This is a genomic window from Streptomyces noursei (assembly GCF_016917755.1).
Taxonomy (GTDB): Bacteria; Actinomycetota; Actinomycetes; order Streptomycetales; family Streptomycetaceae; genus Streptomyces; species Streptomyces yunnanensis.
Genome location: NZ_CP070326.1, coordinates 6508304 through 6738989, shown reverse-complemented (window position 1 = coordinate 6738989; position 230686 = coordinate 6508304). Strand labels below are relative to the sequence as shown.

Annotated in this window: 190 protein-coding genes, 1 tRNA gene, 5 pseudogenes and 2 riboswitches (2 of these 198 cut by a window edge); of the genes and pseudogenes, 74 read left to right on the top strand and 122 right to left on the bottom strand. The window is 71.9% G+C overall.

From position 1 onward, the window contains the following. A protein-coding gene (locus JNO44_RS43770; protein ID WP_240167706.1) for a hypothetical protein crosses the window boundary here: on the top strand, positions 1–282 show its 3' portion. The gene continues 279 nt to the left of window position 1, outside the view; the window shows 282 of its 561 coding nt (coding positions 280–561); its start codon lies beyond the left edge, outside the window; it ends in the stop codon at positions 280–282. Between the two features lie 66 nt (positions 283–348). Here the strand turns inward: JNO44_RS43770 and cimA are convergent, their stop codons facing one another. The 6 genes from cimA to ureA all read right to left on the bottom strand — a co-directional run bounded on the left by cimA (position 349) and on the right by ureA (position 8128). Further along, positions 349–1959 (bottom strand): citramalate synthase, encoded by a 1611-nt coding sequence (cimA, locus tag JNO44_RS29560; protein ID WP_205366796.1) that lies wholly within the window; start codon positions 1957–1959, stop codon positions 349–351. A 280-nt stretch (positions 1960–2239) separates the two neighbouring features. Further along, the gene (locus tag JNO44_RS29555) at positions 2240–3553 is read right to left on the bottom strand and encodes an MFS transporter (protein ID WP_205366795.1); all 1314 of its coding nucleotides are present in this window, start codon (positions 3551–3553) and stop codon (positions 2240–2242) included. Between the two features lie 163 nt (positions 3554–3716). Continuing rightward, positions 3717–4334, bottom strand: a complete 618-nt coding sequence (locus JNO44_RS29550; RefSeq protein WP_205366794.1) for a TetR/AcrR family transcriptional regulator — start codon at positions 4332–4334, stop codon at positions 3717–3719. A gap of 44 nt (positions 4335–4378) precedes the next feature. Continuing rightward, positions 4379–5419 (bottom strand): agmatine deiminase family protein, encoded by a 1041-nt coding sequence (locus JNO44_RS29545; RefSeq protein WP_205366793.1) that lies wholly within the window; start codon positions 5417–5419, stop codon positions 4379–4381. Positions 5420–5702: 283 nt separating this feature from the next. Next, positions 5703–7415 carry an urease subunit alpha gene (locus JNO44_RS29540; protein ID WP_205366792.1) on the bottom strand — a complete coding sequence of 571 codons (1713 nt, stop codon included), beginning with the start codon at positions 7413–7415 and terminating at the stop codon, positions 5703–5705. Then, positions 7412–8128: an urease subunit gamma gene (gene ureA, locus JNO44_RS29535; RefSeq protein ID WP_205366791.1), complete on the bottom strand. Its 717-nt coding sequence runs from the start codon at positions 8126–8128 to the stop codon at positions 7412–7414. The genes JNO44_RS29540 and ureA overlap by 4 nt, the downstream gene beginning before the upstream one ends. A gap of 268 nt (positions 8129–8396) precedes the next feature. Between ureA and JNO44_RS29530 the strand changes: the two genes are divergently transcribed. Further along, a complete protein-coding gene (locus tag JNO44_RS29530; RefSeq protein WP_205366790.1) occupies positions 8397–9839 on the top strand; it encodes a cytosine permease in 1443 nt (480 codons plus the stop codon). A 100-nt stretch (positions 9840–9939) separates the two neighbouring features. Here JNO44_RS29530 and JNO44_RS29525 read toward each other — a convergent pair whose 3' ends face one another. Together JNO44_RS29525 and JNO44_RS29520 are read right to left on the bottom strand one after the other, a co-directional pair. Next, a complete protein-coding gene (locus tag JNO44_RS29525) occupies positions 9940–11046 on the bottom strand; it encodes a branched-chain amino acid aminotransferase (protein ID WP_073447647.1) in 1107 nt (368 codons plus the stop codon). 397 nt (positions 11047–11443) lie between these two features. Further along, on the bottom strand, positions 11444–12484 hold the full coding sequence (locus JNO44_RS29520; protein WP_205366789.1) for a 3-isopropylmalate dehydrogenase: 1041 nt from the start codon (positions 12482–12484) through the stop codon (positions 11444–11446). Between the two features lie 141 nt (positions 12485–12625). Here JNO44_RS29520 and JNO44_RS29515 point away from each other — a divergent pair, with 141 nt between their 5' ends. Further along, positions 12626–14239 carry a purple acid phosphatase family protein gene (locus JNO44_RS29515; protein ID WP_205366788.1) on the top strand — a complete coding sequence of 538 codons (1614 nt, stop codon included), beginning with the start codon at positions 12626–12628 and terminating at the stop codon, positions 14237–14239. Positions 14240–14312: 73 nt separating this feature from the next. Here JNO44_RS29515 and JNO44_RS44550 read toward each other — a convergent pair whose 3' ends face one another. From JNO44_RS44550 to JNO44_RS29505, 3 genes are all read right to left on the bottom strand, one after another. Next, positions 14313–14444, bottom strand: coding sequence for a hypothetical protein (locus JNO44_RS44550; RefSeq protein ID WP_099055687.1), 132 nt, complete (start codon positions 14442–14444; stop codon positions 14313–14315). Between the two features lie 365 nt (positions 14445–14809). After that, complete coding sequence (pruA, locus tag JNO44_RS29510) at positions 14810–16450, bottom strand: L-glutamate gamma-semialdehyde dehydrogenase (protein ID WP_073447644.1); 1641 nt, start codon at positions 16448–16450, stop codon at positions 14810–14812. A 282-nt stretch (positions 16451–16732) separates the two neighbouring features. Further along, positions 16733–17659 (bottom strand): proline dehydrogenase family protein, encoded by a 927-nt coding sequence (locus JNO44_RS29505; RefSeq protein WP_205366787.1) that lies wholly within the window; start codon positions 17657–17659, stop codon positions 16733–16735. Between the two features lie 203 nt (positions 17660–17862). On the opposite strand from JNO44_RS29505, the gene JNO44_RS29500 reads away from it, so the two are divergent. Continuing rightward, entirely contained in the window at positions 17863–19119 is a 1257-nt protein-coding gene (locus JNO44_RS29500; protein WP_205366786.1) for a PucR family transcriptional regulator, read from the top strand. A gap of 286 nt (positions 19120–19405) precedes the next feature. Then, entirely contained in the window at positions 19406–21133 is a 1728-nt protein-coding gene (locus JNO44_RS29495; protein WP_205366785.1) for a TIGR03767 family metallophosphoesterase, read from the top strand. Positions 21134–21154: 21 nt separating this feature from the next. On the opposite strand, the gene JNO44_RS29490 is transcribed toward JNO44_RS29495, so the two are convergent. The 9 genes and pseudogenes from JNO44_RS29490 to JNO44_RS29450 all read right to left on the bottom strand — a co-directional run bounded on the left by JNO44_RS29490 (position 21155) and on the right by JNO44_RS29450 (position 32770). Continuing rightward, positions 21155–21496, bottom strand: coding sequence for a hypothetical protein (locus JNO44_RS29490; RefSeq protein ID WP_240167705.1), 342 nt, complete (start codon positions 21494–21496; stop codon positions 21155–21157). 22 nt (positions 21497–21518) lie between these two features. Beyond that, the gene (locus JNO44_RS29485; RefSeq protein ID WP_235094462.1) at positions 21519–21938 is read right to left on the bottom strand and encodes a PRC-barrel domain-containing protein; all 420 of its coding nucleotides are present in this window, start codon (positions 21936–21938) and stop codon (positions 21519–21521) included. 272 nt (positions 21939–22210) lie between these two features. Continuing rightward, positions 22211–23833, bottom strand: coding sequence for a phosphoglycerate dehydrogenase (gene serA, locus JNO44_RS29480; protein ID WP_052286733.1), 1623 nt, complete (start codon positions 23831–23833; stop codon positions 22211–22213). 273 nt (positions 23834–24106) lie between these two features. Beyond that, entirely contained in the window at positions 24107–25108 is a 1002-nt protein-coding gene (ilvC, locus tag JNO44_RS29475) for a ketol-acid reductoisomerase (protein WP_205366784.1), read from the bottom strand. A gap of 102 nt (positions 25109–25210) precedes the next feature. Continuing rightward, positions 25211–25735 (bottom strand): acetolactate synthase small subunit, encoded by a 525-nt coding sequence (gene ilvN, locus JNO44_RS29470; protein ID WP_039632533.1) that lies wholly within the window; start codon positions 25733–25735, stop codon positions 25211–25213. 41 nt (positions 25736–25776) lie between these two features. Then, complete coding sequence (locus JNO44_RS29465; protein ID WP_073443318.1) at positions 25777–27633, bottom strand: acetolactate synthase large subunit; 1857 nt, start codon at positions 27631–27633, stop codon at positions 25777–25779. Positions 27634–27866: 233 nt separating this feature from the next. Further along, positions 27867–28940: pseudogene (locus JNO44_RS29460) on the bottom strand (EAL domain-containing protein); the annotation flags it as partial. Then, a pseudogene (locus tag JNO44_RS29455) lies at positions 28939–31503 on the bottom strand (putative bifunctional diguanylate cyclase/phosphodiesterase); the annotation flags it as partial. The pseudogenes JNO44_RS29460 and JNO44_RS29455, both read right to left, overlap by 2 nt. A 274-nt stretch (positions 31504–31777) precedes the next feature. Next, the gene (locus tag JNO44_RS29450) at positions 31778–32770 is read right to left on the bottom strand and encodes a 2-hydroxyacid dehydrogenase (protein WP_205366783.1); all 993 of its coding nucleotides are present in this window, start codon (positions 32768–32770) and stop codon (positions 31778–31780) included. Between the two features lie 88 nt (positions 32771–32858). On the opposite strand from JNO44_RS29450, the gene JNO44_RS29445 reads away from it, so the two are divergent. Together JNO44_RS29445 and JNO44_RS29440 are read left to right on the top strand one after the other, a co-directional pair. Next, a complete protein-coding gene (locus JNO44_RS29445; RefSeq protein WP_205366782.1) occupies positions 32859–33902 on the top strand; it encodes an aldo/keto reductase in 1044 nt (347 codons plus the stop codon). A gap of 183 nt (positions 33903–34085) precedes the next feature. Further along, positions 34086–35261 (top strand): PQQ-dependent sugar dehydrogenase, encoded by a 1176-nt coding sequence (locus tag JNO44_RS29440; protein WP_205366781.1) that lies wholly within the window; start codon positions 34086–34088, stop codon positions 35259–35261. Positions 35262–35315: 54 nt separating this feature from the next. On the opposite strand, the gene JNO44_RS29435 is transcribed toward JNO44_RS29440, so the two are convergent. From JNO44_RS29435 to JNO44_RS29410, 6 genes and pseudogenes are all read right to left on the bottom strand, one after another. Continuing rightward, complete coding sequence (locus JNO44_RS29435) at positions 35316–38456, bottom strand: helix-turn-helix transcriptional regulator (RefSeq protein WP_205370743.1); 3141 nt, start codon at positions 38454–38456, stop codon at positions 35316–35318. Positions 38457–38534: 78 nt separating this feature from the next. Then, on the bottom strand, positions 38535–38723 hold the full coding sequence (locus JNO44_RS29430) for a hypothetical protein (protein ID WP_205366780.1): 189 nt from the start codon (positions 38721–38723) through the stop codon (positions 38535–38537). Between the two features lie 254 nt (positions 38724–38977). Beyond that, complete coding sequence (locus JNO44_RS29425) at positions 38978–39655, bottom strand: hypothetical protein (RefSeq protein ID WP_205366779.1); 678 nt, start codon at positions 39653–39655, stop codon at positions 38978–38980. 65 nt (positions 39656–39720) lie between these two features. Continuing rightward, positions 39721–41916, bottom strand: a complete 2196-nt coding sequence (locus JNO44_RS29420; RefSeq protein ID WP_205366778.1) for an MMPL family transporter — start codon at positions 41914–41916, stop codon at positions 39721–39723. Positions 41917–42287: 371 nt separating this feature from the next. Beyond that, a pseudogene (locus JNO44_RS29415) lies at positions 42288–44132 on the bottom strand (alkaline phosphatase family protein). Positions 44133–44281: 149 nt separating this feature from the next. Then, a complete protein-coding gene (locus JNO44_RS29410; protein WP_205366777.1) occupies positions 44282–44713 on the bottom strand; it encodes an ATP-binding protein in 432 nt (143 codons plus the stop codon). Positions 44714–44825: 112 nt separating this feature from the next. Between JNO44_RS29410 and JNO44_RS29405 the strand changes: the two genes are divergently transcribed. Genes JNO44_RS29405 through JNO44_RS29395 form a run of 3 tightly spaced genes read left to right on the top strand, consistent with a single transcriptional unit; the run spans position 44826 to position 46926 of the window. Beyond that, positions 44826–45650 (top strand): helix-turn-helix domain-containing protein, encoded by an 825-nt coding sequence (locus tag JNO44_RS29405; protein WP_205366776.1) that lies wholly within the window; start codon positions 44826–44828, stop codon positions 45648–45650. Next, on the top strand, positions 45647–45925 hold the full coding sequence (locus JNO44_RS29400; protein WP_205366775.1) for a DUF397 domain-containing protein: 279 nt from the start codon (positions 45647–45649) through the stop codon (positions 45923–45925). Before JNO44_RS29405 ends, JNO44_RS29400 begins: the two co-directional genes overlap by 4 nt. Further along, positions 45922–46926 (top strand): aldo/keto reductase, encoded by a 1005-nt coding sequence (locus JNO44_RS29395; protein ID WP_205366774.1) that lies wholly within the window; start codon positions 45922–45924, stop codon positions 46924–46926. Before JNO44_RS29400 ends, JNO44_RS29395 begins: the two co-directional genes overlap by 4 nt. A 23-nt stretch (positions 46927–46949) precedes the next feature. On the opposite strand, the gene JNO44_RS29390 is transcribed toward JNO44_RS29395, so the two are convergent. The 18 genes from JNO44_RS29390 to mnmA form a co-directional block, all read right to left on the bottom strand. Then, positions 46950–47876, bottom strand: a complete 927-nt coding sequence (locus JNO44_RS29390; protein ID WP_205366773.1) for an LLM class F420-dependent oxidoreductase — start codon at positions 47874–47876, stop codon at positions 46950–46952. 278 nt (positions 47877–48154) lie between these two features. Continuing rightward, positions 48155–49663 carry an Asp-tRNA(Asn)/Glu-tRNA(Gln) amidotransferase subunit GatB gene (gatB, locus tag JNO44_RS29385; RefSeq protein ID WP_205366772.1) on the bottom strand — a complete coding sequence of 503 codons (1509 nt, stop codon included), beginning with the start codon at positions 49661–49663 and terminating at the stop codon, positions 48155–48157. A gap of 31 nt (positions 49664–49694) precedes the next feature. After that, positions 49695–49937, bottom strand: coding sequence for a hypothetical protein (locus tag JNO44_RS29380; protein WP_039632561.1), 243 nt, complete (start codon positions 49935–49937; stop codon positions 49695–49697). Positions 49938–49971: 34 nt separating this feature from the next. After that, entirely contained in the window at positions 49972–51465 is a 1494-nt protein-coding gene (gene gatA / locus JNO44_RS29375; protein ID WP_073443348.1) for an Asp-tRNA(Asn)/Glu-tRNA(Gln) amidotransferase subunit GatA, read from the bottom strand. A gap of 2 nt (positions 51466–51467) precedes the next feature. Further along, positions 51468–51764 carry an Asp-tRNA(Asn)/Glu-tRNA(Gln) amidotransferase subunit GatC gene (gene gatC, locus JNO44_RS29370; RefSeq protein WP_159507948.1) on the bottom strand — a complete coding sequence of 99 codons (297 nt, stop codon included), beginning with the start codon at positions 51762–51764 and terminating at the stop codon, positions 51468–51470. A gap of 492 nt (positions 51765–52256) precedes the next feature. Continuing rightward, positions 52257–54365, bottom strand: coding sequence for a putative bifunctional diguanylate cyclase/phosphodiesterase (locus tag JNO44_RS29365; RefSeq protein WP_205366771.1), 2109 nt, complete (start codon positions 54363–54365; stop codon positions 52257–52259). A 156-nt stretch (positions 54366–54521) separates the two neighbouring features. Next, positions 54522–56738: an NAD-dependent DNA ligase LigA gene (ligA, locus tag JNO44_RS29360; protein WP_205366770.1), complete on the bottom strand. Its 2217-nt coding sequence runs from the start codon at positions 56736–56738 to the stop codon at positions 54522–54524. 30 nt (positions 56739–56768) lie between these two features. Beyond that, positions 56769–57782, bottom strand: a complete 1014-nt coding sequence (locus JNO44_RS29355) for a methionine synthase (protein WP_205366769.1) — start codon at positions 57780–57782, stop codon at positions 56769–56771. A 90-nt stretch (positions 57783–57872) separates the two neighbouring features. Further along, positions 57873–59273 carry an MFS transporter gene (locus tag JNO44_RS29350; RefSeq protein ID WP_205366768.1) on the bottom strand — a complete coding sequence of 467 codons (1401 nt, stop codon included), beginning with the start codon at positions 59271–59273 and terminating at the stop codon, positions 57873–57875. A 133-nt stretch (positions 59274–59406) separates the two neighbouring features. Further along, the gene (locus JNO44_RS29345) at positions 59407–59871 is read right to left on the bottom strand and encodes a MarR family winged helix-turn-helix transcriptional regulator (RefSeq protein ID WP_240167704.1); all 465 of its coding nucleotides are present in this window, start codon (positions 59869–59871) and stop codon (positions 59407–59409) included. Between the two features lie 100 nt (positions 59872–59971). Continuing rightward, positions 59972–60661, bottom strand: a complete 690-nt coding sequence (locus JNO44_RS29340) for an SDR family oxidoreductase (protein WP_039632571.1) — start codon at positions 60659–60661, stop codon at positions 59972–59974. A 36-nt stretch (positions 60662–60697) separates the two neighbouring features. Beyond that, positions 60698–61240, bottom strand: a complete 543-nt coding sequence (locus JNO44_RS29335) for an LOG family protein (protein ID WP_205366767.1) — start codon at positions 61238–61240, stop codon at positions 60698–60700. A gap of 78 nt (positions 61241–61318) precedes the next feature. Then, a complete protein-coding gene (gene gdhA, locus JNO44_RS29330) occupies positions 61319–62695 on the bottom strand; it encodes an NADP-specific glutamate dehydrogenase (protein ID WP_205366766.1) in 1377 nt (458 codons plus the stop codon). 187 nt (positions 62696–62882) lie between these two features. After that, a complete protein-coding gene (locus JNO44_RS29325; RefSeq protein ID WP_205366765.1) occupies positions 62883–63611 on the bottom strand; it encodes a VC0807 family protein in 729 nt (242 codons plus the stop codon). A 202-nt stretch (positions 63612–63813) separates the two neighbouring features. Continuing rightward, a complete protein-coding gene (locus tag JNO44_RS29320; RefSeq protein ID WP_268826457.1) occupies positions 63814–64497 on the bottom strand; it encodes a tRNA-dependent cyclodipeptide synthase in 684 nt (227 codons plus the stop codon). Positions 64498–64569: 72 nt separating this feature from the next. Then, positions 64570–64887 (bottom strand): albonoursin biosynthesis protein AlbB, encoded by a 318-nt coding sequence (gene albB, locus JNO44_RS29315; protein ID WP_205366763.1) that lies wholly within the window; start codon positions 64885–64887, stop codon positions 64570–64572. Next, positions 64847–65398, bottom strand: coding sequence for a nitroreductase family protein (locus JNO44_RS29310; protein WP_240167703.1), 552 nt, complete (start codon positions 65396–65398; stop codon positions 64847–64849). Before JNO44_RS29310 ends, albB begins: the two co-directional genes overlap by 41 nt. Positions 65399–65988: 590 nt before the next feature. Beyond that, the gene (mnmA, locus tag JNO44_RS29305) at positions 65989–67116 is read right to left on the bottom strand and encodes a tRNA 2-thiouridine(34) synthase MnmA (RefSeq protein ID WP_205366761.1); all 1128 of its coding nucleotides are present in this window, start codon (positions 67114–67116) and stop codon (positions 65989–65991) included. Positions 67117–67161: 45 nt separating this feature from the next. Between mnmA and JNO44_RS29300 the strand changes: the two genes are divergently transcribed. Then, positions 67162–67956 (top strand): N-acetylmuramoyl-L-alanine amidase, encoded by a 795-nt coding sequence (locus JNO44_RS29300; RefSeq protein WP_420882700.1) that lies wholly within the window; start codon positions 67162–67164, stop codon positions 67954–67956. Here JNO44_RS29300 and JNO44_RS29295 read toward each other — a convergent pair. Then, entirely contained in the window at positions 67953–69122 is a 1170-nt protein-coding gene (locus JNO44_RS29295) for a cysteine desulfurase family protein (protein WP_205366760.1), read from the bottom strand. The genes JNO44_RS29300 and JNO44_RS29295 overlap by 4 nt on opposite strands. 205 nt (positions 69123–69327) lie before the next feature. After that, entirely contained in the window at positions 69328–70206 is an 879-nt protein-coding gene (locus tag JNO44_RS29290; protein ID WP_205366759.1) for a thioesterase family protein, read from the bottom strand. Between the two features lie 116 nt (positions 70207–70322). On the opposite strand from JNO44_RS29290, the gene JNO44_RS29285 reads away from it, so the two are divergent. Then, positions 70323–70955, top strand: coding sequence for a trimeric intracellular cation channel family protein (locus JNO44_RS29285; RefSeq protein ID WP_205366758.1), 633 nt, complete (start codon positions 70323–70325; stop codon positions 70953–70955). A 4-nt stretch (positions 70956–70959) separates the two neighbouring features. Here JNO44_RS29285 and JNO44_RS29280 read toward each other — a convergent pair whose 3' ends face one another. The 9 genes from JNO44_RS29280 to JNO44_RS29240 all read right to left on the bottom strand — a co-directional run bounded on the left by JNO44_RS29280 (position 70960) and on the right by JNO44_RS29240 (position 81670). Further along, the gene (locus tag JNO44_RS29280) at positions 70960–72369 is read right to left on the bottom strand and encodes a M1 family metallopeptidase (protein WP_205366757.1); all 1410 of its coding nucleotides are present in this window, start codon (positions 72367–72369) and stop codon (positions 70960–70962) included. A gap of 99 nt (positions 72370–72468) precedes the next feature. Beyond that, positions 72469–73632 (bottom strand): ABC transporter ATP-binding protein, encoded by a 1164-nt coding sequence (locus JNO44_RS29275; protein WP_205366756.1) that lies wholly within the window; start codon positions 73630–73632, stop codon positions 72469–72471. Further along, a complete protein-coding gene (locus tag JNO44_RS29270; protein WP_205366755.1) occupies positions 73629–74741 on the bottom strand; it encodes an ABC transporter ATP-binding protein in 1113 nt (370 codons plus the stop codon). Before JNO44_RS29270 ends, JNO44_RS29275 begins: the two co-directional genes overlap by 4 nt. Next, positions 74738–75748, bottom strand: coding sequence for an ABC transporter permease (locus JNO44_RS29265; protein ID WP_205366754.1), 1011 nt, complete (start codon positions 75746–75748; stop codon positions 74738–74740). Before JNO44_RS29265 ends, JNO44_RS29270 begins: the two co-directional genes overlap by 4 nt. 78 nt (positions 75749–75826) lie before the next feature. Further along, on the bottom strand, positions 75827–77575 hold the full coding sequence (locus tag JNO44_RS29260) for an ABC transporter substrate-binding protein (RefSeq protein ID WP_205366753.1): 1749 nt from the start codon (positions 77573–77575) through the stop codon (positions 75827–75829). Between the two features lie 79 nt (positions 77576–77654). Beyond that, positions 77655–78653, bottom strand: coding sequence for an ABC transporter permease (locus JNO44_RS29255; RefSeq protein ID WP_205366752.1), 999 nt, complete (start codon positions 78651–78653; stop codon positions 77655–77657). A 401-nt stretch (positions 78654–79054) separates the two neighbouring features. Continuing rightward, positions 79055–79843, bottom strand: coding sequence for an enhanced serine sensitivity protein SseB C-terminal domain-containing protein (locus JNO44_RS29250; protein WP_079142606.1), 789 nt, complete (start codon positions 79841–79843; stop codon positions 79055–79057). 53 nt (positions 79844–79896) lie between these two features. Further along, the gene (locus JNO44_RS29245) at positions 79897–80742 is read right to left on the bottom strand and encodes an enhanced serine sensitivity protein SseB (protein WP_205366751.1); all 846 of its coding nucleotides are present in this window, start codon (positions 80740–80742) and stop codon (positions 79897–79899) included. Between the two features lie 124 nt (positions 80743–80866). Beyond that, on the bottom strand, positions 80867–81670 hold the full coding sequence (locus JNO44_RS29240) for an AAA family ATPase (protein WP_205366750.1): 804 nt from the start codon (positions 81668–81670) through the stop codon (positions 80867–80869). Positions 81671–81947: 277 nt separating this feature from the next. Beyond that, positions 81948–82043: riboswitch (glycine riboswitch) on the top strand. Further along, positions 82044–82161: riboswitch (glycine riboswitch) on the top strand. It abuts the riboswitch before it with no gap. A 33-nt stretch (positions 82162–82194) separates the two neighbouring features. On the opposite strand from JNO44_RS29240, the gene gcvT reads away from it, so the two are divergent. The 4 genes from gcvT (at position 82195) to JNO44_RS29220 (ending at position 86847) form a co-directional block, all read left to right on the top strand. Further along, entirely contained in the window at positions 82195–83313 is a 1119-nt protein-coding gene (gene gcvT, locus JNO44_RS29235; protein WP_205366749.1) for a glycine cleavage system aminomethyltransferase GcvT, read from the top strand. A 122-nt stretch (positions 83314–83435) separates the two neighbouring features. Continuing rightward, positions 83436–83813, top strand: a complete 378-nt coding sequence (gcvH, locus tag JNO44_RS29230; RefSeq protein ID WP_205366748.1) for a glycine cleavage system protein GcvH — start codon at positions 83436–83438, stop codon at positions 83811–83813. Between the two features lie 66 nt (positions 83814–83879). Beyond that, positions 83880–85139: a serine hydroxymethyltransferase gene (glyA, locus tag JNO44_RS29225; protein WP_205366747.1), complete on the top strand. Its 1260-nt coding sequence runs from the start codon at positions 83880–83882 to the stop codon at positions 85137–85139. Between the two features lie 325 nt (positions 85140–85464). After that, on the top strand, positions 85465–86847 hold the full coding sequence (locus JNO44_RS29220; RefSeq protein WP_205366746.1) for an L-serine ammonia-lyase: 1383 nt from the start codon (positions 85465–85467) through the stop codon (positions 86845–86847). A gap of 270 nt (positions 86848–87117) precedes the next feature. On the opposite strand, the gene JNO44_RS29215 is transcribed toward JNO44_RS29220, so the two are convergent. The 4 genes from JNO44_RS29215 to JNO44_RS29200 all read right to left on the bottom strand — a co-directional run bounded on the left by JNO44_RS29215 (position 87118) and on the right by JNO44_RS29200 (position 89818). After that, complete coding sequence (locus tag JNO44_RS29215) at positions 87118–87414, bottom strand: hypothetical protein (RefSeq protein WP_205366745.1); 297 nt, start codon at positions 87412–87414, stop codon at positions 87118–87120. A 152-nt stretch (positions 87415–87566) separates the two neighbouring features. Continuing rightward, positions 87567–88331, bottom strand: a complete 765-nt coding sequence (locus JNO44_RS44545; protein ID WP_205366744.1) for a phosphatase PAP2 family protein — start codon at positions 88329–88331, stop codon at positions 87567–87569. Continuing rightward, positions 88328–88984 (bottom strand): phosphatase PAP2 family protein, encoded by a 657-nt coding sequence (locus tag JNO44_RS29205; RefSeq protein ID WP_205366743.1) that lies wholly within the window; start codon positions 88982–88984, stop codon positions 88328–88330. The genes JNO44_RS44545 and JNO44_RS29205 overlap by 4 nt, the downstream gene beginning before the upstream one ends. Positions 88985–89089: 105 nt before the next feature. Next, the gene (locus tag JNO44_RS29200) at positions 89090–89818 is read right to left on the bottom strand and encodes a DedA family protein (RefSeq protein WP_235094439.1); all 729 of its coding nucleotides are present in this window, start codon (positions 89816–89818) and stop codon (positions 89090–89092) included. A gap of 116 nt (positions 89819–89934) precedes the next feature. Here JNO44_RS29200 and JNO44_RS29195 point away from each other — a divergent pair, with 116 nt between their 5' ends. Beyond that, entirely contained in the window at positions 89935–90372 is a 438-nt protein-coding gene (locus tag JNO44_RS29195) for a BlaI/MecI/CopY family transcriptional regulator (protein WP_205366741.1), read from the top strand. Continuing rightward, a complete protein-coding gene (locus JNO44_RS29190) occupies positions 90369–91328 on the top strand; it encodes a M56 family metallopeptidase (protein WP_205366740.1) in 960 nt (319 codons plus the stop codon). The genes JNO44_RS29195 and JNO44_RS29190 overlap by 4 nt, the downstream gene beginning before the upstream one ends. Before the next feature lie 33 nt (positions 91329–91361). Here JNO44_RS29190 and JNO44_RS29185 read toward each other — a convergent pair whose 3' ends face one another. Both JNO44_RS29185 and JNO44_RS29180 read right to left on the bottom strand, forming a co-directional pair. After that, positions 91362–92861: a sensor histidine kinase gene (locus JNO44_RS29185; protein WP_205366739.1), complete on the bottom strand. Its 1500-nt coding sequence runs from the start codon at positions 92859–92861 to the stop codon at positions 91362–91364. Position 92862: 1 nt separating this feature from the next. Then, on the bottom strand, positions 92863–93609 hold the full coding sequence (locus tag JNO44_RS29180; RefSeq protein ID WP_205366738.1) for a response regulator transcription factor: 747 nt from the start codon (positions 93607–93609) through the stop codon (positions 92863–92865). 251 nt (positions 93610–93860) lie between these two features. Between JNO44_RS29180 and JNO44_RS29175 the strand changes: the two genes are divergently transcribed. The 4 genes from JNO44_RS29175 (at position 93861) to JNO44_RS29160 (ending at position 97359) form a co-directional block, all read left to right on the top strand. Continuing rightward, positions 93861–95108, top strand: coding sequence for a glycosyltransferase (locus tag JNO44_RS29175; protein WP_205366737.1), 1248 nt, complete (start codon positions 93861–93863; stop codon positions 95106–95108). A gap of 216 nt (positions 95109–95324) precedes the next feature. Beyond that, the gene (locus tag JNO44_RS29170) at positions 95325–95879 is read left to right on the top strand and encodes a GH25 family lysozyme (protein WP_205366736.1); all 555 of its coding nucleotides are present in this window, start codon (positions 95325–95327) and stop codon (positions 95877–95879) included. Between the two features lie 98 nt (positions 95880–95977). Continuing rightward, a complete protein-coding gene (gene nadE, locus JNO44_RS29165) occupies positions 95978–96808 on the top strand; it encodes an ammonia-dependent NAD(+) synthetase (RefSeq protein WP_073443400.1) in 831 nt (276 codons plus the stop codon). A 182-nt stretch (positions 96809–96990) separates the two neighbouring features. Next, entirely contained in the window at positions 96991–97359 is a 369-nt protein-coding gene (locus tag JNO44_RS29160; protein WP_039632635.1) for a hypothetical protein, read from the top strand. A 17-nt stretch (positions 97360–97376) separates the two neighbouring features. Here the strand turns inward: JNO44_RS29160 and JNO44_RS29155 are convergent, their stop codons facing one another. The 7 genes from JNO44_RS29155 to JNO44_RS29125 form a co-directional block, all read right to left on the bottom strand. Continuing rightward, complete coding sequence (locus tag JNO44_RS29155) at positions 97377–98255, bottom strand: cytochrome c biogenesis CcdA family protein (protein WP_205366735.1); 879 nt, start codon at positions 98253–98255, stop codon at positions 97377–97379. Further along, a complete protein-coding gene (locus JNO44_RS29150; RefSeq protein WP_205366734.1) occupies positions 98252–99025 on the bottom strand; it encodes a DsbA family protein in 774 nt (257 codons plus the stop codon). The genes JNO44_RS29155 and JNO44_RS29150 overlap by 4 nt, the downstream gene beginning before the upstream one ends. 64 nt (positions 99026–99089) lie before the next feature. Further along, a complete protein-coding gene (locus JNO44_RS29145) occupies positions 99090–99512 on the bottom strand; it encodes a hypothetical protein (protein WP_205366733.1) in 423 nt (140 codons plus the stop codon). 379 nt (positions 99513–99891) lie between these two features. Then, complete coding sequence (locus tag JNO44_RS29140) at positions 99892–100431, bottom strand: ATP-binding protein (RefSeq protein WP_420882699.1); 540 nt, start codon at positions 100429–100431, stop codon at positions 99892–99894. 275 nt (positions 100432–100706) lie between these two features. Beyond that, positions 100707–101474 (bottom strand): enoyl-CoA hydratase/isomerase family protein, encoded by a 768-nt coding sequence (locus tag JNO44_RS29135; protein WP_039632643.1) that lies wholly within the window; start codon positions 101472–101474, stop codon positions 100707–100709. A gap of 75 nt (positions 101475–101549) precedes the next feature. After that, complete coding sequence (locus JNO44_RS29130; RefSeq protein ID WP_420882698.1) at positions 101550–102779, bottom strand: L,D-transpeptidase; 1230 nt, start codon at positions 102777–102779, stop codon at positions 101550–101552. Between the two features lie 200 nt (positions 102780–102979). Further along, positions 102980–104293, bottom strand: coding sequence for a L,D-transpeptidase (locus JNO44_RS29125; RefSeq protein ID WP_205366732.1), 1314 nt, complete (start codon positions 104291–104293; stop codon positions 102980–102982). 326 nt (positions 104294–104619) lie between these two features. On the opposite strand from JNO44_RS29125, the gene glgX reads away from it, so the two are divergent. From glgX to JNO44_RS29075, 10 genes are all read left to right on the top strand, one after another. After that, positions 104620–106884, top strand: a complete 2265-nt coding sequence (gene glgX / locus JNO44_RS29120; protein WP_205366731.1) for a glycogen debranching protein GlgX — start codon at positions 104620–104622, stop codon at positions 106882–106884. Positions 106885–107041: 157 nt separating this feature from the next. Further along, the gene (locus tag JNO44_RS29115) at positions 107042–108907 is read left to right on the top strand and encodes an ABC transporter ATP-binding protein (RefSeq protein ID WP_205366730.1); all 1866 of its coding nucleotides are present in this window, start codon (positions 107042–107044) and stop codon (positions 108905–108907) included. Next, a complete protein-coding gene (locus JNO44_RS29110) occupies positions 108904–110793 on the top strand; it encodes an ABC transporter ATP-binding protein (protein ID WP_205366729.1) in 1890 nt (629 codons plus the stop codon). The genes JNO44_RS29115 and JNO44_RS29110 overlap by 4 nt, the downstream gene beginning before the upstream one ends. Before the next feature lie 355 nt (positions 110794–111148). Further along, a complete protein-coding gene (locus tag JNO44_RS29105; RefSeq protein WP_240167702.1) occupies positions 111149–113413 on the top strand; it encodes a M4 family metallopeptidase in 2265 nt (754 codons plus the stop codon). A 297-nt stretch (positions 113414–113710) separates the two neighbouring features. Further along, positions 113711–115348 (top strand): M4 family metallopeptidase, encoded by a 1638-nt coding sequence (locus tag JNO44_RS29100; RefSeq protein WP_205366727.1) that lies wholly within the window; start codon positions 113711–113713, stop codon positions 115346–115348. 615 nt (positions 115349–115963) lie between these two features. Continuing rightward, complete coding sequence (locus tag JNO44_RS29095) at positions 115964–117967, top strand: alpha-1,4-glucan--maltose-1-phosphate maltosyltransferase (protein ID WP_205366726.1); 2004 nt, start codon at positions 115964–115966, stop codon at positions 117965–117967. Beyond that, the gene (treS, locus tag JNO44_RS29090; protein ID WP_073443417.1) at positions 117964–119700 is read left to right on the top strand and encodes a maltose alpha-D-glucosyltransferase; all 1737 of its coding nucleotides are present in this window, start codon (positions 117964–117966) and stop codon (positions 119698–119700) included. The genes JNO44_RS29095 and treS overlap by 4 nt, the downstream gene beginning before the upstream one ends. Positions 119701–120106: 406 nt before the next feature. Continuing rightward, positions 120107–121564, top strand: a complete 1458-nt coding sequence (locus tag JNO44_RS29085; RefSeq protein ID WP_205366725.1) for a maltokinase N-terminal cap-like domain-containing protein — start codon at positions 120107–120109, stop codon at positions 121562–121564. Positions 121565–121650: 86 nt separating this feature from the next. Continuing rightward, complete coding sequence (gene glgB / locus JNO44_RS29080) at positions 121651–124020, top strand: 1,4-alpha-glucan branching enzyme (protein ID WP_240167701.1); 2370 nt, start codon at positions 121651–121653, stop codon at positions 124018–124020. A 221-nt stretch (positions 124021–124241) separates the two neighbouring features. Further along, entirely contained in the window at positions 124242–125516 is a 1275-nt protein-coding gene (locus tag JNO44_RS29075) for an MFS transporter (RefSeq protein WP_240167700.1), read from the top strand. A gap of 63 nt (positions 125517–125579) precedes the next feature. Here the strand turns inward: JNO44_RS29075 and JNO44_RS29070 are convergent, their stop codons facing one another. After that, on the bottom strand, positions 125580–126980 hold the full coding sequence (locus JNO44_RS29070) for a cation:dicarboxylate symporter family transporter (RefSeq protein ID WP_205366724.1): 1401 nt from the start codon (positions 126978–126980) through the stop codon (positions 125580–125582). A gap of 155 nt (positions 126981–127135) precedes the next feature. On the opposite strand from JNO44_RS29070, the gene JNO44_RS29065 reads away from it, so the two are divergent. The 9 genes from JNO44_RS29065 (at position 127136) to JNO44_RS29025 (ending at position 138470) form a co-directional block, all read left to right on the top strand. After that, positions 127136–128791: a sensor histidine kinase gene (locus JNO44_RS29065; protein WP_205366723.1), complete on the top strand. Its 1656-nt coding sequence runs from the start codon at positions 127136–127138 to the stop codon at positions 128789–128791. Then, a complete protein-coding gene (locus JNO44_RS29060) occupies positions 128788–129468 on the top strand; it encodes a response regulator (protein WP_073443424.1) in 681 nt (226 codons plus the stop codon). The genes JNO44_RS29065 and JNO44_RS29060 overlap by 4 nt, the downstream gene beginning before the upstream one ends. Positions 129469–129573: 105 nt before the next feature. Then, positions 129574–130935, top strand: a complete 1362-nt coding sequence (locus JNO44_RS29055) for an extracellular solute-binding protein (RefSeq protein WP_205366722.1) — start codon at positions 129574–129576, stop codon at positions 130933–130935. After that, entirely contained in the window at positions 130932–131789 is an 858-nt protein-coding gene (locus tag JNO44_RS29050; RefSeq protein WP_205366721.1) for a carbohydrate ABC transporter permease, read from the top strand. The genes JNO44_RS29055 and JNO44_RS29050 overlap by 4 nt, the downstream gene beginning before the upstream one ends. Further along, positions 131789–132652, top strand: a complete 864-nt coding sequence (locus tag JNO44_RS29045) for a carbohydrate ABC transporter permease (protein ID WP_205366720.1) — start codon at positions 131789–131791, stop codon at positions 132650–132652. The genes JNO44_RS29050 and JNO44_RS29045 overlap by 1 nt, the downstream gene beginning before the upstream one ends. Positions 132653–132811: 159 nt before the next feature. Beyond that, the gene (locus tag JNO44_RS29040; protein ID WP_205366719.1) at positions 132812–133522 is read left to right on the top strand and encodes a helix-turn-helix domain-containing protein; all 711 of its coding nucleotides are present in this window, start codon (positions 132812–132814) and stop codon (positions 133520–133522) included. Between the two features lie 236 nt (positions 133523–133758). Then, positions 133759–134547: an ABC transporter ATP-binding protein gene (locus JNO44_RS29035; protein ID WP_073443434.1), complete on the top strand. Its 789-nt coding sequence runs from the start codon at positions 133759–133761 to the stop codon at positions 134545–134547. Between the two features lie 120 nt (positions 134548–134667). Continuing rightward, positions 134668–137238 (top strand): ABC transporter permease, encoded by a 2571-nt coding sequence (locus JNO44_RS29030; protein ID WP_205366718.1) that lies wholly within the window; start codon positions 134668–134670, stop codon positions 137236–137238. 218 nt (positions 137239–137456) lie between these two features. Continuing rightward, entirely contained in the window at positions 137457–138470 is a 1014-nt protein-coding gene (locus JNO44_RS29025) for a carbohydrate-binding protein (protein ID WP_205366717.1), read from the top strand. An 81-nt stretch (positions 138471–138551) separates the two neighbouring features. Here the strand turns inward: JNO44_RS29025 and JNO44_RS29020 are convergent, their stop codons facing one another. Next, a complete protein-coding gene (locus JNO44_RS29020) occupies positions 138552–139577 on the bottom strand; it encodes an ATP-dependent 6-phosphofructokinase (protein WP_205366716.1) in 1026 nt (341 codons plus the stop codon). A gap of 273 nt (positions 139578–139850) precedes the next feature. On the opposite strand from JNO44_RS29020, the gene pta reads away from it, so the two are divergent. From pta to pyk, 3 genes are all read left to right on the top strand, one after another. After that, entirely contained in the window at positions 139851–141944 is a 2094-nt protein-coding gene (pta, locus tag JNO44_RS29015; RefSeq protein WP_205366715.1) for a phosphate acetyltransferase, read from the top strand. 28 nt (positions 141945–141972) lie between these two features. Then, positions 141973–143208, top strand: coding sequence for an acetate kinase (locus tag JNO44_RS29010; RefSeq protein ID WP_205366714.1), 1236 nt, complete (start codon positions 141973–141975; stop codon positions 143206–143208). A gap of 127 nt (positions 143209–143335) precedes the next feature. Continuing rightward, the gene (gene pyk, locus JNO44_RS29005; protein ID WP_205366713.1) at positions 143336–144763 is read left to right on the top strand and encodes a pyruvate kinase; all 1428 of its coding nucleotides are present in this window, start codon (positions 143336–143338) and stop codon (positions 144761–144763) included. Between the two features lie 111 nt (positions 144764–144874). Here the strand turns inward: pyk and JNO44_RS29000 are convergent, their stop codons facing one another. From JNO44_RS29000 to JNO44_RS28985, 4 genes are all read right to left on the bottom strand, one after another. Next, a complete protein-coding gene (locus tag JNO44_RS29000) occupies positions 144875–146053 on the bottom strand; it encodes a hypothetical protein (RefSeq protein ID WP_240167699.1) in 1179 nt (392 codons plus the stop codon). 118 nt (positions 146054–146171) lie between these two features. Next, a complete protein-coding gene (locus JNO44_RS28995; protein WP_205366711.1) occupies positions 146172–146765 on the bottom strand; it encodes a DUF6114 domain-containing protein in 594 nt (197 codons plus the stop codon). A gap of 233 nt (positions 146766–146998) precedes the next feature. Beyond that, positions 146999–147616, bottom strand: coding sequence for a DUF6230 family protein (locus JNO44_RS28990; RefSeq protein WP_067346853.1), 618 nt, complete (start codon positions 147614–147616; stop codon positions 146999–147001). A 689-nt stretch (positions 147617–148305) separates the two neighbouring features. Beyond that, complete coding sequence (locus JNO44_RS28985) at positions 148306–149274, bottom strand: tetratricopeptide repeat protein (protein WP_205366710.1); 969 nt, start codon at positions 149272–149274, stop codon at positions 148306–148308. 317 nt (positions 149275–149591) lie between these two features. Between JNO44_RS28985 and JNO44_RS28980 the strand changes: the two genes are divergently transcribed. After that, positions 149592–150230, top strand: a complete 639-nt coding sequence (locus tag JNO44_RS28980) for a TetR/AcrR family transcriptional regulator (RefSeq protein WP_240167698.1) — start codon at positions 149592–149594, stop codon at positions 150228–150230. 43 nt (positions 150231–150273) lie between these two features. Here the strand turns inward: JNO44_RS28980 and JNO44_RS28975 are convergent, their stop codons facing one another. Next, complete coding sequence (locus JNO44_RS28975; protein WP_039632697.1) at positions 150274–151287, bottom strand: GDP-mannose 4,6-dehydratase; 1014 nt, start codon at positions 151285–151287, stop codon at positions 150274–150276. Beyond that, positions 151284–152450, bottom strand: a complete 1167-nt coding sequence (locus JNO44_RS28970; RefSeq protein WP_205366709.1) for a UDP-N-acetylglucosamine--N-acetylmuramyl-(pentapeptide) pyrophosphoryl-undecaprenol N-acetylglucosamine transferase — start codon at positions 152448–152450, stop codon at positions 151284–151286. Before JNO44_RS28970 ends, JNO44_RS28975 begins: the two co-directional genes overlap by 4 nt. Positions 152451–152512: 62 nt before the next feature. Between JNO44_RS28970 and JNO44_RS28965 the strand changes: the two genes are divergently transcribed. After that, positions 152513–153256 (top strand): response regulator transcription factor, encoded by a 744-nt coding sequence (locus JNO44_RS28965; RefSeq protein ID WP_205366708.1) that lies wholly within the window; start codon positions 152513–152515, stop codon positions 153254–153256. A 141-nt stretch (positions 153257–153397) separates the two neighbouring features. Further along, the gene (locus JNO44_RS28960; RefSeq protein ID WP_205366707.1) at positions 153398–154816 is read left to right on the top strand and encodes a sensor histidine kinase; all 1419 of its coding nucleotides are present in this window, start codon (positions 153398–153400) and stop codon (positions 154814–154816) included. A gap of 87 nt (positions 154817–154903) precedes the next feature. Here JNO44_RS28960 and JNO44_RS28955 read toward each other — a convergent pair whose 3' ends face one another. From JNO44_RS28955 to JNO44_RS28940, 4 genes are all read right to left on the bottom strand, one after another. Beyond that, complete coding sequence (locus JNO44_RS28955; protein ID WP_205366706.1) at positions 154904–156643, bottom strand: coenzyme B12-dependent isobutyryl-CoA mutase large subunit; 1740 nt, start codon at positions 156641–156643, stop codon at positions 154904–154906. Between the two features lie 247 nt (positions 156644–156890). Next, positions 156891–157223 carry a DUF3817 domain-containing protein gene (locus JNO44_RS28950; RefSeq protein WP_205366705.1) on the bottom strand — a complete coding sequence of 111 codons (333 nt, stop codon included), beginning with the start codon at positions 157221–157223 and terminating at the stop codon, positions 156891–156893. Between the two features lie 132 nt (positions 157224–157355). Then, positions 157356–157880, bottom strand: a complete 525-nt coding sequence (locus JNO44_RS28945; protein ID WP_205366704.1) for a MarR family winged helix-turn-helix transcriptional regulator — start codon at positions 157878–157880, stop codon at positions 157356–157358. Between the two features lie 56 nt (positions 157881–157936). Then, positions 157937–159283, bottom strand: a complete 1347-nt coding sequence (locus JNO44_RS28940) for an MFS transporter (protein WP_205366703.1) — start codon at positions 159281–159283, stop codon at positions 157937–157939. Positions 159284–159362: 79 nt separating this feature from the next. Between JNO44_RS28940 and JNO44_RS28935 the strand changes: the two genes are divergently transcribed. Then, positions 159363–160352, top strand: a complete 990-nt coding sequence (locus JNO44_RS28935; protein ID WP_205366702.1) for an ArsR/SmtB family transcription factor — start codon at positions 159363–159365, stop codon at positions 160350–160352. Between the two features lie 12 nt (positions 160353–160364). On the opposite strand, the pseudogene JNO44_RS28930 reads toward JNO44_RS28935, so the two are convergent. Further along, positions 160365–160541 (bottom strand): annotated as a pseudogene (locus JNO44_RS28930) (thiamine-binding protein); the annotation flags it as partial. Positions 160542–160591: 50 nt separating this feature from the next. On the opposite strand from JNO44_RS28930, the gene JNO44_RS28925 reads away from it, so the two are divergent. Beyond that, positions 160592–162064: a recombinase family protein gene (locus tag JNO44_RS28925; RefSeq protein WP_205366701.1), complete on the top strand. Its 1473-nt coding sequence runs from the start codon at positions 160592–160594 to the stop codon at positions 162062–162064. A 373-nt stretch (positions 162065–162437) separates the two neighbouring features. Here JNO44_RS28925 and JNO44_RS28920 read toward each other — a convergent pair whose 3' ends face one another. Both JNO44_RS28920 and JNO44_RS28915 read right to left on the bottom strand, forming a co-directional pair. Beyond that, complete coding sequence (locus JNO44_RS28920) at positions 162438–163067, bottom strand: transposase (protein WP_205360203.1); 630 nt, start codon at positions 163065–163067, stop codon at positions 162438–162440. Beyond that, a complete protein-coding gene (locus JNO44_RS28915) occupies positions 163031–163549 on the bottom strand; it encodes a helix-turn-helix domain-containing protein (protein WP_205360206.1) in 519 nt (172 codons plus the stop codon). The genes JNO44_RS28920 and JNO44_RS28915 overlap by 37 nt, the downstream gene beginning before the upstream one ends. A 77-nt stretch (positions 163550–163626) precedes the next feature. On the opposite strand from JNO44_RS28915, the gene JNO44_RS28910 reads away from it, so the two are divergent. Both JNO44_RS28910 and JNO44_RS28905 read left to right on the top strand, forming a co-directional pair. Further along, on the top strand, positions 163627–164271 hold the full coding sequence (locus JNO44_RS28910) for a hypothetical protein (protein ID WP_205366700.1): 645 nt from the start codon (positions 163627–163629) through the stop codon (positions 164269–164271). A 267-nt stretch (positions 164272–164538) separates the two neighbouring features. Then, complete coding sequence (locus JNO44_RS28905; RefSeq protein ID WP_205366699.1) at positions 164539–165378, top strand: recombinase family protein; 840 nt, start codon at positions 164539–164541, stop codon at positions 165376–165378. A gap of 373 nt (positions 165379–165751) precedes the next feature. Here the strand turns inward: JNO44_RS28905 and JNO44_RS28900 are convergent, their stop codons facing one another. Together JNO44_RS28900 and JNO44_RS28895 are read right to left on the bottom strand one after the other, a co-directional pair. Beyond that, positions 165752–165958, bottom strand: coding sequence for a DUF397 domain-containing protein (locus JNO44_RS28900; protein WP_205366698.1), 207 nt, complete (start codon positions 165956–165958; stop codon positions 165752–165754). Next, positions 165955–166767, bottom strand: coding sequence for a helix-turn-helix domain-containing protein (locus JNO44_RS28895; protein ID WP_205366697.1), 813 nt, complete (start codon positions 166765–166767; stop codon positions 165955–165957). The genes JNO44_RS28900 and JNO44_RS28895 overlap by 4 nt, the downstream gene beginning before the upstream one ends. Positions 166768–166895: 128 nt before the next feature. Here JNO44_RS28895 and JNO44_RS28890 point away from each other — a divergent pair, with 128 nt between their 5' ends. Then, entirely contained in the window at positions 166896–167117 is a 222-nt protein-coding gene (locus JNO44_RS28890; RefSeq protein WP_205366696.1) for a hypothetical protein, read from the top strand. A gap of 459 nt (positions 167118–167576) precedes the next feature. Continuing rightward, positions 167577–167960 (top strand): hypothetical protein, encoded by a 384-nt coding sequence (locus JNO44_RS28885; RefSeq protein WP_205366695.1) that lies wholly within the window; start codon positions 167577–167579, stop codon positions 167958–167960. 348 nt (positions 167961–168308) lie between these two features. On the opposite strand, the pseudogene JNO44_RS28880 reads toward JNO44_RS28885, so the two are convergent. Together JNO44_RS28880 and JNO44_RS28875 are read right to left on the bottom strand one after the other, a co-directional pair. Next, positions 168309–168446 (bottom strand): annotated as a pseudogene (locus tag JNO44_RS28880) (thiamine-binding protein); the annotation flags it as partial. Then, a complete protein-coding gene (locus JNO44_RS28875) occupies positions 168443–168793 on the bottom strand; it encodes a DUF3817 domain-containing protein (protein WP_067346876.1) in 351 nt (116 codons plus the stop codon). The pseudogene JNO44_RS28880 and the gene JNO44_RS28875, both read right to left, overlap by 4 nt. A 243-nt stretch (positions 168794–169036) precedes the next feature. Between JNO44_RS28875 and JNO44_RS28870 the strand changes: the two genes are divergently transcribed. The 4 genes from JNO44_RS28870 (at position 169037) to JNO44_RS28855 (ending at position 171723) form a co-directional block, all read left to right on the top strand. Then, a complete protein-coding gene (locus JNO44_RS28870) occupies positions 169037–169675 on the top strand; it encodes an AIM24 family protein (protein ID WP_205366694.1) in 639 nt (212 codons plus the stop codon). Next, on the top strand, positions 169675–170358 hold the full coding sequence (locus JNO44_RS28865; RefSeq protein WP_205366693.1) for an AIM24 family protein: 684 nt from the start codon (positions 169675–169677) through the stop codon (positions 170356–170358). The genes JNO44_RS28870 and JNO44_RS28865 overlap by 1 nt, the downstream gene beginning before the upstream one ends. After that, complete coding sequence (locus JNO44_RS28860) at positions 170355–171128, top strand: AIM24 family protein (protein ID WP_205366692.1); 774 nt, start codon at positions 170355–170357, stop codon at positions 171126–171128. Before JNO44_RS28865 ends, JNO44_RS28860 begins: the two co-directional genes overlap by 4 nt. A gap of 118 nt (positions 171129–171246) precedes the next feature. Then, entirely contained in the window at positions 171247–171723 is a 477-nt protein-coding gene (locus JNO44_RS28855; protein ID WP_205366691.1) for a MarR family winged helix-turn-helix transcriptional regulator, read from the top strand. Positions 171724–171835: 112 nt separating this feature from the next. Here the strand turns inward: JNO44_RS28855 and meaB are convergent, their stop codons facing one another. Beyond that, positions 171836–172795, bottom strand: a complete 960-nt coding sequence (meaB, locus tag JNO44_RS28850; protein WP_205366690.1) for a methylmalonyl Co-A mutase-associated GTPase MeaB — start codon at positions 172793–172795, stop codon at positions 171836–171838. Between the two features lie 87 nt (positions 172796–172882). Beyond that, positions 172883–174085, bottom strand: coding sequence for an acetyl-CoA C-acetyltransferase (locus JNO44_RS28845; protein WP_205366689.1), 1203 nt, complete (start codon positions 174083–174085; stop codon positions 172883–172885). 137 nt (positions 174086–174222) lie between these two features. Here JNO44_RS28845 and mce point away from each other — a divergent pair, with 137 nt between their 5' ends. The 7 genes from mce (at position 174223) to JNO44_RS28810 (ending at position 185103) form a co-directional block, all read left to right on the top strand. After that, on the top strand, positions 174223–174663 hold the full coding sequence (gene mce / locus JNO44_RS28840) for a methylmalonyl-CoA epimerase (RefSeq protein ID WP_205366688.1): 441 nt from the start codon (positions 174223–174225) through the stop codon (positions 174661–174663). A 208-nt stretch (positions 174664–174871) separates the two neighbouring features. Further along, on the top strand, positions 174872–179323 hold the full coding sequence (gene scy, locus JNO44_RS28835; RefSeq protein WP_205366687.1) for a polarized growth protein Scy: 4452 nt from the start codon (positions 174872–174874) through the stop codon (positions 179321–179323). 114 nt (positions 179324–179437) lie between these two features. Next, positions 179438–180376 (top strand): coiled-coil domain-containing protein, encoded by a 939-nt coding sequence (locus JNO44_RS28830; RefSeq protein ID WP_039632736.1) that lies wholly within the window; start codon positions 179438–179440, stop codon positions 180374–180376. Between the two features lie 160 nt (positions 180377–180536). Further along, positions 180537–181571: an ABC transporter ATP-binding protein gene (locus JNO44_RS28825; protein WP_205366686.1), complete on the top strand. Its 1035-nt coding sequence runs from the start codon at positions 180537–180539 to the stop codon at positions 181569–181571. 3 nt (positions 181572–181574) lie between these two features. Next, positions 181575–182348, top strand: a complete 774-nt coding sequence (locus JNO44_RS28820) for an ABC transporter permease (protein ID WP_102926044.1) — start codon at positions 181575–181577, stop codon at positions 182346–182348. A gap of 128 nt (positions 182349–182476) precedes the next feature. Continuing rightward, entirely contained in the window at positions 182477–183772 is a 1296-nt protein-coding gene (locus JNO44_RS28815; protein ID WP_205366685.1) for an ABC transporter ATP-binding protein, read from the top strand. Next, a complete protein-coding gene (locus JNO44_RS28810) occupies positions 183769–185103 on the top strand; it encodes an ABC transporter permease (RefSeq protein ID WP_240167697.1) in 1335 nt (444 codons plus the stop codon). Before JNO44_RS28815 ends, JNO44_RS28810 begins: the two co-directional genes overlap by 4 nt. Before the next feature lie 5 nt (positions 185104–185108). Here JNO44_RS28810 and JNO44_RS28805 read toward each other — a convergent pair whose 3' ends face one another. Beyond that, positions 185109–185441 carry an ATP/GTP-binding protein gene (locus JNO44_RS28805; protein WP_205366684.1) on the bottom strand — a complete coding sequence of 111 codons (333 nt, stop codon included), beginning with the start codon at positions 185439–185441 and terminating at the stop codon, positions 185109–185111. A gap of 259 nt (positions 185442–185700) precedes the next feature. Here JNO44_RS28805 and JNO44_RS28800 point away from each other — a divergent pair, with 259 nt between their 5' ends. Next, positions 185701–186750 (top strand): LLM class flavin-dependent oxidoreductase, encoded by a 1050-nt coding sequence (locus JNO44_RS28800; RefSeq protein WP_205366683.1) that lies wholly within the window; start codon positions 185701–185703, stop codon positions 186748–186750. A gap of 130 nt (positions 186751–186880) precedes the next feature. On the opposite strand, the gene JNO44_RS28795 is transcribed toward JNO44_RS28800, so the two are convergent. Continuing rightward, positions 186881–187273 carry an SCO5389 family protein gene (locus JNO44_RS28795; RefSeq protein ID WP_067346895.1) on the bottom strand — a complete coding sequence of 131 codons (393 nt, stop codon included), beginning with the start codon at positions 187271–187273 and terminating at the stop codon, positions 186881–186883. Positions 187274–187525: 252 nt separating this feature from the next. Here JNO44_RS28795 and nucS point away from each other — a divergent pair, with 252 nt between their 5' ends. Next, positions 187526–188188: an endonuclease NucS gene (nucS, locus tag JNO44_RS28790; protein ID WP_039632746.1), complete on the top strand. Its 663-nt coding sequence runs from the start codon at positions 187526–187528 to the stop codon at positions 188186–188188. Positions 188189–188323: 135 nt separating this feature from the next. On the opposite strand, the gene JNO44_RS28785 is transcribed toward nucS, so the two are convergent. From JNO44_RS28785 to JNO44_RS28775, 3 genes are all read right to left on the bottom strand, one after another. After that, positions 188324–191062 (bottom strand): P-loop NTPase family protein, encoded by a 2739-nt coding sequence (locus JNO44_RS28785; RefSeq protein ID WP_205366682.1) that lies wholly within the window; start codon positions 191060–191062, stop codon positions 188324–188326. Positions 191063–191375: 313 nt separating this feature from the next. Continuing rightward, positions 191376–191699 (bottom strand): STAS domain-containing protein, encoded by a 324-nt coding sequence (locus JNO44_RS28780; RefSeq protein ID WP_205366681.1) that lies wholly within the window; start codon positions 191697–191699, stop codon positions 191376–191378. A gap of 146 nt (positions 191700–191845) precedes the next feature. Next, on the bottom strand, positions 191846–192694 hold the full coding sequence (locus JNO44_RS28775; RefSeq protein ID WP_039632751.1) for a 3-hydroxyacyl-CoA dehydrogenase family protein: 849 nt from the start codon (positions 192692–192694) through the stop codon (positions 191846–191848). A 448-nt stretch (positions 192695–193142) separates the two neighbouring features. On the opposite strand from JNO44_RS28775, the gene JNO44_RS28770 reads away from it, so the two are divergent. Next, positions 193143–193715, top strand: coding sequence for a cob(I)yrinic acid a,c-diamide adenosyltransferase (locus JNO44_RS28770; RefSeq protein WP_205366680.1), 573 nt, complete (start codon positions 193143–193145; stop codon positions 193713–193715). A gap of 14 nt (positions 193716–193729) precedes the next feature. Here the strand turns inward: JNO44_RS28770 and JNO44_RS28765 are convergent, their stop codons facing one another. After that, positions 193730–194311 carry a hypothetical protein gene (locus JNO44_RS28765; RefSeq protein ID WP_205366679.1) on the bottom strand — a complete coding sequence of 194 codons (582 nt, stop codon included), beginning with the start codon at positions 194309–194311 and terminating at the stop codon, positions 193730–193732. Positions 194312–194511: 200 nt separating this feature from the next. Between JNO44_RS28765 and JNO44_RS28760 the strand changes: the two genes are divergently transcribed. After that, a complete protein-coding gene (locus tag JNO44_RS28760) occupies positions 194512–195774 on the top strand; it encodes a sensor histidine kinase (protein ID WP_420882760.1) in 1263 nt (420 codons plus the stop codon). After that, positions 195771–196460, top strand: a complete 690-nt coding sequence (locus JNO44_RS28755) for a response regulator (RefSeq protein ID WP_205366677.1) — start codon at positions 195771–195773, stop codon at positions 196458–196460. Before JNO44_RS28760 ends, JNO44_RS28755 begins: the two co-directional genes overlap by 4 nt. A gap of 107 nt (positions 196461–196567) precedes the next feature. On the opposite strand, the gene JNO44_RS28750 is transcribed toward JNO44_RS28755, so the two are convergent. The 25 genes from JNO44_RS28750 to JNO44_RS28630 form a co-directional block, all read right to left on the bottom strand. Next, on the bottom strand, positions 196568–197011 hold the full coding sequence (locus JNO44_RS28750) for a DUF2550 domain-containing protein (RefSeq protein ID WP_039632758.1): 444 nt from the start codon (positions 197009–197011) through the stop codon (positions 196568–196570). A gap of 141 nt (positions 197012–197152) precedes the next feature. Beyond that, positions 197153–197536 (bottom strand): F0F1 ATP synthase subunit epsilon, encoded by a 384-nt coding sequence (locus JNO44_RS28745; protein WP_205366676.1) that lies wholly within the window; start codon positions 197534–197536, stop codon positions 197153–197155. 108 nt (positions 197537–197644) lie between these two features. Next, on the bottom strand, positions 197645–199087 hold the full coding sequence (gene atpD / locus JNO44_RS28740; RefSeq protein ID WP_205366675.1) for a F0F1 ATP synthase subunit beta: 1443 nt from the start codon (positions 199085–199087) through the stop codon (positions 197645–197647). A 5-nt stretch (positions 199088–199092) separates the two neighbouring features. Continuing rightward, positions 199093–200016 (bottom strand): F0F1 ATP synthase subunit gamma, encoded by a 924-nt coding sequence (locus tag JNO44_RS28735; protein ID WP_205366674.1) that lies wholly within the window; start codon positions 200014–200016, stop codon positions 199093–199095. Positions 200017–200036: 20 nt separating this feature from the next. Beyond that, positions 200037–201626, bottom strand: a complete 1590-nt coding sequence (gene atpA / locus JNO44_RS28730; RefSeq protein WP_205366673.1) for a F0F1 ATP synthase subunit alpha — start codon at positions 201624–201626, stop codon at positions 200037–200039. A gap of 210 nt (positions 201627–201836) precedes the next feature. Beyond that, on the bottom strand, positions 201837–202652 hold the full coding sequence (locus JNO44_RS28725; protein WP_205366672.1) for a F0F1 ATP synthase subunit delta: 816 nt from the start codon (positions 202650–202652) through the stop codon (positions 201837–201839). Continuing rightward, entirely contained in the window at positions 202649–203212 is a 564-nt protein-coding gene (locus JNO44_RS28720; protein WP_205366671.1) for a F0F1 ATP synthase subunit B, read from the bottom strand. Before JNO44_RS28720 ends, JNO44_RS28725 begins: the two co-directional genes overlap by 4 nt. A gap of 43 nt (positions 203213–203255) precedes the next feature. Next, positions 203256–203525: an ATP synthase F0 subunit C gene (gene atpE, locus JNO44_RS28715; RefSeq protein ID WP_016570924.1), complete on the bottom strand. Its 270-nt coding sequence runs from the start codon at positions 203523–203525 to the stop codon at positions 203256–203258. Between the two features lie 76 nt (positions 203526–203601). Further along, the gene (gene atpB, locus JNO44_RS28710) at positions 203602–204396 is read right to left on the bottom strand and encodes a F0F1 ATP synthase subunit A (RefSeq protein WP_159510355.1); all 795 of its coding nucleotides are present in this window, start codon (positions 204394–204396) and stop codon (positions 203602–203604) included. Between the two features lie 279 nt (positions 204397–204675). Further along, a complete protein-coding gene (locus JNO44_RS28705; protein WP_205366670.1) occupies positions 204676–205113 on the bottom strand; it encodes a Cg1360 family ATP-synthase-associated protein in 438 nt (145 codons plus the stop codon). A gap of 287 nt (positions 205114–205400) precedes the next feature. After that, complete coding sequence (locus JNO44_RS28700; RefSeq protein WP_205366669.1) at positions 205401–206753, bottom strand: MraY family glycosyltransferase; 1353 nt, start codon at positions 206751–206753, stop codon at positions 205401–205403. Between the two features lie 119 nt (positions 206754–206872). Beyond that, a complete protein-coding gene (locus tag JNO44_RS28695; protein ID WP_205366668.1) occupies positions 206873–208261 on the bottom strand; it encodes a serine hydroxymethyltransferase in 1389 nt (462 codons plus the stop codon). A 197-nt stretch (positions 208262–208458) separates the two neighbouring features. After that, the gene (locus tag JNO44_RS28690) at positions 208459–209154 is read right to left on the bottom strand and encodes an arsenate reductase/protein-tyrosine-phosphatase family protein (protein WP_205366667.1); all 696 of its coding nucleotides are present in this window, start codon (positions 209152–209154) and stop codon (positions 208459–208461) included. Next, the gene (locus JNO44_RS28685; protein ID WP_205366666.1) at positions 209154–209801 is read right to left on the bottom strand and encodes an L-threonylcarbamoyladenylate synthase; all 648 of its coding nucleotides are present in this window, start codon (positions 209799–209801) and stop codon (positions 209154–209156) included. Before JNO44_RS28685 ends, JNO44_RS28690 begins: the two co-directional genes overlap by 1 nt. A gap of 70 nt (positions 209802–209871) precedes the next feature. Then, complete coding sequence (prmC, locus tag JNO44_RS28680; RefSeq protein WP_079143420.1) at positions 209872–210723, bottom strand: peptide chain release factor N(5)-glutamine methyltransferase; 852 nt, start codon at positions 210721–210723, stop codon at positions 209872–209874. 66 nt (positions 210724–210789) lie between these two features. Then, the gene (gene prfA, locus JNO44_RS28675) at positions 210790–211869 is read right to left on the bottom strand and encodes a peptide chain release factor 1 (protein ID WP_205366665.1); all 1080 of its coding nucleotides are present in this window, start codon (positions 211867–211869) and stop codon (positions 210790–210792) included. Between the two features lie 171 nt (positions 211870–212040). Further along, on the bottom strand, positions 212041–212265 hold the full coding sequence (gene rpmE, locus JNO44_RS28670) for a 50S ribosomal protein L31 (RefSeq protein ID WP_030065532.1): 225 nt from the start codon (positions 212263–212265) through the stop codon (positions 212041–212043). Between the two features lie 175 nt (positions 212266–212440). Beyond that, positions 212441–213565, bottom strand: a complete 1125-nt coding sequence (locus JNO44_RS28665; protein ID WP_205366664.1) for an LCP family protein — start codon at positions 213563–213565, stop codon at positions 212441–212443. Positions 213566–213931: 366 nt separating this feature from the next. Next, a complete protein-coding gene (rho, locus tag JNO44_RS28660; protein ID WP_205366663.1) occupies positions 213932–215947 on the bottom strand; it encodes a transcription termination factor Rho in 2016 nt (671 codons plus the stop codon). A gap of 373 nt (positions 215948–216320) precedes the next feature. Then, positions 216321–217238 carry a homoserine kinase gene (gene thrB / locus JNO44_RS28655; RefSeq protein ID WP_039632779.1) on the bottom strand — a complete coding sequence of 306 codons (918 nt, stop codon included), beginning with the start codon at positions 217236–217238 and terminating at the stop codon, positions 216321–216323. 356 nt (positions 217239–217594) lie between these two features. Continuing rightward, positions 217595–218680: a threonine synthase gene (gene thrC, locus JNO44_RS28650; protein ID WP_067346930.1), complete on the bottom strand. Its 1086-nt coding sequence runs from the start codon at positions 218678–218680 to the stop codon at positions 217595–217597. Between the two features lie 8 nt (positions 218681–218688). Then, entirely contained in the window at positions 218689–220014 is a 1326-nt protein-coding gene (locus JNO44_RS28645) for a homoserine dehydrogenase (RefSeq protein ID WP_205370702.1), read from the bottom strand. A gap of 160 nt (positions 220015–220174) precedes the next feature. Continuing rightward, the gene (lysA, locus tag JNO44_RS28640; protein WP_073443478.1) at positions 220175–221566 is read right to left on the bottom strand and encodes a diaminopimelate decarboxylase; all 1392 of its coding nucleotides are present in this window, start codon (positions 221564–221566) and stop codon (positions 220175–220177) included. A gap of 115 nt (positions 221567–221681) precedes the next feature. Further along, positions 221682–222704, bottom strand: coding sequence for an ArgS-related anticodon-binding protein NrtL (nrtL, locus tag JNO44_RS28635; RefSeq protein WP_205366662.1), 1023 nt, complete (start codon positions 222702–222704; stop codon positions 221682–221684). Positions 222705–222804: 100 nt separating this feature from the next. Beyond that, entirely contained in the window at positions 222805–223377 is a 573-nt protein-coding gene (locus JNO44_RS28630; RefSeq protein ID WP_240167695.1) for a response regulator, read from the bottom strand. Between the two features lie 236 nt (positions 223378–223613). Between JNO44_RS28630 and JNO44_RS28625 the strand changes: the two genes are divergently transcribed. Then, a tRNA-Arg gene (locus JNO44_RS28625) sits at positions 223614–223685 on the top strand. Between the two features lie 407 nt (positions 223686–224092). On the opposite strand, the gene JNO44_RS28620 is transcribed toward JNO44_RS28625, so the two are convergent. After that, positions 224093–225391 carry a cytochrome P450 gene (locus JNO44_RS28620; protein WP_205366661.1) on the bottom strand — a complete coding sequence of 433 codons (1299 nt, stop codon included), beginning with the start codon at positions 225389–225391 and terminating at the stop codon, positions 224093–224095. 399 nt (positions 225392–225790) lie between these two features. On the opposite strand from JNO44_RS28620, the gene JNO44_RS28615 reads away from it, so the two are divergent. From JNO44_RS28615 to JNO44_RS28600, 4 genes are all read left to right on the top strand, one after another. Then, entirely contained in the window at positions 225791–227224 is a 1434-nt protein-coding gene (locus JNO44_RS28615; RefSeq protein WP_205366660.1) for an FtsW/RodA/SpoVE family cell cycle protein, read from the top strand. Next, the gene (locus JNO44_RS28610; protein ID WP_205366659.1) at positions 227221–228675 is read left to right on the top strand and encodes a penicillin-binding transpeptidase domain-containing protein; all 1455 of its coding nucleotides are present in this window, start codon (positions 227221–227223) and stop codon (positions 228673–228675) included. Before JNO44_RS28615 ends, JNO44_RS28610 begins: the two co-directional genes overlap by 4 nt. A gap of 74 nt (positions 228676–228749) precedes the next feature. After that, positions 228750–229232: an HD domain-containing protein gene (locus JNO44_RS28605; RefSeq protein ID WP_205366658.1), complete on the top strand. Its 483-nt coding sequence runs from the start codon at positions 228750–228752 to the stop codon at positions 229230–229232. 233 nt (positions 229233–229465) lie between these two features. After that, the gene (locus JNO44_RS28600) at positions 229466–230326 is read left to right on the top strand and encodes an ABC transporter ATP-binding protein (RefSeq protein WP_240167694.1); all 861 of its coding nucleotides are present in this window, start codon (positions 229466–229468) and stop codon (positions 230324–230326) included. Positions 230327–230404: 78 nt separating this feature from the next. On the opposite strand, the gene JNO44_RS28595 is transcribed toward JNO44_RS28600, so the two are convergent. After that, positions 230405–230686, bottom strand: the 3' portion of a protein-coding gene (locus JNO44_RS28595; RefSeq protein WP_205370689.1) for a MarR family winged helix-turn-helix transcriptional regulator. Its footprint extends 171 nt past the window's final position; the window shows 282 of its 453 coding nt (coding positions 172–453); its start codon lies beyond the right edge, outside the window; it ends in the stop codon at positions 230405–230407.

The window sequence follows — 230686 nt, the reverse complement described above, 5'->3', positions numbered from 1 at the left end:
AAAAATCTACTGGACCGAGAGTTCGCAGTCGCCACACACGGAAACCGGCTGATCCTGCAGCTGGTCTTCAATCAGCTGAACCTGACTGCGGTCAATGACCCAGAATATAACTGGGAAGCCGAGCTGACCAGTATTCACAAAATCACAGGACAGACCCTCATGGCCCTTATTGCCGAAATCAAGGAATCGTACCCGAACAATTACCTGGCCCCACTGTTCAAAAACACCACCAAGTGCCGAGACCTGGCAAATAAGATCGAGGCCAGGTTGTCCTCCAGCTGACCGGTACGGCCGGGCCGGGCAGTGGAACGTTCCTCGCACTGCCCGGCCGAGCGCGCCGGTCTACCGCTACGCCTGCGGCGCGACCCCCGCGCGCAGCAGGCCGTAGGCGTAGGCGTCGTCCAGTGCCTGCCAGGAGGCGGCGATGACGTTCTCGGCGACGCCGACCGTGGACCACTCGCCGCGGCCGTCGCTGGTGGAGACCAGGACCCGGGTGATCGAGCCGGTGCCCAGGGCGCCCTCAAGGATGCGGACCTTGTAGTCCACAAGCTCCATCGAGGCCAGCTGGGGGTAGATCCGCTCCAGGGCCACCCGCAGCGCGCGGTCCAGTGCGTTGACCGGGCCGTTGCCCTCGGCGGTGGCCACGATCCGCTCGCCCTTGGCCCAGAGCTTCACGGTCGCCTCGTTGGCGTGGGTGCCGTCGGGGCGGTCCTCGACGATGGCGCGCCAGGACTCGACGGTGAAGTAGCGCAGCGCCTTGCCGTCCACCTCCGCGCGCAGCAGCAGTTCGAAGCTGGCGTCGGCGGCCTCGTAGGTGTAGCCGGCCAGCTCCCGTTCCTTGACCCGCTCGACGACCCGGCCGACCAGTTCCCGGTCGCCGCCCAGGTCGATGCCGAGCTCCTTGCCCTTGAGCTCGATCGAGGCCCGGCCGGCCATGTCGGAGACCAGCATCCGCATGGTGTTGCCGACGAGCGCCGGGTCCATGTGCTGGTAGAGGTCCGGGTCCACCTTGATCGCGGAGGCGTGCAGCCCGGCCTTGTGGGCGAACGCGGAGACCCCGACGTAGGGCTGGTGGGTGGAGGGGGTGAGGTTGACGACCTCGGCGATGGCGTGCGAGATGCGGGTGGTCTCGGCGAGCTTGCCGGCCGGCAGGACCTGTCGGCCGTACTTGAGTTCCAGGGCGGCGACGACCGGGAAGAGGTTGGAGTTGCCGACCCGTTCGCCGTAGCCGTTGGCGGTGCACTGGACGTGGGTGGCGCCGGCGTCCACGGCGGCCAGGGTGTTGGCGACCGCGCAGCCGGTGTCGTCCTGGGCGTGGATGCCGAGCCGGGCGCCGGTGTCGGCGAGGACGGTGCGGACCACCGCGGTCACCTGTGCCGGCAGCATCCCGCCGTTGGTGTCGCAGAGCACCACGACGTCGGCACCGGCGTCACTGGCAGTGCGCACGACCTCCTTGGCGTAGGTCGGGTCCAGTGCGTAGCCGTCGAAGAAGTGCTCGCAGTCGAGGAAGACGCGGCGGCCGTGGGCGCGCAGGTGGGCGATGGTGTCCCGGACCATCGCGAGGTTCTCCTCGGGCGTGGTGCGCAGGGCCAGTTCGACGTGGCGGACGTGGGACTTGGCGACCAGCGTGATGACCGGGGCGCCGGACTCCAGGAGCGCGGCGACCTGGGGGTCGTCCTCGACGCGGACGCCGGCCTTGCGGGTGGCGCCGAAGGCGACCAGTTGGGCGTGCCGGAAGTCGATCTCCGCGCGGGCGCGCTGGAAGAACTCGGTGTCCCGTGGGTTGGCGCCGGGCCAGCCGCCCTCGATGAAGCCGACGCCGTAGTCGTCCAGGTGGCGGGCGATGGTCAGCTTGTCGGCGACGGTCAGGTTGATGCCCTCGCGCTGTGCGCCGTCGCGCAGCGTGGTGTCGAATACGTGGAAGGCGTCGGGAACGGCGGCTTCGGGAACGTCCGTCATGCTGGTCTGGCTCCTGTCGGGTCTCGGTCTACCGGAATGACCGGTTCCACCGTCCCTCCATGTTCCCTCGCGCTCCGCCTCCGACGAGCAGGTGGGCCGGAAACGAAAAAACCTCTCGCGGGTGCGAGAGGTCTGCGCGCGGGTCTGGGACGACGATGGCCGCGCCGTACTCGGGTCGTACGGGCGGTCACTGCGGACCGGCGCGCCTGCTGCCAATAATCATGGCGAACGAGAGCACGGGGGCAGTCTGGCACATGACCGCCCCCGCCGTTGCTCCGTCTCAGGATGCGAGCACCCGCTCGCCGGTGCCGTCGCCGGTCTCCTTGCCGACCCGGTGCAGGTCGATCGTCCGGGTCTCCCGCATCGTCAGGTAGACGACCAGCGAGACCGCCGCGCAGCCGGAGACGTACCAGTAATAGCCGGACTCGATACCGCCGTTCTTGAACCACAGGGCGACGTACTCGGCCGTGCCGCCGAACAGGGCGTTGGCGATGGCGTACGGCAGGGCGACGCCCAGCGCGCGGATGCCGGTGGGGAACAGCTCGGCCTTCACGCAGGCGTTGATCGAGGTGTAGCCGGTGACCACGACCAGGGCCAGCAGCGACAGGCCCAGGGCCGGCCAGAAGGAGCCGGCGTGCTTGAGCAGCGTCATGATCGGCACGGTCAGGAAGGTCGAGCCGACGGCGAAGGTGATCAGCAGCGGGCGGCGGCCGATCCGGTCGGACAGCCTGCCGGCCAGCGGCTGGAGGCACATGAAGAGGAACAGTGCGCAGAAGCTCACCAGGGAGGCGGTGGGCTTGGACAGTCCGGCGGTGCCGGAGAGGTACTTGGTGAGGTAGGTGGTGTACGTGTAGTACGCCACCGTGCCGCCCATGGTGAGCGCGATGACCAGGAACGCCTCGCGCTTGTGGGCCCACAGCGCCTTCATGGTGCCGCGGTCGGGGTCGGTCCGGGTGTCGTCCTCGGCGTAGACGTCGGTCTCCAGCATGTTGCGGCGCAGGTAGAAGACGATGCCCGCGCCGAGCGCGCCGACGATGAACGGGATCCGCCAGGCCCAGCTGTGCAGTGCCTGCTCGGACATGCTGCGCTGGAGGACGATCTGCAGTGCCAGGCCCAGCAGTTGGCCGGCGGTCATCGACACGTACTGGAAGCTGGAGGCGAAGCCGCGGCGTTCGGGTGCGGACGCCTCGGTGAGGTAGGTGGCGCTGGCCGCGTACTCGCCGCCGACCGACAGGCCCTGCAGCATGCGGGCGACGAGCAGGACGGCGATGCCGCCGTAGCCGGCGACGGCGTAGGTCGGGGCGACGGCGATCAGGACGGCCGAGGCGGACATCAGGGACACGGTCAGGGTGAGCGCGGCCTTGCGGCCCCGGCGGTCACCGACCCGGCCGAGCAGCCAGCCGCCGACCGGGCGCATGAAGAAGCCGACGGCGAAGATCCCCATGGTGTTCATGAGGTTGGCGGTGTCGTTCCCCTTGGGGAAGAACGCGTCGGCGAAGTACACCGCGAAACTGGCGTAGACGAACCAGTCGAACCACTCGACCATGTTGCCGGCCGAGCCGACCCAGATCTTCTTCCATTGCTCTCGTCCCATAGCCGATCACGGTCGCCGAGAGCGGGCCCGTCGGCAAGGGTCGGGGCGGCAACGATCACGCGTACTTGCGTGCGTTGCGGTCACGGCCGTGGGGGGGGGTGGGCGGCGGGTGGGGTCCGCGGGGGCCGGTGCGGTGGGGTCCGCGGGGCCGGTGCGGTGGTCGTCAGTCCGCGGTCGGGGTGAGCGATTCGTCCAGGAAGCGGCGGACCTCGTCGCGCACCTGGTCGCGGTCGGTGCCGGGGAGGCCGACGACGAGGTGGGTGCCGAAGCCGTCGAGCAGGGCCCGGGTGCGGGTGGCGAAGCGCTCCGCGTCGACGGGCCGGAACTCGCCCTTGGAGGCGCCCTCGACGAGCAGGGCGACGAGGTCGCGGTGCCAGGCCAGCTCCAGGTCGAGCTGGCGTTCGCGGGTCTCTTCGTCGGCGTTCTGGGAGCGGACCCAGACCTCCAGCCACAGCGTCCAGCGCGGGTCGCGGTGGCCTTCGGGGAGGTAGAGGTCGATCAGGGCGTCCAGTCGCTCCCGGGCGGAGACCCGGCGGGCGAGGGCGGCCCGGCGCTCGGCGCCGAGCTGCTCCTCGCTCCACTGGAGGGTCTGGAGCAGCAGTTCGTCCTTGGTGCCGAAGTAGTAGAGGATGTGGCCGCTGCTCATGCCGACCTCGCGGCCCAGTCCGGCCATGGTGAGCCGGTCCAGTCCCTCGGCGGCGATGGTGGCCATCGCCGCGGCCAGCACCTGTTCGCGCGGCTGGCTGAGCCGCCGTCGGGGGCGGCGTACGGGACCGGACACGGTGACCTCCGGGGTCGGGTCGGGCTGGGTCGTTCAGGGGTGCATCAGACCTTCGGCTGCTGCTGGGTGATGCAGTGGATACCGCCACCCGCTGCGAAGATCGTACGGGCGTCCACCAGGGTGACGGTGCGCGCGGGGAACAGCCGGCGGAAGATCGCGGCCGCCTCCTCGTCGCGCGGGTCGTCGAAGGCGCACAGCACGATGCCGTCGTTGCACTGCAGGTGGTTGATGTAGGAGTAGTCGACCAGTTCGCCGTCCGCCTCGATGACGGTGGGGGCCGGGATCTCCACGACCTCCAGCTGGCGGCCCCTGGCGTCGGTGGACGCGCGCAGCACCTTGACGATCTCGTTGCAGATGGCGTGGTCGGGGTGGTCGGGGTCGGGCTGGGTGTGGACCATCACCACGCCGGGGCGGGCGAAGGCGGCGACGATGTCCACGTGGCCGCGGGTGCCGAACTGACCGTAGTCGGCGTACAGGCCGCGCGGCAGCCAGATCGCCTTGGTGGTGCCGAGGTGGGCGTGGATCTCGGCCTCGACCTCTTCCTTGGTGCGGCCGGGGTTGCGGCCGGGGTCGAGCTGCACGGTGTCGGTGAGCAGCACGGTGCCCTCGCCGTCGACGTGGATGCCGCCGCCCTCGTTGACCAGGGAGGTGGCGTAGCGGCGGGCCCCGGCGAGGCCGGCGACCTGTTCGGCTATCTTCGCGTCGCGGTCCCAGGCGGCCCATTCCTGGGCGCCCCAGCCGTTGAACACCCAGTCCACGGCGGCCAGTTCGCCCTGGTCGTTGGTGAGGAAGGTGGGGCCGATGTCGCGCATCCAGGCGTCGTCGAGGGGGCGCTCGACGAGTTCGACGTCCTCGCCGAGCAGGGCGCGGGCGCCGTCCAGCTGGCCGGGGCCGGCGACCACGGTGACCGGCTCGTACTGCCGTACCGCGCGGGCGACCGCGGCCCAGGCGCGGCGGGCCTCGGCGAGCGTCTCGTCGCCCTCCGCGCCGAAGGTGAAGTTGGGGCCGGGCCAGGCCATCCAGGTGCGCTCGTGCGGGGCCCACTCGGGGGGCATGCGGAAGCCGTCGGCGGCGGGCGTGTTCATACGGGGTCCTCGGTCCTCGGGGTGCGCGCGGGGTCGCGGAGCGGAAGGAAGGGCGGGGTGGGCGCCGCACCGGTCGCGTCTGTAACGGTGTTACGGAGCGGGGGGGGTGCGGCGGCCCGGCCGTCGTCGGACGGATCTTCGTCGGAGGGATCTTCGCCAGCGAGCATCTCGCCGGAGGGGTCTCGTCAGAGGGGTCTCGTCAGAGGGGTCTCGTCAGAGGGGTCTCGCCGGAGGGGTCTCGTCAGAGGGGTCTCGTCAGAGGGGTCTCGTCAGAGGGGTCTCGTCAGAGGAAATAGAGCCTGGACAGTGAGACGGTGTCGGCCGGTTCGGAGCGCATCGGGTCGCCGTCGAGGGTGACCAGTCCGCTGCGTTCGTCGACCTGGACGTCGCCGACCCGGGCGTTGTGGATCAGGTTGCGGGGGCCGATACCGCGGGTGCCGCGGACGGCGACCCGGCGTCGGCGGGTGGGCATTCCGTCGTTGCCCTGCGCGAGCGCGGCGCCGGCGACGAAGGCCACCGAGATCTCCGCCGGGGTCGCGCCGTGCGCCCCGAACTGCGGGCCGAGCACGAGCGGTTCGCAGGTGTCGGTGGCGGCGTTGGGGTCGCCGGTGACGCCGTAGGCGGGGAAGCCGGATTTGAGGACGAGTTGGGGTTTGGCGCCGAAGTACTGGGGTTTCCACAGCACGATGTCGGCCATCTTGCCGACTTCGATGGATCCGATCTCGTGGGAGAGGCCGTGGGCGATGGCGGGGTTGATGGTGAGTTTGGCGATGTAGCGCAGTACCCGGGCGTTGTCGTCGTGGGCGCCGTCGCCGGCCTGTCCGTCGCGGGGAAGCAGGGGCCCGAGTTCGGCCTTCATCTTGCCGGCCATGGCGAAGGTGCGGCGGACGGTCTCGCCGGCCCGGCCCATGCCCTGGGCGTCGGAGGAGGTGATGCCGATCGCCCCGAGGTCGTGCAGCACGTCCTCGGCGCCCATGGTGCCGGCACGGATACGGTCCCGAGCCATGGCCGCGTCACCAGGCAGATCGGTCTTCAGATCGTGCACCGAGACGATCATGCCGTAGTGCTCGGCGACCGCATCCCGACCGAAGGGCAGGGTGGGGTTGGTCGAGGAACCGATGACGTTGGGGACACCGGCCATCTTCAACACGTTGGGGACATGCCCACCACCACAACCCTCGATATGGAAGGCATGGATGGTCCGGCCGTCCAGCACACGCAAGGTGTCCTCGACGGTCAGGCACTCGTTGAGACCGTCACTGTGCAGCGCGACCTGCACGTCGTACTCCTCGGCGACCCGCAACGCGGTGTCCAACGCCCGCGCATGCGCACCCATGTCCTCGTGCACCTTAAAACCCAGCGCACCCCCCTCGACCAGCGCCTCGACCAGCGGGGCCTGACCGGAGGACGAACCACGGCCCAGGAAACCGATGTTGACCGGCCAGGCATCGAAGGCATTGAACGCATGCCCCAACGCCCAGGGCGAGTTGACACCGACACCCCACACCGGCCCGAACTCCTGACCGATGATGGTCGTCACACCGGAAGCCAACGACGCCTCCATCACCCGCGGCGAGAGCAGATGGACATGGGTGTCCACCGCGCCCGCGGTGGCGATCATGCCCTCGCCCGAGACGATGGACGTGCCGGTACCGACCACCACCTCCACCCCATCGAGGGTGTCGGGGTTCCCGGCCCGCCCAATGGCGTGGATACGGCCCTCGCGGATACCAATGGAGGTCTTGCGGATGCCCTGGATCGCATCGATGACCAGCACATTGCTGATCACCACATCGCACGTCTCCCGCACCGAGGCGGCCTTGAGATGCAGACCGTCACGGGCAGTCTTGCCAAAACCCGCCAGGAACTCCTCACCGGGCTTTTGCGCATCGGACTCGACCCGGACCACCAACCCACAGTCACCAAGGACAACCCGGTCCCCGGCCCGCGGACCATGCACCGACGCGTACTCATAAGGGTCAATGCTCCCGGTCATCCCTGCTCCTCAGCTCCCAGGTAGCCACAGGCGACAGCCCGCCGCAGCGCTTCGGCCCGAGCCCCCGGCGCATCGAGCGGCCCGTCGACCAGACCGGCGAACCCGATCGCGATCCGGGCACCACCGATCGGCACCAGACCGACCTCCACGGACCCACCGGGATCGAACCGCACCGACGAACCGGCCGGCACACACAACCGCATCCCATACGCAGCGGCACGATCGAACGCCAACCGCGGATTCGCCTCGAAGAAGTGAAAGTGCGAGGTGACACTGATCGGCACGCTCGCGGTGTTCCGCACCTCGATCACCACCGCGGGCTCGGGCTCCGGATCAGCCGGACCCGGCAACACCGCCCCCGGCGCCAGCACCACCCCACCACCGCCACCGCCGACGGGCTCGACCGGCCCGACACCGATCGGATCCGTGACCACCGCAAGCCGGGAACCGTCATCAAAAACGGCCTCCACATGCACCTCGGTCACCACATCCGCCACCCCCGGCAGCACATCCTCAGGCCCCAACGCACTACGCGCCGCCTCAATGGCCTCAGCGAGGCGACGCCCGTCCCGCGCCGCCTCGCAGACTGTGTCCGCGATCAACGCGGTCGCCTCGGGAACATTCAGCTTCAGGCCGCGAGCCCGACGCGCCCGCGCCAGCTCGGCCGCGCCGAACAGCAACAACCGGTCGCGCTCCGTGGGGGTGAGCCGCATCCTGTCACTTCCTCCCGCTCGAATTGAGCATCACTCTAACTTGGAATTCATCATTCCGAAACCATTGACCTAGGCAGGACGGGTGCTTCATATTGAGCGTCGCTCTAGAACATGGCTCGAACTGATCGTTTTTAGAGCATCACTCAAATGATCTCGCAGCAGCGAGCACCCGCTTCGCAGGCACTGCCGAACGAAGCCCTTGTCCACGACGGAGCACCGCGCCCAGCACCGCTTCTCACACCTGTTCCGGCCTCTCAGGGGAGCCCTCATGCCGATAGAACAACGCGGAGTCGACACCATCCCGGACGAGGAGCGCACCAGTAGCCCTCGCGACCTCGTCTCCATCCTGCTCGGCTCGAACCTCGCACTCGGCGTTGTGATCTTCGGCTGGTTGCCGGTCTCCTTCGGCCTCGGCTTCTGGGGCTCGGTCACCTCCCTCGCGGCCGGCACCCTGGTCGGCGCGCTGCTGACCGCGCCGCTCGCCCTGGTCTCGCTGCGCAGCGCGACCAACCTCTCCACCAGCAGCGGCGCCTTCTTCGGCGTCCGCGGCCGGCTCATCGGCTCGGTGATCGGCCTGCTGCTCTCGCTCGGCTACACCGCACTGACGCTCTGGGTCGGCGGGGACGCCATGGTCGGCTGCCTCCACCGCCTGGTCGGCCTGCCCGCCGACGGGGCGGCGTACACGGTCGTCTACGCGGTGCTGGCCGCCGCCACCGCCATCGGCGCGGTCTACGGCTACAAGGTGCTGCTGCGGCTGAGCAAGGTGCTCTCGATCGGCCTGACGATCCTGCTGGTGATCGGCGTCTTCGCCTTCGCGCACCACTTCACCACCGCCCCGATCCCCGGCGTCCACTACGCCCTGGGCGGCTACTGGCAGACCTGGCTGCTCTCCGCGGTCTCGGCCGGCCTGAGCGGCCCGATCGCCTTCATCACCCTGCTCGGCGACTACAGCCGCTACATCTCCCCCCGCCGCCACAGCTCCAGGGCGGTCTTCGGCGCCACCTACCTGGGCCTGGTCCTCGGTCTGCTGGTGCCGCAGCTGTTCGGGACGTTCAGCGCGCTCGCGGTCGGCGCCGGCTCGGACTACGCCGGCCCGCTGGTCGCCGGCGCGCCCCTGTGGTACCTGATCTTCCTGCTGCTCAACGCCTCGGCCGGCTCCGCAGGCAACTCCGGTCTGATGCTCTACAGCATGGGCCTGGACCTGGACGCGATCCTGCCGCGCGCCACCCGCACCCAGGCCACCTATGTCGTCGCCGCGGTCTCCACCGCGCTGGTCTACGTCGGCCACTTCCTGTGGGACGCGCAGAACGCGATGACCTCCTTCGTGCTGCTGATGACCGCCATCGGCACTCCGTGGGCGGTCATCACCGTGATCGGCTTCGTCCGCTGCCGCGGCGTCTACGACCCGGACTCGCTCCAGGTCTACAACCGCGGCACGATCGGCGGCGTGTACTGGTTCAAGGCCGGCTGGAACGTCCAGGCCACCGTCGCCTGGGCGCTGGGCTCCGCGGTCGGCCTGCTGGGCGTGGGCTCCCCCTACGAGGGCCCGCTGCTGAAGTACACCGGCGGGATCGACATGAGCTTCCTGCTCGCCGCCGCCACCGCCGCCGTGGTCTACCTGGCCCTGGTCGCCCGGCAGCCGCGCCCGGTCCCGCCGCTGCGCGCGGCCGACGGCCCCGCCGCGCAGGAGACGCCGGTGGAGGTCGGCTGAGCCGCCGCCCCCGAAGGGCGGGACGGCCGAGGCCGCCCCGGCGTCCTGCCGGGGCGGCCTCGGTCGTGCGTACGGGCGGGCCCGCGGGGCACCGCTCTACTCAGCCGATGCGGTGCATCCAGCCGTGCTCGTCGGCGGTCACCCCGCGCTGGATGTCCAGCAGCGCCTCGCGCAGCTTCAGCGTGACCTTGCCCGGCTCGCCGCCGGACTGGGTCCACTCGGCGCCCTCGCGCTTGACCGTGCCGACCGGGGTGATCACGGCGGCCGTGCCGCAGGCGAAGACCTCGGTGAGCGTGCCGGCCGCGGAGTCGTTCTGCCACTGGTCGATGGAGATCCGCCCCTCCTCGGACTCGAAGCCCAGGTCGCGGGCGACGGAGAGCAGGGAGTCGCGGGTGACGCCGGGGAGCAGCGAGCCGGTCAGCTGCGGGGTGACGATCACTGGCTTCTCGTTGTCCGCGGCGCCGTAGACGAAGTAGAGGTTCATCCCGCCGAGCTCCTCGACCCAGGTGTGCTCCACCGCGTCGAGGTAGGCGACCTGGTCGCAGCCGCGGGCCGCGGCCTCGGCCTGGGCCAGCAGCGAGGCGGCGTAGTTGCCGCCGGTCTTGGCGTCGCCCATGCCGCCGGGGACGGCCCGGACCCGGTCCTCGGACAGCCAGATGGAGACCGGCTTGACGCCGCCGGGGAAGTACGCGCCGGCCGGCGAGGCGATGACGACGAAGAGGTACTCGTTGGCGGGCTTGACGCCCAGCCCCACCTCGGTGGCGATCATGAACGGCCGCAGGTAGAGCGACTCCTCGCCGCCGTGCGCGGGCACCCAGTCCTTGTCCTGCTGGACCAGCAGGTCGCATGCCTCGACGAAGGTCTCGACCGGCAGCTCCGGCATGGCCAGTCGGCGGGCGGACGCCTGGAAGCGGCGGGCGTTGGCGTCCGGACGGAAGGTGGCGACGCTGCCGTCGGGCTGGCGGTACGCCTTGAGGCCCTCGAAGATCTCCTGTGCGTAGTGCAGGACGTTGGTCGCCGGGTCGAGGGCGAGCGGACCGTACGGCACGAGTTGCCCGTCGTGCCAGCCGCGGCCCTCGGTCCACTTGATCGTCACCATGTGGTCGGTGAAGTGGCGGCCGAAGCCGGGGGCCGCCAGGATCTGCTCCCGCTCCGCCGCGGGCAGCGGGTGCGAGGAAGGCTTGAGCTCGATCGTGGGCGTCGTCATGTATCCGTGTCCTTCACTGCGTGGTCCGATGCCTGCATTGCCGGAGGGTCTCTCCCCGCGCGAGCCGGGGAAGGGGCACCGGCCCGGCCCTCGGGCCGGGGAGGGTCCCCGCTCGCGGCACCGGTGCGGTTGGGAGCGGCCGCGCGCACTGCGGGTGGCTCGGTCGTACCGGTCGTTACTGGGACGTCCGAGTTTCCCGCCGGACGGCGGCCCCTCGTCCGATTATCGCTCGTGGGCGTCCGCCGCCGGAACCGGCGTGCGCCCGCGTCAGATGGTGGCACCCGACCCGCCGGTAGCACAGGGGGGCCGGGGCACGGGGCGGGAGCGGGGCCCATGCGGACAGCGCCGGGCCCTGGTCGGCCCGGCGCTGAGGTGGTGCTGCGTGGTGCGTCGGGCGTCAGCCCGCTACGCGTGCCGCGAGCGCGTCGCCGATCTCGTCGGTGGTGCGTGGCGCGTCGCCGCGGGCCTCCAGGTCGGCGGCGACCTCCGTCTCGATGCGGGCGGCCTGCTCCTCGTGGCCGAGGTGGCGCAGCAGCAGCGCGACGGAGAGGATCGTGGCGGTCGGGTCGGCCTTGCCGGTGCCCGCGATGTCCGGCGCGGAGCCGTGCACCGGCTCGAACATCGAGGGGAACGCTCCGGTGGGGTTGATGTTGCCGGAGGCGGCCAGGCCGATGCCGCCGGTGACCGCGGCGGCGAGGTCGGTGAGGATGTCGCCGAAGAGGTTGTCGGTGACGATCACGTCGAACCGCTCGGGCTGGGTGACGAGGAAGATCGTCGCCGCGTCGACGTGCAGGTAGTCGGTGGTGACCTCGGGGTACTCCTGGCCGACCTTGTCGAAGATGTTCTTCCACATGTGGCCGGCGTAGACCAGCACGTTGTTCTTGTGGACCAGGGTCAGCTTCTTGCGCGGGCGGGCGTTGGCGCGCTCGTAGGCGTCCCGGACCACCCGCTCCACGCCGTAGGCGGTGTTCACGCTGACCTCGGTGGCGACCTCGGCCGGGGTGCCGGTGCGCAGGCTGCCGCCGTTGCCGGTGTAGGGGCCCTCGGTGCCCTCGCGGACGACGACGAAGTCGATGTCGGGGCGGCCCGCCAGCGGGGTGGCGGTGTTCGGGAAGAGCTTCGAGGGGCGCAGGTTGACGAAGTGGTCGAAGGCGAAGCGGAGTTTGAGCAGCAGTCCGCGCTCCAGGACGCCGGACGGCACCGTCGGGTCGCCGATCGCGCCGAGCAGGATCGCGTCGTGCTCCTTGAGCGACGCGAGCTCCTCGTCCGGCAGGGTCTCGCCGGTGCGGTGCCAGCGCTTGGCCCCGAGGTCGTATTCCTTGGTTTCCAGCTTGACGTCCTCGGGGAGGACCGCGGTCAGGACCTTGAGGCCCTGCGCCACGACTTCCTGGCCGATTCCGTCACCGGGGATCACTGCGAGGCGAATGCTGCGAGACATGCCTGGACCCTACTCCTCGTCCCAATGATTGACACGCATCGTCCGGCATGCGGACATGGCCGCCGGGCGCTCGACCGCCGGCCATCCCCCGTTCACCCCGGCGCCCCGAGCCCGTAGGCGCGAACTGCCAGATTCGGCCACATGACTGCATACCCCCGGCGGGAGCGCCCCCTGCCCTCGCACACGCCCCGCGTCGGCATACCGGAGCAGCTCGCGGCCCGGATGACCATGCCCGAGCAGCACGAGTACCTCCGCACCAAGCTGACCCGCCGGGGGCTGCTGCGCAGCTCCGCGGTCACCGCCGGTATGGTCGCCGGCGCCGGCCTGTTGGCCGCCCCGGCCGCGCAGGCCGCCGGGCCGACGCTGCTGTCCGCCCCCGCCACCACTGCCGTCGACGGCCACCTGGTGGCCCCGTTCGGCCGGCACCTCGCCTTCGGCGCCGACCCGCGGACCCAGATGCGGGTCGGCTGGCAGGTGCCCTTCGCGGTCAAGCGGCCCTATCTGCGGGTCGGCCTGAAGCCGTGGGACCTGGGTCGCAAGGTCCCGGCCGAGGTGCGCCACCTGCACACCCCGGCGCTGACCGCCAAGCTCCCGGCGGTCGACCAGTACTACCTGCACGCGGCCCTCGACGGCCTGCGGCCGGGGACCACGTACTACTACGGCGTCGGCCACGACGGCTTCGACCCGGCCGACCCGCGTCACTTCTCCACCGTCGGCACCTTCCGCACCGCTCCGGCGCGCGCCGAGAGCTTCGTCTTCACCGCCTTCGGCGACCAGGGCGTCAGCTACCACGCGCTCGCCAACGACCAGTTGATCCTGGGCCAGAACCCGTCCTTCCACCTGCACGCGGGCGACATCTGCTACGCCGACCCGGACGGCCAGGGCTCCGAGCACGACACCTACGACGCCCGGGCCTGGGACCAGTTCCTCGCCCAGACCGAGACGGTGGCGAAGTCGGTGCCGTGGATGGTGACCACCGGCAACCACGACATGGAGGCGTGGTACTCCCCCAACGGCTACGGCGGCCAGTCCGCCCGCTGGTCGCTGCCGGCCAACGGCCCGGACCCGGAGCGGGCCCCCGGCGTCTACTCCTTCACCTACGGCAACGTCGCCGTCGTCGCCCTGGACGCCAACGACGTCTCCTACGAGATCCCGGCCAACGCGGGCTACACGCAGGGCCGGCAGACCCGCTGGCTGGACCGCCGACTGGGTGAGCTGCGGGCCACCGCGGGCATCGACTTCCTCGTCGTCTTCTTCCACCACTGCGCGTTCTCCACCACCAACTCGCACGCCTCGGAGGGCGGGGTCCGCGACGCCTGGCTGCCGCTGTTCGAGAAGCACCAGGTGGACCTGGTGGTCAACGGGCACAACCACGTCTACGAGCGCACCGACGCCATCAAGGGCGGCCGGGTGTCGAAGAAGGTGCCGATCGGCGAGACCGTGGACGCCGCGCACGAGGGCATCGTCTATGTGACGGCCGGCGGCGCCGGGAAGTCCCTCTACGACTTCCCCGTGCCGGACAGCTACGAGGGTCATGTGAAGGACCTGGACCATGTGGACACCTACCACTGGACCAAGGGCCAGGCGAAGGCCAAGGAGACCGTCGAGTGGTCCCGGGTCCGCTACACGGGCTATTCGTTCATCGCCGTCGAGGTCACCCCGGGCAGCCGTCCGCGGATGAAGGTCACCGCCCTCGCGGAGTCCGGGGAGCGCGTCGACCACTTCGAGGTCACCCGCTCCCGCCGCCGCGGCTGACCCGTACCACCGCGCCGGGGGCGCTCGGGACCATGTCCCGGGCGCCCTCGGCGCATGTGCGGGTCAAGCGGGCTCAGTGACCGCTGGCGCCGCCGTTGTCGCGGCGGTCGAGTGCGCGCTGGAGGGCGGCCGCGGCGTTGCGGCGGTCGGCGTCGTTGGTCTGACGGGAGGAGTGACGGGTCCTGCGGACGGTGGTGTCGGCCATGATGCGCGTCTCCCATGCCAAAGCCCCGAGAACGGAAAGCGGGGTGTGTCGAAGATGAGGGGTCGGTGGTGCGAGAACGGCCGGAGGGGCGGGGGCCTGAAGCGCCGCAGGGGTCACCTGCGCGGGCGCGTCGGGCCGCATCCGCATTCGCTGGATGCAGCGATACGTTCGGCTCCTACAAAGCTAGGACAGCCGGGCCGTGATGTCTGCACAATTACTTGGGCTTCCTACTATTTGAGACGGCGATCACGCGCGGGGCGGTCCGGGCGCGGTCCGGGGCGCTTCCTGGGCTGGTTCGACGGTGCCACGACGGCCGCGGCCCGGCACCCCCAAGGGGTACCGGGCCGCGGGTGTGCGAGGGGGCGTCAGCCCATGTGCGGGTAGCGGTAGTCGGTCGGCGGGACCAGGGTCTCCTTGATGGAGCGGGTGGAGGTCCAGCGCATCAGGTTCTGCTTGGCGCCGGCCTTGTCGTTGGTGCCGGAGGCGCGCCCGCCGCCGAACGGCTGCTGGCCGACCACAGCGCCGGTGGGCTTGTCGTTGATGTAGAAGTTGCCGGCCGCGAAGCGCAGCTTCTCGCACGTGGTGGCGGCCGCGGCGCGGTCCTGGGCGATGACGGCGCCGGTCAGGCCGTAGGCCGAGGCGGACTCCATCTGGTCGAGCATGGCCTCGTAGCCGCCCTCGACCGTGTCGTCGTAGACGTAGACGCCGAGGATCGGGCCGAAGTACTCGTCCTTGAAGATCTCGTTCTCCGGGTCGGTGGAGACCAGGACCGTCGGGCGGACGAAGTAGCCGACGCTGTCGTCGTAGGTGCCGCCGGCCACGACCTCGACGGTCGGGTCGGCCTTGGCGCGGTCGATCGCCGCCTTGTTCTTGGCGAACGAGCGCTCGTCGATGACGGCACCCATGAAGTGCGCCAGATCGGTGACGTCGCCCATGGTCAGGGCGTCGACCTCGGCGGCGAACTCCTCCTTGAAGCCGGCGTTCCACAGCGACGCCGGGACGTAGGCGCGGGAGGCCGCGGAGCACTTCTGGCCCTGGAACTCGAAGGCGCCGCGGGTCATGGCGGTCTTCAGCACCGCCCGGTCCGCCGACGGGTGGGCGACGATGAAGTCCTTGCCGCCGGTCTCGCCGACCAGCCGCGGGTAGGTCCGGTACTTCTCGATGTTGGTGCCGACGGTCTTCCAGAGGTACTGGAAGGTCCGGGTCGAGCCGGTGAAGTGGATGCCGGCCAGGTCGGGGTGGGTCAGGGCCACCTCGGAGACGTCCTTGCCGTCGCCGGTGACGAGGTTGATGACACCGGCCGGCAGGCCGGCCTCCTCCAGCAGGCGCATCAGCAGCACCGCGGCGAGGGTCTGCGTCGGGGACGGCTTCCAGACCACCACGTTGCCCATGAGGGCGGGGGCGGTGGGGAGGTTGCCGGCGATCGCGGTGAAGTTGAAGGGCGTGATCGCGTAGACGAAGCCCTCCAGGGGGCGGTGGTCCGAGCGGTTCCACACGCCGGGGGCGTTCACCGGGGGCTGCTCGGCCAGGATCTGGCGCGCGAAGTGGACGTTGAAGCGCCAGAAGTCGACCAGTTCGCAGGGGGTGTCGATCTCGGCCTGCTGGGCGGTCTTGGACTGGCCGAGCATGGTGGCGGCGGCCATCGTCTCGCGCCAGGGGCCGGCCAGCAGGTCGGCGGCCTTGAGGATGATCGCGGCGCGGTCGTCGAAGGACATCGCGCGCCAGGCGGGAGCGGCGGCCAGCGCGGCGTCGACCGCGTCCTGGGCGTCCTGGACGGTGGCGTTGGCGTAGGTGCCCAGGCGGGCGGAGTGGTGGTGCGGCTGTACGACGTCGAAGCGCTCGCCGCCGCCCATCCGCTGCTTGCCGCCGATGGTCATGGGCAGCTCGATGGGGTTGCCGGCCAGCTCCTTGAGCTTGGCCTCCAGACGGAATCGCTCCGGGCTGCCCGGGGCGTAGCTGTGCACCGGCTCGTTCACCGGCACGGGGACCTGGGTCACAGCGTCCATGGTGGCCGTGTCTCCTTACGCTTGCGATCGTCACGCTCGTGATCGTCGGTAGGCGATCACTGCGTTGTCGTATGTCGGTGTGTTGTCGTACGTCGGTGTACGTCGGTCATGCCGAGGCCGCTGCCACGGCGGGTGGCCGGCTACCGGTGGCGCCGTCCAGGGAGGATCCTCCTGTCCAGGATCTACCCATACGGCATCAAAAGAGACGGTAAACCCCGTCCCAAATGAGCCGGTCAGCGGGGTGCCCGCGGCGGGCTTCCGCCGCGGACGCTCCCGGTTCCGTCAGCCGCGGGTGGCGAGCGACCTCAGGAAGAACGCGAGGTTGGCCGGGCGCTCGGCGAGGCGGCGCATGAAGTAGCCGTACCAGTCCGTCCCGTAGGGGATGTAGACCCGCATCCGATGGCCCTCCTCCACCAGCCGCTGCTGTTCCGCCTCGCGGATGCCGAACAGCATCTGGAACTCGTAGTCCGCGGGCTTGCGGCCGTTGCGGTGCGCCAGCTCCTGGGCGATGGCGACCATCCGCGGGTCGTGGGACCCGATCATCGGGTAGCCCTGCCCGGCCATCAGGATCTTCAGGCAGCGCACGTAGGCCCGGTCGACTTCCCGCTTGTCCTGGAACGCGACCGTCGCGGGCTCCTTGTAGGCGCCCTTGACCAGCCGCACCCGGGAGCCTTCCCCGGCCAGGTCCCGGCAGTCGTCCTCGGTGCGGAAGAGATACGACTGGAGCACTGCGCCCGTCTGGGGGAAGCGCTCGCGCAGCGTGCCGAGGATCGCGAGGGTGGAGTCGACGGTGGTGTGGTCCTCCATGTCCAGCGTCACGGTCGTGCCGGCTTCGGCGGCGGCCTCGACCACGGGGGTGACGTTGCGCAGCGCGAGGTCGTGCCCGCCGGGCAGCGCCTGCCCGAAGGCGGAGAGCTTGACCGACATCTCGGCCCTGGTACCTAGTCCCAGTTCCTTGAGCGCCGCGGCCAGCTGGAGGTAGGCGTCGCGGTTGCGCAGTGCCTCGGCCGGGTCGGTGATGTCCTCGCCGAGGTGGTCGAGGGTGACCTCCATGCCGCGGGCGGCCAGATTCCGTACTGCCGTCATCGACTCGTCCAGGCGCTCGCCGGCGACGAACCGGTCGACCACCGGTCGGGTGACCGGAGCGGCCGCGACGACGCGGCGGATGCTGTCGCTGCGCGCGGCGGCGAGGAGCACGGGACCCAGCATGGGGCACCTCCACGATTCAGGATGACAAATGCCGGCGGGCGCCGATCGGGCGGTCGCGGCGGCAAGATGAGCCACCTGAAATTTAAGGATCTCGCCACTTTCCGGCCATCGACAGCTGTCACGCCTTCGTGGCCGGCATCTCAGACAGATGTATGAGAATGGGAGGCAGGTGACGGCAGTGACGGGAGAGGGGTCGGGCGGCGGTGCGCGGTGACTACCAGCAGTTGGTGGACGAGATCTCGGCGGCGCTCGGGGCGCCGGCGACGCTGGAGGACCGGGACTTCGGGCTGATCGCGTTCGGCGCGCACGAGGGCGAGGACGACGAGGTCATGGACCCGGTACGGACCCGCTCGATCCTCCAGCGGCGGTCCTCGGCCGCGGTGCGGGCGTGGTTCGAGGCGTTCGGGATCGCCCGCGCCACGTCCCCGCTGCGGATTCCCCCGGACCCGGCGGCGGGGGTGTTCAAAGGCCGAATCTGTCTGCCCGTACGGCACCGGGGAGTGGTGCACGGCTACGTCTGGCTGCTGGACGACGGCCACCTGACCGACCTGGCACTGGGCGGCGCCGGCACCCCGCCCGACCCCCGGATGGCCCAGGCGATGGAGACCGCCGCACGGATCGGCGCCCTGCTGGCCGACGAGTCCCGGGCCGGCTCCGAACTCGCCCAGGTGCTGCGGGAGTTGCTGACCTCCCGGGCCGCCGGCCGGGCCGCCGCGGCGGCCGCGCTGCGGGACGCCCTCCGGGACACCCTGCGCTTCACCCCCGGCACCCCGCTCACCCTGGTGGCGGTCCTCCCCTGGGACACCGCCGCCACCGACACCGCTCCGCTGCCGAGCCTGCCCGGGCTGCTGGCCGCCTGCCCGCTGCCCGCGGGGGACGCCGGCCGCCCGGACCGGCCGGGCCCCGGCGCCACCGAGTCCGCGCTGGCCGGGCTCGTCCGGCTGCGCCAGACCGGCTCGCCGGCCGCGGCCCACACGGCCGCCGACCATCTGCTGCGCTCCCCGCGGGCGGCCGGCCCGGCGGCCGGCGGCCCGGCCGGGACCCGCCCCACCCGGGGCGCCGCCGGGATCGGCCTCGCCACCCGGGAGCTGGCCGAGCTGCCGGCGAGCTGGCAGCAGGCCCTGGACGCGGCCCGCGCGGCCCGCGCCGAACCCCGGCTGGGCCCGGTCGCCGAATGGGACGGACTCGGTGCCTACCGCCTGCTGACCGCCCTCCCGGCCGCCGCGCCCGACCCGTCCGTCGGCCCGCTGCTGGCCCCCGCGCACGCCGAACTCGCCCGTACCGCGGAGGCGTTCCTGGACTGCGCGGGCCAGGCCGGCCGCACCGCCCAGCAGCTGGGCATCCACCGCCAGACGCTCTACTACCGCCTGGCCCGGGTCGAGAAGCTGACCGGCCTCGACCTGGACGAGGGCGCGGACCGGCTGCTGCTCCACATGGCACTGAAGGCGGCGCGGCTCTAGGACGGGTACGACCGGCCAGGCGAGGGGCGGGGCAGGGGCAGGGGCGGGAAGGACGGCGAACTCGGCGCCGGGGGTTGAGCGTTGGCGGCGCCTCCACGAAAGCGCCGCAGGATGCCCCGGAGTGCACCGGGACGCCACCTGTTGTCCATGAACCCGTTGTGCACAGGGCCTGTTAACGACCACTACCGACAAGTAGCGTGTGCGCCGTCCGAGGGTGCCCGACTGCCGGACGGGTTCTCGGGACACCCCTGCCTGCCGCCATGTACCGCTGCCCCAGGGGGATTTGATGCACGGGATGAACCGCCGACAGTTCGTGTCGAGAATGTCCGCCGTGGCGGCGGGTGCCGCGCTGTGGTCGGCGGCCTCGTACGACCGGGCGCTGGCGGTCACCGCGGCGCGTGCCGTGCGGACCCGGGGCACCACGCTGGAGCAGGCCGCCCGCCCGGTCGGCACCGGGGCGTACAAGAGGCTGGTGGCCGGTCCGGGCTGGCCGCTGGTGGTGCGCGGCGACCTGGCCGGCGCGGGCGCGGGGCGGGACGACCGCCGGACCGGGCTCGCCTCCTTCGTGCAGTTCACCGACCTGCACCTGGCGGACGTCGAGTCGCCGGTCCGGTTCGAGTATCTGGCCCGGTTCAACGACAGCGCGCACCGCCCGCAGGAGGCGCTGACCGTGCGCGGCGCCTCCTCGCTGGTCGAGCGGGTCAACGCGGTGCGCCAAGGCCCGTACACCGGGATGCCGTTCGGCTCGGTGATGGCCACCGGCGACAACACCGACAACCACGAGCGGATCGAGCTCGACTGGTATCTGACGGTGATGAGCGGCGGCCGGATCACCCCCAGCAGCGGCGACCCGCGGCGCTACGAAGGCGTGCAGAACTCCGGCAACGCGGCGTACTGGAACCCCGAGTCCACGCTCCAGGACGCCTACAAGGCCAAGGGGCTGCCGCGGATACCGGGCTTCCTGTCCGGTGCGGCCCGCCCGTTCAGCGCGCCCGGCCTGTCCGTCCCCTGGTACACCACGGTCGGCAACCACGACGACAGCATCGAGGGCACCCTGCCCGACCTCGGCCTGCTGGGCTCGCTGTACACCGGCGACCGGAAGCTGGAGGGGTGCGACGACGCCACCGCGGCCCGGCTCTCGGACGCCCTCAAGCACGACCCGGCGCAGGCCGCGACGCTGCTCGGTTCGCTGCTGTCCGGCGGCGGCACGATCCGCAAGATCACCCCTGACGAGCGGCGCCACCCGTTCACCCCGACCGAGTTCGCCAAGGCCCATCTGGACCCGGCGTACACCGGCGCGGGCCCGGTCGGCCACGGCTTCACCTCCGACGCGGCGGAGAGCGGCCGGTTGTACTACACCTTCCCGCTCGCCGAGGGCGTCCTGGGTGTCAGCCTGGACACCACCAACCGCGCGGGCTGGGCGGACGGTTCGCTGGGCACGGCCCAGCTGCACTGGCTGGAATCGGTCCTGCAGTCGCACAGCAGCCGCTGGTACGACACCGACGGCCGCACGGTGCGCGGCAGCGGCGGCGACTGCCTGATCGTCCTGTTCAGCCACCACACCAGCGCCAGCATGGGCAACCTGCTGCCCGACCCCTACCGGCCCTTCGAGGCCCGGCACGACGGCAAGGCCCTGGTCGACCTGCTCCAGCGCTACCCGAACGTGGTCGCCTGGGTGAACGGCCACACCCACGAGAACCGCATCACCCCGCACGGCCACGCGGTGCCCGAACGCGCCTTCTGGGAGATCAACACCGCCTCCCACGTCGACTTCCCGCAGCACGCCCGGATCATCGAGCTGGCCGACAACGGCGACGGCACGCTGTCCCTGTTCACCACCCTGATCGAGTCCGCCGCGCCGTACGTCGCCGACGTCACCGACACCTCCGACGCCGGGCTCGCCGCCCTCTACCGCGAGCTGTCGTACAACGACCCGTATGCCACGCCGGACGCCAAGATCGGCACCCCCGCCGACCACAACACCGAGCTGCTGCTGACCCGCCCCGGAAAGTGAGCCGGCCGGCGCGGGCCCGGGCTACGCCCCGTCCTCGGCCCGCGCCGCCCCGCGCTCTCGCCCGTCCGGACCGAGCACCTCGCCCTGCGTCACCCGGCGCACCGCCTCCGCCAGGTCGGCGCCGGTGGGCATCGCGTCCGGCCGGACCAGCGACTGCACCATCAGGCCGGTGGGCAGCGCCTGGTAGAAGGGGCCGACGATCCGGGCGGCCGTGGCGTCGACCTCGGTGTCCGACACCCCCTCGAAGATCGCGACCAGCCCCTCGCTGCCCTCCGGCAGCACCTCGCCGATCGCCTCGCGCAGTCCCTCGTCGCGCGGCAGCAGTCCGAGCACCTCGACCCCGGCCGGTACGGGCGGCCCCAACGGCCCCGGCGAACCGACCGGTCTACCCCTCGGGGCCGCCCTCCGCACCGGCGGCACCGCCCGTGCCACCGGTCCCCGACGAGCCCGGCGTGCCCGGCGTCCCGGTGTCCCGGCTCGGCCCCGGGCCGATCAGCCCGTAGTGGCGGTAGAGCCGGTCCTCCTCGGACGGGTCGAGATGGCCGTGGGCGTCGATCCGCGGCGTCTCCTTGATCGTGTGCTTGGTGTGCGGCAGGTGCAGTTCGTCGCCGACCCGCCGGGCCCCGGCCAGCGGCACGAAGGTCTCCTTCAGCCCGAACAACCCGGTCCGCACGGTGATCCACTCGGGCTCGTCGGTCGCGTCGTCCCGGTACACCTGCTGGACGAGGCCGAGCTTGGCGCCCTCCGCGTCCACCACGTGCAGTCCGGTCAGGCTCTGCGGGGTGTCCCCCACGGGTGCGTTCATGGCGTCCCGCCTCCTTCCGTGCGCACCGGCTGCCCGCGCGCACAGTTCCCATTGCGCGCCGGTCACGCCGCCCCAGCGACTCGGCGGACCCGCCGGCACCGGGCCCCGGCGGGCCACCCCTAACCCATTCGAGTGAATCGCCGTATGCGTCGTCGGCCCGCGCGGACACCCGTGCCGCCCCCTGCACGCGCCCCGTACCCCGCCCGGACGGCCGCGGGCCCGGCCCCCGCAAAAGCGGGGACCGGGCCCGTGGAACCACGAGAGCGGGAGGCTCAGTGGGTGAGGTTCACCGCGCGCACCGAGGTCGCGCCGATCTCCTCGGAGATCTCCGACAGCACGTTCGCCGGGATGGTGTCGTCGACCGTCAGCACGACCAGCGCCTCACCGCCGACGTCGGCCCGGGCGACCTGCATGCCGCCGATGTTGATGCCCGCCTCGCCCAGGATCCGGCCGACGGTGCCGACGACGCCGGGGCGGTCGGTGTAGCGCAGGAACGCCATGTGGTCGGCGAGCGCCAGGTCGATGGAGTGGTCACCGACCGCGACGACCTTCTGGACGTTCTTGTGGCCGGCGAGCGTGCCGGAGATCGACACCTCCTCGCCGCTCGCGAGGGTGCCGCGCACGGTGACCACGTTGCGGTGCTCGGGCGACTCGCTGCTGGTGGTCAGCCGCACCTCGACGCCGCGCTCCTGCGCGAAGAGCGGGGCGTTGACGTAGGACACCGTCTCCGCGACGACATCCTCGAACACGCCCTTGAGCGCGGAGAGTTCGAGCACCTTCACATCGTGCTGGGTGATCTCGCCGTACACCTCGACGTCGAGGCGCATGGCGACCTCGCCGGCCAGCGCGGTGAAGATCCGCCCCAGCCGCTCGGCCAGCGGCAGCCCGGGCTTGACGTCCTCGGCGATCACGCCGCCCTGGACGTTGACCGCGTCCGGGACCAGCTCGCCGGCGAGCGCCAGCCGCACCGACTTGGCGACCGCGATACCGGCCTTCTCCTGCGCCTCGCCCGTCGAGGCGCCCAGGTGCGGGGTGCACACGACCTGGTCGAACGCGAACAGCGGCGAGTCGGTGCAGGGCTCGACGGCGTACACGTCGAGGCCCGCGCCGGCCACCCGGCCCTCCTTGAGCGCGCCGGCCAGCGCCTCCTCGTCGACGATCCCGCCACGGGCGGCGTTGACGATCCGGACGCTCGGCTTGACCTTGTGCAGCGCCTCGTCGCCGATCAGACCGATGGTCTCGGGGGTCTTGGGGAGGTGGACGGTGATGAAGTCCGAGACCTCCAGCAGCTCGTCCAGGGTCAGCAGCTTGACGCCCATCTGCGCGGCGCGGGCCGGCTGGACGTAGGGGTCGTAGGCCACGACCTTCATGCCGAACGCGGACATCCGCTGGGCGACCAGCACGCCGATCCGGCCGAGGCCGACCACGCCGAGGGTCTTCTCGCTGAGCTCGACGCCGGTGTACTTGCTGCGCTTCCACTCGCCGTTCTTCAGCGCGGTGTTCGCCTGCGGGATGTTGCGGGCGGTGGCGACCAGCAGACCGCAGGCCAGCTCGGCGGCGGTGACGATGTTGGAGGTCGGGGCGTTCACGACCATCACGCCGGCCTTGGTGGCGGCGGAGACGTCGACGTTGTCCAGGCCCACGCCGGCCCGGGCGATGACCTTCAGCTTCTTGGCGGCGGCGATCGCCTCGCCGTCGACCTTCGTCGCGCTGCGCACGAGGATGGCATCGACGTCGACGATGGCGGGAAGCAGTTCGGCGCGGTCAGCGCCGTTGCAGTGCCGGATCTCGAAATCCGGGCCGAGGGCGTCGACGGTGGCCGGCGAGAGCTCCTCGGCGATCAGTACAACGGGTTTACCCGGGTTGGCAGTGCTCACGTGGTCTTCAGTCCTCATCTGGTCCGCTGGAGGTACCGCCCATGCCCTGGGGCAGTGGGGGACGACGGCCGTCCCGACGGCCGAAGGCGGTAGGGGGGAATGCCGCGTGGAAGACGCACGACGCTGTGAGCCTGACGCGCTTGTGACGAGCAGTGTAGTGGCGGGGCACGGCACGGTCTGTGCCGAAGCGTAAGGATCACTCATGCGTGGTTCTACGCGGTGGACAAGGTGGTGCGGCGACATATGGACGAGGGGGCCGCGAACAGTGTCGCGACCCCCTTGTCCCCCGGCTTACGCCTCGTCGTCCACCCAGCTCATCAGCTTGCGCAGCTTCTTGCCGGTGGTCTCCAGCAGGTGGTTCTCGTCGGCCTTCTTGTACTCGTTGTACTTCGGCAGGCCGGCGTTGTACTCCGCCATCCAGTTCTTGGCAAAGGTGCCGTCCTGGATCTCGGCGAGCACCTTCTTCATCTCGGCCTTGGTGGCGTCGGTGATGATCCGCGGGCCGGTGACGTAGTCGCCCCACTCGGCGGTCTCGGAGACCGACCAGCGCATCTTCTCCAGGCCGCCCTCGTACATGAGGTCCACGATCAGCTTCAGCTCGTGGAGGCACTCGAAGTAGGCGATCTCAGGCTGGTAGCCCGCCTCGACCAGGGTCTCGAAACCCGCCTTGACCAGCGCCGAGGCGCCGCCGCAGAGCACCGCCTGCTCACCGAACAGGTCGGTCTCGGTCTCCTCGGTGAAGGTGGTCTTGATGACCCCGGCGCGGGTGCCGCCGATGCCCTTGGCGTAGGAGAGCGCCAGGTCGAACGCCTTGCCGGAGGCGTCCTGCTCGACGGCCGCGATGCACGGCACGCCGCGGCCCTCCTCGTACTGGCGGCGGACCAGGTGGCCGGGACCCTTGGGGGCGACCATGCAGACGTCCACGCCGGCCGGGGCCTTGATGAAGCCGTAGCGGATGTTCAGGCCGTGCCCGAAGAACAGCGCGTCGCCGTCCTTGAGGTGCTCCTTGATGGACTCCTCGTAGACCTTGGCCTGGATCGGGTCCGGCACCAGGATCATGATGACGTCCGCCTCGGCCGCCGCCTCGGCCGGCGTCACCACGCGCAGGCCCTGCTCCTCGGCCTTGGCCTTCGACTTGGAGCCCTCGTGCAGACCGACGCGCACGTCGACGCCCGAGTCGCGCAGGGACAGCGCGTGGGCGTGCCCCTGGCTCCCGTAACCGATGACCGCGACCTTGCGGTTCTGAATGATGGACAGGTCGGCGTCGTCGTCGTAGAACAGCTCGGCAGCCACTTCGGTTTTCTCCTTGGATCTAGCGGGGTGCCCACACAGTACGTCGGGCGAGGTGGGAAAAGTCGGGGGGTCTCGGCATACGGTCCGAACGGACCGCCGGAATCAGGCCGTACGGTCCAGCGCTCGCAGCGAGCGGTCGGTGATGGACCGGGCGCCACGGCCTATCGCGATGGTGCCGGACTGCACCAGTTCCTTGATGCCGAAGGGCTCCAGCATCCGGAGCATCGCCTCCAGCTTGTCGCTGGACCCGGTGGCCTCGATCGTCACGGCGTCCGGCGAGACGTCCACGGTCTTGGCGCGGAAGAGCTGGACGATCTCGACGATCTGGGAGCGGGTCTCGTTGTCGGCGCGGACCTTCACCAGGACCAGTTCGCGCTGGATGGCCGAGCCCGGCTCCAGCTCGACGATCTTCAGGACGTTGACGAGCTTGTTGAGCTGCTTGGTGACCTGCTCCAGCGGCAGCTTCTCGACGCTGACCACGATGGTGATGCGGGAGATGTCGGGGTGCTCGGTGACCCCCACCGCCAGCGAGTCGATGTTGAAGCCGCGGCGGGAGAACAGCGCGGCGATCCTGGCGAGGATGCCGGGGGTGTTCTCCACCAGGACGGAGAGCGTGTGCTTGGACATGTCGTCTTCTCTCTTCTTCCGTGCGTCCGTGACGTCCTGGGTCAGTCGTCTTCGTTGTCGCCGAAGTCGGGACGCACGCCCCGGGCAGCCATGACCTCGTCGTTGGAGGTGCCGGCGGCGACCATCGGCCACACCTGGGCATCCTCGTGGACGATGAAGTCGACCACCACCGGGCGGTCGTTGATGGCGTTGGCCTCTTCGATGACCTTGTCCAGCTCGGCCGGGTCCTCGCAGCGCAGTGCGGCGCAGCCCATCGCCTCGGCCAGCTTGACGAAGTCCGGCACGCGGGTGCCCTTGGCCTGCGGGTTGATGTCCTCGGGGCCGCTGTGCAGCACGGTGTTGGAGTAGCGCTGGTTGTAGAAGAGGGTCTGCCACTGGCGGACCATGCCCAGCGCGCCGTTGTTGATGATCGCGACCTTGATCGGGATGTTGTTCAGCGCGCAGGTGACCAGTTCCTGATTGGTCATCTGGAAGCAGCCGTCGCCGTCGATCGCCCAGACGGTGCGGTCCGGCTTGCCGGCCTTGGCGCCCATCGCGGCGGGCACGGCGTAGCCCATGGTGCCGGCGCCGCCGGAGTTCAGCCAGGTGGCGGGCCGCTCGTAGTGGATGAAGTGGGCGGCCCACATCTGGTGCTGGCCGACGCCCGCGGCGAAGATCGTGTCGGCCGGGGCGAGCTTGCCGATCCGCTCGATGACCTGCTGCGGGGAGAGGCTGCCGTCGTCCGGCAGGTCGTAGCCCAGCGGGTAGGTCTCGCGCCAGCGGTTGAGGTCCTTCCACCAGGCGCTGTAGTCGCCCTTGTGGCCGGCCTCGTGCTCGGCCTGGACCGCGACGATCAGGTCGGCGATGACCTCGCGGGCGTCCCCGACGATCGGCACGTCCGCGGCGCGGTTCTTGCCGATCTCCGCCGGGTCGATGTCCGCGTGCACGACCTTGGCGTACGGGGCGAAGGAGTCCAGCTTGCCGGTGACCCGGTCGTCGAAGCGGGCGCCGAGGGTGATCAGCAGGTCGGCCTTCTGGAGCGCGGCGACCGCGGTGACCGAGCCGTGCATGCCCGGCATGCCGAGGTGCTGTGGGTGGCTGTCGGGGAAGGCGCCCAGCGCCATCAGGGTGGTGGTGACCGGGGCGCCGGTCAGCTCGGCGAGCACCTTCAGCTCGGCGGTGGCGCCGGCCTTCAGGACGCCGCCGCCGACGTAGAGCACCGGGCGCTTGGACTCGGCGATCAGCCGGGCGGCCTCGCGGATCTGCTTGGCGTGCGGCTTGGTGACGGGACGATAGCCCGGCAGGTCGGTCTGCGGCGGCCACACGAAGGTGGTCTGCGCCTGGAGGGCGTCCTTGGCGATGTCGACCAGGACCGGGCCGGGGCGGCCCGTGGAGGCGACGTGGAACGCCTCGGCGATCGTCTTGGGGATGTCGGCCGGGTCGGTGACCAGCCAGTTGTGCTTGGTGATCGGCATGGTGATGCCGCAGATGTCCGCCTCCTGGAAGGCGTCCGTGCCGATCGACTTGGACGAGACCTGACCGGTGATCGCGACCAGCGGCACGGAGTCCATGTGCGCGTCGGCGATCGGGGTGACGAGGTTGGTGGCGCCCGGCCCGGACGTCGCCATGCAGACCCCGACCTTGCCGGTGGCCTGGGCGTATCCGGTGGCGGCGTGTCCCGCACCCTGCTCGTGCCGCACCAGCACGTGCCGGACCTTCGAGGAGTCCATCATCGGGTCGTACGCCGGGAGGATCGCACCGCCGGGGATGCCGAACACGGTGTCGGCCCCGACCTCCTCCAGCGAACGGATGAGGGACTGCGCGCCCGTGACGTGCTCGACGGTCGCGGGCTGGTGCGATCCGCCGGAGTTACGGGCCCGCGGCTGCGGATGGTGGGCCCCGGAGGCCTGCTCGGTCATCTGCGTCTCTTCTCGAAGCTGAGGGTTTTGACGGGATTTGTGAGGTTGCGATGCAACAAAAAACCCCTCGTGCCGTGAGGCAAGCGAGGGGAGCGCGTCGGTGTGGTCAGCCGGGTTCGTCAGGGTCCCAGCTTCAGCCGACGCGCTTTCCAAGTACGAGAATTCGGGTGCGCATGGCACTGACCCTCCCCCTCCCGTGCACCGAGTGTCAAGTGGGTGGGACGGAGGTCTCACTATTTGGGCGCAACGGGGGATGTCTCCGCCTCTCCGGCCGCGGCGGCGTGCCGAACGGGACGGCTGCCGCTGAGCACCACCGCCCGCCCCGGGCCGGTCAGGTCCGGCACCGGGTAGCTGCCACGGGTCAGCGCGCGGCGCAGCCGATGCTCGTCCAGCGGACCGGAGAAGGCCAGCCCCATGCCGTGGGTGCACCCCATCGAGCGCAGCGCCAACACCTGTTCGGGCAGATCCACGCCCTCCGCGACCGACTGCATGCCGAGGTCGGAGGCGATCCGCAGCAGCCCGGCGGTGATCTTGTGCAGTCGGGGGGACTCCACCACCCCGTCGATCAGCCCGCGGTCCAGCCGCAGAACGTCGATGGGGAGCCGGCGCAGCGCGTTCATCGCGGCGTACCCGCTGCCGAAGCCGTCCAGCGCGGTCCGCACGCCGAGCCGGCGCAGCGCGACCAGCCGGCGCTCCAGGTCGTCCAGCGGGACCCGGGGGTCGCTTTCGGACAATTCCAGGACGAGCGCGCCCGTGGGCAGGCCGTGCCGGGCGAGCAGCGCCTCGATGGCCTTGGGGGTCAGCGCGCGGTCCAGTAGACGCCGGGCGGAGAGCCGGACGGCGACCGGGACCTGGTGGCCCGCGCGGTGCCGGGCGGCGGCCTGCTCCACGGCCTCCTCCAGCTGCCAGCGGCCGAGCTCGGCGGCGCGCTCGCCGCCCTCGTCGGTGAGCCGCCCGCGGTCGCCGACCCGGAGGAACTCGGCCGGGGTGAAGAGGATGCCCTCGGCGGACCGCCAGCGGGCGTGCGCGGCGACCGCGGTGATCCGGCCGCTGGCCAGCTCGACCACCGGCTGGTTCAGCAGCGCGAACTCGCCGTCCTGGAGGGCGGTGCGGAGCTTGCTGGCGAGTTCGGCGCGGTGCGCGACCTCGTCCTGCATCTGCGGGGCGTAGAGCTCGACCCGGCCCTTGCCGGCCTGCTTGGCGCGGTACATCGCCAGGTCGGCGTTGCGCAGCAGGCCCGCCGGGCTGACGCCCGGTTCGGCGAAGGCCACGCCGATGCTGGCCGCGACCCGGACGTCCCGGCTCCCCGTCGATCAGCCCGCGGTCCAGCCGCAGAACGTCGATGGGGAGCCGGCGCAGCGCGTTCATCGCGGCGTACCCGCTGCCGAAGCCGTCCAGCGCGGTCCGCACGCCGAGCCGGCGCAGCGCGACCAGCCGGCGCTCCAGGTCGTCCAGCGGGACCCGGGGGTCGCTTTCGGACAATTCCAGGACGAGCGCGCCCGTGGGCAGGCCGTGCCGGGCGAGCAGCGCCTCGATGGCCTTGGGGGTCAGCGCGCGGTCCAGTAGACGCCGGGCGGAGAGCCGGACGGCGACCGGGACCTGGTGGCCCGCGCGGTGCCGGGCGGCGGCCTGCTCCACGGCCTCCTCCAGCTGCCAGCGGCCGAGCTCGGCGGCGCGCTCGCCGCCCTCGTCGGTGAGCCGCCCGCGGTCGCCGACCCGGAGGAACTCGGCCGGGGTGAAGAGGATGCCCTCGGCGGACCGCCAGCGGGCGTGCGCGGCGACCGCGGTGATCCGGCCGCTGGCCAGCTCGACCACCGGCTGGTTCAGCAGCGCGAACTCGCCGTCCTGGAGGGCGGTGCGGAGCTTGCTGGCGAGTTCGGCGCGGTGCGCGACCTCGTCCTGCATCTGCGGGGCGTAGAGCTCGACCCGGCCCTTGCCGGCCTGCTTGGCGCGGTACATCGCCAGGTCGGCGTTGCGCAGCAGGCCCGCCGGGCTGACGCCCGGTTCGGCGAAGGCCACGCCGATGCTGGCCGCGACCCGGACGTCCCGGCCGTCGATGCGGTAGGGCTCGGAGAGTCGGAGCCGGAGCCGGTCGGCGATCTCCAGGATGCGGAACTCCCGGGCCGCGCGGTCGCGGGTGCCGTCGCCGGTGATGAGCGCGGCGAACTCGTCGCCGCCGAGTCGGGCCGCTATGTCACCGGCCCGCACCGATTCCGCGAGCCGGCGGGCCGCCTGGATCAGCAGCTCGTCGCCCGCCTGGTGGCCGATGGTGTCGTTGACCTGCTTGAAGCCGTCGAGGTCGATGTAGAGCACGGCGGTGTCGTGGTCGCTGGCCCGGCGGCCGGTGACGGCCTTGGTGACCCGCTCGGTGAACAGCGCGCGGTTGGGCAGGTCGGTGAGCGCGTCGTGCGAGGCGTTGTGCTGGAGCTGGGCCTGGAGCCGGACGCGCTCGGTGACGTCGCGGGAGTTGAAGATCAGGCCGCCGTGGTGGCGGTTGACCGTGGACTCGACGTTCAGCCAGCCGTCGCCGCCGGCGCGCTGCCCGCCGGCCCGGAAGCGGCACTCGATCCGGGTGGTCGGCTCGACCTCGGGCGAGGCGGCGAGGAACCGGCGGACCTCGTGGACCACCCGGCCCAGGTCCTCGGGGTGGATCAGCGAGGCGAGTTCGGCGCCGACCAGTTCCTCGGCGTCGCGGCCGTAGACCCCGGCGGCGGCGGGACTGACGTACCGCAGCACGCCGGTGGGCGCGGCGATCATGATGACGTCGCTGGAGCCCTGCACCAGGGAGCGGAAGTGGTTCTCCTTCTGCGCCAGTTCCTGGGTGAGGGTGATGTTGTCGAGCAGCATGATGCCCTGCCGGACGACGAGGGCCAGCACGACCGTGCAGCCGGTGAAGAGCACCACGCGGTCGATGCGCCGCCCGTCCAGGACGTTGGTGAGGATGCCCAAGGTGCAGACGGCGGCGGCCAGATACGGGGTCAGGGCGGCCAGCGAGCCCGCGATCGGGCGGCTGCCGGGCGGCTGCGGACGGCGGGCGGCCTGCCGCGGGTCCGGGACCTCGCTCTCCGCGCCGGACCGGCGGCCCACCCACGGGGCGTAGGCGAAGAGCATCGACCCGGCGAACCAGCCGGCGTCCAGGATCTGGCCGGAGCGGTAGTGGTCGTGCAGCAGCGGGGAGCTGAACAGCGCGTCGCACAGCACCGTCAGCGCCAGCGCGGCGATGGCGGTGTTGATCGCCGAGCGGTGCACCGAGGAGCGCCGGAAGTGCAGTGCCAGGACCATGCTGACGAGCACGATGTCCAGCAGCGGATAGGCCAGCGAGAGGGCACTCTGGGCGACCGTGCGGCCCTGGAAGTGCGCGGTGTGCGCGAGCGCGAGGCTCCAGGAGAGGGTGAGCAGCGAGCCGGCGATCAGCCAGGCGTCGAGCCCGAGGCAGACCCAACCCGCCTTGGTCACCGGCCGCTTGGCGAGCACCAGCAGGCCGACGATGGCCGGCGGCGCGAACAGCAGGAAGCAGAAGTCGGCCAGGGAGGGGCTGGGGACGGCGGCCCCCTGGAAGACCTCGTACCAGCCCCAGACGCCGTTGCCGAGGCCGGCCATCCCGGACGAGATGGCGAACAGGACCCAGGCCGGGCGGAAGGGCGTGGAGTACCTGCGGGCGTACAGGCCGCAGGAGACGGCGGCGACGAGGGCGGCGAAGCTGAGCCCGAAGTCCCCCATGATCGCGGCGATGCGCGGTGATCCCCAGCCCACCGCGGAGCCGACCGCGTAGCCGCCGCAGACGACGGCCAGCGTGACCTGGGGCACCGGGTTCGGCGCACCGCCGGTCTGCACGGGCGACCTGGAGAGCATCGCCCCCGGGGCGCTCACCGCGCTCTCCCGTTCTTCCGGGCCTGGCCGCGTCGGGAGCGGCGCGTCCGGGGTCCCGTCGGCCTTGCTGCGGGCGCTCGTGGATCGCGTGTCTCGCGGATCATCCATCGGCAGTACATCGCCCGTCGCCCCCCTCGGTTCCGGATCTTTCGTATCGCGCCGTGACGATCCCGGCGCATCCCCGCTCGGGACGATACACCAGATCCGTCACTCAGGGACATAGCGCCTCTACAGAGCGTGACCACCTAGGGATTTATAGACACGGAGAGCAGTCCTACGGCCTCGTAGAGCGATCCACTGTGGATTCCGGTGCCGTGCCGACGACGTACCGGACGGGCTCGCCGGCCGCGAAAAGCGCCAATTGACCGCGCAGTAGCCGCTTCGCACGGGGCAGGAAGGCAGAGCTGGGGCCGCCGACGTGTGGAGTGACGAGCACGCCGGGAGCGTGCCACAGCGGATGGTCGGCGGGCAGGGGTTCCGGATCGGTGACGTCGAGGGCCGCGCAGAGCCGTCCCGACTCGACTTCCAAGAGCAGCGCGGCGGTGTCGACGATCGCTCCCCGGGCGACGTTCACCAGGAGTGCGCCGTCCTTCATCCGGGCCAGGAAATCGCGTCCGACCAGGCCACGCGTCTGCGCGGTGAGCGGAGTGGCGAGGATGACGACGTCCGCGGTGGGCAGGAGGGCGGTCAGCTCGGAGAGTGGATGCACCGGACCGCGCACAGTGTCACGGGCGGTGCGCGCGATGCGCATGACCCGCGCGCATTCGAAGGGTGTGAGCCGGTCCTCGATGGCACTGCCGATCGAACCATAGCCCACAATGAGGACCGACTTGTCGGCAAGTGCCGGACGGTAGTCCGGCCGCCACTCGCCCGCGTCCTGTGCCCGGACGAAGTCCGGCATGCCGCGCAGCGACGCCAGCGTCAGGGTGAGCGCCAACTCGGCGGTGCTGGCGTCGTGCAGCCCCCGGGCGTTGCACAACTGCGCACCGGGCGGCATGTGGTCCAGCCCGGGGAGCAGGTGATCGATCCCGGCCGTGAGGGCCTGCACCACGCGCACCCGGCGCATCCGCGTCAGCGGGCGCAGACAGACGTCGGCGGCCTTCATGTACGGGACGGCGTAGAAGACGCACCGGGCGGGATCGGCCGGGTAGTCGGGACCGGCGTCCCAGTGGACGTAGTTGAGGCCGTCGGGAAGGCCGTCGATCTCACCGGGCGGGATCGGGAGCCACACGTCGCCGGAGGTCGGGTGCGGGTCTGCGGTTGCCATGGCCCGAGGCTATGCGAAGAGACGTTTGGTTCAGACGTTAGTTTGGTCTGGCCCTTGATCGGGGGCGAGGGGACGGAGGCACGACCAGGTGGAGCGCAGGACAATCGGCGCGGCGGCCCTGGAGGTGGGCGCGATCGGCCTCGGCTGCATGCCGATGAGCTGGGGGTACAGCGAGTCGCAGCGCAGCGGGGAGGGGTCGCTGCGGGCGCTGCACGCCGCGCTCGACCGGGGGTGCAGCCTGTTGGACACCGCGGACATGTACGGCCCGTTCACCAACGAGCTGTTGGTCGGACGGGTGCTCAAGGAGCGGCGCCGGGACGCCTTCGTCTCGACCAAGTGCGGGCTGCTCGCCGGCGACCAGCACATCGTCGCCAACGGGCGCCCCGGCTACATCAAGCGCGCCTGCGACGCCTCGCTGCGGCGGCTGCAGACCGACCACATCGACCTCTACCAACTGCACCGCGCGGACCCCGAGGTGCCCATCGAGGAGACCTGGGGGGCGATGGCGGAGCTGGTGGCCGTGGGGAAGGTGCGGTCGCTGGGGCTCTGCGCGGTGGGGGCGCGCGCGGCGCGGACGCCGCGCACCCTGCGGACGGGCCGGGCGGCGCCGGGCGGACGGGGCGGGCCGCCCGGTGGGGGACTGCACGCCGGGACGCTGCGCCAACTGGAGCGCGTCCAGCAGGTGTTCCCGGTGAGCAGCGTGCAGGCGGAGCTGTCGGTGTGGTCGCCGGCGGCGCTGGCGGAGCTGCTGCCGTGGTGCGAGTCGCGCGGGGTGGGGTTCCTGGCGGCGATGCCGCTGGGCAACGGCTTCCTGACCGGCACCCTCACCCCGGGGCAGGGCTTCGAACCGGAGGACATACGGGCCCGGCACCCGCGGTTCACCGCGGAGATGATGGCCGCCAACCAGCCGGTGGTGGCCGGGCTGCGTCGGGTCGGCGCCCGGTACGGGGCCACCCCCGGTCAGGTCGCGCTGGCCTGGGTGCTGGCGCAGGGGCGTCATGTGGTCCCCGTTCCCGGCACGAAGAAGGAGCGCTGGGCGGCGCAGAACGCCAAGGCGGCGGAGCTGGTGCTGGCCCCCGAGGACCTGCGGGAGATCGCGTCGCTGCCGCCGGCGCGGGAGTCCTGGTACTGAAGCGCTGCGCATGGCCCGCCTCCCACGTTGTCGGCGTTCCCGCCGTGGGGGTTTGCCTTGTGCCCCTGCGGCCCGTCACCTCCCGTGAGTGGGTGGAATTGCGGTGAGTGGAAGCTCGGGTGAGGGGGTTGGTGCGGGGGATGTGGTGTCCTTGTCCCGCCTGCCGACGAGAGGACTTCTGCCGTGCAACGCCGTTCCCGGATCGCCGTGTTGGCCGCCGCTTCGCTGCTGCTGGTGGCGGGGTGCTCGTCCGGTGGGGGGCCGGCCGCGGGTGGTGGCGGGTCCGCCGGGCCCGGTGGGCGTGCCGGGACGGCGTCGCCGAGTCCGTCCTCGTCCGCGGTGGCGCCGCCCGCCAAGGGCACGGTGCGGGTCACCGGCACGGTGGCCACCGGGCTGAAGTCGCCGTGGGGCGTGGCGCCGCTGCCCGGCGGGGACCTGCTGGTCGGCGAGCGGGACACCGGGCGGATCGTCCGGGTCGCCGCGCACGGCGGGAAGGTCACCGAGCTGGGGTCGGTGCCGGGGGTGGCCCCCGGGGGCGAGGGCGGGCTGCTGGGGCTCGCGGTCTCCTCGTCGTTCGGCACCGACCACCAGGTGTACGCGTACTTCACCACCGCGTCCGACAACCGCATCGCGCGCATGATCTACGACGAGCGGCGTCAACCGGGCAACCAGCTGGGCGCGCCCAACACCATCTTCAAGGGCATCCCCAAGGGCCGGTTCCACAACGGCAGGCGGATCGCGTTCGGCCCGGACCGGATGTTGTACGCGGGCACCGGCGAGACCGGTGACAAGCCGCTGGCCCAGGACAAGAAGTCCCCGGCCGGGAAGATCCTGCGGATGACCCCGGACGGCGAGCCGGCGCACGGCAACCCGGAGCCGGACTCGGTGGTGTACGACTACGGGCACCGCAGCGTCCAGGGGCTCGCCTGGGACGCCGACAAGCGGCTGTGGGCCTCGGAGTTCGGGCAGGACGCCTGGGACGAGCTCAATCTGATCGAACCGGGGCGGAACTACGGCTGGCCGCAGGTCGAGGGGAAGCGGAAGGGCGGTGCGGTGCCCCCGGGGTACGCCGATCCGGTGCTGGTGTGGAAGCCCGCGGACGCCTCGCCCAGCGGGCTGGCGTACGCCAAGGGCTCGCTGTGGATGGCGTCGCTGCGCGGGCAGCGGCTGTGGCGGATCGCCCTGAACGGGACGGAGCCGGTGGCCGCGCCGCAGGCGTTCCTGACCGGCGAGTACGGGCGGCTGCGGACCATGGTGGCGGCCGGCGACGGGGCGCTGTGGCTGGTCACCAGCAATACGGACGGCCGGGGCACGCCCCACAAGGGGGACGACCGGATTCTCCGCCTGGAGGTGAGCTGATCTCCCGGGCGGACGGAACCCGGGGTCCGTCCGCCCGATGGCCCTCGGCGGCGGCTACTTGACCGGGGCCGGCTCCTCGTCCGGGGCCGGCTCGGCGAACAGCCGCAGCCGGTGGGCGACCGCGCCGGCCTCGCCGCGGCCCGAGACGCCCAGCTTGGCGAGGATGTTGGAGACGTGCACGCTGGCGGTCTTCGGCGAGATGAACAGCGCGTCGGCGATCTGGCGGTTGCTGCGGCCGTCGGCGACGAGGCGGAGCACGTCCCGCTCGCGGGGGGTCAGGCCCAGCGACTCGACGGGCGCGGCCGGCGGCGGCGAGCCGGGCGCGGTGCGGGCCGCACCGGGGGCCGGCTGTCCGGGCAGGGGTATCCGGGCGCGCTGGGCGAGGAGTTCGAGCTCGCCGATCAGCGGGCGGGCGCCCATCTCCACGGCGGCGGTGTGCGCCTGGCCGAGCAGCAGCACGGCGGCCTCCCGCGGGGTCCGGCCGTCGAGGCCGACGGTGGCCCGCTCGGTGCCGTGCAGCAGCGACTCGGCCCAGCGGCAGCAGCACCAGGCCAACTCGTGCGGGCGCTCCAGCCGTTCGAAGGCGGCGACCGCCTCGGCCCAGGCGTCGGGGGACTCCCGGCCCTCGGCGCGGCGGAGTTCGGCCTCGACCGCCGCGCCGTGGGCGTCCCACACCGGGGAGAGCCGGGCCAGCCGCTTGGCGACGTCCCGGATGCGGGCGAGGATCGCGGGCCGGTCGGGCCCGGCGGCGGGCAGGCCGCGGGCGTCGGACTCGGCGGCGGTGGCCGACCACAGCAGCGGCCAGGCGAAGCGGTGCAGGCCGGGGGCGAAGCCGGCGTCCAGCGCGGCCTGGACGAGGATGGCGCGGGCGTCCAGGATCCGGCCCTGGCGGGCGGCGAGCCGCAGGGCGTGCCGCGCCATGGGCAGGGCGTGCTGCGGCTGGGGGTCGTGGGTGCCGTAGTGCTCCTGGGCGACGGCCAGTTCGCGCTCGGCGGCGGCGAGGTCGCCCTCGTCCAGGGCCAGGTCGGTGAGCCGGCTGGCGGCCAGGGCGATGGCTCGGTGGTCCATGGCGAGCCGGCGGGCGTCGGCGGCGGCCCGGCCGGCCTCCGCCCAGCGGCCCAGCGACTGGAGCGATTCGGCGCGGTTGCTCAACACCCAGCTGGTGCTGTTCTTCAGGCCGTAGCGGGTGGTCAGCTCGACGCCGCGCTCGGTGACCGCCACGGACTCGTGGGACCGGCCGACGCCTTCGAGGGTGCCCGGGAGGTTGACGTAGCCGCGGCCGATGACGGCGAAGTAGCCGCGCTCGACGGCCCGGTCGAGGACGGTGCGGAACTCGTCGAGGCCGCCCTCGACGTCGCCGGCGTCCACCCGCAGCCCGGCCAGCGTCACCCGGGAGTTCAGCTCGGCCTCCTCGTCGCCCACCAACCGGGCCAGCTCCACGGCCCGTTCGGCGGTGGCGAAGGTGCCGGGGCCCGGTTCGTGGAGCATCTGCCAGCTGGCGACGGCGGCCGTGACGGTGGCGTGCACGGAGGACGGCGGCAGCCCGCGCATCAGCTCCTGGGCCTTGCCCAGGTCCTCCCAGCCGTCGCCGCGCCCGGTGCCCTGACAGAGGCGGGAGCGCTGCACCAGGAACCAGGCCATGCGAAGGGGGTCCCCCTTGCCGGAACCGTGTTGAGAGCCTGAGGAAGGGTCGCTCTCGGTGCGCAGGGCGCGCAGGGCGCGCTTGGTGATCGTGAAGGCCCGCTCGCTGTCACCGGACAACCGGGCGGCCACCGCGATCTCGGCGAGCAGGTCCAGGAAGCGGAGGGCGTCGTCGTCGCAGCCGCAGGCCGGGTACGCCTCGGCGTAGTCGGCCGGGCGCACGCTCTGGCGCACCTCGGGGGGCGCGTCGTCCCACAGCTCCAGGGCGCGGTCCAGCAGCCGGAGTTGCTCGGCGTAGGCGTGCCGGCGGCGGGCCTGGACGGAGGCGGCGAGCACGGCGGGCAGCGCCTTGGCGGCGTCGTGCGCCTTGTACCAGTAGCTGGCGAGCCGGGTGGCGCAGACCTCGGAGCGGACCAGTGACGGGTCGGTCTCCAGGGCCTGTGCGTAGCGGCGGTTGAGGCGGGTGCGCTCGCCCGGCAGCAGGTCGTCGACGACGGCCTCGCGGACCAGGGCGTGCCGGAAGCGGTAGCCGGTGCCGTCCTGGGTGGGCAGGAGGGTGTTGCTGCCGACGGCGGCCCGGAGCGCCTCGATGAGGTCGTCCTCGGGCATCCGGCAGACGGCGGCGAGGAGTTCGTGCTCGACGGTGGAGCCGCCCTCGGCGGCGATCCGCACCACCCGCTGGGCGTCCTCGGGGAGCGCCTCGACGCGCACCAGCAGCAGGTCGCGCAGGGGGTCGCTGAGGCCGTAGACGCAGCCGTCGGCGAGGCTGCGGGCCAGCTCCTCGACGAAGAAGGCGTTGCCCTCGGAGCGCTTGAAGACCCGGTCGACGGTGTCCTCCGCGGGTTCGCTGCCCCGGATCCCGGCGATCTGGGAGCGGACCTCGTCGCGGTTGAAGCGGTCCAGCTCGATGCGGCGGACGGTGCGCATCCGGTCGATCTCGGCGAGGAACGGGCGCAGCGGGTGGCGGCGGTGGATGTCGTCGGAGCGGTAGGTGACGACCAGGAGGATATGGGCGTCGTGGAGGGCCCGCAGGAGGTAGGCGAGCAGCTCGCGGGTGGAGCGGTCGGCCCAGTGGAGGTCCTCGATGACGATGACGAGGGTGCGGTGGGCGGCGAGCCGCTCCAGGAGGCGGGCGGTCAGTTCGAAGAGTCGGGCCCGGCCGGTCTCCTTGTCCCGGGACTCCCTCGCGGTTTCGCCCAGCTCCGGGAGGATGCGGGCCAGTTCTTCCTCCTGGCCGTGGACCGCGGCGGCCAGCTCGTCCCGTAGGTGGGCGTTGAGGGTGTGCAGGATCGAGGAGAAGGGGGCGAACGGCAGCCCCTCGGAGCCGATTTCGATGCAGCCGCCGAGCGCGACCTGTGCGCCGCGGGCGCGGGCCGTCTCGCAGAACTCCTCGACGAGACGGGTCTTGCCGACCCCGGCCTCGCCCCCGATCAGCAGGGCCTGGGGCTCGCGGGACGCCGCGGCTCGCGCCAGCGCGTCGCCCAGCTCGGCGAGTTCGGCCGCACGGCCGACGAAAACGGGACTGATGGCTCTGCTCTCCACGCTGCCGAGCATCGCACAGGGATCCGACGGTCCGGCAGTGGTTTCGGGCACACCCATGGCGGTTCCCGCTGGTCCGTAAGGGCTTGCGGGTCAGGCGGCGGCGCGCCGGACGCGCCCCCGCCGGGCCCGGGCCGCTCTCACCCGCCCTTCGGGTTCCTCGCTCCCGGAGCGGGCGGTGTCCTTCGCTCCCTCGACGGCCTGGCGCACCAGGCGGCGACGGTCGGCCTGGCGGCGCAGTTCCTCGTAGCGGACCCAGAGTTCCATTTCGGAGGCGTACACGGTGTCTCCCCTTGGGGTGAGGCGGTGGGGCGCCGGTCCGATTGGCCGGCGTCGATGGCCTCCACTCTCGTTGCCGAGGGGGGTCCGCCACATCGGGAGACTGCCTGATCTTGGGATGGTCACGGGGCTGGCGATCCGGGGGCGGCGGGCGGCCCGGGCCTTAGAAACCGGCGTCCAGGTCCGCTGCGGGCCGAGAATTGCTCAGGACCGCCTCAGGGGCCTTAGGCGCGCCCGCCGTTGCCCTTATGCGCGGCTCAGGCGCCGCCGCCGGGTGCCTTAGGGAGACTGGGCAGGCTCGCGAACAGGTCGAGGTACATGCCCGCCGAGATGAGCAGCCCGAGCAGGCCCAGTGCCAGTCCGCCCCAGGCGACGGCCCGCACCCAGGTGGGGCGGCGCCCGGTCAGCACCACCGCGGCGACGAGCATGGCGAGCACCGCGAACACCCCGTTGACCAGGGCGGTGGTGTGCCAGGGGGTGCCGTAGACGGCGCCTATCTGGTCGGTGACCTTGCCGGACTGGAGCTTGATCTGGCCCAGCACCGTCTGCCGTTCGGCGAGCAGGGTGCCGAGCCAGGTGCCGGTGACGGAGGCCAGGCCGAGCCCGGCGGCGACCACGGCACCGGCCCCGGCGGCGGCCGAAGGGGCGGGCTCCTCGGGGGTGTCGGGTTCGTCGGCGGTGTCGTCGTCGGTGTCGGTGTCGGTGGCGTCGTCGGTGGCGTCGTCCGCGGCGGCGGTGTCAGCGGCGGCGGTCGTCCCGCCCTCGGCAGGCGGCTCGTCGGTCCGCTTCTCGGCCGTGGTCTCCTCGGCCGTGGCGCCCTTGGTCGGCTCGCCCTTGGTCGTGGCGTCCGCGGCCGTGGCTTCCTTGGCCGTGGCGTCCTTGGTCGGCTGGTCGGTCGTCGCGTCGTCGGTTCGCTTGTCGGTCGTCGTTCCCATGGGCGCGACCGTAGGTGCCGCGTCTGAGAGACCGATGAGAATCGGCCCGGCCCGGGCTGCGGGCGTCAGACCGCCACCGGCGGCCGGTCGTCCGCCGGCGGGGCGGCCGCGGCGGGCTCCGGCGGCGGTTCGATGCTCAGGCGCGGCAGCCGGCGGTCCAGCCAGGCCGGCAGCCACCAGTTGGCGCCGCCCAGCAGGTGCATCAGGGCGGGGACCAGCAGCGTGCGGAGGACGAAGGCGTCCAGGGCGACGGCCGCGGCGAGGCCGATGCCGAACATGGCGATGATCCGGTCACCGCTGAGCACGAAGGCCCCGAAGACCGCGATCATGATCACCGCGGCCGAGTTGATCACCCGGCTGGTCTCGGCGAGCCCGACCCGTACCGCCCGGTGGTTGTCGCCCGTCCGCCGCCACTCCTCGTACATCCGGCTGACCAAGAAGACCTGGTAGTCCATGGAGAGCCCGAACAGCACCGAGATCATGATGACCGGCAGGAACGGCTCGACGGGACCCGCGCTGCCCAGCCCCAGTGCCTCGCTCCCCCACCCCCACTGGAAGATCGCGACGACGACCCCGAAGGCCCCGGCGACGGCCGCGAGGTTCATCAGCGCGGCCTTGAGCGGGATGCCGATGCTGCGGAAGGCGAGCAGCAGCAGGACGGAGCCCAGGCCGATCACGGCGCCCAGGAAGAGCGGCAGTTTGCCGACGATGACGTCGGCGAAGTCGTCGTAGCCGGCGGTGACCCCGCCGACCTGCACCTGGAGCGTGGTGCCGTCGGTGGCGGCCGGCAGCACGTCGGTGCGCAGCCGGTCGACCAGGTCGGAGGTCCGTTGGGACTGCGGTGCGCTGTCCGGGACGACGGTGATCACGCCGGTGGCGTGGCCGTCGCCGAACTCCGGGCCGCTGACCTGGGCGACGCCGGGGGTGTCCCGGAGGGTGCCCGGAAGCTTGTCGAAGGCGAGCCGGTCGGTGGCGCCGTCGAGCGAACCGACCAGCGTCAGCGGCCCGTTGAAGCCGGGCCCGAAGCCGTCCGCCAGCAGGTCGTACGCCTTGCGGGTGGTGGCGGTGGCCGGGTCGTTTCCCTGGTCGGAGGTGCCCAGGTGGAGGCCGAGGGCGGGCAGCGCCAGGGTGAGCATCACGGCGGACGCGGCGGCGCCGAGGAGCTTGGGGTGGCGGGCGACGAAGCCGGCCCAGCGGGCGGCCGGGCCGGTGTGCCGGTCGGGCCGCGGCCCCTCGGCGACCAGCCGGCGGCGCTCGCGCCGGCCCAGCGCCCGGGTCCCGATCACGCCGAGCAGCGCGGGCAGCAGGGTGACGGAGGCGGCCACGGTGAGCACGACGGTGAGCGAGGCGGCCAGCGCGACCCCGTTGAGGAAGCCCAGCCGCAGGGTGAGCATGCCGAGCAGGGCGATGCAGACGGTGGCGCCGGCGAAGACCACCGCGCGCCCGGATACCGCCACGGCGCGTTCGGCGGACTCCTGGACGGAGAGTCCGGCGCGCAGTCCCTTGCGGTGGCGGGTGACGATGAAGAGCGCGTAGTCGATGCCCACGCCGAGGCCGATCAGCGTGCCCAGCATCGGGGCGAAGTCGGCGACGGTCATGACGTGGCCGAGCAGGCTGATGCCGGCGGCGGCGGTGCCGACCGCGGCCAGCGCGGTGACGATCGGCAGCAGGGTCGCGGCGAGCGACCCGAAGGCGAGGAAGAGCACCACGGCCGCCGCGACCAGCCCGATGAGCTCCGGCAGCCGCTCGTGCGGCGCCTGGGTGACGGCGATCCCGGCGCCGCCCAGCTCGACCTGGAGGCCGTTGCCGGCCGCCGCCCGGGCGGTGCTGACGACCGCGCGGGCCTGGGCCGCGGGCAGGTCGTCGGGCGCGCTGCGGAAGCTCACCGAGGCGTAGGCGGTGTGGCCGTCGTGGCTGATCTGCCGGCCGCCGCCGGTGCCGTAGGGGCTCTGCACGCCGGCGACGCCGGGCAGCTCGGCGACCTCGGCCAGGGTGTGCGCCATGGTCGCGCGGACCGCGGCGGAACGGACGCTCCCGGTGGCGGTGTGCCAGACGATGGTGTCGGTGTCCCCGGCGCGGTCCGGGAACGCCTTCGCCAGCAGCGCGCCGGCCCGCCCGGATTCGGTGCCGGGGACCCCGTAGTCGGTGGAGTACGCGGATCCGGCCAGGCCAGCCGCGGCGGCCGTCCCGGTGACCGCGGCCAGCCAGAGGAGGATCACCACGAGGCGGCGCCTGAGGCACCAGCGGGCCAGAGCGGTCACAGGCTGCTTCCCGGGTCGGGTCGTGCGCCGAAAGCTCCCGGGAGCGGGGGGTGCCGAACGCGGACGGACAGAGGTGTGCGGGACGGGTGGCGCGGGGCCACCCGGCGCCGCTTGCCGGCGCGACGGTCCCGCGTCCGAGTGCAGGGTGCCAGCCCGGAAAGATCCTTTGTCCTCTTTGTGGACTTCCCCACAGAGGCGACGCAGAAGGTAACCCGGCCTGTTTATCGGGCGGTTACGCCCAGGCAAAAGCCCTTTAACGGACTTTCCCCCCGCTCCGCACCGCTCCCCGCGCTCCGCTCCCCCGCCCCCGCGGCCTCCGCGCCTCAGCCGGCTCCTCAGCCGGCTCCTCAGCCGGTTCCTCAGCCGGTTCCTCAGCCGGTGACCGACTCCTCGCCGTTCTCCACGTGCCCCATCAGCCGGCGGTGGAAGGAGCCGTCCTCGGCGATCTTCAGCTCCAGGTCGTACCAGCCGTGCGCCTCGTCCGCGGTGTGCGCGACCGTGCGGGTGCCGCCGGCTTTCACGGTCAGCGTCCGGGGCGCGGTGTGCGCATAGGCGAGCGGGGTCAGGGTGACGGTCAGGTCGGTGGCGCCGGGGTTGACGAGGGTGAGGTGCAGCTCCCGCCGCGCGACGTCGATCCGGGTGCTGATCCGGACGGCCCCGGCGGCGCCCGAGGCTCTCCCGGCGAACTCCCGCCGGAAGCCGTTGGGCCCGATCAGCGTGAAGCGGTAGGCGCCGCCCTTGACCGGCACCGCCCACTCCGCCGGCCGGCGCACGTCCCGGTGCTGGGGCGCGTCGAACTCCTTGGCGCACGGGTGGAGCGCCAGGTACTCCGAGGCGGGGCCGCCGTTGCGGACGGCCAGCCGGAAGGTGCCGGCGCCCGGGTCGAAGCCGCCGTCGGCGTCCGGCTGGTAGGGCGGCGCCCGGGCCGGCCGGGTGCCGGTCTCCCGCTCGGGCAGCGCCTGGTGGAGCGGCGGATTCGGCTTCCACCGTCCGTCCCGGCCGGCGGCACCGGCGGCGGCACGTGGTCGAAGAACCCGTCGTTCTCGTCGTACGTCAGGAAGAGGGCGGTGTGCCGCCAGACCTCCGGGTGGCTGCCGAGCGCGTCCAGGATCTTGTAGACGAGGGTGGCGCTCTCGATGGGCGAGGACGCGCCGGGGTGCTCGGAGTCGGCCGCGGACGGGACGATGCTAGGACACCTCGGGCAGCTTGCCGCTCGCCACGTCGGCGGCGAACGCGGCGGCGGTGGACTGCGGCTCGCCGCGCCGCAACGCCCGCTCGAACAGGCTGCGCTCGGGCCGGCTCAGCGCCTTGACGCCCTCTTCCAGGAGGCCCGCCAGCCGGGTGCGCTCGGCCTCGCCCGCGCCGGCCAGCTTGCCGTAGTAGGCGGTCATGTTGTGCACCCCGTCCACCTTGGCCAGGGCCTTGTGCGCGACCGCCTTGAAGGAGGCGTATAACTCCAGGTTGTTGTCGGTGAAGTTGTCCCACTCCTGGTAGACCCACCGGCTGCGGCCGGCCTTCTCCAGGCGCTCGGGGCAGGTCGTCCAGGTGTAGCCGGTGTGCTTGTCCTCGCCGTAGGCGTCGTTGCCCACCGCGCGCTTGCCGCTGCCCGGTTCGAAGCCGGTCCAGCCGCTGACCAGGTGGTTGCGGTTGGGGCTGGTGGAGGAGTGGATCGAGGAGTGGTACGCGTCGCAGACCGTGAAGATGTCGGCGAGCTCGTAGTGCAGCGGGACGTCCCGGCGGTCGTAGTGCGCCATCGTGGCGGACGACTTGGCGGCGATCCAGTTGTTCATCCAGCCGCCGTTCCAGGCCCGGTGGCCGCCCTCCCAGCCGTGGTCCAGATTCCCGATGTACTGGAGGTCCTTCTTCTGTGCGGCGGCCGCGTCACGCACCGAGAAGGGCAGCACGTGCCGGACGCCCGGCGGCCCCGGCTGCTCGAACACGCTCCGCCCGCCGGGCAGCTCGACGGCGTTGCGGTCGCCGAAGCCGCGGACCCCGCGCAGCATGCCGAAGTAATGGTCGAAGGAACGGTTCTCCTGCATCAGGACGACGACGTGCTTGATCTCGCGGAGCCCACCCCCGCGGTGCCGCACGGGGTGGGCCGCGTCCTGCGCCAGCGCCTGCTGGAGCGACGGCGGAAGCAGCGACCCGGCCACCGCCGCGCCGGCCGCCGCCGCGCCAACTCCCAGTACCCGCCTACGAGATACCTCCGGTGCCACGCCCGACCTCCCAGTCGACAGTCATATGGCCTTCCTATGGTCTTCGGTCAGCCCATTGAGGTGGTGCGACCGGGACGGTAGTGGGCGACCATGACGCGCGATAGGTATCGGGGTGACGACTTTGGAAACGGCACCCCACCCGTCTCCCTTCACGCGAGACGCCCGGCCCCCTCCGGCCGCCACTCGCACCACACGACCTTGCCGGGCACCCGCCCCTCGACGCCCCAGGCGTCCGCGAGCGCGGACACCAGCAGCAGCCCGCGCCCGCACTCCTCGGTCCACCCGCCACCCGGCTCCGGCACCCGCGGCTCACCGCCCCCGCTGTCGTGCACCTCGACCCGCAGCACGCCGTCCGCCGCCCCCAGCGCCAGCCACAGCCGGTAACCACGCCCCGGCGGGACACCGTGCAGCAGCGCGTTCGTAGCCAGTTCGCTGACGCAGAGCACGATGTCGTCCGCCCCGTCCTTCCGGTCCCAGTCGGCGAGCGCCATGCGCGCGAACTCCCTGGCCAGCGACACGGAACGGCGCTCCCGCCGATAGCGCGCCGTCCGGATCCGCACCACCTGAATCTCCTCTTGCATGCCCCCACTGTCACTGGGCGTGATTACGCTTGACCACAGCGTGATTTCGTACAGATGCGATGTACGACTTCGCGTCGCATCAGTCGGTCACGACGGGGGGAAGGCAAGCGGCATGCACCAGCCGAACAAACCGAAGCGGATCACGTCATGGCACGTGATCGGCGCCCAGTTGAGCCACTTCCGCAGGGCGGCCCGGTTGACGCAACCGGCGCTGGCCGAGACGGTTGGCGTCCACGAGGACACCATCGGCTCGATCGAGCAGGGCCGCAGAGCGCTGAAGATCGACCTGGCCGAGGCGTTCGACGAAATCCTCGATACGAAGGGGGCGTTGGCGGTTGCGGTCAAGAAGGTGCCGGAACGCGAAAAGCTCCCAGCCTTCGTCCACTCTCTCGTGGAGCACGAGGAGGAGGCGCTGACGCTGCTTTCGTACGAGAACCAGGTGATGCCAGGACTTCTACAGACCGCGCGATACGCACGAGCCGTATTCGACTGCCTCTACCCACCCCTTGACGAAGACGAGGCGGACGCGTGGGTCTCCGCGCGGCTCGATCGCCAAAAACTCCTGGAGCGCAAGAAGCCTCGGCCGATGCTCAACTTCATTTTGGAGGAGGTGGTGCTCCATCGGCCCGTAGGAGGGCCAGATGCTCTACGCGGACAACTCCGCCACCTTCGACAATGCGCCGAACTTCCCTTCCTGGGGCTCCAGATCATGCCTACCTCTCGTGGCACGCATGCCTCGCTCGACGGCCCCCTCGTCCTTCTGGAGACGCCCGATCACGATCATCTGGCATACATCGAAGCTCAGCGGATCAGCTTCCTGGTCGACGACCCCGATCAGGTCAGCGTGTATCAACAGGTGTATGGGATGCTGCGGTCGCAGGCCCTCACCCCTGAGGAGTCCAAGAGCCTGCTGGACGACTTGCTAGGAGAGTCATGACCAGCACAGCAACCCAGACATCCTCCGACAGTCTCGCCTGGTTCAAGTCCAGCTACAGCGGCAGTGCAGGCGGCAACTGCCTCGAAGCCGCCTACGACTGGCGCAAGTCCAGCTACAGCAGCGATCAGGGCGGTGCATGCCTGGAAGTAGCCACCTCCCCGAGCCCCCACCCCACCATCCACATCCGCGACTCCAAGAACCCCGGCGGGCCGGTGCTCACGCTCGGCGCCGACGCATGGGGGGCGTTCGTCGTGGACGTCGCGGTGCGGGCGTGAGGCGGCGCCGGCTCGGTGCGGCCGGGCCGGTCGTCTCCGCGCTCGGACTCGGCTGCATGGGGATGTCGACCTCGTACGGCGTGCCGGACGACGCCGAGTCGCTCCGCACCCTCGACCGGGCGGTCGAGCTCGGGGTGACCCTGCTCGACACCGCGGACGCGTACGGGCGGGGCGCCAACGAGGAGTTCCTCGGGCGGTGGTTGGGCAGTCGGCCGGCCGCCCTGCGGGACGGACTGGTCGTCGCGACCAAGTTCGGACTGCGGCACGACGCGGCGACGGGGCGGGTGAACGCGGTCGACACCTCGGCCGCCTGGGTGCGCGCGGCGTGCCACGCCTCCCTGCGCCGCCTGGGGACGGACCGGATCGACCTCTACTACATGCACCGGCGCGACCCGGCCGTCCCCATCGAGGAGACGGTCGGCGCCATGGCGGAGCTGGTCGCGGAGGGTTCGGTGCACCATCTCGGGCTGAGCGAGGTGAGTCCTCAGACGCTGCGTCGGGCCCACGCCGTCCACCCCATCAGCGCCGTACAGCTGGAGCACTCCCTCTTCACCCGGGACGTGCTGGCGGGCGACATGCTGGCCACCTGCCGGGAGTTGGGCATCGGCGTCGTCGCGTACTCACCGCTCGGGCGCGGGATACTGACCGGCGCGCTGACCTCCCTCGACGACCTCACCGCCGACGACGCCCGGCGCCGGTGGCCGCGGTTCGCGGACGAGAACCTCGCGCACAACCTCGCGCTGGTGCGAGCCGTCCGCACCGTCGCCGAATCCCTCGGCTGCACACCGGCACAGGCCGTCCTCGCCTGGCTGCTCGCCCAGGGCGAGGACATCGTGCCGATCCCCGGCACCAAGCGCAGGGCGTACCTGGAGGAGAACGCGGCCGCGGCCGACCTCGTGCTCAGCCCGGAGCAGGCGGACCGGCTCCGGGCGGCGGTGCCCGACGGCGCGGTGGCCGGGGAGCGCTACCCGCTCGCCGCCTTGGCCCGCCTCGGCCACTGACCCCGCGGTCACCGACCCCTCGGTCACCGCTCCAGCAACGCCGGTGCCAGCTCGCGGAGTTGGCCGATGCCCAGGCCGCGGTCGGCGACGATCGGCTGGAGCGCCACATGGTCGGCGCCCGCGTCGTGGTGCTCCCGCACCCGGCGCCGGATCGCGTCCACGTCGCCCCAGGCCACGATCGCGTCGACCAGGCGGTCGCTGCCGCCGTCGGCGAAGTCGTCGTCCTCGAAGCCCAACCGGCGAAGGCTGTTCACGTAGTTGGGCAGCGCCAGGTAGAAGCCGAGGTGGTGCTCGCGGATCAGGGCGCGGGCGGTCGCCGGGTCGGTCTCCAGCAGGACGGCCTGCTCGGGGGCGAGCAGCGGGGTGGAGCCCAGGATCTCGCGGGCGCCGGCGGTGTGCTCGGGCGTGACGAAGTACGAGTGCACGCCCGCGGCCCGCTCCCCCGCCAGCTCCACCATCTTGGGGCCCAGCGCGGCGAGCACCCGGGCGGGCGGCGTGGCCACCGGGCCCTCGTACGTGGCCTCGTCCATCGCGTCCAGGTAGGAGCGCATCGCGGCGAGCGGCTTGGCGTAGGCGTGGCCGCGGCCGTTGACCTGCGGGGCGTGACTGGCGCCGAGGCCGAGCAGGAACCGGCCGTCGTACGCCTCGGCGAGGGTGTGTGCGCCGGCGTTCATCGCGGTGGCGTCCCGAGCCCAGATGTTGGCGATGCCGGTGGCGACGGTCAGCCGCTCGGTGGCGGCCAGCAGCAGCCCGGCGTGGGCGAACGCCTCCTTGGTGGCCTGCGCCTCACCGAACCACAGCGCGCCGTACCCCAGCCGCTCCACCTCCGCCGCGAACTCCCGTTCCGCCGCGGCCGACAACCGGCCGATCCCGCCGTGCCAGACCCCGACCCGGCCGAGCCGCGCGGCGACCTCCCGGGGCCCCGGTGCGGTGGTGTCCTGCTGCGCCATCGCTCACTCCTCCACTCTCCGGCGAGCGTTGCTCCCCTTGATCCTTTTCCAGTGACAGCACCGGGGAGGGGCGCGGCATTCCGCCGTGACGGAGGAAGTTCGGACCCTCGCGCCAGTATGCGGAAGCGGCCGCCCCTCCAGGTGGAAGGACGGCCGCTCACGACCCACTGGTGGCGGGCTCGGGAATCCGGGGATCCATGGATCCGTTGTGGCCCCGTAGGGGGCGCCCGCATCCCCTACGGGATCCGTTCGCCCCTCCCCTACGGGGCTCCACGGGATCAGCCCTCGACGCCCAGCTTCTCCAGGATCAGCTCGCGCACGCGGGCCGCGTCCGCCTGGCCGCGGGTGGCCTTCATGACCGCGCCGACCAGGGCACCGGCCGCGGCGACCTTGCCGCCACGGATCTTGTCGGCGATGGCGGCGTTGGCGGCGATCGCCTCCTCCACGGCGGTGCCGAGCGCACCCTCGTCGGAGACGACCTTCAGCCCGCGCTTCTCGACGACCACGTCCGGGTCGCCCTCGCCGGCCAGCACACCCTCGATGGCCTGCCGGGCCAGCTTGTCGTTGAGCGAGCCGTCGGCCACCAGCGCGGCGACCCGGGCGACCTGCTCCGGGGTGATCGGCAGCGCGGCCAGCTCCACCCCGTCCTCGTTGGCGCGGCGGGCCAGTTCGCCCATCCACCACTTGCGGGCCGCGGCGGCGTCCGCACCGGCGTCGGCGGTGGCGACGATCAGGTCGACCGCCCCGGCGTTGAGGATCGACTGCATGTCGTGCTCGGAGATGCCCCACTCCTCGCGCAGCCGGTTGCGGCGGACCCGCGGCAGCTCGGGCAGGGTGGCCCGCAGCTCCTCGACCCACTCACGGGACGGGGCCACCGGCACCAGGTCGGGCTCGGGGAAGTAGCGGTAGTCCTCCGCCTCCTCCTTGACCCGGCCCGAGGTGGTGGAGCCGTCGTCCTCGTGGAAGTGCCGGGTCTCCTGGATGATCGTGCCGCCGGAGGAGAGCACCGCGGCGTGCCGCTGGATCTCGTACCGGGCGGCCCGCTCCACGGAGCGCAGCGAGTTGACGTTCTTGGTCTCCGAGCGGGTGCCGAACTTCTCGGTGCCCCTGGGGCGCAGCGAGAGGTTCACGTCGCAGCGCATCTGGCCCATCTCCATGCGGGCCTCGGAGACGCCCAGCGCCCTGATGAGCTCGCGCAGCTCGGCGACGTACGCCTTGGCGACCTCGGGGGCCCGCTCGCCGGCGCCCTCGATCGGCTTGGTGACGATCTCGATGAGCGGGATGCCAGCGCGGTTGTAGTCCAGCAGCGAGTGCTGCGCGCCGTGGATCCGGCCGGTCGCCCCACCGATGTGGGTGGACTTGCCGGTGTCCTCCTCCATGTGGGCGCGCTCGATGTGGACGCGGAAGACCTCGCCGTCCTCCAGCTGCACGTCGAGGTAGCCGTCGAAGGCGATCGGCTCGTCGTACTGGGAGGTCTGGAAGTTCTTCGGCATGTCCGGATAGAAGTAGTTCTTCCGGGCGAAGCGGCACCACTCGGCGATGGAGCAGTTCAGCGCCAGGCCGATCTTGATCGCGGACTCCACGCCGGTCGCGTTGACGACCGGGAGGGAGCCGGGCAGGCCCAGGCAGGTGGGGCAGGTCTGCGCGTTGGGCTCGGCGCCCAGGGTGGTTGCGCACCCGCAGAACATCTTGGTCTTGGTACCGAGTTCGACGTGCACCTCCAGACCCATCACAGGGTCGTAGGTGGCCAGCGCGTCCTCGTACGGCACCAGGTCGGTGACAGTCACGGTGAAACTAACCTCTCAGGTCCGGCGCCGGTCAGCCCGCGAGGACGTCGTCGTCGTTGAGACGACGCAGTTCGCGGACGAGCAGGGCGACACCGGTGACGATGGCGGCGGCGGAGACGACGGCGTCGACCAGCTGGAGCATGTCCTGCTCCCCCTTGGCCTTCTTCGCCTGCTTGACGACGCTCACCGCGCCGAACAGCGTGGTGCCGATGGACAGGTAGGTGCCGGGCTTGGACTTCTTGAAGTTCTTGGCCTTGGCCAGCTTTCCACTCACAGCGTCTCCTCCAGCAGGTCGTTGACAGCTCCGCTCACAGGGCCGGAGCCTCCTCGATGAGCGGGTGGCCCCACTTCTCGGTGAGCGCGGACTCGACCGCGGCGCCGACCTTGTACAGCCGGTCGTCGGCCATGGCCGGGGCGATGATCTGCAACCCCACCGGCAGCCCGTCCTCGGGAGCCAGTCCGCAGGGCAGCGACATGGCGGCGTTGCCCGCCAGGTTGGCGGGGATGGTGCACACGTCGGCGAGGTACATCGCCATCGGGTCGTCGGTGCGCTCGCCGATCGGGAACGCGGTGGTCGGCGTGGTCGGCGAGATGATCACGTCGACCTGCTCGAAGGCCCGCTCGAAGTCGCGGGTGATCAGCGTGCGGACCTTCTGGGCGCTGCCGTAGTACGCGTCGTAGTAGCCGGAGCTGAGCGCGTACGTGCCGAGCATGATGCGGCGCTTGACCTCGGGGCCGAAGCCGGCCTCGCGGGTCAGCGCGGTGACCTCCTCGGCGGACTTCGTGCCGTCGTCGCCGACCCGCAGGCCGTAGCGCATGGCGTCGAAGCGGGCGAGGTTGGAGGAGCACTCGGAGGGCGCGATCAGGTAGTACGCGGCCAGTGCCAGGTCGAAGGACGGGCAGTCCAGCTCGACGACCTCGGCGCCCAGCTCCGTGAGCAGCGCGACCGTCTCGTCGAAGCGCTGGAGCACACCGGGCTGGTAGCCCTCGCCGCGGAACTGCTTGACGACGCCGACCCGCATCCCGTCCACGCTGCCGTTGCGGGCCGCCTCGACGACCGGCGGGACCGGGGCGTCGATGGAGGTGGAGTCCAGCGGGTCGTGGCCGGCGATGGCCTCGTGGAGCAGCGCCGCGTCCAGCACCGTGCGGGCGCACGGGCCGCCCTGGTCCAGGGAGCTGGAGAAGGCCACCATGCCGTAGCGGGAGACCCCGCCGTAGGTGGGCTTGACGCCGACGGTGCCGGTGACGGCGGCGGGCTGACGGATCGACCCGCCGGTGTCCGTGCCGATGGCCAGCGGGGCCTGGAAGGAGGCGAGGGCGGCGGAGGAGCCGCCGCCGGAGCCGCCGGGGATCTTGGTGAGGTCCCAGGGGTTGCCGGTCGGCCCGTAGGCGCTGTTCTCCGTCGACGACCCCATGGCGAACTCGTCCATGTTGGTCTTGCCGAGGATGACGACGTCGGCGTCCTTGAGCTTCTTGGTCAGCGTGGCGTCGTAGGGCGCCATCCACCCTTCGAGGATCTTCGAGCCGACGGTGGTCGGCATGTCCTGGGTGGTGAAGATGTCCTTCAGCGCGAGCGGGACACCGGCCAGCGGGCCGAGCTTCTCGCCGCGGGCCCGCTTCTCGTCGATGGCGCGGGCCTGGGCCAGCGCGCCCTCGCGGTCCACGTGCAGGAAGGCGTGCACCTTCTCGTCGACGGCCTCGATGCGGGCCAGGTGGGCCTCGGTCACCTCGACGGCGGTGAGCTCGCCGGCGGCGATCTTCGCCGCGATCTCTGCGGCGGTGAGCTTGATCAGGTCTGCCATGATCACTCCTCCCCCAGGATCTGCGGCACCTTGAAACGCTGCTGCTCCTGAGCGGGGGCGCCGGAGAGCGCCTGCTCGGGGGTGAGCGACGGACGGACCTCGTCCGACCGCATGACATTGGTCAGCGGCAGCGGGTGGGAGGTCGGCGGAACGTCTTGATCGGCGACCTCGGAGACGCGGGCGACCGCGCCAATGATGTCGTCGAGCTGTCCGGCGAAGTGGTCGAGCTCTTCGTCCTTCAGCTCCAGACGTGCCAGCCGGGCGAGGTGGGCGACCTCCTCGCGCGTGATGCCAGGCATGCAGCGATCCTCTGGTGTTTTCGGTGGAGTGTTCTGGGCGGAGTGTTCCGGAAGGAGATTTCTAGGCGAATTCTCCGCAGGAGTATTCCGGCCCAATCCTATGGCGTAGGGGAACGCCGCCGCGAAACGCTTTCGCCGGACCGCTGCAACGGAGCGTTCCGCGGGGCCGTCAGCCGTCCGCCGCCGGGGGCCGGGGGGCGTCCGACGGCTCCGTCTCGCGCGGGGCACCGGCTGGCGGATCGTTTGTTCCGGAGCCGGGCGCACCCGGTTCCCGCGGCGCCGGCAGGCCCGGTCCGGGGGCGTCCGGCGCGGGTCGCTCGGGTGCGGGGTCGGCCGGGGCCGGCGTGTGCGATGCCGGTTGGTCCGGCGCGGGCTCGTCCGGGTCCGGTTTCGGGTCCGGTTTCGGGTCCGGTTTCGGGTCAGGATCCGGTTTCAGGTCCTGGGCTGGGGCGGTGGTGTCGGAGCGGGGAGTTGGGACGGCCGGTGGCCGGGTCAGTTCAGGACCTGTCCCGAAGGGCGCTCGGCTGCCTTCTCCGCCGTGAGGGCGGACGTCTCCGACGCACGGCGCCACCCGTGCTCACCACGGGCCCGCAACCAGGCCGTGGTCTCGTCCGGTGGCATCGCGGCGGCAACCAGCCAGCCCTGGACGGCGTCACAGCCCAGGTCGCGCAGCCGCTCCCAGGTCTCGTCGTCCTCGACGCCCTCGGCGACGACCAGCAGGCCCAGCGAGTGGGCCAGGTCGAGGGTGCAGCGGACGATCTCGGCGTCCTCGGTGTCGACGGCCAGCCGGGCCACGAAGGAGCGGTCGATCTTGAGCTCGCTGACCGGCAGCCGCCTCAGGTGGACCAGGGAGCTGTAGCCGGTGCCGAAGTCGTCCAGGGACATCTTCACGCCGTGCGCGGTGAGCCCGGCCAGGGTGTCGGCGGCCCGCTGCGGGTCCTCCAGGAGGACGTGTTCGGTTATCTCCAACTGGAGGGCGCCGGGTGGGACGCGATGTCGGGCGAGCCGGGCGGCGACCGCGCCGGCGAAGCCCGGGGAGTGCACGTCGCGCGGTGAGACGTTCACCGCGACCGGCACCTCCAGGCCCATCGCGCGCCAGCGGGCCACCTGGGCGAGCGCGGTCTCCAGGACGTACTCGGTGAGCCGGGGCATCAGGCCGGAGGACTCGGCGATGGCGATGAACTCGTCCGGGGGGACCCGGCCGCGGTCCGGGTGGACCCAGCGGACCAGCGCCTCCAGTCCGGAGACATGGCCGTCGAAGCGGACCTTGGGCTGGTAGTGCAGCTCCACGTCGCCGGCGTCCAGGGCGCGCCGCAGATCGCCCAGCAGGCCGAGCCGGTCGGGGGTGTTGCCGTCCCGCTTGGCCTCGTAGAGCTCGACGCCGCTGCGGTCCCGCTTGGCCTGGTACATCGCCACGTCGGCGCGGCGCAGCAGCCCTTCGGCGTCCAGCGCGTGTTCGGGGAAGACCGCGACCCCCGCGCTGGCTTCGAGCACGAGGGTCAGTCCGTCGAGGTCCAGCGGGGAGCTGAGGGCCGCGACGAGGTTGCGGGCGACCCGCTGGGAGCTGGTGAGGGAGTCGGTGGCGGGCAGCAGGACGGCGAACTCGTCGCCGCCGAGCCGGGCGGCCTCGGCGCCGCGCGGGAGGGCGTGCCGCAGCCGGTCGGCGATCTGGAGCAGCAGGCGGTCGCCGGCGAGGTGCCCGAGGGTGTCGTTGACGGAGCGGAAGCGGTCGAGGTCGATGAGGACGAGGGCGGCACGGGTGCCGGCCCGCTCGGCCTCGTCCAGGGCCGTCCAGGTGCGCTCCAGCAACCACTGGCGGTTGGGCAGGCCGGTGAGCGGGTCGCGCAGCTGCTCCTCGGCACGGGCCCTGGCTATCCACAGGGTGGAGTCCAGCGCGATCAGCGGGACCGCGAACAGCGGCAGCAGCAGCGGGGCGCCCACCGCGCACACCGCGATCAGCGGGGAGATGCCGACCAGGGCGACGCCGACCAGGGCCTGCCGCACCACCGCCGGGCGGGCGATGGCGGGCAGGCCGCCGCCGAGCGGCAGCCGACTGCACCACAGCAGCCCCCGGCTGACGAGGAGATAGCTCCCCGCCATCACGAGGACCTCGGGCAGGACGGAGAGGTCCCAGGCATCGGGCGACCAGGGCCGGCGGACGCTGGGCTGCACCCCGCAGACGACCAGGCCGAGCGCCGCGGCGCCGATGCCGAGGAGGTCAACTGCCCCGTGGACCACGGCCTGTCGCCAGCGCTGCCGTCGCGCGGCGCCGACCAGGACCACGACGGAGAGGCTGACCAGGATGGCCGGCACCCAGCCGTAGAGCAGGAGCACGGCGAGGGCGAGGGCCGCCCCGGAACCGGTGCCACCCCACCACCGGTCCCGGCCGAGGGCGACCAGATGGCCGACGATGACGCCGGTCAGGACCGCCAGCGACCAGCCGATGGCTCCGGCGGGGAACAACGGCTCACCGTCGCCGAGCGAGTGGAGCACACCGGCGGCGAGCACCACGCCCGCCGCCATGACGATGGCCGCGGGCAACGCGGGCACCACAAGCCGGCGGAGCCGCGACGCCGGAGCGGCGCTGTCGGTCGGTTTCATTCCGATCCCTCTCACAGCCGGCTGTGCCCGCGCCACGGCAGGCGCACACGTCAACAGTAGGACGCGGAAGGCCGCTGCGGGCAGCGATCCGCAGCGGTTGCCCGAATGCGACCCGGCCTCCCAGATCAATCTGGTATGCGCCGATGGGGTGACATCTCACTCCTCCTCAGGCGGAGTGACAGCTACCGCTCGTGCCGCCTCGGGACCCTGCTCCAGCAGCACAGCGAAGCCGTCATCGTCCAACACGGGGACCTTCAACTGCATGGCTTTGTCGTACTTCGAACCGGGGTTGTCGCCCACCACTACGAATCCGGTCTTCTTGGAAACGGATCCGGTCACCTTCGCACCAAGAGCCTGTAGCGCTTCTTTCGCGCCATCTCTGGTGTGTGACTGAAGTGTGCCCGTTACCACGACGGTGACGCCTTCCAGGGGACGCGGGCCCGTTTCACCCGACTGCTCCTCCTCCATACGGACGCCCGCGGCCCGCCAGCGCTCGATGATCTCCTGGTGCCAGTCCACGGCGAACCACTGCTTGAGCGAGGCCGCGATGGTGCCGCCGACGCCCTCCACGGCCGCCAGTTCCTCCTCGCTCGCCTCCCGGATCCGGTCGATCGAGCGGAACTCCCGGGCCAGCGCCTGCGCCGCCACCGGGCCCACGTGACGGATCGACAGCCCGGTGAGGATCCGGGCCAGCGGGCGCTCCTTGGCCGCCTGGATGTTCTCCAACATGGCCAGGGTGTTCTTCTTCGGCTCGCCCTTCTGGTTGGCGAAGAAGGTGACGACCTTCTCCTCGCCGGTCTTCGGGTCGCGCTTGGGCAGGCCGGTGTCCGGGTCGAGGACATGGGACTTGATGGGCAGCAGCTCCTCGACCGAGAGGTCGAACAGGCCGCCCTCGTCCGTCAGCGGCGGCTCGGCGGGCTCCAGCGGCTGACTGAGGGCGGTGGCGGCGACATAGCCGAAGTTCTCGATGTCCAGGCACTTGCGGCCGGCGAGGTAGAACAGCCGCTCGCGGATCTGGGCGGGGCAGGACCGGGCGTTGGGACACCGCAGGTCGATGTCGCCTTCCTTGGCGGGCTGGAGCGCCGAGCCGCACTCGGGGCACTCGGCGGGCATCACGAACTCCCGCTCAGTGCCGTCCCGCAGGTCGACGACCGGGCCGAGGATCTCCGGAATGACGTCGCCCGCCTTGCGGATGACGATGGTGTCGCCGATCAGGACGCCCTTGGCCTTGACCACGTCCTGGTTGTGCAGGGTGGCGAACTCCACCTCGGAACCGGCCACGGTGACCGGTTCGACGACCGCGTACGGCGTGACCCGTCCGGTGCGGCCGACGCCGACGCGGATGTCCACCAGCTTGGTGTTGACCTCCTCCGGCGGGTACTTCCAGGCGATCGCCCAGCGCGGCGCCCGCGAGGTGGCGCCCAGCCGGCCCTGGAGCCGGATCTCGTCGAGCTTGACCACGACGCCGTCGATCTCGTGCTCGACGGCCGTGCTGCGGGTCTCGGGGTCGCCGTAGTGGGCGATGAACTCCCGTACCGCGGCGAGGGAGTCCACCACGCGGTTGTGCGTGGCGGTGGGCAGGCCCCACTCCTTGAGCAGGTCGTACGCCTCGGAGAGGCGGTCGATCTCCAGGCCGTCGCGGGCGCCGAGGCCGTGCACCACCATGTGCAGCGGGCGGGTGGCGGTGACCTTGGGGTCCTTCTGGCGCAGCGAACCGGCCGCGGCGTTACGGGGGTTGGCGAACGGCGGCTTGCCGTCGGCCACCAGGCGCTCGTTGAGCTCCAGGAACTTCTCCATCGGGAAGTAGACCTCCCCGCGGATCTCGACCAGCTCGGGGACCCGGTCGCCCTGGAGGCGGTGCGGGATCTCGGCGATGGTGCGGACGTTGGGCGTGATGTCCTCGCCGGTGCGGCCGTCGCCCCGGGTGGCGGCGCGGGTGAGGCGGCCGTGCTCGTAGGTGAGGTTGACCGCGAGGCCGTCGACCTTCAGCTCGCACAGGAAGTGGTAGCCGGCGCCCCTGGCGTCGCCGCCCAGTTCGGTGGCGATCCGCTCGGCCCAGGCCGACAGTTCCTCGTCGTCGAAGGCGTTGTCCAACGAGAGCATCCGCTCGCGGTGCGCGACCTCGGTGAACTCCGTGGCGTACGAGCCGGCGACCTTCTGCGTCGGGGAGTCCGGGGTGCGCAGCTCGGGATGGGTCTCCTCCAGGGCCTCCAGGGCGCGCAGCAGCTTGTCGAACTCCGCGTCGCTGACGACCGGGGCGTCCTTCACGTAGTACCGGAAGCGGTGCTCCTCGATCTGCTCAGCGAGCTGCGCGTGCTTCTCCCGTGCCGCGGCGGGCACCTTGGTTGCCGCCGCGTGCTGTTCGCCAGCCACCGTCTTGTCCTCCCGTGTCCTTGAGGGCGGTCACTCAGGGTTGTCTGCGAGTGACCTCGCCGCCCGGACGCAGTGGGCGAGCGCCGCGCGGGCGTAGGCGGGCGAGGCGCCCGCCAGACCGCACGACGGGGTGACCACCACGGACTCCGCGAGAAGTCCCGGTGCCAGCCCCAGCCTGCGCCACAGCGTCCGGACACCCATGACGCTACCGGCAGGGTCTGACAATCGACCGTCCACGCCCGGCACCACGCCCGCGAACAGCGCGGTACCGCCCTCCACCGCCTCGCCGAGCGCCTCGTCCTCACGCTCGGTGAGCAGCGCGGCATCGAACGAGACGCCGGTCGCACCGGCCCGCCGCAGCAGTGCGAACGGCACCTCGGGCGCGCAGGAATGGACCACGACCGGTGCGCCGTCCGCCGCCCCGACCAGGTCGCGCAGCGCGCCCTCGACGACCGCGCGGTCCACGGCCCGGTGGGTGCGGTAGCCGCTCGCGGTCCGCACCCGCCCCTGGAGCACCGCGGTCAGCGACGGCTCGTCGAGCTGGAGGACGAGTTCGGCGCCCGGCACCCGCCGTCGGACCTCGGCGAGATGACCGCGCAGTCCCTCGGCGAGCGACTCGGTGAGGTCCCGGCAGGCCCCGGGGTCGCCGAGCGCCGCCTCGCCGTTGCGCAGCTCCAGGGCGGCGGCCAGGGTCCACGGGCCGACCGCGGAGACCTTCAGCGGTCCCTCGTATCCCTGGGTGAACTCCTCCAGGGCGTCGAGGTCCTCGCCGAGCCAGGAGCGGGCCCGGCGGGTGTCGCGGCCGGGCCGGTCGCTGATCCGCCAGCCGCTGGGCTCCACATGGGCGTAGAGCTCGACGAGCAGGCCCAGGGTGCGGCCGATCATGTCGGCGCCGGGCCCCCGGGCCGGAAGCTCGGGCAGATGGGGGAAGTCCTCCAGCGATCCGGTGACGGTCTTCGCCGCTTCGCGCGCGTCGCCGCCCGGCATCGATCCGATGCCGGTCGCCGCGCCCGCGGCCCACTTGTGCCTGGTGTTCTCGCTCACCCCGGAAGGGTATGCGGCGGCGGGGCGGGCGGGCCGCCCCAGCCCCGCCCGCCCCGCCCCCGTACGCCCGGCGCGAACGCCGCGCCCGGGTCAGCGCCGGCCACGGACGCCCAGCCAGCCGACCACCGCCGCGGCCGCCAGGGCCGCCGCGGTCAGCGCGAAGGCGTATCCGGTGCCCTGGTAGGCATCGCCCGCGCCGGTCAGGATCGCGCCCATACCGGCGATGCCGACCAGCGAGCCGACCTGACGGTTGGCGTTGAGGGTCGCGCTGCCGATGTCGGCGTGCTCGCGGCCCGCGGCCTCCATCAGGACGCCGGTCATCGCCGGGGAGCTGATCCCGCTGCCGATGTTGGTGACGGCCAGCACCACCGCGATCACCCCGTACGGCAGGGTCGGCGAGAGGACCAGGAAGAGCAGGAGGTAGCCGGCGGCGGAGAGGGCCAGGGAGACGGCGAGCGCGGCCCGGTTGCCGGTGCGCGGCGCGATCCGCGTGTAGAGCACGTTGCCGATCGGGATGACGAGGACCGCCGGGAGCATCTGCAGACCCGCGGTCACCGCGTCGGCGCCGCGGCCCGTCTGGAGGAAGAGCCCGAGGACGAACAGCGCCCCGTAGAAGGCGAAGTTGAAGAGGAAGCCGACCGCGTTGGCGGCGGAGAAGCGGCTGTCGGCGAAGAGGGTGACGGGCAGGACCGGGGTGCGGGCGGTGCGTTCCCGGACCACGAAGCCGGCGGCGGCGAGCACGGTCACCGCGAACGCCGCCAGGACTCCGGGGGCGGCCCAGCCGGCGGCGGGCCCCTCGATGAGGGCGTAGCTGAGCGAGCCGAGGGCGAGCAGGCCGAGGACGTGGCCGGTGCCGCCGAGCGGGGCGCCGGTGCCCGGGACCGCGGCGATCACCCGGCGGGTGAGCAGCAGTCCGGCGATCCCGATGGGGAGGTTGACCAGGAAGATGCTGCGCCAGCCGAGGGTGCCGACGAGCAGGCCGCCGACGGTCGGTGCCAGGCCGACGGAGGTGGAGACGATCGCGGACCAGATGCCGAGCACCTTCGCCCGGCGGGCCGGCTCCGGGAAGGCGTTCATCAGCAGCGACAGCGAGCTGGGCATGAAGAGCGCGGCGCCCGCCCCTTGGGCGAAGCGGGCCGCCACCAGGGCGCCGCCGCCCGGCGCCGCGGCGCCCAGCAGGGACGCGGCGGTGAAGACGGCCAGCCCGACGAGGTAGATCCGCCGGGCGCCGAACCGCTTGGCGAGCGAGCCGGCGAGCAGCAGCAGCGCGGCGAAGGCGAGGACGTAGCCGTCGACGACCCAGGTGAGGCCGGACATGGTCAGCCCGAGCCGGGCCCGGAGGTCGTGCGCGGCGACGTTCATGATGCCGGTGTCCAGGCTCGCCATCACGAACCCCAGGGCCAGGACGACGAGTTGGGCGGCTCCGCCGGCGGGTGCGGGACGGGTGGGGGTGCTCGCCGTCGCGCGCGGCGCCGCGTTCTCAGTGATCATGGATTTAGTTATAGCTGTATCTATCCACCGCGCGCGATGATTACAGCTATAACTTTATCGAAGCGATACCAAGAAACACCGAAGGCCCCCGGGACGATGCCCCGGGGGCCTTCGGCAGGACGGCGGACGCGCTCTAGGCCGCGTCCGTAGCGCGGCCCAGCGCTCTGAGGAGTTCGTCGCGGAGCGCGCTGCGCTCCTCGTGGGAGAGGTGGTCCAGCGGGGACTCCGTGCCCATCCGCCGGAGCAGGTCCAGCCGCAGCTCCCGACCGGCCTCGGTCAGCACCAGCTGCTTGGCGCGCCCGTCCGCGGGGTGCGGGCGGCGGACCACCATCCCCTGCTTCTCCAGCTTGGAGATGACATAGGTGACGTTCGGCGGCTCGCAGCACAGCACCGCGGCCAACTCCCGCGCGGTCTTGGGCTCGCCCAGCTCCTCCAGCGCCTTCGCCTGCGTCGGCGTCAGGTCCAGCTCCGCGATCCGGCTGCGCTGGTGGGCGTCCAGGCGGCGGCTCAGCTCGGTGACCAGCCCCCTGATCTCCCGGAACCCGCACCCCGCCACGGCGGTGGTCTTCGCTTCGGTGGTCGCCCTTGACGTGGTCACCCCTGAAGCGTACGTCGCCCCCGCGCGAGGCACGGGGGCCAGGTCCGGTCGGGGCGGGCGGACCGCCGGGCGGCCCCGGGAGCCCCGGGGCCGCCGGTGGTCAGCGGCCCGGCCGGACCACCAGGTCCTTGATCTCCGCGTCCCGCGGCAGGTCGATCGCGGTGAGGATGGCCGTGGCCACCGACTCCGGGTCGATCCACCGGGACGCGTCGTACGCCTTGCCCTCCTGGCGGTGGGTGCTCTCCTGCATGGGCGTGGCGGTGCGCCCCGGGTAGATCGAGGTGACCCGGACGCCGTTGTCGTGCTCCTCCGCGCGCAGCGCGTCGGCCAGCGCCTTCAGGCCGTGCTTGCTCGCGGCGTACCCGCCCCAGTTGGGGTTCGCGGTGAGCCCGGCACCGGAGTTGACGAAGACCACGTCACCCTTGGCGATCCGGACCAGCGGCAGCAGCAGCCGGGTGATCTCGGCGGGCGCGACGAGGTTGACCGCCAGCTGCCGCTGCCACGCCTTGGCCGGCAGGTCGCCGACCGCACCCAGCTCGATGACGCCCGCGATGTGCTGGATCGAGTCGAGCCGCTCCGGCAGCCGTTGGTGCCCGAGCGCCCAGTCGAGCTTCTCGGGGGTGGCGAGGTCACCGACGAGGGTGTGCGCCCCGGGGAACCGTTCCGCCAACTCCTTGGCCCGGCCGACGTCGCGCGCCAGCAGCCACAGCTCCTCACCGCGCTCGGCGAGCCGCCGCGCTACCGCCGCTCCGATGCCCGATCCGGCGCCCGTGATCAAGTGCGTACCCATGGGTGCGATCCTACGGCGTGCCCCCCCGGGGGCGGGTCAGCCCGCGGCGGCCTCCCACGCCTCCAGGTGGGCCAGCGCGCCCGCGCCGTCCTCGGCGAAGAACACCAGCTCGGAGAGGGGAACGGGCAGGAAGCCCTCCGCCTCCATCCGCTCGAACTGGGCCTTGAGCCCGTCGTAGAAACCGGCGGTGTTCAGCAGCACCACCGGCTTGCTGTGCATCCCGTGCTTGCGCAGCTCCAGGATCTCGGTCGCCTCGTCCAGCGTGCCGGTGCCGCCCACCATGACGACGATGGCGTCGGCCCGCGCCAGCAGCTGCGCCTTGCGCTCGGCGAGGTCCTTGGTGACGACCATCTCGTCCGCGTTGGCGCGCGTCTTGTCCGCCAGGAACTCCACGGAGACCCCGAGCAGTTTCCCGCCGGCCTCCTGGACGCCGTCCGCCATGACCTTCATCAGCCCGGTGTCCGAACCGCCCCAGACCAGGGCATGTCCGCGCCGACCGATCGATTCGGCGAATTCACGGGCGGGCACCACATAGCGGTCATCAAGGTCGGCGGCGGAACAGAAGACGCAGATATTCATGCCGTTCAGCCTACGGGCGCGGGGAAGGACACCGGGCCCGGCCACGGAGCGGTTCCGCGACCGGGCCCGGCGGGGCGTCTAGATCAGGCCCTGGTCCAGCATCGCGTCCGCGACCCGCTCGAAGCCGGCGATGTTGGCGCCCGCCACGTAGTCACCGGGCCGACCGAAGCGCTCGGCGGTCTGGTGGCAGGTGTCGTGGATCCCCCGCATGATGGCGGCGAGTTCGCCCTCCGCGCGCTCGAACGGCCACGCCTCGCGGGCGGAGTTCTGCCGCATCTCCAGCGCGCTGGTCGCCACCCCGCCGGCGTTGGCGGCCTTGCCCGGGCCGAAGGCCACGCCGGCCTCCTTCAGCAGCGCCACCGCCTGTGGGGTGGTGGGCATGTTGGCGCCCTCGGAGACCGCCTTGACACCGTTGCGGACCAGGATCCGGGCGGCGTCCGCGTCGAGCTCGTTCTGGGTGGCCGACGGCAGCGCCACGTCACAGGCGACGTCCCACACGCTCCCGCCGGCGACGTACTTCGCCGAACTGCCGCGCCGCTGCGCGTAGTCGCCGACCCGGCCGCGCTCGACCTCCTTGATCTGCTTGAGCAGCGCCAGGTCGATGCCCTTCTCGTCGACGACGTAGCCGCCGGAGTCCGAGACGGTCAGGACGTTGGCGCCGAGCGCCTGGGCCTTCTCGATGGTGTAGATGGCGACGTTGCCGGACCCGGAGACCACCACCTGCTGGCCGTCCAGCTCCTCGCCGCGCTGCTTGAGCATCTCCTCGGTGAACAGCACATTGCCGTAACCGGTTGCCTCCGTACGGGCCTTGGAGCCGCCCCACGCCAGGCCCTTGCCGGTCAGGACGCCGGCCTCCCAGCGGTTGGTGATCCGCCGGTACTGGCCGAAGAGGTACCCGATCTCCCGGCCGCCGACGCCGATGTCGCCGGCCGGCACGTCGGTGTGCTCGCCCAGGTGACGGTGCAGCTCGGTCATGAAGGACTGGCAGAAGCGCATCACCTCGGCGTCCGACCTGCCGTGCGGGTCGAAGTCGCTGCCGCCCTTGCCGCCGCCGATGTTCAGCCCGGTCAGGGCGTTCTTGAAGATCTGCTCGAAGCCGAGGAACTTCACGATGCCGAGGTTGACGGACGCATGGAACCGCAGGCCGCCCTTGTACGGGCCGAGCGCGCTGTTGAACTCCACCCGGAAGCCGCGGTTGACCCGGATCTTGCCGGAGTCGTCCTGCCAGGGCACGCGGAACATGATCTGCCGCTCCGGCTCTACCATCCGCTCCAGAACCTTGGCGTCCGCGAACTCCGGCCGGGCGGTGAGCACCGGTGCCAGCGTTTCGAGGACTTCCAGGGCCGCCTGGTGGAACTCCGCTTCACCAGGATTCCGACGGACGAGCTCGGCGTGCAGGGAAGCCAGCTCGGCGGTGAGACCGCTCTGCGTGACCCCAGTGTGAACAGTCGACATGACTCCCGTTCCCTTCGTGGCCGACGAAAGCCGCGTGCCGTCCGGATCGCCGTTGAACCGTCGACGCGGGGCTCCGATGTCCCGTCGCATCGCCGACGATATGCGCCGGGGACCGGCCTATCGAGGGCGGGGGTGCTCGACGCGCCAATCCTGTACGCGATGTCCCCAACTCCCCCGCCGGGTGGTCTCAGGCCGCGGCGGCCGGCGCCGGCTCGGCGTTCCCCGCCGCGGCGGCCTCGCCTGCGGCCCGGACCTCGGCCTTGACCATCTGCTCCATCGGCTCGGCGCAGCTGCCGCCCGCGACCACCATGGCCAGCAGGATCGCCACCACCGTCAGCACCGTGCCCAGCCACACCATGGTGTGCACCGGCAGGACGTACGCACCGACGGCCTTGACCACGCACTCGATCAGCAGGGCGCTCCCCCACACCGTGGAGAACCGCCGCTCCAGTTGCCGGAACCGTGCGCTGCCCGCCCACAGCCGGTCCCATGCGGCGTTCCCCTCGGGGCCGCCCTTGGTCACCCAGGGCCGGAGCCCGGCGGTCATCAGCGGCCGCCGGCCGCGCACCGAGAGCAGGATCGCGATCCCGACGACGCTGCTGACGCCGCTGTCCTTGGCCATCATCAGCCGGGCATCGCCGGTCAGGGTGCTCGTCGCCAGCCCCACCACGTTGACGACGAGGATCAGCAGCGCGAGGCCGTTGACCGTCCGCTCCCGGGCCAGGCCCCAGATCGTGCGCAGCGCCGGGACCACGCTGCTCCAGGCCAGCGCGGCGACCGTGCTCATGCCGAAGCCCTCGGCGAGGAGGAAGTACGAGCCGAGCGGGATCGCGGCGTCCACGAGCAGCGGCGTCAGGCTCTGCAGGAGCGCCCTGCCCTGGCTCGTGGTGGCGGTGGCGGTGGCGGCTTGAGTCATGACGGGTCCCCCGGCGTGCGACGTGTGCTGTCTTCCTACGCCGTCATCTTCGCCGAGGGACCCCGTTCCGCATCAGGAGCAAGCGTCCTGTCCTCCCCATGACATTTGTCATTCCCGGCGCCGGCACCGGGAGCGGGCGGCGGAGGGAGATCCGCCCGCGGACGCCCCGACCAGGGTCTGTCCGACCCCGATCCGTCGGGCCCTAGGCCGCGTCGGCCAGCTCCTGCGGTCTGACGACGACGTACGCCTGCCCCTCGGCCGCCCGGAAGCCGGTCTCGCGCCGGGACAGGAACGTCGTGATCGGGGTGTCGACGTGGTAGCAGAGCACCGAGGAGGGGACGGAGAAGACGCCGGGCGAGTCCGCGAAGAGCGGGGCCTCGGCCAGCACGTAGTTCAGACCGGCCCGCAGGTGTTCCGCGGAGAGGCCGACGCTGTCACCGGGCCGGTTCATCACCACGGCCCGCACCATGTCCTCGCAGGCGGTGGCGAATTCGGCGTCCTCCTCGAAGGCCCGGTCGGTGCGCTCGCGTACGGCCCGGTACTCAGGGGTCTCCTGGAGCTCGGACAGGGACCGGACACGGAACCGCTCGGCGTGGTCGCCCACGCTCTCCAGCGAGCGCCGGAGTCTGCGCCGCAGATCCTTGAGCGTGCGTTTGACCGACCGCTCGGCCTCCTGCGCGCTGCGGCCGTCGGCGATCAGCATCTCGTCGATGTGGGTGTCGACATAGACGACATCGGTGCGCTCGAAACGCTGCCCGGCCCATTGCAGCAGCATGATGGTGTTCTTCTGGCTGAAATAACTGTTGCCCGCACTGATTCCGATGAGGGCGTGCTCACCGCGTTGCCGGATCATTCGGCTGCGGTCGCCAAGTATTTCTTCCCGCATTCCGTGGTCCGGCGCGGGAACTAAGCCTGCAAGCATGCTAAGAAGTCCTTTTGGGGTTGCCCCGGACAGCCGTCAGGGGGTTTCTATTTCCGGAAGAGCGTCTGCCATTTGGCGACACAGGTCGTCCAGAATCTCGCCCATGTCCCGGTCCTCGCCCATCGGCGCGAACATGACCTCGTCGAGACGCTCGCGCACAGCGGTCAGCCGTTCCGTGCTCCCGCCGTGTTCGTCGAGGAGCTGGAGCGCCCGACGGGCCCCGTCGGTACAGCGGTAAATTCCGTAGTCGGCCGGCTCCTCCAGGAGTCCGCGACCGCTGCTGAGCAGATAAACGGCGAGGAGCGCGATCTCCTCACGCAGTTGGGGCGGCAGCACGGTTTCCCCAGGATTCATAGTTGACGACCTCATTCTTGGCGCGGCGCTGGGAGGGGACGAGGGCCGTCGCGGGACGGCCGATCGGGACCACGAGCATCGGCTCGATGTGTTCCGGGATACCGAGCATGCTTTTGACGATCTCGGACCTGAAACTGCCCACCGGGCATCCGCCCAGGCCGGCCGCGTGCGCCGCGAGCAGCAGGTTCTCCACCGCCATGGCGACACAGAGCTTGCTGGTGTCGTAGATCTTCTGCGAGAGCTTCGGAGAGAGGTTGTCGGTCAGGCTGCGGTCGACGCAGGCCACGACGAAGAACGCGGGGGTCCCCAGCACCCCGGGCGAGAACGCGCGCAGCCGGCGGACCGCGGCGGGCCTGCGCACCACCATGAACGACCACGCCTGCCGGTTGGAGGCGGTCGGCGCGGCGAGCATGGCCTCCAACAGCTGCTCGATCAGCGCGTCGTCGACCGGCTCCTTCGCATAATTGCGGACGGCGGTACGGGTTTTGAGGACCGTCCACGCGTCCGGCAAGGATTCCGGCGGTGATTCAGATGAACTGTGAGCCAACATCAATCCCCTTCTTTTTTGGGCGCACCTCACACCCGCCGCGGTACGGCGAATCCGATGGGTGGCGCCTCACCGGTTCCCGCCCGTCGGGACGGATCCACGGGCACGGCCGGGTCCGACGGCAGGCAATAGCGCATCGATTGCCCTGGGGTCGGATTCACGACCGACCCGCCCGGCTGACCGGTGACTGAGTTCGATTCAGTTCGGCGGAACAATTTTTCGGACTAGGTGTACCAGCTCACGATCTGGCCGGACAAGGGGGGTTGGGAGAGCGTTCGTCACAGCGACGTGAATTTAAGCGCTCCGCAGTACCGAATTCACGCCACCGACGCAGCAAAATCGGAAACCTTCCCACCGGTTTTCGGGGTGGCAAAAACCGGGCCGGGCCTGCCCCTGAAGGGACGGGCCCGGCCCGGACGGGTCGTTGTGACGCGGTTTGGTGCGCTCGCTTTCGGACAGCCTCACGCGCAACACGAGCCTCAGACACCTCTGGTGTGTCAGATGTCTCAGCCGCGTCCGGCATGACGCGGACGGTCCGGCCGAGTCGGCCCGGCTCAGGCCACCGACGCGGCCCGGCGGGTGGTGGCGATGGTGGCCGAACCCACCACGCGGGTCCCGTCGTACAGGACCACGGCCTGCCCCGGGGCGACGCCCCGCACGGGCTCGGTGAAGGAGACCCGCAGCTCCTCGCCGACCACCTCGGCGGTGACCTCGGTCTCGCCGCCGTGGGCGCGCAGTTGGGCGGTGTAGACGGCCGGGCCGTCGGCCGGCGGGCGGCCGCACCAGCGCGGCTTGATGGCCGTGAGCGCGGTCACGTCCAGGGACTCGACGGGGCCGACGGTGACGGTGTTGTTCACCGGGGAGATGTCCAGGACGTAGCGCGGCTTGCCGTCCGCGGCCGGGGTGCCGATGCGCAGCCCCTTGCGCTGGCCGATCGTGAAGCCGTAGGCGCCCTCGTGGGTGCCGAGCTTCGTGCCGGACTCGTCGACGATGTCGCCCTCGGCGCTGCCCAGTCGCTTGGCGAGGAAGCCCTGGGTGTCGCCGTCGGCGATGAAGCAGATGTCGTGGCTGTCGGGCTTCTTGGCGACGAACAGGCCGCGCCGGGCGGCCTCTTCGCGGATCTCGGTCTTGGTGGTGGGGGTGTCGCCGAGCGGGAACATGGCGTGCGCCAGCTGGCGGTCGTCGAGCACGCCGAGGACGTAGGACTGGTCCTTGGCCATGTCGGTGGCACGGTGCAGCTCGCGGGAGCCGTCCTCGCGGAGGACCACCTGGGCGTAGTGGCCGGTGCACACCGCGTCGAAGCCGAGGGCGAGCGCCTTGTCCAGGAGGGCGGCGAACTTGATCTTCTCGTTGCAGCGCAGGCACGGGTTCGGGGTGCGGCCGGCCTCGTACTCGGCGATGAAGTCCTCGACGACGTCCTCGCGGAAGCGTTCGGCGAGGTCCCAGACGTAGAAGGGGATGCCGATGACGTCGGCGGCACGACGGGCGTCGTGCGAGTCCTCGATCGTGCAGCAGCCGCGGGCCCCGGTGCGGAACGACGTGGGGTTCTCGGACAGCGCGAGGTGGACGCCGGTGACGTCGTGGCCCGCCTCGGCGGCGCGGGCCGCGGCGACGGCGGAATCGACCCCGCCGGACATGGCGGCGAGGACGCGGAGGCGGCGGGGGGCGGCGGCATCAGTCATAGCCCCTCCAGAGTAGACGGAACCGGGCGGCGCCCGGAAAGCGTTGTGGAGGGCGTGGGAGAGGTGGAGGGCGTGCAGGGCGTGGAGGACACGGCGGCGGACGACGCGCGGGACGCGGAGCGGACGTCCCCGGGCACGGCGGACGGGGCGGCGGACGACGGGAAGCGCGCCGGGCGGCGGCTCACCCGGCGCCGGGTGCTGCTGCTCGGCGGCGGTGCCGCGGTGGCCGCGGGGGCGGCGGCGGTCGCGGCCCGCGAGGAGCTGGCGTACTGGTGGGGGCAGCTGCCGGGGAACAGCCGCCCCCGGAAGGAGGGCGAGGTCGACTTCGCCGGTGCGCAGTGGTCGGCCGCCTCCCCGGCGAACTACCGACAGGCCAACCGCCCCGACGACTACACCGTCGACCGCGTGGTGATCCACGTCGTCCAGGGCAGCTTCGCCACCGCGCTGAAGGTCTTCCGGGACCCCTTCCACGAGGCGTCGGCGCACTACGTCGTCCGCGGGGACGGGCACATCGCGCAGACCGTCCGCGAACTGGACGTGGCGTTCCACGCCGGCAACCGCGGCTACAACGAGCGCAGCGTGGGCATCGAGCACGCCGGATTCGTGGACCGGCCGGAGTCCTTCACCCCGGACATGTACGCGGCGTCGGCCCGGCTGACGGCCGGCATCTGCCGCCGGTACGACTTCCCGGCCGACCGGGAGCACGTCGTCGGTCACATCGAGGTCCCGGGGACGGACCACACCGACCCCGGGCCGCACTGGGACTGGGACCGCTATCTGACGCTGGTCCGGGCGGAGCTGCGCCGCCCCGCGGCCCGGACGCGGCCGGGCACGACCTAGCTCAGCCCCGCGCCCCGGGCGCGTTCCACCACCGGGCCGATGACCTCCGCGAGGGCCGCCACGTCCTGCGCGGTGGAGGTGTGGCCGAGCGAGAAGCGCAGGGTGCCTCGGGCGAGGTCCTGGGACATCCCGGTGGCCAGCAGGACGTGGCTGGGCTGGGCGACGCCGGCGGTGCAGGCGGAGCCGGTGGAGCAGGCGATGCCCTGGGCGTCCAGGAGGAGCAGCAGGGAGTCGCCCTCGCAGCCGGGGAACGTGAAGTGGGCGTTGGCCGGGAGGCGGCCGGCCGGGTCCGGGTCGCCGCCCAGGACGGCGTCGGGGGCGGCCGCCTTCACCGCCTTGATCAGGTCGTCGCGGAGCGTGCCGATCTCGCGGGCGAACTCCTCCCGGTGCGCCACGGCGTGCCGGCCGGCCGCGGCGAACGCGGCGATCGCGGGGGTGTCGAGGGTGCCGGAGCGGACGTGGCGTTCCTGGCCGCCGCCGTGCAGCACGGGCACGGGGGCGTGCTCCCGGCCCAGCAGCAGCGCGCCGATGCCGTACGGGCCACCGATCTTGTGGCCGGAGACGGTCATCGCGGCCAGTCCGGAGGCGGCGAAGTCGACGTCCAGCTGGCCGACCGCCTGGACCGCGTCGGCGTGCAGCGGGATCGCGAACTCCCGTGCCACCTCGGCCAGTTCGCGGATCGGCTGGACGGTGCCGATCTCGTTGTTGGCCCACATCACGGTGGCCAGCGCGACGTCGGCGGGGTTGCGGGCGATCGCCTCGCGCAGCGCCTCGGCGTGCACCCGGCCGTACTGGTCGACCGGCAGCCAGTCGACGGTGGCGCCCTCCTGCTCGGCGAGCCACTCGACGGCGTCCAGCACGGCGTGGTGCTCGACGGGGCTGACGAGGATCCGGGTGCGGGCCGGGTCGGCGGCCCGGCGGGACCAGTACAGCCCCTTCACCGCGAGGTTGTCGGCCTCCGTACCGCCCGCCGTGAAGACGACTTCGCTGGGCCGCGCGCCCAAGGAGGCGGCGAGCGACTCCCGCGCCTCCTCGACGGTACGCCGGGCCCGCCGGCCGGCGGCGTGCAGGGAGGACGCGTTGCCCGTGACGGTCAGCTGGGCGGTCATCGCCTGCACCGCCTCCGGGAGCATCGGGGTGGTGGCGGCGTGGTCGAGGTAAACCATGGTGCGCTGATTCTACGAGCCACCCTGGGGCGCGTACCCCGCGCGGGGGCGCATTCCGCAGGGCGCACGCCTTGATCGGGCCGCGGCGGCTCCGCGGTGGCCCGCCCCGTCGGCCGTGCGGGCCGCACGGTCCACGCCCGCGACATGCGGAGCAGGCGCCGGGCCAACCACCCCCGACGGTGAGGGAGTTCGCCGGGCGGCGCGGCTACCGCACCAGGATCGTGCGGGCCAGCTGGCGGGACTGGGCGACCAGGCGGTCCTCGGAGTCCCAGACCTCGGCGTCCTCCTCCAGGAAGCCGCCGGCCAGATTGCGGGTGGTGATGGCGACCCGCAGCGGGCCGGGGGCCGGGCGGTGGCGGACGTGGCAGGTCAGCTCGACGGTGGGGACCCAGCCGCGCAGGCCCAGCTCGAAGGCGGTGGGCGGCAGCGCGTCGACGGTCAGCAGGAGGGAGAGCGGGTCGGGGTCGCGGCCGTCGGCCAGGCCGAACCAGCCGCGCATCTCGCCCTTGCCGGACGGGGCGCCCACCGCCCAGCCCGCGGTCGCCGGGTCGAGCCGGAGGTCCAGGCGTCCGGCGATCGCGGTGCTGCCGGGGATCGCCGGCCGGCCGTCGGGGGCGATGGGGGTCCCCCCGCGCCGTTCAGGCGTGGGGGAAGTGCCCAGGCAGTGCTCGTAGGGCGGGATGGCCGGGGGCTTGGCGGTGGTGCGGACGTCGCCGGGAAGGGTGGCGAGGTCGCCGTAGGTGGCCAGCACCCGCATCCGCTCGACCTCGCTGCCGTCGTCGGCGAGCTGGACGAGGGTGGCGGTGCCGGTGGACAGGGTGCGGCCGGTGCGGATCACCTCGGTGCGGACGACGGCGGGGCCGGGCACCGAGGCGGTCAGGTAGTGCGCGGTGACGGTGAGCGGGTCCGGGTGCGGCAGGGCGTCGCCCAGGGCGCGGCCCATGAGGGCGAGGAGGTAGCCGCCGTTGACGGCGTTGATGATCGTCCAGCCCTCGGAGAGGTGCGCGTCGTAGGCGCCCGGGGCGCTCCGGGTGACCGCGGTGTCGCGGTCGAACTCGCTGTTTCCTACGGTCACCGATGCCATGCCGGCACGCTACACGGCTTCATTACCGACCGGTAGTGTCAATTTCAAGGAACGGAACGGCGGCGGACGGGGAACGCGGCCGGAGCCGCCGCTTCCGCGGCTGTCATCATGACCGCATGCTTCATGTGCTCTACCTGATCGGCGTCGCGGCCTTCGCCGCGAGCGGCGTGCTGGCGGCCTACCGCGCCAACATGGACCCGTTCGGCGGTCTGGTCCTCGCCTTCGCCGCGTCCATCTCCGGCGGCACGCTGCGCGATCTGATCCTGGACCGGCGGCCGCTGTACTGGACGCACGACTGGGTACTGCTGACGGTGATCATCTGCGTCGGCGTGGGCACCATCGTCTATCTGCGTTTCTGGTCACTGCCGCGGAAGTCGCTGCTGGTGGTGGACGCGATCGGGCTGTCCGTGGTCACGGTGATCGGGGCCCGGGCGGCGATCTCGGCGGGCGCCACCCCGCTCGCGGTGATCATCCTGGCGGTGCTGACCGGCGTGGCCGGCGAGGTCCTCCGCGACGTGCTGTGCGGGGAGTTCCCGCCGCTGCTGCTGCGCGAGGACGTCTACGCCATCGCGGCGCTGGCCGGCGCCTGCTGCTACCTCCTGATGGACCGCCTCGGGGCCGGGGCCAACCCCGCCGCGGTGGTCTCGGCGGGGTTGGTGTTCGCACTCCGGATGGGCGCGCTCTATCTGGGGCTGCACCTGCCCCGGCCGCAGCAGCTGCGCGGCCGGGGGCGCGAGGACGCCGGCTAGCCGGTCACCGCTCCGACAGCGCTGGGCGGCTCTGGGTGTCCAGCCAGGTGTGGAAGAGGTCGCCCAGCCGCTGCCCGGAGATCTTCTCGGCCAGCGCGATGAAGTCGGCGGTGTCCGCGTTGCCGTAGCGGTGCCGGGCGGTCCAGGCCGGCAGCAGGCGGAAGAACGCCCGGTCGCCGATGCGTTCGCGGAGCGCCTGGAGGGTCATCGCGCCGCGCTCGTAGACCGCGTCGGAGAACATGGTGTCCCGCTGCGGGTCGGAGACCTTGATCTTCCAGAAGGCGTCGTCGGCGGGTATCCCCTGGTACGCCTTGCGGAAGGCGTCGTGGGCGGTGGCGGTGCCCTTGTGCTCGGCCCACAGCCACTGGGCGTAGGTGGCGAAGCCCTCGTTGAGCCAGATGTCCTTCCACTGCCGGACCGAGACCGAGTCGCCGAACCACTGGTGGGCCAGCTCGTGGACGATGGTGCTCTCGCTGCGGACGGCGGAGTAGGCCGGCTTGGACTGCACCTCCAGGGAGAAGCCGGCCTGCGGCATGTCGTCCACGATCGCGCCGGTCTCCTCGAAGGGGTACGGCCCGAACACCTTCGACCAGTAGTCGGTGGCCGCCGCGGTGACGCCGTAGACGTCGACCTTGCCGGTCGGCAGGGTCGGGTCGGTGGCGACGTAGATCGGGGTGCCGCCGGGGGTGGTGCCGGTGCGCACGTCGAACTTCCCGATGGTGGCGGTGGCCAGGTACGGCGCCATCGGGCGGCTCTCGCGCCAGTGGAACCACGCCCGGTCGCCGTGCTCGCCGGAGCCCACCAGCCGCCCGTTGGAGACCCCGGTCAGGCCCTTGGGGGCGTCGATGCGGATGTCGTAGGTGGCCTTCTCGTCCGGGTGGTCGCTGGAGGGGAACCACGTCGAGGCGGCGTTGGGCTCGCAGGCCACGAAGACGCCGTCCTTGGTCTTCATCCAGCCGTACTGCGAACCGAAGACGATCGGGCCACTGAGCGGCTGGGGGACGCCGTGGTAGACGACGGTGACCGCGAAGCGCTCGCCGCGGGCGAGCGGGCGGCCGGGCCGGATGACGAGTTCGTCGCCGGTTCTGGAGAAGCGGGCGGGGCGGCCGTCGACCCGGACCTGGTCGACGGTCAGCTTCTGGAGGTCCAGGTCGAACGAGGAGAGGTCCTGGGTGGCCCGGGCGGTCAGCGTGGTCCTGCCGTCCAGCCGGCCGGAGTCGGGGTGGTAGCTGACGCCGAGGTCGTAGTGGAGGGGCCGGTAGCCCCCGTTGCCCAACCCGGGGAAGTAGGGGTCACCGATGCCGGGGGCGCCCGGTGTGGCCGCGGGGGCCGCGGCGATGGTGGCGGCCGAGGCCACCGCGGTGGCCAGGGCGAGCCAACGGGAGGAGCGACGCGCAGAACGGGAGAGTGCCATGAGCCGTCCCTTCGAGTACGCGGATGCGTGATGAACAACCGCGCCGACTCTGCACTCTCCCGTCCGTCTTCACCAGCGACTTTGCCAAGTCGTCAGGCGTTACTGCCCGGTTGATGCCTTACCGTCCGAACTTTCGGTCGCCGTACCGGAGTTGTCCGACTCGCCCTCGGGGTGGTGGCAGGCCACCTGGTGCCCGGTCCGCAACTGGATCAGCGGCGGCTCGGTGGTGGTGCACTCCTCGGTCGCCTTCCAACAGCGGGTGCGGAACCGGCAGCCGGACGGCGGGTTGATCGGCGAGGGGACGTCGCCCTTGAGCAGGATCCGGCCGCGCTGGGTGCGCCGCTTGGGGTCGGGCACCGGCACGGCCGAGAGCAGCGCCTTGGTGTACGGGTGCCGGGGCGAGGCGTAGAGCGAGTCCCGGTCGGCCAGTTCGACGATCTTGCCGAGGTACATCACCGCGATCCGGTCCGAGACGTGCCGGATGACCGAGAGGTCGTGCGCGATGATCACGTAGGTCAGGCCCAGCTCCTCCTGGAGGTCGTCCATGAGGTTGACGACCTGGGCCTGGATGGAGACGTCGAGGGCGGAGACCGGCTCGTCGGCGACCACCAGCTTCGGCTTGAGGGCCAGCGCCCGGGCGATACCGATGCGCTGGCGCTGACCGCCGGAGAACTCGTGCGGATAGCGGTTGTAGTGCTCCGGGCTCAGGCCCACCAGCTCCAGCAGCCGCTGCACCTCCTTCTTGACCCCGCCCTCGGGCTCGACGCCCTGGAGCCGGAAGGGGGTGGAGACGATCCCGCCGATGGTGTGCCGCGGGTTCAGCGAACCGTACGGGTCCTGGAAGATCATCTGGATGTCGCGGCGCAGCGGGCGCAGCCGGCCCGGGGACAGGTGGGTGATGTCCTGGCCCTCGAACTCGACCGAGCCGCCGGTCGGTTCGTCGAGCCGGGTGATCAGCCGGCCCATCGTCGACTTGCCGCAGCCGGACTCGCCGACGACGCCCAGCGTCTCCCCGGGGAAGACGTCGAAGTCGATCCCGTCGACCGCCTGGACGGCGCCGACCTTGCGCTTGAGCAGGCCCTTGGTGATCGGGAAGTGCCGGACCAGGCCGCGGACCCGCAGCAGCGGCTCGTCCTGGGCGGCGCGCCCGGCCGGCTCGGCCTTCTCGGTCTGCTCCGCGCTCTCGACCCGCTCGGCCTGTTCGGCGTTCTCGGCCTGCTCGGGCTTCGCGGCCGCCTCAGGCTTCTCAGTCTTCTCGGTCACAGCTTCGGCGCAATCTCTTCGGTCCAGATACGCTCCCGCTCCTCCCGCGGCAGGTGGCAGGCGGAGAAGTGCCGGCCGTCGACCTGCTGCAGTTCGGGGCGCACCGTGCGGGTGACGTTGCCCTTGGGGACGTCCGCGTACGGGCAACGGGGGTTGAAGGCACAGCCGGACGGCACGTTGATCAGGCTGGGCGGCGAGCCCTTGACCGGGATGAGCCGGTCGGTCTGGTCACGGTCGATCCGCGGCATGGAGCCGAGCAGGCCCCAGGTGTAGGGGTGCTGCGGGGTGGCGAACACCTCGCCCGAGGGGCCCCGCTCCACGCACCGGCCGCCGTACATCACCAGCAGGTCGTCGGCGAGCTCGGCGACCACGCCCAGGTCGTGGGTGATGATGATGACCGCCGAGCCGAACTCCTTCTGCAGATCGCGGATCAGGTCCAGGATCTGCGCCTGGACGGTGACGTCCAGGGCGGTGGTCGGCTCGTCCGCGATCAGCAGCTCGGGGTTGTTGACCAGCGCCATGGCGATCATGGCGCGCTGGCGCATGCCGCCGGAGAACTGGTGCGGATGGTCGTCCACCCGCTTGTCCGGCTGCGGGATGCCGACCCGGTCGAGCATCTCCACGGCGCGCTTGCGGGCGGTCTTCTTGTCGACGTCGTGGTGGACCCGGTACGCCTCCACGATCTGCTGGCCGACCGTGTAGAAGGGGTGCAGCGCGGACAGCGGATCCTGGAAGATCATCGCCATCTCGCGGCCGCGCAGCCGGCGCACCTCGTCCGGGTCGGCGGCGACCAACTCCTTGCCGTCCAGCCAGATTTCGCCGGACATCCGCACCTTGCTGCGCTGCTGACGGGAGGCCCGGTGCAGGCCCATGATCGCCAGTGAGGTCACCGACTTGCCGGAGCCGGACTCGCCGACGATGCCGAGCGTCTTGCCCTTCTCCAGGCTGAAGGTCAGCCCGTCGACGGACTTCACCAGGCCGTCGTCGGTGGGGAAGTGCACCTTCAGGTCCCGCACGTCGAGGAAGGCGGAGGAGGCCGTTGGTGCGGGGGCGGGCTCGGCGGCGGTCCGCCCGGCCGCCGTGGTCTTGTCCTCGGAAGAGTCGGTCATGAGAGCCTCACCCGCGGGTCGACGGCGGCGTACAGAACGTCCACCACCAGGTTGCACATGACGATGAAGAATGCGGCGAGCAGGGTGACGCCGAGAATGTTCGGCAGGTCGTTGGCGTTGATGGAGTCGACCGCGAAGGCGCCGACCCCCTTGAGCGAGAAGACCTGTTCGGTGATGAGCGCACCACCGAGCAGCAGGCCCAGGTCCATGCCGAAGACGGTGATGATCGGGGTGAGCGCGGCCCGCAGTCCGTGCCGGATCACCACCCGCCGCTCCCGCAGGCCCTTGGCGCGGGCGGTGCGGATGTAGTCCTCGCTCAGCGTCTCCAGCATGCCCGCCCGGGTGAGCCGGGCGTAGAGCGCCGAGTAGAGGAAGGCCAGGGTGACCCAGGGCAGGACCATGGTCTGCGCCCAGCCCGCCGGATCGTCCAACAGCGGTACGTAGTCACTGCGTTGGAAGATCGGCCACTGGTAGGTGAACAGGGCCAGCGCCAGCGCTCCGGTGAAGAACATCGGGAGCGAGACGCCGGCCAGCGCCACGCCCATCGCCATCCGGTCGAAGAGCGAACCGGGGCGGAGTGCGGAGAGCACACCGGTGGCGACACCGGACAGCACCCACAGCACCGCCGCGCCGGCGGCCAGCGACAGGGTCACCGGGAGCCGGGACTGGATCTCCGGCCAGACCTCGATGTGGGTCTTGAAGGAGTAACCGAAGCACGGCACATGGCACGTGGCCGCCTCCGGGCCGAACTTGTAGTCGACGCCGACGAAGATGCCCTTGAGGAAGTCCCAGTACTGCTCGTACACGGGCTTGTCCAGGCCCAGGTTCTTCTTCACCGCGGCGATGTCCGCGGCCGTGGGGGCCTTTCCGATGTACTGCTGGGCAAGCTGGTCGGTGCTCTGCCCGGCCAGCTTCGGCAGCAGGAAGAAGATGCCGAAGGTGACCGCGCTGACGATCAGCAGCAGGATCACTGCGCTGATCAACCTGCGGATGATGTACGAGAACACGGGGATGCGGCGCCGGTGCCGCGGGCCGGGAGCGACCGGCCCGCGGACACCAATGCCTTCACCTGCCTTCCAGGGCTGCTACTTCTTGACGCCGATGTTGAGGTAGTCGTACTCACCGCTGTAGGCCGAGGTGGACACCATGTTGGTGGCCTTGGGCGAGCGGTACAGCAGGACCTTGAAGTAGGTCAGCGGGACGATCGCCGCCTGCTCCATCGCCTTGCGGTCGATGTCCCCGTACGCCTTCTCGCGGGCGGCCTTGTCGGTGTTGGCGATGGCGCTGTCGAGCAGGTCGTTGATCTCCGGGTCGTCCAGCTGCGACAGGTTGGAGTTGCCGGACTGGCTGATCGCCTTGCCGTGCAGGATCTGCTGGAGGAAGCCGTAGCCGGTCGGGAAGTCGGCGCTCCACTGCATCATCATCAGGCCGACGTTGTTGGACTTGTCGAACGCCGGCACGCCGGCGTAGTCCGAGAAGTACTTGCTGGTCGGGTACTGCTGGAGCTTGGCGTTGATGCCGATCTTCTTCAGCGAGCCGATGACCGAGGTGGCCGCGTCGATCTCGTCCTGGCGGTCGTTGCGGGCCAGGATGGTGGTGGAGATGTTGCCGGCGCCGCACTTCTTCCAGTGCGCCTTGGCCTCGGTCAGGTCCAGGTTGTCGCCGTTGTACTTCTGCGGGTACAGGTCGTACTTCTGGTAGCCGGCGATGTCCGTCGGCAGGACCGTGGAGGCGAGCTCACCGCGGATCGGGCCACCTTGCGCGGTCTGCACGGCCTTCTTGTCGATGGCGTACTCGACGGCCTTGCGGCACTCGACGTTGTCGAACGGCGCCACCTTGGTGTTGATGGCCGTGTAGACCAGGCGCTGGCCGAGCGCGTTGTCGGTGTTGGCCTTCTGCGTGGGGTCGGTCAGCAGCTGGGCCTGGGTCTGGCCGTCCACGCCGCGTCCGGCCATGTCGACCTGGGTGTTGCCGGACTGGAGGTCCTTGTCGATGGTCGACTGGGCGACCTTGAGGTTGAGGACGATCTTGTCCGGAAGCTGCTTGCGCAGCGGGTCGTTCGCGGCGGACCACTGCGGGTTGCGGACCAGGGTGAGCTTCTTGCCCTCCTGGTAGCTCTCGAACTTGTACGAGCCGGTGGAGACCACGGACTTGGTGTAGTCCGCGCCCTTGTCCTTGGCCTGCGGGACCGGGGCGGTCTGCGGGGCGCTGACCAGCTGGTCGAACTCCGCGAACGGCTTCTTCAGGTGGAAGACGATCGTCTGCGCGTCGGGCGTCTCTATGGACTTGAGCCCTTCCTTGCTCTTGTCCTTGTAGGGGCCCTTGTAGCCGCCGTCGTTGTCCACCAGGAACTGCTGGAAGTAGTTCGGGCCCAGGGAGAGGATGTCGCGGGCGAAGTTGCTGCGCTCCACCGCGTACTTGACGTCCTGGGAGGTGACGAGGTTGCCGTCCTCGAACTTGACGCCCTTGCGCAGCTTGTACGTCCAGGTCTTGCCGCCGTCGCTGGGCTTGCCCAGCGACTCGGCGAGGTCCGGGACCAGCTCCTTGCCCTTGGTGCCGGGACCGGGCTTGAAGGTGGTGAGCGAACGCGCGTACAGGCGGCTGAAGTTGTAGACGAAGGCGTAGTAGGTGTTGCCCGGGTCGAAGGACTCGGGGGCGTCGCTCATCGCGTAGGTGAGGGTGCCCCCCTTCTCGTCCGAGGCGTTGACGACGCCCTTGGTGGCGGCGTTGGCCCCGGCCGAACTGCCGGCGGAGCCCTTTCCGCTGCAGCCGGCCAGCAAAAGGCCCGCACTGGTGATGGCCGCGACAGTCGCGACCGGAAGTGACCTTCGCATGATGCTCGGTGTCCCCTTCGTTCGTCGAGAAACGTCAGATCGAAACGGCTGGAAGTGAGGTGCCGGGCGGGCAGCCGGATCAGCGGCTGCGCGGGTCCAGCGCGTCCCTCAGACCGTCACCGAGCAGGTTGAACGCGAGCACGGTGACGAAGATCGCGAGACCGGGGACGATCATGTACTGGGGGTCGACCTCGTAGTACTTGACCGCCTGGGTGAGCGTGCCGCCCCAGGATGACTGGGGTGGCTGGATACCGACGCCCAGGAAGCTCAGCGCCGCCTCGAAGAGGATGTTGGAGGGGATCAGCAGCGTCGAGTAGACGATGACCGGCCCCACCAGGTTGGGCAGGAGTTCCCGGAAGAGGATGAACGGCCCGCGGGCACCCAGGCCGCGGGCGGCGGCCACGAACTCCCGCTCCCGCAGCGACAGGGTCTGGGCCCGCACGATCCGGCCCATGTAGGGCCAGTTGAAGAAGCCGATCACGAAGATCAGCACCGAGATGTGCAGCGGCAGGCCGTCCAGGCCGAAGGCTCCGCCCTGCAGCGCCGCGGAGATCGCGATGGCGAAGAGCAGCAGCGGGAAGGCCAGGAAGACGTCCATCAGGCGGCTGATGAACGCGTCCACCCGGCCGCGGTAGAAGCCGGCGACGACGCCGAGGACGGTGCCGATGGCCACCGACAGCAGCGTGGCACCGAAGGCCACCAGCAGCGAAACCCAGGAGCCCTCCAGGATCCGGGAGAGCAGGTCGCGGCCGAACTTGGGGTCCACGCCCAGGAGGTGGTCGGCGCTCATCCCGCCGAAGTCGCCCTTGGGAAGCGTGGTGTTGGGGTCGATCAGGTCCTGGTGCGGCAGGTTCGGGTCCAGGCCGAACAGGTGCTGCAGGGGCCGGGAGAGCGCGGCGGTCAGGATGAGCAGGATGACAACGATGGCACCCGCCATCGCGACCTTGTCGCGGCGGAAGCGCAGCCATGCGATCTGGCCGAGCGAGCGCCCCTCGATCCGCTTGCTCTCCACGCCTGCCAGCACCGCTTCCGGCTGCGCCTCAGCAGCGGCCCCGGTGGTCTCGATCGGTGCGGTCACGGTGGATCAGAACCCCTCCCGGCCGACGGTGGCCGACCTGTGCCCGCCGCGGTAGCGGCCTGGTTTCTACCTCACTGGTGTGTCCCCCTGCCGCCATCTCCGCCAGGTCGCACGGGAGTTGGCGCTGCGGACGTGTCGGAAGCGTGCGTGACGTCGGTGGGGGATGGCGCTCGTACAAAGGACCGAGGTCCTCGATGCCGGGAGTCTTCATCCGACTCGCGATCACTCACCAGCCCTGACGGTGAATGGATGCGTAACTGTGATGTGGTCCGCGGCTTTCCGTTATACGAACACCAGGGCGGACTCAGCGGTGCGCGAGGCGGCGAGAAGAGGCATCAACCGCCGTACGGAAAGGGGGAATTCAGGCCAAGAACGGCAGGACGGGTGCTCCCCCGTCGGCGTCAATAGGGGCGCGGGTAGCCGTAACCGTAGGTGGGTCCGGGCACCGGCGGCTGGGCGTAGCCGTCGCGGTCGAAGAACGGACGGGCGCACGCCCGCATCCACATCCCGACCGGGTCGTACTCGTCGTTCATGGCGACCGTGGAGACCGGCAGGCCGTCCGGCACGGCACCCATCGACTGCTGGATCATCATCCGCGCGGCGTCCACCGACGGCTGCCCGGTGTCGTACAGATCCAACCCGATCGCCAGATACGGGGCACCGAGGGCCGGTTGCACCCAAGCCCGGCGCAACGACCGCACGGGGGGCGTCCGGTGGGCGTTCTGCGCAAGCAGGGCGTAGAACTGCGGGATGTCGATGACCGGTTCGGAGATCCGCAGCGGTCCGGCCGGCAGCCGGTCGAGGCCGGCGGCGATCCGGCGCAGATCGAGCCAGGGGATGCCGACGCCGCCGCCGGGGGCGTGCGGATTCAGCCACAGCCCCCAGCGGTCGGGGAAGAGCGAGGCGGCGATCTCGGGGCCGCTGACGAGTTCGTGGTCGCGGGTCCAGCCGGAGGCGGCGAGTTCGGCCGCGGAGGTCACGCAGGGGGCGTACCCCAGCCCGTCGACCTCCATGTTGCCGTACTGCGCGTCGGGTTGCCCGGCCCGGCCGTGCCACAGGAGCATCCAGACCTGCCCGTGCGCGAGGGCGCCCAGCAGCGCCTCGTAGGCGTCATAGCGCCCGGGCGAGACCTGTCGCAGCATCTGCTCGACCTGGTCGGCCGCCGCTCCCTGATGCGCACCGGCGCTCACGTGGTCCGTCCCTTCTCCCGGCAGGGCCTGCGCCCGCCCGTCGTTCCACCAGCTTACGAGTGGTCCCGGGTGTAGAAGGGCCGCACGCGCTCCAGCATCCAGTCGGCGACCGGGTCGCCCTGGGCGATGTCGAGCAGGACGAGCTGGACCGGCCAGGGCACCGGCACCTGGCCCAGCGCCCGCCCCAGCGCGGTCAGCACCTCGTCGCGGGCGCCGCCGTCGTGCAGCCGCTCCGGGGCGACCTCCACCTGCACCCCGACGAAGAGCGCCGGCGTGTCGCCCTCGACGCTGGCCAGCGCGCGGCGGGCGGTCAGCACGAAGCCGGCCTCGGAGAACGCCAGGCCGGCGGCGGCCAGGAAGTCCACCGGTTCGTCCTGCCAGTCCGGTTCGAAGAGCCGCACCCGGGCGCCGCCGCCCTGCGGGCCGTCCAGTTCGGTCCGTCCGGCACGACACATTTCGGCCACCGCGGGCGGCGGCAGCGGGACGCCGACGGTGCCGTCCGGGTTGACCGCGATGCCCAGCAGCGGCGGCAGCCCGCGGGCGAACTCCCGGGCGGGCGCGACGGTGTACGACATGTGCGGCCCGACGACCCGCAGGAACTCCTGCTCGGAGCTGAAGACCGGGACGTAGGCGGCGCCGCCGACCTCGACGGTCGGCAGGTCCAGGCCGGCCGTGCCGAAGCCGGCGCTCTCCGGGCCGCCGCCCTCGGGCAGCGGCACCCACACCCGGCTGCGGCCCAGCACCTCGACGATCCGGCCGCCGGCCTCGGGGTGTCCGACCGACGCGGCCAGCACCTCCTCCAGCTCGTTGGCCGGCCAGGCCAACTGCGGTATCCCCGCGTCCGGGACGTGCCCCGACACCGGACCACCGTGCTGCGGGTAATTGTCCGGATAGTTCATCTCACCCACCCATTACTGGCCGCGCTGCCCGGCCCCTGACCCTGGGGGCGGGTCCACGGGCCCGCCCGGTGGGTCAGACCCTAACGGGCCAGGGCCGCTCCGGTGGACCGGGCCCCGCCGTGATCTACCGGACGGTCCCCGAGGGCCGCTCCCCGAAGCCGGTGGCGTCCGCGGCGGGCGCACCACCGGGGCGGGCGCGGACGACCCCGGCGGGGGCGGTGAACGTGACGCGCTCCAGGACCCCGGCGGCGGACCGGTCCAGCAGCACCGCGGAGCGGAAGCCCGCGGGCAGCCGGGCCTCCTCGGCGCGGGCGACCAGCCGGCGCACCGCTCGGCGGTGTCGGGCGAAGGCGTACCGCGACACCCCGCGGCCGCGCGCCCGTTGGCCGCCCAGCGCCGTCCCGGGCGGCACGTCGAGCAGCACCAGGTGCAGGCCCCGGCCGTCGCGCCGGGCAGTCCGGGCGAGCCAACGGCGCACCCACGCCAGCGTCCCGCAGTCGTGCACCACCACGCTGCCGCCGGTGCGCAGCGCCCGGCGCAGGGCGCGATAGTGGGCGGCCCGGACCAGCGGGCGGTAGAGCGCGTACGGCAGGTGCCGCAGCCGGCCCCGCTCCCAACGCTCCCGGCTGTCCTGGGAGTCGATGCGGTACACCGGGTCGCCGCGGCCGTCGCGCGTCGGCAGCACCCGCTGCATCAGGGTGCTCTTGCCGCTGCCGGGCAGGCCGGAAACCACGATCAGGTCGCCGGGCGCGAAGCGGAGCGCGGTGCGGGGGGCGCGGGCGCCGTCGCGGAGGTCGGTGGTCCGGACCCGGTCGGGGCGGGCGGTGGGGCGCGGCCGGCGCGCCGCCCGGGGCCCGGCAGGCGCGGGCTCGGGCGCGGGCCCGGGTGCCGTCCCCGCCGTCGTCGCGTATGCCGCTTCGCTGTGCACCGTGATCGCCCCTCCCCGTCGGCTCAGGCCGGGTTCGGGACCCGACCTGCCCGCAGAGTGTCAAGAAAAGGTAATGAGCAGCAAGGCGATGGCGCCCGGCGCCACCGGATCCGGCGGTCCGGAGGCGGGTCCCGGATCCGGGCCGCGGTGTGGGTGAGCGGGAACGGGATGCCGGCCGGGGCTCCTGTATCCGGCGATCCCGTGTAATGATGTGGCCGCCACGGGCACACCGGAAGGTCACTCGTGCAACAGCCAGCCCAACTCCATACCGGCCGCTTGAATCCGCGCGGGAGAGTCCCCGGCCGCCACGGCGGGGCGCCGAAGGAGCAAGTCCTCCCTTGAATCTCTCAGGCCCCTATACCGCGCGGGCGAGGCAGATCTGAAAAGCGAGCCACTGCCTGGCTGAAGGGGCGGCTCCACCCAAGGTGCAAACCGGGCTCGTTCGCGGGCTCCCGGTGAACCTCTCAGGTTCCGATGACAGATGGGGAGACCGTCTTGTCACCCATGCCTGGGAGCCCGGAACGATGACTGAAGCCCCCCGCCGTACTGCGCTGGATGCCACGCACCGCGCGCTCGGCGCGACCATGACCGACTTCGCCGGCTGGGACATGCCGCTGCGCTACAGCAGCGAACGCGAGGAGCATGTCGCGGTCCGCACCCGTGCCGGCCTGTTCGACCTCTCCCACATGGGCGAGATCACCGTCACCGGTCCGCAGGCCGGCGCACTGCTGGACTACGCGCTGGTCGGCAACATCGGCGCCCTGAAGGTCGGGCGGGCCCGCTACACGATGATCTGCGCCACCGACGGCGGGATCCTCGACGACCTGATCGTCTACCGCCTCGACGAGCGGGAGTTCATGGTCGTCGCCAACGCCTCCAACGCCCAGGTGGTGCTGGACGCGCTGGCCGCGCGACAGGCGGGCTTCGACGCCGCGGTCCGCGACGACCGGGACGCCTACGCGCTGATCGCGGTGCAGGGACCCGAGTCCCCCGGCATCCTCAAAAAGATCACGGACGCCGACCTGGACGGGCTGAAGTACTACGCCGGCCTGCCCGGCACGGTCGCCGGCGTGCAGGCGCTGATCGCCCGGACCGGCTACACCGGCGAGGACGGCTTCGAGCTGTTCGTCCGGCCGGCCGACGCGGTCGCGGTGTGGGAGGCGCTGACCGAGGCGGGCCGGGACGTCGGACTGGTCCCGTGCGGACTGTCCTGCCGCGACACCCTGCGCCTGGAGGCGGGGATGCCGCTGTACGGGCACGAGCTGACGACCGCGCTCACCCCCTTCGACGCGGGCCTGGGCCGGGTCGTGAAGTTCGAGAAGGAGGGCGACTTCGTCGGGCGCGCGGCGCTTGAGGCGGCCGCGGAGCGCGCCGAGCAGAACCCGCCGCGCAAGCTGGTGGGTCTGGTCGCCGGGGGGCGCCGGGTGCCGCGCGCCGGCTACCCGGTCGTCGCCGCCGACGGCACGGTGATCGGCGAGGTCACCTCGGGGGCGCCCTCCCCGACCCTCGGCAAGCCGATCGCCATGGCCTACGTCGACGCCGGGTACGCCACACCGGGCGCGGAGGGCGTCCGGGTGGACATCCGAGGCACGCACGAGCCGTACGAGGTCGTCGCGCTGCCCTTCTACAAGCGGCAGAAGTAGCCGACGGCGCCGGCGAGTCCGCGGTGCCCGTCGCGGACCTGCGCTGTTGCGTCCGGCACGACGTGTCTCACTGGGCAAGACCCCATTCACGATCACACCCCCGCGTACAGGAGAATCGAGCCATGGACAACCCCCAGCAGCTGCGCTACAGCAAGGAGCACGAGTGGCTGTCGGACGCCGAGGGCGGCGTCTCGACGGTCGGCATCACCGAGCACGCGGCGAACGCGCTCGGCGACGTCGTCTTCGTGCAGCTCCCCGAGGTCGGGGCCACCGTCACCGCGGGCGAGTCCTGCGGCGAGCTGGAGTCGACCAAGTCGGTCAGTGACCTCTACTCGCCCGTGGACGGCGAGATCACCGAGGTCAACGAAGAGGTCGCCAACGACCCCTCGCTGGTGAACTCCGCCCCGTTCGAGGGCGGTTGGCTGTTCAAGGTGAAGATCAGCGGCGAGCCGGAGGACCTGCTCACGGCCGACGAGTACACCGCCTTCGCCGCCGGCTGACCCTCCCGCCACCGCACGGGCGGGGCCGCGGCGCCCCGCCCGCTCCCCCTCTCTCCAGGAAGTCCCATGTCGCTTCTGAACAGCTCCCTGCACGAGCTCGACCCCGACGTCGCCGCCGCCGTCGACGCCGAGTTGCACCGTCAGCAGTCCACCCTCGAAATGATCGCGTCGGAGAACTTCGCCCCGGTCGCCGTCATGGAGGCCCAGGGCTCGGTCCTGACCAACAAGTACGCCGAGGGCTACCCGGGCCGCCGCTACTACGGCGGCTGTGAGCACGTCGACGTCGTCGAGCAGATCGCCATCGACCGGATCAAGGCGCTCTTCGGCGCCGAGGCCGCCAACGTCCAGCCGCACTCCGGCGCGCAGGCCAACGCCGCCGCGATGTTCGCGCTGATCAAGCCGGGCGACACCATCCTGGGTCTGAACCTCGCCCACGGTGGGCACCTGACCCACGGCATGAAGATCAACTTCTCCGGCAAGCTCTACAACGTGGTGCCCTACCACGTCGACGAGAAGACCAACCTGGTCGACATGGAGGAGGTCGAGCGCCTCGCCAAGGAGCACCGCCCCAAGCTGATCGTCGCCGGCTGGTCCGCCTACCCGCGCCAGCTCGACTTCGCCGCCTTCCGCCGGATCGCGGACGAGGTCGGCGCGTACCTGATGGTCGACATGGCTCACTTCGCCGGCCTGGTGGCCGCGGGGCTGCACCCCTCCCCCGTGCCGCACGCCCACGTCGTGACCACCACCACGCACAAGACGCTGGGCGGCCCCCGCGGCGGTGTGATCCTCTCCACCGCCGAGCTGGCCAAGAAGATCAACTCCGCGGTCTTCCCCGGTCAGCAGGGCGGTCCGCTGGAGCACGTGATCGCCGCCAAGGCGGTGTCCTTCAAGGTCGCCGCGTCGGAGGAGTTCAAGGAGCGCCAGCAGCGCACCCTGGAGGGCGCCAGGATCCTGGCCGAGCGCCTGATCCAGGACGACGTCAAGGAGCACGGCGTCTCGGTGCTCTCCGGCGGCACCGACGTCCACCTCGTCCTGGTCGACCTGCGGGACTCGGCCCTCGACGGCCAGCAGGCCGAGGACCGCCTCCACGAGGTCGGCATCACCGTCAACCGCAACGCCATCCCGAACGACCCGCGGCCCCCGATGGTCACCTCCGGCCTGCGGATCGGCACCCCGGCCCTGGCCACCCGCGGCTTCCAGGCCGAGGACTTCCGCGAGGTCGCCGACATCATCGCCGAGGCGCTCAAGCCCAGCTACGACCGCGAGGCGCTCACGGCTCGGGTCACCGCCCTGGCGGAGAAGTACCCGCTGTACCCGTCGCTGTGACGGGCCGGTCGCCGGGGCGCCACGGCCCCCGGTGACCAGCGGCGGCGGACCGGTCCGCCGGCCCGCCGCCGCCCCGACGAGCCCCGGCCCGACCGGCGGCCGCACCGCCTTTCCCCCGCCCCGGACACCCTCCGCGCGCACCGGCGCCCTCCGTCCGGCTCCGTCCGGATCCGTCCGGCTTCATCTCCCCTTCCCCCGCCCGCCGCCTCCCATCCGGCGGCAATCCCCCGCGAGCGGGTTACGCTCGACAGTCGGGCCGGAAACACCCCGTCCTGCCCCGATGTGCTCCACCATCCACCACGAGCAGACAAGGGAGTCAGCCCCCGTGGCCATCTCCGTCTTCGACCTCTTCTCCATCGGCATCGGCCCGTCCAGCTCCCACACCGTCGGCCCCATGCGCGCCGCCCGGATGTTCGCCGGTCGGCTCAAGAAGGACGGTCTGCTCGCCCAGACGGTCTCCGTACGCGCCGAGCTCTTCGGCTCGCTGGGCGCCACCGGCCACGGCCACGGCACCCCCAAGGCCGTGCTGCTCGGCCTGGAGGGGCACTCGCCGCGCTCCGTCAACGTCGAGACCGCCGACGACGAGGTGACCCGCATCCGCACCAGCGGCCGGCTGCGCCTCCTCGGCGCCGAGATAGGCGCCGCGCACGAGATCGACTTCGACGAGTCCACCCAGCTGATCCTGCACCGCCGCCGGTCCCTGCCGTACCACGCCAACGGCATGACCCTCTTCGCCTACGACGCGGCGGGCGCCCCCCTCCTGGAGAAGACCTACTACTCGGTGGGCGGCGGCTTCGTCGTCGACGAGGACGCGGTCGGCGAGGACCGGATCAAGCTCGACGACACCGTCCTGACGCACCCCTTCCGCACCGGCGACGAGCTGCTGCGGCTCTCCCGGGAGACCGGCCTGTCGATCTCCGCCCTGATGCTGGAGAACGAGAAGGCGTGGCGCACGGAGGACGAGATCCGCACCGGCCTGCTGGAGATCTGGCAGGTCATGCAGGGCTGCGTCACCCGCGGCATGTCCCGCGAGGGCATCCTCCCCGGCGGCCTGAAGGTCCGCCGCCGCGCCGCCAACGCCGCCCGCGCGCTGCGCGCCGAGGGCGACGCACCGGCCCGCGCCATGGAGTGGGTCACCCTCTACGCCATGGCCGTCAACGAGGAGAACGCCGCCGGCGGCCGGGTGGTGACCGCCCCCACCAACGGCGCGGCCGGCATCATCCCCGCCGTCCTGCACTACTACGTCAACTTCGTCCCGGGCGCCGACGAGGACGGCGTGGTCCGCTTCCTGCTCGCGGCCGGCGCCATCGGCATGCTCTTCAAGGAGAACGCCTCGATCTCCGGCGCCGAGGTCGGCTGCCAGGGCGAGGTCGGCTCCGCCTGCTCGATGGCCGCCGGCGGCCTCGCCGAGGTCCTCGGCGGCAGCCCCGAGCAGGTCGAGAACGCCGCCGAGATCGGCATGGAGCACAACCTCGGCCTGACCTGCGACCCGGTCGGCGGCCTCGTCCAGATCCCGTGCATCGAGCGCAACGGCATGGCCGCAGTGAAGGCCGTCACCGCCGCCCGGATGTCGCTGCGCGGCGACGGCCGCCACCACGTCTCCCTCGACAAGGTCATCAAGACCATGAAGGAGACCGGCGCCGATATGAGCGTCAAGTACAAGGAGACCGCCCGCGGCGGCCTCGCGGTGAACATCATCGAGTGCTGATCCCCGCACCCCACGCGCCACGCCCCGGGCGCCGCCGAGACCTCGTCCCGGCGGCGCCCGGGGCGGTTTTCGTGGGCCGGAGCCGGTGCGCGGTCGACGACCGGTGCTAGGGCGCTTCTGACGGATCTCCGTGGAAGAAGGAGCGGCGCCTGGTGCGTGCGATCGCAAGGCGCCGGGATGTCTTCATAGCGGAGCTATGGGGACATCCCGGCAACGCAGCGAGCGGGCGTGCCAGGCGCCGCGACGCCGCGGAGATCCGTCAGAAGCGCCCTAGCGGCCTATCTCCCAGGCGAACGGCGGGAGTTCGCTGGCCCGGAAGTAGATGTCCAGGGCCCGGGCGGTGGGGACGAACGGGTGGACGCGGGCGCCGTCGAGGCCGGGGAGGCGGCGTGCGCAGTGCTGGACGCAGCCGGCCGTCTCCCGACCGTGGCGGTCGATGAGGGTGGCGGCGTCGGGCGGGCCGTCGCACGGGGTGGGGTCGGCGGCCGCGGCGGCGGGGCAGCGGCGGCGGGCGGCGGCCGGGAGGGTCGGGCGGGTGGTGGGCGGGGCGCTCGTCGGCTGGTTCATTGCGGTCCCCCTGGTGCTGCGTCGGTACGGGTGCGGACGCGGCGCCGGTGGCGGTCGGGCGCGACAGGCGCCACCGGTGCCCAGGACAGTGGTGCTCGCCGCGGTGGGGGTCCATGCGGCCTTGGCGAAGACCTGGGGCGTTCGTCAGCGAATCATGGCCAAGCGCTGGGGGGAGGTCCCACCGCGGCCGGTGGACGCGGACCGGGGACGGCCAGGGGGTCGAGGAGCAGGGCGAGCGAGAGCAGGGCGGCGGCCAGCAGCCAGCCGGCCAGAACGTCGCCGGCCCAGTGGACGCCCAGGTAGACGCGGGTGAGGCCGACGCCGACGGCCCACAGGGCGAGCAGGGCGCACCAGGGGCGGCCGGTGCCGGGGCGGGTGCGGTGCAGGACGCCCCAGGCCAGGAGGCCGGCGGCCAGGGCGGAGGTGGTGGCGTGGCCGGAGGGGAAGGAGTGGCCGGAAGCCTGGGCGGCCCAGTCGGCGAGCGGCGGGCGGGGCCGGGCGAGCAGGGCCATCAGGCCGTAGCGGATGGCCTGACCGGCGGCGAGGACGAGCACTGCGCAGGCCGCCGCGCGGATCCGGCCGGGGGTGTCGCGGCCGGCCAGGAGGCCGGCGAGGAGCGCCATCAGATAGGGCATGACGCCGGTGCCGGTGGTGGTCAGGGCGCCGGCCAGGGGGCGCAGCGGCTCCCCGCGGTGGGCGGTGGACCAGTGGAGGGCGGCTCGTTCGGGGGCGAGCGGGGCGCCGTGCCGCACGGCCACGGTGACGGCCGCGGCGGCGAAGAGGGCGGCGCACAGGGTCGCGGTGGCGACCAGGCGGCTCGGGGGCGCACCGAGGCGCGGGCCGCGGCCGGGGGCCGGGCGCGCGCCGTCGCGTCGAGGACCGGGGACCGGTGCCGACGGCGCCCCCGAGGGCGTCACCGCGCGGCGACCAGCGGGCGCAGCGGGGTCTCCCGAAGGCGCTCGACGAGCGGTGCGGCGCGGCGGGCGAGCGGCATGAGGACCGCGGCGACCAGGGTGCCGACGACCAGGCCGACCACGACGTCGTGCGGGTAGTGGGCGCCGACCCAGACCCGGGAGGCGCCCATCAGGAGCGCGGCCGGGACCGCGATGGCACCGAGCCGACGGTCCAGCAGGAGCAGGGCGATGGCCGCGGAGGCGGCGATCGCCGAGTGGTTGCTGGGGAAGGACCAGTCGCCGAGGCCGGGGCACGGCTCGACGGTGACGACATGGAGGGTCTGGCAGGGGCGCTGCTCGTGGAAGAAGCTCTTGACCACGTCGTTGGCCACGTAGGCCAGGACCACGATGACCGGGACGGCCAGCGCCATCGCCATCGTCACGGGGGCCGCGTGCCGCCCCTCCCCCGGGGTCAGTCGGCGGCGGGTGCTGCCGCCGAGCCGCTGTCGGGCGCGCCACCAGCCGGCCAGCATCAGCAGCGCGAACACCCCCAGTCCGAGGTCGGTCCAGTAGGAGACCAGGGAATTGAGGAAGTTCGGCATCTGCTGGGCGAAGCCGGTCACAGAGGTGTACAGGCCGCCGTCGATCGAGGCTCCGCCGAAGGCGAGGTCGGTCACTGGGCTTTTCTCCTTGGCGGATCGGTGTGCGGTGCATGGGCTGGTGCCGGGCGGCCGTGGTGGTGCGCCGGCCGCCGGTGTGCACCAGCAAGTGTGCCGGGTCGTTCAGGGTGCCGGTGGCGCGGTGGCGTGATCCGTCCCATCGGTGGGCGCCGATTCCGGCCCGCCGGACCCGCTCCGCTTGCGGGAACGGAGCACTTCCAGGGCGATCGGGGCCAGCGAGACCAGGATCACCAGGCCGACCACCGGGAGCAGGTACCGGTCGACGTTGGGCACCGAGGCGCCCAGGGCGTAACCGGCGAGGGTGAGACCGAGGGTCCAGATCAGGCCACCGGTGGCCTGCCAGAGGGTGAAGGTGCGGCCGGGCACGTTCAGGGCGCCGGCGAGCGGGTTGAGCACGGTGCGGACGACGGGCACGAAGCGGGCCAGCACGATCGCCTTGGCGTGGCCGTAGCGCGCCAGGTACTCCTCGGCGCGGGCGGCGCCCTCCTGGAGCTTGCGGGAACGGCCCCGGGCGAGCAGCGCGCGACCGCCGCGCCGGCCGATCCAGTAGCCGGTCTGGGAGCCGATGAGGGTGCCGACGACCGCGGCCAGCAGGACCTGGGGCAGCGAGAGGTGGACGGCGCCGCCGACGCCGGGCGCGCACAGCAGGCCGGCGGTGAACAGCAGGGAGTCGCCGGGCAGGAAGAAGCCGACCAGGAGGCCGGTCTCGGCGAACAGGACGACGGCGACGCCGAGCGCGCCGAAGGCGGCGAGCAGCGAGCCGGCGTCGAGGACGTTGACCGCCTGGGTGACGGTGCCGCTGAGGTGCAGTGCCGCGGACGCTACGGCCATGTCGGTGGCCCCTCCCATAATGGGGTTCCGGGTCCGCCCAGCGGGCCGACCCGACCGTCTACAGCCCAGTAGACGGTCTACGGAACTGTAGACGAAGGAATGGTGGAGGGCGTTCCATGTCGGAGACATCACCCGCGGCTCGTCGCCCGGCCGGCGAGCTGGAGGCGAGCGTGCTGGCGGCCCTGTGGGCGGCCGACGGACCGCTGACCCCTGCCGAGGTGCAGAGCGAACTGGGCGGCCGGCTCGCCCGGACGACCGTCACCACCATCCTCAGCCGGCTGCACGACAAGGGCGCGGTGTCCCGCTCCCGGGCCGGCCGCGGCTTCGCCTACTCGCCGATACACGACTCCGCCGGCCTGACCGCCCGACGGATGCGCAGCGAGCTGGACAAACAGGACGACCGCACCACCGCGCTCGCCCGCTTCGTCTCGGAGCTGACCAGCGAGGACGAGCAACTGCTCCGCTCGCTGCTGGACGAGGCGGACCCGGCGGGCACCCAGGGGGCGGCGGGCACGGTCGACGGCCGGCACCCCGGGTCCGGGACCACGCCATGATCTTCGCCGTCTGGCTCCCGCTGGTGATGCCGCTGCTGGCGGTGCCGACCGCCCGCCGGCTCGCCGCGTCGCTGCCGCCGCGCGCCGCGGCCTGGCTGCTGGCGGGCTGCGCCGCCGCGCTGGCCGCCTGCACGGCCGCGGCCCTGGGGCTGCTCACGGTCGCCGGGGCGCTGCGGCTGCCGCCGGTCGCCGCCTTCGGCCACCTGGAGCGGGCGCTGCCGGGCGGCGACGCGGTGGTGGCCGTCCCGGCCGCCCCGGTCGCCGGGGCGCTGCTGGCCTGCTGCGCGTTCGCGGTCGCCCGCCGCGCCCTGCGGCACCGCGCCGAGCTGCGCGCCGCCCGGCGCGCCGCCGACGCCCACGGCCTCGCCGGCGACCTGTGCGTCCTGCCGGAGGCGGCGCCCGACGCCTACGCCCTCCCGGGCCGGCCGGGCCGGGTGGTGGTCACCGCGGGGATGCTGCGGGCGCTGCCGCCCGCCGAGCGCGAGGCCCTGTTCGCCCACGAGCGTGCCCACCTCGCGGGCCGCCACCACCTCTTCCTGCTGGCCGCCGAGCTGGCCGCGGTCTGCCACCCGCTGCTGCGCGAGCTGCGGTCCCCGCTGGCGTACGCGCTGGAGCGCTGGGCCGACGAGTCCGCCGCCGCCCGGGTGGGCGACCGGCAGGTCACCGCCCGGGCCATCGGCCGCGCGGCGCTGGCCGCCCGCACGCACGCCGCGGCGCCCCGCCCGAGCGCCGCGCCGGCCGCCACGACCGGCCCGGTCCCCCGCCGGGTCGCCGCCCTGCTGGGCTCCGACCGCGCGGCGGACCGCCCGCGCGGCCGGTCCCTGCCGGGTGGCCGCCGGCTGATAGCCGCCGCCCTGCTGGCCTGCGTCACCTTCTCCGCGGCGGGCGCGGTGGACGCCGCGGCCGACCTCCACCAGACCGTGGAGACGGCCCAGGGGGAGCAGCCGGGCCGCTAGGGCGGGTCGCGCTCCTCGGGGCACCGGCGGGTGTCATACCGCCCCGCCGGCGTCCTCGGCCGTTCCGTGGGGCGGCCGGGCCGGGTCGTCGTCGCCCACCGTGAAGCCCAGCCGGGCACCGCCGCCGGGGCGGGCGGCGGCGAAGGCCCGGCCGCCGTGCGCCACCGCGACCTCCCGCACGATGGCCAGGCCCAGCCCGGAGCCGGGCAGGCCGCGGGCGGCCGGGGCGCGGTAGAAGCGGTCGAAGACCCGGGTGAGGTCGCAGTCGGCGATGCCCGGGCCGCGGTCGAGGACCTCGACGCGGGCGCCGGTGACCACGACCTCGATGGGCGCGGTGCCGTCGGCGTCGAACTTCGCGGCGTTCTCCAGGAGGTTGCCGACCGCCCGCTGCAGGGCGGCCGGGCGGCCCTCGACCACCGCCGGGCGGGCGGCGCGCACGATGATCTCGCGCCCGGTGCGGCGGCGGGCCGCGGCCGCCGCGCGGTCGGCGACCTCGGCCAGCCGGACGTCCGACGGCGGGTCGTCGTCGCGCTGCCCGGCCGCCAGCGCGACCAGTTCGTTGACCAGGTCGGTCAGTTCGCGGGCCTCGCCGGCCAGGTCGGCGAGCAGTTCCTCGCGGGCGTCCGGCGGCAGCTCCTCGAAGCGCTTGAGCAGCGAGATGTTGGTGCGCAGCGAGGTCAGCGGGGTGCGCAGCTCGTGCCCGGCGTCCTGGACGAGCCGCTGCTGGTCGCGCACCGCGGTGGTCAGCCGGCCCAGCATGTCGTCGAAGGCCCGGCCGAGCCGGGCCACCTCGTCCCGGCCGGCGACCGGCACCACGACGTCCACCCGGCCGTGCGCGGCGACGCTCTCGGCGGCCGTGGTCAACCGGACCAGCCGCCCGGTGATCCGGCGCGCCAGCCACCAGCCGACGGCGCCGGCCAGCGCGATCACCGCGGCGGCCAGCAGCACGGTGCGCTGCTGGAGCGCGGAGAGCAGGTCCTCGGTGCCGCTGAGCTTCCGGGCGACCTGGACGGCGCCGCGCCCGCCGCCGAGCGCCACGGTGGCCATGTGGTACTCCGCGTCGCCGAGGACGACCACCCGCTCCTCGTAGCCTCCGGCGTCCCGCCGGGCGGCCACCCGCCGTTCGCGGTCCCCGGCCGGCAGCGCGGGGTGCCCGGCCCCGACGATCCGCCCGCCGGCGGCCAGGACCTGGACGTCGGTGCGGGTGGCGCCGGCCAGTTCGTCTCGCGGCCCACCGGGGTCGGGGACGGCGGTGTAGTCGCCCGGGGAGTACGGACGCTCCCGCACCTGGGCCCGCAGGTCCCGGACGACCTCGGTGAAGACCGACTTCTCGTCCAGCCGCACCAGCCGGGCGGCCGAGTCGTAGCTGAGGAAGCCGACCAGGACGGTCACCCCGGCGGCGCCGGCGGCGAAGGCCAGCGCGAAGGAGGTGCGCAGACTGGCCGGTGTACGGGCGCACAGCCGGGCCGGCAGCCACCGTGCGGCCCACCGGGCCACCGGCAGCCGGGCGAGCAGGCCACGGCGCCCGGGCACGTCAGTCCTCCCGGAGGACGTAACCGACGCCGCGCACCGTGTGGATCAGCGGCCGGCTGCCCGGCACGTCGACCTTCCGCCGCAGATAGCCGACGTAGACCGCGAGGTTCTTGGAGCCGGGTCCGAAGTCGTAGCCCCATATCCGGTCGTAGATCGTCGAGTGGTCCAGGACGATGCCGGCGTTGCGGACCAGCAGCTCCAGCAGCTCGAACTCGGTGCGGGTCAGCTCCAGCTCGCGCCCGCCCCGCCAGGCGCGCCGGGAGGGGCCGTCGATCCGCAGGTCGGCCGCCTCGACCACGCCGCTCTCCGCCGCCCGGGCGTCGTATCCCTCACCGGGCTCGCCCGGCGAGGCGCCGTCGGCGCCGGCCCGCGCCGGTGGCTCCGCGGTGCGCCGCAGCAGCGCCCGGATCCGGGCGAAGACCTCCTCGACCTCGAAGGGCTTGACGACGTAGTCGTCGGCCCCGGCGTCCAGGCCGGCGATCCGGTCGGCGGTCTCGACCCGGGCGGTCAGCATCAGGACCGGGGTGCGGTCCTGTTCGGCGCGCAGCACCTGGCAGACCTGGAGGCCGTCGATCCCCGGCATCATCACATCGAGCAGGATCACGTCCGGCCGCTCGCGGTGGGCGGCGGCCAGCGCCTGGATGCCGTCGGCGACGGCGGTGACCCGGTACCCCTCCAGGGTCAGGGCGCGCTCCAGCGCGGTGCGGATGGGGCGGTCGTCCTCGGCGAGCAGCACGGAGTGGGTCACCCGGCAAGTCTGCCAAGGGCCCCTGTGAGGACCGACGGGCGGTCGGGCCGCCGGGCGGTTTCTTACCGCTCTCTCACCCGGGACACGCCCGGGGCTTACCCGGTCCCGCCACGGTGGCCGGTGCCGGACGGGCCACCCGCGGGGACCGGCCGCGGGACCGGCCCGGCCGGTCACCCGCACGGCCCGGCGCCCCGGGTACGGCCCCCCCCGGGCGCGACCCCCGGAAACAGCGCACCACCGGAAGACGGCGCATGAAGATCACGCTCCTGCTGCACAACGCGTATGCCGTCGGCGCCACCCTGCGCGGCACGCTCGCGCTCGCCGCCGCGCTCGCCGATCACCACGACGTGGAGCTGGTCTCGATGCTGCGGCACCGGGAGGTCCCGCGGTGCGCGGTGGACCCCCGGGTGCGGCTGGTGCCGCTGGTGGACACCCGGGTGGGCAGCGACGACATGGCGCACCCGCTGTTCGGCGAGCCGGCGGCGGACGTCCCGATCGCCGACCGGCACCACCACCAGTACAGCCTGCTGACCGATCTGCGGGCCGCGGAGTTCCTGCGCGGCTGCGACGCGGACGTGGTCATCGGAACCCGCAGCGGCGTCAATGTCTACCTGGCCCGCTTCGGCCCCCGGCAGGCCCTGCGGATCGCCCAGGAGCCGCTGCGGTACGACACGCACAGCGGCCTGCTGCGGGCCGAACTCGCCCGCCCCTACCGGGCGTTGGACGCACTGGTGGCCACCACCGAGGCGGAGGCGGCCCGTTGGCGGGCGGGGCTGCCGCTGCCCGGGGTGCGGGTGCTGGCGGTGCCGGCCGTCGTCCCCGCGCCGGACGCCGACACCGACGCCGACGCGGACGCGGACGCGGACGCGGACGGCCGCACGCGGATCATCGTGGCGGCCGGCCGGCTGGTCCCCGGCGAGCGCTTCGACCTCCTGCTGGCGGCGTTCTCCGCGGTCTGCGCCAAGGACCCCGACTGGCGGCTGCGGATCCACGGCGAGGGCCCGGAGCGCGCCCGGCTGCGGAACCTGATCGACGGCCTGGGGCTGGCCGGCCGGGCCGAGCTGGCCGGGCCGCGGACGCCGGACGGGGCGGAGTTCGCCGGGGCCTCGATCGCCGCCTCCGCCTCGGACACCGAGGCGTCCGGTCCGGCCCTGGTCGAGGCGATGCGGCGCGGCGTCCCGGTCGTCGGCACCGGCCGGCCGCCGGGCCCCACCGAGCTGATCCAGGGCGGCGGGGGCGGACTGCTGGTGCCGTGCGACGACGGGCGGGCGCTGGCCGGTGCGCTGCTGGACCTGGTCGGGGACCCGGAGCACCGTCGGGCGATGGGCGCCGCCGCGCGGGAGAGCGCCCGCCGGCACGGACCGGAGCCGCTCGCCGAGCGCTACCGGGTGCTCGTCGAGGAGCTGCGGGCCACCCGCCGTTCCCGGTCCGTGCGCCGGGCGCTGGGCCTGGCCCGGTCCCGGGCGCGGACGCTGCCCCGGCGGGCCGGGCGGGCCTGAAACGGCCGGCCGCGGGCGGGCCGACGGCCGCAACCCCACCCGCACCACCCGCCCCATGCGCGTCGCGCGTTACTCAACTCGCCTATTCCATAGGGAACTTCGGCGCGGCGATCTGGCGTCTCCGATCGTGAACATGCTGAACTGCTGAGGGGGCGGCAGCCGCTTCGAGCAGATGACGCTTCGCATTCCGCAAGTCCGACGGGCAGGAGGCCGCTCATGCTGCACGGCGTAGATGTCAGCTCCTACAACACCGGATATTCCGCCAAGGGATTGGACTTCGTTCTCATCAAGGCCACCGAGGGCCGTTCCTATGTGAACCCGCACCAGTCGGCACAGGCGGCGCGGGCCCGGGAGGCGGGTGCCGTGGTCGGCTTCTACCACTTCCTGTGGCCGGGGAACATCGCCGCCCAGGCCCGCTATTTCGTGGAGAAATGCGCGTCGGTCCAGGGTGACCTCCTGGCCGCCGACTGGGAGACCACCGGCTCCGGCACCTACGCCAGCAACGCCCAGAAGGACCAGTTCCTGCTGGAGGTCAAGAAACTGCGGCCCACCCACCGCGTGCTGCTCTACTGCAACCGCGATTTCTGGCTGAACCGCGACACCACGTCGTATGCCGCGGACGGACTGTGGATCGCCGACTACGTCACCGCCGGGCATCCGCGGATCAAGGCGAAATGGCGGCTCCACCAGTACACCGATTCGCCGCTGGACAAGAACGTCGCGGCATTCGACAGCAAGGCCGAGCTCAAGAAGTGGGCGCATCCCGCATAAAATTCTCCGGCAGTATCCGGACACGCCTGGCGGACACTCCGCGTGACACGATCGCGCGGCGGGCGAACAGTGCGTGACGAAACGCAGAAGGAGCACCCGTGACGGACCCGGCGGCCAAGGCCCTGCAGCAGGAGATAGCCCGCGAACTCCAGGTGCCCGCGGAATTCGACGCCGCGCACGAGATCGAGCGCCGGGTGTCCTTCCTCACAGCACAGCTGACGTCGACGGGTCTGCGCTCCCTGGTGCTGGGCATCAGCGGCGGGGTCGACTCGACGACCGCGGGCCGGCTCTGCCAGCTCGCCGTGGAGCGGGCCCGCGCCGAGGGCCACGAGGCGACCTTCTACGCGATGCGGCTGCCCTACGGCGAGCAGGCGGACGAGAAGGACGCACAGCGGGCGGTGGAGTTCCTGCGCGCCGACCGCCTGCTGACCGTCGACGTCCGCCCGGCCAGCGACGCGGCGCTGGCCGCTGCCGTGGCCGGCGGCGTGACCTTCCGGGACGCCCACCACCAGGACTTCGTCCACGGCAACATCAAGGCCCGCCAGCGCATGATCGCGCAGTACGCGGTGGCCGGTGCCGAGCACGGGCTGGTCGTGGGCACCGACCACGCCGCCGAGGCGGTCTCCGGCTTCTTCACCAAGTTCGGCGACGGCGCGGCCGACGTGGTCCCGCTGACCGGGCTGACCAAGCGCCGGGTGCGCGCCGTGGCGCAGGCGCTGGGCGCCCCGGCCGAGCTGGTCCACAAGGTCCCGACGGCCGACCTGGAGACCCTCGACCCGGGCAAGCCCGACGAGGACGCGCTCGGCGTCAGCTACGACCAGATCGACGACTTCCTGGAGGGCCGGCCCGTCGAGGAGGCCGCCTTCGAGGCGATCGCCCGGCGCTACCGCCTCACCGCCCACAAGCGGGCGCTGCCGATCGCGCCCTGAGACGGGCGGGGGCGCGGCCGTCCGCGGGCGCGCCCCGGCACGCATTGGTCATGCTCCGGCCAGGGAGCGGTCACCGGACCGGTGCTAAAACGTGGGCCTGCGCGGGCATGCATGCCGCCATGGGAAGCCACGAAGTGCGATCGGAAGATCAACTGTCAGTGGGGCCGCCTACTCTCCACGACATGGGAGACGCCCGCCTGCACGAACTCCAGACCGCGCTGACCACTGCCTCCGACCTCGCCTCCGCGCTCCGCGCCGCGCCGACCCGGCGGGACGCCGACCAGCTCGTCGACGTCCTCCGCCAGGCGCTGACCGCCGCCAGCTCGCTGGGCGACCGGACCACCGGCCCGACAGGCTGTGCCCTGCACCCCAACGGTGCGGTGGACCCCCTGCACGGCGACCCGGAAGACCCGCTTCCGCCGGGCTACGGCAAATGCCTGCTGTGCAACGACCGCCGGCGCCGGGCGGACGCGCACCATCCGCACGTCCGCCCGTACGCCCGCCCGCGCCCCCGGCCGCACCCGGACTGGCACCGCCGGCTGAGCGCGTAGGCCCACTCGGCCCGGTCCTAGGGCGCGTCCGAGCCCTCGGGCCCGGCGCCCGGGCGTTCCTCCGCGGCGTCCCGCTTCCGGGCCGGCCGCAGCGCGATCCGGCCCAGCACCGCGGCGACGACCAGCGCGACCACCGCGAGCAGCAGCGCGTCGGGGACGCCGTTGCCCAGGCGGGCCGCCCACTCCTCCAGCCGGGCCTCGGTGTCCGCGTCCAGGATCCCGGGCAGCGCGCTGGTGCCGTTGAAGCGCAGGAAGAGCACGCCGATGGCGATGAAGAAGAGGCCGGAGATCAGCGACGTGGTGTGCAGCCGCAGCCGGCCGAGGGTGAGTTCGCGACCGCGCAGCCAGCCGCGGGTGCCGAGCCGGAAGCGGTCCCACAGCAGGGCCAGCAGGAACAGCGGCAGCGCCATGCCCAGCGCGTAGACGGCGAGCATCGAGGCGCCGTAGACCGGGGAGCCGCTGACCGCGGTCACGGTCAGCACCGCGCCGAGGATCGGCCCGGCGCAGAAGCCGGCCAGGCCGTAGACGCAGCCGAGCAGGAACGTGGAGAGCGCGGTGCGCGGGGTGATCCTGGCGGCGGCGGCCTGGGCGCGCCGGGAGGCGAAGCCCAGGCCGAGGATCTGCGCCAGGCCGAGCGCGATCACGACCCAGCCGCCTATCGCGATCAGCAGGTCGCGGTGGCCGTTGAAGAGCCGGCTGGCGGCCGTGCTGGCGGCGCCCAGCGGCACCAGCGTCGTGGCCAGCCCGAGGTAGAAGACCCCGGTGCGGGCCAGCAGCCGGCCGGGGCTGGCCAGCGAGTAGGCGAAGAACGCCGGGAGCAGCAGGGCGCTGCACGGGCTGATCAGCGCCAGCGCGCCGCCCAGGAACGCGGCGAGGTATCCGATGTCGGCGGTCACTTCCCGGCCCCCGCGCCGCCGTGCTTGCCGGCCGCCGCGGCGGCCTGCTCGATGGCCTGCTCGAAGACCGCGGTCTCCTGCGCGCCGGCGATCGGGCGGCCGTTGACCAGGAAGGACGGGGTGGACTGCACGCCGAGCTGGTAGCCCTCGTCCTGGTCCTTCTTCAGGGCCGCCGCGGCGTCCGGGCCGTTGAGGTCGGTGCGGAACTTCTCCAGGTCCGGCACGCCGGCGGTGCGGGCCATCTCGACCAGCTTGTCCTCGGCGAGCGCGTCGCCCTTGCGGGTCTTGGCGTAGAGCTCGTCGTGCAGCTGCCAGAACTTCCCCTGCCGGCCGGCCGCCCAGGACGCCCGGGCGGCGCGCTCGGAGTCGGCGCCGAAGACGGGGAAGTTGCGGAACTCGATGCGCAGGGTGCCGGCGTCGACGAACTTCTTGACCAGCGCCGGCTGGGTCTCACGGGTGAAGCGGCCGCAGAACGAGCACTGGTAGTCGGCGTACTCGACGAGGACGACCGGGGCGTCCGGCTTGCCGACGGCGAGCGGGTCGCCGGCGGTGCGGCGGCTGGTGCGGGTGGCCAGCTCGTCGTACAGCTTCTGCTGGTCGGCGTTCTCCTGGGGTGCGGTGGAGGCGGCGCCGGGGGAGGCGGCCGGGGTGTCCCGGCCGTTCTCGACGGCCTTGCCGACCGCGATGGCGATGGCGATCACCGCCACCACGAGCGCGAGGACCGCGCCGACGGCGGCGAATTTGCGGGCAGGGGAAGCGGAAGCGGGCATGCGAAAGCTCCTGACGTACGGAGGGGTGTGGGACACGAGGCAGCCGGGGTGGTGGCCGGGCGGCCTATATCCGCAGTACGGGCAGGAGCGCGGTGTGGTCCGGGGTGGGCGCGGCGCCGGTGGGCGGGCGGGACAGGGCGAAACAGTGCGGCAGGTCGGCGGCGAGCGGCCCGGGGGCGGTGACGTCCGGGGCGAGCGGCTCGGCGCGGTGCGGGGCGGGCAGCGGGGCGGCCTCGCCGGGGCTCGGCGCATGGCGGCCGGAGCAGTTCTTGGCGGTGTCGGCCACCGCGATGGGGGCGGTGGCGGCGGGGTGCGCGGCGAACGTGGCGGCCGGCTCCGCGGGAGCGCCCCGCCAGAACTCGGCCACGGCCGCCGCACGACCGGCGAGCCATGCCTGGTCGCCGCCGATCCTGCAGAGCAGCGGGCCGAAGGTGACCGCGAGGAGGAGCAGCAGGGTCAGCGTCGCCGAGCGGCGCAGCCGGTGCATGGTCCCTCCCCTGTCGCCGTCGGTCCGTGTCGTTCGGAACATCCCATCCTACGGATTGCCGGCGCAGGGGCGACCGCGGTGGCCGAGCTCACCTCCGGAGCACCCCCTCCGCCAATGGCGGTATATCCAGTCATTTCCGCTTTGCGGCCTTTGGTCGACGGCGGGCCGGCCTGCCATAGTCGTCCGCGGCGACCCTCCCCCTGCCCTGCGGCGTGGGAGGTGCTCCCGGCCGACGGCGGGGACCGGTCGCCGCCGGTCGCGCGGGCCTCCCCTTCCGCCCGCGGACGGCCGGGCACTGGGGCTCACCCCGCGGCATCCCGCGGGAGGGCCCCAGTCCCGTCCTCGGGGCCGGTACGCGAGGCGGCGGGCGCGGCCGCGGTCAACGGTCGGTGACCCGGACCTCGAACCAGGTCGTCTTGCCGCGCGGCAGCAGGTCCACGCCCCAGCGGTCCGAGAGCTTGTCGACGAGGAAGAGCCCCCGGCCGCTGACGTCCATCGGCTGGACCGGCATCAGGCACGGCAGGCCGCGCGAGGGGTCGCGCACCTCCACCCGGATCCAGCCACGGCGGCGCAGTATCCGCAGCCCGAACGTCCGGGCGCCGGTGTGCCGCACGGCGTTGCCGACCAACTCCGAGACCAGCAGCACGGAGTGCTCGGCGAGCTGCGGCGAGAGGGACCACTGCTTGAGGAGGATGGCGGCGGTGAGCCGGCGCGCGGTGCGCGCGGACTGCGGGCGGGAGGGCAGCCTGACCTCGCCCAGGGTCGGGTCGCCGACCAGGTCGAGTCCGGCCGGCACCGCGGCGGCAGGCGCCGGTTCCGTGGGAGCCGAGGGCGCTTCCCCGTCCGCGCCGGGGGTCCCCCAGCGCGCGGCCGGACCGCTCCGCGGCCGCGGCTGCTCCATTCCATCGAGGCCCGCCATGCCCTCCATGATGGCCGTTCGGCGCCGGCTTGGGGGGCGGAACCTTCGGAATCCATTGTCCGGAATCAGGGCCTCCACGCCCCTCCTCGGACATATGCCAACGGCAGCCGGAAGGTGGCGTTACCGTGCTGACCTGCGGCAACTACCCATGGGGGACGGGGCGATGGGGGTTGCCGATAAGGCCCCATTAAGGCGCAACGGAGTTTTCCGCAATTCGCCCACACGAGGCATGCTGTACCGGCCAAACCCCATACGCCCCGCCAACACCATGAACCTCAGAGGAACTTGGCCTTGCCGGGCCCTTCCTCGACGAAGCTGCGCATCCCGATCTCCCGGTCCTCGGTCGCGAACAGCCCCGCGAACCAGTTGCGTTCGATCGTCAACCCGGTGTCGATGTCGGTTTCCAGACCGGCGTCGACGGATTCCTTGGCGGCCCGCAGCGCCAGCGCCGGCCCGGACGCCAGCCGCGCCGCCCAGGCGTGCGCCTGCGCGTAGACCTCGTCGGCGGGGACCACGCGGTCCACCAGGCCGATGGCCAGCGCCTCGTCGGCCTTGACGTGGCGGCCGGTGAAGATCAGGTCCTTGGCCTTGGACGGGCCGACCAGCCGGGCCAGCCGCTGGGTGCCGCCGGCGCCCGGGATCAGGCCGAGCAGGATCTCCGGCTGGCCCAGCTTGGCGTTCTCCGCGGCGATCCGGAAGTCGGCGCAGAGCGCCAGTTCGCAGCCGCCGCCGAGGGCGTAGCCGGTGACCGCGGCGACCACCGGCTTGGGGAGCCGGGCCACCGCGGTGAAGGAGTCCTGCAGGGCCTTGGACCGGACGACCATGGCGGCGTGGTCCATGGCCTGCATTTCCTTGATGTCCGCGCCGGCCGCGAACACCTTCTCGCCGCCCCACAGGACGACGGCGCGGACGTCGTCGCGGCGGCCGGCCTCCTCGGCCAGTTCGCGGAGCCGGTCCTGGGTGGCGACGTCCAGGGCGTTCATCGGCGGGCGGTCCAGGCGGATGGTGCCGACGCCGTCGGCGACCTCAAGATGCACAGTCATGCGGGCAGGTTAGTACGCGTTAACGCAGCGCGCCGCCCCGCCCCGACCGTCGATTCCGCCCGGACCGCGGGCCCGTTATGCGGCCCGCCACTGCTCCCAGGAGAGGTTCCAGTCGCCGAAGCCGTTGTCCGGCTGGATGGTGCGGTCGTGGGAGTTCTTGACGATGACGACGTCGCCGATGAGCGAGTTGCGGTAGAACCAGGCCGCCGGGGTGCCGGAGTCACCGCCGCCGCGCTGGTCGTAGAGGCCGACGCAGCCGTGGCTGGCGTTGCGGGTGCCGAACACGTCCCGGCCCGACCAGTAGTTGCCGTGGATGAAGGTGCCGGAGGTGCTCAACCGCATGGCGTGCGGGACGTCCTTGATGTCGTACTCGCCGCCGTAGCCGACGGTCTCGCCGTTCATCCGCGTCACCGGGTGCTTCTCACTGATCACCATCTGGCCGTTGTAGGTCTCGGTGCCCGGGGCGCCCGCGGTGATCGGCACGGTCCGCAGCGTCTTCCCGTCGCGGACCACGGTCATCTGCTTGGTCCGGGCGTCCACGGTGCTGACCTGGCTGCGGCCGATGGTGAACGAGACCTCCTTGGCCTGGGTGCCGTAGACGCCCGGCCGGCCCTCGACACCATCGAGGTCGAGCCGGAGGGTGACCTTGGTGCCGGGTGCCCAGTACGCACGGGGGCGGAAGTCGAGGCGGTCGTTGCCGAACCAGTGGCCGGCGATCGGGACCGCGGGCCGCGCGGTGACCGTGATGGCCTTCTCGACCGCCCGGGGGCGGGTGATGCCGCGGCTGAAGCGGATCGAGACCGGCATCCCGACGCCCACCCGCTGGCCGTTCTCGGGGCTGTACTGGCCGATGAAGGTGTTCTTCGGGACGAGCGTGGTGAACGTGGCGTGTTCGGCGGCCTGTCGGCCCCGGGCGTCCACCGCCACCGCGTCGACGGTGTACCGCGTCGAGGAGCCGAGGTGGCGCTCGGGCCGCCACAGGGCGCCGTCGCCGGATATCTTCCCGTCGACCGCATTGCCCTTGGCGTCGGTGACCTTGACGGACCGCAGGGTCCCCTTCCGGACGGTCACCTTCAGGGCGCCGCTGGTGGCCACCTCCCGCGCGCCGTCCTGGGGCGCTATCACCACGGCGGCCTGCGAGGCGGCGGTGTCCGCCCCGGTCCGCCCGGGCGACGCGGCCCCCTCGTCGCCCCCGCAGGCGGAGAGCGACAGCAGCAGCGGAGCGAGCAGCAGCGCGAGCGGTGCGCCCGCGCGGCGCGCCCGCCTCCGACGCACCGGCTTCCCCGCCATCGGCTGGACGTTCACGACTGGCCCCTTCCCCCTCGTACGGCCCCCGGTCCCCGCTCCCGGGCGCCGTCGACCGGATGCGTGCCGCTACACAACCACACCGCACCGACAGTGAACTCCCCCTGGAGGTCACCGTTTAGTCCCGAGTGATGGGTGGGTGCGCGGGCATGCGTACGAGCGCCCGGAGGTGTTCCGCGGGCGCGCCGGCGGGGGTCGGTTCAGTGCGGCGCGCTGCCCGCCCGCCAGGCGGCCCAGGGCATGTTCCAGCCGCCCAGGCCGTTGTCGGGGGCGACCGTGCGGTCCGGGGAGTTGCGGACCTCCACGGTGTCGCCGACGATCGAGTTCCGGTAGAGCCAGCCGGCCGGGGTGTCCGGGCCGCCGCCCCGGACGTCCCGCAGTCCGACGCAGCCGTGGCTGGTGTTGAGCCCGCCGAAGACCTCCCGCCGGGCCCAGTAGTTGCCGTGCAGGAAGGTCCCGGACCGGGTCAGCCGCATGGCGTGCGGCACGTCCGGGATGTCGTACTCGGCACCGAAGCCGACGGTGTCGCCGTCCATCCGGGTCACCGCGTGGCGCTCCAGGATCACCATCGTCCCGTTGTAGGTGGGGTTCTCGGCGTTGCCCGCGGTGACCGGCAGGGTGGCCACCACCTTGCCGTCGCGGCGGACGGTCAGCGTGTGCCGGGCGGCGTCGACGGTGCTGACCTGGTCACGGCCCACCTGGTAGTGGAGGGTCTTGTGCTGGATCCCGTAGGCGCCCGGTCCGGTCCGCACCTCGCGCAGCCGCAGCTGGACGGTGAGGCGGGTGCCCGGCCGCCAGCGCTCCCGGGGCCGGAAGTCCAGCCTCCGGTGGCCGAACCAGTGGGGGGCGACCTCGACGGCGGGCCGGGCGCTGACGGTGACCGCGCGCTCGACGGCCGCGCGGTCGAGGACCGGGCGGTTGAAGACCAGCGAGAAGATCAGACCGGTGCCGACCGTGGCGCCGCTCTCCGGCGAGTAGAAGCCGATGAGGCGGTGCGGGGGCGCGAAGGTGTTGAAGGTGGTGTGCCGGGTGGTGCGGCGGCCGGCGCCGTCCACCGCGACCGCGTCGACGGTGTACCGGGAGGCGAGTTCGAGGGAGTCGGTCACCGGCCGCCAGATCGTGCCGTCCCGGGAGATCCGGCCGGCGACCGGCTGCCGGCCGCTGCCGCCGGCGCGGTTGACCTCCACCCGCTCCAGGCGGCCCTCCGGGACCCGGACCTCCAGCCGCCCGTTGGCCCGTACGCCGCGGGCGCCGTCGCCGGGCAGGATCCGGATCGCCTCCTCGGGGGCGGGCGGGGCTCCGCCGAGGAAGAGGTCCCGGTCGGCGCAGCCGGTCAGGGTCGCCGCGCCGGTGAGCGCGATCAGCAGGGCGCTGGCGGCGCGGCGCAGACGGGACGGCCGGGGCGTCGCCGTCCTACAGGGCGCGCGGCGGGCCGCCGGGGCGCCCGCCGGTGCGCGGTCCGCGCTGCGGCCGCCGGTGTCGCCCCCTGGTCGGTGATACTGATGGCCGGTCATATGCCGGATTGTGACGGATGATTCGCAAGTTGGTCGGTATGCCGCGAAGAGGAATGTCATGGACGCTCCGTTCCGCGGGCCGGGGCGCGCGGGTGGCGCGGGGCGGCGGGCCGGGGCGCGCGGGCCGGGGCGGGTCCCCGCCCGAAACGGCCCGGGAGCCGGGGCGGGAAGCCCACGGCAGCGGGAAGCGTGAGGCAACGCCCGGTTGCGGGCAGAACAACGGTGCACCATCGTGCACCGCACCGCGGGCGGCGGCCCCGCGCCCGGCCGGGACACCTCCGGGCCCGGGACGCCGTCGCCAGCCCCGAGCCGCAGGAGGCCGGCACGTGTCCAGCGCACCCGAGCAGGAGGCGGTGGCGAACGAACCGCTCGCCCCGCCCGCGGACGTCCGCCCCGGCAGCCCGACGCCCCTGGGGGCCCGCTGCCGCACCGGGCCGGACGGCGTGGCGGGCACCAACTTCGCCCTGTGGGCGGGCGGTGCCGAGGCCGTCGAACTGTGCCTCTTCGACGACGAGGACCAGGAGACCCGCTGCCCCCTCACCGAACTGACCCACGAGATCTGGCACGGCTTCCTGCCCGGCGTCCGCCCCGGACAGCGCTACGGCTACCGGGTGCACGGCCGCTGGGACCCCTGGACCGGTGCCCGTTGGAACCCGGCGAAGCTGCTGCTCGACCCGTACGCCCGCGCCGTGGACGGCGACTTCGGCGCCCGTATCGAGGCCGGCCCCACCGGACCGGCACTGCCCGCCCAGCTCTACGGGCACGTCCGGGACTGGCCCGAGCAGCACATAGCCGACACCGTGCGGGACGACCGCGACTCGGCACCGTACGTCCCCAAGGGGGTGGTGGTCGGCGAGGAGGGCGACGGCGAGGACGAGTGGCGGGACGACCGGCGGCCCAAGACGCCCTGGCCGGATTCCGTCCTCTACGAGCTGCACGTCCGGGGCTTCACCATGCGCCACCCGGGCATCCCGGAGCGGCTGCGCGGCACCTACGCCGGGCTGGCCCACCCGGCCGCGCTGGCGCACCTGACCCGGCTCGGGGTGACCGCCGTCGAACTGCTGCCGGTCCACCAGTTCGCGCACGAGGACCACCTGGTGCGCCGGGGGCTGCGCAACTACTGGGGCTACAACTCCCTCGGCTACTTCGCGCCGCACGCCGGCTACGCCGCCACCGGGACCCGCGGCCAGCAGGTCGGCGAGTTCAAGCGGATGGTCCGGGCGCTGCACGACGCCGGCATCGAGGTGATCCTGGACGTCGTCTACAACCACACCGCCGAGGCCGGCGAGAGGGGGCCGACGCTCTCCCTCCGCGGCATCGACAACCGCGGCTACTACCGCCTCCAGGGGGACCGCCGCCGCTACGCCGACTACACCGGGTGCGGCAACACCCTGCACGTCGTCCAGCCGCACGTGCTGCGCCTGATCACCGATTCGCTGCGCTACTGGGTCACCGAGATGGGGGTGGACGGCTTCCGCTTCGACCTGGCGGCGGCGCTGGCCCGCTCGATGCACGACGTGGACATGCTCTCCCCGTTCCTGGCGGTGATCGCCCAGGACCCCGTGCTGCGCCGGGTCAAGCTCATCGCCGAGCCGTGGGACGTCGGTTCCGGCGGCTATCAGGTCGGCGCCTTCCCGCCCCTGTGGACGGAGTGGAACGACCGCTACCGGGACACCGTCCGGGACTTCTGGCGCGGCGCCACGCACGACGTCCGCGACCTGGGCTACCGGCTCTCCGGGTCGAGCGACCTCTACGCCTGGGGCGGCCGGCGCCCGTACGCCTCGGTCAACTTCATCACCGCGCACGACGGTTTCACCCTGCGCGACCTGGTCAGCTACGAGCACAAGCACAACGAGGCCAACGGCGAGGACAACCGCGACGGCACCCACGACAACCGGGCCTGGAACTGCGGCGCCGAGGGCGAGACCGACGCCCCGGACGTCCTCGCGCTGCGCCGCCGCCAGCTCCGCAACCTGCTGACCACCCTGCTGCTGTCCACCGGGGTACCGATGCTGGTCGCCGGCGACGAGATGGGCCGCACCCAGCACGGCAACAACAACGCCTACTGCCAGGACAACCCCACCGGCTGGCTCGACTGGTCGCTGCTGGAGGACCCCCACTGGCGCGGCCTGGCCGCCCTCACCGCCCGCCTGATCGCGCTGCGCCGCGCCCACCCCGTGCTCCGCCGCCGGGCGTTCTTCTCCGGCCGCCCGCAGCGCCGCGGCGGCCTGCGCGACCTGGCGTGGTTCGGCGCGGACGGCACCGAGATGACCGAGGCTGACTGGTACGCCCCCGGTGCCACCCTGGCCATGTACCTCTCCGGCAACGACATCCCGCAGCGCGACGCCCGCGGCGTCCGCGTCACCGACGACAGCTTCCTCGCCGTCCTGCACGCCGGCGCCGAGCCCCGGTCGGTTGTCCTGCCCGGCCTCCCCTGGGCCGGGTCGTACGCGCTCCTGGTGGACACGTCGGTCGAGCCGCCTCCGGACGGGACGGCCGAACACCTCCCGGAATCAGGGACGTTCGCGGCGGGCGCCGCACTCACGGTGCCGGGGCGGACGGTGCTGCTGTTCCGTGCGGTGCCGGGATGACGCCCGCGGAGCCTGCCGACCCCGAACCTGATACTGCATCATCTTCCTTGTCAGTAAGGGGGATTACCGGCCCGTCACGCCCCGTTCCGATCCATTCCGGACGCTCGCGCCAAAACCGCATGAGCGTTGTCGGTGGTGCGCCGTACGCTCGCGGGTGATGACCACGACCACGCGTTCGACGGCCCGTGACGAGCGGACCGGAGCGGTGCGGCGCTCCGCGGTGCGCTCGCTGTTACGCCTGTGGCCGTTCGTGCGGCCGGTGCGGGCCCGGCTGTGCACCGCCGCCTGCGTGGCGGTGGTCGCGTCCTGCCTCTCGGTGGTCGTTCCGCTGGTGCTCAAGTGGCTGGTGGACGGGCCGGTGGCGCACCGGGACACCGGCGGGGTGTGGCTGGGCGGCGGGTATCTGCTGCTGCTCGGGGTCGCCGAGGCGCTGCTGTTCGGGCTGCGGCGGTGGCTGGTGGCGCGGCCGACGGCGGCGGTGGAGGCGGCGATGCGCGACGCCCTCTACCGTCATGTGCAGCGGCTCCCGGTGGCCTTCCACGACCGCTGGGCCTCGGGGCAGCTGCTCTCCCGGGCCACCACGGACCTCCAGCTGTTACGTCTGTTCCTGGTCTTCCCGCTGCTGTTCCTGCTGGTCAACGGCGTGACGATCGCGGTGGGCGGGGTGCTGCTGCTGGCCCAGCAGTGGTCGCTGGGGCTGGTGCTGCTGGCGCCGGTGCTGCCGCTGATGGCGATGTGCTCGGTCTTCCAGGCCAAGTACGGGCAGGTCGCGCGCCGGGCCCTGGACCAGGTCGGCGATCTGACCACGGTCGTCGAGGAGTCGGTGCTCGGCATCCGGATCATCAAGGGCTTCGGACGGCACCGCAGCCAGGCCCGCGCGTTCCGCGAGCTGGCCCGTGCGGTGCGCACCACCGAGCTGCGCAAGGCCCGGCTGCTGGCCGCCATATGGGGCGTCAACACCCTGCTGCCGGAGGTGGCGTTGGGCGCCGCGCTGGTGCTCGGCACGGTCCAGGTGGCCGACGGGCAGCTGTCCGCCGGCACCCTCGTCGCCTTCCTGTCGATGGCACTGGCGCTGCGCTGGCCGGTGGACTCGATCGGCTTCCTGCTGGCGATGAGCAGCGCGGCGGCGACGGCCGCCGACCGGTACTTCGAGGTGCTGGACGAGCCGGCGGTGGAGGAGGGCGGGCCGTGCCGGCGCACGAACGGCGCAGCCGCCGCCGAGCGCGAACGGGGCGGCGGGGGGCTGGTCTTCGAGGGGGTGGAGTTCCGCTATCCGGACGCCGCCCCCGACGCCCCACCGGCCCTGCGGGGCGTCGATCTGCACGTCCGGCCCGGGGAGACGATGGCGCTGGTCGGGGCGACCGGCAGCGGCAAGACCACCCTGACGGCGCTGGTGCCGCGGCTGTACGACCCCACCGCGGGCCGGATCACCCTGGACGGCCGGGATCTGGCCACGCTCAGCCGCGAGGAGGCGCGGGCGCTGGTCGCGGTGGCCTTCGAGGAGCCGACCCTCTTCTCGGCGTCGGTGGCGGAGAACGTCCTGATGGGCGCGGCGGACGGCCCGGAGGCGGACCACCCGGCGGTTCTGCGGCGGGCGCTGCGGGTGGCGCAGGCCGAGGAGTTCGTGGCCGCCCTCCCGCAGGCCGCCGCCACCGGGGTCGGCGAGCAGGGGATGAGCCTGTCGGGCGGGCAGCGGCAGCGGTTGGCGCTGGCCCGCGCGGTGGTCGGCCGGCCGCGGTTCCTGGTCCTCGACGACCCCCTCTCCGCGCTCGACGTGCACACCGAGGCCCGGGTGGAGGCGGCGCTGCGGGACGTGCTGGCGACGACCACGGCGCTGGTGGTCGCCCACCGGCCGTCCACGGTGCTGCTGGCCGACCGGGTGGCGCTGCTGTCCGGCGGCCGGATAGCCGCCGTCGGCACCCACCACCAACTGCTGCGGGAGAACGCGGAGTACGCGGCGCTGATGTCCGGCGGCCCGGGGCGTGGCGGCACCGGGCGACAGGAGGGGGAGGGCGCGCGATGACGACCACGGAGACCGACCGGCCGGCCGACGGCCCGGACAGCGACACCACCGGCGACGCCGGCCACCGCACGGGGCGGCGCGTACCGGACGACGCGCCGGACGCCTTCGAGGCGGATCTGCTGCCCACCCCGAAGGGCGCCTCCCGGGCCCTCCTGGGGTCGCTGCTGGCCCCGCACCGCGGCCGGGTGGCCGCCGCCACCGCCGCGCTGCTGCTCCAGCAGGCCGCCGCGCAGGCCAGCCCGCTGCTGGTGGCCTACGCCCTCGACCGGGTGGTGCCGGCCCTGCGGGCGGGCGGGCGCGGCCCGCTGGTCGTCCTGGTGACGGTGGCCGTGCTGTGCGCGGTGGCCGCCGGCGGCCTCCAGTGGGCCTTCGTCCGGCTCTCCGCCCGGGCCGGCCAGGACGTGCTGCTGGACCTGCGCGGCCGGATCTTCCGGCACTCCCAGGCACTCGGCCTGGACTTCCACGAGCGCTACACCTCCGGCCGGTTGATATCGCGCGCCACCACGGACGTCGAGGCGCTGCGCGAACTCCTCGAAGAGGGCCTGCAGGAACTGGTCACGGTCGCCCTCGCGGCGCTGTACGTCACCGCGCTGCTGTTCTGGCTGGACGTCGGCCTGGGCACCGCGGCGCTGCTCTCGGCGGTGCCGCTGGCGCTCCTGGTCCGCTCCTTCCAGCACCGCTCGCAGCGGGCCTACCTCGCCAAGTCCACCGCCACCGCGGCGGTCATCGTGCGGTTCACGGAGACCCTCAACGGCATCCGGCCGGTGCTGGCGTTCCGCCGCGAGCGGGCCAACGACGCCGCCTTCGCCGCGCTGAACTCCCGCCACCGGCGGCTCAACGGCGACGCGATCCTGGAGATGGCGCGCTATGTCGTCGGCTCCCGCGCGGTGGCCAACGCCGCGCTGGCCGCGATCGTGCTGTGGGGCGCCTACCGCGTCGCCACCGGCGGGCTCGCCCTCGGTGTGCTGGCCGCCGCGACCCTCTACCTGCGCCGGCTGTACGACCCGCTCGACCGGATGGGCGTGTTCCTGAACGCCTACGAGTCCGCCGCCGCCTCCCTGGAGAAGATCGCCGGGCTGCTGGCCCAGCGGCCGACGGTCGCCGAGCCCACCGCTCCGCGTGCGCTGCCGCCCGCCGCCCCCGACCGCCCCGGCCGCGAAGTGGCCTTCCACGGCGTCCGCTTCGGGTACCGCACGGGCGGCGAGGTGCTGCCGCGGTTCGACCTCGCCCTGGCGGCCGGCACCACCGTCGCGGTGGTCGGCGCCACCGGGGCCGGCAAGTCCACCCTCGCCAGGCTGCTGGCCCGCTTCCACGACCCCACGGAGGGCCGGGTGACGCTGGACGGGGTCGATCTGCGCGAGCTGTCCGGCGCGGAGCTGCGCCGCGCGGTGGTGATGGTCACCCAGGAGGCGTTCCTGTTCTCCGGCACGGTCGCCGACAACATCGCGCTGGGCAATCCGGATGCCGACCGCGCGCAGATCGAGCGGGCCGCGCGGGCGATCGGGGCGCACGACTTCATCGTCGCGCTCCCGGAGGGCTACGACACCGACGTCCGCAGGCGCGGTGGCCGGCTCTCCGCGGGCCAGCGTCAACTGGTGGGCTTCGCCCGGGCGTTGCTGGCCGATCCGGCGGTGCTCATCCTGGACGAGGCGACCAGCTCGCTGGACATACCGGGCGAGCGGGCGGTGCAGCGGGCGATGGGCGCGGTGCTGCGCGGCCGGACGGCGCTGCTGATCGCGCACCGGCTGTCCACGGTGGAGTCCGCGGACCGGGTGCTGGTGATGTCCGACGGCCGGATCGTCGAGGACGGCGCCCCGGCCGCGCTGATCGCCGACGGCGGCCGGTATGCGGCGCTGCACCGGGCCTGGCGGACGAGCGTGTCCTGAGCGACGGCCCGGGCCGTCCCGATACCCGGCCGACCGTCCGGTTTCCGGACGTCGATTTCGCCCAACGGACGTTTTCCGGCCAATTAGTTGAACGGCACCTGACAACCACTCGCCAGTGGTGGCACTCTTCCCGGCAGCCGCCACCCGGACCCCCACAGCACCGCTCCGGGCGGCCGTGACCCCGTACCACCAGCTCGTCAACCCCCCACACACGCTCCATGAGTTCTGCCTCGCTCTGCCCGGACGGCCGCTCAGCCGCCCGGTCCCCCCTTGGCCGCTCCCGTCGTGCCGCGGCCCCGCAGAAGGAGTCAGTGTGAGAAGCACCCCCCATAGACCCACCCCGCAGCGGCGTGCCGTGGCGACCGGCGCGCTGGTCGCGGTCACCGCACTGCTGGCCGTCGGCGTCCAGACCGGCACCGGCGCGGCGGCCAGCCCGCACGGCACCCCCGCAGCCCGCCCGGCCCCGCACGCCGCCCCCCTGGCCGGTGCGCTGCCCGTCAAGCTCACCCCGTCCCAGCGGGCCGAGCTGATCCGGAAGGCGGGCGCCACCACGGCCGCCACCGCCCAGCGGCTGCACCTCGGCGCCAAGGAGAAGCTGGTCGTCAAGGACGTCGAGCAGGACGCCGACGGCACCACGCACACCCGCTACGACCGCACCTACGCGGGGCTGCCGGTGCTCGGCGGCGACCTCGTCGTGCACACCGCGAAGAGCGGTGCGGTCAAGAGCACCACCAAGGCCACCAAGGCCGCCCTCGCCGTCGCCTCCACCACCGCGAAGGTCGCCCCGGCCACCGCCGCGGCCAAGGCGGTCTCCTCCGCCAAGTCCCTCGGCTCGACGAGGACCGCGGCCGACCAGGCCCCGCGCAAGGTGGTCTGGGCCGCCGACGGCACCCCGCGGCTGGCCTGGGAGACGGTGGTCGGCGGGTTCCAGGACGACGGCACACCCAACCAACTGCACGTCATCACCGACGCCAACACCGGCGCGAAGATATTCCAGTACCAGGGCATCGAGAACGGCATCGGCAACAGCGAGTACAGCGGCAAGGTCACCATCGGGACCTCCGGCTCCGCGCCGAACTTCACGATGACCGACACCACCCGCGGCAACCACAAGACCTACAACCTCAACCACGGGTCGTCCGGGACCGGTTCGCTGTTCACCGACGCCGACGACACCTGGGGCGACGGCACCCCGGGCAACGCCCAGACCGCCGCCGTGGACGCCGCCTACGGCGCCCAGGAGACCTGGGACTACTACAAGAACGTGCACGGCCGCACCGGCATCCGCGGCGACGGCGTCGGCGCCTACTCCCGCGTGCACTACGGCAACAGCTACGTCAACGCCTTCTGGGACGACAGCTGCTTCTGCATGACGTACGGCGACGGCAGCAACAACGCCGCCCCGCTGACCGCGCTGGACGTGGCCGGCCACGAGATGTCGCACGGCGTCACCGCCGCCACCGCCAACCTCACCTACAGCGGCGAGTCCGGCGGCCTCAACGAGGCGACCTCGGACATCTTCGGCACCGCCGTGGAGTTCTACGCCAACAACCCCGCCGACCCCGGTGACTACCTCATCGGCGAGAAGATCAACATCAACGGCGACGGCACCCCGCTGCGCTACATGGACAAGCCCTCCAAGGACGGCGCCTCGGCCGACTACTGGTCGAGCACCGTCGGCAACAAGGACGTCCACTACTCGTCCGGTGTCGCCAACCACTACTTCTACCTGCTGTCCGAGGGCAGCGGCCCCAAGGACATCAACGGCGTCCACTACGACAGCCCGACCTACGACAACCTGCCGGTGCCGGGCATCGGGCGGGCCAACGCCGAGAAGGTGTGGTTCAAGGCGCTCAGCCAGTACATGAGCGCCAACACCGACTACGCCGGCGCCCGTACCGCCACCCTCCAGGCCGCGGCCGACCTCTTCGGCCAGGGCAGCGCCTCGTACAACACGGTCGCCAACACCTGGGCGGCGGTGAACGTCGGCTCCCGGGTCCCGGACGGCGGGGTCTTGGTCACCAACCCGGGCAACCAGACCGGCACCGTCGGCCAGGCGGCCAGCCTCCAGATCAAGGCCAGCAGCGGCACCACCGGCACGCTGTCGTACGCGGCCAGCGGGCTGCCCGCCGGGCTGTCCATCGACGCCTCCACCGGCCTGATCTCGGGCACCCCGACCACCGCCGGCACCAGCACGGTCACCGTGACGGTCACCGACGCGGCACAGAAGACCGGGACCGCGTCCTTCACCTGGACCGTCAACCCGGTCGGCGGCGGCAACGTCTACGAGAACACCACCAAGGTGGCCATCCCGGACGCCGGTGCGGCCATCACCTCGCCGATCACCGTCAGCCGCAGCGGCAACGCGCCCAGCGGGCTCAAGGTGACGGTGGACATCACCCACAGCTGGCGCGGCGACCTGGTCATCGACCTGCTTGCCCCGGACGGCACCGCGTACCGGCTGAAGAACTCCAGCCTCTCGGACTCGGCGGCCGACGTGAAGGCCACGTACACCGTCAACGCCTCGGCCAAGGCCGCGAGCGGTACCTGGAAGCTGCGTGTCCAGGACGTCTACGCGGGCGACTCCGGCACCCTCAACGGCTGGAAGCTGACCTTCTGACACCAGCCGGCAACCTGCCCGTCACCTTGGTGTGAAAATGCCGGCCCGACTTCGGCCGCGCCACACCTGATGCGTCAACTGGGCTACTGCACAACCGAGTTGGGCGTCGTCCCCGAATCCATCGGGGGCGGCGCCCCGCTCCGTTATCCGGACATCGATCACCTCTGTGCGAACGATTTTTGGCCAATCTTCGAACACCCCCCTGACATGCCCGCGTTCAAATGGCAGTCTTCCCGACGCATGTCACACCCGCATCGCTTTGCACCCCCACCACTTGGCAAAGTTGAAGGAGCACGCGTGACCCCCCACATATCTCGTAAGACCCGTGTGACCAGTGCCGCCGTTGCCGCGGCGGCCCTGCTCGTCGCCGGCATCACCGCGGCCAACACCGCCGGTGCCTCGCCCGCCCCCGCCGCCACCCCCCACGGTGGCGCGCCGCTCGCACTCAGCACCTCGCACCGCGCCGAGCTGCTCCACGACGCCAGTGCGGCCACCGCGCAGACGGCCAAGGCGCTGGGCCTGGGCTCCCAGGAGAAGCTGGTCGTCAAGGACGTCATCAAGGACGCCGACGGCACCGTGCACACCCGCTACGACCGCACCTTCGGCGGCCTGCCGGTGCTCGGCGGCGACCTGGTCGTGCACACCGCCAAGGGCGGCGCCGTCAAGGGCGTCACCAAGGCCACCAAGGCGAACGTCAAGGTCGCCTCGCTCACCGCGAAGATCGCCCCGAAGGCCGCCGCGCTGGCCGCCGAGTCGACCGCCACCAAGACCATCGGCGCCAAGAAGGTCGACGCGCCCGCGCCCCGCAAGGTGATCTGGGCCGCCAAGGGCACCCCGGTGCTGGCGTACGAGACCGTGGTCGGCGGCGTCCAGAAGGACGGCACGCCCAACCAGCTGCACGTCATCACCGACGCCAACACCGGCAAGAAGCTCTTCCAGTTCCAGGGCATCGAGACCGGCGTCGGCAACAGCGAGTACGCCGGCAAGGTCGACCTCGCGTCCAAGAAGGGCGGCAGCGGCTACGAGCTGACCGACGACTCCCGCGGCGGCCACCAGACGTTCAACCTGAGCGGCAGCGAGAGCGGCGACGGCAAGCTCTTCACCAACTCCACCGACACGTGGGGCGACGGCAAGCCGAGCAACCCCGAGACCGCCGCCGTCGACGCCGCCTACGGCGCCCAGGAGACCTGGGACTACTACAAGAACGTGCACGGTCGCAGCGGCATCAAGGGCGACGGCAAGGGCGCCACGTCCCGCGTGCACTACGGCCAGAACTACGTCAACGCGTTCTGGGACGACAGCTGCTTCTGCATGACGTACGGCGACGGCGAGGGCAACAACAAGCCGCTGACCGCCCTCGACGTCGCGGGCCACGAGATGTCGCACGGTGTCACCTCCGCCACCGCGGGCCTGGAGTACAGCGGCGAGTCCGGCGGCCTCAACGAGGCCACCTCGGACATCTTCGGCGCCTCCGTGGCGTTCTACGCCAAGAACCCCACCGAGCCGGGCAGCTACTTCATCGGCAAGAAGATCGACATCAACGGTGACGGCAAGCCGCTGCGCTACATGGACAAGCCCTCCAAGGACGGCCAGTCCCTGGACAGCTGGAGCGCGGACGCCGGCAACGTGGACGTCCACTACTCCTCGGGCATCGCCAACCACTTCTTCTACCTGCTGTCCGAGGGCAGCGGCCCGAAGGACGCGAACGGCGACCACTACGACAGCCCGACCGCGGACGGCTCCAAGGTCACCGGCATCGGCCGCGACAAGGCCGAGAAGATCTGGTTCAAGGCGCTGACCACGTACATGACCTCGACCACCGACTACAAGGCGGCCCGCGAGGCGACCGTCAAGGCGGCCACCGACCTCTACGGCGCGGACAGCGCCGAGGTCAAGGGCGTCGAGTCGGCCTGGACCGGCGTCAACGTCAAGTAACGCACCACCGCGGCCGGTTGGCCGCACCGCACCGGCGTGGCCGGGGGTCTCGTTCCCCCGGCCACGCCGGCTTTTTTCGGCCACGCCGCCGCGGCCGGATCCCCCGCCCGCGCCCGCCCGGCCCCCGCGACCGGCGGCCCGTACTGCCCGGTCCGTCGATATGGCCGATTCCACCCCCTCAGGCGCTCTTGTCCGGACCCCCGCGTGGCGAGAGGCTGCGGTGGTGGCGCCGACGGGCCCCGGCGCGGCAACGGACTTCCGCACACCGCAACTCCGCTGTGCTCGCACCGAGTTGAGGAGGCGAACGCCGACCGTGTCAGTACCGAGCCGCGGCCGCCCACCAGGGCGGCGGCCCCTGCCCACCGGAGCACCCGGCGTGAGCGGTTACGAATCGGTAGTTCACATTCCCGTGGCTTTCCCGGCCGCCGCGCACGGGAAGCCTCACCCGGTACGCCGTTCCGCGCACCCGGCCGGCGGGGCCCGTTCGGGGTCGCCGTGCCGTCCGCCAGCAGAGTGAAAGCGGACAGGAGCGCCCATGCCCGCACCCGGTCCCCCCGCCGTGGAGCGGATAGAAAGGACAAAACCCCGCAAAGCATCACAATCCCAGGTGAGCCCATGATCGGTCGCATCCCTGTACTGGACATCCGCCCGCAGATCGATTGCGGCCGCCGCCCGGCCAAGGCCGTGGTGGACGAAACCTTCGAGGTCTCCGCGACGGTCTTCCGCGAAGGCCACGACGCGGTCGCCGCGAACGTGGTGCTGCGCAACCCCGCGGGCCGGTGCGGCCCCTGGACCCCGATGCGGGAGCGAGAACCGGGCACCGACCGGTGGACCTGCGAGGTCACCCCCGACGTCGAGGGGCGCTGGACGTTCACCGTCGAGGCGTGGTCCGACCCGGTCGCCACCTGGCGCCGGCACGCCGGAGTGAAGATTCCGGCCGGGATCGACACCGAGCTGGTCCTCGCCGAGGGCGCCGCGCTGCACGAACGGGCCGCCTCCGAGGTCCCCAAGAGCGACGGCCGGGAGGCGGTGCTGGCCGCCGTCGACGCGCTGCGCGACGCCACCCTGCCGGCCGCCACCCGCCTGGCCACCGCGCTCACCCCGGAGGTCACCGAGGCGCTGGACCGCCACCCGCTGCGCGAACTGCTCACCGTCTCCCGCCCGATGCCGCTGATCGTCGAGCGCCGAAGAGCCCTGTACGGCTCCTGGTACGAGCTCTTCCCGCGCTCCGAGGGCGCCGTGACCGCACCGGACGGCAGCTGCCTCGGCGGCACCCTGCGCACCGCCGCCGAGCGGCTGCCGGCGGTCGCCGCGATGGGCTTCGACGTGGTCTACCTGCCGCCCGTCCACCCGATCGGCACGTCCCACCGCAAGGGCCCCAACAACGCGCTCGCCGCGCGCCCGGGCGACGTCGGCTCCCCCTGGGCCATCGGGTCGCCGGCCGGCGGCCACGACGCGCTCCACCCGGACCTGGGCACCTTCGAGGACTTCGACCACTTCGTGCGGACCGCCCGCGACCTGCGGATGGAGGTGGCGCTGGACTTCGCCCTGCAGTGCTCCCCGGACCACCCCTGGGTCACCCTGCACCCGCAGTGGTTCCAGCACCGCGCCGACGGCTCCATCGCCTACGCGGAGAACCCCCCCAAGAAGTACCAGGACATCTATCCGCTCGCCTTCGACACCGACTTCCGCGGACTGGTCCGGGAGACCGAGCGGCTGCTGCGCTTCTGGATGGCCAAGGGCATCCGGATCTTCCGGGTGGACAACCCGCACACCAAGCCGGTGGCGTTCTGGGAGAAGGTGCTCAGCGACATCAACCGCACCGACCCCGATGTGCTCTTCCTGGCCGAGGCGTTCACCCGCCCGGCGATGCTGCACACCCTCGCCCAGATCGGCTTCCAGCAGTCCTACACCTACTTCACCTGGCGCAACACCAAGGAGGAGCTGACCGAGTACCTCACCGAACTGTCCGGTGAGAGCGCCTCCTACCTGCGGCCCAACTTCTTCGTGAACACCCCGGACATCCTGCACGCCTACCTCCAGGAGGGCGGTCGCCCCGCCTTCGAGATCCGTGCCGTGCTGGCCGCCACCCTCTCCCCCGCCTGGGGTGTCTACGCGGGCTACGAGCTGTGCGAGGGAACCCCGCTGCGGCCCGGCAGCGAGGAGTACCTGGACTCGGAGAAGTACCAGCCCCGGCCGCGCGACTGGGACGCCGCGGCCCGCGAGGGGCGGACCATCGCCCCGCTGATCACCACGCTCAACCGCGTCCGCCGCCGCCATCCCGCCCTGCAACAGCTGCGCAACCTGCACTTCCACCAGGTCGACAACGACGCCGTCCTCGCGTACTCCAAGCGCGTGGGACACGGGGCCGGGGCCGACACGGTGCTCACGGTGGTCAACCTCGACCCGCACCACACCCACGAGGCGACGGTGTCGTTGGACATGCCGGAACTCTGCCTTGGCCGGCACGAGTCCTTCCCGGTGCGCGACGAGCTCACCGGCGACACCTACCACTGGGGCAGGGACAACTATGTGCGCCTGGAGCCGGGCAGCTCGCTCGCGCCGGCTCATGTGCTGTCGCTGCGACCGTCCTCACCGATCGGAGGGTCACCCAATTGATCGTCAATGAGCCTGTTCCCGACACGTTCGAAGACACCCCGGCGAAGGACCGCGATCCCGAGTGGTTCAAACGGGCGGTCTTCTACGAGGTCCTGGTCCGTTCCTTCCAGGACAGCAACGGTGACGGTATCGGGGACCTCAAGGGCATCACGGCCAAGCTCGACTATCTCCAGTGGCTGGGGGTGGACTGTCTGTGGTTGCCGCCGTTCTTCAAATCCCCGCTGCGGGACGGCGGCTACGACGTCGCGGACTACACCGCGGTCCTCCCCGAATTCGGCGATCTGGCCGACTTCGTGGAGTTCGTCGACGCCGCCCACCAGCGCGGCATGCGGGTCATCATCGACATGGTGATGAACCACACCAGCGACCAGCACCCGTGGTTCCAGGAGTCCCGCACCGATCCGGACGGCCCGTACGGCGACTACTACGTCTGGGCGGACGACGACAAGCAGTACGCCGACGCCCGGATCATCTTCGTCGACACCGAGGTCTCCAACTGGACCTTCGACCCGGTCCGCAAGCAGTACTACTGGCACCGCTTCTTCTCCCACCAGCCGGACCTCAACTACGAGAACCCGGCGGTCCAGGAGGAGATGATCTCCGCCCTGCGCTTCTGGCTCGACCTCGGCATCGACGGCTTCCGGCTGGACGCGGTGCCCTACCTCTACGCCGAGGAGGGCACCAACTGCGAGAACCTGCCGGCCTCGCACGCGTTCCTCAAGCGGGTCCGCGCCGAGATCGACGCGCACTACCCGGACACGGTGCTGCTGGCCGAGGCCAACCAGTGGCCGGAGGACGTGGTCGACTACTTCGGCGACTACGCGGTCGGCGGCGACGAGTGCCACATGGCCTTCCACTTCCCGGTCATGCCGCGCATCTTCATGGCGGTCCGCCGGGAATCCCGTTACCCGGTCTCGGAGATCCTCGCCAAGACCCCTCAGATCCCGTTCGGCTGCCAGTGGGGCATCTTCCTCCGCAACCACGACGAGCTGACCCTCGAAATGGTCACGGACGAGGAACGCGACTACATGTACGCGGAGTACGCCAAGGACCCGCGGATGCGCGCCAACATCGGCATCCGCCGCCGCCTGGCCCCGCTGCTGGACAACGACCGCAACCAGATCGAACTGTTCACCGCGCTGCTGCTGTCGCTGCCCGGCTCGCCGATCCTCTACTACGGCGACGAGATCGGCATGGGCGACAACATCTGGCTCGGCGACCGGGACGCGGTGCGCACCCCGATGCAGTGGACCCCGGACCGCAACGCCGGGTTCTCCTCCTGCGACCCGGGCCGGCTCTTCCTGCCGACCATCATGGATCCCGTCTACGGCTACCAGGTCACCAACGTCGAGGCCGCGATGAGCTCGCCGTCCTCGCTGCTGCACTGGACCCGCCGGATGATCGAGATCCGCAAGCAGAACCCGGCGTTCGGGCTCGGCAGCTACACCGAGCTGCCCTCGTCCAACCCCGCGGTGCTGGCCTACCTCCGGGAATCCCCGGGCAAGGACGGCGCCGACGACGACCTGGTGCTGTGCGTGAACAACTTCTCCCGCTTCGCGCAGCCGACGGAGCTGGACCTCCAGGCGTTCAGCGGTCGCCATCCGGTGGAGCTCATCGGCGGCGTCCGCTTCCCGGCCATCGGCAAGCTGCCGTACCTGCTGACCCTGGCGGGCCACGGCTTCTACTGGTTCCGGCTCCGCAGGAACACACAGCAGGCACCCAACGCGGTCTAGGTGCCGTCGTCACCGTCCCGTCGTCGCCCGCGGACCGGAGGGCGACGACAGGCCCCGGGGAACCGAGGGAGCCCTGCCGCACCGGGCACGGGCCCCTGGGGTTCCCCCGCCCGTACGCGATCGTCCGGCGCGTACGGGCGTTTTTCGACCTTTCGCTCGGGCAACCTCCCTACTACCGCACGGGCCGGGTGGGCCATGGACGGTCTTCCGGCTCGGGTGGGGTCCTCCCGCCCGTCGGAGCTCGGGGACCGGCACCACCGCACGAAGGCGAACGCCGAGAAACGCCGCAAACGCTCGCGCGTAAGGACGATCTCGCCCGACACGTCCCACACCGCTGCACCGTAAAGGCCGCATTCCGGGACACTTTGCCCTGTCTGTCGTGTGCCCGGGGAAAGGACGCGACGCCATGTCGGACACCGCCTCGACCCGTGCCACCCGCCACACCCCCGACCGCTCGCCGGTCACCGCACCCGATCTGCTCTCCTCGTTGGTGCCGCTGCTGGCCGAGTGGGTGCCGCGGCAGCGCTGGTTCGCCGGCAAGGGACGGCTGCTCACCGGCTTCACGCTGGTCGCGGCGACCGAACTGCTGCCGTGCGCCGGCGAGGGCAACGCACCGGGCCTGCTCCAGCTGCTGGTCCGCGCCCAGCAGAGCGCCCCGCCCAGCCGCACCCCGGCCGGCGGCGACTGCTACCAACTGCTGCTGGGCACCCACCCCGCGCCGCCGCCGCACCTGGCGCCCGCGGTGCTCGGCCGCCCGGCCGGCGGACCGCTGCGCGGGCGCACCGTCTACGACGCGCTGCTGGACAACCGGCTGTGCGGGCTGCTGCTGGAGCGGCTGCGGGTGCCCGGCCGGATCGGGGCACTGCGGTTCTGCCGCGAACCGGACGTGGACATCCCCTCGGGGCTGACCGCCCGGCCGATCGCGGTGGAGCAGTCCAACTCCTCGATCGTCTATGGCGATACGTTCATTCTGAAGGTCTTCCGGCGGATCGAGCCCGGCGTCAACCCCGATCTGGAACTGCCGCGGGCACTGGCCGGCGCCCGGTGCGCGCGGGTGCCGGCGCCCGCCGCGTGGTTCGAGTCGGCGCACCCCGAGCCCGACGGCGAGGCGACGACCCTGGGCGTCCTCCAGCCCTTCCTCGCCGGCTCCACCGACGGCTGGCAGCTGGCGCTCAACGCGCTGGCGGTGCGCGCCGACTTCACCCGCTCGGCGCGGGCGCTCGGCCACGCCACCGCCGAGGTGCACACCGCGCTCGCCCAGGCGCTGCCCACCACCGAGCTGCGCCGCCCACAGCTGGACGCGATCGCGGCCCAGATGAACGAGCGACTGGAGGCCACCGCCCGCGCGGTGCCGGTGCTCCAGCCCTACCGGGTGCGGCTGCGCACCGCGTTCGACGCGCTCGTCGCGATGGGGCACGACGGCCGCAGCTGGGCCGCCCAGCGCATCCACGGCGATCTGCACCTGGGGCAGACGCTGCGCTCCGTCGAGGGGGGCCGCTGGGCGCTGATCGACTTCGAGGGCGAACCGGCCCGGCCGCTGGCCGAGCGGCGCCGCCCGCAGCCGGCCGTCCGGGACGTCGCCGCGATGCTCCGCTCGTTCGACTACGCCGCCCGCAGCGGCCCGGCCGGCGGCGACCCCTGGGCGCTGGACTGGGCCCGTCGCACCCGCGCGGCGTACTGCCTGGGCTACGCCGAGGCCGGCGGGCCGGATCCGCGCTCCGCGCCGGAGCTGATGCGGGCCTACGAGACCGACAAGGCCGTCTACGAGGTGCTGTACGAGGCGCGGCACCGGCCCGACTGGCTGTCGGTGCCGATGGCGGCGATCCGGCGGCTGGCGGCCTGCGGGGACCCGGGGGCCGGCTGAGCCCGCGCCCGCGCGGCGGCCCCGTCGGCCCCGCCCCGTCCGTCCGGAACCGACCGACCGATCCCCGCCCCGAGGAGGCCCCACCCGTGACCGCCCGCCCCTCCCCCGCCGCCCCCCAGAGCGGCGAGCCCGCCGCCGCACCGCCGTCCCGGCCCACCGCCCCCGTGCCCACGCCCGGCCCGCCGCCGGCCGGCGCGCGGGCCGCCGCGGAGAGCGCCGCCGGCCGCGGCGTGCGGCGGGCCGCGCCGCTGTCCGACGAGGACCGCGGGCGGCTGCTCGCCGGGGCGCACCACGACCCGCACGCGCTGCTCGGCGCGCATCCGATGCCCGGCGGACTGTTGTTCCGGGCCCTGCGGCCGGGTGCCCGGAGCGTCACGGTCGTGGCGCCGGGGCTGCGGGCGACACTGCGCGCCGAGGGGGACGGCCTGTTCGCGGGGGTGCTGCCGCTCCGGGAGATCCCCGACTACCGGCTGCTGGTGGACTACGGCGACACCACGCCGACCGTGCGGGACCCCTACCGCTTCCTGCCCGCGCTCGGGGAGTTGGACCTGCACCTGTTCGCCGAGGGCCGGCACGAGCAGCTGTGGCAGGCGCTCGGTGCGCGGGTCATGACGCACCAGGGGGTGGCCGGGACCCGCTTCACCGTGTGGGCGCCCAACGCCCGGGGCGTGCGGGTGGTGGGGAACTTCAACTACTGGGACGGCACCGGCACCCCGATGCGCTCGCTGGGCTCGTCCGGGGTGTGGGAGCTGTTCCTGCCGGACCTCGGCGAGGGTGAGCTGTACAAGTTCGAGATCACCCGGCCGGACGGCTCGAAGACGGTGCGGGCCGATCCGATGGCCCGGCGCACCGAGTGCCCGCCGGCCACCGCCTCGGTGGTGCACGCCTCGCACTACCAGTGGCGGGACGCCGCATGGATGGGCCGGCGCGGCGCGCGCCCGGTGCACACCGCGCCGTTCTCCGTCTACGAGGTGCACCTCCCCTCCTGGCGACCGGGACTGACGTACCGTCAGCTCGCCGTGCAGCTGCCCGCCTACGTCAAGGACCTGGGCTTCACCCACGTCGAGTTCATGCCGGTGGCCGAGCATCCCTTCGGCGGCTCCTGGGGCTACCAGGTGACCGGCTTCTACGCGCCCACCGCCCGGATGGGCACCCCGGACGACTTCAAGTTCCTGATCGACGCGCTGCACCGGGCCGGGATCGGGGTGCTGATGGACTGGGTGCCGGCGCACTTCCCGCGGGACGACTGGGCGCTGGCGGAGTTCGACGGCCGGCCGCTGTACGAGCCCGGGGACCCGGCGCGGGCCGCGCACCCGGACTGGGGCACGTTGGAGTTCGACTACGGCCGCACCGAGGTGCGCAACTTCCTGGTCGCCAACGCGGTGTACTGGTGCGAGGAGTTCCACATCGACGGGCTGCGGGTGGACGCGGTGGCCTCGATGCTCTACCTCGACTACTCGCGGGAGGACGGCGGCTGGACGCCGAACGTCCACGGCGGCCGGGAGAACCTCGACGCGGTCGCCTTCCTCCAGGAGATGAACGCGACGGTCTACCGCCGCTGCCCCGGCGTCGTCACCATCGCCGAGGAGTCCACCGCCTGGGACGGCGTCACCCGCGCCACGCACCACGTGGGGCCGGGCGGCTTCGGCGGGCTGGGCTTCGGGCTGAAGTGGAACATGGGCTGGATGCACGACTCCCTGGGCTACGTCGAGAAGGAGTCGGTGCACCGCAAGTACCACCACGGCGAGATGACCTTCTCGATGATCTACGCCTACTCGGAGAACTACGTGCTGCCGATCTCGCACGACGAGGTGGTGCACGGCAAGCGGGCGCTGGTGTCGAAGATGCCCGGCGACTGGTGGCAGCAGCGCGCCAACCACCGGGCGTACCTGGGCTTCATGTGGGCCCACCCGGGCAAGCAACTGCTCTTCATGGGGCAGGAGTTCGCCCAGGGCGCGGAGTGGGCGGAGGGCCACGGCCCGGACTGGTGGCTGCTGGACCCGTCCTACGAGGCGGAGGCGGACCACCGGGGCGTCCGCGACCTGGTGCGGGAGCTGAACCGCCGCTACGCGGCCACGCCCGCGCTGTGGGAGCGCGACACCGACCCGGCCGGCTTCTCCTGGATCGACGGTGACGCCGGCGAGGACAACATCTTCTCCTTCCTCCGCCACGCGGCACCGGGGCACCGCCCCGGCGGTTCGGGCACGGGGGGAGGCGGTCCGCTGATCTCGGTCACCAACTTCTCCCCCGTCGTCCGGCACGACTACCGGCTGGGCGTCCCCGGCGACGTGCCCGTCTGGCGCGAGGTCCTCAACACCGACGACCCGCGCTTCGGCGGCAGCGGCGTCGCCAACCCCGATCCGCTCAAGACCGAGCCGGTCCCCTGGAACGGCCGCCGCACCTCGATCGCGGCGGTGCTCCCGCCACTGGCCACGATCTGGCTGCTGCCCGCTTAGCGCCGGTGCGGATCCGCACCGGCTCGCGGTGGCCGGTGCGGCCGGGACGCACCCCAAAGTCCTTGGACGGTGCGGGGGGACGGCCCGCATACTCGGACCATGCCGGCTCGTGGGAGACACACCGACGTCAGTGGGCCGGGTGCGCCGACGCGCGCCTTGGGCGCCGCGGACGCCGCGGACGCCGCCGCACTGTATACGGTGGAGGGGAAGGAAGCCGCCGGGTGACCGCCTCGTCCGCCCGGGACTCCGTGTTCCGGCCGCTGCGCCACCGCAACTTCCGTCGCCTGGCGCTCGGTCGGATGGTGACGCACTGCGCCAACGCCATGGCCCCGGTCGTCCTCGCCTTCGCGGTCCTGGACATGACCGGCTCCGCCGTCGACGTCGGGCTGGTCGTCGGCGCACGCTCCGTCGCCAACATCGTCCTGGTCCTCTTCGGCGGAGTGCTGGCCGACCGCCTGCCCAAGGCCCTCATCCTGCAAGGATCGAACCTCGCGGCGGCCGCCGTTCAGATCGCGGTCGCCGCGGTGCTGTTGAGCGGCGCCGGGTCGCTGTCCGTGCTGGTCGTGCTGAGCGCGGTCAACGGCGCGGTGTCCGCGGTGTCCATGCCGGCCTCGGCCTCGTTGACGCCGCAGACCGTGCCGCCGGAGGAGTTGCGCCCCGCCAACGCCGTGGCCCGGATGGGCGTCAACACCGGCATGATCCTCGGCGCCTCGCTCGGCGGCCTGCTCACCGCGCTGTTCAGCCCCGGCTGGGGCATCGCGGCCAACGCGGTCGGCTTCACGGCGGGCGCGTTGGCGTACCACGGCGTCCGGGTGCCCAGGGCCGCGGCCGGGACGACCGCCCCGTCCCGGCCGTTGCGCGAACTGCGGGAAGGCTGGCAGGAGTTCACCGCACGGGCCTGGGTGTGGGCGGTCGTGCTCCAGTTCTTCGTGGTCAACGCGGTGGCGGCCGGCGGCATCCAGGTCCTCGGCCCGGCGATCGCCAACGGCGCCTACGGGCGCACCGCCTGGGGCCTGGCCCTCGCCACCCAGATGGCGGGCGCGCTCATCGGCGGCCTTCTGGTGGCCCGGTCCCGTTTCCGGCACGCGCTGCGCATCGGGGTGGCGGTCGTGGCGTTCGACGCACTGCCGCTCCTGGCCCTGGCCGACACCGCACCGCTCGCCCTCCTGGTGACGACGATGTTCGTCAACGGCCTCGCGATGGAGCAGTTCGGGGTCGCCTGGGACCTGTCGCTCCAGGAGAACGTCCCCGCCGACCGGCTGGCGCGGGTCTACTCCTACGACGTGCTCGGCTCCATCCTCGCCCTGCCGATCGGGCAGATGTCGGCCGGCGTGCTGGCCGAGCGGTTAGGGAACCACGCGACCCTGACGGGCGGCGCGTGCCTGGTCGCCGCCGCCACCGGACTGACCCTGTGCAGCAGGCAGGTGCGCGCGCTGACCACCACGGCCGACCGGGCGGCGGCCGAACCGGCGGTCCCCCCGTCGCCGGTGCCCTAGGGCCTTACGCCGAAGGGGCGGGCGCACCCGGCGCCCGCCCCTTCTCCCCTCCTGCGCGTCCGGTCAGACCCCGACGGACGTCTTGCCGCCGTCGGCCGGCGGGGCGGCCTCGGCGGGGGACGGTGTGCCGTGCCCGTCGGCGGACAGCGTCCGCTCGTCGAACGGCAGCCGGCCGGCCAGCACCTCGGTGACCCGGTTGCGGTCGATCTCCTTGGTCCAGGTGCCGATCAGGATGGTGGCCACCGCGTTGCCGGCGAAGTTGGTCATCGCCCGGGCCTCGCTCATGAAGCGGTCGATGCCGACGATCAGGCCGACGCCGTCGACCAGTTCTGGCCGGTGCGACTGGAGGCCGCCGGCCAGCGTCGCCAGGCCCGCGCCGGTGACCCCGGCCGCGCCCTTGGAGGCGATGATCATGAAGGCCAGGAGCGAGACCTGCTGGCCGAGTGAGAGCGGCTTGTCCATCGCCTCGGCGACGAACAGCGCGGCCATGGTCAGGTAGATGGCGGTGCCGTCGAGGTTGAAGCTGTAGCCGGTCGGGACGGTGATGCCGACGACCGGGCGGCTGACGCCCAGGTGCTCCATCTTGGCGATCAGCCGGGGCAGCGCCGACTCCGAGGAGGAGGTCGACAGGATCAGCAGGAACTCCCGGCCGAGGTACTTCAGCAGCGCGAAGACGTTCACCCCGGCGACCAGCCGGAGCAGCGTGCCGAGCACCACGACGACGAAGAGCAGACAGGTCAGGTAGAAGCCGACCATGATGACGGCCAGCGACTTCAGCGCGGCCAGCCCGGTGGCGCCGACGACCGCGGCCATCGCGCCGAAGGCCCCCACCGGCGCCGCCCACATGATCATCGACAGCACCCGGAAGACCAGCTTCTGCACATGGCCGATGCCGCGCAGCACCGGCTCGCCCGCCGGGCCGAGCGCCTGCAGCCCGAAGCCCAGCAGCAGTGCCACCAGCAGGGTCTGGAGCACCTCGCCCTGGGTGAACGCGGAGACCAGGGTGGTCGGGATGATGCCGAGGAGGAAGTCGGTGGTGGACTCGTGGCCGCCGGCGGTCTGGGCCTGGCCGGCGTGCCGGAGCGCCTCGGTCAGGTGCAGGCCGGAGCCGGGTTCCAGGAGGTTGCCGACGAGCAGGCCGATCGCCAGCGCGACGGTGGACATCAGCATGAAGTAGCCGAGGGCCAGCCCGCCGACCGCGCCGACCTTGGCCGCCTTACGGACCGAGCCGATGCCCAGCACGATGGTGCAGAAGATCACCGGCGAGATCATCATCTTGATGAGGTTGACGAACCCGGTGCCGAGCGGTTTGAGCTGGACGGCGACACCGGGGGCCGCCAGTCCGACGACGATGCCGAGCAGCACGGCGCCGATCACGGCGAGGTACAGGAAATGGGTCCGGTCCCGCTTGGCCGGTGGGGTGTCCTCGGCAGTGCCCCGGGACGACGGGATCTGTGCAGCCACGGCTGCCCTACCTTTCCTGACGGGGGTCACGGTTGTGCGCCGCTCTCGCGGCTCGCGGCGCACAACAAGTCCCGGCGACTATGCACGGCGGTGTGGCGCCCGTCACCCTTGCGTACATTTCGTTCACGTAAAAGTGACCCGGCAGACTGTTCTGTATGCGCCTCCCCCGTTTCCGCCCGTCACGGCGGCTGCGCGGCCCCCGCAGTCTCGCCGGGCAGCTCTTCGCCATGCAGGTGTTCCTGGTGGCGGTGGTGGTCCTGGGCTGCGCGGTCTTCGCGTACGTGAACGCCGAACGGCAGGCGGAGGAGACCGCCCGGCGGCAGGCGACCGCGGCGGCCACCGCCGTCGCCGACTCCCCGGCCGTGGTGGCCGCGGCCCGCACCAAGGACCCGACCGCCGCGCTCCAGCCGTACAGCGAGCACCTGCGCCGGGACGCCGGGGTCGACTTCGTCGTGGTGATGGCGCCGGACGGCACGCGGTGGACGCACCCGGAGCCGTCCGCGATCGGCGGGAAGTACCTCGGCCACATCGGCCCCGCGCTGCGCGGCGAGATCTTCCCGGAGACCCACATGGGGGTGCTCGGCCCGTCCGTGCGGGTCGTCGCCCCGGTGCGCGACCCCGGGCGGGGCGGCGCGATCACCGCGCTGGTCAGCTCCGGGATCACCATCGCCACCATCAGCCAGCAGTTGCGGGACCAGGTCCTGGCGCTGGTCGGGGTGGCCGCCGCGGCGCTGGCGCTGGGCGGCGCCGGCACATACGTGGTCAACGCCCGGTTGCGCCGGCACACGCACGGGATGAACGCCGCCGAGCTGAGCCGGATGTACGACTACCACGAGGCCGCGCTGCACGCCGTCCGCGAGGGGCTGTTGATGATCGACGGGGCGGGACGGGTGGCGCTGATCAACGACGGCGGGCGGGAGCTGCTGGGGCCGGCCGGGGACGCGGTGGGCCGGCCGGTCGCCGAGCTGGGGCTGCCGGGGCCGCTGACCGAGGCGCTGCTGGCGACCGGGCCGCGGGTCGACGAGCTGCACCTGGCCGGCGAGCGGGTGCTGGTCGTCAACTCCTCCCCGGTCTCCGACGGTCAGCAACTCGGCAGCGTCGTCACCCTCCGCGACCACACCGAACTCCAGGCGCTCTCCGGTGAGTTGGACTCCGTACGGGGCTTCGCCGAGGCGCTGCGCTCGCAGGCGCACGAGGCCGCCAACCGGCTGCACACCGTGGTCTCGCTGATCGAACTGGGCCGGGCCGAGGAGGCGGTGACGTTCGCCACCGCCGAGCTGGAGCTGGCGCAGGCGCTGACCGACCGGGTGGTGGGCGCGGTCGCCGAACCGGTGCTGGCCGCACTGCTGTTGGGCAAGGCGGCGCAGGCCAACGAGCACGGCGTGGAGCTGGTGCTGACCGAGGACAGCCGGATCGACGACGGGGTGATCCCGCCGGACCTGCCCGCCCGCGACCTGGTGACGGTGCTGGGCAACCTCGTCGACAACGCCCTCGACGCCGCCGCCCCGCCCCAGGAGCACGACGCCCCGCCGCAGGTGCGGGTCACCGCGCGGGCGGACGGCGGCGAACTGCTGCTGTGCGTCGCGGACAACGGGCCGGGGGTCGCCGCGGACACCACCGAGGAGGTCTTCCGGCGCGGCTGGAGCACCAAGCAGCGCGCCGGCGGCGACGCCCGGGGGCTGGGGCTGGCCCTGGTCGCGCAGGCGGTGCGGCGGCACGGCGGCACGATCGGCCTGGACCGGGGGCCTGAGGGCGGCGCGCGGTTCACCGTGCGGCTGCCGCTGCGGGCGGCCGCGGGGGCGGTCCGATGAGCGCCGAGGTCATCCGGGTGCTGGTCGTCGAGGACGATCCGGTCGCCGCCGCGGCGCACGCCCTGTACGTGGGGCGGGTGCCGGGCTTCGCGGTGTCCGGCACCGTGCACTCGGGCACCGAGGCCCGCCGCCACCTCGACCACCACCCGGTCGACCTGCTGCTGTTGGACCTGTTCCTGCCGGACGGCCACGGGCTCCAGCTGGTGCGGACGCTGCGCGCCGCAGGGCATGCCGCGGACATCATCGCGGTGACCTCCGCCCGCGATCTGGCGATGGTCCGCGAGGGTGTCTCGCTGGGCGTCGTCCAGTACGTGCTGAAGCCGTTCACCTTCGCGACGCTGCGGGACCGGCTGCTGCGCTACGCCGAGTTCCGCGCCACCACCGGGGAGGCCAGCGGGCAGGACGAGGTGGACCGGGCGCTGGCGGCGCTGCGCGCCCCGCGGCCGGCGGCGCTGCCCAAGGGGCTGACCGCGGCCACCCTGCGGGCGGTGACGGACGTGCTGCGGTCCGCCGCGGACGGGCTGACCGCGACCGAGGCCGCCGCGGACGTGGGCATCTCCCGGATCACCGCGCGCCGCTATCTGGAGCACCTGGTGGACACCGCCCGGGCCGCCCGGGCCCCGCAGTACGGGCAGGTCGGCCGCCCGGAGCTGCGCTACCGCTGGTCGGGGCATTGACCGGGGGTGACCGGTGACTTACTTTCAGCAGGGAGCAAGCCGTGGCCAGTTGACCGTGACCGGCCGGCCCGGGCGGGCCGGCCGCGGTTCGTTGGAGGTCGTGCCGTGCGCTCCACCACCCCCGTCGCCCTGTTCACCGCCGCCGTACTGGCCGCCGGGGCGCTCACCGGCTGCGGCAGCGGATCCGGGGCCGACCGGAACACCGTCAAGGTCGCCTTCATCAAGGACACCAACAACCGGGTGAAGGTCCGGGACGACTATGTGGCCCTGGTGGCGCGGCAGTTCGAGAAGGCCAACCCGGGCAAGAAGGTCAAGCTGATCCCGGTCCAGGCGTCGGAGAACGACTACTACACCAAGATCCAGCAGATGATGCGCTCCCCGAAGACCGCGCCCGACCTGGTCTACGAGGACACCTTCCTGATCAGCTCCGACATCAGGGCGGGGCTGCTGCGCCCGCTGGACCCGTATCTGAAGTCCTGGGACGGCTGGCGGCAGTTCGAGCCGTCCGCGAAGGCCGCGGCCCGGGGGCAGGACGGGCGCACCTACGGCGTCCCGGACGGCACGGACACCCGCGGGCTGTGGTTCAACCGGACGGTCTTCGCCAAGGCCGGCCTGCCCGCCGACTGGCACCCGCGCACCTGGGACGAGGTCCTGGACGCGGCCCGCACGATCAAGCGGAAGGTGCCCGGGGTGATCCCGCTGAACGTCTTCACCGGCAAGGGCGCGGGCGAGGCCGCGGTGATGCAGGGCTTCGAGATGCTGCTCTACGGCACCGGGCCGGACCAGCTCTACGACCCGGCCGCGAAGAAGTGGGTCACCGGCACCCGGGGCTTCAGGGACAGCCTCCGCTTCCTGGACACCGTCTACCGGGAGAAGCTGGGCCCGGAGGTCTCGGACGCGCTCAGCCCCAACATCCAGACCAATGTGGCCGCCGAGCTGCTGCCCGAGCAGAAGCTCGCCATCGACCTCGACGGCTCCTGGCTCGGCCAGCAGTGGCAGAAGACCGGCGGCACCCCCTGGCCGCAGTGGGCCCGGACGCTGGGCCAGGCGCCGTTCCCGACGCAGGCCGGCGCCCCGCCCGGCCGGGTCAGCCTGGCCGGCGGCTGGACCTGGTCGATCCCCGCCCGGGCGCCGCAGCCGGCGCTCGCCTGGAAGCTGATCGAGACCTTCCAGTCGAAGGCCAACGCGCTGGAGTGGTGCACCCGGGGCGCCCAGCTCGCCGTCCGCAAGGACGTCGCAGCCGATCCGCGGTACCTCACATCCGTGCCCGGGATCGGCTTCTTCACGCAGCTGGTCGCGGTGAGCCGGTACCGGCCGGCGCTGCCGGCGTACCCGCAGGTCGCCGCCGCGATCGGCGAGGCGACGGAGGCCGTCACCGCCGGTGACGCCACGCCGGAGCAGGCCGCCTCCCGCTACGACGACACGGTGCGCTCCCTGACGGGCGGCGCCGTCCTCACCAAGCCGTGATCCGCCGGCTGCTGCGCTGGTCGCCGCTGGCGCCGGCCACCGTCCTGCTGCTCCTCTTCCTGGCCGGCCCGGTCGGCTACTGCGGCTACCTCGCCGTCACCGACACCCAGCTCACCGGCCAGGAGTCGGCGTCCTTCGTCGGCCTGGCCAACTTCCGGCACGCGCTGGCCGATCCGGAGTTCCGCAACGCGGTGCTGCTGACCCTGGTGTTCACCGTGGTCTCGGCGCTGCTGGGCCAGAACACGCTGGGGCTGGCGCTGGCCGGGCTGCTGCGGCGCGCCTCGCGGCCCGTGCGGACGGTGACCGGCGCGGTGGTGATCACCGCCTGGGTGCTCCCGGAGATCGTGGCCGGCTTTTTGCTGTACACCTTCTTCGAGCGGCGCGGCACCCTCAACGCCGTGCTGGCCTGGCTCCATCTGCCCACCCAGGACTGGCTGTTCACGCTGCCGATCCTGGCGGTGTCGTTCGCCAACGTCTGGCGCGGCACGGCGTTCTCGATGCTGGTCTACTCGGCGGCGCTGGCCGAGATCCCGCAGGAGGTCACCGAGTCGGCGGAGGTGGACGGCGCGGGCGGGCTGCGGCGGCTGTGGCACATCACGCTGCCGATGATCCGCCGCTCCATCGGCACCAACCTGATGCTCAACACCCTCCAGACGCTCTCGGTGTTCGGGCTGATCTGGGCGCTCACCCGGGGCGGCCCCGGCAACCGGAGCCAGACGCTGCCGGTGTTCATGTACGACCAGGCGTTCGTGAAGTCGCTGATCGGGTACGGCACGGCGGTGGCGCTGCTGCTGCTCGTGGTGGGCGCGCTGTTCTCGGCGGTGTATCTGCGGCTGCTGCGGGAGGAGGTCTGATGCGGAGCGGGCGACGGCGCCGGGCGCGGTGGCCGCTCGCGCGGCGGGCGGTCCGGCGCCGGGCGGCGGCCGACGCCGCGCTGCTGGTGGTCGCGGTGGCGTTCGCGGTGCCGCTGGCGTGGCTGGTGCTGGCGTCGCTGGACGAGCGGGCCACGCTCCGGGTGCGGCTGCCCGCCGCCCCCACGCTGCACAACTTCTCGGCGGTGCTCACCGACGAGATCACCTTCACGCCGATGCTCAACAGCCTGCTGATCTGCGGCGGTGCGACGCTGCTCACGGTGGGCTGCGCGGCGCTGGCCGCCTACCCGCTGTCCCGCTTCCGGTCCCGCTTCGCCCGGCCGTACCTGCTCACCGTGCTGTTCTCGGCGTGCCTGCCGGTCACCGCGATCATGGTGCCGGTCTATGCGCTGTTCGTCCGGGTGGACCTGATCGACACCCGGTACGGCACCGCGCTGTTCCTGGCCGCCGCCCAACTGCCGTTCGCGGTCTGGCTGATGAAGAACTTCATGGACGGGGTGCCGGCGGCGCTGGAGGAGGCGGCGTGGACCGACGGCGCTTCCTGGTTCCAGACCCTGCTGCGGATCATCCTGCCGCTGATGGGTCCCGGCCTCTCGGTCGTCGCGGTCTATACCTTCATCATGATGTGGGGGAATTTCTTCGTCCCGTTCATGCTGCTGCTCTCGCCGGAGCAACTCCCGGCGTCGGTCAGCATTTTCACTTTCTTCGGGAATTACGGCGCGATCGCCTTCGGGGAACTCGCCGCATTCTCCGTCCTGTACTCGACACCGGTGATCCTGCTGTACATCCTTATCTCCAAACGGCTGGGCGGCGGCTTCACCCTGGGCGGCGCCGTGAAGGGCTGACCCGCCACCGCGAAGCCGCTGGCCAACGGCATGATCGGCGAGAATTGCCGGGAAACGGCCGAAAGCCAGCGCGGGCACGGCGGAAACTCCGTAGCTTCCTCCAACCGGCAAACTTGGATATCCACACGATAGGAGTCCGGCCACCCCGTCACTTACCGTGTGCCGGTGAACACGCACGATGGGGATGCAGTCAGGCCCCCTTTCAACGCCGCCGCCGCCCGCCGGCTGCGCGAGGCCCTCGGCATGACCCACGCGCATGTCGCCTACGGAATCTGGGCCGCCTATGGAATTCGGCTGGAACCGGCGGCGGTGGCCTCCTGGGAATTGGGGGAGGGCGCCCCCACCGAGGCCGAGCTGACCGCGCTGGCCGGCGCCCTGTGGTGCGCCCCCGCCGAACTCCTCGGCGCTCCCCGCACGCTCCGCGAATTCCGGCTGACGCTCGGTCTGGCGCCGGCCGACCTGGCGCTGCGGATCGGCATGGACCAGGCGGCGTACGAGCGGCTGGAGGCCGGTGGGCGGTGGACCGGCACCGACCGGCAGGCCGCGACGCTGGCCGCCGAGCTCAGGCTGCCGCTGCCCGCGCTGATCCGCTTCACCGGCCAGCAGGCCCGGCTCGTGGAGCTGCTGACCAGCGCCGCCACCACCCGCTGGCAGGGGTACGTCCGCCCGGTCGGCAAGCTCGCGCCGCTGCCCAAGGAGCGGCTCCAGCAGGCCCTCCAGGAACTGCACGAGGAGTACCACGCGCGGATGACCGCCTCGCTGAGCTGGACCGGTGGGGACGCCCCCGGCGAGGCCGGGCGGGCCGGCCGGGAGTTCCTCGACGACATCGCGGCGGAGTTCTGGCGGCGGGTCGGCGAAGCGGCTCCCTGACACCGCGCGGGCCCGGACCCTGACGCGTCCCGTCGGTCTGCGGGCGGACGGCCGTCCGCCCTGAGGAGGACGCCGGCTCCGACTGTGGCACTTCCGGCCGGTGCGGCTTTCGGTCCTTCCGGCCGAAGAATGGGCTGACCTGCGGCATCGAAGATGGGGACAGCGCTTTGCGAGGCCAGTGGTGCTGGCTGCCGCACTGTTCGCGCCGTCCGTCCCGTCGCCCCCCAGGAGTTGTGGTGCCGCACACCGCCGTCCCCCGTCCCGCCTTCCCCGCCCACGCCACCACGGCCGTCGCCGCCCGGGCCACGAGCCTGAGCAAGGTCTACGGCCAGGGCGAGACCCAGGTGGTCGCCCTGGACTCCGTCGACGTGGAGTTCGAGCGGGCCCGGTTCACCGCGATCATGGGGCCGTCCGGATCGGGCAAGTCCACGCTGATGCACTGCATGGCCGGGCTGGATTCGATATCCACCGGTTCGGCGCGGATCGGCGACGTGGAACTGGCCGCGCTGAACGACAAGCAGCTGACCCGGCTCCGCCGGGACAAGATCGGCTTCATCTTCCAGGCGTTCAACCTGCTGCCCACCCTGACCGCGCTGGAGAACATCACGCTGCCGATGGACATCGCCGGCCGCCGCCCGGACCGGGAGTGGGTGAGCCGGGTCGTGGAGACCGTCGGCCTGTCGGGGCGGCTCGGGCACCGGCCGTCGCAATTGTCCGGCGGCCAGCAGCAGCGGGTCGCGGTGGCGCGGGCGCTGGCCGCCCAGCCGGAGATCATCTTCGCGGACGAGCCGACCGGCAACCTCGACTCCCGCTCCGGCGCCGAGGTGCTGGGCTTCCTGCGGGAGTCGGTGCAGGCGATGGGCCAGACGGTGGTGATGGTCACCCACGACCCGGTCGCCGCCGGCTACGCGGACCGGGTGATCTTCCTGGCCGACGGCCACATCGTGGACGAGCTGCGCGGGCCGACCGCGGACACCGTCCTGGACCGGATGCGCATGTTCGACGCCAAGGGCCGTACGAGCTGAGGGCCGTACGCGCCTCCCGCCCGAGCCCCGGGCCCTCCCCGCCCCCGGCCGGTGCCAGACCCCAGGCCGGACCCGGCCGACCTCCAGGACCCAGCCCACCTCCAGGACTGAACACCCACCATGCTTCGTACAGCTCTGCGCAACATCGTCGCGCACAAGGCCCGCCTGATGATGACCGCGCTCGCGGTCGTCCTCGGTACCGCGTTCGTCTCCGGCACGCTGATCTTCAGCGATACCGTCGGCGCGGCGTACCGCAACGCCATGTCCAAGAACCTCAAGGACGTCGCCGTCTCCGTGCAGTCGGCGTCCCCCCGCAACGCCGACGGCGACGGCGAGGAGCCGGCGGACGGCCGGCGCGACAGCGCCCTGACCGACCCGCTCGCGGACCGGATCCGCACGCTGCCGGGCGTGGCGTCCGTACGCCCGTCCCTGTCCGGCGACACCATCGTGGTCGGCAAGGACAACCAGCCGCTCGGCCGTGAGTGGGGGAACCGCGGCGTCAACTACGTCCCGGACCGGGACGGCAAGGACAGCCGCTACCCGCTGCGGGAGGGCCGCGCACCGGCCTCCGCCGGCGAGCTCGCGCTGGACGCCAAGTCCGCTCAGCGCGGCGGCTACGCGCTCGGCGACACCGTGCGCTTCGCGACCGACGGCCCGGCGCTGACCAAGAAGCTGGTCGGCATCGTGGGCACGGATGACCCGCAGGTGACGTCGGGGGCCAGCCTCGCGCTCTTCGACACCAGCACCGCGCAGAAGCTGTTCCTGCACCCGGGCCAGTACGACGAGCTGGTGGTCACCGCCAAGCCCGGCGCCGACAACCAGGCACTGACCGAGCAGGTCCGCACGCTGCTGCCCAAGGACCGCGCCGTCGCCACCAGCGGCACCGAACTCGCCTCCCAGGAGGCCAGGTTCATCACCGAGAGCACCAGCTCGCTGACGAAGATGCTGCTGACCTTCGCGGGCATCGCGCTGTTCGTCGGTGTCTTCATCATCGCCAACACCTTCACCATGCTCATCGCCCAGCGCAGCCGCGAGATCGCGCTGATGCGCGCGGTCGGCGCCTCCCGTCGTCAGGTGGTGCGCTCGGTGCTGGCCGAGGCGGGCCTGCTGGGCCTGGCCTCCTCGGCCGTCGGCTTCGCGCTCGGCCTGGGGATCGCGGTCGGCCTGCGTCCGCTGCTGAACGCCACCGGCGCCGGCTTCCCCGACGGCCCGTTGGTCCTGCGCCCGTCCGCGGTGCTCACCGCCCTCGGCGTCGGGGTGCTGGTGACCGTGCTGGCCGCCTGGCTTCCGTCCCGCAAGGCGGCCAGGATCGCTCCGATCGAGGCGCTGAGCACCGTCGAGGCGCCGCCGGCCCAGCGCGGCCTGGTCCTCCGCAACACCCTGGGCGCGGTGGTCACCGCCCTCGGAGTGGCGGCCATGCTGTACGTCTCCACGCAGAAGGACAGCGGCGCGCTGACCATGGCCATGGCGGGCGGCGTCCTGACCCTGACCGGCGTGATCATCCTGGCCCCGCTGCTGTCGCGTCCGCTGGTGGCACTGGCCGGCAAGGTCACCACCCGCCTCTTCGGCGTCACCGGAAAGCTGGCCAAGGAGAACGCGCTGCGCAACCCGCGCCGCACCGCCGCCACCGCCTCCGCCCTGATGATCGGTCTCGCACTGATCACCGGCATGACGGTGGGCGGGCACTCCGTCCAGCGCGCCACGGACGAGATGGTCGCCAAGGACCTGAAGGCCGACTACAAGGTCACCTCCTCCCACTTCGACGGGATCGACCCCCAGCTCTCGAAGAAGGCGGCGCGGGTGTCGGGCGTCGAGGCCGTCGTCCCGCTGCGGCAGGTCGGCCTCAGGACGACGGGCGACGGGTTCCTCTCCCTCACCGGCACCGACCTGACCCAACTGCCCAAGGTCACCGACGTCCGGTTCGAGCGCGGTTCCTACGACGCCGTACGGGGCAACGGGATCGCGGTGTCCCGCACCAAGGCCAAGGAGCTGGGCTGGAAGGTCGGCGACACCGTCGAAGCGGAGTTCTTCAGCGGCAAGGCCAAGAAGCAGAAGCTGACGATCACCGGCATCTACCAGGACAACGGGATCGTCCGCGACGCGCTGGGCGCGGCATCCCTGATCGACCCGCACAAGAAGCCGTTCAAGGACGACGAGGTGCTGGTCAAGGCCGCCGACGGCGCCTCCGCCGGTCTGGGCAAGGAGATCCGCGACGCCCTCGGCAACAGCCCGCTTCTGAAGGTCCAGGACCGCGACGCGCTGCGCAACCAGGACGCCGGCGCCATCAACACCATGCTGAACATGATGTACGGGCTGCTCGGCATGGCCGTGGTCATCGCGGTCCTGGGCGTCGTCAACACCCTGGCGATGTCGGTCTTCGAGCGCACCCGCGAGATCGGCATGCTCCGCGCCATCGGGCTGCCCCGCACCGGCATCAAGCAGATGGTCCGTCTGGAGTCGGTGGTCATCTCCCTGTTCGGCGCGGTGCTCGGCATCGGCGTGGGTGTCTTCCTCGCCTGGGCCGGCGGCAGCATGACCGCCAACTCCCTCCCGACGTACGAGATGGTCCTGCCCTGGGGCCGGTTGGCGCTCTTCTTCGGGATCGCCCTGGTGGTCGGCGTCCTGGCGGCCGCCTGGCCCGCCCGCCGCGCCGCCCGTCTGAACCCGCTGGAGTCCATCGGCGCGCAGTAGTCCCGTACACCCGGCGCCTTCACCCCCGGTCCCCGCTCCTCAACTGAGGGGCGGGGACCGGGCGTTGCGCCGGATCCCTTGACACTCCCCACGCTGTCATGGACATTCCATTAGACCCCCGTTGGTCCAGGCCAGCGCAGGCGCACGCACTCCGGCGCAGGTCAGCCCAGGCACGCCCGGACCAGCCCGGGCCACCCCCCACAGGCCCTGGAGGAATCGTGGACAGCCCCGGACGCAGAACCGCTTCCCGAGCACGATCCCGTTCGCCCCGCACCGCCCTGACCCTCGCCGCCTCGGCCCTCACCGCCCTGGTGACGGTGGCCCTGGCCGCCCCCGCCACCGCCACCACCCACCCGGCCGCGGCCCGGACCGCTCCGCCGCCCTCCCCCACCGCCCCGCACACCGGCGTCGTCATCGGGGCGCGCACCCCGGCCCGCACCCCGGGGCGCGAGCACGCCGCCCGTACGTTCCTGGCCGGGCGCCGCGCCGTATCCGGCCCGGCGTGGACGCACCACCCCCGACTCCCCGGCAGTCGGCCGACCGCCGCGGCACCCCGGGCGGGCCAGGTCACCCACAACTGGTGGGGCGTCTTCCCCCAGCCCGGTACGCATGACGGCATCATGGCCACCCACACCGTCGACCCGTCCTACACGGTCACCGACGCCGACAACGTCACCTACGCGCCCACCACCAAGGCCCAGAACTCGTGCATGGAAGTGGTGACCGCGTACACCAACACCGGCAACGAGATCTGGGCGTGGGACTGGTGCGGGACGGTCGGCCCGGCCAAGACCGTCCCGATCGACGACGCCTTCCTGAAGAACTACACCCCCGGCAACGGCGGGCCGGCCGCGTACAGCGTGCAGATGGTGCGGGACGACAACGCCGCCAACCGCTGGTCGGCGTACCTCTACAACTACCGCACCGCCGCCTGGGACCTGCTGTTCCGGCAGTCGGGCACGGACCAGAGCGGGCTGGACCACGGCTGGGACATGTTCGAGATCTATGCGAGCGTCGACCCGGCCACGGGAGAGGGGTACTACTGCACGGAGGCGCAGCACACCAGCTTCGACAGCAGCGCCGTGCAGCTGCGCAGGAACGGCGCCTGGAAGCCGGCGAGCCCGTCCGACTCGCCGTGGACCGACACCGCCCCCGATCCGAACGCGTTCCTGTGCCCGCCGCTGAAGTTCGTCCAGGCGGGCGCCGACGACCACTGGACCGTCCATCAGTAGCCGGAAGAACGGGCAACTCCAGGAAAACGGGCGGCGCACCTCAACGGTGCGCCGCCCGTGCCGAGTTGACGAGAACGTCCGTCAGAAGACCGACTCGGCCTCGTCCATGCGGTCCGCCGGGACCCGCTTGAGCTCGGTGATCGCCTCGGCCAGCGGGGTCATGACGATGTCCGTGCCGCGCAGCGCGGTCATCTGCCCGAAGTCACCGCGGTGCGCGGCCTCGACCGCGTGCCAGCCGAAGCGGGTGGCCAGCACCCGGTCGTAGGCGGTGGGGGTGCCGCCGCGCTGGACGTGGCCGAGGATGACCGGGCGGGCCTCCTTGCCCAGGCGCTTCTCCAGTTCGTGGGCGAGGGCGGTGCCGATGCCGGAGAACCGCTCGTGGCCGAACTGGTCGATGGCACCCTTCTTGTAGTCCATGGTGCCGGCGAGCGGGTGGGCGCCCTCGGCGACGCAGACCACCGCGAACTTCTTGCCCCGGGCGAACCGCTCCTCGACCATCTTCACCAGGTCGTTGACGTCGAACTCGCGCTCCGGCAGGCAGATGCCGTGGGCGCCGCCGGCCATCCCGGACTCCAGCGCGATCCAGCCCGCGTGCCGGCCCATGACCTCGACGACCATGACCCGCTGGTGCGATTCGGCAGTGGTCTTGAGGCGGTCGATCGCCTCGGTGGCCACACCGACGGCGGTGTCGAAGCCGAAGGTGCGGTCGGTGGAGGAGATGTCGTTGTCGATCGTCTTGGGGACGCCGACCACCGGCATGCCGGCGTCGGCGAGCATCCGGGCGGCGGTGAGCGTGCCCTCGCCGCCGATCGGGATCAGGACGTCTATCCCGTACTCGCGGGAGAAGTCCTTGGCGCTCTCGCACGCCTCGCGCAGCCGGGCGCGCTCCAGGCGGGCGGAACCGAGGATGGTGCCGCCGCGGGCGAGGATGCCGCTGACCGCGTCCAGGTCGAGCTTGCGGAAGCGGCCGTCGAGCAGCCCCTTGAAGCCGTCCTCAAAACCGATGACCTCGTCTCCGTGGCCGGCGAGGGCGCGGTGGACGACGGACCGGATCACAGCATTCAGGCCGGGACAGTCGCCGCCTGCGGTGAGGACTCCGATACGCATCGTGCTGTGTCTCCTGTGCTCGCTGTCGGTTCGTGTGAGCCGGTCCGATTGTTTCACGGGTTCGTCGGTGCAACCCCGACCCCGGCCGCATGAGGGGACCACCCCCCACTGTCCCCGCCCCGGCCCCCACAGGGAAACTGGGAGAGCGACTTAGCTATCCGCGCAGGTATTGTCAAGAGGGGCAAGCCCAGAATAATGGCTCATTTTGACCTTGTGAGCAGGGAAAACTCGCGAGCAGGCGCCTCGCGGCCATCGAATGGACGGAGACCACGCGTGACCCGCAGCGTGTACGTGACCGGTATCGACCGCGGCGACGGACGCCAGGTCGTCGAGCTGGGAGTCATGGAGCTCCTGACCCGCCACGTCGACCGGGTGGGAGTGTTCCGCCCGCTGGTCCACGAAGGCCCCGACCGCCTGTACGAACTGCTGCGGGCCCGCTACCGCCTCGCCCAGCCCGCCGACTCCGTCTACGGCATCAGCTACGAGGAGGCCGCCGCCCTCCAGGCCGAGCGCGGCACCGACGAGCTGGTCTCCCGGCTCGTGGACCGCTTCCACCAGGTGGCCCGGGAGTACGAGTACGTCCTCGTGCTGGGCTCGGACTACGCCGACACCAGCCTCCCGGACGAGCTGGCGCTCAACGCCCGGCTGGCCAACGAGTTCGGCGCCGCGGTGATACCCGTCGTCGGCGGTCAGGGCCAGGAGGCCGAGTCGGTGCGCGCCGAGGCCCGCAACGCCTACCGCGCCTACACCACGCTGGGCTGCGACGTCGTCGCGCTGGTCGTCAACCGCGTCGCGCCTGAGCAGCGCACCGCGATCGTCGAGCGGCTCGCCGCCCGACTGCCGGTGCCCTGCTACGCGCTCCCCGAGGACGGCTCGCTCTCCGCACCGACCGTCGGCCAGATCGTGCAGGCGCTGGGCGCCGAGATCCTGCTCGGCGACGACTCCGGGCTCGCCCGGGACGCCCGGGACTTCGTCTTCGGCGGTGCGATGCTGCCGACCTTCCTCCAGGCGCTCACCCCCGGCTGCCTCGTGGTGACGCCCGGGGACCGCGCAGATCTGGTCATCGGCTCGCTCGCCGCGCACAGCGCCGGCGCCCCGTCGATCGCCGGCGTGCTCCTCACCCTCCATGAGCGCCCCGGCCCGGACATCATGGCGCTGGCCGCCCGCCTGGCGCCCGGCACCCCGGTCGTCTCGGTACCCGGCGGGTCCTTCCCGACCGCCGCCGAGCTGTTCGCCATCGAGGGCAAGCTGAACGCCGCCTCGCCGCGCAAGGCGGAGACCGCGCTCGGCCTGTTCGAGCGGCACGTGGACACCGCGGAGCTGACCGACCGGGTCTCGGTGGCCCGCTCCGGCCGGGTCACGCCGATGATGTTCGAGCACGAGCTGATCGAGCGGTCCCGTGCCGGCCGCCGCCGGGTCGTCCTCCCCGAGGGCACCGAGGAGCGGGTGCTGCGCGCCGCCGACGTGCTGCTGCGCCGCGACGTGTGCGACCTGACGCTGCTGGGCGAGGAGGAGGCGATCCGCAAGCGCGCCGCCGACCTGGCCATCGACCTGGCGGACGCCCAGATCATCGACCCGCAGACCTCCGCGCTGCGCGAGCGGTTCGCCGAGCTGTACGCCACGCTCCGCTCCCACAAGGGCGTCAGCTACGAGCTGGCCTACGACGTGGTCGCGGACGTCTCCTACTTCGGCACCCTGATGGTGCAGGAGGGCCTGGCCGACGGCATGGTCTCCGGCGCGGTGCACTCCACCGCCGCCACCATCCGCCCCGCCTTCGAGATCATCAAGACGCAGCCGGGCGCGCAGATCGTCTCGTCGGTCTTCTTCATGTGCCTGGCCGACCGGGTGCTGGTCTACGGCGACTGCGCGGTCAACCCGGACCCGAACGCCGAGCAGCTGGCCGACATCGCCATCCAGTCCGCCACCACCGCCGCCCGGTTCGGCGTCGAGCCGCGGATCGCGATGCTGTCGTACTCCACCGGCACCTCCGGCTCCGGCGCCGACGTGGACAAGGTGCGCAAGGCCACCGAGCTGGTCCGCGAGCGGCGCCCGGACCTGCTGGTCGAGGGCCCCATCCAGTACGACGCGGCGGTGGACGCGGCAGTCGCACGGACCAAGCTCCCGGACTCCGAGGTGGCAGGCAAGGCCACCGTGCTGATCTTCCCGGACCTCAACACCGGCAACAACACCTACAAGGCCGTCCAGCGCTCCGCCGGCGCGGTCGCGGTCGGCCCGGTCCTGCAGGGCCTGCGCAAACCGGTCAACGACCTCTCCCGCGGTGCCCTCGTCCAGGACATCGTCAACACCGTCGCCATCACCGCGATCCAGGCCCAGGGCGCCGAGCCCGGCGCCGGCCACACCGCCTGACCTCCTCCCCCCACCGGAAAGCCCCTTCATGACTGCCAAAGCCACCCGCGTCCTCGTCCTCAACTCCGGCTCCTCGTCGCTGAAGTACCAGCTGCTCGACATGGGCGTCGCCCGGTCGGGCAGCGGCTCCGGCGCGGCCCGGCTCGCCGTCGGCCTGGTCGAGCGGATCGGTGAGGAGACCTCGCGCCTGGTCCACACCCCGCTGGCCGCCGGCGGCGCCACCCGCGAGACCACCGGACCGATAGCCGACCACCAGGCCGCACTGAAGGCGGTCGCGGACGAACTGGCCGCCGACGGCCTCGGCCTGGACTCCCCGGAGCTGGCCGCGATCGGGCACCGGGTGGTGCACGGCGGGCTGAAGTTCACCGCGCCGACCGTCATCGACGACGCGGTGCTCAAGGAGATCGAGCGGCTGGTGCCGGTGGCCCCGCTGCACAACCCGGCCAACATCACCGGGATCCGCACCGCCCAGGCGCTGCGCCCCGACCTCCCGCAGGTCGCGGTCTTCGACACCGCCTTCCACACCACGATGCCGGAGCACGCGGCCCGCTACGCCATCGACGTGGCGACCGCCGACGCGCACCGCATCCGCCGCTACGGCTTCCACGGCACCTCGCACGCCTACGTCTCCCGCCGCACCGCGGAGCTGCTCGGCAAGGCGCCGGAGGACATCAACGTGATCGTGCTGCACCTGGGCAACGGCGCCTCCGCGTCCGCGGTCCGTGGCGGCCGGTGCGTGGACACCTCCATGGGCCTGACCCCGCTGGAGGGCCTGGTCATGGGCACCCGCTCCGGTGACATCGACCCGGCGGTGACCTTCCACCTCAAGCGGGTGGCCGGGATGTCCGCGGACGAGATCGACGAGCTGCTCAACAAGAAGAGCGGCCTGCTCGGGCTGTGCGGCGACAACGACATGCGGGAGATCCGCCGCCGGATCGACGGCGGCGACGAGCGCGCCGCGCTCGCCTTCGACATCTACATCCACCGGCTGAAGAAGTACATCGGCGCCTACACCGCGGTGCTCGGCAAGGTCGACGCGGTGACCTTCACCGCGGGCGTCGGCGAGAACGCCGCCCCGGTCCGGGCCGCCGCCGTCGCGGGCCTGGAGGAGCTGGGCATGGCGGTGGACGCCTCGCTCAACGCCGTACGGTCCGACGAGCCGCGGCTGATCTCGCCCGACTACGCCCGGGTCGCGGTCGCCGTGGTCCCCACCGACGAGGAACTGGAGATCGCCCAGCAGACATACGCCCTGGTCACCGCCTAGTCCGGCGCTGGCCCGCGGATCCCGCATCGGGACCCGCTCGCTCCGCTCGCGTCGCCTCGCGTCGTCTAAAGGGCCTTTGAAGCAGAGCGAAATATTCCGCTCCGAAACAAACCGATAGGATCGAGACATGCGCCGTTCCAAAATCGTCTGCACCCTGGGCCCCGCCGTCGACTCCTACGAGAAGCTGAAGACGCTGATCGAGGCCGGTATGAACGTGGCCCGCTTCAACATGAGCCACGGGACCCACTCGGAGCACGAGGAGCGGTACCACCGCCTCCGCAAGGCCGCCGAGGAGACCGGCCGCGCCGTGGGCGTGCTGGCCGACCTCCAGGGCCCCAAGATCCGCCTGGAGACCTTCGCCGACGGCCCGGTCGAGCTGGTGCGCGGCGACGAGTTCGTCATCACCACCGAGGACGTGCCCGGCGACAAGCACATCTGCGGCACCACCTACAAGGGCCTGCCCGGCGACGTCTCCAAGGGCGACCCGGTCCTGATCAACGACGGCAACGTCGCCCTCCAGGTCGTCGAGATCGACGGCCCGCGGGTGCGCACCATCGTCATCGAGGGCGGGGTCATCTCCGACCACAAGGGCATCAACCTGCCCGGCGCCGCGGTGAACGTCCCGGCGCTGTCCGAGAAGGACATCGAGGACCTGAAGTTCGCCCTGCACATGGGCTGCGACATGGTCGCGCTGTCCTTCGTGCGGGACGCCAAGGACGTCCAGGACGTGCACCGCGTCATGGACGAGGTGGGCCGCCGGGTCCCGGTCATCGCCAAGGTCGAGAAGCCGCAGGCGGTCGCCAACATGCAGGAGGTCGTGATGGCCTTCGACGCGGTGATGGTGGCCCGTGGCGACCTGGCGGTGGAGTACCCGCTGGAGAAGGTCCCGATGGTGCAGAAGCGGCTGGTCGAGATGTGCCGCCGGAACGCCAAGCCGGTGATCGTCGCGACCCAGATGATGGAGTCGATGATCACCAACTCCCGGCCCACCCGCGCCGAGGCGTCCGACGTCGCCAACGCCATCCTCGACGGCGCGGACGCGGTGATGCTCTCCGCGGAGTCCTCGGTCGGCCAGTACCCGATCGAGACCGTCAAGACGATGTCGAAGATCGTCGAGGCGGCCGAGGAGGAGCTGCTGTCCAAGGGCCTCCAGCCGCTGGTGCCCGGCAAGAAGCCGCGCACGCAGGGCGGCGCGGTGGCCCGCGCGGCCTGCGAGATGGCCGACTTCCTGGACGGCAAGGCACTGGTCGCCTTCACCAAGTCCGGTGACACCGCCCGCCGGCTGTCCCGTTATCGCGCCACCCAGCCGATCCTGGCCTTCACCACCGACCTCGCCACCCGCAACCAGCTCACCCTGAGCTGGGGCGTGGACAGCTTCGTCGTCCCGCACGTCGACAACACCGACGCGATGGTCGACCTGGTCGACGCCGAGCTGCTCAAGCTCAAGCGCTACAGCGAGGGCGACACCATGATCATCACTGCCGGTTCGCCCCCCGGCGTCCCCGGCACCACCAACATGGTCCGGGTGCACCACCTCGGCGGCGAGCGCGCCTGACGCGCCGTCCCCGGACGCACGAACGGCGGTGGGCCGCCCCCTTGATCAGGGGGCGGCCCACCGCCGTTCGTGCGGCTCCCGGAAAGGTCGTACCGGATCCGGCCGGGCCGGTCAGTCCTCGATGGACACCCGCATGCCCGGGACGTGGAGGTTGCCGCCGAACTGGCCCGCCTGGTCCAGCTTCACCTTGCTGAAGTAGGCGAACGGGACGTTGAGCGGCGGCGGGTGCTCCGGGTCGAAGACGATCGGGATCAGCCCGAAGAGATTGCCCTGCAGCCGCTCGGTGTACAGCGTCACCTTGCCGCCGCGAATGGTGGACGTGGAACCCGGGGTCGACCGCACGTGGTAGTGCTTGCCGGACGCCGGATCGTCGACGATCTGGTGCAGGTCGCCGATGTCGATGCTGTCCGCGGTGAACTTCAGGGCCTGCTTGGTGTGGCCGTCCTGGGTCATGACGTTGACCACCCCCGCGTAGTCCAGGCCGCGCAGGGTCAGCCCGCTGGACTCCAGGTGCCAGGGCAGGTTCGGCAGGGTGTCGGGCGTCTGCTCGTCCGTGCCCTTCTGCTTGTTCTCGACCACGCAGGGGAACGCCGGCTTGCCGCTGGAGTCCTTGCCGTCGAGCCCGCCGCCGGGCAGGGCGTTGTCGACCGTGCCGACGGCGCCGTGCACGGTGTCGTTGACCGCCTTCGAGGGGTTCTTGAGCGCGTCGCCGACCGGCTTGGTGACCTCGTCCAGGCCGGGCCCGGAGCCCTGCGACGACGGGTCCGGCGACGGCGACGGGGTCTTCGTCGCGGACGCGGACGGCGAGGGGCTCGGCGAGGCGGACGGCTCCGCGGTCTTCTTGTGCACGCCGAAGAGGTCGCCGAGCGCATCGCCGATACCGCCCAGCAGTCCGCCGTCGTCCTTCTTCTCCGGGGTGGCGGAGGGCGACGGGGTCGCGGAGGCGGACGGCGCGACCGGCTTGGTGCTCCCCGCGTCCTGGCCGGCCGACGGCGACGGCGAGGCGCTGGGCTTCGCGGACGGCGTGCCGTCCTTGGCGGTGTCCCCGGCGGTGTCCTTGCCGCCGCCCTTCGCCGCGTCCTTGGTGTCCTTGGTGTCCTTAGTGTCCTTGGCGCCGTCCTTGGCCTTGGCGTCCTTGCCGGACGTGTCCGGGGCGGTGACGCACGGGCCGTTCCTGAAGGGGCTCTCCGGCGGCGCCGGCTTGGCTATCGCCATCTGGGGCGTCAGCCCCATCCCCATGAGGACGGCGGACGGCATCGCCGCGATGGCGATCGCCTTGCCCGCGGGCACATGCAGGCGGCTCAGCAGCGGCTTTCGGGGTGCCGCGTGCTTCGGCCCGTCCCCCGCGCCTGGACGGCGCGGGGGGACTCTCCTCGCCCCGGCGGCTGCCCCGTCGTCATGCAGCTCGTCACCCGGCACGGTGCCTCCCGTTCGTTCCGTTGGTCGGGCTCGTTCCTGACAGGTTGTCCAGTCCGTTGCCCAACCCGGGGCCACCGGCCGCCGGTGCGGGGTTGGTGGCGAGGGGGGTCCCCCCACGCCGTTCAGGCGTGGGGGACGGCCCGACGACGCGGTCCGGTTCACCGGGCCCCTCCTCGCTCTGCGCGGGCCGGCCCGGCGCCCAGGAGACGCTCAGCGCGCCGCCGATCAGCCCCATCAGGAAGCCGACCACGAGGCCGCCGAAGTTCGAGACGACGATGGAGACCAGCGCCAGCAGGATCGCGGCGACGCCCGCGAAGACCCGCGAGGCCGGCTGGAACCACATGGTCAGGCCGAGCACCACCAGCAGCACGCCGATGATCAGCGAGCCGGCGCCGGCGGTGGTCGCCATGCGGACGGTGAGCGACCCGATGGTGAGGTTCGCGTAAGGGAGATACATGATCGGGACGCCGGCCAGGATGGTCAGCAGTCCGCCCCAGAACGGGCGTTGTCCGCGCCACTCCCGGAACGCCTGCCGCTTCCCGCCTCGGGTCTCGTTCGGCTCAGGTCGCTGTTCCGCGCTCATGCGCCAGCCTCCTTGCGGTCGGCGGGCCCACATCCGCGCCGCGCGTACGTGTTGTTGACTCTCCCCCAGCCTCCGGCCGGGGAGGAGACCCCCGTGCTCCAGTCACTCATGTCGTCCGGCTCCTCGGGACTGGCAAATCGGTGGTTCTGCAGGCACTTCAGCGCTACCGGGCACACGGGCACGGGGAACGGCTCGCGCCGTACAGCTCTCCCCGCGCCCGCACGCTCAGCGCATCAGTAGCACTCGTTCTTGCCCTTGCTGACGCTCATCTTGAGGCCGCTGAGCTTGAAGGTGCCGGCCGTGGTGGCCCAGGCACGCTGCTGCACCTTGGTCAGCGTGGCGGTGTCGGCCTCCTGGGCGAAGGAGCCGGGGTCGGCCTTGTCGCCCTTCTTGATGCCGGGGCCCTTGGACGTCGAACCCGCCGCAACACCGATGTTGATGTTGTTGAAGGTCGCGTCCGCGTTCAGCTGGTCCAGGTCGATGTAGAGGTTCTTGGCCTCCACCGGGTCCTTGCCGCCGCCGGCCTGGAGCTTCATCGACACGTCGCCGAAGAGCGGGACGGGCACGACGACGGACTGGCACAGGTTACGGATCTTGGCGGTGCTGAACGCCGAGACCGCCACTGGGACGTTCGTGCCGTTCTTCTGGGCGTCGACCGCCCCGTACTGGACGAAGCCGGTGCCGTCCAACCGGTCCGTGCTGACCTTGAACTGCTGGCCGGACACGCTGAACGACGCCGCCAGGGCACCCTGCGAGAGGGCGACGCCGATCGCGGCGGTGGCCGCGACACTCGGCACCATGACGACGGCGAACCGCTTCCATCTGGTCCCGCCACGAGTCAGGGACTCCATGACTTTCCTCCTTCTCGGACGTACATCTCCAGTACGCGCCGCCTCCGTTGAAGGCAGCCGTACCTGGGATGGGAGAAGTGCTACGTCCTCGGGAAGGAGAGCGCCCGTCTCGGAGGCACAGCGTGTATCCGAATACCGGCGATCACCCCCGAGCGACAACCACTGGCCACGCTCTCGCGCAACCTCACCGGACAGGCCCCGCCCAAGGGCAGAGACCCCCCTGTCCGCGGTCGGCGCCACTGCCGCCGACCCACTCGGTGGGGACCCAAGTACCCCGCGGCGCCGACCGGATGCCGGGCTGCGGGAATGGACCGAGCGTGGCCGATCGTCGTCCATTCCCGCCCGGCGCACAAGGCCCTCGTTACTTGCGGGTAACGGGCCGATAACTACGCCGCGACGCACGGAGATCACCCGGGCACCCAGCGTCGTCCCTGATGGCGCCCAAACAAGGGGCAATTCTGAACAGAATCCGGCAAATTGGCCGTCTGCTCTTACTCCAAGTAACAGCGGCCGCGTTTACCAAGTTTCGGTAAAGCGCGGCCGCTGCTCCGTTTGCCGGACGTGTGTGCGGGAGTTGCCGCAGGACGGAACCGGACGGGACGGAAATGTGCCGGAAAAGACCCGGCACGAGGGGAAATTCGGCGCGGAGCGCCGTCTCCCGGGGGGTGGTGGAGGGGGAACGCGCCGGCTCAGAACAGGACGCGCGCCAGCGCGGTGCGCGCCTTGGTCACCCGCGGGTCGTCCGCGCCGATCACGTCGAACAGCTCCAGCAGCCGCACCCGCGCGGCCTCGCGGTCCTCCCCGACCGTCCGCTGCACGGCGTCGACCAGCCGGCCGAAGGCGTCCTCGACGTGACCGCCCACCAGGTCCAGGTCCGCGGCCCTGATCTGGGCCTGGACGTCGGCCGGGCGCTCCGCGGCCTCCTGGCGCACCGCCTGCGGGTCCAGGTCCTGCACCCGCTGGAGGAGTTCGGCCTGGGCCAGACCGAGCTTGGCCTCCGGGTTGGTCGGGTCGTCGGAGAGGACGTTCTGGTAGGCGCGGATGGCGCCGCCGAGGTCACCGGCGTCCAGCGCGTCGGCCGCCGTGGTCAGCGCCGCGTCGTACGGGCCGACCGGCGCCGGGGCCGGGGCATCGGCCTGCTCGGCCGCCGCCGGGTCGACCGGCGCGCCCACGATGCCGAACTGCTGCTCGGCGACCTGCACCAGCTGGTCCAGCACCTGCCGCAGCTGCGCCTCGGGGACCGCGCCCTGGAAGAGCGGGATCGGCTGGCCCGCGACCACCGCGAACACCGCCGGGATGCCCTGCACCCCGAACTGCTGGAACAGCATCTGGTTGCTGTCGACGTCGATCTTGGCGAGGACGAACTTGCCGGCGTACTCCGCCGCGAGGCTCTCCAGCAGCGGACCGAGCTGCTTGCACGGCTGGCACCACTCGGCCCAGAAGTCGATGACGACCGGGACCTCGGTGGAACGCTGCAGGACGTCCTGCTGGAACCCCGCCTCGTCGACGTCGAACACCAGGCGGGTGGCGCCGGCCGGCGCCGCGCCCGTGCGGGCGGCCTCGGCGCGGGCCTGCTCGGCCTTCTGCTTCGCTTCGCCGGCCGCCTTCACCGCGGCGAGGTCGACGACTCCACTCATGGACATGTTGCGTGGCTGCATGGGTCCATCCTCCCCCCTGAGCGGCCGGTTCCGGAAAGCGATCCGGAAAGCGAGCCCACGCCCCGTCGACAGGCCCCGCTGGAGTGCGGTCCGCGCCGGGGATCCGGTGCCCGATGGACGGCCCCGAGGGGCCGCTGTGCGCGGCCATGGGTCCCCACCCACAGCCAGTGGCTATCGCTCTTTCGCTACAGGTCGTAGCGTAACTCGCGACGCCCCCCGCCCGGCAACCGCCTCCCCCCGCTCGCCGGGTGATCTCCCTCACGGACCGCACCACCGGACGGGGTCCGGATCGCCTACCGGCCGGTATGGTCGCCGGCATGCACCAGTCCGCCCGCCCCCCGAAAGGCCGCCCGGGCCGCCCTCGCAGCGTCGAGGCCGATCACGCGATCCTCGACGCCACCCGCGCCGCGCTCGTGGACGTGGGCTGGGGCGGGCTCACCATGGGCGAGGTCGCCGCCCGCGCCGGGGTCGCCAAGACCACCCTCTACCGCCGCTGGGCCAACAAGAGCGAACTGGTCGTGGACGCCGTGGCGGTCCTCTTCGACGAACTGGAACTCCCCGACCGGGGCTGCCTGCAGTCCGACATCGAGGGCGTGGTGCTCCAGTTCGGCGCGCTGCTGGCCCGGCCCGAGACCAAGACCGCACTGATGGCGGTGGTCGCCGAGTCCACCACCGACGACGCGCTGCGCGAGCGGATCCGCTCGGCGATCGTGGACCGGCAGAAACGGCTGGTGCTGCTGGGCCGTTCCCGGGCGCAGGCGCGCGGCGAACTCCCGCCGGACGCCGGCGGCCCCGACGGCGAAGAGGCCGCCGAGTGCACCGTGGGCCTGATCTTCGACGTCATCGCCGGGGCCGTCGTGCACCGGCTCCTGGTGAGCGCGGAGCCGGTGGACGCCGACTGGGCACGGCAGTTCACCACGCTGCTGCTGGCCGGCCTGGCCGGGCTGAAGCCGTAATCACCGCCGCGGCCCGGCCGGCGTCCACCGTCCCCGCGCCGCCTCACACCTGGTAGCGCTCCGCCCGGAACAGGTGCAGGTGCTCGGCCACCCACTCCGAGGTCCGCGCCAGCCCCTCCTTGAGGGTGACCTCCGGCTGCCACGAAGCCCACTCCCGGGCCCGGGAGTTGTCCGACAGCAGCCGCTCCACCTCGCTGCCCGAGGGCCGCAGCCGCTCGGCGTCCACCACCACCTCGGCGTCCCGCCCGGAGGCCGCGATCAGCGCCTCGGCCAGCGCCCCGATGGTGATCTCCCGGCCACTGCCGAGGTTGACGACCTGCCCCAGCGCCCGGTCGCAGTCGGCCAGCGCCATGAACCCGGCCGCGGTGTCGGTGACGAACGTGAAGTCCCGGGTCGGGGTCAGCGAACCGAGCTTGATCTGCCGGGCGCCGGAGTGCAGTTGGGCCAGGATCGTCGGGATCACCGCGCGGGCGGACTGCCGGGGCCCGTAGGTGTTGAACGGCCGCACCACCGTCACCGGCAGTTCGAAGGCGTGCCAGTGGGACAGCGCCATCATGTCCGCGCCGATCTTCGAGGCGGAGTACGGCGACTGCGGCTGGAGCGGATGCTCCTCACTGATCGGCGCGGTCCGCGCGGTCCCGTACACCTCGCTGGTGGAGGTGTGCACCATCCGCCGCACCCCGTGCCGACGGCACGCCTCGGCGACGTTCTCGGTGCCCACCACGTTGGTCTGCACATACGCGCCGGGCGAGTCGTAGCTGTACGGGATGCCGATCAGCGCGGCCAGGTGGAAGACGGTGTCGCAACCGGCGACGGCGTCCATCACCCGGCCGGCGTCCCGGACGTCGCCGGCGACCATCTCCACCGGGCCGCCCGGCACCAGGTAGCGGGCCAGGTTCCCCTTCTCCGCGTACGGCTTGTAGTGGACGAAGGCGCGCACCTCTGCGCCGGCCTCCACCAGCAGATCGACCAGCGTCGACCCGATGAACCCCTCGGCCCCGGTGACCAGGACCTTCCGACCGGCCCACGGCCGGGACGCGGTGCTCTGCGTGCTCATGCTGACTCCTTCAGTGTGGTGACGAGGTGGTGGGGGTGGGGGTGGCCGGCCAGCGTCAGGGTCCGCGCGGCCAGCAGGTCGGCGGCCCGGGAGTGCGTGCCGGGGTCGGCCGCCGCGCCCATCGCGGCCAGCCGGACCGGGTCGGCCAACAGCGGGGTGACCAGCGCGTCCAGCCGCTCGGCGGTGACCTCCGCGTCGGGCAGCAGCAGTCCCGCCCCGGCGTCGGAGAGCACCCGGGCGTTGTGCGTCTGGTGGTCGCCGGGCGCGTGCGGGTACGGGACGAGGACGGCCGGCATCCGGATCGTGGCCAGTTCGGCGACGGTCGCCGAACCGGCCCGGCACAGCACCAGGTCGGCCGCCGCGTACGCCAGGTCCATCCGGTCCAGGTACGGCACCGCCTCGGCGACCGCCGCCCCGCCGTTCGCTTCCAGGGCTGCCCGGGTGGCGTCCAGCGCCGCCGGCCCGGTCTTGATCAGCAGCCGCATCCGGTTCCGGCCCAGGTAGCGGGCCGCGAGACCGACGGCGCCCTCGGTGAGCCGGGCGGCGCCCAGGCTGCCGCCGTTGACCAGCAGCAGCCGCGCCTCCTCCGGGATCCCCAGGGCCGCGCGGGCGGCCGACCGCAGTGCCACCCGGTCCAGGCCGGCCAGCGGCCCGGTCAGCGGCATCCCGACCGTCTCGGCCTGCGCGCCGCCCGCCAGGTGGGGACGGCTGCGGTCGAAGGCCAGGGCGATGTGCGGGGTGAGCCGGGCGGCGAACTTGTTGGCCCGGCCGGGCACCGCGTTGGATTCGTGGATCAGGCTGGGCAGTCCCGCCATCCGGGCCCCGACGATCACCGGGGCGCTCGGGTAGCCGCCCATCCCGACGGCGACCTGGGCGCCCTGCTCCCGCAGGATCGCCCGGCACTGGGCGCCCGAGCGCAGCAGTGCGGCCGGCAGCAGATAGCGTTTGGCGCCGAGCGCCGGGTCGAAGGGGATCATGTCGACGGTGTGGAGCCGGTAGCCGGCCTGCGGGATCAGCCGCGTCTCCAGGCCGCGGTCGGTCCCCACGAAGGAGATCACCGCGTCCGGCACGGCCCGGCGCAGCGCGTCGGCGAGTGCGATTCCGGGATAGATATGGCCGCCGGTGCCGCCCGCACCGATCACGACCGAGAGTGGTGTGCGCATGGCCGCCACGCTCGTCCGCCGCCTTAAGAACGTTCTAAGACGCCGTTTGGGAGCCTGGAGCCATGACCGCACGCCCCTCCCCCGCGCCCGACGCCGGCAACTCCCCGCCGGCCGCCGCCCCCAGGATCCTGGTCGTCGACGACGAACCGGAGGTCCGCGCCGCCGTGGCGGACGGCCTCGCCGTCGAGGGCTACACGGTCCGCGGCGCCGCCGACGGCCTGGCCGCGCTCTCCGAGGTCGCCACCTGGCAGCCGGACGCCCTCGTCCTGGACGTGATGATGCCGGTGCTGGACGGCCTGGCGGTCTGCCGCCGGCTGCGCGCCCTCGACGACCGCACCCCGATCCTGGTCCTGACCGCCCTGGACTCGGTCAGCGAACGGGTCGACGGGCTGGACGCCGGCGCCGACGACTACCTGGTCAAGCCGTTCGCCCTGGACGAGTTGATCGCCCGGGTCCGTGCCCTGCTGCGGCGGGCCGCGGCCTCGGCCGCCGCCGACTCCCGACTGGCCTTCGCCGATCTGGTCGTCGATCCCGCCACCCGCAGCGGCCACCGCGGCGGCCGGCCGCTGGAGTTCAGCCGCACCGAGTACGCGCTGCTGGAGCTGCTGCTCCAGCACCCCGGCCAGGTGCTGCCGCGGGAGACGATCCTGGAGCGGGTCTGGGGCCGGGACTTCGGTCCGGACTCCAACTCCCTTGCCGTCTACATCGGTTATCTGCGCCGCAAGCTGGAGGCCGGCGGCGAGCCCCGGCTGGTGCACACCGTGCACGGCATCGGCTACCGCCTCGACCGGCCGGAGGGCGCATGAGCGAGCGGATCACGGAAAGGTGCGCGCCTCGCGAATGCGAGGGCGAGCGAAGGGAGCCGTCGGCATGAGCGAGCGCAGTGAGCTCATCAAGGAAAGGTGCGCGCCTCGCGAATGCGAGGGCGAACGAAGGGAGCCGTCGGCATGAGCGGCCGGCGCCGCCTGGGCGGCCGCTGGGTCCGCCGCCGACCGCTGCGCACCCGGCTGGCGTTGGCCGCCTCCGCCGCGGTGGCGCTGGTCGCGGTCGGTGTCTGCGCGGCCGCGTTCGTCGTCCTGCGGGTGCAGATGACCCATCAGCTCGACCTCAACCTGGCACAGACCGCCACCCAGCTCCTCCATCGGATGCGCAACTGGGGCCCGACCGCGGGCGACGCCTCCTGCCAGTACCCGGCCGCCGTCTGCGTCCAGATCGTCCCCGCCGACCCGGCCAAGGACGCCCGCGGCGCGTACGTCCTGCCGGTCTCCGCGGCCACCCGCGAGGTGGCCGCCGGCCACCGCACGCCGTACTACACCAACCTCACCGTCGCCTCCCACCCCGTCCGGGTGTTCACCACCCGCGTCCCCCACCGGGACGAGGTGCTCCAGGTGGCGCTGCGCTCCGACACCGTCGAACGCGGGGTGCGGCAGGCCGCCTGGGCCCTGGGCGCGGTCGGCGGCGCGGGCGTGCTGCTCGCCGCCGGCCTCGGCTACTGGGTCTCCCGCACGGGCCTGGCCCCGGTCGCCCGGCTCACCGCCACCGCGGAGCGGATCGCCACCACCCGCGACCCCCGGCACCGCATCGACCTCCCGGCGGGACCGTCCGGCCACGAGGACGAGCTCACCCGGCTCGCCGCCAGCTTCAACACCATGCTCGGCGAACTGGAGCAGTCCATCACCGCCCAGCGCCGGCTGGTCGCCGACGCCTCCCACGAGCTGCGCACCCCGCTCACCGCGCTCCGTACCAACGCCGAACTCCTGGCCCGCGCCGACCGCCTGACGGATGCTCAGCGGGATCGGGCGTCGGGTGCGCTGACCCGCCAGCTCCGCGAGGTCACCACCCTCGTCAACGACCTCATCGAACTCGCCCGCGACGAGGAGCCCCGGCCGCTGCTCGAACAGGTCCGCCCGGCCACCCTGCTGGATCACGCGGTGGCAGCCGCCCGCGAACACTGGCCGGACGTCGCCTTCACCACCCACATCGCCCCCGAGGCGGCGGACACCACGCTCCCCGGCGTCCCCGCCCGACTGGCCCGGCTGCTGTCCAACCTCCTGGACAACGCCGCCAAGTTCTCCCCGCCCGGCGGCCCGGTCGAGACCGAACTCGCGCCCGTGGCGGGCGAGTTGCACCTCACCGTCCGCGACCACGGTCCCGGGATCGCCGCGGACGACCTGCCGTACGTCTTCGACCGCTTCTACCGCGCCCAGGCCGCCCGGGCCCTGCCCGGCTCGGGCCTGGGCCTGGCCATGGCGCGGCAGATCGCCCGGGCGCACGGCGCCGAGCTCACCGCGGAGCAGGCGCCGGGCGGCGGCGCGCTGTTCCGCCTGCGGATGCGGGGCGCGGAACCCCCCACCGGGGCCGGGTGAGGGGGCGGTGCTCCGGTTCCCGATCCCCGGGCGGCGGCGCGGCGGCCGCCCGGGACCGGCCGCTCCCGTCGTGCCGACAGGCCCTAGCTAGAAGCCGGCCGGCTCGGTGTACGTCCCCCACTCGTCGCGCAGCGCGCCGCAGATCTCGCCGAGGGTCGCCTCCGCGCGGACCGCGGCCAGCATCGGCTCGATCATGTTGCGGTCGCTGCGGGCGGCGGCCAGCAGCTCCTTGAGCGCGGCCTGCACCCGGGCGTCGTCGCGGGCCGCCTTGCGCTCCGCGAGGACCCGCACCTGCTCCCGCTCGACCTCGTGGCTGACCCGCAGGATCTCCAGGTCGCCGGTGACGGAGCCCTCGTGGCAGTTGACGCCGACGACCCTCTTGTCACCCTTCTCCAGGGCCTGCTGGTAGCGGAACGCGGACTCGGCGATCTCGCCGGTGAACCAGCCGTCCTCGATGCCCCGCAGGATGCCGGAGGTGATCGGGCCGATGGATGGGGTCTGCCCTGCTCGAGCCGAGCCGAGAGCTTGGGGACGCTGTCCGTCCGGCACCGCCCGCGCCCCGCGCTCCGTTATCTGCGCGAAGATCTTCTCGGCGTCCGCCTCGATCCGGTCGGTCAGCGCCTCGATGTACCAGGAACCGCCCAGCGGGTCGGCGACGTTGGCGACGCCGGTCTCCTCCATCAGCACCTGTTGGGTGCGCAGGGCGATCTCCGCGGCCTGCTCGCTGGGCAGCGCCAGGGTCTCGTCCAGGGCGTTGGTGTGCAGCGAGTTGGTGCCGCCGAGCACCGCCGCCAGCGCCTCCACCGCGGTGCGGACGACGTTGTTGTACGGCTGCTGGGCGGTGAGCGAGACGCCGGCGGTCTGGGTGTGGAACCGCAGCCACTGCGCCTTCTCGGTGCGGGCGCCGTAGACGTCGCGCATCCAGCGGGCCCAGATCCGGCGCGCGGCGCGGAACTTGGCGATCTCCTCGAAGAAGTCCACATGGGCGTCGAAGAAGAACGACAGGCCGGGCGCGAAGGTGTCAACGTCCAGTCCGCGGGAGAGGCCCAGCTCGACGTAGCCGAAGCCGTCGGCGAGGGTGTACGCCAGCTCCTGGGCGGCCGTCGCGCCGGCCTCCCGGATGTGGTAGCCGGAGACCGACAGCGGCTTGTAGGCCGGGATGCCGTGCGCGCAGTGCTCCATCAGGTCACCGATCAGCCGCAGGTGCGGCTCGGGCTGGAAGAGCCACTCCTTCTGCGCGATGTACTCCTTGAAGATGTCGGTCTGGAGGGTGCCGTTGAGCACCGCCGGATCGACGCCCTGGCGCTCGGCGGCGACCAGGTACATGCAGAAGACCGGCACGGCGGGCCCGCTGATCGTCATGGACGTCGTGACGTCGCCGAGCGGGATGTCCTTGAACAGGACCTCCATGTCGGCCGCCGAGTCGATGGCGACACCGCAGTGACCGACCTCGCCGAGCGAGCGCGGGTCGTCGGAGTCCCGCCCCATCAGCGTCGGCATGTCGAACGCCACCGAGAGGCCGCCGCCGCCGGCCTTGAGGATCATCTTGTAGCGCTCGTTGGTCTGCTGGGCGTTGCCGAAGCCGGCGAACTGGCGGATCGTCCACGTCCGGCCGCGGTAGCCGGTCGGGTACAGGCCGCGCGTGAAGGGGTACTCCCCCGGCCATCCGATCCGCTCGAACCCCTCGACCGAGTCGCCAGGGCGCGGCCCGTACGCCGGCTCGACGGGGTCGCCGGAGAGCGTGGTGAAGTCGGCGTCGCGCTTCCGGGCGGTGTCGTACCGGGCCTGCCAGCGGCGGCGGCCCTCTTCGATCGCGTCAGCGTCCATGCCCATGAATTTACTAGGACGTCCTACTATCTGTCGATGGGAATCGGCCCCGAACCCTCCCTGAAACCCGCGGGGGCGGCCCCCTAGGGGTCGCGCATTCCCCCACCGGGGGGCTGCCCGGCACCCGCGCCGCGGAAACGCCGCGGACGGCACGGCCACGGACAGCACAAACGCGCCCCTCCCGCAACGGGAGAGGCGCGGCGCGTGCACCGGGAGAGGCGCGGGCCCGACGGCCCGGCCGCCGCCGTCAGACCTTGACCGGCTCCGGCGCGGCCTTCGCCAGCAGCGGCGCGACCTCGCGGACCACCTTGCGCTCCACGAAGAACGCGGCGGTCGGGATCGTCCCGGAGATCAGCACCCACAGCAGCTTGCCGAACGGCCAGCGCGCCTTCGAACCGAGGTCGAAGGCGAAGATCAGGTAGATGATGTAGAGCACGCCGTGGACCTGCGCGACGACGAGGGTCAGGTCCTTGCCGATCCCGAAGCCGTACTTGAAAACCATGCAGGCGCAGAGCACGAGCAGCATCACGGCGGTGATGTAGGCCATCGCCCGGTAACGGGTCAGCACGCTGGATTTCATGGATACGAGCGTAACCGCCCGGAAATCCCCCGCGGACGCGGGGACCGCGCAACCGCCCGGTATCGGGTGAGGACTCTTCGCGGACCACCCCCGCGTAAGCGGGGAAGCAGCGCGCCGACCTGCGAAGAGACCCTACTGCGCGGTCGCGGGCCGGTCCTCGAAATCCTCGGCCGCCACCCGCAGCGGACGCAGCAGCGCGAAGATCTCCGCGCACTCCTCGGCGTCGTACGCCCCGAGCCCGAAGTCCATCGCCATCAGGTCGCGGGTGGCCGCGTCGCACACCTCGCGGCCCTTGTCCGTGATGGACGCCAGGGTGCCCCGGCCGTCGTTCGGGTTGGGCCGCTTGGCGACCAGGCCCGACTTCACCAGCCGGTCCACGGTGTTGGTCACCGAGGTGGGGTGCACCATCAGACGCTCGCCGATCTTCGACATCGGCAGCTCGCCCGCCTTGGAGAACGTCAGCAGCACCAGCGCCTCGTAGCGCGCGAAGGTCAGTCCGTACGGCTTGACCACCGCGTCCACCTCGGACAGCAGGATCTGCTGGGCCCGCATGATCGAGGTGATCGCGGCCATGGAGGGCACGGAGCCCCATCGCTGCTTCCAGAGTTCGTCGGCGCGAGCGATGGGGTCAAAGGCAAGGCTGAGCGGCTTCGGCACGCTTCCGACCCTACCCGGCGGTCATATGCTGGTTAGCCCTGTCTCAACTTTCGGTCTCAGGGAGTGGCCGGCACCGGTCCGTCGGCCCACGCCGTCCGCGCCCCTGAGCGCCGTACCTCGGCGATCACCGCCAGCACCGCCGCGACCCCCAGCACCCCCGCGGCCGGCATCACCACCGGCAGCGGCGCGTACTCGGCGGCCACCCCGGCCAGCCCCATCGCCAGCCCCATGATCGTCATCCGGCCCGCCTGCATCACGGTCATCGCCTGTCCCAGCTGTTCCTCGGGGACCGCGGCGACGAACCACCGGTCCACGCCGAAGTTGTACGAGATGCCGGTGCCGGTCAGCACCAGCAGCACCAGGGCCCAGCCCAGCGACGGCCGGGCGGCGAACCCGAGGGAGGGCAGCACCGTGAACACCCCCATGGGGAAGGTCAGCCGGGTCCGGGCGCGCGACCCCAGCAGCGTCCCCGCCAGGGTCTCGGCGACCACCGCCCCGACCGGCATCCCGCACATCAAGAGCCCCTGCCCGGCCGGGCCCACCCCCAGCAGTCCCCCGTACGGGACCAGCAGCGCCTCCGGGACGACCACCAGCGCCGGCGGCACCCAGGCGAGCAGCAGCAGCGCCCGGATCGGCCGGTCGGCCAGCAGTCGCCGGGTGCCGGCCCACGAGGCGCCCAGCAGGGCGCCACCGGCCCTCCCCGCCGTCATCCGGCCTCCGCGGGCCGGGCGGGCGGCGGTCCCCAGCCGCAGCAGCAGCGCCGAGGTGGTGAACGTCGCCGCGGTGATGCCGAGCACCGCGCCCGGTGTGACGGCGGTCAGCAGCAGTCCCCCGGCGGCGAACCCGGCCAACTGCGCGCCCTGGTTGACGATCCGGATCAGCGAGCGCCCCAGGACGAACGGCTCTCCCTCGCCGAGGATGTCGCCGAGCGTCCCGGCCCGGGTGCCGGCGAAGACCGGCGCGACCGCCGCGATCGCGCAGCGCAACCCGAGCAGGACGACCACCGGCGTCCCGGGCAGCACCATCGCCGCGGCGGCCACCGCGCACACCACGTCGCAGATGACCAGCACCCGCCGGGCCGGGTAGCCGTCGGCGACAGCCGACAGCAGGGTCCCGCCGAGGAGGTACGGCAGCAGGCCGAGCGTGAAGGTCAGCGCGCTGAGCAGCGGCGAGTCGGTGAGCCGGTAGACGAGGACGGAGAGCGCGATCTCACAGACCACCACGCCCAGGGAGGAGAGCAGGTGGGCGGCGAAGACGAAGCGGAATTCGGGGACGGCGAAGACGGCGCGGTAGCCCGTGCCGGTCGGCCCTGCGGCGTCCGGGGCGGGCGGACCGCCCGGGTCGCAGGCGGGCGGACAGGCGGGAGCGGGGCCCGGTCGTGCGGGCCCGGAAGGCGTCGGCATGGAGTCAGGCTGCCGACGCCGCCGGACGGACCGTAGTGTTTCGGCTCCAGCCGAAAGTCGGTGAGGGGAGGGCCCGGCGGTGCCGCTGGAGCTGCATTTCGGCGCGGACGACCTGCTGCGGATCCGGTTCGCGATCTCGCCGCTGTGCGAGACCCATGAGGCGCTGCGGACCCTGCGGCGCACCGACCGGCACGGCTACCACCTGCCGTGGCTGCGGCGGATGCGGGAGCGGGTGGCGGGGCTGGACCTGTCGCCGGTGTGGCTGTTCATGCCGTCGTCGCAGCCCGGGTACACCCCCGATTTCCTGGGCCGGCCGCCGGAGGTGCCGCTGGCCGACTTCGCCGCGGAGCTGGCGCGCCTACGGGCCACCGATCCGGCGCTGGCCCGCGCCGAGATGGCCAAGTCGCTGGCCTGTACGCCCGGGGCGGCACGGTCGCCGCGCGGCCGGGCGGCGCTGGCGGACCCGGCGCGGGCGGTGCAGGAGCTGGCGGACGTCACCGAACGGGCCTGGGAGGCCCTGGTGGCGCCCGACTGGCCCCGGCTGCGGACGCTGCTGGAGGCCGAGATCGCCTATCGCTCGCACCAGTTGGCGAGCGGTGGGCTGCGCCGCCTGTTCACCGATCTGCACCCGCGGCTGTCCTGGTCGGACGACGGCACGCTGACCGTCCGCACCCGTACGGACTTCGCGCAGATGCAGGACCTGGACGGGCGGGGGGTGCTGCTGCTGCCGAGCGTGTTCGTGTGGCCGGACGTGATCAGCGGTTTCGATCCGCCGTGGCAGCCGACGGTGATCTACCCGGCGCGCGGCATCGGCGGTCTGTGGCAGGAGCCGGCCGGCGGCCCGGCGCTGGCGCGCCTGCTGGGCGCCAACCGGGCCGCTGTGCTGACCGCGCTGGACGCGCCGGCGACGACCTCGGCGCTGGCGCACCGGCTGGGGCTGGCCGTCTCGTCGGTCTCGGCGCACCTGTCCGTGCTGCGCGACGCCGGGCTGCTGACCTCGCGCCGGCACGGTCACCAGGTGCGCTACGAGCGGACGCCGCTGGGCATCGCCCTGACGGCCGGCGGCTGACGGCCGGGCCCGTCAGGAGGTCTGTTGGCCCCCGGCCAGATAGCGCTCGACGGTCTCCACCTTCGAGGTGAGGCCGTCGGTGACGCCCGGCCGGATGTCGGCCTTGAGCACCAGCGAGACCCGCCCGGCGCGCGCCTCGACGGCGGCCACCGCGCGCTTGACGACGTCCATGACCTCGTCCCACTCGCCCAAGAGGGTGCACCTCTGAGTACATAGTTCCCATCGGTGAGGATTGAGCCATGCGAATAGCGATATACCTGCGTCTTTCCCGTGAGTCCGACGAATCCACGTCTATAGACACACAGCGGGATGCGGCCCGGCGGTGGCTGGTGGCGAACGGGTACGACCCTGCCGATGCCGTGGAGTACGTAGACGCTGGAGTGTCGGGCGCTAAGCCCCTTGAGGCCCGTAAGGGAATGCGGGCGCTCATGGCCGACAAGCCGGATCTTGTGATCGCGTGGAAGCTGGACCGGTACGCCCGGAGCGTGTCTGAGTTCCTGCGGCTGGTGGCGTGGGGTGAGGAGCACGGCGTACGCATTGCGACCACTGACGGCACGATCAACACGGCGACCCCCACGGGCCGCATGGTGGCCGTTGTCCTTGCCGCCCTGGCGGAGTGGGAACGGGAGATGACCAGGGGTCGAATCACGGAGGGGCACGCCACCCGCCGCAAGCAAGGCCGCTGGACTTCCGGGCGTGCGCCGCGCGGGTACCGAATCGTGCGCCGTGAGGATGGGGCGTACTTGGAGATCTACCCTGAAGAGGCGGAGCCGATCAGGAACGCTTGGGCCGCCCTGGTGGACGGTGGAACGGTGGCCGGTACGGCGCCTATCGCGGGGCTCAGTGAGGCGCAGTGGCGCCGCCTGCTCAAGTCCCCGACACTGCGCGGGCAGCGTGACCATAAGGGCGAGTTGGTCACCGAAGAGGACGGGGTGACGCCCGTTCAGTTCGCTGAGCCGATCCTGTCCGCAGCGGAGTTGAAGGCTGCGCGGCGCCGCATGGAGGAGCTTGCCACGGGTCAGGACCGTGCGCCCCGCCACGCTGCGCCCATGTGCTCCGGCATGGCGTGGTGTTACCGGGATTGCAAGCTCAACGGCGGCACCTCGGACAAGGGTGTCCCCCTCTATCGCTGCAAGCCGGGCCACACGACCATCTACGCCGAGACACTTGATCAACGCGTGGAGAGCGAGTTTCTGAAGGTGTTCGGCAGGGCCAGGGAGTGGACCGTACGCCTTGAGGGCGGGAACGATCTATCGGCGGAGATGGAAGAGGTCCGGGAGCAAGCTGAACGGCTGGCTTTGCGCATGGCGACAGCCGGGCCATTGATGCTGCCGACACTCGAGAAGAAAGCGGCGGAACTTGAGGCTTCGTACGCCCACCTGCTGAGTGAGCACGACCCCGAGACAAGGGAAGTGTCAGAGCCGACCGGGCGCACAATGGCCGAGGCGTGGGAGGCGGAGGATCAGTCGGGGCGTGAGCACTTGCTGAGGTTGATGAACCTTCGAGTCACCTTGCACCCTCGCGGCGCTGAAGACCGTCTGTCGTTCGCGTGGGGGCCGACTGAGGAAGAGGCAGCCGAGGCAGAGTTGGCCGGCATCGCCCGGACCGAGGAAGAGCTAAGCCACACGCCCGCCCCTCTTACTCCGGAGGAACATGAGGAGATCCGGCAGGACATCTTGGACGACATCGCACACCAAGAGGGGCTGCGGTAAGCCTGCCTGAGCGCCGCTTGCGGCCCGTTGCTGGGATGTTCCCCCAGTGACGGGCCGTTCGGCGTTCCTGGGGCACGTATCGCTTCGGTGACGGGGTGACGAGATGACGAGGTGTAGGACGGTCTCCGTTTCTACAGCAGAGAGTTGTTTTTCATTCCTCTCTCTTCACCTAAACAGCGTGTGACCTGGTGTTTTGTTAGTCTCTAGCTTCACCTCTTGAGGGGTGTTCGGGTCACCTTTGGTCACTTGTCTTGTTCCTTGGTTGGCAAGACAGCGGGGGTGACATGTCCTCAATGCCTTTCAGTAAGGAGCCTGGGAACTTTGGGAAAGTACATAGCTGACGCGTCGGCACGTAGCGTGCTGGAGATGGCGTCTAAGCGGTCTTGAGCAAGTCTTCTGTGGTTGGTGTCAGTGCTGTTGCCCGTCGGGTCATTGCCTGGTCGACGGCGGTGTGTAGTGCGGTGGTGCTGGTGTAGGCACGGACGGGCATGTCCTGGTACTTCACTGAGCGCCATATGCGCTCGATGAGGTTCAGCTCCGGCGATCGCGGTGGGAGGTAGAACAGGTGGACGCCGATGGCCTCCAGTTCTTCACGCCGTCCCTTGAAGAGTCTGGCGTGGTGGATCTGGGCGTTGTCCATGACGATCGTGCACGGTCTGACCCGCCGCCAACCAGGCGGCGGGTCAGTGAGACTGTCCGTTCCTTTGGGCAGGCGTGCGATGTGCGTGCAGACGAAGTCGAGAACCATCGAAGCGTCAATTTTGTGGTCGACGGCCCTCCACACCAGTTCGGGGCCTGGCCCGCTCTCGCTCAGTGCTCCCAGGACGTTGACCCGCCGGTTCTTGGTGTCCTCCCGCTTGACGACAGCGCGGACACCGGTGCGGGCCCAGGTGAAACCGGTGGGCAGGGTCGGAGAGAACCCGGACTCGTCCAGGTAGTACAGATCCTCGGTACCGGCTTCGGCCCTCAGCCGTACAGCCGTAGGCCCTCCAGCCGCTCCCACGCGGCGGCCTGGAGGGCCGGGCCGGCCTTGTGCCGCAGACTGTCGCGGGTACGTTTCCAGCGGAAACCGTCCCGGTGCAGCAGCACCGACAGCCAGGAAGAATCGACATTTACCCCACGCTCTCGGCGCAGCCACTCCGCCAAAGCGGGCAGCGTCCACGTGGTCCCCTCAGCCGCCGCGGTATCCAGCATCGCCTCCAGCGCGTCCAGGTCCTCGCGCGTCCACCGTGGCGGCCGACCCGACCGGGGCGCGTCGGCCAGGGCCTCGAAACTTCCGTCAAGGAACCGGCGCAGAGCTTTGCGCACGGTGACCACATGCCGGTCGACAATGGACGCGATCTCGGGAGCGTTGCGGCCCTGGGCCGACAGCCGCACGCATTCCAACCGCACCCGCTCATTCACCGGCAAGTCCCGAGCCCTCAACCGCCGCCCCAACTCCGCCTCATCCTCCGACGAGAGCTCCACCCACAACGGTCCTGCCATTCCAAACCCCCCTCCTGGTATGGCACATACCCAAACAGCACCACACTTCACCAAGACCGCTTAGGCACGCTGCCGGGGTGGGTGCACCGGTGCCGTTCGTCTGGTCGGGGGCGCAGTGGACGACGCCGGGCGGTGAATGGCGGGATTGGCCGCTGGTGCGGCGCGGCATGGGTGAGTGGCTGCGCGGTCTGGCTGATGCGCTGGACGCTGGGGAGGAGAACGAGAAACTTCGCCGGGAGTTGCAGGGGTACCTGTTGGACTCTCGCGTTGCTGCGCACAATGCGACTGATCCGGATGACAAGCGGTGGCACCAGGACGTAGCCGACGGGCTAGCTCGGGACCTTGAGGCGATCCCCGCCCCCGTCGATGTAAGCCCCCTCGTGGTGCGTTCGCTCCGTGATGTGGCGTCAGAGATTGAGTCGGCGTCCGACGCCCGAGCGACTCAACTCCTTTCGCTGGCTTCGCAGTTCGATGCATTCCGCGCTGCGTTGAATGATCCGGCGACGTGGGTGAAGCGTTTGGGTGCTGCGCCGTACAGCGTGCATGTCCGTACGTCGGCGGTGTGGGAGGCGTTCTGCGCTGCGGAGCCGGTGTTGTCTCGTTCGCTGGGGGCGGTGATGGGTAAGCGGGCTTTGTTCGCTGCGATGGATAAGCGGTTTGGTACGCGCCGGAAGCTGTCGGGCTATGAGGGTTGGCGCGGGGTGTCGCTTCCCGAGGTCTAGTCCGCCCCCGCCCCAGGCGGTGGCCCCTCGTTGATTCTCCGCTAGAGCGGCAGCGAGCAAAAACTCTCGTGTGGCTCATTGGAGCGTTTGCGCGGGCCGTTGCCGAGCGTGACGACCGGCAGGCGTCTCACAATCGATGGTTATTGAGACGCTGGGGTGCATGGCGGGCGGGTGTCCGTTTCGCCCCGACCTCGGCGTCTCAAAACCCGTCGCAAAAGATCCGCCGCTCGCCTGGCTTTAGAGACACGTTTATGAGACGGTTTGATCATGACGACGAACACCAGCACCCCCGCTGACCTGACGGAGCGCCACGACTGCCCGAAGTGCGCAGCGCCCGCCGGTAGTGCCTGCCGTACGTCCACGGGCAAGGTGGCTGCGAACTACCACACGGGCCGTTTCGCCCTGGTGCCCGCGCTGAAAGCGGAGCTGACGGTGAAGACTCCGGCGGACCGGAACCCCGGTAAGGCGTGGGTGGCCCGTGCGGCGGTACCCAACGTGCCCGAGGCGGCGCCGGGCGCAGCGATACGGATTGGCTACGCCCGTTGCTCCACGGTCGGTCAGGAACTTCAGTCGCAGTTGGATGCGCTGGCCGGTGCGCAGTGCAGCCGCGTGTTCTCCGAGAAGATCAGCACCCGTGTGAAGGAGCGGCCGGAGCTGGAGAAGGCTCTGACGCTGGCTCGGGAGATCCGGGCGGCTGCACCTGGTCAGCCGGTCATCCTGACCGTGGTGGAGATGAAGCGGCTTGCCCGTAGCGCCGCTGAACTCATGGCTCTGTCCGCCACGCTCCAGGCGGACGGCATCCAACTGGAACTTCTCTCCGGTCCGCTCCAGGGCGTCTACGACCCGAACGGGTCCGGGGCCATCGTCTTCGCCGTGCTTGCTGTCTCCGCTGAGGTGGAACGGGAGGGCATCCGGGAGAAGACCCTGGAGGGGCTAGAGACTGCCGCCCGCAATGGCAACCATGGGGGACGCCCGACCGTCATGGACGCTGACAAACTCGCTGTGGCTCAGGCGCGCCGGGCCAAGGGTGAGAGCGTCACGTCGATCGCTAAGGCCCTCAAGGTGTCCCGGGCGACGCTGTACCGGGCGCTGAGTGAAGCGTCGTAACCCTGCTGCGCCTGAGACCTGAGAGACCGTCTGGCCACCCGTCAGGCGGTCTTTTGCTGTGTCAGCGCGGGGAAGGGTGGAGCGCTGCCAAAGTTCAGCCGTTAGCGCGTCTGGCGATCCCGGCTCAAGCACGAGACGCGTGCGCTGGGTGTGAAGCCGTTTTTTGCTCTCGTTCGTGCTGTGACCAGCGGAAACGTGTCGGATCGGTCTCGAGAACGACCCCGTTAAGGGGTGGGGAGTGACCCCCTAAGCGCTGTTAGGGCTACCGGCAGTGGATAGCAGCGCTGTCCGTGTACGGGTCACAGGGTTTCCGGCGTACAGACGGGCCCCGTCTGCCGTGTGCGTGGCGAACGGGGCCGGGAGGGTGTCGGGGTCAGGCGGTCGGGAGTTCGGCGCTCTGGAGGTTGTTCACGAACGCTGACCAGGCGTGTGCGGAGAAGGTCAGTTCGGGGCCGTGAGGGTTCTTGCTGTCACGGACGGGGACGGCGCCGGTAGCAACGGCTGAAGGTGCCCATTCGATGCACTGTCCACCGTCGCCGCTGCTGTAGCTGGACTTAACCCACCGTTGGGTGTCGCTCATCTCGTGTACTCCTTGACCGCATCACGCAGCGCGCGGACGGTCCGCTCCGGGGACAGTGCGTCGGCTCGCAGGCGCTCGTACCGCTCTGTACCGGTCGCCACCATCGAGGCCGAGTCGATCACGCGACCCTCCCCCTGCGCTTCCGAGTAGAGCACCGGGGCGGTCTCGCCATCGTTGAACGTGAGCAGCGTATAGGGCTCAGCAGCCGCAGGCGCGCCCGAGTCGTACGGGAGAACTTGCAACGTGATGTGGGGGCCTTGGGCAGCGAGGAGTAGGTGTTCCATCTGCTCTCGCATCACGTCGCTGCCGCCTACACGGCGATGCAGGCATGACTCATCCAAGATCACCCACAGCAGGGGCGGGGCGTCCTGCTCCAAGATGTGCCGGCGGTGAAGTCGCGCCGCCACCTTGGTCTTGATCGACTCGTCTACGTCTCGAGGGTGCGCCGCCCTGAACAGTGCCTCAGCGTAGTTGGGGGTTTGCAGTATCCCCATGACGAGGAACGGTGAGAAGTCGCTGATACCTGCGGCCTTCTCTTCCAGATTCAGGTACGGGATGAACCACTCCGGATGCCCATGCTTGGAGATCCGTTGGAGTAACCGTGCGAAGTAGCCCGACGTGTTGAAGAACCGGTCGCATCCTTCAGCGAACTGAGGGCTCGGGAGCGCTTGCCCGTTCTTCACCTTCGAGACGTACGGCGCCTTGTACCCGGTGAAGTCGGCAAGCGCCTGTTGCGTTGCCCCCTTGTGCCGTAACGCCTCCTCCAGTTCCCGCCCGAACCACTGAAGCCCGTTAGCTGGTTCGCTCATTCGTCCAACTCACCACCTTTCCAAACCACTTGGAAACGCCTATGCCCTGGTCAGGGTAGCTGCGGGTGCCGATGCTGTAACCACCCCCAAGAAGCCAAAGCGGAATCCCCGCTGAGGAGTGATGCGTTATGCCTGACACCCCCACCGGCACCGACCACGCACGAACCGTCGAAGAGATGTGCAAGCGCTTGCACGATGCCCTCCAGGCGGCCGGCTTCCTCGTTGATGACCCCATGGTGGCCACCGTCAAGAAGCCCGGCGGCGCCCTGGTGGAGAAGGTCGTTCCCCCGCCGTTCTCCAGCGGGGACACGGAGCGCCTGTGCAAGATCTTGGAGGCCGCCCGGCGATGAGCGGCAGCGCTAAGGATCTCAGCGAGAAGACCAAGAAGCTGAATGACCGCAGCAGCAACGGCAGCAATGCGGGCAAGAAGTCGGACGGGGCGGGGAAGCCGTGTGGAGGGTCCTAGAACAGCTGTTCAGCCCCCAGGAGGGGGAACCTTCCCCCGCTGTGCTGGAAGGCGACTACCGGCCCGTTGTGTGCCCCATGGCGTGGCACGACATGACTCCGCTGGGAGGTGGGGCGTACCGGTGTGAGGTGCACGGGGCCACTGTGGTGTTCCACGCCCCCGGCCCGCCGACCGACACCCCGCCCCGAACGATCATGGCGCCGCTTGCTGGGGCGCTCCGTGGTCGCCACCGTCGCCCCTGAGCCTCCGGCGTAACCAACGTGCCGGGCCACGACTCCTAAACTGAGCGTTTCGCGAAGAGAGGACGACCCCAGTGCGCCCCCAGACCTTTCAAGATTTCGTCGTGAGCCTGGCCAAGAACGACCCGACCACGGTCAGCGTCCAGACACTTGCCGAGTCTGGCGACACGAAACACCCGTTCGGGGTGTCAATCACCACCGCCAAAGGCGAGGCACGTTGGCAAATCTACGGTCAGCTTCCAGAAGGGGAGCGCCACAAGGATGACGGTGGGGAGTTTCAGGCGGTAGAGGGCAACCCGGTGCCTGTGGGTGATGCCCCAGAGCCGTCCGATGCTCCGGAGACGTGGCTGGCAGCGCTCCTTGCTCGTGCCGAATCTCCCCAGATCGCGAACATCGACCGCTGGTCTCAGAGGCAAGATTCCTCCGGGAAACCGGGCCTGACCATCACGTTCTACAACACGGCGCGCATCTTCGTGCGCCTCCTCTAGGCCCCCTCCTCAACTGCTGAGGAGGGTCGCACCACCGTAAGGCACCATCCGTCGAACGAACGGAGAACGCTGAAATGGGATGCACTCACACCCACCCCGGAGCCCGGTTCGACCCCGGACAGTGCGCAGGCGTCTGCCCCGTCTGCGGCGCGACGGTCGGCGCCGAACCCGGCCAACCGGTAGCCGCGCATCAGAAGCAAGGCACTCTCGACATGTGCGAGGGAGTCGGCGCGCCCGCCTCGTGATCTGACATAGCGCCGGACGGTCAGCACTAAGAAACAGGCCCCGTCTGCTCTCCGATCGAGGGCGGGCGGGGCTTCTGCGTCTATGACCTCACAGGTACACTCTTTCGCCCTCGATGGAGGTGAACATCGCGTCGGTGCGGTTGGGCAGGCCGGACTCGCGGACGACCCGGACGGCGTCGGCGACGTACTCACCGACGTCCTCGCCGACGCCCAGCGGGCTCACGGAGAAGGCGACGATCATGCGTTGACCGTGCCTTCCCGGCGGGCGCGGGCGGCGATCACACCGGCCTCCTCCTCGCGCTTGAGCACCTTGTCCGCGTACAGGCCGCCGAACGGCAGGACCGCGAGGACGAAGAAGAACGCGACCCGCTTGAAGGGCCACTTGGTGCGGTTCCAGGCGTCCAGGAGCAGCACCAGGAAGATGGTGAACAGGATGCCGTGCAGCAGGCCGAGGGGCATGACGAGCTTGTCGTAGCCCAGGAAGATCCGGAAGCCCGTGCCGAATATCAGCAGCGCCGGGAAGGAGAGCGCCTCCGGGATGGATGCCAGGCGCAGGCGGTGCAGGGCGGCGGCGGTCTTGATGTCCACGGGAACCTCGTTCGGGCGGAGGGGGAGGCGGGCGTCACAATGCTTGTGCAAGAGTTCACAAGCGTCCGCCCCATTGTTACAGCCGCTCCGGCGATCACCGCGCCCGGGGCGGTCGGGCGCGCGTGGACCGCTGCCCACGGGCGCGCGGACGGGGTCGATCCGGGCGGGCTCGGGGAAAGACCGGGGTCGACTCCGGGACAAAGGCCCTGTCCTGCCCGCCCTGCGCCCACTACCGTCTGCCCCGTGGCTCAGTTTCGGCTCCAAGGGAGCAAGGTGCTCGCCGTCGACCTCGCGGGCGACGCCGTCAAGGCGAAGAACGGCGCGATGGTCGCCTACGACGGCCGGATGACCTTCAAGAAGATGACCGGCGGCGGCGAGGGGCTGCGCGGCATGGTCACCCGGCGGCTGACGGGTGAGCAGATGACCGTGATGGAGGTGAAGGGCCAGGGCACCTGCTATTTCGCCGACCGCGCCAGCGAGGTCAACCTGGTCCGCCTCCAGGGCGAGAAGCTGTTCGTGGAGGCCAGCAACCTGCTGTGCACCGAGGCGGCACTGCACACCGGCACGACGTTCACCGGGCTGCGCGGCGCCTCGCAGGGCAACGGCCTGTTCACCACCACCGTGGAGGGCCACGGGCAGGCCGCGCTCACCTCCGACGGCCCGGCCGTGGTGCTGCGGGTCACCAAGCAGTACCCCCTCCAGGTCGACCCGGGCGCGTACATCGCGCACACCGGCCAGCTGAAGCAGCACTTCCAGTCCGGGGTGAACTTCCGCACGTTCCTCGGCGAGGGCTCCGGCGAGGCGTTCCAGATCCGCTTCGAGGGCGAGGGGCTGGTCTATGTGCAGCCGAGCGAGCGCAACACCGTGGGAGGTGAGGTCTGATGCCGTTCACGGCCCTCAACTCCCGCATGGTGGAAGCCAGGATCGTCCCCGGGCAGCGGCTGTTCAGCCAGCGCGGCGCGATGCTCGCCTACCGCGGCGAGGTCACCTTCACCCCCAACATCCAGGGCGGTCAGGGCGGCCTCGGCTCCATGATCGGCCGCCGGATCGCCGGCGAGGCGACGCCCCTGATGACCGTCGAGGTCGCCCAAGGTCTGCACGGCCGGGGAGACACCCCCACCGCCACGGTGATGTTCGGGTACGGCGGCCACCACGTCCAGGTCGTCGACCTGACCGGCGACACGCTCTATGTGGAGGCCGACCGCCTGCTGGCCTTCGACGGTTCGCTGTCCCAGGGCACGATGTTCATGGGCGCGCAGGGCGGGGTGATGGGCATGGTCCGCGGACAGGTCACCGACCAGGGCCTGTTCACCACCACCCTGCAGGGCCACGGTTCGGTCGCGGTGATGGCCCACGGCGGCGTCATCGAGCTGCCGATCGCCCCCGAGCGCCCGGTCCACGTCGACCCGCAGGCGTATGTCGCGCACCGCGGCGACGTCCGCAACCGCCTGTCCACCGCCATCGGTTGGCGCGAGATGATCGGCCGCGGCTCGGGGGAGGCGTTCCAACTGGAGCTGTCCGGCCGGGGCACCGTCTACGTACAGGCGTCGGAGGAGAAGCTGTGAACGGTCCCGTCGTCCACGACGTCCACTCGTTGCCCTCCGACGACAACGTCAATCCGTACGCCTTCAGCGTCGACCTCGACGGCCAGTGGTTCCTCCAGAAGGGGAAGATGATCGCCTACTACGGGCAGATCGACTTCCACGGCATCGGACACGGCCGCCTGGACCGCCTGATCGCCGGAAGTTTCCATTCGCCACTGCACGCCGCGGACTGGGTGGTCGCCGAGGGCCGGGGCAAGATGCTCCTCGCTGACCGGTCGTTCGACATCAATTCCTATGATCTGGATGAGGGTAACCTCACTATTCGCTCCGGCAACGTGCTCGCGTTTCAGCCATCTCTGTCGCTGAAGCAATCGATCATCCCGGGCTTCCTCACGCTCATCGGCACGGGCAAGTTCGTGGCCGCCTCCAACGGCCCCGTGGTGTTCGTCGAGCCCCCGATCCGGGTGGACCCGCAGGCCCTCGTCGGCTGGGCCGACTGCCCCTCCCCCTGCCACCACTACGACCATCAGTACCTGCGGGGATTCCTGGGCGGCCTGCGCGCCCACACCGGCATCGGCGGCGCCTCCGGCGAGGAGCACCAGTTCGAGTTCACCGGCGCCGGCACGGTTCTGCTGCAGTCCACGGAGCAGTTGATGCCGGAGAGGGCGACCGGTGCGCTGCCGGCGGAGGAGGGCGTGCCGGGCGGCGGCGCGCCGACTCCGGAAAGTGGCTCACAACTGCCGCAGCCGCCCGGCGGCCTCGGGGGGCTTCAGCGCCACTTCGGGCTGTGAACGGTAGTCTGCGGACGGTGACCTCGAACGTCTGATCAACCACGAACCCCGGCCGACTTCCGCAATGTCACACACCACAACTAATTCACTATTCAACTTTCACGGGTAGAATTCATCCATGACGACCGACAGCGACACTCCCTGGCTGACCGACCAGGAGCAGCGTGCCTGGCGCACCCATCTGGACGTCAGCAGACTGCTGATGCACCAACTGGAGCGCGATCTCCAGCCGTTCGGCCTGACCAACAACGACTACGAGATCCTGGTCAACCTCTCCGAGGCCGAGGACCACCGGCTGCGGATGAGCGACCTGGCCGCCAGCACGCTGCAGTCCAAGAGCCGCCTCTCGCACCAGATCACCCGCATGGAGAACGCCGGCCTGGTGCGCCGCGAAAGCTGCGAGTCGGACCGTCGTGGACTCTACGCCGTCCTCACCGAAGAGGGCTGGGAGACGATGCGCCGGGTCGCCCCGCACCACGTCGCCTCGGTCCGCCGCCACTTCATCGACCTCTTCGCCGCCGAGGACCTGGAGTCCTTCCGCTCCTCCCTCACACCGGTGGCGGAACACCTGCGCAAGCACCGCGGCAACCCCTGACGCCGACCACCGCGGCGTCCCGGGGGCCGCAGGCGGGCCCCCGGCACCGCCAGGGCCCGGCGGCGCGGGAGGCCACCGCGGCCCCGGCGCCCGAGGCTGACGAACCGGCCGCCTAGGCCCCGTTCGTCAGCCCCTCCACCAGTTCGTCCGCCGCCCGATAGGGATCGGTGTCGCCGGCGACGATGCGCTCGGCCAGCGCGTCCAGGTGGCGGTCGCCGGACAGGTCGCCGATCCGGGAGCGCAGCGCGGTGACGGCGATCGTCTCGACCTCGCGGGCCGCCCGCGCCAGCCGTCGCCGCGCCAGCACGCCCCCCTCCTCCATCCAGGCCCGGTGCTTCTCCAGGGCCTCGACGACCTCGTCGATGCCCTCCCCGCGCGCCGCCACTGTCTTGACGATCGGGGGCCGCCAGTCGCCGGGCGCCCGGGACTCGCCCAGGCCCAGCATGTGGTTCAGCTCGCGCGCGGTGGCGTCGGCGCCGTCCCGGTCGGCCTTGTTGACGACGTAGACGTCGCCGATCTCCAGGATCCCGGCCTTGGCCGCCTGGATGCCGTCGCCCATCCCGGGGGCCAGCAGCACCACGCTGGTGTCGGCCTGGGAGGCGATCTCGACCTCCGACTGGCCGACGCCCACGGTCTCCACCAGGATCACGTCGCAGCCGGCGGCGTCCAGCACCCGGATCGCCTGCGGGGCGGCCCAGGCCAGCCCGCCGAGATGGCCGCGGGTGGCCATCGAGCGGATGTAGACGCCGGGGTCGGAGGCGTGCTCGCTCATCCGGACCCGGTCGCCGAGCAGCGCGCCACCGGAGAACGGCGAGGACGGGTCGACGGCGAGCACACCGACCCGTTTGCCGACCTTGCGGTAGGCGGTGACCAGCGCGGACGTCGTGGTGGACTTGCCGACGCCGGGCGACCCGGTGAGTCCGACCACGTACGCGCCGCCGGTCAGCGGCGCCAGTGTCGCCATCACCTCGCGCAGCTCCGGCGCCGCTCCCTCGACGAGGGAGATCAGCCGGGCCACCGCCCTCGGGCGGCCCTGCCGGGCCTGTTCCACCAGCTGGGGGACGTCCACCATCGCGCTCGGCTCCTTCGACCTCGACTCACTGGCTGGTACGCGCTGCTCCCGCGCCGCGCGCCGGCACCCGGCCGGCGCGCGGGCCCGTCACTTGCCCGGTACGCGGATGATCAGCGCATCGCCCTGGCCGCCGCCCCCGCACAGGGCCGCGGCACCGATGCCGCCGCCGCGCCGCCGCAGCTCCAGCGCGAGGTGCAGCACGATACGGGCGCCGGACATGCCGATCGGGTGTCCGAGCGCGATGGCACCACCGTTGACATTCACCTTTTCCGGGGAGACCCCCAGGTCCTTCATTGACTGCACGGCGACCGCCGCGAACGCCTCGTTGATCTCGATCAGGTCAAGATCTTCGACGCCGAGGCCGTCCTTGGCGAGCGCGTGGTTGATGGCGTTGGACGGCTGCGACTGGAGGGAGTTGTCCGGGCCGGCGACGTTGCCGTGCGCGCCGATCTCGGCGATCCACTCCAGGCCCAGCTCCTCGGCCTTGGCCTTGCTCATGACGACCACGGCGGCGGCGCCGTCGGAGATCTGCGAGGACGTGCCCGCGGTGATCGTGCCGTCCTTGGCGAAGGCCGGCCGCAGCTTGCCGAGGCTCTCCGCGGTGGTCTCGGCGCGGATGCCCTCGTCCTTGCTGAAGAGCACCGGCTCGCCCTTGCGCTGCGGGATCTCCACGGGGGTGATCTCCGCCTCGAACAGGCCGTTCTTCTGGGCGGCTGCGGCCCGCTGGTGGGAGCGCGCGGCGATCTCGTCCTGCTCGGCGCGGCCGATGCCCAGACGGGTGTTGTGCTTCTCGGTCGACTCGCCCATCGCGATGCCCTCGAAGGCGTCGGTCAGGCCGTCGTGCGCCATCGCGTCGAGCATCTCCACCGCGCCGTACTTGAAGCCCTCGCGGGACTTCGGCAGCAGGTGCGGGGCGTTGGTCATGGACTCCTGGCCGCCGGCGACGACGACGTCGAACTCGCCCGCGCGGATGAGCTGGTCGGCCAGGGCGATGGCGTCCAGGCCGGAGAGGCAGACCTTGTTGACGGTCAGCGCGGGGACGTTCATCGGGATGCCGGCCTTGACCGCGGCCTGGCGCGCCGGGATCTGCCCCGTCCCGGCCTGCAGGACCTGGCCCATGATCACGTACTGCACCTGGTCGCCGCCGATACCCGCGCGGTCCAGCGCCGCCTTGATGGCCACTCCGCCCAGGTCGGCCCCGGAGAAGGTGCGCAGTGAACCGAGGAGCCGGCCCATGGGCGTGCGGGCGCCGGCCACGATGACCGAGGTGGTGCCGTTCGATGCAGACATACGATGCGGCCTTCCTTTGCAGGGAAGTTAACGAGGGTTCCCGTCAATGTACTGAGGGGTAGTCGCCGGGTCACCGGCAAGCGGGTGTGATCGCGCGCACGTTGCGTAACCAGCCGTGCGGGCGGTGCACTGGAGCCATGCTGACGCGAATCGACCACATCGGGATCGCCTGTTTCGACCTCGACAAGACCGTCGAGTTCTACCGTGCCACGTATGGCTTCGAGGTGTTCCACACCGAGGTCAACGAGGAGCAGGGGGTCCGCGAGGCCATGCTCAAGATCAACGAGACGTCGGACGGCGGCGCCTCGTACCTGCAGCTGCTGGAGCCGACCCGGGAGGACTCCGCGGTGGGCAAGTGGCTGGCCAAGAACGGCGAGGGCGTGCACCACATCGCCTTCGGCACGGCAGACGTCGATGGCGCTGCCGAGGACATCCGCCGCAAGGGCGTCCGGGTGCTCTACGACGAACCGCGACGGGGTTCGATGGGGTCGCGGATCACCTTCCTGCACCCCAAGGACTGCCACGGTGTGCTGACCGAACTCGTCACCGCCGCGCCCCCGGACGCGACTGACCACTGACCTTCCGCTTCCCCGGCCGGTAGAGTGCAGCTTCGGTCGGGGTACGGGAATGGGGCTCGGTCCATACTCTGCCGATGATCTGACACCATTTCTTCGGAAGGGTCAGCTCCGAAGGGCGCGAGTTCGGTACGCGGCGACGTGTACGGAACCCGCGCTGCAGCGCCGGAGCCGGCCGCCGCCATGACCAGGGGACGGATGGGACCGCGCAGTGCGGGGCAACGAGCGCCAGGAGCGTCAGTGGGCTGAGGTCGATCACCTCTCGCAGTTCGAAGCCGAGATGGAGCGGCTGAAGACCGAGCGGGACAAGGCCGTCCAGCACGCCGACGACCTCGGGTACCAGGTCGAGGTGCTGCGCGCCAAGCTCCACGAGGCGCGCCGCAACCTCGCGTCCCGGCCTGCCTACGACAACCTCAGCCACCAGGCCGAACAGCTGCTGCGCAATGCGCAGATCCAGGCCGACCAGCTACGTTCGGACGCCGAGCGGGAGGTGCGCGAGGCACGCGCGCAGACCCAACGGCTGCTCCAGGAGTCGGCCGAGCGGCAGGCCCGGATGGAGGCCGAGCTGCACGCCGAGGCGGTCAGCCGTCGGCAGCGGCTCGACGAGGAACTCAACGAGCGCCGGCAGACCGTCGAGTCGCACGTCAACGAGAACGTCGCGTGGGCGGAACAGCTGCGGGCCCGTACGGAGTCCCAGGCCCGTCGGCTGATGGAGGAGTCCCGGGCGGAGGCCGAACAGGCGCTGACGGCGGCGCGCGCCGAGGCGCAGCGGCTGGCCGACCGGGCCCGGGAACGGCTGGGCACCGCCGCGGAAGAGGCCCGCGCCGAAGCGGAATCCATCCTGCGCCGGGCGCGGACGGACGCCGAGCGCCTGCTGAACGCGGCGTCGAGCCAGGCCCAGGAGGCCACCGACCAGGCGGAGCAGCTGCGTTCGACCGCGGGTGCGGAGTCGGATGAGGCACGCCGGCAGGCGACCGAGTTGACGCGGGCCGCCGAGGCGCGGGTGCAGGAGGCCGATGCGGCGCTGCGCGAGGCGCGCGCCGAGGCGGAGAAGCTCGTCGAGGAGGCGCAGCACTCGGCCGCGAAGCGGCTGTCGGCGGCCGAGACGGAGAACGAGCAGCGCACCCGTACGGCCAAGGCGGAGGTGGCCCGACTGGTCGCGGAGGCGACCAAGGAGGCCGAGGCGCTGCGGGCCGAGGCCGAGGCGCTGCGGGCGGACGCCCGGGGCGAGGCGGAGCGACTGCTGTCCGAGGCGCAGGAGTCGGCGCGGTCGCGGGCCGCCGAGGACTCCGCCGCGCAGCTGGCGAAGGCCGCGCGGGCCGCCGAGGAGATCCTGACCAAGGCGTCCGAGGACGCCAAGGCCACCACGAAGGCCGCCGTCGAGGAGGCCGAACGGCTGCGCCACGAGGCCGAGGCGGAGGCCGACCGGCTGCGCGAGCAGGCGCACGACACCGCCGAGCAGCTCAAGGGCGCGGCGAAGAACGACACCAAGGAGTACCGCGCCAAGACCGCCGAACTCCAGGAGGAGGCACGGCGGCTGCGCGGCGAGGCCGAGCAGCTGCGGGCGGACGCGGTCGCCGAGGGCGAGCGGATCCGCGGTGAGGCGCGCCGGGAGGCGGTCCAGCAGATCGAGGAGGCGGCCGGGACCGCCGAGGACCTGTTGGCGAAGGCCAAGTCCGATGCCGAGGAGACCCGTTCGGGTGCGGTCGCGGACAGCGAGCGGGTGCGGACCGAGGCCATCGAGCGGGCGGCCGCGCTGCGGCGGCAGGCCGAGGAGGCGCTGGAGCGGGCCCGTAACGAGGCCGAGCAGCTGCTGTTGGAGGGCACCCAGGCCGCCGAGGAGCTGACGGGCGAGGCGGAGAAGAGCGCGGCGAAGCTGCGCGCGGAGGCCGAGGAGGCCGCCGAGGAGCGCCGGGCCGAGGCCCAGGCGGAGCGGGACCGGCTGCGCGGCGAGGCCGAGGAGAAGCTGGCGGCGGCCGAGGAGTCGCTGCGGGAGGCGCGCGCGGAGGCCGAGCAGCTGCGCCGGGAGACGCAGGAGGAGGCCGCGCGGCTCAAGGCGGAGGCCGCGGAGCGGCGTCGGTCGTTGCAGCAGCAGGCCGAGGACGAGGCCGAGCGGCTGCGGTCGGAGGCGGCCGGGGACGCTTCGGCGGCCCGGTCGGAGGCCGAGGCGGCGGCGGCGCGGCTGCGCAGCGAGGCGGCGGCCGAGGCCGAGCGGCTCAAGGCGGAGGCGCAGGAGACCGCGGACCGGGTGCGTGCGGAGGCGGCAGCCGCCGCGGAGCGTACGGGCACGGAGGCCGCGGAGGCGCTCGCCGAGGCGCAGGAGGAGGCCGCGCGGCGGCGCCGGGAGGCCGAGCAACTGCTGGGCGAGGCGCGCGAGGAGGCTCATCAGGAGCGGACGGCCGCGCGGGAGCAGAGCGAGGAGCTGCTGGCGTCGGCCCGTACACGGGTCAGTGAGGCGCAGGCGGAGGCCGAGCGGCTGGTCGAGGAGGCGGACCGGCGCGCGGCGGAGTTGGTGGCGACGGCCGAGCAGACCGCGCAGCAGGTGCGGGACGCGGTCTCGGGGCTGCGCGAGCAGGCCAACGAGGAGATCGCCGGGCTGCGTTCGGCGGCCGAGCACGCCGCGGAGCGGACGAAGTCCGAGGCGCAGGAGGAGGCGGACCGGGTCCGCGCGGACGCCTACGCGGAGCGGGAGCGGGCGTCGGAGGACGCCGCGCGGGTCCGGCGCGAGGCGCAGGAGGCGACGGAGGCCGCCAAGTCCCTTGCCGAGCGCACGGTTTCGGAGGCCATCGAGGAGGGCGAGCGGCTGCGGTCGGAGGCGGCCGAGGTCCTCGACGAGGCGCGCCGGAACGCCAACACGGCACGCACCGAGGCCGCCGAACAGGCCGACCGCCTGCTCACCGAAGCCACCACCGAGGCCGACAAACTCGTCACGGACGCCACCGCCAAGGCCGAGGAGCTGCGGGCGGAGGCCGCCGAGGTCCTCGACGAGGCACGCCGGAACGCCAACACGGCACGCACCGAGGCCGCCGAACAGGCCGACCGCCTGCTCACCGAAGCCACCACCGAGGCCGACAAACTCGTCACGGACGCCACCGCCAAGGCCGAGAAGCTGGTCGGGGACGCCACGGCGAGGGCGCAGCAGCTGCGCACCGACGCGTCGGACGCGCTGGCGTCGGCGGAGCAGGACGCGGCGCGGGCCCGGGCCGAGGCGCGGGACGACGCGAACCGGATGCGGTCCGAGGCGGCGGAGCAGACCGATCGGCTGCTGACCGAGGCGCGCGCGGAGGCCGAACGGATCGTCACCGAGGCGACCGAGTTGACGTCCTCGGCGCAGGACGACGCGGACCGCACGGTCCGGGAGGGCCAGGAGGCCGCCGAGCGGCTGCGCGCGGAGGGCGAGCAGCAGGCGCAGCGGCTGGTGGCGGACGCCACCGAGGCGGCGCAGCGGCTGCGGGCCGAGGCGGCCGAGGTGCTGGAGGGTGCCCGGGCGGACGCCGAGCGGACCGCCGACGAGGCGCGTTCGGCGGCCAACAAGACGCGGGGCGACGCCGCGACTCAGGCCGACGAGCTGGTGGCGGAGGCGGCCGGCGAGGCGGAGCGGCTGCGCGCGGAGGCGGCGGAGCGGTCCGCGGAGGCCGAGCGGGAGGCGGACCGTACCCGGGCCGATGCCCGTGAGCAGGCGGACCGGATGATCGCGACGGCGACCGCGGAGGCGGACCGGCTGCGCGCGGAGGCGGCGGAGACCGTCACCGTGGCGCAGGAGCACGCCAGTCGGACGCGCGCGGAGTCCGCGAAGATCCGCGAGGAGGCCGAGGAGGCCGCCGACCTCACCCGTACGGAGGCGCTGGAGGAGTCGGACCAGCTGCTGGACGAGGCCCGCAAGGATGCCGCCAAGCGTCGCGGCGACGCGGCGGAGCAGGCCGACCAGCTGATCGCCAAGGCGCAGGAGGAGGCGCTGAAGACGGCGACCGGCGCGGAGGAGCAGGCCGACACGATGGTCGGGGCGGCGCGCAAGGAGGCCGAGCGGATCGTCCGGGAGGCCACGGCCGACGGCAATATGCGGGTGGAGAAGGCCCGTACGGACGCGGACACGCTGCTCGGTGAGGCGCGTCGGGACGCGACGGCCATAAGGGAGCGCGCGGAGGAGCTGCGGGTCCGGGTCGAGTCCGAGGTCGAGGAGCTGCACGAGCGGGCCCGTCGGGAGTCGGCGGAGGCGATGAAGAGCGCCGGCGAGCGGGTCGACAAGCTGATCGCGCAGGCCACCGCGCAGCAGGTGGAGGCCGAGGAGAAGGCCGACAAGCTGATGGCGGACGCCAACAGCGAGGCGAGCAAGGTCCGGATCGCCGCGGTGAAGAAGGCCGAGGGCCTGATCAAGGAGGCCGAGAACAAGAAGTCCGCCGCGGTGCGCGACGCGGAGAGGATGCGGGCCGAGGCGAAGGAGGAGGCCGCCCGGATCGTCGCGGAGGGCAAGCACGAGCTGGAGGTGCTGGTCCGTCGCCGGGAGGACATCAACACCGAAATCTCCCGCGTTCAGGACGTACTGGAGGCGCTGGAGTCGTTCGAGGTGCCCACACAGGGCGGGGACGGCAAGGGGGGCGGGGCGGTGAAGGCCGCCGCGGGGGCCGGGACAACTCGTTCGAGTGGCAAGCCGTCTGAAGGGTAGCCACTCAAATGAGGGGTCATTCTCCACTTCAAACGCGCAATGACTCGATGACACGCCGTTAAGGCCCCTAGGATTCTCCTTATCACCTCACCGGTCTCTTTCGACAGGAACCCCATGAGCGACACTTCCTCCCCCTTCGGCTTCGAGCTCGTGCGGCGTGGGTACGACCGCGGTCAGGTGGATGACCGCATTACGAAACTCGTCGCGGACCGCGACAGCGCGCTGGCCCGTATCACCTCGCTGGAGAAGCGCATCGAGGAGCTGCACCTCGAGACGCAGAACGCCCAGGCTCAGGTCACCGACGCCGAACCTTCCTACGCGGGCCTCGGGGCGCGCGTGGAGAAGATCCTCCGCCTCGCGGAGGAGGAGGCCAAGGAGCTGCGCGAGGAGGCCCGGCGGGCCGCCGAGCAGCACCGCGAGCTGGCCGAGTCCGCCGCCCAGCAGGTGCGCAACGACGCCGAGTCCTTCGCGGTCGAGCGCAAGGCCAAGGCCGAGGACGAGGGTGCTCGGATCGTCGAGAAGGCCAAGGGTGAGGCGGCCACCCTGCGCGCCGAGGCGCAGAAGGACGCCCAGTCCAAGCGGGAGGAGGCGGACGCCCTCTTCGAGGAGACCCGCGCGAAGGCCGCGCAGGCCGCCGCGGACTTCGAGACCAACCTCGCCAAGCGCCGCGAGCAGTCCGAGCGCGATCTGGCCTCGCGTCAGGCCAAGGCGGAGAAGCGACTGGCGGAGATCGAGCACCGCGCCGAGCAGCTGCGCCTGGAGGCGGAGAAGCTGCGGACGGACGCGGAGCGCCGGGCCCGCCAGACGGTGGAGACCGCGCAGCGCCAGGCCGAGGACATCGTGGCGGACGCCAACGCCAAGGCCGACCGGATCCGCAGCGAGTCCGAGCGCGAGCTGGCGGCGCTCACCAACCGCCGCGACTCGATCAACGCGCAGCTGACCAACGTCCGCGAGATGCTGGCGACGCTGACCGGCGCGGCGGTGGCCGCCGCCGGCGTGCCCGGCGACGAGGAGTCCGTCACCCGGGGCGTGCCCGCGCAGCAGACCCGCTGAGGCCGACGCCGGGAGGGTTCTTCCGTAGTCCGTTGGTGCCCCCGTGCCGCCCGTGTGGTGGTGCGGGGGCACGGTCGTACCCGGGGGGGGCGGGGCCGGTGGTCCTCCGGGCGGCGCGCCCCGGTGGCGGGGGCCTCGGGGCGCCCCTAGCGTGCTGTACATGATCGAGCTCAGAGGGCTGACGAAGCACTACGGGGACACGGTCGCGGTGGACCATCTGACGTTCACCGTGCGGCCGGGGATCGTCACCGGCTTCCTCGGCCCCAATGGTGCGGGGAAGTCCACCACCATGCGGATGATGCTCGGTCTGGACAAGCCGACGGCCGGCACGGTCCGGATCGACGGCAAGCACTACCGGCAGCTGAAGAACCCGCTGACGTATGTGGGAGCGCTGCTGGACGCCAAGGCGATGCACGGCGGTCGCAGCGCCGCCAACCATCTGCTGTGTCTGGCGCAGAGCAACGGCATTCCGCGGGCCCGGGTCGGAGAGGTGCTGGACCTCGTCGGGCTGGCGTCGGTGGCGGGGAAGCGGTCGAAGGGCTTCTCGCTGGGGATGGGTCAGCGGTTGGGCATCGCGGCGGCGCTGCTGGGCAATCCGCGGGTGCTGCTCTTCGACGAGCCGGTCAACGGCCTGGATCCCGAGGGCATCCACTGGATACGCAATCTGATGAAGAACCTCGCGGCCCAGGGGCGGACGGTCTTCGTCTCGTCCCATCTGATGAGCGAGATGGCGCTGACCGCGGAGCACCTGGTGGTGATCGGGCAGGGCCGGCTGTTGGCGGACACGTCGATGGCGGAGTTCATCGAGCAGAACTCGCGGTCGTATGTGCGGGTGCGGTCCCCGGAGCGGGAGCGGCTGCTGACCATGCTGTACCGGGAGGGGATGCGGGTTTTCGCCGGTGAGGCCGGTGCGCTGGAGGTCGACGGGGTGCCGGCGGAGCGGCTGGGCGAACTGGCCGCCGCCGAACGGCTGGTACTGCACGAGTTGAGTCCTCAGCAGGCGTCGTTGGAAGAGGCGTTCATGCAGTTGACGGCCGGTGTCGTGGAGTACCACGCGCGCAACGGCGGCGGGCCGCCGCCGACGGTGCAGGGCGGGGGGCCGGTGCGGTCGGCGGTCCCCCAGGGCGCGATGTCGCGCGGGCCGGCGCCGGCCGGTTGGGGCACGGATCGGCAGTGGCAGAGGAAGAGGAGCTGACGGATGGCGGTCGTCGGGCAGGTCCTGCGGTCGGAGTGGACGAAGATCCGGTCGGTGCGGTCGACGGTGTGGACGCTGGGCACCGCGGCGGTGGTGACCCTCGTGACGGGCGTGCTGATCTGCACGCTGGTCCGGAAGGACTTCGACTCGATGCCGGAACAGCGGCAGCTCTCCTTCGACGCCACCAACATCAGCTTCGCGGGGATGGGCCTGGGCCAGCTGGCGATGATCGTCTTCGGGGTGCTGGTGGTCTCGAACGAGTACAGCACCGGGATGATCCGTTCGTCGCTGGCGGCGGTGCCGCAGCGCGGAGTGTTCCTCTTCTGCAAGCTGGCGGTGGCGACCGCGCTGGTCTTCGTGGTCGGTCTGGTGACCAGCTTCGCGACGTTCTTCGCGGGGCAGACGGCGCTGGGCGAGCACCGGGCGTACCTCGGCGATCCGGGGGTGCTGCGGGCGGTGATCGGCGGCGGGCTGTACATGGCGATGATGGCGCTGTTCTCGATGGCCGTGGCGACGATGCTGCGCAGCCCGATGCTGTCGCTGGGCATCCTGATGCCGTTCTTCTTCCTGGTCTCCAGCATCCTGGGGAACGTCTCGGCGACGCAGAAGGTCGGCCGCTATCTCCCGGACCAGGCCGGTTCGCGGATCATGCAGGTGGTCACGCCGGTCAACGACGCGACGCCGTACGGGCCGTGGGGCGGTTTCACGATCATGGTGGGGTGGACGGTGGCGGCGCTGGTCGTCGGCTATGTGCTGTTGAACCGGCGGGACGCCTGAGCGCAGGGGCCGCTCCGCCGGCGCCCGCTGCTCCGTTTTGGCGGGAACCGTCAACGTCCCGATAGCCTCATAACCCTCACGGGGGCACGAGGGCGCCTCTGCCCCGACCATCTCGCGAGGGGCGGAGAATGATCGAGGCAGTCGGCCTGACCAAGCGCTACGGGCCGAAGACGGCCGTGCACAACCTGTCGTTCCAGGTGCGTCCGGGCACCGTCACCGGCTTCCTGGGGCCCAACGGCTCCGGCAAGTCGACGACCATGCGGATGATCCTGGGCCTCGACGCCCCGACGTCCGGCCACGCCACGATCGGGGGCCGCCCGTTCCGGCAGACGCCCAACGCGGCGCGGCTGGTGGGTGCGCTGCTGGACGCCAAGGCGGTGCACGGCGGGCGCAGCGCGCGGGCGCACCTGCTGTCGCTGGCGCAGCTGTCCGGCATCCCGGCCCGGCGGGTCGACGAGGTGCTGGGGGTGGTCGGCCTGCAGGACGTCGCCCAGCGCCGGTCCGGCGGGTTCTCGCTGGGGATGGGCCAGCGGCTGGGGATCGCGGCGGCGCTGCTCGGCGATCCGCAGGTGCTGCTCTTCGACGAGCCGGTCAACGGCCTGGATCCCGAGGGCATCCTGTGGGTGCGGAACCTCATGAAGCAGTTGGCGGCCGAGGGCCGTACGGTCTTCGTCTCCTCGCACCTGATGAGCGAGATGGCGCTGACCGCCGAGCACCTGATCGTGATCGGTCGGGGCCAGTTGCTCGCGGACATGCCCGTCAAGGACTTCATCTCGGCCAACTCCGCGGACTTCGCGCGGGTGCGGACGCCGGACGGTGCGTCGGAGCAGCGCGAGAAGCTGACCGCGGCCGTCGCGGAGGCGGGCGGCCAGGCGGTGCCGGAGGAGGACGGCGCACTACGGGTGACCGGGCTGCCGCTGCCCCGGATCAGCGATCTCGCGCACGCGGCCGACATCCGGCTGTGGGAGCTGTCGCCGCACCAGGCGTCGCTGGAGGAGGCGTACATGCGGATGACGCAGGGGGCCGTCGACTACCGCTCGACGGCCGACCAGCGGTCCGGTCTCCAGGCTGCGCCCGCCGGGTACCCGCCGCAGGGTGCCGCCCCCCAGGGGTACGCGCCGGGGCAGCCCTCCCCCACGCTCTCAACTCCGTTCGAGCAGGGGGCACCCCCACTGCCGGGCCAGGTGCCGCCGGGGGTGGCCGCGCCACCGCCGAACCCGTACGCCCAGCAGGCCCCCTACGCCCAGCAGGCCCCGTACGCCCCGGCCGCCCCGGTGCCCGGCGGGCCGGTGCCCCCGCAGCAGGGCCACCCGTACGGGGGACCCGCTCCGTACGGCGCACCCCACCCGTACGGGCAGCAGCCGCCCATGCCGCCCGCCGCCCCTGCCGACCAGCCCACGCCGCACACCCAGGACGTCCGATGACCAGCCCTCAGCAGCCGCAGCCCCAGCCGCAGCCGCAGCCGCAGCCCGGTGCGCCGGGCACCGGTGCGCAGCCGATGCCGCCGGCCGCCCCCGTGCCCGCGCCGGGCCCCGCGCCCACCGCCGGACCGATGCCGCCGGCCTCCCCCGAGCTCTCAACTCCTCCCCCACTCTCAACTTCGTTCGAGCGGGGGGACCCCCATGCGCAGGGGGGACCCGCATCCCCGGCCGCCGAGGAGCCGGGGACGATGCTGCTCCAGGCCCAGGCCCAGCCCCAATCCCAGCCCCAACCGGCCCCCGTCAAGGAGGCCGGCACGATGATGCTCCAGGCACAGCCGCCGGCCGGCGGCCACCCCGAGCCGCGGCCGCTCGCGGCGCACGGGCCGGGTACGCAGGGCAAGGAGGGCGGCACGATGATGCTGACCGTTCCCGCGCCTCCGCAGGCCCAGCCCCAGCTGCCCCAACAGCCGCCGCAGCCGCCGCAGGCACCGGCCCCGCAGCCGCCGCAGCAGCAGCCGGTCAGCGCCAACTGGCAGGCGGGCAACGTCGGTTACGTCTCGCCGATCCCGGTCCGCCCGACCCACCTGGGCCATGCGCTGGCCGCCGAGTGGACCAAGATCCGTTCGGTGCGCTCGACGATATGGACGCTGGGCGTGATGGTCGTGCTGATCGTCGGCATCGGGCTGCTCACCGCCACCGCCATGTCGGGCCACACCGTCAGCCCCCGCATCAGCTTCGGCTTCTTCAGCGTCATGCTGGGCACCCTGTGCATCATCCCGCTCGGCGTTCTGGTGATCTCCTCCGAGTACGGGACAGGGTTGATCCGGACCACCATGACCGTCTGCCCCAGCCGGGCGCGAGTGCTCGCCGCGAAGTCGATCGTCTTCTTCCTGCTCGCCTTTGTGATCACGACCCTCGCCACCACGGTCGTGTCGCTCGCCATGGCCGGGATGGTGGGCGGCCGGGAGCCGACGATCAGCGAATGGCTGCGGTGCACGGTGGGCGCCGGACTGTACGTCTCGATGCTCGGCCTGCTGGCCATGGCGGTGGGCTCCCTGCTGCGGCACTCCGCCGGCGCCATCAGCGCCATGTTCGGGGTCGTCCTGCTGCCGATGCTGCTCGCGGTCTTCATGCTCGGCGCGTCGAGCCTGCAGTGGCTCGCCAAGGGCCTGATCACCTACTCGGTCCCCAATTCCCTGGCGACGCTGTACGGCATTCCGTTCCTCGGCACCGACGGCGGTCCCGAGGGCTGGACGCCACTGTGGATCCTGACCGGCGTCGCCGCTGTCGCCCTGGCCGCCGCCTTTGCCGTCCAGGAGCGGCGCGACGTGTAACGGCCTCAGTACCGGGGCGCGTTCCGGGACCGCTGGAGCCGTGCGCTCCGGCGGTTCCGTGCGTTCCAGCAGGCTTTGTGCCAGTGCCGGCGGTCGTCGACGTCGCCGTGCTGGGGCCAGGTGACGACGTGCGGGACGCCGGGCGGGATCTCCTGGTCGCAGCCGGGGCAGCGGTAGTGCTTGGCCGCGCCGGCGGCACCGACCGGCCGGACCACCCAGTCCTCGCCGCGCCACTCCTCGGTGGATTCCAGACCGTAGCGGCCGACCCCCGCGTGGTCCGCGCGGGCTGCACGGTCCGGGGGGTTCACACCGCGTTGGCGGTTTCGGCGCGGAGACACAGCACACCTCGGCAGGTCGACGGGGGTGGGGTTCCCCTGCTCACGGGGTCCCCCGCGCGAACGAAGCGGAGCACGGGAGAGGCGTCGAGAGTTCGGGGGAGGGCTGTCACCAGCGTACGCGGCGCGGTCAGGGGCAAAAGTCCGCCGTCACGTTTCTGCGATGATCTGGAAATTTCGCGTCAGGCCGTGCCCTGGGCACGTGTCGCACGTTGTTGCCAGGTGAGGGGGGGTCGCGTCGGCTGCAAGGAGGCAGAGAGCGATGCGCGTAGGGGCTTTCATCCTGGGCGCCCAGTTCCCCGGTCAGGGACAGGGGGAGGCACTGCACCGCGCGGTGCGTTCCACTGAGGTAGCGGAGCAGGCCGGACTCCACGAAGTCTGGCTCGCCGAACATCACTTCGTCCCCTACGGGGTCTGTCCGCAGGCGGCGACGCTGGCGGCACTGCTGCTGGGACGGACGAGCCGGATCGGGGTCGGGACGGCGGTGAGCGTGCTGCCGACCCAGCATCCGGTGGCGCTCGGCGAGCAGGCGGCGCTGCTGCACCTGACGTCGGAGGGCCGGTTCACGCTCGGCGTCGGCCGGGGCGGTCCCTGGGTGGATCTGGAGGTCTTCGGCTCCGGACTGGCCGCGTACGACCACGGCTTCCCCGAGTCGCTGGATCTGCTGCTGCGGTGGCTGCGCGAGCCCCGGGTGGGTGCGCAGGGCGAGCGCTATTCCTTCCGCGAAGTGGCGGTGGTGCCGCGGTCGTCCGAGGCGCTGACCGACCCCGACGATCCGGACGGGCTGACGGCCGGGCCCCCGGTGGTGGTGGCGTGCACCTCCCCGTCGTCGGTGCGGCTGGCCGCCACGCGCGGACTGCCGATGCTGCTGGGCATGCACTGCGGCGACGAGGAGAAGGCGGAGATGGTCGCGCTGTGGCGGTCGGCGGCGCTGGAGGCCGGCCGGGACCCCTTGGAGGTGGCTGCCGCGGAGCACGTCTCGGCGGGCGTGGTGCAGGTCGCGGACGACCGTCAGGCCGCGGTGGAGACGCTGACGAAGGCGATGCCCGGATGGCTGCGGCAGGGGTTGGGGGCGCATGTGACGGTCGACGGCCGGTACCGGTCGATGCGCGACCCGCTGGCGTACACGGAGTTGTTGTGCGCGCTGCATCCGGTCGGCCCGCCGGAGTTGTGCGCGGACCGGCTGGCGGCGACGTCGGAGCGCACCGGCATCCGGCGGTTCGCGCTGCTGGTGGAGGGCTCCGGGGATCTGGCCGCCACCGAGGAGAACGTCCGGCGGCTGGGCGCGGAGGTGCTGCCGCAGCTGGCGTGACCCCGCCGGGGCGGCGGCGGGGTCCAAGAGGGCCCCTGCGGCACGGGGCACGGCTGATCGGTGGTGCTGCCGCCGGTGCGCAAGCCCCGGAGGGTGCTCCGGCCAACTGGCTCAGCGGCAGCAACTCCGATCAGCAGTCGCGGAGTTCGGGCGACTGGTTCAGCAACTGGCCGCGGATGGAGGTGAAGCGGACCAGCCGCTCGTCGACGGCCGGGTCGAGCGGGAAGACCGCGACCCGGTGGCAGTTCTGAAAGGCGAGGCGCACACCGAAGTGACGCTCCAACGAGTCGCGGATGGCGTTGCTCGCGAGTGCGCGGAGCAGCTGGCCGCGCGCCTGCTCGTCCGGCGGCGGCGTCTGGTTGTCGGCGAACTCTCCGCCGTCCGCCTTCAGCCGGTCCACCAGAGAGCTGATCATCCCCCATGCGTAGGGCAGGGAAGTCCGGACGCAGTCGACAAACGCGGCTTCGTCGACCTCGCCTCGCTCGGCCTGTTCGAGGAGGGCCGGTGAGACGTCGAGCGACATGAGGTTCTCCTCTCGCGGCCCCGCCGGGACTGACGGGGCCTCATGGATGAGACAAGGGGAATTCGCGACAGAGCGTGTTCGCCCCGCGACCCCCCGCGTCAACGGTATGCCGCGCAAGGGGCCCGCACCAGGAGATTGCACATACAACCGGCCATGCGCGGGCGCCGGGGGTGCGGGGGTTTCCGCCGTAAAGAGACCCCGGTACGGGGGCGAATCGCGTCGGCGGCCCCGATTCGAGTAGCGTGGCGCACCATGCGCCTCGTCATTGCCCGCTGCTCCGTGGACTACGCGGGCCGGCTCACCGCCCATCTCCCCTCCGCGCCCCGCCTCATCCTGGTGAAGGCGGACGGCTCCGTGTCCATCCATGCGGACGACCGGGCCTACAAACCCCTCAACTGGATGTCCCCGCCCTGCTCCCTCAAGGAGGGGGACGGCAACGTCTGGACGGTGGAGAACAAGGGCGGCGAGAAGCTCATCATCACCCTGGAGGAGGTCATGCACGACTCCTCGCACGAGTTGGGCGTGGACCCCGGGCTCATCAAGGACGGTGTGGAGGCCCACCTCCAGGAGCTGCTCGCCGACCGGATCGAGACACTGGGCGAGGGCTACTCGCTTATTCGGCGTGAATACCCCACTGCCATTGGCCCGGTGGATATCTTGTGCCGGGACGCCGACGGGCAGACCGTCGCCGTCGAGATCAAACGGCGCGGTGAGATCGACGGCGTGGAGCAGCTCACCCGCTATCTCGAACTCCTCAACCGTGACCCGCACCTGGCCCCGGTGAAGGGCATCTTCGCAGCTCAGGAAATCAAGCCGCAGGCCCGGGTGCTGGCCACCGACCGCGGCATCGGCTGTGTGGTGCTGGACTACGACGGGCTGCGCGGCATCGAGGACGACAAGCTGCGGCTGTTCTGACCCGCCGCACCGGCCGTACCGCGACGGCCCGGTACGCGATCCGTCCGCCCCTGGGGCGGCGGTGCGTACCGGGCCGTCGCGGTGTTTCGGCGCGTGCCTGGTGTGCCTGGTGGTGCCTGCGGGGCACCGGGGGTGTCAGCCGGTCGGGGTGCCCTGGCCTGATGCCGACTGGCCGGATGACGCCTGGCCCGACGACGGCGCGGTGGTGTCGCCGCCGTTCCCCGTGGTGGACGGCGCCACCGCGGAATGGCTGCCGGACGGGCTGCCGCCCGAGGAGCCGCCGGACGTGGTCGGCGGCTGGCCGGTCGGGGTGTCCGTGGGCTTCTGGGTCGGCGTGGGGTCGGTCGGGGTGCCGGTCGGCTTCTGGGTCGGCGTGGGGTCGGTGGGGGTGCCGGTCGGGGTGTGGGTGGGACGGTGGGTCGGGCGGCCGCTGGACGACGTGGGGCCGCCGGTCGGGTCGGTGGGGCTGGAGGTCGGGCCGCCGGTCGGGGTGCCCGGGCCGCTGGGCGCACCGGTGGTGCCCGGCGCGGACGGCGCGGTGGTGCCCCGGTGGCCGGGCGTGCCGGGAGCGCCGGGCCGGGTGGTGCCGGACCCGGTGGGCGGCAGGCCGGAACCGGTGCCGGGCAGCTGGGCCGGGTCCTGCGCATCACCGGTGGCCGGGGACTGCCTGGTGGTGACCTTGTCGTCGTGCGGGCCGGAGTTGTCGGAGGTCATGCCGAGGGTGAGGACGGTGCCGAGCCCGGCGGCCACCAACACGCCGGCGCCCGCGGCGATGAGGTTGCGGCGGCTGGTGCGGCGGATACCGCGCCCCAGGCCCCCGGCGCCGGTCGCCGCGGCCTGGCCGGCCGTCCCGGACTTCGCGGCGTGCGCGCCCTTCACGGCCGGGACGGCGGCGGTGGTCGCGCCGGGCGAGGACGCGGGTCCCCCCGACGGCCGGCCGACCGTGGCGGCCCCGGCGGTCCGGTCGGTGGCCGTGGTGGCCGGCCCCTCGGGGCGGGCGACGGCGTGCAGCTTGGCGGTGGACACGGCGTCGGGCGTCGCGGCACCGGCCGGGCCGGCGGCCGTCTCGTGCGCCTGCGGCCCGTCCGGGGTGTCCGTCGCGGCGGCAGCGGAGGCCGCGGCCGCCGGGTCGACGGAGGCCATCAGGGTCGTCGGCGCGTCCGCAGCGGCGGCCCGCGACCGGTCGATGACCAGGGCGAGGGCCCGCCGCCCGGCGATCGCGCCGTCGCGGTCGGAGAGCACCCCGCGCAGCCCGATGGACGCCTCCAGCTCGGCGCGCGCCCGGTCGACGTTGCCGCTGCACAGCGCGAGCACGCCCAGGTCGTGGTGGAAGTACGCCTCCTCGGCGACCTCGCCGGCCAGTCGGGCGGCCTCCTGGCCGTGCCGCAGGCTGCGCTCCCAGGCGCTCCAGTGCAGCGCCGCGGCGAACGCGGGCGCGGCGGTGCGGGCCAGCAGCACCGCGGCGGCCGGGTGGCCGCTCTCCCGGCTGCCGGTCAGCACGCCCATGGCGGCCAGCACCGCGTCGGACTCGGCGGCGGCCCGCTCGGGGGTGACCGAGGGGTGCCCGGCCCACCAGGCGTAGTGCTGGGCGGCGGTGTGCGCGCGGGCGGCGGCGTCCTCGGCGTAGCCGGCGGCGGTCAGCTGGTCCAGGACGGTCGCGGCCAGGCGGTAGTGGCCGCCGGCCGGGCTGATCAGGCCGCAGCCGAGCAGCTCGCCGAGGGCGGCGTCGGCGTGGGTGTCCTGGGCCAGGGCCGGCAGGTGCGCCTGGTGCGGCAGCTCGCCGCCGAGGGCGACCGCGAAGCGGAGGGTCTCCTGGGCGGCGGCGCCGAGCCGCTGGGCGAGCAGCGGGGCGGGGGCGACGGCCTCGCCGAGGGCCGGCAGCGGCACATCGGTGCGCTGCTCGGGGTCCACCGGGTCGGCGGTGCCGTCCTCGGGGAAGAGTCCGTAGCCGTCGTCGAGGGCGCCGGGCGCGGTCCGTGCCTTGTCGCGCTGCCGGAGCAGGGCGGCGGCCTGGACGAACCGCAGCGGCAGCCCCTCGGACTCGAACCAGAGGTCGGCGGCCCAGGCGGTCTCGTCCGCGGTGAGCTGGCGGTCCACGGCGCGCTCCAGCAGCCGCATGCCGGCGTCCCGGCTGATCCCGCCGACGAAGACCTCTTCGACATGTGCGTCGGCGCTGGGGGCGGGCACGTCGGGGGTGGCGGCGAAGAGGAAGGCGCACTCCGGGGTGGCCTCCAGCAGTTCGTCGAGCGCGGCACCGCCGAGCTCCAGGTCGTCCAGGACGACGACCGCGCCGATGCCGCCGAGCAGGCGCAGCAGCTCGGGCCGCTCCGGGCGGTGCTGCGGGGCCCGGTAGACCGCCGCGAACAGGGCGTAGAGGACGTCGGTGACGCTGCGGTGGTAGCCGGAGAGCCGGACCACGCCGTCCGGGGCGAGGTCGCCGACGCGGCCGGCGACCGCGTCCAGCAGCCGGGTGCGGCCCGAACCTGCGGGGCCGCTCACGCGCACCGAGCGGCCGCGGGTGAGCAGCCGCACCAGCCGGGCGATGTCCTCGTCGCGCTCTTCGAGGGGGATGTCGTGGCCGGCGAAGGAGACCGGCCCGGACGGCACCGGCGGCTGGGCCGCGCGGGCCGCGGCGGCACGGTCCTGGGGGTCGAGCTTCTCCGGCACGGCGGGCCGCTCGCCGGGCGGGCAGGGCTGTATCTCACAGCCGTCGACCGGGTTGACGGTGACGAGGTAGTTGCCGGAGACCAGGCGGACGACGCGGGCGAGCCCGCCGGATCCGCCCTGCCGGCCGGCGGCGTCGGACGCCGGCGGACCGGCCGTGCCGGCCTGCTCGCCGTACTCCTCGGGCCCCGGGTGGGTGTTCGGGTCCATGCTGCAAGCTCCCAGATGTGCGTGCCGTCGGTGCTTCCGGCCGTCCGCACTCCCCCGGCTCCGGCGGATCTCCTCAGCCGTCGCGTCTGGTCCGGTGCCCCGCCGCGGATGATGGCACACGGCGGGCAACCGAACCATAGACCGATCTCCGGCACGGGGCACGGCCGGGGTGGCACCTTGACGGGAACGACACCAGATCAGGGGAAACGCGCGGTTCGCCGCGTTTCCATCGATTGTCCCGGATCCCGGTCTTCCCTCCGGGGCGACGGCCACGGCCGCCGCCCCCGCTCCTCGCGCCCACAGGAGACCCTGCTCACACCCGGGGAAGCGACTCCGTCTCGATCCCGCCCTCGATCGCGAGGATGCGGTGGAGCCGGGTGGCGACCAGGAGCCGCTGCATCTGCGGCGGCACCCCCCGCAGCACCAGCCGGCGGTTGTTGCGGCCGGCCCGGCGGTGCGCGCCCATGATCACGCCGAGGCCGGTGGCATCCCACGAATCCAGTTCGGTCAGGTCCAGCACCAGATCACCCCGGCCGGAGTCCACGGCGGCGTGCAGCGCCGTGCGGGCGTCCGCCGCGCTGCGAACGTCGAGGCGGCCCCCGACGACCAGCTCGGCGTGGTCGCCCCTGATGTGCATATGCGCTCCCCGATGTCATGGGTTGTGGTGCATTGTCGTCTACCGATCTGACTGCCTCTCATACGGCGAAGTTGCCGTCTGTAAGCGAACCGATACCGAAATCACTCCGACGGGTGATCCCGTCGGAGTGCTGGGCTGACGCGCCATCAGTGCGCGTAGAAACCCTGTCCGCTCTTGCGGCCGATGTCGCCGGCGTCCACCATGCGCCGCATGATCTCCGGCGGGGCGAACTTCTCGTCCTGGGACTCGGTGTAGATGTTCTCGGTGGCGTGCAGCAGGATGTCGACGCCGGTCAGGTCGGCGGTGGCCAGCGGCCCCATCGCGTGGCCGAAGCCCAGCTTGCAGGCGATGTCGATGTCCTCGGCGCTGGCCACGCCGGACTCGTAGAGCTTGGCGGCCTCGACGACCAGCGCCGAGATCAGCCGGGTGGTGACGAAGCCGGCCACGTCGCGGTTGACCACGACGCAGGTCTTGCCGACCGACTCGGCGAACTCCCGTGCGGCGGCGAGGGTTTCGTCACTGGTCTTGTAGCCGCGCACCAGCTCGCACAGCTGCATCATCGGCACCGGCGAGAAGAAGTGCGTGCCGACCACCCGCTCGGGCCGCGAGGTGGCCGAGGCGATCTTGGTGATCGGGATAGCCGAGGTGTTGGAGGCCAGCACCGCGTCCTCCTTGGCAAGCTTGTCCAGCGCCTGGAAGATCTCCCGCTTGACCTCGATCTTCTCGAAGACCGCCTCCACGACGATGTCCGCGTCGGCGACCGCGTCCAGATCGGTGGTGGTGGTGATGCGGGCCAGCGCCTGCTCGGCGGCGCCCGCCTCCAGCTTGCCCTTCGCGACGAACTTCTCGAAGGAGGCGGCGATGCCGCCCTTGCCGCGGGCCAGCGCCTCGTCCGTGACATCGCGGAGGACGACGTCCCAACCGGCCTGGGCCGAGACCTGCGCGATACCGGAACCCATCAGTCCGGCGCCGATGACGGCAAGCTTCTTTGCCACTGCTGTCCCCTCACACCCTGTGCATTTGACGGTCCTGAGTGACGTTAGCGGTCACCGGCGATCGATTGGCGGTGAAGAGATGCGCGTCACTCCCTCCCCTCACCCGACCGCCGCCTCTCCGCGCGGCCCGACGGGCCATGGCGCCTCCCGTCATGACGGACATCACATCCCCAGCGGTCCGGCGCACGCCCGGGAGGCCGTCAGCCGGCCCTCCACACGGCGTAGTTGAGGCCCTGTCCGCTCGGCGGCGCCAACGCGCCCCGTACCGCGCCTCGTTACTACGCCCCGTTCGGCACCTCGTTCGGCGGCTCTGGCGCAGCCTCGGGAAGAGCCGCACGGTGCCCGCACGGACGCGAGTGAGGGGACGACGGCGAACCGGGCCCCGCGACGCCGTCGGCGGCCCCGCCGCCCCGAGCCGTCCCCCGGGCCGCGGCGTAGTCTCACTCGTATGGTGAATCTGACCCGCATCTACACCCGTACCGGAGACAAGGGCACCACCGCGCTCGGCGACATGAGCCGGACCGCCAAGACCGACACCCGCATCGCGGCGTACGCGGACGCCAACGAGGCCAATGCGGCGATCGGCGTGGCGCTGGCGCTCGGGTCGCTGTCGGAGGAGATCGCCGCGGTACTGCTGCGGGTGCAGAACGACCTCTTCGACGTGGGCGCCGACCTGTCCACCCCCGTGGTGGAGAACCCCGAGTTCCCGCCGCTGCGCGTCGAGCAGTCCTACATCGACAAGCTGGAGGCGGACTGCGACCGCTTCCTGGAAAAGCTGGAGAAGCTCCGCAGCTTCATCCTCCCCGGCGGCACCCCCGGCGCCGCCCTGCTCCACCAGGCGTGCACGGTCGTCCGCCGGGCCGAGCGCTCCACCTGGGCGGCCATGGAGGAGCACGGCGAGACCATGAACCCGCTCACCGCCACCTACCTCAACCGACTCTCCGACCTGCTGTTCATCCTGGCCCGGACGGCCAACAAGGAGGTCGGGGACGTGCTGTGGGTGCCGGGCGGCGAGCGCTGAGATCCCGCCCGGCCTCAGTGGAGGCTCTCCTCCCGGGGCCGGGCCGGCGCCTCCTCCGGCACGGCCCGGTCCTTGGGGGCCTTCTTCGGCCAGATGAGATACGTCAGCATGATCACGCCGTGGATCGACACGACGCGCAGGCCCGCCGCCTGCCAGCCGCGCAGCGACGAGATGTCGCCGTCGCCGACGTACCAGATCGCGCCCTGTAGCAGTGCGGCCGCCACCGCGGCCATCAGCACCGTGCGCAGCCACAGCTTCGCCTCGTGCTTGAGGTGGTCCCGGCCGTAGCGCTTGATCGGGGCCGGGCCGCCGGCGAAGCGGTGCGCGACGCGTACGTCCACCCACTTGATCGTGTAGTGGCCGTAGGCGACGGTGTAGCCGATGTAGAGGGCGGCCAGGCCGTGCTTCCAGTCCGCGGTGGCGCCGTTCTTCAGGTCGACCGCGGTGACGATCAACAGCGCCAGCTCCAGCAGCGGTTCCAGCAGCAGCACCGCCGCCCCGGTCTTCGGCATCCGCGCCAGATAGCGCAGCGCCAGGCCCGCGGCGAGCAGCACCCAGAAGCCGACCTCGCAGGCGATGATCAGCGTGACGACCACGGTTGCTCTCCTCTCCCGCCGCCCCGCGCCCCGGACTGCTGCGGGGCTCCCACCGAGCGGAGCGGACTCCCCAGTCTCCCAGCCGCCGGCTCCCACAACGTCGTCGGCGGCGACGATCCGGCACTGCACCTTTCGATGTAGGCGGCCTGGTCCGCGGGGTGACGGCGGACCGCAGCGTCGCCGTGTTTGATGGAGGGGTGATTGCCAGAGCCCTCGCCGCGCCCGGACGCGCGCACCGCCACGACGTGCTCGTCGTGCCCGGACGCCCGCACCGCCACGACGTGCTCATCGCGGGCGGCGGACTGGCCGCCGGGGTGCTGTTGCGGGCGCTGCACCTGCACGGCGGGCCGCCGCTCCTCGGCCTGCCCGCCTCGCTGAACCTGCTCGCGCTCACCGTCATGGCCGGGGCCGTGCTGCTGCGCCGCACCGCACCGATGGTCGCGCTGGCCCTGGCCGTGCCGGCACTGGTCCTCGACTTCTGCACCGGCACCCTGATCACCACGCTCCTGATGTTCACGGACGTGGTCTACGCCGCGGTGCTGTACGGCCCACCGGCCGCGGCCCGCCGGATCCCGCTCGGCTCGGAGCTGGTGTCGGTGCTGGCCACGGCCGTCACGGCGGCGACCTGGCACAACCCTCAGGTGCTGATGATCGGCATCGGCATCGCACTGGTCACGGTCGCCCCGGCCTGGACCGGCCTGATCATCCGCAACCACCGGGACGCCGCGCAGGCCGCCCGGCTGCGGGCCGAACAGACCGCGCTGCTGGCCGAGATGGACCGCGACCAGGCGGTGGCCGGCGAACGCGCCCGGATGGCCAGGGAACTGCACGACCTGGTCGCCAACCACCTGTCCGCGATCGCCATCCACGCCACCGCCGCGCAGACCCTAGACGACCCCACCGCGACCCGCGCCGCGCTCGGCGTGATCCGCGAGAACAGCGTCCAGGGCCTGGCCGAAATGCGCCGCCTCATCGGGCTGTTGCGGGACCACAAGGCCACCGGGGAGGAGGAACCGGTGGCCACCCCCACCCTCGACGGACTGGAGGCCCTGGTCGCACAGGCCCGTACCAACGGCGCCGCCAGCGGCCTGACGTTCGTCCTGGACGACGCCCGGCCGCCGACCGGGCCGGGTGCCCGGAAGCCGCCCGCACCGGTCGAGTTGGCCGCGTACCGGATCGTCCAGGAGTCGCTGACCAACGCGCTCAAGCACGCCGTACCCGGCCACGTCCGGGTGCGGCTCGCCGACGAGTCCGACGGGGCGCTCACCGTCACCGTCCGCAGTCCCTACGGCGACCGGCCGGGCCCCCGCGCGCCCGGTTCCGGGGCCGGCCTGGTCGGCATGCGGGAGCGGATCGCCCTGTTGGGCGGGGAGTTCGACGCCGGCCCGGAACCCGGGCCGGACGGAAGCGTCTGGCTGGTCAGGGCAGCGCTGCCCGCCAGCGGAAAGGAAGAACAACGATGACCGGCACCGCCGAACGACCCGTCCGGGTCCTGGTCGCCGAGGACCAGTCAGCCGTACGGGCCGGGCTGGTCCTCATCCTGGGCTCCGTACCCGACATCGAGGTCGTCGCGGAGGCGGTGGACGGCGAGGAGGCCGTCGCCATGGCCCGCGCCCTGCGCCCGGACCTCGTCCTGATGGACATCCAGATGCCCCGGCTGGACGGCGTCTCGGCCACCCGCCGGATCACCGCGGAGGGGCTGGCCGACGTCCTGGTGCTGACCACCTTCGACCTGGACGAGTACGTCTTCGGTGCGCTGCGCGCGGGGGCCGCGGGCTTTCTGCTCAAGGACAGCGACGCGGCGACGCTGCTCGGCGCGGTCCGCACGGTGGCCGCCGGTGAGGGCCTGATCGCCCCGGCGGTGACCCGTCGGCTGATCGCCGAGTTCGCCCGGCCGCGGACGGCGACCCGGCCGGCGCGCGACCGCGAGGCCCCGGACCCCGCGGTACTGGACGCGCTGACGCCGCGGGAGCGGGAGGTGCTGGGGTGTCTGGGCGAGGGGCTGTCGAACGCCGATATCGCGGTCCGGCTGGCCATGGCGGAGGCCACCGTGAAGACCCACGTCAGCCGGCTCCTGGCCAAACTGGAACTGCGCAGCCGGCTGCAAGCGGCCGTACTGGCCCAGGAGTTGGGGGTGGAGGCGCCCTAGGGGGCACCCGAACGGATCCCGTAGGGGGCGCCCAGGCCCCCTGCGGGGCCACAACGGGTCGGGGGCGGGGAAGTATTCCCGTGGAGGGGCCCAGGCCCCCGGACGCGTCAGGCCACGTTCACCCGCTGGCCGGGCGGTGCCGCCTCCAGCCATGCCAGGAAGCCCGTCAGGGCGTCCTCGCTCATCGCGAGTTCCACCCGGATGCCGTTGTGCGAGCAGGCCAGCACGATGGAGTCGGAGAGCAGCGCGAGTTCCTCTTCGCCCTGGGGGGTACGGCGCTCCAGTACCTCAATGGCGGAGCGCTCCAGCAGGCGACGGGGCCGGGGTGCGTACGAGAAGACCCGGAACCACTCGATCCGGTCACCGTTGTACCGCGCCACGCCGTAGATCCAGCCCTTGCCGCTGGGCTCGTTCTCCGGCACGTTCCAGCGCAGGCTGCAGTCGAAGGTGCCGCCGGACCGCTGGATGAGCCGTCGCCTCAGTCCGAAGACGAACAGCCCCACCAGCACCAGCAGCACGACCGCGCCGCTCACAAGCAGAGCGAGGACCATCTAGACCGACCTCCTCGCCTCGGTGGGATACCCCCGGACTGGGTCCGGGGCAGGGAAACGCACCTGCATTGCCTCAGCCGCGGGCCGCTCCGGAAGTCCGGGCAGCCCGCGGCTGAGGATCGATCTCGTCGGTGACGGAGCTCAGTGAGCGCCCGCCACCGCGCGCAGCCGGACGTCGGCGCGGCGCTCGGCGGCTGCGTCAGCATCCGACTTCGCTCGCTCCAGAGCCCGCTCCGCACGCTGGACATCGATCTCGTCCGACAGTTCGGCGATCTCCGCCAGCAGAGACAGCTTGTTGTCGGCGAACGAGATGAAGCCGCCGTGCACCGCGGCGACGACGGTGCCGTCCCCGCCCTCGCCGGTCGTGCGAATCGTCACCGGGCCCGACTGCAGCACGCCGAGCAGCGGCTGGTGTCCGGGCATGACGCCGATGTCGCCCGACGAGGTGCGCGCGACGACCAGGCTGGCCTCGCCGGACCAGACCTGCCGGTCCGCGGCGACCAACTCGACGTGCAGCTCAGCCACGATGGCTCCTCGGGTCTCCACCTGCCTGGTGTGGCAGATGTTGGGTCAAATACTAGTGGTCGTACGGGCCGGGGACGGCCAGGGCCGCCCCCGGTCCGGGAGCACGGGTCAGGAGACGCCAAGCTCCTTGGCGTTCTTCTTGAGGTCCTCAAGACCACCGCACATGAAGAACGCCTGCTCCGGGAAGTGGTCGTACTCGCCGTCGGCGATCGCGTTGAAGGCCGCGATCGACTCGTCCAACGGCACGTCCGAACCGTCCACACCGGTGAACTGCTTCGCCACGTGGGTGTTCTGCGACAGGAAGCGCTCGATCCGGCGGGCGCGGTAGACCGTGAGCCGGTCCTCCTCGCTGAGCTCGTCCATACCCAGAATCGAGATGATGTCCTGGAGGTCCTTGTACTTCTGCAGGATCGACTTCACGCGCGAGGCGCAGTCGTAGTGGTCCTGCGAGATGTAGCGCGGGTCCAGGATCCGGGACGTCGAGTCCAGCGGGTCGACCGCCGGGTAGATGCCCTTCTCCGAGATCGGACGCGAGAGAACGGTGGTCGCGTCCAGGTGGGCGAAGGTGGTCGCCGGCGCCGGGTCGGTCAGGTCGTCCGCGGGGACGTAGATCGCCTGCATCGAGGTGATCGAGTGACCACGGGTCGAGGTGATGCGCTCCTGGAGGAGACCCATCTCGTCGGCCAGGTTCGGCTGGTAACCCACCGCGGAGGGCATACGGCCGAGCAGGGTCGAGACCTCGGAACCGGCCTGCGTGAAGCGGAAGATGTTGTCGATGAAGAACAGCACGTCCTGCTTCTGGACGTCACGGAAGTACTCGGCCATGGTGAGGCCGGCCAGCGCGACGCGCAGACGGGTGCCCGGCGGCTCGTCCATCTGACCGAAGACCAGCGCGGTCTTGTCGATGACGCCGGAGTCGGTCATCTCCTCGATGAGGTCGTTGCCCTCACGGGTGCGCTCGCCGACACCGGCGAACACCGACACACCGTCGTGGTTGTTGGCCACGCGGTAGATCATTTCCTGGATCAGAACGGTCTTGCCGACACCGGCACCACCGAACAGACCGATCTTGCCGCCCTTGACGTACGGGGTCAGCAGGTCGATGACCTTGACGCCGGTCTCGAACATCTCGGTCTTCGACTCGAGCTGGTCGAAGGACGGCGCCTTGCGGTGGATCGCCCAGCGCTCGGTGACCTCGGACTCGGCCTCCGGCTTGTTCAGGATCTCACCAAGGGTGTTGAACACCTTGCCCTTGGTGATGTCACCGACCGGAACGGTGATGCCGTTGCCGGTGTTGGTGACGGGGGCCTGGCGGACCAGACCGTCGGTGGGCTGCATGGAGATCGCACGGACCAGGCCCTCGCCCAGGTGCTGGGCGACTTCGAGGGTCAGGGTCTTCGTGGCGCCGGCCTCGGCCGGGTCCGCGACCTCGACGGTCAGCGCGTTGTAGATGTCCGGCATCGCGTCGACGGGGAACTCCACGTCGACGACCGGGCCGATCACCCGGGCGACGCGGCCCGTGGCAACGGCCGTCTCAACAGTGGTGGTCATAGTTGTCAGTCACTCCCCGCGGTCGCGTCGGCCAGTGCGGCACTGCCACCGACGATCTCGCTGATTTCCTGGGTGATTTCGGCCTGGCGGGCCGCGTTCGCAAGCCGCGAGAGCGACTTGATGAGCTCTTCCGCATTGTCGGTCGCCGACTTCATCGCACGCCGGGTGGCGGCGTGCTTGGAGGCGGCGGCCTGCAGCAGCGCGTTGTAGATCCGCGACTCCACATACCGCGGCAGCAGGGCGTCGAGGACGTCCTCTGCCGACGGCTCGAAGTCGAACAGCGGCAGGATCTCGCCCGTGGACTTCTCCTCGGACGCGTCCGCCGACTCCCTCTTCAGGGACAGCGGCAGCAGACGGTCGTCCAGCGCGTTCTGCGTCATCATCGAGATGAACTCGGTGTAGACGATGTGGAGTTCGTCGGCCCCGCCCTCGGAGGCGCCCTTCTGGACGGCCTCGATCAGCGGCGCGGCGATCTTCTTCGCATCGGCGTAGGTCGGGTTGTCGGTGAAGCCCGTCCACGACTCCACGACCTTGCGCTCGCGGAAGCTGTAGTAGGACACACCCTTGCGGCCGACGATGTAGGCGTCGACCTCCTTGCCCTCGGCCTTGAGCCGCTCGGTGAGCTGGTCCGCGGCCTTGATGACGTTGGAGGAGTAGGCACCGGCCAGACCGCGGTCGCTCGTGATGAGCAGCAGCGCGGCCCGGGTCGGCTTCTCCGCCTCGGTCGTCAGCGGGTGCTGAGTGGTCGAACCCGTGGCAACCGCAGTCACCGCGCGGGTCAGCTCACTCGCGTACGGCGTCGATGCCGCCACCTGGCGCTGCGCCTTGACGACGCGCGAGGCGGCGATCATCTCCATCGCCCTAGTGATCTTCTTGGTCGCGGAGACGGAGCGGATGCGACGCTTATAGACCCGGAGCGAGGCTCCCATGGATCAGGTCCCTTCCGTCGTCACTTGCCGGTGGCGGGGGTGTCCTCGCCGAGCAGCTTGCCGTCCGAGGTTTCGAACTGCCGCTTGAAGGCGTCGACGGCGTCCGAGATCGCACCGATGGTGTCATCGGACATCTTGGCGCCCTCGCGGATGCTGGTCAGCAGGTCCTTCTTCTCCCGGCGGAGGTGGTCGAGGAGCTCGCGCTCGAAGCGGCGGACGTCCCCGACCGGGACGTCGTCCATCTTGCCGTTGGTGCCGGCCCAGATGGAGACGACCTGGTCCTCGGTGGCCATCGGGGAGTACTGGTCCTGCTTGAGGAGCTCGGTCATGCGCTGACCACGGCCCAGCTGGGCCTTGGAGGCCGCGTCCAGGTCGGAACCGAAGGCGGCGAACGCCTCCAGCTCGCGGTACTGGGCGAGGTCCACGCGGAGGCGACCGGACACCTGGCGCATGGCCTTGTGCTGGGCCGAGCCACCGACGCGGGAGACCGAGATACCGACGTTCAGCGCCGGACGCTGGTTGGCGTTGAACAGGTCCGACTCCAGGAAGCACTGGCCGTCGGTGATGGAGATGACGTTGGTCGGGATGAACGCCGAGACGTCGTTGGCCTTGGTCTCGACGATCGGCAGACCGGTCATCGAGCCGGCGCCCATGTCGTCGGAGAGCTTGGCGCAGCGCTCCAGCAGACGCGAGTGCAGGTAGAAGACGTCGCCCGGGTACGCCTCACGGCCCGGCGGGCGGCGCAGCAGCAGGGACACGGCGCGGTAGGCGTCGGCCTGCTTCGAGAGGTCGTCGAAGATGATCAGGACGTGCTTGCCCTGGTACATCCAGTGCTGGCCGATGGCCGAGCCGGTGTAGGGCGCGAGGTACTTGAAGCCCGCCGGGTCGGACGCCGGGGCGGCGACGATGGTGGTGTACTCCAGGGCACCGGCCTCCTCCAGCGCGCCGCGCACGGACGCGATGGTGGAGCCCTTCTGGCCGATGGCGACGTAGATGCAGCGGACCTGCTTCTTCGGGTCGCCCGAGCGCCAGTTGTCGCGCTGGTTGATGATCGTGTCGACGGCCAGGGCGGTCTTGCCGGTCTGGCGGTCACCAATGATCAGCTGACGCTGGCCGCGGCCGATCGGCACCATGGAGTCGACGGCCTTGTAGCCGGTCTCCATCGGCTCGTGCACCGACTTACGGACCATGACGCCCGGGGCCTGCAGCTCCAGGGCGCGGCGGCCCTCGGTCTCGATCTCGCCGAGGCCGTCGATCGGGTTGCCCAGCGGGTCGACGACGCGGCCGAGGTAGCCCTCGCCCACGGCGACCGAGAGCACCTCACCGGTGCGCTGCACCGGCTGGCCCTGCTCGATACCGCTGAACTCACCGAGGATGACCGCACCGATCTCGCGCTCTTCCAGGTTCAGCGCGAGACCGAGCGTGCCGTCCTCGAACTTCAGCAGTTCGTTCGCCATCGTCGAGGGCAGGCCCTCGACGTGCGCGATGCCGTCACCGGCATCGCTGACCGTGCCGACCTCTTCGCGCGAGGCCGCGTCCGGCTTGTACGCCTGGACGAAGTTCTCCAGCGCGTCCCGGATCTCCTCCGGCCGGATCGTGAGCTCCGCCATCTGGGTTCCCTGCTCTCCTTGTTGGGCCCGAAGTTACGTGCGGGGGTCCAGGGGGCTCGTCCCCCTGGGGTTTCCGCTTACGGCCCAACTCGGGCCGCCGTCATGCTTGTGCTGTTCTCCGGGGCGTCGTCTGGACCGCGGCCGGACCTGTGGGTCCGGCGGGTCCGGCGGTCGGCCGCCGGGTGTGCAGCTCTTGAGTTGGTGGCTGGGTCAGCCGGCCATCCGACGGGCTACCCCGTCGAGGCGGTCCGCGATGGTCCCGTTGATGACCTCGTCGCCGATCCGGACCTGGACACCGCCGAGGACCTCAGGGTCCACGTCGAGGTTCAGGTGGATCTGCCGGCCGTACAGCGTGGCCAGTGCGGCGCCGAGGCGCTGCCGCTGCCCGTCGCTGAGCGGCACCGCGGAGGTGACCACCGCGACCATGCGGTCCCGGCGGGCCGCCGCCAGCTTGGAGAGGGCTTCGAGCCCTGCCTCCAGGCTACGGCCCCGCGGCTGTGCGACAAGACGGATCACCAGCCGCTCGGTGACCGGGTTGGCCCGGCCGCCCAGCAGCGTGTGCAACAGCTCCGTCTTGGCGGACACCGTCGCGCTCCGGTCCGTCAGCGCACGGCGGAGATCGCCGCTGGACGCGATGATCCGGCCGAACCGGAACAGCTCGTCCTCGACGTCGTCCAGCCGGTCGGCCCGCTGGGCCGCGACGAGGTCGGCGCTGTAGGCCAGCTCCTCGATCGCGTCCGGCAGGTCGCGCGAGCGCGACCAGCGGGCCCGGACCATCCCGGTCACCACGTCGAGCGTCGCCTCGCCGACCTGGCCGCCGAGCAGCCGCCGGGCCAGCTCGGCCCGCGCCTCGCCGGGCTGCGCCGGGTCGGTGAGGACCCGACGCAACGACACCTCGCGGTCGAGCAGAGCGGTGACGGCAGCCAGCTCCTCAGCGAGCTTCGCCGCGTCGACGGAGGTGTTGTCCGTCAGCGCGTTGAACTGCTCGCGTGCGGAGGCGAGTGCCTCGCGGCTCGCTCCATTCATCGGCCGGCCTCAGCCTTCGTCGCGTCCGACGCCGCCTTGGTCTCGAGGTCGTCGAGGAAGCGGTCGATGGTCCGGCTCTGCCGGGCGTGGTCCTCAAGGGACTCGCCGACGAGCTTGCCGGCCAGTTCGGTGGCGAGCTTGCCCACGTCCTGGCGCAGCGACTGGGCGGCCGTCTTGCGGTCCGCCTCGATCTGGGCGTGGCCGGCAGCGATGATCTCCTCACGCTGCCGCTGGCCCTCGGCGCGCATCTCGGCGATGAGCGTCGCGCCCTGCTCCTGCGCCTCCTGGCGCAGACGCGCGGCCTCGTGGCGGGCGTCTGCGAGCTGGGCTCGGTAGTCCGCGAGAACCTGCTGCGCCTCGGCCTGCGTCGCCTCGGCATCCTCGATACGGCCTTCGATCTGCGCCCGGCGCTCGTCCAGAACCTTGTTGATGTTCGGGAGGAGCTTCTTGGCGAGGAAGCCGAAGACGATGAAGAAAGCGATCAGGCCGATGACCAGCTCTGGAATCGGCGGGACAAGGGGGTTCTCAGGAACCTCCACCGCCAAGTTCAGGGCGTTCACATCAGTGCCTTCCGTCTGAATGGATAGTCGATGCGGCTTCGGTTTACTTGTAGACGAAGCCCATGACGATGCCGATCAGGGCGAGCGCCTCACAGAAGGCGAAACCCATGATCTGGTTGGTGCGGATCAGGCCGGCGGCCTCGGGCTGGCGGGCCAGGGCCTGGGTGCCGTTACCGAAGATGATGCCGACGCCGACACCGGGGCCGATCGCGGCGAGGCCGTAACCGATCGCCGCGACATTGCCGACCACCGTGGTCTTGGCGGAGTCGCCGGCGGCGGCGAGGTGGTTGACCATCTCGAGAGCAGCGGACATGCCGTTACTTCCTTCTCGTTTCACATACCGGTGGGGGTTGGCCACCGGACAGCTGTTGGGGTGGGAGGCGGGGTGCTCAGTGGTGCTCGGCGAGCGCGCCCTGGACGTAGTTGCAGGCCAGAAGGACGAAGACGTACGCCTGGACGGCCTGGATGAACAGCTCGAAGGCCGTCATCAGGAGGGTCATGATGAACGAGGCGCCGGCGTAGACGAAGCCGATGCCGTTCAGCAGGTACCAGCTGGCGATGGTGAACATCAGGATCAGCAGGTGGCCGGCAAACATGTTGGCGAAGAGCCGGACCGCGTGGGTGAAGGGCCGGATGATCAGGTTCGAGAAGAGCTCGATGACCATGAGCAGCGGCAGGACCCAGCCGAGCGACTTGTCGTAGCCGGTGAAGTTCTTGAAGGCGCCGACGAAGCCGTGCTTCTTGAAGGTGAGGAAGACCCACAGGATGTAGACGATCGCCGCGAGGCCCGCGGGGAAGGCGATCACCGACGTCACCGGGAAGGAGGCGACGGGGATGATCGACCAGATGTTCATCATCCACACGAAGAAGAACAGCGAGACCATGAAGGGGACGTACTTGTCGCCCTCTTTCTTCCCCAGCGCGTCGTAAACGAGCCCGCGGCGGACGAAGTCGTAACCCGCCTCGCCGATCATCTGGAGCTTTCCGGGAACCACCTTCGCCCGGCCGAATGCAGCCCAGAAGAACCACACCACGACGACGGTGCTGAGCAGGGCCAGCAGCATCGGCTTGTTGAACTCGAAGCCGCCGATGGTGAAGAGCGGCTCGAAGACGAAGTTATGAAGCCCGGGAGCATCAAAGCCGCACCCGGAAAAGATGTGGCAGTCGGTCTCGAAGGCGAGCATCGTTTCAGCACTCACCGCGAGCTCCTTCAGCGTGGCGCATAGGTACGGCAACCTCGTTGTGTCGGCGCGGCGTTGAGCCACGGAGCGGCACTGGACTGGTCTTACGGATTAGGGGGCGGCTGGTCGGCACTAGGCCGGACCGGATCACAGGCATTGGCCGCGAGAACTTCCCGTTCCTTCTCGTGGACTCCGGGAGCTCAGCCGCCTGCGCCATCAGCGCCGCAGTTGGCACCGGACGATAGCAGGCCCGCATGAGGCCATTTATCTCGGCCCTACGAGTCACGTCGGCGACCCCGCCGTCTTGGCCGTGTCGGCCTTCGCGGAGTCGGGGTCCACGTACAGAATCTTCGCCTTCATATGACCGCGCGTCTGGGCGGCGATCCATACGAGGGTGGCAGCGAGCAGCGTGAACGCAAATGCCTTGGTGTCGAAGAGAGTTGTGTCCTTGAAGGCGATGAGGAACACCGCCACGAACAGGATCTGCACGGTGTACAGCAGCAGGCCCATCATCTGGAACAGCTGCGGAAGCTTCTTCGCGGTCGACTGGAGGACCGCGAGGCCGGCTCCCATCACCAGCACCACCAGCGCGGTGCCGACGACGGCGCCGATCGCTCCCGTCGCGCCTGCGATCGCACCGCTCACGGCAACGGCGATGGCGCCGGCGGCAAGGGTGGGCACGGCGGCGTGGAGGAGTAGTCGGGCGTCATTCGACTGCATGGTGGCGCTCCGGCAATGGGTGGGGGTGTGTCGTCAGGGACGAGCGTAGACCCGGCCTGAGGAAGAACCTGTGGCCAAAGGACCGTCGCACTACGGTCCTTCGGCTCTAGCACCGGGTTTCGTGAACGGTATCACAAACTATTTGATGAGGTCTTTACCTGCTTCGTGTGGATCCTGTCACACGTGAGAGTGACTGCGCCCATAGGTGCACTGACGGGCCGTCGATTGTCTGGTATGGGGTCAACCATCCCGATTTTCGAGGCACGTTCGGGCGACCGCAGTGGGCCTCAGTGATGACTCCCCGCCTTCCGACGGTCCACGAAACGTGACCGATCGCCGATGGCCGTGGCGCCGTTGATCCCGGCCGGAACCGCCGTCCGACGCTCCTCCCCCGACGTCTCCTCGGCCACCCCGTCGGCCGTGGCGTCCGACGCCGACGCGCCCGCGGCGAGCGGTCCGCGGACGACCCGGCGGTAGCGCGGCGGGACCAGCCGCTCGGCCCAGATCGGGGCGCGCGGGGTGAAGCGCGGGAGCAGCAGCAGCACCAGTCCGACCGCGCTGAGCAGCACGATTCCCAGAACGATCCACATGCTCGCGTCGTTCGCCGAGTACGCCACCGCACCGAAGGCGATCAGCGCGGACCAGAAGTACATGATCAGCACCGCGCGGCTGTGGGAATGGCCGATCTCCAGCAGGCGGTGGTGCAGGTGCCCGCGGTCCGCGGCGAACGGCGACTGGCCCTTCCAGGTCCGTCGCACAATGGCCAGAATCAGGTCCGCGACCGGTACCGCGATGATCGTCAGCGGCAGCAGCAGCGGGATGTAGACCGGCACCATCGCGTGGGTCGCCTCGCGCAGACCGCCCGCCTTCTGGTTGAGCAGGTCGGGGTCGACCTGGCCGGTCAGCGACACCGCGCCGGCGGCCATCACCAGGCCGATCAGCATGGAGCCGGAGTCGCCCATGAAGATCCGCGCCGGGTGCATGTTGTGCGGCAGGAAGCCCAGGCACATGCCCATCAGGACGACCGAGAACAGGGTGGCGGGCGCCGCCGCCTCGATGCCGTAGCCGAACCAGAGCCGGTACGTGTACATGAAGAACGCGGCCGCGGCGATGCAGACCATGCCGGAGGCCAGGCCGTCCAGGCCGTCCACGAAGTTCACCGCGTTGATCGTGATGACGACCAGTGCGACGGTCAGCAGGGTGCCCTGCATGGGCGTCAGCGCGACCGTGCCGATGCCGGGGACCGGGAGGTACAGGATCGTCAGGCCCTGAAGGACCATCACGCCCGCGGCGATCATCTGGCCGCCCAGCTTGACCAGCGCGTCCACGCCCCACTTGTCGTCGAGCACGCCGAGGATCCAGATCAGCGCGGCGCCCGACAGCAGCGCCCGCGGCTCGTTGGTCTCGAAGACGCTCTTGAGGTTGGTCAGGTGCGCGGCCACCAGCAGCCCCGCGCACAGCCCGCCGAACATCGCGATCCCGCCCAGTCGGGGGGTCGGCTCGCGGTGCACGTCACGGGCGCGGATCTCCGGTACCGCACCGGCCGCGATCGCGAACTTTCGCACCGGGCCGGTCAGCAGGTAGGTCACCGCGGCAGTGACGCACAGCGTCAGCAGGTATTCACGCACGGGCTGCCCCATCGAGATAGCTGGCCATCACAGCCTCACACCTTATGCGTGTCCGCCCCCTGGCCGTGAATACAGGGAAACACCCGGTAGGACGTCCGTCGTCCCACCGGTGGTTCCCGATTCCGCCCGGATCAGCCCTGATCGGGATAGGGCGGGAATCGGCCGACCAGGCCGGCGATCGCGGCCCGCACCGCGCCGTCCTCCCGCAGCGCCGCCCCGATCAACTCCGCGATCCGGTGCATTTCGGCCTCGCCCATCCCCTGCGTCGTCACCGCGGCGGTGCCCAGACGGATCCCGGTCGGGCAGCCCCGGGACGCCGTGGCCGGTTCGGCGCCCGGCAGCGCGCAGGTGTCCAGCACGATCCCGGACGCCGCCAGCCGGCCGCGGGCGGTGCGCGCGTCCACGCCGAGCGGGGCGGTGTCCGCGGTGATCAGGTGGGTGTCGGTGCCGCCCGTGGTGATCCGCAGGCCCTCCGCGGCCAGCGCGCCGGCCAGCGCCCGGGCGTTGGCGATGACCTGGCGGGCGTAGGTGCGGAAGGCGGGCCGGGCGGCCTCCGCGAAGGCCACCGCCTTGGCGGCGATCGCGTTCATCTGGGCGCCACCCTGGGTGAACGGGAACACCGCGCGGTCGATGCGCTCGGCCAGCCGCCCCCGGCACAGGATCATCCCGCCGCGCGGCCCGCGCAGCACCTTGTGGGTGGTCGCGCACACCACGTCGGCGTACGGCACCGGGCTGGGGGCCGCGCGGCCGGCGATCAACCCCATCGGGTGCGCCACGTCGGCGATCAGGTACGCGCCGGTCTCGTCGGCGATGTCGCGGAACGCGGCGTAGTCGATGTGCCGCGGGTAGGAGATCGAGCCGCAGACCAGGGCCTTGGGCCGGCGCTCGCGGGCCAGGGCGCGGATCGCGTCGTAGTCGAGCAGCCCGGTGGCGCCGTCGACGCCGTAGCCGGCGAAGTCGAACCACCGGCCGGAGAAGTTGGCCGGCGAGCCGTGGGTGAGGTGCCCGCCGTGCGGCAGGGACATCGCCAGCACGGTGTCGCCGGGGCGCAGCAGGGCGGCGTAGGCGGCCAGGACGGCCGAAGACCCCGAGTGGGACTGGACATTGGCGTGTTCGGCGCCGAACAGGGCCTTGGCGCGCTCCACCGCGATCCGCTCGGCGAGGTCCACGATCTCGCAGCCGCCGTGGTGCCGGGCGCCCGGATAGCCCTCGGCGTACTTGTTGCTCAGCGGGGAGCCGAGGGCGGCCAGGACCGCGGGCGAGACGAAGTTCTCCGCGGCGATGAGTTGCAGCCCGTCGCTCTGTCGGGCGCTCTCCGCCAGCAGGACGCCGGCGATCTCCGGGTCCTGGCCCAGGAGGGCGGCGAAGTCCGGTGCGCCGGGCGGTCGGGTGACCTCGTCGCGGGCCGCTTCCTGCGCCCGCTGCTCGACGGATGCGGCCGCCGCGGCGGCCCGGGGCTCGCCGGCCGGGGCGCGGCCGGCGGCGGACGTACGGCGGGATGACGCGGTGGTGGCGGGCATCGCTGGCTCCGGGCCTCGTGCGGGGACCAGGGCACGTCGCACGTGCCCCCAGGGCCCGCCCCGGACCTCGATCTGCCGGGCAGGCCCCAATCCCAATGTAGGCGCGGCACGGGGATCGGGCGCGGCGGGCGGGGCAATCGGGTCCCGGGGCCGGCCCACGGGCCGCACAGCGGCCTCCAGGGCCGTTCCCCGGGGTGCTACGCCGGTGCCGGGACCCCTGTGAGGGCGGTGACGACCGGATCGAGCGCGCGGTTGATCTCGTCGCCGATGGAGCGGAAGAACGTGATCGGCGCGCCGTAGGGGTCGTAGACCTCGTCGGACTCCGGGTTGGGCGCGAGCAGCCAGCCGCGCAGCGCGGCGGCCGCGCCGACCAGCGCGCGGGCGCGCTCGACCAGCCCGCTGTCGGGCAGGTCCGGGTCGGGCGCCGGCAAGGTGGCCGGATCTATGGCGCGAACCAGCCGGTTGAACTCCTTCAGCGTGAAGGTCCGCAGCCCGGCGGAGTGCCCCATCGAGATGACCTGCGCGCGGTGGTCGCGGGTCGCGGTGAGCACCAGGTCGGCCCGGATGACGTGCTCGTCGAGCAGCTCGCGGCCGATGAAGCCGGCCGGGTCCGCGCCGTAGTCGGCGAGCACCGTCGCGGCGTGCGCCTCCATGGGGGCGCCCTCATGGCCCCAGGTGCCCGCGCTCTCCACCAGGAGCCCGCAGCCGCGGACTGCTTGCGGAGAGCCCAGCCGCTCCTGCAGGGCGTGCCGGTGCAGCCGCTCGGTGATCGGCGAGCGGCAGACGTTGCCGGTGCTGACGTGGAGGATCCGGAAACAGGGCATGGGGTCCGCCGGGGCGGCGAAGGGGTCGTCGCCTGGTCCCGCTATGCCACGCCCCTGCGGCGGGGGCATCAATGCGCCACCTCGAGCTCGGGTACGACCTTGCGCAGTTCCTCCGCACTGATCGCGCCCTCGCGCAGCAGCACCGGCACCTTGCCGGTGACGTCCACGATCGAGGACGGCACGGCGGCGGGCGTCGGGCCGGCGTCGAGGTAGACGGAGACCGAGTCGCCGAGCATCTCCTGGGCGGCGTCGCAGTCCTGCGGCGACGGATGGCCGGTGAGGTTGGCGCTGGAGACCGCCATCGGGCCGAACTCGGTGAGCAGCTCGATCGCGACCGGGTGCAGCGGCATCCGCACGGCGACCGTGCCGCGGGTCTCGCCGAGGTCCCAGGTCAGCGACGGCTGGTGCTTGGCGACGAGGGTGAGCGCCCCCGGCCAGAACGCGTCGACCAGTTCCCACGCCTGCTCGGAGAACTCGGTGACCAGGCCGTGCAGGGTGTTGGGGGAACCGACCAGGACCGGGGTGGGCATCCCCCGGCCGCGGCCCTTGGCCTCCAGCAGGTCGCCGACGGCCTCCGGACTGAAGGCGTCCGCACCGATGCCGTAGACGGTGTCGGTCGGCAGCACGACCAGCTCGCCGCGGCGGACGGCCGAGGCGGCCTCACGCAGGCCGGTCGCGCGGTCGGTCGCGTCGCTGCAGTCGTATCGCCGTGCCATTAGCGGTCCTCCTCGTGCGGAACGAATACTTCGGATGCGTCGGCTGCCTCGGGCGCCGGAACGGGGCGGTTCATGGCGTCGCCCGGCGCGCGGTGGCGAATCGGGGCCGGTTGTTGAGGTCGGGGTGGTCGGCCGCGTCGGCCCAGCCCTGCTCCTCGTTGAAGATCCACGGCACCTGTCCGCCCTGGGTGTCGGCGTGCTCGACGACGACCACGCCGCCCGGCCGCAGCAGGCGGTGCGCGGTCCGCTCGATGCCCCGGATGGTGTCCAGGCCGTCCTCGCCGGAGAACAGCGCCAGCTCCGGGTCGTGGTCGCGGGCCTCGGGGGCGACGTACTCCCACTCGGTGAGCGGGATGTACGGCGGGTTGGAGATCACCAGGTCGACCTGCCCGTCCAGTTCGGGGAGCGCGGTGAGCGCGTCGCCGTGGTGGAGAACGACGCGGGACCCCTCGACGTTCTTGCGGGCGTAGCCCAGGGCCTCCTCGGAGAGCTCCACGGCGTGCACCCGCGACCGCGGGACCTCCTGCGCCAGGGCGAGGGCGATCGCCCCCGAGCCGGTGCAGAGGTCGACGATCAGGGGTTCGACGACGTCCATGGCGCGCACCGCGTCTATGGCCCAGCCGACCACCGACTCGGTCTCCGGGCGGGGGACGAACACCCCGGGCCCGACGGCGAGTTCGAGGTAGCGGAAGAACGCCCGACCGGTGATGTGCTGGAGCGGCTCGCGCGCCTCGCGGCGGGCGATGGCCTCCCAGTAGCGGGCGTCGAAGTCCGCGTCGGCGACGGTGTGCAATTGGCTGCGCTTCACGCCGTGCACATGCGCGGCCAACTCCTCCGCGTCGAAACGCGGCGAGGGCACGCCGGCATCGGCCAGCCGCTGGGTGGCCTGGGCCACCTCCGCGAGCAGCAACGATCGGGAGATCGGGGGGCGCCCCCCTGCATCGTGCGGCACTGGTCCTCCAGCCGGTACGTCCTGGGTCTTGCGGTGTTACTGGGCGGCGGCGAGCTTGGCCGCCGCATCGGCGTCGACACACGCCTGGATGACCGGGTCCAGCTCGCCGTCGAGCACCTGGTCCAAGTTGTACGCCTTGAAGCCGACCCGGTGATCCGAGATGCGGTTCTCCGGGAAGTTGTACGTGCGGATGCGCTCCGAGCGGTCCACGGTGCGCACCTGGCTGCGCCGGGCGTCCGAAGCCTCCCGCTCGGCCTCCTCCTGGGCCGCGGCCAGCAGCCGCGAGCGGAGGATGCGCATCGCCTGCTCCTTGTTCTGGAGCTGGCTCTTCTCGTTCTGGCAGGAGACCACGATGCCGCTGGGCAGGTGGGTGATCCGGACCGCGGAGTCGGTGGTGTTGACCGACTGGCCGCCCGGCCCCGAGGAGCGGTAGACGTCGATCCGCAGGTCGTTGGCGACGATCTCGACCTCGACCTCCTCGGCCTCCGGCGTGACCAGCACGCCGGCCGCCGAGGTGTGGATCCGGCCCTGCGACTCGGTGGCGGGCACCCGCTGGACGCGGTGCACCCCGCCCTCGTACTTCAGCCGCGCCCAGACGCCCTGCCCCGGCTCGGTGGCCCCGCCGCCGCCCTTGGTCTTCACCGCGACCTGGACGTCCTTGTAGCCGCCGAGGTCGGACTCGTTGGCGTCCAGGATCTCGGTCTTCCAGCCGACCCGCTCGGCGTACCGCAGGTACATCCGCAGCAGGTCGCCGGCGAACAGCGCGGACTCCTCGCCGCCCTCGCCCGCCTTGACCTCCAGGATCACGTCCTTGTCGTCACTGGGGTCACGCGGAACGAGCAGCAGCCGCAGCTTCTCGGTGAGCTCCACGCGCCGGGCGTCGAGCTCCTTGACCTCGTCGGCGAAGTCAGGGTCGACCTGGCTGAGTTCGCGGGCGGTCTCGATGTCGTCGCCGGTCTGCTTCCACGCGCGGTACGTGGCGATGATCGGGGTCAGTTCGGCATAGCGCTTGTTCAGCCGCATGGCCTCGCGCTGGTCCGTGTGGACCGCCGGATCGGCCAGCCGCTTTTCGAGGTCGGCGTGCTCGCCGACCAGTTCCTCGACTGCCTCGAACATCGTGTGTTCCTCTGCTGACTGCTGGTGTGACTTCCCTGGGCGACAGTGCCCCTGTGCCGCGGTGCGGCGGGCCGTCCCCCCGGCCGGAGGGGCAGAGGGTACGGACGACAAAGACGCCGGTCCGGTCCCCCCTGATCCGGGGGCGACCGGAGACCGGCGCCTTGCGGGTCGCTACTTCTTGGCGGCCGCGGCGGACTTGCCGAAGCGGGCCTCGAAGCGGGCCACACGGCCGCCCGTGTCCATGATCTTCTGCTTGCCCGTGTAGAACGGGTGGCACTCGGAGCAGATGTCCGCGCGGATGCTGCCGCCGGCCACGGTGCTACGGGTGGTGAAGGACGCGCCACAGGTGCAGCTGACCTGGGTCTCGACGTACTCCGGGTGGATGTCGCGCTTCAAGGGATTCTCCTAGGTTCGGGAGTGCACCGGGTCGTGGCGCTGATTGCGTCACGTGAACCGGGGCCGACGGTCCAGTCTGCCAGCACTGGCCGTATCTCCCAAAACGGGGGTACGGCCGGAGCTATTCCCCCGCCCGCCCACCCGGCATTCCCGGGCGGTCGACGCGGGGTCGCGGCTACTTCACGTAGTGGGACGTACCGCCCTTGTCACCTGCGGAACCCTTGATCGCGGACTTCGGAATGTCCTGGTCGTCGCGGAGCGCGTCCCAGACCTTGCGGCCCTGGGTGGTGAGCGGCAGCACCCGATCGGGGTTGATCGGGTCGTACGTCACCGGGAGCGTCACCATGTCGATGGCGTCGGCCGGTATCCCGCCGAGCTCCTTGGCCAGGCCGGTCAGCGCGGTGACCGAGTTGAGGTCGGTGTCGGTGGTGACGGCCTTGGTGGCGGTGTCGGCGATGGTGTAGAGCTTGGCCGGGTTGGTGAGCAGGCCGACGCTGCGGACCTGCTTCATCAGCGCCTTGACGAAGGTCTGCTGGAGCTGGATGCGGCCCAGGTCACTGCCGTCGCCGCCGGGGACGCCGTGCCGGGTGCGGACCAGCCCGAGGGCGTCCTCGCCGCCCAGGGTGTGGGTGCCGGGCTGCAGGTGCAGGTGGCTGTACTTGTCGTTGATCGGCTTGGAGGTGGTGATCTCCACCCCGCCGAGGGCGTCGATCAGCTTCTTGAAGCCGGTGAAGTCGACCTCGACGAAGTGGTCCATGCGGATCCCGCTCATCGACTCGACGGTCTTGACGGCGCAGGCCGGTCCGCCGACCTCGAAGGCGGTGTTGAACATCGCCCGGCGCTGCCCGGGGACGGTCCGGCCGCCCTGGGTGCAGTCGGGCCGGGTGACCAGGGTGTCCCGGGGGATGCTGACGACGCTGGCCTTCTTGTGGCCCTTGAAGACGTGCACGATCATCGCGGTGTCCGAGCGCGCCCCGCCCTCGTCCTTGCCGTAGGAGGCGTTGCTGCCGGAGCGGGAGTCGGAGCCCATGACGAGGATGTCCATCGAGCCGTTGTCGATGTTCTGGGGCCGGTCCTTGCCGAGCGCGGCGTTGATGTCGACGCCGGTCAGGTTGCCGTTGAACTTGAAGTAGAGGTAGCCGAGCCCGGCGCCGCCGAGCAGGACGACGCCGACCAGCGCGCACAGCGTGGTGGTGAGGGCCCGGCGACGCCGGGTGGGGGCCTTGCGCCGCCGGCCGGTGGCACGTATGGAGCGGCCGCGGTCTCCGGCCGCCTGCGCGGTCCCGTCGCTCTGCGCCATCTGTTCCTCAGTCCTTCGTCGGTCGACTGCGCCTCGCCGTCTCCCTGCCGTAAGCGGTGGATTGCCTAGTCAGACGAGAGGCCGACCGGAAGGGTTGCACAGCGCGTTATGAGCGTCTTCTTAGAAGAACGGGGTGCGCGGAGCCGGCGCGCGGGCCGCTACACGGCTCTCACCAGCGCTTTCGCCGCGGCGTGTGCGCGGGAGGAAACCTCGTACGCCGTACGGATCTGTGCGAAAGGTCTCAATCGGGACACGGTGCCGCGCGGCGCAGCTCACACCCGCGGGGCGCGGCCGGACGGAACGCGCCGGGCCCCCTCACCCGCGGGGGTGAGGGGGCCCGGTCGCAAGGCGGCGTGGCCGCGGGCGTCAGTCGTTGCCGTTGCCCGTGGTCGGCGTCGTCTTCTGGATCTGGAGCAGGAACTCCGCGTTGGACTTCGTCTGCTTCATCTTGTCCAGCAGCAGCTCGATGGCCTGCTGCTGGTCCAGCGCGTGCAGCACCCGGCGCAGCTTCCAGACGATGGCCAGCTCGTCGCTGCCCATCAGGATCTCTTCCTTACGGGTGCTGGACGCGTCCACGTCCACCGCGGGGAAGATGCGCTTGTCGGAGAGCTTGCGGTCGAGCTTGAGCTCCAGGTTGCCGGTGCCCTTGAACTCCTCGAAGATCACCTCGTCCATCCGCGAGCCGGTCTCGACCAGCGCGGTGGCCAGGATGGTCAGCGAACCGCCGTCCTCGATGTTGCGCGCGGCACCGAAGAAGCGCTTCGGCGGGTAGAGCGCGGTCGAGTCGACACCACCGGACAGGATGCGGCCGGAGGCGGGCGCCGCGAGGTTGTACGCGCGGCCCAGGCGGGTGATGGAGTCCAGCAGGACGACGACGTCGTGACCCAGCTCCACCAGGCGCTTGGCGCGCTCGATGGCGAGCTCGGCGACGGTGGTGTGGTCCTCGGCCGGGCGGTCGAAGGTCGAGGAGATGACCTCGCCCTTGACCGACCGCTGCATGTCGGTGACCTCTTCCGGACGCTCGTCGACGAGGACGACCATCAGGTGGCACTCGGGGTTGTTGCGGGTGATCGAGTTGGCGATCGCCTGCATGATCATGGTCTTGCCGGTCTTCGGCGGGGCCACGATCAGACCACGCTGGCCCTTGCCGATCGGCGTGACCAGGTCGATGATCCGGGTCGTCAGGCCGCCCGACTCGCCCTCCAGGCGCAGTCGCTCCTGCGGGTAAAGGGGCGTCAGCTTCCCGAACTCCGGCCGCTGGCGGCCCTGTTCGGGCGCCATGCTGTTGACGCTGTCCAGTCGCACCAGGGCGTTGAACTTCTCGCGCCGCTCGCCGTCCTTGGGCTGGCGGACCGCGCCGGTGACGTGGTCGCCCTTGCGCAGGCCGTTCTTGCGGACCTGGGCGAGCGAGACGTACACGTCGTTCGGACCGGGCAGGTAGCCGGAGGTCCGGATGAACGCGTAGTTGTCGAGGATGTCGAGGATGCCCGCGACCGGGATCAGCACGTCGTCCTCGGCCACCTGCGGCTCACCGGCGAAGTCCTCGCGGCCACGGCGCCCGCGGCGGTCGCGGTAACGGCCGCGCCGACCGCGCCGGCCGCCCTCGAAGTCCTCGTCGTCGCCGTCCCGGCGGTCCCGCTGGCGGTTGCCGCCCTGGCCGCTGTCGCCCGCGTCGGTCTTACGACGGTCGCGGTCACGATCGCGGTCACGATCGCGCCGACCGCGCTCGCCCTTCTGACCGCGGTCCTGGCGGTCCCCGCGGTCCTGGCGCTCGGCGCCCTTGGCGGACCGGCCCTCGCCGGCCTCCTGCGGGGCGACCGCGGTGTCGGTACGGACCTCGGTCTTGACCGCGGTGGCGGCCTCGACCTTGGCCTCGGTGCGGACGTCGGCGTCCGGGCTGCCCGCGGGGGCGGTGGCCCGGCGACGGCGACGCTCGCCGGCCGGCGCCTCGTCGCTGACCGGCTGGCCCGGGATGTCGATCTGCTGCTGCGTCCCGGACTTGTCCGCGGCCTTGGTCGACTTGGCGGCCTTCTCGGCCTTGGCCGCCGGCTCGGCGCCGTCCTCGCCCGTACGGGCCTTGGAGGTCGTGCGGCGCTTGGGCTTGGTCTCGGTGTCTGCGGGCGCGTCGGCCTTGGCAGCGGCCCCGGAACCGGCAGCCTGCTTCTCCTTGATGACCTCGATCAGCTGGCTCTTGCGCATCCGCGCGGTGCCCTTGATACCGAGGCCGGAGGCAATCTGCTGGAGCTCTGCCAGGACCATGCCCTCAAGGCCGGTGCCGGAGCGGCGGCGTCGCGTGGTGGCAGGCGCGGCGGGAGCGTCCGTGGCGGGCGTGGTGGCACTGCCATCGGTGCGCGCGCCCATCAGATCGGTGGTGTCGCTCACGAAGGGTCCTTCCCTGGAGCGGGCGTCGGCCTGTCTGGCTCGGCGACCGGTTGTGCTGTCCGGCTGGGTCCTGGGTCTTGCGGACCGGGCCGGGGCGGTGGTCCCGCCGGATACGGCGGAAAGATCAATTCATGGCTTCGGCGTGAAGATCTGGGGTGTGTCTTTTGTCGTCACGCCGATTCCGGAGCGTGCTCACTTCTGCTCAGGCAATTGCTCCAAGCAGTTTGGGAGGCTCCCGGAAGAAAGTGGTCCCAATGGGGGACACGAAGCACCGCGCCACACTGGCGTCGAGTACTGACTTGAGGTTAACACTACCGGATCCAACAAACATTCCCCCTCTCCAAGACCGGCAATCGACGATCGCTCGGTGCGATCACCCGGCGAGCGGCAGCACACACGTACCAGCCGCGTCGAGGGTCAGCCGGTTGGCCGCCCACCCCTCTCCCGCCAGCGCCGCGACCTTGTCGGCCGCCGCTTCTTCCACCAGTGCGAGCACCGTCGGGCCCGCACCGGAGATGACTGCGGGGACGCCGTCCGCGCGCAGTCGGTTCACCAGGGCCATGCTCTCCGGCATCGCCGGGGTGCGGTAGTCCTGGTGAAGTCGGTCCTCGGTCGCGGCGAGCAGCAGCTCGGGGCGCCTGGTCAGGGCCTCGACGAGCAGTGCGGCGCGACCGGCGTTGGCCGCGGCGTCCACGTGCGGGACGGTGCGCGGCAGCAGTCCGCGAGCGGTCTCGGTCAGCACCGGTTTGCCGGGCACGAAGACCACCGGAACGATGGAATCGGCGGGATCCATCCGGATCGCCCGGGCGGTGCCGGTGTCCATCCAGGCAAGGGTGAAACCACCGAGCAGACAGGCGGCGACGTTGTCGGGATGGCCCTCGATCTCGTTGGCGAGTTCCAGCAGCGCGGTGTCGTCGAGCTTCTGCTCGCCGCCTATGGTCACGGCGCGGGCGGCGACGATCCCGGCGCAGATGGCGGCCGATGAGGAGCCCAGGCCGCGGCCGTGCGGAATGCGGTTGGCGCAGACGATTTCCAGGCCGCGCGGCTGCCCGCCGAGCAGGTCGAAGGCGGTGCGCATGGCCCGTACGAGCAGATGGTTCTCGTCGCGCGGCAGCGTGTCGGCTCCCTCGCCGGCGATGTCGACGTGCAGGCCGGAGTCGGCGACACGCACCACGACGTCGTCGTACAGACCCAGGGAAAGTCCCAGGGCATCGAAGCCGGGGCCGAGATTGGCGCTGGTAGCGGGGGTGCGCACCCGGACGGCGGCGGCGCGGAACGCGGGACCGGCCATCGCTCGATGACTCTCCTTGGTTGATGCTGCGGTACTGACCCGGAGCGCAGCACCGGCGGCACCGAGGTGCCCGGTCGGCTCGTGGGGTCTGTTCTGACCTGCCCTGCACACCACTGCGTTATGCCGTGGGGAGGGGAGTTGGGTGCCAGCCTATCGAAGGAAGGTTCTGTCGCGACATAGGGCGCACAGGAGGCGCACGATGCGTGTCGCACGCCATCGTATGCCCCGACGCCGCATTTGCAGTGTTTGCAGCGTTTGCCGGGGCTTGGTGCACAGGGCGCCACGAGGGGCGACGGGCGGCCGGCCGACCCGTCGCCCCCGCGACATATCCGCAGGCCCGGGGGCGTCCGGGCCGGTCAGGCGAGGCCGAGCCGCTCGGCGGCGGCGTCGGCGTCGATCGGGACCGTGACCGGCTGCGGCGCACCGGCCACCGCCCAGTCGGGGTCCTTGAGGCCGTTACCGGTGACCGTGCAGACGATCCGCTGGCCGGGGTCGACCTTGCCCTCCTCGGCGGCCTTGAGCAGACCGGCGACCGAGGCGGCCGAGGCGGGCTCCACGAAGACGCCCTCCTTGGCGGCCAACAGGCGGTACGCCGCCAGGATTTGACGGTCCGTCACCTCGTCGATGAGGCCGCCGGACTCGTCCCGGGCGCGCTCGGCGAACTCCCACGAGGCGGGGTTGCCGATCCGGATCGCGGTGGCGATGGTGTGCGGGTCCTTGACCACCTCGCCGCGCACGATCGGGGCGCTGCCGGACGCCTGGAAGCCCCACATCCGCGGGGTGCGGGCGGCGATGCCGTCGGCCGCGTACTCCCGGTAGCCCCTCCAGTAGGCGGTGATGTTGCCGGCGTTGCCGACGGGCAGCACATGGATGTCCGGGGCGTCACCGAGCATGTCGACGATTTCGAAGGCCGCGGTCTTCTGGCCCTCGATGCGCACCGGGTTCACGGAGTTCACAAGTGCGACCGGGTACTTCTCGGAGAGACCCCGGGCCAGGGTCAGACAGTCGTCGAAATTTCCATCGACCTGGAGGATCTTGGCGCCGTGCACCAGCGCCTGGCCCATCTTGCCGAGCGCGATCTTGCCCTGCGGGACCAGGACCGCGCAGACCATTCCGGCGCGGACCGCGTAGGCGGCGGCCGAGGCGGAGGTGTTGCCGGTGGAGGCGCAGATGACGGCCTTGGCACCCTCCTCCTTGGCGCGGGTGATGGCCATCGTCATCCCGCGGTCCTTGAACGAGCCCGTGGGGTTGGCACCCTCGACCTTGAGGTGCACCTCGCACCCGGTGCGCTCCGACAGCACCTGGGCGGGCACCAGCGGCGTACCGCCTTCCCGGAGGGTGACGACCTCGGTCGTGTCGCTGACCGGCAGCCGGTCGCGGTACTCCTCGATGATTCCGCGCCACTGGCCGTTCGCGGTGGTCACGGTGGAATTGGCAGACATGGGTTCCTTTACTCCCCTTCGACCCGCATGATGCTGACGACACCGCGGACGGTGTCCAGCTCGCGCAGTGCCCCGACCGTCGACGACAGCGCCGCGTCGGTCGCTCGGTGGGTGACGACGACGAGGTCCGCCTCGCCCCCACTCTCAACTACGTTCGAGTGGGAGGTACCCCCACCCTTCCCCTGCTGACGGACCGTATCGATCGATACGCCGTGTTCGGCGAAGATCGTCGCGACCTGCGCCAGGACGCCCGGTTTGTCGGCCACGTCGAGGCTGATGTGGTAGCGGGTGACGACCTCGCCCATGGGGCTGACGGGCAGCGCGGTGTACGCGGACTCCCCCGGCCCGGTGGCTCCGGCGAGCTTGTTGCGGCAGACCGCGACGAGGTCGCCGAGGACCGCCGAGGCGGTCGGGGAACCGCCCGCGCCCGGCCCGTAGAACATCAGCTGGCCGGCCGCCTCGGCCTCCACGAAGACCGCGTTGTACGCCTCGCGCACGGAGGCCAGCGGATGGGTCAGCGGGATCATCGCCGGGTGCACCCGCGCGGTCACCGACGCGCCGTCCGCGGCCCGCTCGCAGATGGCCAGCAGCTTGACCGTGCAGCCCATCCGCTTGGCGGAGGCGATGTCGGCGGCGGTGACCTCGGTCAGGCCCTCGCGGTGCACGTCGTCCATGGTGACGCGGGTGTGGAAGGCGATCCCGGCGAGGATCGCGGCCTTGGCGGCGGCGTCGAAACCCTCGACGTCGGCGGTCGGGTCGGCCTCGGCGTACCCCAGTGCGGTGGCCTCGTCCAGCGCCTCGCTGTAGCCGGCGCCGGTGGTGTCCATCTTGTCGAGGATGAAGTTGGTGGTGCCGTTGACGATGCCGAGGACGCGGTTGACCTTGTCGCCGGCGAGCGACTCGCGCAGCGGGCGCACCAGCGGGATCGCACCGGCGACCGCCGCCTCGTAGTACAGGTCGGCGTTGTGCTTCTCGGCCGCCGCGTGCAGTGCGGCACCGTCGGCCGCCACCAGCGCCTTGTTGGCCGACACCACGCTCGCGCCGTGCTCGAAGGCGGTGGTGATCAGGCCCCGGGCGGGCTCGATCCCACCGATCACCTCGATGACGACGTCGATGTCGCCGCGTTTGACGAGCGCGGTCGCATCGGTGGTGATCAGCTCGGCCGGGATCCCGGCCCGCACCTTCTCCGGGCGGCGGACGGCGATCCCGGCGAGCTCCACGGGCGCACCGATGCGGGCCGTGAGGTCGTCGGCGTGCGTCGTCATGATGCGCGCCACCTCTGAGCCGACAACACCACAGCCCAGCAGCGCCACCTTCAGCGGACGCGTACGCATCATTCGACCTCGTCTTTTCTTCGATCCAGCGGTTTCATGCTCGGTCACGCACCAGTTTCCCGGTCATGCACCAGTCTCACGCACCGGACGGCGGTTTCCGCCGTTCGTCCGGATGCCGAGACATTTATTTCATCCGGGGCCCGGTCCCGGCGATCCGGCCCTACCCGACATCCAACCGCAGGAGATCTTCCTCCGTCTCCCTGCGGACGATCACCCGGGCCGCACCGTCCTTGACCGCCACCACCGGCGGCCGCAGCGCGTGGTTGTAGTTGCTCGCCATGGACCGGCAGTACGCGCCGGTGGCCGGCACCGCGAGCAGGTCCCCCGGCGCCACGTCGGAGGGCAGGAAGGCGTCCCGGACGACGATGTCGCCGCTCTCGCAGTGCTTGCCGACGACCCGCGAGAGCATCGGCTCCGCGTGCGACGTGCGGGAGGCCAGCGCCACGCTGTACTCCGCGTCGTACAGCGCGGTGCGGATGTTGTCCGACATCCCGCCGTCCACGGAGACGTACGTCCGCAGCCCGTCCAGCTCCTTGACCGTGCCGACCTCGTAGAGCGTGAAGGCGGTCGGTCCGACGATCGCCCGGCCCGGCTCGACCGAGATCCGCGGCGCCCGCAGCCCGGCCGCCTCGCACTCCCGGCCCACGATCTCGCGCAGCGCCTTGGCGATCTCGTGCGGTGCGCGCGGGTCGTCGTCGGAGGTGTACGCGATGCCCAGGCCGCCGCCGAGGTCGATCTCCGGCAGCTCCACGCCGTGCTCGTCCCGCACCTCGGCGAGCAGTTGCACCACCCGGCGGGCGGAGACCTCGAACCCGGCCATGTCGAAGATCTGCGACCCGATGTGGCTGTGGATCCCGATGAGTTCGAGCCCGTCCAGCTTCAGCGCGCGCCGCACCGCCTCGGCGGCCTGCCCGCCGGCCAGCGCGATCCCGAACTTCTGGTCCTCGTGCGCCGTCGCGATGAACTCGTGGGTGTGCGCCTCGACACCGACCGTCACGCGGATCTGCACCCGCTGCCGCTTGCCGAGCCGCTCGGCGATGTGCGCGACCCGCACGATCTCCTGGAACGAGTCGAGCACGATCCGCCCCACCCCGGCCTCGACGGCCCGGGTGATCTCCTCGGTGCTCTTGTTGTTGCCGTGCAGCGCGATCCGCTCGGCGGGCATGCCGGCGTCCAGCGCCGTGGCCAGCTCGCCCCCCGAACAGACGTCGAGGTTGAGGCCCTCCTCGGCCAGCCACCGCACGATGGCCCGGGACAGGAACGCCTTGCCCGCGTAGAAGACGTCGGCGTCCGGTCCGAACGCGTCCTTCCAGGCCCGGCAGCGCGCCCGGAAGTCCTCCTCGTCCAGGAAGTACGCCGGCGTGCCGAACTCCTCGGCGAGCGCGGTCACGGACAGCCCGCCGACCGTCACCGCGCCGTCGGCGTCGCGCCGGACGGTGCGGGACCAGACCTGCGGGTCAAGGGAGTTGAGGTCGGCGGGCGGCCCGGCGTAGTGCCCCTCGGGCAGTACGTCGCCATGCCGGGGCCCTGCGGGATGCGCGGAACGGCTCATAACGGAAACGGTCCCCTCAAGATCGTTCAGTGGTGCTGATCGGGGCAGTCCTCGGCGCGCTCCGCGGATGTTCGGTCGCGTACATCAGACATTTCCAGACTCAGGCGTATGCGGATCAGACGTGTTCAGGAGCAGAGATGCCGAGCAGGCGCAGGCCGTTCCCCAGCACCGTCCCCGTGGCTTCGGCAAGGGCCACCCGGGCGCGGTGCACGGCCAAGGGTTTCTGCTCGCCGACGGGCAGCGGCCAGAACTCCTCCTGCCAGCGCAGATAGGCGTCCGCGGTGGCCTCCAGATGGCGTACCACCCGATCCGGCGCACACCGCCGCGCCGCGGTCGCGATGGTCGTCGGATAGGTGGCGAGAGCGGCTTCCAGCGCCTGGAGCGTCCGCGCGTCGCCGCGGTCCGCGGGCCGGTCGCCCACGACGTCCCCCGGCTCTGCGGCGAACCCCAGCTCGGCGGCGTTCCGCACCGCCGCGCGGCTGCGCGCATGGGCGTACTGCACCCGGAACCGGGGGTTGTCCTCGTGCTGCACCGGCCGCTCCAGTACCCGTACCGGGTCCGCCGCGGCGGGCTTGAGCAGCGTCCATCGGGCCTCGTCGACGCCCAGCCGCGCCACGAGCCCGGCCAGCTCCGCGGCACCGGTGCCGGTCGACGGCTCCGCGCGGCCCTCGGCCCGTCCGAGCCGGACCAGTACGTCCGCCACGACGGCCTCCCGGGCCCGGGCCCACTCCCCCGTATGGCGCGTCGGCCCCTCGACGGTCCGCCCCGGTCCCGCTGCGGCCGCACCGGACTCCGCGGGCTCGCCGTAGCGCGCCCCTCGGGCCAGCACCTCCCCCACCAGTCCGGCGGACGCACCGTCCCCCAGATGGAAGTTCAGGAATCCCGGTCCGGCGATCTCGACCCGGGCGATCCCGGCGCGGCCGGCCAGTCGCCTCCGCAGGATCTCGGCCACCTCACGGGCCGGCAGCCCCGCCTGCCCGGCGAGCTGCAACGCCACGTTGGAGGCGTAGTCCCCACACCCGGGCCGCGGCGGCGGCTGCACCACGATCCGCGCCGGCACGGGCACGCAGAGCTCCCGCTCCGCGACGGCACTGCGCACGGAGCACAGGACGGTACGGGAGAGCTCGGCCGGGGTCACACGACAAGCGTATGGGAGAAAGGGGGCGGCCATGCGAACGGGTTTCGCCCTGTGGACACCGAACACCGGTCCACGGCCACATACCTGCTCTTACCTGCCCTTACGGACTGCTCTGCGCCGAACCACCGCTCTCCACCCCGCCCCCGGGAGCGGCGTCGCCCGGCACCGCACCGCCCGCCCCCGTCGCGTCGTCCCGCGGCCGTCCGCCCTCGCCACCGGCGGCCCCGCGCTCCGCGGCCCCGGCGCCCTCGGGGGCTCCCCCGCGCCCCTCGCAGTCATGGCGCTCCCGCTGCTGCCGCCCCTCGCGCACCAGCATCCCCACCGTGCGCACCAGCTCCATCGGCTCGAACGGCTTGGCCAGAAAGGCGTCGATGCCCACCGACTCCCCGTTGTCCACCTCGCACTGGGTGCAGGCGCTCACGATGGCGATCGGAATGTCCCAGGTGCGCGGATCGGAACGCAGTCGCGCAGCGGTGTGCAGCCCGCCCAGCCTCGGCATCATCACGTCGAGGGTCACCACATCGGGTCTCACCCGGTGCACGACGTCCAGACATTCGGCACCGTCAGCCGCGGTCACGACCTCGAAGCCCTCCAGCTCAAGGTTGACCCTGATCAACTGCCGGATCACCTTGTTGTCATCGACCACAAGGATCCGACCGGACAAGCCAGGCACACGATGAGACTAGGTGCGCGCCTGCGGCTGCGTCCCGGTTTTGCCCACTTCCGCCCCCGTGCGAGGGACCTTTGGACGAGCGCCGTCGACCCACCCGTTGCATGCGGTAAGGGCGCCCTTCCTTGGCCCCCGGAGCACCGTCGCACCCGGCTCCGCCGCAGGCCACCAAAACGTTCATGACCACCCCTTCGGAGCTGGTAGTGTTCTACTCGTCGCCGCAACGAGCGGCCGACAAAGCCCCCGTAGCTCAGGGGATAGAGCAACGGCCTCCGGAGCCGTGTGCGCAGGTTCGAATCCTGCCGGGGGCACTCTGCTGGTCTGTGTGACGCAGAGCAGAGTGCCACTAAAGCCCGCTTCCTTCTTGGGAGCGGGCTTTTTCATTGGGCGGTGCGTTGCGCGGCGCATGGGGTGGGGCGCGAGGCGGGCGGCGAACTCGTCCTGTACGTCCGGCTTCTGGTGGCGGTGGCGGGCGCCCGGGGCGGCCCGGTGGGCCGGGTGCGGGTCCGGCCGTCGACGAGGGCGGTGATCGGGTGTCCGTGATCCCCGGCGCGCGAGCGGCGTCGTGGTACGCCGGATCCCCCGCTCAACGGGCGTGCCCCGGCCCGTGTGCGACGTGCGGGCTCGTCGAACGTCGCCTCGTGTGCCGTGCGCCCCGGTCGGGCGGAAGGGGCGGGCCGGCCGGCGCTGTCGCCGGCCGGGCAGGCCCGGGGGGGGCTCAGGCGTCCAGGCGCACCGGGAGGGAATCCAGGCCGTAGACGATGGAGAGCTTGCGGAATTCGAGTTCCTCCGGGGGGACGGCGAGGCGCATGGCGGGGAAGCGGCGGACCAGGGCGGGGTAGGCGGCGCGGAGTTCCATGCGGGCGAGTTCGGCGCCCACGCAGCGGTGGATGCCGTAGCCGAAGGCGAGGTGCGAGGGGACCTTGGCGCGGTGGGGGTCGAACTGCTCCATGTCGGGGCCGAGTTTGCCGTCGCGGTCGGCGCCGCTGAGGGAGCACAGGACGACGTCGCCGGCGGAGATCCGGACGCCGGCGATCTCCATGTCCTCGCGGGCGAAGCGGGGGAAGGCGACCTGGACGACGGTGAGGTAGCGCAGTAGCTCTTCGACGTAGCGGTCGACGGCCTCGTCGCCGTCCTTGAGGGCGGCGAAGTGCTCCGGGTCCTGGAGGAGGACCAGGGCGCCGAGCGCGAGCATGCTGGCGGTGGTCTCGAAGCCGCCGGTGAGGACGCCGTCGGCGAGGCCGGCCAGTTCCTCGTCGGTGACCGAGTCGCCGTGTTCCCGCACGATCATGCCGAGCAGGCCGTCACCCGGGTTGGCGCGCTGCTTCTTGACGACCTCGCGGAAGTAGGTGAGCGATTCGGATATGGCGCCGAAGGAGGCGTTGGCGCCGCTGAAGAGGTCGAAGCGGGCGGCACTGAGGCGCTCGAAGTCGTCCCGGTCCTCGTAGGGGACGCCGAGGAGCTCGCAGATGACGAGGGAGGGGATGGGCAGGGCGAAGGCGGCGACGAGGTCCACCGGGTCGCCGTTGCTGCCGGCCTTCTCCATGGCCGCCAGGCGCTCCTCGACGATGTCGTGGATGCGGGGCGTGAGCCTGTTCAGGCGGCGCATGGTGAATTCGGGGGTGAGGAGCCGGCGGAGGCGGGTGTGCACGGGCGGGTCGGAGAAGCCCAGGCCGCCGGGGTTCTGCTCGGCGCCGGCGCCGGCCTTGCCGATGAGGTTGGTGAAGTCGGAGCTGAAGGCGTCGGCCTTGCCGAGCACCGCCTTGGCCTCGTCGTAGCCGGTGACCAGCCAGACGTTGGCGGCTATGGGCACCGGGAGCTTGCTGATGGGCTCCCGTTCGCGGACGGCGGCCAGGTCGGGGACCGGGTCGAGACCGTCCCGCCGCAGGGGCATCAGGACGGATTCCGGCAAGAAGGACATGCGGGAAAGGTCGAAGCCCTTCTTCCGCGTTCTCGCCAGGTAGAGGCGGCCGGCCCAGGCGAAGATCCGGGAACGGAGGGTCGTCATGGCGGTCATACTGCCTTTCGTCGCGGGGGACGGTCACCCGCGCTCGGCCGCCCCCGTGGGCCGAAACGGCGCGGGACCTTTACTCGGCGTGCTTGGTGTCGTACGCCACAGCCCCTCGCGTGCGGCGCCATGGCGCGTGTCCATGGCGTCGACCGGTGCGATCGGTGCGATCGGTCGTCCGTATCAGCGTGACGAGCTCGGCCTTCTGCTTTTTCGTTCTGACCGAGTTTACAAACTGCCATTGGCCTCGTTCACGGAACAGTCCGTACCCACCCCCGTGAGGACCCCGATTCTTCCCCTAGGGGACTCGGTCGGCCCGGCGCGGGGTCCCCCGAGGGAGCGGGAGCAAGGGCGGCAACCATGGGCGATATGGGCGAAATGCAGCGATTTGCTTGCTACGTTGCGGGGATGGATGTGGCGGACCGGCCGGATGCGGCCGAGGCGCGGGCGCAGGCGGCGGGCAACGGGCGGGCGGCGGGCGCGCCTCCGGCGCCGCCACGGCCCAAGAGGCGGGGGGTCGAACTGGCCCTCCTCGTGGGTGCCGTGCTCATCAGCTTCTGCGGCTATCTGGCGGTGGGGCTGGCCCGGACGCACGCGGTGCCGGCCGGGGCGCTCCGGTACGCGGCGGGGCTGGGCGGGCTGGCGCTGCTGGCGCACCTGGTGGTGCGGTTCGGGGCGCCGTACGCCGATCCGCTGCTGCTGCCGACCGGGGTGCTGCTCAACGGGCTCGGGCTGGTGCTGATTTTCCGGCTCGACCTGGAGACGCCGGCCGATCATGCGGCGCCCGCGCAGCTGGTGTGGTCCACGGTGGGCGTGGCGCTGTTCATCGCGGTGGTGGCGGCGCTGCGGGACCACCGGGTGTTGCAGCGGTACGCCTACGGGTGCGCGGGGCTGGCGCTGGCCCTGATGGTGGCGCCGATCCTGTTCCCGGCCGTCAACGGGGCGCGGATCTGGATCCGGGCGGCCGGATTCTCGCTCCAGCCGGGCGAGTTCGCCAAGGTGCTGATCACGGTGTTCTTCGCGGCGTACCTGGCGGCCAACCGGGAGGCGCTGGCGGACACCGGGAAGGCGGTGTGGCGGCTGCGGCTGCCGGCGGCGCAGGTACTCGGACCGGTCGTCGCCATCTGGCTGGTGAGCGTCGGGGTGCTGGTCCTCGAACGGGACCTGGGGACCTCGCTGCTGTTCTTCGGGGTGTTCGTGGTCCTGCTGTACGTGGCCACCGGGCGGACCGGGTGGATCGCGGTGGGGGTGCTGCTGGCGGCGGCCGGGGCGGCGGCGGTGGGCACGCTGGAGCCGCATGTGCACGGCCGGGTGCAGGACTGGCTGCATCCGTTCGCCGGGATCGCGGCGGGGCGGGGGCCGGGGCAGTTGGCGCAGTCGCTGTTCGCGTTCGCCGCGGGCGGGACGTTCGGGACCGGGCTGGGGCTGGGGCACTCGTCGCTGATCGGGTTCGCGCGCAAGTCGGACTTCATCCTGGCAACGCTGGGCGAGGAGCTGGGACTGGCCGGGCTGAGCGCGCTGTTCCTGCTCTACGCGCTGCTGGCGGCGTGCGGCTACCGGGCGGCGCTGGGGCTGCGCGACCCGTTCGGCAGTCTGCTGGCCGTCGGGCTGGCGGTGTTGCCCGCCCTCCAGGTGTTCGTGATCGCGGGCGGGGTGATGGGGCTGATCCCGCTGACCGGGATGGCGATGCCGTTCCTGGCGCAGGGCGGCTCGTCGGTGGTGACCAACTGGATCATCGTCGCGCTGCTGGTGCGGATCACCGACCGGGCGCGGGGGCCGCGGCCCGACGCGCCCGCCCGGCAGGCCCGAGCCGCCCCGGACGCCCTCGGGGCGGTCCGGTGATCCGCGGCATCCGGCACACCGCCGCGTTCTCCTTCCTGCTGCTGACGGCGCTGCTGGTCAACGCCGTGCGGGTGCAGGTCTTCGAGGCGGAGGGCTACACCGGCAACCCGGCCAACCGGCGGACCGCGATCGCCCGGTACGCCCAGCCGCGGGGCGCGGTCGTGGTCGGCGGCCACCCGGTCACCGGCTCCCGGGACAGCGGCGGGCGGCTGCGCTACGAGCGCACCTACACCGACGGACCGCTGTACGCGCCGCTCACCGGCTTCGCCTCGCAGCAGTACGGCACCTCGCTGCTGGAGAGCTCCGAGGACGGCATCCTGGCCGGGACCGACGACCGGCTGGTCGTGTTCCCCTGGTGGGACGGGCTGATCCACCGCCGGCCGCCGGGCGGCCGGGTCGAGACCACCGTCAACCCGGCGATGCAGCGCGCCGCGTACCACGGGCTGGCCGGCCGGAAGGGCGCGGTGGTGGCGGTCGAGCCGCGCACCGGGCGGGTGTTGGCGCTGGTCAGCTCGCCGTCGTACGACCCCGGGGAGCTGTCCGGGAACGGCCGGTCGGTGACCGGTGCCTGGCGGCGGCTGAACGAGGCGGCGGACCGGCCGATGCTCAACCGGGCGCTGCGGCAGACCTATCCGCCCGGTTCGGTCTTCAAGGTCGTCACCGCGGCGGCGGCGCTGGACAGCGGCCTGGTCAAGGACCTCGACGCGCCGCTGGACGTGCCCGACCCCTACACCCTGCCGGACACCCGCACCCAGCTGGGCAACCCGACGGAGGGCTGCGAGCACGTGAGCCTGCGGGAAGCCTTCCGGCTCTCCTGCAACACCGTCTTCGCGCGGCTGGGCGTCGGCGTCGGGGAGCGCGGGATGGCCGAGGCGGCGCAGCGGTTCGGCTTCAACGACCGGGGGCTGCGGATCCCCTCCCCCGTCGCGCCGAGCACCTTCGACACCAGGATGCACCCGGCGCAGCTGGCGCTGTCCGCGATCGGGCAGTACGACACCGCCGCCACCCCGCTGCAGATGGCGATGGTCGCGGCGGCGGTGGCCAACGACGGCCAGCTGACGCCGCCGTACCTCGTCGAGCGGGTGACCGACGCCCACGGGGTGATGGTCGCCACCGGGGCGCGGCGGCCCACCCGGCAGGTGATGAATCCGGCCACCGCCGAGCAGCTCCAGGAAATGATGGCCGAGGTCGTCGAGCACGGGAGCGGGCGGACCGCGGCGATCGACGGGTTCGTCGTGGGCGGCAAGACGGGGACGGCCCAGCACGGAGTGCGCAACGAGGGCACGCCGTACGCCTGGTTCATCGCGTGGGTGCGGGACCGGCAGAGCCATGAGCCGCTGTCGGCGGTGGCGGTGGTCGTGGAGGACGCGGAGGCCGAGCGTGAGGACATCAGCGGGGGCGGCAGCGCCGGGCCGATCGCGCGGGCGGTGATGGCGGCGGGGTTGCGGTGAGGGCGGGGCGGGCCGGGGGTGGGGTTGAGGGTGTGAGGTGCGTGGGGTGGTGGGTGTCCGGTCACAATGGCGCCATGGCTTCTGACGCGGATCCCTGCCCGGCTCCGGCGGCGCCCTCGCGGCTCCCGCTCGCCGAGGTGGAGGCGCTGGCCCGGCGCGCGCACGAGGGGCAGACCGACAAGGCGGGCCGCCCGTATGCCGAGCACCTGGCGGCGGTCGCGGCGGGGGTGCGGGCGCGCGGCGGCAACGAGGCGCAGATCGCCGCGGCCTGGCTGCACGACGCGGTCGAGGACGGCGCGGTGAGCGCCGACTGGCTGGCCGGGGCGCCGCTGGACGAGGCGACCAAGGCGATGGTCCTGGCGGTCACCAAACGGCCCGGGGAGACGGTCGAGGAGTACACCGCCCGGATTCTGGCGACACCGGGCGCGCTGCTGGTCAAGGAGGCGGATCTGGCGCACAACGCCGATCCGGTGCGGCTGGCGGTCCTGGACGCGCCCACCCGGGAGCGGCTGACCGCCAAGTACGAGCGGGTGCGGGCCCTGTTGGGACTGGGGTGAGTCGACGGCGCCTGCGGTGTGTCCGGGGATGGGGCTCCAGGCTGCGGTTCTCGGGCTCCGGTTTTCGGGCTCCGGTTTTCGGGCTCCGGGCTTCGGGTTTGCGGGTGGGTTGGGGGCGGTGGTGGTCGGGGGCAATGCCCGGTGGTCGGTGGCCGGTGGCCGGAATCTTCTCGTGCGGTTCCACGCATCGGACGGCCGCACGGAAAGGTGTCTTACGCAGCTAATCTGCCGCGATGACTCCCTCGCAGCCTTCGGAACCGCCGTCCCCGACCGCCCGACCCGCGGACCTGCAACGCCCTGAAGCGGGACGGGTGATCGCCGCGCTGACGGGCGTCGGCGTCCGCCGCTACACCACCGACCAGATCATCCTCGACGACATCCACTGGACCGTGCGGGCGGGCGAGCACTGGGCACTGCTCGGTGCGAACGGCGCGGGCAAGACCACCGTCCTGCGGCTGATCGGCGCGCTGATGTTCCCCACCGTCGGCACCGTGGAGGTGCTCGGCCACCGGCTCGGCCGGGTGGACGTGCGGGAGCTGCGCGCCGCCATCGGCCTGGTGTCCGGTGCGCAGAAGGTGCCGCAGGACGCCACCGCGCACACGGTGGTCCTGACCGGCGCGACCGGCACCGTGCAGCCGCTGTGGCGGAAGTACGACCAGGCCACCCGGGAACGGGCCGACGAGTTGCTGGCCGAGCTGGACTGCAAGGAGCTGGCGGACCGGCCGTACGGCGTCTGCTCGGGCGGCCAGCGGGCCCGGATCCTGATCGCCCGGGCGCTGATGGCCGATCCGTCGCTGCTGCTGCTCGACGAGCCGTTCAACGCGCTGGACCTGCCCTCCCGGGAGGACCTGATCGACGCGCTGCACCGGCTGGCCTTGGGGCGGCCGGAGCTGGCGACGGTGACGGTGACCCACCATCTGGAGGAGCTGTCCCCGGCCATCGGGCAGGCCGTGTTGCTGCGCGACGGGCGGGTGCAGGCGCTCGGCCCGGTGGCGGAGGTGCTGACGGGCGAGCGGATGACGGCGTGTTTCGGCCGGCCGATCGAGGTGTCCCGGCACGAGGGGCGGTGGCTGGCCCGGTCCGGTCGGCGGTAGTGCGCGCTGTGTGACGTCGTCTGCGTGACGTCTTCTGCGTGACGTTGTCGTTCCGCGTGCTGTTGACTCTGCGCGCCGTTACGTCTTCTCGGCGCCTTCAGGTTCCTGCGTACCGGCCGTCGCGTCCCGCACGCCGGTCAGGAAGCGGCGGATGGCGGCCCGTTCGCCGGGGTCGAAGGTGTCGAGCAGGGCGAGGGTGCGCGCGATCAGCGGGCCGAAGAACGACTGGCCCAGAGCGACCGCGCGCGGGTCCACGACCAGCAGGACGCGGCGTCGGTCGCGGGTGTCGCGGACCCGGCGGAGGTGTCCCAGCCGTTCCAGGCGGTCGACCAGTGCCGTGGTGCCGGCGGAGTTCAGGCC

Coding starts and splice junctions, on each gene's coding strand:
- atpE (WP_016570924.1), bottom strand. CDS start 203,525: ATGTCCGCTGCTCTCGAGATGGTCAACCACCTCGCCGCCGCCGGCGAC.
- JNO44_RS28960 (WP_205366707.1), top strand. CDS start 153,398: ATGAGCGGCCGGCGCCGCCTGGGCGGCCGCTGGGTCCGCCGCCGACCG.
- JNO44_RS28980 (WP_240167698.1), top strand. CDS start 149,592: ATGCACCAGTCCGCCCGCCCCCCGAAAGGCCGCCCGGGCCGCCCTCGC.
- JNO44_RS28620 (WP_205366661.1), bottom strand. CDS start 225,391: ATGACCGCCATGACGACCCTCCGTTCCCGGATCTTCGCCTGGGCCGGC.
- JNO44_RS29145 (WP_205366733.1), bottom strand. CDS start 99,512: ATGCACCGGCTGCGCCGCTCGGCGACGCTGACCCTGCTGCTCCTCCTC.
- JNO44_RS44550 (WP_099055687.1), bottom strand. CDS start 14,444: ATGGCCGACACCACCGTCCGCAGGACCCGTCACTCCTCCCGTCAGACC.
- JNO44_RS28975 (WP_039632697.1), bottom strand. CDS start 151,287: ATGAGCACGCAGAGCACCGCGTCCCGGCCGTGGGCCGGTCGGAAGGTC.
- mnmA (WP_205366761.1), bottom strand. CDS start 67,116: ATGACTGATGCCGCCGCCCCCCGCCGCCTCCGCGTCCTCGCCGCCATG.
- gcvH (WP_205366748.1), top strand. CDS start 83,436: ATGGACAACCCCCAGCAGCTGCGCTACAGCAAGGAGCACGAGTGGCTG.
- JNO44_RS28925 (WP_205366701.1), top strand. CDS start 160,592: ATGCGAATAGCGATATACCTGCGTCTTTCCCGTGAGTCCGACGAATCC.
- gdhA (WP_205366766.1), bottom strand. CDS start 62,695: ATGTCGACTGTTCACACTGGGGTCACGCAGAGCGGTCTCACCGCCGAG.
- ilvN (WP_039632533.1), bottom strand. CDS start 25,735: ATGTCCAAGCACACGCTCTCCGTCCTGGTGGAGAACACCCCCGGCATC.
- JNO44_RS28915 (WP_205360206.1), bottom strand. CDS start 163,549: ATGGCAGGACCGTTGTGGGTGGAGCTCTCGTCGGAGGATGAGGCGGAG.
- albB (WP_205366763.1), bottom strand. CDS start 64,887: ATGAATCCTGGGGAAACCGTGCTGCCGCCCCAACTGCGTGAGGAGATC.
- JNO44_RS29170 (WP_205366736.1), top strand. CDS start 95,325: ATGCTGCACGGCGTAGATGTCAGCTCCTACAACACCGGATATTCCGCC.
- JNO44_RS28615 (WP_205366660.1), top strand. CDS start 225,791: ATGGATGTGGCGGACCGGCCGGATGCGGCCGAGGCGCGGGCGCAGGCG.
- glyA (WP_205366747.1), top strand. CDS start 83,880: ATGTCGCTTCTGAACAGCTCCCTGCACGAGCTCGACCCCGACGTCGCC.
- JNO44_RS29115 (WP_205366730.1), top strand. CDS start 107,042: ATGACCACGACCACGCGTTCGACGGCCCGTGACGAGCGGACCGGAGCG.
- JNO44_RS28895 (WP_205366697.1), bottom strand. CDS start 166,767: ATGAGCGAACCAGCTAACGGGCTTCAGTGGTTCGGGCGGGAACTGGAG.
- cimA (WP_205366796.1), bottom strand. CDS start 1,959: ATGACGGACGTTCCCGAAGCCGCCGTTCCCGACGCCTTCCACGTATTC.
- JNO44_RS29405 (WP_205366776.1), top strand. CDS start 44,826: ATGCACCAGCCGAACAAACCGAAGCGGATCACGTCATGGCACGTGATC.
- JNO44_RS29020 (WP_205366716.1), bottom strand. CDS start 139,577: ATGCGTATCGGAGTCCTCACCGCAGGCGGCGACTGTCCCGGCCTGAAT.
- JNO44_RS28905 (WP_205366699.1), top strand. CDS start 164,539: ATGACGACGAACACCAGCACCCCCGCTGACCTGACGGAGCGCCACGAC.
- JNO44_RS29505 (WP_205366787.1), bottom strand. CDS start 17,659: ATGCTGGGTCCCGTGCTCCTCGCCGCCGCGCGCAGCGACAGCATCCGC.
- thrC (WP_067346930.1), bottom strand. CDS start 218,680: ATGTCTGCCAATTCCACCGTGACCACCGCGAACGGCCAGTGGCGCGGA.
- prfA (WP_205366665.1), bottom strand. CDS start 211,869: ATGTTCGAGGCAGTCGAGGAACTGGTCGGCGAGCACGCCGACCTCGAA.
- JNO44_RS28820 (WP_102926044.1), top strand. CDS start 181,575: ATGGCGGTCGTCGGGCAGGTCCTGCGGTCGGAGTGGACGAAGATCCGG.
- JNO44_RS29140 (WP_420882699.1), bottom strand. CDS start 100,431: ATGGCGGGCCTCGATGGAATGGAGCAGCCGCGGCCGCGGAGCGGTCCG.
- JNO44_RS29135 (WP_039632643.1), bottom strand. CDS start 101,474: ATGACTGTGCATCTTGAGGTCGCCGACGGCGTCGGCACCATCCGCCTG.
- JNO44_RS28845 (WP_205366689.1), bottom strand. CDS start 174,085: ATGTCTGCATCGAACGGCACCACCTCGGTCATCGTGGCCGGCGCCCGC.
- JNO44_RS29540 (WP_205366792.1), bottom strand. CDS start 7,415: ATGACCGGGAGCATTGACCCTTATGAGTACGCGTCGGTGCATGGTCCG.
- JNO44_RS29215 (WP_205366745.1), bottom strand. CDS start 87,414: ATGAACCAGCCGACGAGCGCCCCGCCCACCACCCGCCCGACCCTCCCG.
- JNO44_RS29285 (WP_205366758.1), top strand. CDS start 70,323: ATGCTTCATGTGCTCTACCTGATCGGCGTCGCGGCCTTCGCCGCGAGC.
- gatC (WP_159507948.1), bottom strand. CDS start 51,764: ATGCCTGGCATCACGCGCGAGGAGGTCGCCCACCTCGCCCGGCTGGCA.
- JNO44_RS29320 (WP_268826457.1), bottom strand. CDS start 64,497: ATGCGGGAAGAAATACTTGGCGACCGCAGCCGAATGATCCGGCAACGC.
- JNO44_RS29365 (WP_205366771.1), bottom strand. CDS start 54,365: ATGAAACCGACCGACAGCGCCGCTCCGGCGTCGCGGCTCCGCCGGCTT.
- JNO44_RS28965 (WP_205366708.1), top strand. CDS start 152,513: ATGACCGCACGCCCCTCCCCCGCGCCCGACGCCGGCAACTCCCCGCCG.
- JNO44_RS29190 (WP_205366740.1), top strand. CDS start 90,369: ATGATCTTCGCCGTCTGGCTCCCGCTGGTGATGCCGCTGCTGGCGGTG.
- JNO44_RS29545 (WP_205366793.1), bottom strand. CDS start 5,419: ATGAACACGCCCGCCGCCGACGGCTTCCGCATGCCCCCCGAGTGGGCC.
- JNO44_RS28815 (WP_205366685.1), top strand. CDS start 182,477: ATGATCGAGGCAGTCGGCCTGACCAAGCGCTACGGGCCGAAGACGGCC.
- JNO44_RS29520 (WP_205366789.1), bottom strand. CDS start 12,484: ATGTCTCGCAGCATTCGCCTCGCAGTGATCCCCGGTGACGGAATCGGC.
- JNO44_RS28770 (WP_205366680.1), top strand. CDS start 193,143: ATGGTGAATCTGACCCGCATCTACACCCGTACCGGAGACAAGGGCACC.
- JNO44_RS29270 (WP_205366755.1), bottom strand. CDS start 74,741: ATGACCGACTCTTCCGAGGACAAGACCACGGCGGCCGGGCGGACCGCC.
- pruA (WP_073447644.1), bottom strand. CDS start 16,450: ATGGACGCTGTGACCCAGGTCCCCGTGCCGGTGAACGAGCCGGTGCAC.
- JNO44_RS28705 (WP_205366670.1), bottom strand. CDS start 205,113: ATGCAGTCGAATGACGCCCGACTACTCCTCCACGCCGCCGTGCCCACC.
- gcvT (WP_205366749.1), top strand. CDS start 82,195: ATGACTGAAGCCCCCCGCCGTACTGCGCTGGATGCCACGCACCGCGCG.
- JNO44_RS29085 (WP_205366725.1), top strand. CDS start 120,107: ATGTCGGACACCGCCTCGACCCGTGCCACCCGCCACACCCCCGACCGC.
- JNO44_RS29335 (WP_205366767.1), bottom strand. CDS start 61,240: ATGAATATCTGCGTCTTCTGTTCCGCCGCCGACCTTGATGACCGCTAT.
- JNO44_RS28755 (WP_205366677.1), top strand. CDS start 195,771: ATGACCGGCACCGCCGAACGACCCGTCCGGGTCCTGGTCGCCGAGGAC.
- atpD (WP_205366675.1), bottom strand. CDS start 199,087: ATGACCACCACTGTTGAGACGGCCGTTGCCACGGGCCGCGTCGCCCGG.
- JNO44_RS28735 (WP_205366674.1), bottom strand. CDS start 200,016: ATGGGAGCCTCGCTCCGGGTCTATAAGCGTCGCATCCGCTCCGTCTCC.
- JNO44_RS29110 (WP_205366729.1), top strand. CDS start 108,904: ATGACGACCACGGAGACCGACCGGCCGGCCGACGGCCCGGACAGCGAC.
- JNO44_RS28970 (WP_205366709.1), bottom strand. CDS start 152,450: ATGCGCACACCACTCTCGGTCGTGATCGGTGCGGGCGGCACCGGCGGC.
- nucS (WP_039632746.1), top strand. CDS start 187,526: ATGCGCCTCGTCATTGCCCGCTGCTCCGTGGACTACGCGGGCCGGCTC.
- JNO44_RS29325 (WP_205366765.1), bottom strand. CDS start 63,611: ATGACTCAAGCCGCCACCGCCACCGCCACCACGAGCCAGGGCAGGGCG.
- JNO44_RS29495 (WP_205366785.1), top strand. CDS start 19,406: ATGCACGGGATGAACCGCCGACAGTTCGTGTCGAGAATGTCCGCCGTG.
- JNO44_RS28825 (WP_205366686.1), top strand. CDS start 180,537: ATGATCGAGCTCAGAGGGCTGACGAAGCACTACGGGGACACGGTCGCG.
- JNO44_RS28800 (WP_205366683.1), top strand. CDS start 185,701: ATGCGCGTAGGGGCTTTCATCCTGGGCGCCCAGTTCCCCGGTCAGGGA.
- JNO44_RS29435 (WP_205370743.1), bottom strand. CDS start 38,456: ATGCTCGGCAGCGTGGAGAGCAGAGCCATCAGTCCCGTTTTCGTCGGC.
- atpB (WP_159510355.1), bottom strand. CDS start 204,396: ATGCTCGCCTTCGAGACCGACTGCCACATCTTTTCCGGGTGCGGCTTT.
- JNO44_RS28725 (WP_205366672.1), bottom strand. CDS start 202,652: ATGAATGGAGCGAGCCGCGAGGCACTCGCCTCCGCACGCGAGCAGTTC.
- JNO44_RS29125 (WP_205366732.1), bottom strand. CDS start 104,293: ATGACCGGCCATCAGTATCACCGACCAGGGGGCGACACCGGCGGCCGC.
- JNO44_RS28900 (WP_205366698.1), bottom strand. CDS start 165,958: ATGAGCGACACCCAACGGTGGGTTAAGTCCAGCTACAGCAGCGGCGAC.
- JNO44_RS29245 (WP_205366751.1), bottom strand. CDS start 80,742: ATGAACTATCCGGACAATTACCCGCAGCACGGTGGTCCGGTGTCGGGG.
- JNO44_RS28955 (WP_205366706.1), bottom strand. CDS start 156,643: ATGGACGCTGACGCGATCGAAGAGGGCCGCCGCCGCTGGCAGGCCCGG.
- JNO44_RS28685 (WP_205366666.1), bottom strand. CDS start 209,801: ATGGCACGGCGATACGACTGCAGCGACGCGACCGACCGCGCGACCGGC.
- JNO44_RS28665 (WP_205366664.1), bottom strand. CDS start 213,565: ATGGCGCAGAGCGACGGGACCGCGCAGGCGGCCGGAGACCGCGGCCGC.
- JNO44_RS29280 (WP_205366757.1), bottom strand. CDS start 72,369: ATGGCACTCTCCCGTTCTGCGCGTCGCTCCTCCCGTTGGCTCGCCCTG.
- JNO44_RS29160 (WP_039632635.1), top strand. CDS start 96,991: ATGGGAGACGCCCGCCTGCACGAACTCCAGACCGCGCTGACCACTGCC.
- JNO44_RS29450 (WP_205366783.1), bottom strand. CDS start 32,770: ATGGCAACCGCAGACCCGCACCCGACCTCCGGCGACGTGTGGCTCCCG.
- JNO44_RS28750 (WP_039632758.1), bottom strand. CDS start 197,011: ATGGTCCTCGCTCTGCTTGTGAGCGGCGCGGTCGTGCTGCTGGTGCTG.
- JNO44_RS29150 (WP_205366734.1), bottom strand. CDS start 99,025: ATGCCCGCTTCCGCTTCCCCTGCCCGCAAATTCGCCGCCGTCGGCGCG.
- JNO44_RS28990 (WP_067346853.1), bottom strand. CDS start 147,616: ATGGAGTCCCTGACTCGTGGCGGGACCAGATGGAAGCGGTTCGCCGTC.
- JNO44_RS28995 (WP_205366711.1), bottom strand. CDS start 146,765: ATGAGCGCGGAACAGCGACCTGAGCCGAACGAGACCCGAGGCGGGAAG.
- ureA (WP_205366791.1), bottom strand. CDS start 8,128: ATGCGGCTCACCCCCACGGAGCGCGACCGGTTGTTGCTGTTCGGCGCG.
- JNO44_RS29010 (WP_205366714.1), top strand. CDS start 141,973: ATGACTGCCAAAGCCACCCGCGTCCTCGTCCTCAACTCCGGCTCCTCG.
- JNO44_RS28855 (WP_205366691.1), top strand. CDS start 171,247: ATGACGACCGACAGCGACACTCCCTGGCTGACCGACCAGGAGCAGCGT.
- JNO44_RS29095 (WP_205366726.1), top strand. CDS start 115,964: ATGATCGGTCGCATCCCTGTACTGGACATCCGCCCGCAGATCGATTGC.
- JNO44_RS29465 (WP_073443318.1), bottom strand. CDS start 27,633: ATGACCGAGCAGGCCTCCGGGGCCCACCATCCGCAGCCGCGGGCCCGT.
- JNO44_RS28810 (WP_240167697.1), top strand. CDS start 183,769: ATGACCAGCCCTCAGCAGCCGCAGCCCCAGCCGCAGCCGCAGCCGCAG.
- JNO44_RS28865 (WP_205366693.1), top strand. CDS start 169,675: ATGCCGTTCACGGCCCTCAACTCCCGCATGGTGGAAGCCAGGATCGTC.
- JNO44_RS29410 (WP_205366777.1), bottom strand. CDS start 44,713: ATGCAAGAGGAGATTCAGGTGGTGCGGATCCGGACGGCGCGCTATCGG.
- JNO44_RS29045 (WP_205366720.1), top strand. CDS start 131,789: ATGCGGAGCGGGCGACGGCGCCGGGCGCGGTGGCCGCTCGCGCGGCGG.
- JNO44_RS28695 (WP_205366668.1), bottom strand. CDS start 208,261: ATGCCCGCCACCACCGCGTCATCCCGCCGTACGTCCGCCGCCGGCCGC.
- JNO44_RS29260 (WP_205366753.1), bottom strand. CDS start 77,575: ATGCGAAGGTCACTTCCGGTCGCGACTGTCGCGGCCATCACCAGTGCG.
- gatA (WP_073443348.1), bottom strand. CDS start 51,465: ATGGCAGACCTGATCAAGCTCACCGCCGCAGAGATCGCGGCGAAGATC.
- JNO44_RS28645 (WP_205370702.1), bottom strand. CDS start 220,014: ATGCGTACGCGTCCGCTGAAGGTGGCGCTGCTGGGCTGTGGTGTTGTC.
- JNO44_RS28950 (WP_205366705.1), bottom strand. CDS start 157,223: ATGAAATCCAGCGTGCTGACCCGTTACCGGGCGATGGCCTACATCACC.
- JNO44_RS29295 (WP_205366760.1), bottom strand. CDS start 69,122: ATGGTTTACCTCGACCACGCCGCCACCACCCCGATGCTCCCGGAGGCG.
- JNO44_RS29530 (WP_205366790.1), top strand. CDS start 8,397: ATGCCGATAGAACAACGCGGAGTCGACACCATCCCGGACGAGGAGCGC.
- JNO44_RS29175 (WP_205366737.1), top strand. CDS start 93,861: ATGAAGATCACGCTCCTGCTGCACAACGCGTATGCCGTCGGCGCCACC.
- JNO44_RS28795 (WP_067346895.1), bottom strand. CDS start 187,273: ATGTCGCTCGACGTCTCACCGGCCCTCCTCGAACAGGCCGAGCGAGGC.
- JNO44_RS28940 (WP_205366703.1), bottom strand. CDS start 159,283: ATGCCGACGCCTTCCGGGCCCGCACGACCGGGCCCCGCTCCCGCCTGT.
- JNO44_RS28605 (WP_205366658.1), top strand. CDS start 228,750: ATGGCTTCTGACGCGGATCCCTGCCCGGCTCCGGCGGCGCCCTCGCGG.
- JNO44_RS28785 (WP_205366682.1), bottom strand. CDS start 191,062: ATGGACCCGAACACCCACCCGGGGCCCGAGGAGTACGGCGAGCAGGCC.
- JNO44_RS29425 (WP_205366779.1), bottom strand. CDS start 39,655: ATGGGAACGACGACCGACAAGCGAACCGACGACGCGACGACCGACCAG.
- JNO44_RS29030 (WP_205366718.1), top strand. CDS start 134,668: ATGCTTCGTACAGCTCTGCGCAACATCGTCGCGCACAAGGCCCGCCTG.
- meaB (WP_205366690.1), bottom strand. CDS start 172,795: ATGGTGGACGTCCCCCAGCTGGTGGAACAGGCCCGGCAGGGCCGCCCG.
- JNO44_RS29200 (WP_235094439.1), bottom strand. CDS start 89,818: ATGGCCGTAGCGTCCGCGGCACTGCACCTCAGCGGCACCGTCACCCAG.
- JNO44_RS28985 (WP_205366710.1), bottom strand. CDS start 149,274: ATGCAGCCACGCAACATGTCCATGAGTGGAGTCGTCGACCTCGCCGCG.
- JNO44_RS28890 (WP_205366696.1), top strand. CDS start 166,896: ATGCCTGACACCCCCACCGGCACCGACCACGCACGAACCGTCGAAGAG.
- JNO44_RS28600 (WP_240167694.1), top strand. CDS start 229,466: ATGACTCCCTCGCAGCCTTCGGAACCGCCGTCCCCGACCGCCCGACCC.
- JNO44_RS29390 (WP_205366773.1), bottom strand. CDS start 47,876: ATGGCGCAGCAGGACACCACCGCACCGGGGCCCCGGGAGGTCGCCGCG.
- JNO44_RS29065 (WP_205366723.1), top strand. CDS start 127,136: ATGCGCCTCCCCCGTTTCCGCCCGTCACGGCGGCTGCGCGGCCCCCGC.
- JNO44_RS29515 (WP_205366788.1), top strand. CDS start 12,626: ATGACTGCATACCCCCGGCGGGAGCGCCCCCTGCCCTCGCACACGCCC.
- JNO44_RS29340 (WP_039632571.1), bottom strand. CDS start 60,661: ATGGGTACGCACTTGATCACGGGCGCCGGATCGGGCATCGGAGCGGCG.
- JNO44_RS29350 (WP_205366768.1), bottom strand. CDS start 59,273: ATGATCACTGAGAACGCGGCGCCGCGCGCGACGGCGAGCACCCCCACC.
- JNO44_RS28700 (WP_205366669.1), bottom strand. CDS start 206,753: ATGGGGCAGCCCGTGCGTGAATACCTGCTGACGCTGTGCGTCACTGCC.
- JNO44_RS28690 (WP_205366667.1), bottom strand. CDS start 209,154: ATGCCCCCGCCGCAGGGGCGTGGCATAGCGGGACCAGGCGACGACCCC.
- JNO44_RS29060 (WP_073443424.1), top strand. CDS start 128,788: ATGAGCGCCGAGGTCATCCGGGTGCTGGTCGTCGAGGACGATCCGGTC.
- JNO44_RS28830 (WP_039632736.1), top strand. CDS start 179,438: ATGAGCGACACTTCCTCCCCCTTCGGCTTCGAGCTCGTGCGGCGTGGG.
- atpA (WP_205366673.1), bottom strand. CDS start 201,626: ATGGCGGAGCTCACGATCCGGCCGGAGGAGATCCGGGACGCGCTGGAG.
- JNO44_RS29525 (WP_073447647.1), bottom strand. CDS start 11,046: ATGACGACGCCCACGATCGAGCTCAAGCCTTCCTCGCACCCGCTGCCC.
- JNO44_RS29485 (WP_235094462.1), bottom strand. CDS start 21,938: ATGAACGCACCCGTGGGGGACACCCCGCAGAGCCTGACCGGACTGCAC.
- lysA (WP_073443478.1), bottom strand. CDS start 221,566: ATGAGCCGTTCCGCGCATCCCGCAGGGCCCCGGCATGGCGACGTACTG.
- JNO44_RS29290 (WP_205366759.1), bottom strand. CDS start 70,206: ATGGCATCGGTGACCGTAGGAAACAGCGAGTTCGACCGCGACACCGCG.
- JNO44_RS29195 (WP_205366741.1), top strand. CDS start 89,935: ATGTCGGAGACATCACCCGCGGCTCGTCGCCCGGCCGGCGAGCTGGAG.
- serA (WP_052286733.1), bottom strand. CDS start 23,833: ATGAGGACTGAAGACCACGTGAGCACTGCCAACCCGGGTAAACCCGTT.
- thrB (WP_039632779.1), bottom strand. CDS start 217,238: ATGGCCGGTCCCGCGTTCCGCGCCGCCGCCGTCCGGGTGCGCACCCCC.
- JNO44_RS28780 (WP_205366681.1), bottom strand. CDS start 191,699: ATGCACATCAGGGGCGACCACGCCGAGCTGGTCGTCGGGGGCCGCCTC.
- mce (WP_205366688.1), top strand. CDS start 174,223: ATGCTGACGCGAATCGACCACATCGGGATCGCCTGTTTCGACCTCGAC.
- JNO44_RS29400 (WP_205366775.1), top strand. CDS start 45,647: ATGACCAGCACAGCAACCCAGACATCCTCCGACAGTCTCGCCTGGTTC.
- pyk (WP_205366713.1), top strand. CDS start 143,336: ATGCGCCGTTCCAAAATCGTCTGCACCCTGGGCCCCGCCGTCGACTCC.
- JNO44_RS29555 (WP_205366795.1), bottom strand. CDS start 3,553: ATGGGACGAGAGCAATGGAAGAAGATCTGGGTCGGCTCGGCCGGCAAC.